Raw genomic sequence first — 225,192 nt, forward strand, 5'->3', positions numbered from 1 at the left:
GTTGTCCGGTGAGCGGACCCGGGGTGCACGGTGCGGTTTCGGACCGTGACCGGGCCGGGTGGGGGGAGGGAACGGGTCGGCGACAGGTCGGCTCTTCGCGAGTGGTGGATTTGCCGAGCCACCTGCGGAGTTGCGCTGTTGTACCACGTCTTTGCCAAACCTTGAGTGACGTATCTCACGTCACCACTCGTGACCAGGGGATGTTCCGGCAGGTGAGACCCGACCGTTATCCGGACGCGGGAAGCCGTCGGAGTCGCGGTGCGGTTCCGGTTCGCCGGCGGTGACGCGGTACGCTGCGAAGCGCCTCGTGGGGGAAGTCCGGTCGAAGTCCGGCGCTGACCCGCAACGGTAGGCGGAGCCCCGCAAGGGGTTCCGTAAGCCCGATTACCCGCGGTGGTGAAGCCCTGTCAATCGCCGTGGACTGCGAGAGGTGCTGTGCAGGGCGCCCGGCGTCCGGGCCCGCTCCTTCGATCACGCAGGCGCACGGCCCGAGGCGAAAGCGAAACGCCTGTGGCCACGCTCCGCGACCGGACACCCGTCGCCCCACCGGACCGTACGACGAACAGCGGGCCCCCACCGGCCGGGCGCGCCTCACTGCCCCTGCTCGTGACCGGGCTGTGCGTCGCGCTTCCCGTCTCGCTGGCCTGCGGGGCGGGCATCGGCGCGTCGGGGCTCTCCTGGAGCGAGGCGCTGCACTACCTCTGGGCGGGGCTGACCGGAGGGACCATAGGCGCGGACGACGTCGCGGCCTACACCATCGTCTGGGAACTCCGCTTCCCACGAGCCGTGCTCGCGGCGGTCGTCGGCGCCGGTCTGGCGTCCGTCGGCGTCGCCGTCCAGGCCATGGTCCGCAACGCCCTGGCGGACCCGTTCGTCCTCGGCATCTCCTCCGGCGCCGCCGTCGGGGCCAACGCCGTCCTCATCTTCGGGGCCTTCGGCGCACTCGGTCTGTGGGCGCTGTCCACGGCGGCGTTCCTCTCCGCGCTCGCCGCCATGGTGCTGGTGTACGCGGTCGCCCGGACCCCGCGGGGCCTGACTCCGCTCCGGCTGGTGCTGACCGGCACCGCGATGTACTACGGCTTCTCGGCCGTCACCACCTTCATGGTGTTCGCCGCCGAGCACGGCGAAGCGGCGCGGTCCGCCATGATGTGGCTGCTCGGCAGCCTGGGCGGGGCGAACTGGTCCTCCGTACCGATCGCCGCGGGCGCGGTCCTCGGCGGACTCGTCCATCTCGGCTGGTCGGCCCGGCGCCTGAACGCCCTCGCGATGGGCGACGAGACCGCCGCCGCGCTGGGCGTGGACCCCGGGCGGCTGCGCAAGGAACTGTTCCTGACCGCCTCGGCCGTCACGGGAGCCGTGGTCGCGGTCAGCGGGGCGATCGGCTTCGTGGGCCTGATGGTCCCGCACGCGGCCCGGATGCTGGTCGGCGCCGACCACCGTCGGCTGCTGGCCGTGGCGCCCCTGGGCGGGGCCGTCCTGCTGGTCTGGGTCGACATCCTGTCGCGCGTGGTGCTCGCCCCCGCCGAACTGCCGCTGGGCGTACTGACGGCGGCGATCGGCGTGCCCTGCTTCGTCCTGCTGATGCGCCGCCGTACCTACACCTTCGGAGGCGTGTGATGCGGGTCGAGGTCGAGGGACTCACGGTGGAGATGTCCGGCGCGCGGGTGCTCGACGACGTGTCGCTGCGCGCGGACAGCGGCCGGTTCGTCGGGCTCGTCGGGCCCAACGGCAGCGGCAAGTCGACCCTGTTGCGCTGCGTGTACCGGGCGCTGCGCCCCACGGCCGGCGTGGTCCGGCTCGGCGGTGACGACCTGCCCTCCCTGAGCCCGCGGGAGAGCGCACGCCGGCTCGCCGCGCTGCCGCAGGAAGCGGGGGCGGAGTTCGACTTCACGGTGGCCGAGGTCGTGGCCATGGGCCGGCTGCCGCACCAGGGGGCGGCCGCCCGGACCTCCGACGAGGACCGGCGGGTCTGCGCCGCCGCCCTGGAAGGAGTCGGCGCGGACCATCTGGCCCACCGCGGCTTCCTCACCCTCTCCGGCGGGGAGCGGCAACGGGTCCTGATCGCCCGCGCACTCGCCCAGCAGCCGCACATCCTCGTCCTGGACGAACCCACCAACCATCTGGACATCGCCCAGCAGTTGGAGGTCCTGTCCCTGGTGCGGGCCGGCGGGCCGACCGTGCTCGCCGCCCTGCACGACCTCAACCTCGCCGCGCTCCACTGCGACCGCCTCCACGTCGTCGACGGCGGACGCGTCGTCGCCTCCGGCACCCCGCACGACGTACTCACGGCCGAACTGCTGGCCGACGTCTTCGGAGTCCGGGCGCACCGCGTCGCCCACCCGGAGACCGGCGCGCTCCAACTGCTCTTCGACCGCCTGCCGGCCCGGTAGCGCGCCCCGCCCGTTCGCCCTGCCCCCTCCGCTCAGCCCCGCCCGCCCTCGAAGGAGTCACCCGCAGCATGCCGAACCGCGCACGCCCCGCCGCCCTGGCCCTGGCCCTCGCCCCCGTACTCGCCCTCGCCGTCTCCGGCTGCGGGGCGGACGTCTCGCCGGAGGCGGGAAAGGGGGAGGGCGCCCCGGCGTCCTCCGACGGCCACTATCCGGTGACGGTCGAGAACTGCGGCGAGAAGCTCACGTTCGAGAAGGCTCCGCGGCGCGTGGTCACCAACGACGTGGGAATCACCGAGATCATGTTCGCCCTCGGCCTCGAGGACCACATGGCCGGATACGTCATGCCAGACGACAAGGGGGACCTCACGAAGGTGCCGTGGAAGGACGGCTACCGGAAGACCACCTGGCTGTCGAAGGATCGCATCAACAAGGAACTCGTCCTGGACGCCCGCGCCGACCTGGTCTTCGCGGGCTGGAACTACGGCTTCAGCGAGGGAGACGGATTCACGCCCGAGGCGCTGCGCCGCGTGGGCGTCGACTCGTACCTGCTCAGTGAGTCGTGCCGCAACGGACAGGGCAAGGCCCGCGGCGTGATGCCGCCGCTCGACGCCCTGTACACGGACCTGCGCAACCTGGGGAAGGTGTTCGACGTCGAGGACCGGGCCGAGACCCTCGTCGCCCGGTTCCGTGACCAGGTCGCCCGGGCGCAGGCGAAGGCCCCCAAGGGCGCCGACCGGCCCCGGGTGTTCCTCTACGACAGCGGCGAGGACAAGCCCCTCACCTCCGGGGCCTACGCCGGGCCCCACGACATCATCACCAAGGCCGGCGGCGACCACGTCATGAAGGACCTGAAGGACAGCTGGACCACCGTGGGCTGGGAGACGGTCGTCGCCCGTGACCCCGAGGTCATCGTGATCAACGACTACGGGGACACCACCGCCGAGCAGAAGCGCCGCTTCCTCATGTCCTACAAGCCGCTCGCCGACGTCTCCGCCGTCAAGAACGACCGGATCGTCACCCTCGACTACGTCGACCTCGTCGAGAGCCCGCGCAATCCCGCCGCCATAAGCTCGCTGGCGGCCGAGCTGCGCGGCCTCGGCTCCTGAGCACCCTTGAGGACCGGCCGGTGCGACGGCGCTCCGGCCCGTGCCCGGATTCCGGTCGTCAGACGTGCAGTTCCGGCGGAAAGCCCGTCCAGCGCAGCTCGGCGGGCAGGTGCCGCATGTCGTTGGCGAGGAGGACGGAGGCCGCCCGGCCGGGCGCGTAACGGATGACCGTGAGCGAGGCGTTGCAGTGGTTGAGGCCGAGCCACCGCCACTTCGGCGCGTGCATGGCGTCCCGGACGAGCCAGGCGATGAGGAAGTTGTGGGTGACGACCAGTTCGTGCCGGTCCTGCGCGCCGTCCGGCACCACCCCCGTGAAGAGACGCAGCGCCTGACGGGCGAGCTCCGGTCCGCGCTCGCGTTCCTCGTCGGTGGCACCGTCGAGGAAGCGGAGGTAGAGGTTCGCCGACTCGGCCGGTAGCTCGGCCCGTTCGGGCAGGTGGGGCACGTAGTCACCGGCGGCCTCCGAGACGCGCGGAGTGACACCCTCCAGTTCGTCGGCGATCAGGCGTGCGGTCTGCTCCGCCCGCGGTAGCGGGCCGTGGTGGACAGCGGCGAAACGGACGTCCCTCAGGCGCCGGCCGAGCAGGGCGGCCTGGCGCCGACCGGCGTCCGTCAGACCGTTCCCGTCCGGTGCGGCCTCGCCGTGCCGGGCAAGGTAGAGGTAGCGGGTGCCTGTGCCGGTCATCTGGAACTCCTCGGGGCGGACTGGCGATCTTGTGCCCCGACGGACGCCGGCCACCTGCGCCCCGGTTCCCCGCACGCCGCGAAAGGACCCTCCCGCGGCCGCGTCAGCGCACGACCTCCGCCCAGACCACCTTGCCGGTGTCCGTCCACCGCACGCCCCACCGGGTGGTGAGCCGGTGCACCACGTGCAGACCGCGGCCCCCGTCGTCGAGGAGTCCGCCCCGGCCCAGCCGCGGTCTGCCGTTGCCGGTGTCGCCCACCTCGCACAGCAGACCGGGACCGGCCCTGATCAGCCGTACCGTGATGGGCCCGCCGGCGAACCGGACCGCGTTGGTGACCAGCTCACTGACCAGGAGCAGCACGCTGTCCCGGGTGCTGTCCCTGATGCGCCACTGCCGCAGCAGCGCGGAGACCAGCGCGCGGGCCCGGGCGGCCGCGTCGTCGCGAGCGGGCAGCCGCCAGGTCGCGGTGTCCCCCTTGCGGTAGCCGATCGTGCGTGCGACGAGCAGGGTCACGTCGTCGCGCTGGTGCGTCGGCATCACGTCGGAGACCACCCGGCGCGCGGCCTGCTGCAGCGAGTCCCACGGATGCACGCCGGACACGGCGTCCGCCAGCCTGGCGATGCCCTCGTCGATCGGCACGGCCGGGTCCTCGACCAGGCCGTCGGTGTAGAGGACGAGCAGGGAGCCCGGAGGCGCGACGAAGTTGTGCACGCCGTACGGCTCCCGCAGCGCGAACTCGGTGCCCAGCCCGGGGTGCGGGCGGACCGGGAGGGGGCCGGCGCGTCCGTCCGGCGACACCAGGATCGGGGGGAGGTGGCCCGCGCTGGACAGCGTCACCCGGTGGCTGACGGGGTCGTAGACGGCGATGCAGCAGGTCGACCCGAGCGCGCTGTAACCGGCCGCCAGTCCGGACTCCGCGTCGTCCAGCAGCGTCACGGTCTCGTCCAGGTGCTCGAGCACCTCGTCGGGGGCCAGCCCCGCGGACAACAGCGCGCGGGCCTCCATGCTCAGCTGGCCCATGGTGGCCGCGGCACCCAGGCCGTGCCCGACGACATCGCCGACGACCAGCGCCGTACGGCCGTCCGGCAGCGGGAAGCTGTTCACCCAGTCTCCCCCGACGCCCGCGCTGTCGGGGGTGGCGGGCTGGTAGACGCTGGCGGTCTGGACGGTGCCACCGGCCGAGCGCGGCAGCAGCCGCCGCTGCAGGGCCAGCACCTGTGTGTGCTCGCGCTGGTGCCGCCGGGCCAGGTCCACATGGTGGGAAGTCCTGGCCACCAGCTCCTGGAGATCGAACAGCTCGCTGTCGGCGAAGGGGCGGTCCGCCCGCCGCCACACCTCCGCCACGCCCAGGACGACGGGCGGATCACCTTGCAGGACCAGCGGTACGCACGCCACGCCCGCGGACCGGTCGCCGGGCACCAGGGCACGTACCAGCCGCGGGCTGCCGAGCACCCGCTCGATCGCCTCCCGGTCGGGGATGACGATGGACTGCGGGGCGTCGGCACGCCGTACCGCCTGCGACAGCAGGCGACTCGCGTCGCCGGGAAGATCCTCGCCCAGGGTCACGTACCCCTCGGGCCAGGCCCGGTCCGGCACCAGGGCCGCCCGGCGCAGCCGGATGCGGTCCTGCGCCCGCTCGGTGACCCCCTCGCCCGTCCACACGGCGAAGTCGAGGTCGACGGCGGCCACGTCTCCCCAGGCCAGCAGGGACTCCGCCAGCGACTGCGCCGTTTCGCCGATGTCCAGCGAGGTGCCGATCGCGGTCTCGGCGGCGTACAGGTGCAGCCTCCTGGCCATGGCGATCACGGAGACGGTCAGGCCCTCCCGGGGCGCGGCCGCGGGCAGGATGCTCATCGACACCACCAGCTCCGACCCGTCGCCGCGCCGCAGCCGCTGGACCCGGGCGACGTGTGCCTCACCGGTGTCCAGGACCTGCCGCAGCCGCCGGGTGACCGTCGGTACGTCCCCCGGGGGCAGGAGATCGACGAACGGGCTGCCGACCGCGGCGTCCAGTCCCGCGAAGACGGGTGCCTCGAGATTGCGGTGGGTGATTCTCAGCTCCCGGTCCAGATTGACCGCACCGAGGATCTGCTCCGGCCGGCCCGCCGGCGGACGGTCGTGCTCCGGCCGGTGTCCGCCGGAGTCGTCCGGCGACTCGGCAGGACCGGCCGCCGCGGCTCCGCCACGCGGGATGTACCGTCCCAGGGCGCTGCTGACCAGGTCGAACGGCGACGAGGACGACGGGGAGGGTGTGGAGTCCATGCGGCTCCCTCAGCTCGCTCGCCAACCCCGGCACAGTGCCGGGGCCGTACCCGAACCCATGCGGAAGAGCCCCCGAGGATCCCGACCGCACACCCCATTCAATAACACGCGCGGACGCTTCGCCCACATCAGCGGACCCCGCGGTGAACACGGAAAGTGGCAGGGGGCGGCCCCTACAGCCACTCGCCCTCCAGAGCGGTGGCCGTCAGGCCCGGGGCGGCCGCGTACAGGACGGCACGGCTGCCCGCCTTCTGCCCGGCGTCGTGCGCCCGGCGCAGGATGTCGAACACGGCGGCGCCTCCGCGGTTGCCGCTGGTGTAGCTGTCCCGGCTGTACTCCAGGAGACCCGAGGGCCACTCGTCGGGCATCGTCTGCTCCATGTACTCCAGCACCCGGGTCCCGCCGGGGTGCGCGAGCAGGACGTCGGGGTGCCAGGAGGAGGGGTCGTCCTCGTAACGGACGCGGAGCCACTCCCACATCGCGGTGACCGTTTCCTGCACCGCCCGCGGCCCGCGCCGGTCCATCACGAAGTGGGTGCCGTCGGCCCGCGTCTCCAGGCGGTGCAGGTCCCGCGTGCCCGGCAGGGTGTGGTGCCAGGCGGCGTCCAGCCGGAGCACCGACTCGGGCCTCGGGCGGCCCGTGACCACCGCGGCGACCGCGGTGTCCGCGAACAGCAGCCGGACGATCAGGGACTCCAGGGTGTCGTCGGCGGGCTGGTAGGTGGTGCTCAGCGCCTCGGAGATCACGACCAGGACCACCCGGTCCGGGTCCGCCGCCACGAGGTCGGCCGCCAGCGCCAGCGAACGGGTCCCGGCCACGCAGGCCCACTGGGTGGCCGGCAGGAGCATGGTGTCGCCGCGCAGCGGGAGCCGGTTGGCCAGGGCGACGTCCAGTCCGGGCAGGGCCGGGGTGGTGGAGTTGCTGGTGATCAGGCAGTCGACGTCCGCGACGTCCAGCCCGGCGATCTGCAGGGCGCCACGTGCCGCGCGCTCCCCGTAGGCCTGGACGGCCTCCCAGGCCGGGGCGGTGCGCTCCTGGACGGTCTGCGACGCGGGTACCGCCTTCAGGGCGGCGATCACGCGGTCCGCGTCCTGCTCGGTGAACCCGTCGCGGACCAGCGCCTCCCGTGCGGTGCCGAGATCGCCGCCACCGCCGGGGGCGACGGCGGCCTCCAGCGGGAGCATCCAGCCGCGGCTCTCGATGCCCGTACTGGCCGCGATGCCGTCGATCCGCGGTGCCCACGGCGCGTGCGGGTGCCGGGCGCGTACTTCCTCGACGATCTCTCGGGTCTCGACGGAGTGCTCGCCGTGTATCACGGCGGGAGCGCACAGGTATGCGGCCACGATCGGCACCTTTCTACGGGGTCTGCTGCGGAGCAGGTGAGGAAGGGGAACGGGAGGGGGTGGGAACGGGTGAGGGCGGTGACGGGCCCGGGTGGGGAAGAGCCACGCGTGTTGTGGCAGGGCTCACGTCGGTACGCCGTGGTCAAGTCGGCGGCGGCACGCGCCACTTCGCTCGGCACCGTTCACTTCGAGGATGACCGCGAAAAGGGCATTTGCGCAGTGACCCACGCAACTTGGGCAGCCATGGGATGCGTGAGACGGAGCACACGCCGAAGGCGGTCGGTGGGGCCCGGGTTCTACCGCTCGGGCCGGTGAAGTGCCGTGATGCCGGTCAGGACGAGGGTGATCCCGGCGAGGAACTGCTCGCGGTCGTCATGGCCGCGGACCTGGTCCGCCACGGCCCGGGTGAACGGGTACGCGTCCGGGTCGAGCCCGCCACGGGTGAGCTTCGGTCGCGTCCCACAGGCCCAGTGCGACGGCGCGGACCGCGTCCTGGGGCGAGTCGGCGGCACCGGTGGGTGCGGCGGTCACGGCGGCGGTGACGACCGCGTCCGTGGCGGCGCCGAGCAGCTCGGCCTTCCCCGTGATGTGCCAGTAGATCGCCCCGGGGCCGGTCGCGAGGCGCTCGGCCAGGGCACGAAAGGTGAGGCCGCGCTCTCCCACGGTGTCGAGGAGCCCGACGGCGGCCCCGACGATGCGCTCCCGCGAGAGGGATTCCTGCCGCCGTTCCGGTCGGCGCGACCTGGTTGCCATGCACGTCGGTCCTGTCGGGTCTCCGCCCCGGGACCGCCATCAGGAGGGAAGCACCATGACCACGCACGTCACGATCGTCGGCGCCGGACTCGGCGGCCTCACGCTCGCCCGCGTCCTGTACGTCCACGGCATCCCGGCCACCGTCCACGAGGCCGAGGCCTCCGCGGAGGCACGCGCGCAGGGCGGGATGCTCGACATCCACGACGGCAACGGCCAGCGCGCCCTCCGGGCCGCGGGGCTGGCCGAGGAGTTCCCCGGGCTGGTCCTGGAGGGCCGTCAGGCCTCGCGGGCCCTCGCCCCGGACGGGTCGGTCCTGTTCGAGGAGGGGGACGACGGCACCGGCGGCCGCCATCAGGATGTTCACCGGCCAGGAGTAGGCGGGTGGGCCCGGTCCGGCGGCCAACGACCGGGAAAGAGCCGGCCCGCATCTCTTCTCACCGTTGGGGAGCGCTGTTACATTCCGGAAAACAAGAATTCATTTCAGTCTGTGACTGGAGGCTCCCATGACGGCTGTCGATGGTCTTCCCACCACGCACGCGCCGGCCCGTCGCGAGTTGCCGCCGTCGATGGTCGAGCGGGTGACGCTCATCATGGACCTGTTCGAGGGGCGCACGGCCCGGCTGTCCCTGGAGGAAGTGGCCCGGTGCACCCGGCTGCCCCGGTCCACGGCGCACCGGATCCTCGACCAGCTGGTGCGGCTGCGCTGGCTCGAACACACCGGCCTGGGCTACGGGCTGGGCCGCCGGGCCCTCGGGTTCGGCGGGGGAGACGGGGCGCACGGCAGGATCCGCGAGGCCGCCGCCGCCCGGCTGCACCAACTGCAGATCCGGACCGGGCTCGTCGTCCACCTGGCCGTCCTGGACGGTGCGGAGGTCTACTACCTCGACAAGGTCGGGGGCCGGTTCGCCGCCACCGTCCCCTCGCGCGTCGGCGGCCGGGCACCGGCCCACTCGACGGCGCTCGGCAAGGCCATGCTCGCCTGGCTCGAACCGGAGGACGTCGAGGCCAGGGCCGGTGAGTCCATCGGCCGAATGACCCAGCGAACGATCTGCGACATGGGCACCCTGCACCAGGAACTCGACCGCATCCGGCGCCGCCACGGGCTCGCCTTCGAGCGCGGCGAGTGCTTCCCCGACATCGCCTGCGCCGCCGCCGCGGTCCGGGGCCCCGACGGGCCGGTCGCCGCGATCTCCCTGGTGGGGGACGCCTGGTCACCACTGGAGAAGGTCGCCCCGCTGGTGGTGGACGCGGCCCGGCAGGTGTCGCGCGAGTTGTTCCCCCACCGGCAGACGCCGGGCGGGTCGCCGCGCCGGACCGCGTTCGAGCCGGAGGAGACGTGGTCCGCGCAGACCATGGACCGGCTGCTCGCCGTGGGGCAGTACGGCGACTGGCAGTAGGCGGTCGGGGCACCGAGCCCGAAGTGCGCGCCTGCCGGGCCCGAAGTGTGCGCCTGCCGGGTCCGTCGCGGACGCCTGTGGGCCCGTCGCTCACACCGGCCGGGCCCCGGTGCCACTCACCCCCAGTGGTCGCCCCATCCCCATCCCCACACGCCGGGCGCCGGGACCGCTGCCGCGGCTGCGGCCGGGCTGCCGACGCCGAAGCCGCCGCGGAAGAAGAGCATCGGCTCCCGGTCGGCCACGGTCTCCAGGGCGAGGACCCGGCCCACCACCACATCGTGATCGCCCGCCCCGTGCACGTCGTGCACATCGGCGTGCACCCGGGTCAGGACGCCGGGCAGCGAGGGAGTGCCCCAGCGGGACAGCTCCCACTCCAGCCCCTCGTACTTGCGGCCCTTGCCGGACCCGAACCGGCCGCACAGATCCGTCTGCTCCGCGGCGAGGATGTTCACGCTGAACCGGCCCGACTCCCTGATCCTCGGCCACGCACGGCCGCGGTGGTCCGCGCAGAACAGGACCAGGGCCGGTTCCAGGGAGACGGACGCGAAGGACTGGCAGGCGAAACCGACCGGGGTGCCGTCCCCGCCGATCCCCGTCACCACGGTCACGCCGGACGCGAAGGTCCCCATGACGCGCCGCATCCGCAGGGGCGTCGGCTCGGTCTCCTCGGCGGCCTCGGGCGGGGACAGGGACTCTGCGGTCATCGGTTTCACCTCGAGGGGGACGGTGCGGTGATGTGCCCGGGAGCGGGCAGAGGGCCGAAGCTAGGGCACCGTCCGGCCGGGCCGGGTGACCGTTCCCGATGAGTGGAACCGCCCACCGGCCCGGGCTGCCGAACCCCGCCGGACCCGTCCCGGCCCTGCGCATCCCGCTGACCGAGACGTGTCCCGCGCGGCCCCGCCGGCCCTGGCTACCGTCCAGGGCCATCGACCACCGAGGTCAAGCGAGGGCAGGGATGATGACGGAGCTGAGCCACGACTCCACACTGCGCGAACTCCCCACCGATCAGGGCGTGTTGCGCTACCACGAGGCCGGAGACGGCCCACCCCTGCTGCTGTTGCACGGTTCGGGCCCCGGCGTCACCGGCTGGCGCAACTACCGCCACAACCTCGGCACGTTCGCCGAGCACTTCCGCTGCCTCGTCCTGGAGTTCCCCGGGTTCGGCGTCAGCGACCCGGCCGACGGCCACCCCATGGCGACCGCCGCCTCGGCCGTCACCCGGTTCCTGGACGGCCTCGGCCTCCAGCAGGTCGACGTCGTCGGCAACTCCATGGGCGGCATCGTCGGCACCCGTTTCGCGCTCGCACACCCCGACCGGGTGCGCCGCCTGGTGACGATCGGCGGCATCGGCCGCAACGTGTTCAGCCCCGCGCCCGGTGAAGGCATCAAACTGCTCACCGAGTTCACCGACGCGCCCTCCCGCGAAGGCCTGGTGCGCTGGCTGCACTCCATGGTGTACGACCCGGCGCTGGTGACCGAGGAGCTGATCGAGGAGCGCTGGGCGCAGGCCACCGACCCCGAGACGCTCGCGAGCGCCCGCCTCATGTACGGCAGTGAGGCCTTCGCCGCCCGCGCCGCCGCCGCGGCCGCCTCCGACGAGGCACCGTACTGGGCGCTGCTGCACCGGCTGACGGCGAAGACGCTGCTCACCTGGGGCCGCGACGACCGCGTCAGCCCCGTCGACATGGCCCTGCTGCCCATGCGCACCATCCCGGACGCCGAACTGCACGTCTTCCCCGACTGCGGGCACTGGGTCATGATCGAGCAGAAGGCCGCCTGGGAGAGCGCCGTTCTCGCCTTCCTGACCCGTGACGCATCGGCCGGCGCGGACGCGACGCGCAAGGACGCGGCGTGAGCGCCCCCGCCCGGCAGGGCTGGGACGAGGAGTTCGACTTCGTCGTCGTCGGCAGCGGCGGAGGCGGCATGGCCGCCGCGCTGACCGCCGCCGACGGCGGACTGAGCACCGTCGTCGTCGAGAAGGGCGCGATGTACGGCGGCACCACCGGCATCTCCGGCGGCGGCATCTGGATCCCCAACAACCCCACCCTGCGCGCCAGGGGCCACGACGACAGCCGCGAGTCGATCCGCCGCTACCTGGACCGGCTCACCGAGGGCCGGGTGCCCGCCGCCCGCCTCGACGCCTACGTCGACCAGGGGCCCGCCGCGATGGAACTGCTCGGCAAGAGCCGCTGGATGCGGTTCTTCTGGGTCAAGGGGTACGCCGACTACCACCCCGAGTACGACGGCGGACGCCCGCTCGGCCGGTCCGTCGAGGCGCTGCCCTTCGACACCCGCAAGCTCGGCGAGGACGAGAAGCACCAGCGGCCCAACAGCCTCAAGGGCCCCCTCGGCCTGTGGATCACCGCCAAGGACTACCGCGACCTCGCCATGGTCAAGCGGACCTGGCGCGGACGCTGGGCCTCGGTCGTGGCCGCCTGGCGGGTCTCCTCCAACGTCGTGCGCCGCCGCCACATGGCCACCGGCGGCCGCGCCCTCGTCGCCCGCCTGCGCATGGCCCTCAAGGACGCCGGGGTACCGGTGTGGCTGCGCAGCCCCATGACCGAACTCGTCGTCGACGACACCGGGAAGGTCACCGGCGTCGTCGTCACCCGCGACGGCCGCACCGTGCGCGTCGGCGCCCGCCGCGGCGTGCTCCTCGCCACCGGCGGCTTCGACCACAACCCGGAGATGCGCGAGAAGTACCTCCCCGAGGGCGGCCGGGACAACCACAGCGCCGGAGCCGTGGAGAACGTCGGCGACGGCATCACGGCCGGCCAGGCCCTCGGCGCCGCACTGGACTTCATGGACGACGCCTGGTGGATGCCGTCCGTGCACCACCCCTCCGGCGCCACCATCCCGTTGGTCTCCGAGCGCTGCATCCCGCCGTCGGTGATCGTCTCCGGCGACGGCAGGCGCTTCACCAACGAGTCGTCGCCGTACGTCAACTTCGTCCACGACCAGCTGGCCGGCGGACACGTGCCCGCCTGGTTCGTGATGGACGCCAAGGCCCGCGCCCGCTATCCCTTCGCCCAGGTGCTGCCCGGCCTGCCGTTCCCCAAGGCGTTCTACGACAAGGGCACCGTGCACCGCGCCGACAGCATCGGGGAACTCGCCGAACGGATCGGCGTCCCGAGCGACACGCTGGCCGAGACCGTGGCGAGGTTCAACGGCTTCGCCCGCACCGGCAAGGACACCGACTTCGGCCGCGGCGACAGCGCCTACGACCGCTACTACGGCGACCCCACCCTCACCAACCCCAACCTCGACGAGATCGACAAGGCCCCCTACTACGCGGTGCGCATCGAGGTCGGTGACCTCGGCACCAAGGGCGGCCTGGTCTGCGACGAGCACAGCCGGGTACTGCGCGAGGACGGCTCGGCCATCGCCGGACTGTACGCCACCGGCAACACCTCGGCGTCGGTGATGGGAGGCGAGTACGCCGGTCCGGGCGCCACCATCGGCCCGTCCATCGTGTTCGGGCACATCGCCGCCCGGCACGCGGCCGCCGCCGCCCGCACCGGTCCCGTCACCGCCCAGGACGCGCCGTGAGCCCCGGGCCGCTGACCGTACGGGTCGTCAAGGTGATCCGGGAGACGGCCGACGCGCACTCGCTGGTCCTGGAGCCGGCCGAGGAGGACCGGGCCGCGTTCACCTACCGGCCGGGCCAGTTCCTCACCCTGCGGGTGCCCTCCGAACGGGACGGCGGCGCCGCGCGCTGCTACTCGCTGTGCAGCTCCCCGGTCCGCGACGAGCTGCTCAAGGTCACCGTCAAGCGCACCGCCGGGGGCTACGCCTCGCACTGGATCTGCGACCACGTCACCGAGGGCGACACCCTCCAGGTGCTGCGGCCCGCGGGCACCTTCACCCCCGACTCCCTCGACGGCGACTTCCTCCTGCTCGCCGCGGGCAGCGGCATCACCCCCGTCATGTCGATCCTCACCTCCGCACTGCACGCCGGGACCGGCCGCGTCACCCTCGCCTACGCCAACCGGGACGAGCAGTCCGTCATCTTCCGCGAGGAACTCACCGCGCTGGCACGGGAGTACGGCGACCGGCTCACCGTCCTGCACTGGCTGGAGTCCCTCCAGGGCCGGCCCACGGCGTCCGGACTGCGCGCCCTCGCCACGCCCTACACCGACCGTCCCGCCTTCGTCTGCGGGCCCGGCCCCTTCATGGACCTGGCCACGGGCGCCCTGGCCGGCCTGGGGGTGCCCGCGGGCCGGATCACCGTCGAGCGGTTCACCTCCCTGACCGGCGACCCCTTCGCGGAGCCGGACCCGGACGACGACCCGCAGGCGGACACCGAGGGGCCCGTCAGCACGGCCGAGGTGGAGCTGGACGGCGTCAGCCGCACCGTCGACTGGCCGCGCGGCAAGCCCCTGCTCGACGTGCTCCTCGCGGCCGGACTCGACGCCCCCTACTCCTGCCGGGAGGGCGCGTGCAGCGCCTGCGCCTGCGTCCTCGTGGAGGGCGAGGTCGTCATGGAGCGCAACGAGGTCCTCGACGCCCGGGACCTCGCCGACGGACTCGTCCTCGCCTGCCAGGCACGCCCGGTCAGCGACCGGCTGAAGGTCACCTACGACGGCTGACCGCCCTTCCGTCCCCGCTCACTTCTCTGGACTCCCTCGACGGACTCCTCGACTCGGATGAGGTTCGAAACAGTGACCAAGGCGACCGCCGCGATCGTCGGATCCGGCAACATCGGCACCGACCTGATGTACAAGCTGCTGCGCTCCGAGACCATCGAGCCGCGCTGGATGATCGGCATCGACGCGCAGAGCCCCGGTCTCAAGCGCGCCGCCGACCACGGACTGCACACCGGCGCCGACGGCGTCGAACCGCTGCTGTCCGGTATCGAGCGGCCCGACCTGATCTTCGAGGCCACCTCCGCGTACGTCCACAAGGCCAACGCGCCCCGGTACGCCGCACTCGGCGTCCAGGCCATCGACCTGACCCCCGCCGCCCTCGGCCCCGCCGTCGTGCCCGCCGTCAACCTCGGCGACCACCTCGACGCGCCGAACGTCTCCCTCATCACCTGCGGCGGACAGGCCACCATCCCGATCGTGCACGCCGTCTCCCGGGTCACCGAGGTGCCGTACGCGGAGATCGTCGCCAGCGTCTCCTCGCCGTCCGCCGGGCCCGGCACCCGCGCCAACATCGACGAGTTCACCCTCACCACGAGCCGCGGCATCGAGACCATCGGCGGCGCCGCCAAGGGCAAGGCCATCATCATCCTCAACCCGGCCGAACCCCCGATGCTCATGCAGGACACCGTCTTCTGCGCCATCCCCGCCGACGCCGACCACGCCGCCGTCACCGCGTCGATCCACGAGACCGTCGCCAAGGTCGCCTCCTACGTGCCCGGCTACCGGCTGCGCACCGAGCCGCAGTTCGACGAGCCGACCCCGGTCAGTGGCGGACTCGCCCGGGTGGCGGTGTTCCTGGAGGTGGAGGGCGCGGGCGACTTCCTGCCCCCGTACTCCGGGAACCTCGACATCATGACCGCCGCCGCCACCAAGGTCGGCGAGGGCTTCGCCCAGCGGATCACCGCCCGCCGCGCCGGTGCCTGAGACCCGCCCACCGAGGAGTACACGAGTCATGCCCTACAGCACCGACCTGGACATCCGCGTCACCGACTCGTCCCTCAGGGACGGATCGCACGCCAAACAGCACCAGTTCACCGTCGACCACGTCACCTCCATCGTGGCCGCCCTCGACGACGCGGGAGTCCCCGTCATCGAGGTCACCCACGGCGACGGCCTCGGCGGGTCCTCCTTCAACTACGGCTTCAGCCACACCCCCGAGCAGGAACTCATCAAGGCCGCGGTGAAGACCGCGCGGCGCGCGAAGATCGCCTTCCTGATGCTGCCCGGCCTCGGCCTCCAGGACGACATCCGCGAGGCCGCCGACAACGGCGCCTCGATCTGCCGCATCGCCACCCACTGCACCGAGGCCGACATCGCCGTCCAGCACTTCGGCCTCGCCTGCGAACTGGGCCTGGAGACCGTCGGGTTCCTGATGATGTCGCACAGCAGCCCGCCCGAGGCACTGGCCCGGCAGGCCCGGATCATGGCCGACGCCGGCTGCCAGTGCGTGTACGTCGTCGACTCCGCCGGCGCCCTCGTCATGGAGGAGACCACCGACCGCATCGCCGCCCTCGTCACCGAACTCGGCGACGACGCACAAGTCGGCTTCCACGGCCACGAGAACCTCGGCCTCGGTGTCGCCAACTCGGTGCTCGCCGTGCGCGCCGGAGCCACCCAGATCGACGGCTCCACCCGCCGCTTCGGCGCGGGCGCCGGCAACACCCCCGTCGAGGGGTTCGCGGCCGTCGCCGAACGCCTGGGCATCCGTACCGGCATCGATGTGCTCAAGATCATCGACGCCGCCGAGGACGTCGTACGGCCCGTCATGGACGGCGAGTGCCGGCTCGACCGCATGTCGCTGACCATGGGCTACGCCGGCGTCTACTCCAGCTTCCTGAAGCACGCCGCCCGCCAGGCCGGCAAGTACGGGGTGTCCGGCGCCGAGATCCTGCTGGAGGCCGGGCGCCGCAAACTCGTCGGCGGCCAGGAGGACCAGCTCATCGAGATCGCGGTCGGCCTCGCCGAGAGGGACCGCGCCACCGCATCGACCTCCCCGGGGAAGTGAGCCCAGCCATGACCAATCCCGTACTCGACGCCGTCGAGGCACGCGCCGACGAGATCGGCGCCCTCGGCCCCGCCAACGAAGCCCTCGGCCGGCTCGACGACCAGGCCGTCAAGGTCCTGCGCGACGTCGGCGCCATCCGCATGCTCCAGCCCAAGGCCCACGGCGGACTCGAACTGCACCCGCGCGAGTTCGCCGAGACCGTCATGCGCATCGCCGCCTGCGACGGCGCCACCGGCTGGGTCGCCGGTGTCGTCGGCGTACACCCCTGGGAGATGGCGATGGCCGACCCGCGGGTCCAGGAGGAGGTCTGGGGCGAGGACCCGGACACCTGGATCGCCTCCCCCTACGCGCCGATGGGCCTGCTCCGGCCCGTCGACGGCGGCTATGTCTTCAACGGCCGCTGGCAGTTCTCCTCCGGCACCGACCACTGTAAGTGGATCTTCCTCGGCGGCTTCCTCGCCGACGCCGACGGCAACCGGCTGAACCCGCCGCGGTCCGTGCACGTCATCCTGCCGCGCGCCGACTACGAGATCGTCGAGGACTCCTGGAACGTCGTCGGCCTGCGCGGCACCGGCAGCAAGGACGTCGTCGTCAAGGACGCCTTCGTCCCGGCCTACCGGGTCATCGAGTACGCCAAGGTGGTGGACGGTTCCCTGGCCGCCGAGTCCGGCCTGACCAACCCCGCCTACCGGCTGCCGTTCTCCGCCGCCTTCCCGCTCGGCATCACCTCCGCCGTCATCGGCATGTGCGAGGGCGCCCTAGCCCACCACCTCGCCTACCAGCGCGACCGCGTGCAGATCACCGGGCAGGCAGTGCGGGACGACCCGTACGTCCTCTACGCGGTCGGGGACGCGGCGGCCGAGATCGCCGCCTCCCGGGCCGCGCTCCTCGACAACGTCTGCCGGATGTACGACATGGTCGCCGCCGGGCAGGAGATCACCTTCGAGCGTCGTGCCGTCGGACGGCGCACCCAGGCCGCCGCCGCCTGGCGCGCGGTCCGCGCGGTCGACGAGATCGTGGCCCGCTCCGGCGGCAACGCCATGCGGCTCGACAACCCGATCCAGCGCTTCTGGCGCGACGTCCACACGGGCCTGGCGCACGCGATCCACGTGCCCGGGGCCGTCTTCCACGCCTCCGCCCTGACGGAGATCGGCGTGGAGCCGCCGCAGGGCCCGATGCGCTCGATGATCTGACCACCAGGGAGGACGGACCAGACATGACCCAGATCCGAGGACTCGGCTACCTCCGGGTCCAGACCCGTGACATCGACCGCTGGCGCGAACTCACCGTGGACGCCCTCGGGTTCGCCGAGGGATCGGGTCCCGACCCCGACGCCCTCTACCTGCGCATGGACGAGCGCCGTGCCCGGCTCGTCGTCCTGCCCGGTGACAGCGACCGCGTGCTGTCCGTCGGCTGGGAGGTGCGCGACCAGTTCGCGCTGGCCGCCGTCGGGCGTGCCGTCGAGGCGTCCGGTACGGCGGTGAAGATGCTGAGCCAGGAGGAGGCCGACGACCGGGGAGTCGAGGCCGCCCTTGCCTTCGAGGATCCGGCGGGCGTGCCCGTCGAGGTGTTCTTCGCGCCGATCCTCGACCACAGCCCCGTACTGACCGGCCTCGGGCAGCGGTTCGTCACCGACGGCCAGGGCATGGGGCACGTCGTGCTGCCCACCACCGCCATGGACGACACCGTCGCCTTCTACACCGAGGTGCTGGGCTTCCTGCCGCGCGGCGGGATCCGGCTCAGCGGCCAGTCGCCCGACGCGCCGCCCCGCCGGGTGCGCTTCATGGGCGTCAACGAACGCCACCACAGCCTCGCCGTCTGCCCCGCCCCGCACAGCGGCGAACCCGGCCTCGTCCACCTCATGGTCGAGGTGGACACCCTCGACGCCGTCGGCCGCGCCCTCGACAACGTGAACAAGCGGGACTTCTCGCTCTCCTCCACGCTGGGCCGGCACACCAACGACAAGATGGTCTCCTTCTACGTGCGCGCCCCCGGCGGCTGGGACATCGAGTACGGCTGCGACGGCATGCGCGTCGACGAACGGCACTACACCGCCGAGGAGATCACCGCCGACAGCTACTGGGGCCACGACTGGTCCGGCTCCGAGCCGCTCGCCGCCTTCACCCCGCCGCCCGGGACCGACGCGTGAGCACCGCCCGGCCGGTGACACCCGTCCGCGCCAAGACCGTCACCCGCTGGGCCGCCGAGACCGACGTACTGGTCGTCGGACACGGCTGCGCCGGGGCCGCCGCCGCGTTCGAGGCCGCGTCGGCGGGCGCCGGCGTCCTGGTCCTGGAACGGGCGGGCGGCCCCGGCGGCTCGTCGGCCCTGTCCGGCGGCGAGCTGTACCTGGGCGGCGGCACCGAGGTGCAGAGGGCCTGCGGCTTCGAGGACAGCCCCGAGGAGATGTACTCCTACCTCAGGGCGGCCCTCGGACCGCACGCCGACGACGAGAAGCTGCGCCTGTACTGCGAGGAGAGCGTCGCCCACTTCCAGTGGTTCGTGGACCGGGGACTGGCCTTCGAACCGACCCTGTGGGACGCGCCGACCTGGATGCCGACCACCCGGGACGGTCTGATGTGGCTGGGCGAGAACGCCTGGCCGTACAACGAGATCGCCCGGCCCGCGCCCCGCGGCCACCGCACGGCCACCGAGGCGTTCGGCGGCTGGCTGGTGATGGAGAAGCTGGTCGCCGCCGCCGGGGAGGCGGGCGCGGTGACGCACTCCGACACCCTGGCCACCGCCCTGATCGTGGACGACACCGGCCGCGTCGTCGGCGTCACCGCCCGCCGGCACGGCGAGGACCTGGCGTACCGGGCGCGCGGGGGAGTGGTGCTCACCACCGGCGGATTCGCCGACAACGAGGAGATGCTCGCCGACCACGCCCCGCACCTCCTCGCCCACGGCAGGGTCAGCGACGGCCTCGACGACGGCAGCGGCATCCGGATGGCCGCCGCCCTCGGCGCCGCGACCCGCCGCATGGGCGTGGTCGAACTGGCCCTGACCGCACTGCCCGCCCTGGCCGTGCGCGGCATGCTCGTCAACGGCCACGGGCAGCGCTTCGTCAACGAGGACGTCTACCCCGGCCTGTTCAGCGTGGCCGCCGTGCTGACCCAGCCCGCGCCGTACTGGGTCATCGTCGACGAGGAGGGCTACGAGGCGGTGCCCGAGCGCGAACGCTGGGGCGTCGTCCCCCGGTTCGTGTCCGAGACCCTCGGCGAGCTGGAGCGCGAACTCGGCATGCCGCCGGGGGCGTTGGAGTCGTCCGTCGGCACCTACAACACGCACGCGGCGCGCGGGCGGGACCCGTACTTCCACAAGGACGCGCGCTGGCTGCGCCCGTTGGAGGGGCCGTTCGCGGCGATCGACCCCAGGGCCGGTTTCCACCAGGGCGGCCGGCCGAGCGCGGGAGCGGGCACGGGCGTCGCCGGGTTCACCCTCGGCGGGCTGCGCACCACCGTGGACGGTGCCGTGCTCGATGTGTCCGGCGCCGTCCTGCCCGGCCTGTTCGCCGCGGGGCGGGCGGCCTCCGGCATCCACGGCGAGGGATACGTCAGCGGTACGTCGCTCGGTGACGGCACGTTCTTCGGCCGCCGGGCCGGTGTGGCGGCAGCGGCGGCGGGGCTTCGGTCCGGCTCCTGAACGCGGTGGGGCCGGGTACGCGCGGGGTGCGCATACCCGGCCCCACCGTTGTGTCCGCCGGGATCGGGGGAGAGTGGGCTCAGGCTCGGTGGTCGGGGCCGGGGCCAGCCGGGTCCACGACCTCGATACGGCCGTGCAGCGCCGCCTCGCGGATCGTGTCGCGCAGGGACCGGCAGCCTTCGAAGGCGGCTTCGGTCCCGTCGGCCGCGTTCCGTTCCGCGCAGGCCGCTGTGGCCCGCGCGTTCCACTGCACGCTCGTCTGCTGCCAGCTGCTCTTGCGCACCAGCACCTCGGCGGCGCACCGCGCGCAGGCCAGCGGCCGCATCGGAACCCCGTCGGCGCGCCGGGTGTCGAGCCTGTTGTCGATCCGGTCGTCGATCCGGTCGACCCGGGTGCCGTTCTGGTGGCCGGTGCGCATCAGACCGGCCGGCCCTCGGCGACGGCGGCCTTGCGGGCGAGGTTGGCCTCGACCTCCCGCTGCCACGCCTCCACGGGCCGCGTGGTGTCCAGCTCGAACTCGAAGCGGTCGGTCATCTCCGGCGTCACGTCGGCGGCATCGACGTAGAACTGCTCGTACCAGCGGCGGAGTTGGTAGACCGGGCCGTCCTCCTCGCACAGCAGCGGGTTGTCGATGCGGGTCTTGTTCTTCCAGATCTCGATGTCCTGCTCGAAGCCGAGCTTGATGAACTGGCCCATGCCCGCCGCGAGTTCGTCGGCCTCCTCGGCCGACAGGGACGCCGAGCGCTTGACCACGATGCCGTACTGGAGCACGAAGCGGTTCGCGTCCACGGGGTAGTGGCAGTTGATCAGGACCGAGCGCACGTCGTCGGCGTTCTCGTAGTGGTAGGTGAGGTCGTCGACCATGAAGGACGGGCCGTGGTACGAAGCCACCGAGTTGCTGCCGCTGGTCTTCGGCTTGCCGTCCTGTTCCTGCGGGCGCGCGTCCGGACGGCCGGTGCCGCGCATGTACTGGGTGGCGGTGTGTCCCTCGAAGACGTTCTTGAAGTACGTCGGGAAGGAGTAGTGGACGTAGAAGAAGTGGGCCATGTCCACCACGTTGTCGACCACCTCACGGCAGTTGGCGTCGACCACGGTCTCGTACCAGAGCCAGTCGGTCCACTCGTCGCTCGTGGCGCCCTCGATGCGGGGGATGGTCACGTCCGCGGGCGGCGGGTTGCCCTCCGGGTCGTTCCAGACGAACAGCATCCCGTCCTGGTCCAGGGTCGGCCAGGCCGCCGTACGGGCCCGCAGCGGGACCCGCTTGGAGTACGGGATCTGCTTGCAGCGTCCGTCGCCGCCCCAGCGCCAGTCGTGGAAGGGGCAGGCCACCTGGTCGCCCTTGACCGTGCCCTGGGAGAGGTCGCCGCCCATGTGCCGGCAGTAGGCGTCCAGTACGTTGAGCGTGCCGTCACCGGCCTGGAACACCACGAGTTTCTGGCCGAAGGCCGTCACCGCGTGCGGCTTGCCGTCCTTGTACTTCTCGGCGAGGCCCAGGCAGTGCCAGCCGCGCGCGAAGCGGGTCGGTGCCGCGGCCGCCTCGATGGCCCTGACGTCGTCGTGTGCTGACTCGACTGCGCTCACGTTGCTCTCATCCCCTCAGGACGCGTGGTCTCCACGGTCCGGACGGTAGGCGCGGACCTCCGGGTCCACGGTGGCGAGTCCCACTGACCGGTACCGGTGGTCCGGGGCCGCGCGAGGGGCGGTCCCGGTCGGTGGGACCGGGCCCCCGACGACCCGGCCGGCGGGCGTACAGTCCGCCGCCCCGTCCGTCGGCGCAGGCAATGAAGAGGAGCCGCGATGAACCGCTTCGAGGGTACGAAGGTCCTGCTCACCGGGGGTGGTTCCGGCATCGGGCGGGCCACCGCGCGGCGTCTGGCCGCGGAGGGTGCGGCGGTGTTCGCCGTCGACCTGTCCGGGGAGGGACTGGCCGAAACGGCAGCCGCGTGTGCCGGGCCCGGGCGGATCGCGACCCGGGTCGCCGACGTCGCCGACGAGGACGCGGTAGTGGCCGCCGTACGGGCCGCGGCGGACGAACTCGGCGGCCTCGACGTGCTGGTGAACGTCGCCGGCATCCACCGCACCACGCCGATCGACCGGCTGACCGTCGCCGACCTGCAACAGCTCTTCACGGTCAACGCCGTCGGCACCGCCCTGTTCTGCCGGGAGGCCCTGCCCCTGCTGCCGGACCGCACCGGCGTCGTCGTCAACGTCGCCTCGTCGGCCGCGGCGCACGGGAACCCGTACATGACCGCCTACGCCGCCTCCAAGGGCGCCGTCCTCGGCTTCTCCCTGTCCCTGGCCGCCGAGGTCGCCCACCGGGGCATCCGCGTCGTGCCCGTCTCGCCCGGCTCGGTCGCCACGCCGCTGGCCGGGCCGCACGTGCTGCCGCCCGGCCTGGACGTCTCGTACTACGGGCGGATCCGCTCCCCGTTCGGCGCCGCCGAGCCCGAGCAGATCGCCGGGGTGATCGCCTTCGCGGCGTCCCGCGACGCGGGCTACCTCACCGGGGCCGAGCTGCGGGTCGACGGGGGATCGCACATCTGACGGTCCCGGCGGCCGAGGGACGCGGCGGCTGCCACTGAGCGGGACTGGATCTTGTCTGCTTCCAGAATGAATTCTAGTTTTCCGGTGCAGCGACAGGAATCAGTCAGCCAGTCCGGGCCCCCACGCCCCCTCACCCATACGGAGAGCCATGACCGAGGCCGTCATCGTCGAAGCCGCGCGGACACCGGTCGGCCGGCGCCGCGGTGTCCTGTCCGGGCTCCACCCGGCGGAGCTCCTCGGGCTCGCCCAGAAGGGCCTCGTCGAGCGGGCCGGTATCGCCCCCGCCACCGTGGAGCAGGTCATCGGGGGCTGTGTCACCCAGGCCGGTGAGCAGTCCAACAACGTCACCCGCAACGCCTGGCTGCACACCGGGCTCCCGCACACCACCGCCTGCACCACCATCGACTGCGCCTGCGGATCGTCCCAGCAGGCCGTGCACCTGGTCGCCGGTCTGATCGCCTCGGGCGCCATCGAGACCGGCATCGGCTGCGGCGTCGAGTCGATGAGCCGGGTCTTCCTCGGCAAGGCCCTCACGCCCGACACCGGCGTGCCCGTGCCGGAGAGCTGGTCCCTGGACATGCCGGACCAGTTCACCGCCGCCGAGCGCATCGCCCGGCACCGGGGCATCACCCGGGCCGACGCGGACGCCCTCGGCCTCGCCTCCCAGCGCAACGCCGCCCGGGCCTGGGCGGAGGGCCGCTTCGAGAAGCAGATCATCGGCGTCGAGGCTCCCGTGATCGGGGCTGAGGGGCCCACCGGTGAGACCGCCCTGGTCACCCGCGACCAGGGCCTGCGCGACACCACCCCCGAGGCGCTGGCCGCCCTCAAGCCGGTCCTGCCCGACGGCATCCACACGGCGGGCAACAGCTCCCAGATCAGCGACGGCGCCGCCGCCGTCCTGCTGATGAGCCGGGAGCGCGCCGCCCGCGAAGGACTGCGCCCGCGCGCCCGGATCGTGGCCTCCACCATGGTCGGCTCCGACCCCTACTACCACCTGGACGGGCCCGTCGCCGCGACCGAACGGGTGCTGCGCACCGCCGGCATGACCCTCGACGACATCGACCTCGTCGAGATCAACGAGGCCTTCGCCTCCGTCGTCCTGTCCTGGGCCCAGGTCCACAAGGCGGACATGGACAAGGTCAACGTCAACGGCGGCGCCATCGCCCTCGGCCACGCCGTCGGCTCCACCGGGGCCCGGCTCGTCACCCAGGCCCTGCACGAACTGGAGCGCACCGGGAAGTCCACCGCGCTGATCACCATGTGCGCCGGCGGGGCGCACTCCACCGCCACCGTCATCGAACGCGTCTGAGGAGCCGCCATGACCATCGGGCTCACCCAGGAGCACCGCGACCTGCGCGACGCCGTACGCGCCTTCGCGAACCGGCACATCACCGAGGACATCCTCCGCGCGGCGGCCGACGCCGACAAGGAGATCCTCCCGGACCACTTCAACGGCCTCGCCGAGCAGGGGCTGCTCGGACTGCACCTGCCGGAGGACGCGGGCGGCGCCGGATACGGACTGGTCGAACTCGCCGTCGTCACCGAGGAACTGGGGCGGGCCATGGCGCCCGGCCCCTTCCTGCCGACGACGCTCGCCTCCGCCGTCCTGCACGCCGCCGGACACCGCACCCACCTCGCCGCGCTCGCCTCCGGCACCTCCGTCGGCGCCGTCGCGCTCACCCCCGGCACCCTCGCCCTCACCCGGGCCGCCGACGGCACGGCCACCCTCACCGGCACCTCCGAACTCGTCGTCGGCGGCCACCTCGCCGACGTGTTCGTACTGCCCGCCGCCGATGGGGGCCGCACCACCTGGCTCGTGCTGCCCCGGGCCGCCGTCGACACCACCGACGTCCGCAGCCACGACCTCACCCGACGCTCCTCCCGGGTGACCGCGCGCTCGGTGCCCGTCCCGGCCGCCGACCTCCTCGCCCTCGCACCGGAGCGCCCCCGGGACCTCGCCGCGACCCTGTTCGCCGCCGAGGCCTCCGGCATCGCCGACCGCTGCGTCACCACCGCCGCCGACCACGCCCGGGTGAGGGAGCAGTTCGGGCGGCCCGTCGGCCAGTTCCAGGGCGTCAAGCACCGCTGCGCCCGCATGCTCGCGCAGGCCGAGCAGGCCCGCGCCTGCGCCTGGGACGCGGCCCGCGCGGGCGACCCCGGCGGTCCCGGTAATCCCGGCGATCCGGATGGCACGGACCCCGGCGAGACCGCACTGGCCGCCGCCGTCGCCGGTGCCGTCGCCGTCGAGGCCGCGTTCGTCACCGCCAAGGACTGCATCCAGGTGCTCGGCGGCATCGGCTTCACCTGGGAACACGACGCGCACCTCGCACTGCGCCGCGCCCAGACCCTGCGCGTCGCCCTCGGTCCCACCGCCGCCTGGCGCCGCCGCGTCGCCCGCCTCGCCCTGGACGGCACCCGGCGCAGGCTCGGCGTCGAACTGCCGCCGGAGGCCGAGACCGTACGCGAGGGAATCCGCGCCGAACTGCGGGAGGCCGCCGCCCTGGAGGGCCGGGAGCGTTCCGTCCACCTCGCCGACCACGGCTACACCGCCCCGCACCTGCCCGCCCCCTGGGGCAAGGGCGCCGACCCGGTGACCCAGCTCGTCATCGCCGAGGAACTGGCCGCCGCGGACCTCACCCCCGTCGACATGATCATCGGCGGCTGGGTGGTGCCCACGCTCATCGCCCACGGCGACGACACCCAGCGCGAGCGGTTCCTCGCCCCGAGCCTGCGCGGCGACATCCGCTGGTGCCAGCTCTTCAGCGAACCCGGCGCGGGCTCCGACCTCGCCGGCCTCACCACCCGCGCCGAGAAGGCCGACGGCGGCTGGCGGATCAACGGGCAGAAGGTGTGGACGTCCATGGCCCGCGACGCCCACTGGGGCGTCCTGCTCGCCCGCACCGACACCGGCGTGCCCAAGCACAAGGGCATCTCGTACTTCCTCCTCGACATGACCAGCCCCGGACTCGACATCCGGCCGCTGCGGCAGATCACCGGGGAGTCCGAGTTCAACGAGGTCTTCCTCGACGACGTGTTCGTCTCCGACGACCTGCTCGTCGGTGCGCCCGGCGACGGCTGGAAACTCGCCCGCACCACGCTCGCCAACGAGCGCGTCGCCCTCTCCCACGACGCGGTCGGCTCCGGCGCGGAAACCCTGCTGGAGATCGCCGCCGCCTGGGACCGGCCGGGCACCGACGGCCTGGACTCCGATGGCCTGGGCTCCGGCGGCCTGGACTCCGGCAGCCTGGACGAGGAACGACTCACCACCCTCGGCGGCCACCTCTGCGACGCCCAGACCGGCGCCCTCCTCGCCCTGCGCACCACCCTGCGCACCGTCTCCGGACAGCAGCCCGGCGCCGAGGCGTCCATCGCCAAACTCCTCGGCGTCGAGGACCAGCAGCGGGTCTGGGAGACCTGCGTGGACTGGCAGGGCGACGCCGCGCTCACCGGCGAGGGCGAACGCCACGACGCCATGTGGATGTTCCTCAACTCCCGCTGCCTGTCCATCGCGGGCGGCACCACCGAGGTCCAGCTGAACATCATCGGCGAGCGCCTCCTCGGCCTGCCCCGCGACCCCGAGCCCACCCGGAAAGGCTGACCCGACCATGCCCATCGACCGCGACAAGGCGCTGCGCGCGGACCCCGCCGTCCGCGAGATCCACTGGACCACGCGCGACGTCCTCCTGTACCACCTGAGCCTGGGCGCAGGTGCCGCCGCGGCCACCGACCCCGAGCTGCACCTGACCTACGAGAAGAACCTCATGGTGCTGCCCACCTTCGCCCTGGTGGCCGGTACCGGCCCCTCCGCCGGTGAGGCCCCCGCAGCGGGCCTGGAGATGCCCGGCATCGACGTCGACCTGCGCGCCGTACTCCACGCCGGACAGGGCCTGCGGGTGCACCGCCCCCTGCCCGCCTCGGGCACCGCGACCCTGCGCTCCCGCGTCGCCGAGGTCTGGGACAAGGGCAAGGCCGCACTCGTCGTCCTGGAATCGGCGGTCACCGGCGCCGACGGCGAACCGCTGTGGACCACGACCACCCGCATCTGGGCCCGCGGCGAGGGCGGCTTCGGCGGCGAGCCCGGAGCCGAGGAGCGGGCGGCGGCGCCGGAGCGCCCCGCCGACACCGTCTTCACCACCGCCACGGTGCCCCAACAGGCCCTGTGGTACCGGCTCAACGGCGACCTCAACCCGCTCCACGCCGACCCCGCCTTCGCCCGCTCGGCAGGTTTCGAGCAGCCGATCCTGCACGGCCTCGCCTCCTACGGACTGGTCGCCAAGGCGCTGGTCGACGGCGTCCTCAACGGCGACGTCACCCGCCTCACCGGCCTCACCGTGCGCTTCGCGGGACCCCTCGTCCCCGGCGAGTCCATCGTGACGTCCGTGTGGCGCGACGGGCCACCGGACGACGACGGCACCCAGCGGCTCCTGCTGCACGCCGCCTGCCCCGAGCGCGACGACGCGCCCGTGCTCACCCACGCGACCGCGACGGTGCGCCCGTGAACGCCCGCGCCGCCGACGGCATCCCCGCGTCTCCATCCCCATCCGGGTCCGCATCCGTATCCGGCCCCCGCCTCGTGGCCGAGCCCCGCACCGACGGCGTGGACGCCGCGGTAGCCGCCGCCCGCCGCCTGGTCACCGCCCTGCTGCGGGCCGGTGACGGAACCGGCGTCGACATGACCGAGATCGCCGCACGCCTCGACGCCGTCACCGACGGGCTCACCGAGAAGGCCCCCACCGTCCCCGAACGCCTCGCGGAGATGTGGCGCGGCGAGGGCGTCACCCGCCACGACCCCGTGACCGGCCCGGAGAACGCCATCGCCCCGCCGCTCACCCTGCACGGCCGGGAGGACCGCTCCATCGAGGGCGTCGTCACCCTCGACCTGCCCTACCAGGGCCCGCCCGGCCATGTGCACGGAGGCGTGTCGGCACTGCTCCTCGACCACACCCTGGGCGTCGCCAACCACTGGGCGGGCACCTCCGGGATGACCGCCGAACTCACCCTGCGCTATCTGCGGCCCACCCCGCTGTTCGAGCCCCTCACCGTCACCGGACGGCAGGTCTCGGTGGACGGCTCGCGGATCCGCACGGCCGGCGAGATCACGGCCGGTGGCCGGGTCTGCGTCACCGCGGAGGGCCTGTTCATCAACAAGCAGCTGCCGCGGCCGAGCTGAGGAGAGAGGCGACCATGACGGATCCGGTACGGAGCCTCGACGGCAAGGTGGCCCTCATCAGCGGCGCCGGCCAGGGCGTGGGACAGGGCATCGCCCTCGCGCTGGCCTCCGAGGGCGCCCGCATCGCCGTACTCGGGCGCACCGCCGCCAAGTTGGAGGCGACCTGCGAGCTGCTGCGGGCCAGGGGAGTGGAGGCGGAGCCGTTCGTCCTCGACGTGCTGGACACGGACCGCATCCCCGGCACGGTCGACGCCGTCGCCGCACGCTTCGGCGGCATCGACATCCTGGTCAACAACGCCTACACCGGCTGCTACGGACCGCTGCTGTCGCTGTCCGGCGCCGAGTTCCGCAAGGGCTTCGAGAGCGGGCCGTTCGCGGCGTTCGCCTTCATGAACGCCGCGCACCCCCACCTGAAGCGGAACGGCGGAGCGATCGTCAACGTCGTCACCTCCGCCATGGTCCGCTGGGACCTGAGCACCTACGGGGCCTACGCGGCGGCCAAGACGGCCCTGCGCACCCTCACCCGGACCGCCGCCAACGAGTGGGGCCGCGACGGCATCCGCGTCAACGCCATCGCCCCGCACGCCGTGTCACCCGCCTACGCCAGGTGGCAGGACGCCCACCCCGAGGAGGCCGCCGAGTTCAGCGCGACCATCCCGCTGGGCTACGTCGGCGACTGCGAACGGGACATCGGGCGGGCCGTGGTGATGCTGTGCGGGCCGGACGCCCGCTACCTGACGGGCGCCACCGTGCCGCTCGACGGCGGGCAGGCCAACTTCGACTGAGCAGCCGGCGCCGACGGCATGCGTCCCCGTCCCTCCCGGTCAGCGGGATCATCCCCGCCGGGGTGTCCCGGCCGCGGCTAGCGTCGCCGGCGGCGGGAGGGACCCGGGCGGGCACGGTCCGAGGGGGCGCCGTACGACCACCACCGACGGAACGCGGGCGCACCACCGGCGCCCCGTCGCCGTACCGACGACACCGGCAGACCCGTCCACCGGGTGAGAGGGACCGACGTTGCCACACCAGACGATTGCCGACCTGCTGCTCGCCCGCGCCGGGGACGACCACCCCGGCCTGCTGACCCGCGAACGGACCTGGACCTGGGACGAGGTCGTCGCCGAGAGCGCCGCCCGCGCCGCACTGGCCGCCGAACTGCGCACCGAGGGGCCGTTCCACATCGGCGTGCTCCTGGACAACGTCCCCGAGTACGTCTTCTGGCTCGGCGGTGCCGCGCTGGCCGGAGCGGCCGTCGTCGGCATCAACCCGACCCGGCGCGGCGCCGAACTCGCAGGCGAAGTGCGGCACACCGAGTGCCAGTTGATCGTCACCGACCGGGCCGGTCTCGACCTGCTCGACGGCCTGGACGTCGGGGTGAAGCGCGACCGCTTCCTCGTCGTCGACGACGAGGAGTACGCGACCGCCCTCGCCGCCCACGCCGGGCGGGGACCCGCGCACGCCGCCCCGGACGTCACGGCCGCCACGACCATGCTGCTCCTGCTGACCTCCGGCACGACCGGCACCTCCAAGGCGGCGATCTGCTCGCAGGGCAGGCTCACCGCGCTCGGCGCCGCCAACAGCGCCAAGTACGACATCACCCGTGCCGACACCTGCTACTGCCCGATGCCGCTGTTCCACGGCAACGCCCTGATGGCCCTGTGGGCACCGGCCCTCCACGCGGGCGCCACCATCGCCCTCACCCGCAAGTTCTCCGCGTCCGGATTCCTGCCCGACGTCCGCCACTACGGCGCCACCTACTTCACGTACGTCGGCAAGGCCATCGGCTACGTCCTCGCGCTGCCCGGGACGCCGGACGACGCCGACAACCGGCTCACCCACGCCTTCGGCACCGAGGCCTCGCCCGAGGACGCCGACCGGTTCCTGGCCAGGTTCGGCTGCCGTCTCGTCGAGGGGTACGGGTCCAGCGAGGGCGCCGGCATGCTCAGGCGCGTCGCCGACGGCCCGGTCGGTGCCCTCGGCAGGCCCGCCCGGGACGGCGTCCGCATCGTCGAACCGACGACCCGCCGGACCTGCCCGCCCGCCCTGCTCGACACCTACGGCCGGGTGCGCAACCCGGAGGAGGCCATCGGGGAGATCGTCGACACCGAGGGCGCCGCCCGCTTCGAGGGCTACTGGAACAACGCGGCGGCCAACGCCGAACGCGTCCGGCACGGCTGGTACTGGACCGGCGACCTCGGCTACGTGGACGAGGCCGGCTACTTCTACTTCGCGGGCCGCTCCGGGGACTGGATCCGCGTCGACGGCGAGAACATCTCCGCGCTGCTCACCGAACGCGTCCTGCGCAGACACCCGGGCGTCGTCGCCGCCGGAGTCTTCGGCGTGCCCGACCCCCGCTCCGGCGACCAGGTGATGGCCGCCGTCGAGATCCCCGACGGCACCCGCTTCGAGGACCTGAACCTGCCCGGATTCCTGGCCCGCCAGGAGGACCTGGGCACCAAGGGAGCCCCGCGCTACGTACGCGTCTCGCACGCGCTGCCCACCACCGGATCCAACAAGCTGCGCAAGAAGGAGATGCAGCTCGACGGCTGGCGCACCGACGACCCCGTGTACCGCTGGACTGGCCGCGCCGGACCCGCGTACGCGCCGATGACCGACGACGACAAGACCGCCCTGCGCGAGGAGTTCCTCGCCAACGGCCGCGGCCGCTTCCTGCCCTGAACGGCGAAACGGCCCATGACGACGGCGACGGCGACGGCGACGACCAAGGAGAGAACGACACATGCACCTGCGTGAGAGCGCCGCGCACCGCGAGCTGCGGCGGGAACTGCGGGCCTACTTCGCGGGCCTGATGCCCGGGGACGAACGCCGCCGGGTCGGCGAGGAGGGCGTCGGCGGCGACCGCTTCCGCGAGGTCGTCAAACGGCTCGGCGCCGACGGCTGGCTGGGCATCGGCTGGCCCACCGAGTACGGCGGCCAGGGACGGTCCGTCGAGGACCAGTACGTGTTCTTCGACGAGGTCCAGCGGGCCGGGCTGCCCTTCCCCTTCGTCACCGTCAACACGGTCGGCCCGACCCTCATGGCGTACGGGTCCGAGGAGCACCGCAGGAGGTTCCTGCCCGGCATCCTCGCCGGTGACATCGTGTTCGCCATCGGCTACACCGAGCCCGGGGCCGGGACCGACCTCGCCGCGCTGACCACCCGGGCCGTGCGGGACGGCGACTCGTATGTCGTGGACGGCTCCAAGATCTTCACCAGCGGAGCCAACACCGCCGACTACGTGTGGCTCGCCGCCCGCACCGACCCGGACGCCCCCAAGCACAAGGGCATCTCGATCCTCATCGTGCCCACCACCGACGAGGGTTTCGACTGGAGCCCCATCCGCACGGTGGGCGGCATGGTCGTCACCGCCACCTACTACAGCGGCGTGCGCGTCCCCGCCGCCGACGTCGTGGGTGAGGTGAACGGCGGCTGGCGGCTGATCACGGCCCAGCTGAACCACGAGCGCATCGGCCTCGCCGCCCTCGGCGGACGCATGATCCAGCTCTGGGAACGCGTCCTGGACTGGGCGAAGGAGAACGGCACGGCCGACATCCCCTGGGTGCGCCAGGAGTTCGCCCGCACCCACGCCCGGCTGGAGGCGATGCGGCTGATGAACTGGAAGATGACCGGCGCCGTCGCCGCCGGCACCCTCACCGGCGCCGACGCGGGCGCCGCCAAGGCGTACGGCACCGAGACCCACATCGCCGTCCAGCGCGGACTGACGCAGATCCTCGGAGCGGCCGGCCGCATCCGGCCCGAGTCACCGGGCGCCGTCCTCGCCGGACAGGTCGAACAGCTCTCCCGGCAGGGCCTCGTGAACACCTTCGGCGGCGGCGTCAACGAGATCCTGCGCGACATGGTCGCAACCCAGGGCCTCGGCCTGCCGCGCAAGGGGCGCGGCGCGTGACCGGGCGGGAGGACACCCGACGGGACACCGGGTACGAGGAGCGGCTGCGGGCCTTCACCGGACGCGAGCTGCGCCCGCTCACCCCGGCCCAGGACCCGGTCAACCAGGCGATGATCCGGCACTGGACGGAGGCGATGGGCGACACCAACCCCGTCTACACCGACGCCGGAGCGGCCCGTGCGACCGGACGCGGGGGCGTGGTGGCGCCCGCCTCGATGATCCAGGCCTGGACGATGCGCGGCTACGCCGCCACCGTCGCCCCGCCGGCCGGGCGGGACGGCTTCGCCGAGCTGGTCGACCTCCTCGACGAGGGCGGCTACACCTCCGTGGTGGCCACCGACTCGGAGTTCACCTTCCTGCGCGAACTGGAGCCCGGTGACCACGTCGCCGTCCGCGAGAGCGTGGAGTCGATCTCGGCGGAGAAGCGGACGGGGCTGGGCACGGGCAGGTTCGTCACCACCCTCAAGACGTACACCGACCAGCACGGCGAGACCGTCGCCACCCAGCGCTGGCGCACCCTCCGGTTCCGCCCGGCACCGCCGCAGGAACCGGAAGCCGCGCCGGTGGAGGAGCCACGTCCCGCCCAGGCCCTGCGGCCCCGGCCCGCGATCAACCGGGACAACGCCTTCTTCTTCGAGGGCGCCAAGCAGCACCGGCTGCTCGTCCAGCGCTGCGCCGCCTGCTCCGCCCTGCGCCACCCGCCGGGGCCCTGCTGCCCGGAGTGCAACTCGCTGGAGTGGGACACCGTCGAGGCCTCCGGCCGCGGCCACGTGTACAGCTACGTCGTCAACCACCACCCGCGCCACCCGGCCTTCGACTTCCCCCTCCTCGTCGCGGTCGTCGAACTCGCCGAGGGCACCCGCCTCGTCACCAACCTGACCGGGGTCGCGCCCGACGACGTCGCGATCGGCATGCCCGTGGTCCTCGACTGGCTCGACGCCGACCCCGAACTGACCCTGCCGGTGTTCCGGCCCGCCCCGACGGAGGCACCCTGATGGATTTCTCCCTGGGAGAAGAGCTCGAAGCGGTCCGTGACCTGGCGCGGGAGATCTTCACCGACCGGGCGACGCCCGAGCGGCTGCGCGAGGTGGAGACCTCGCCCACCCGGACCGACACCCGACTCTGGGACGACCTGGCCTCGGCCGGACTGCTCGGCGCCGTGCTGCCGGAGGCGGACGGCGGCGCCGGACTCGGCATGGCGGGACTCTGCGTCCTCCTGGAGGAGCAGGGCCGCAGGGTGGCGCCGGTACCGCTGTGGCCGGCCCTGGCCGGTGGCCTCGCCGTCGCCGCGCACGGCACCACGCGCCAGCGGGCGGAGCTGCTGCCGGGCCTCGTGAGCGGCGAGGTACGGCCGACCGTCGCGCTGGAGGAGTTCGGCCCCGCCGACCCGCTCGCGCCCCGCACCAGAGCGATGCCGGACGACACGGCGCAGGGCGGCCCGCGCTGGCGGCTGACCGGCAGCAAGGCCGTCGTACCCGCGCCGGACGGCGCCCGGCACGTCCTGGTCACCGCGACCACCGACGCGGGCCCCGGCCTGTTCCTGGTCGCCACGGACGCCCCCGGAACGACCTGGGAGCCCGCCGAGACCACCACGTACGACATGAGCGGCCACCTCGCCCTCGACGGCGCCCCGGCCGAAGCCGTGGGCACGCCCGGAGACGGCACCGTGGCGGCGCTGGTCCGCGACTCCTTCGTGGCGCTGGCCGCCGTCCAGGTGGGCGTGGCCGAGGGCGCCCTGCGGTACGCGGCCGACCACCTGGGCGAGCGCCTCCAGTTCGGTCGCCCGCTGGCCACCTTCCAGGCCGTACAGCACCAACTCGCCGACTGCTACATCGACATCGACGCGATGCGGGTCACGCTGTGGCAGGCCGTGGACGCGCTGCGGGAACCGTGCGACGCGGCGGACGCCGACCGGGCCGCCCTGGTCGCCAAGTGGTGGGCCACCGAGGCCGGTCTGAACACCGTCCACCGCGTCCAGCACGTGCACGGCGGCATCGGCGTCGACACCGACTACCCGGTGCACCGGCACTTCCTGTGGGGCAAGCAGATCTCCACCACCCTGGGAGGCGCGGGCGCCGACCTGGAGCGGCTCGGCGCCCTGCTGACCGGCGCGGCGGTGGCCTCATGAGCCCCGCACAAGAGGACACCCCCGCCGTCCCTGCCACCCGCATCTATGGCGAGGTCGCCGTCGGCGACGTACTGCCGGAGCTGACGATCCCGGTGACGCGCACCCTGATCGTCGCCACGGCGCTCGCGAGCCGCGACTACCAGGACGTGCACCACGACCCCGAACTCGCCCGCGAACGCGGCTCCAAGGACATCTTCATGAACATCCTGACCAGCAACGGCCTGGTCGACCGCTACGTCACCGGCTGGGCCGGACCCGCCGCCGTCGTCAAGGCCATCCGCGTCCGGCTCGGCGCCCCCAACCACCCCGGCGACACCGTGGTGCTCACCGGCACGGTCACCGCGAAGTCCGACGCGGACCGCCACGTGGACATCGCCGTCAAGGGCACCAACGGCCACGGCGCCCATGTCACCGGCACCGTGACCGTGTGCCTGCCCGGGGAGGCGACGCCATGACCGCCGGGCCCCTCTCCCCGGCCGCCGCCGTGGTCGGCATCGGCGCCACCGAGTTCTCCAAGGACTCCGGACGCAGCGAACTCCAGCTCGCCTGCGAGGCCGTGCTCGCCGCCCTCGCCGACGCCGGACTGACCCCCGCCGACGTGGACGGCCTGGTCACCTTCACCGCCGAGACCAACTCCGAGATCCACGTGGCCCGCAACACCGGGATGGGCGACCTGACGTTCTTCTCCCGCATCGGCTACGGCGGCGGCGCGGGCTGCGGCACGGTCCAGCAGGCGGCCATGGCCGTCGCCACCGGCGCCGCCGAAGTCGTCGTCTGCTACCGGGCGTTCAACGAACGCTCCGGCGAACGCTACGGGCTCGGCCAGGCCGCCCGCCCCATGGACACCACCGCCGACCGGGCCGCCTACGCCTGGCTGACCCCCTTCGGGCTGAGCACCCCCGCCCAGTGGGTGGCCATGTTCGCCCGCCGCTACCTCCACGAGTACGGTGCCACCACCGACGACTTCGGCCGCGTCGCCGTCGTCGACCGGGGGCACGCCGCGAACAACCCCGCCGCCTGGTTCCACGGCCGCCCCATCACCCTCCAGGACCACCGCGACTCCCGCTGGATCGCCGAGCCGCTGCGACTGCTCGACTGCTGCCAGGAGACCGACGGCGGCCAGGCCCTCGTCGTGGTCTCCGCCGAACGCGCCCGCGACCTGCCCCACCCGCCCGCGCTGATCCGCGCCGCCGCCCAGGGCCTCGGCGCCGACCAGCACATGATGACCAGCTACTACCGGCCCACCATCACCGGCATCCCCGAGATGGGCCTGGTCGGACGGCAGCTGTACCGGCAGAGCGGCCTCGGCCCCGACGACGTCGACGCGGCGATCCTGTACGACCACTTCACGCCGCTGGTCCTGCCCCAGCTGGAGGAACTGGGCTTCTGCAAGCCCGGCGAGGCGAAGGACTTCATCGCCGACGGCCATCTCGAACTCGGCGGACGGCTGCCCCTCAACACCCACGGCGGGCAGCTCGGCGAGGCCTACCTGCACGGCATGAACGGCATCGCCGAGGGCGTCCGCCTGGTCCGCGGCACCTCCGTCAACCAGCCGGACGGCGTCGGCCACGTCCTGGTCACCGCCGGCACCGGAGTCCCCACCAGCGGCCTGATCCTGGGAGCCGACCACCGATGACCAGCACCCGCACCAGCACCCGCACCAGCACCCGCACGTGGCACGGCCACGACCTCGGCACCCGCACCGTCTCCTACACCGAGCGCGACGCCCTCCTGTACGCCCTCGCCGTCGGCGCCCCGGCCGACCGGCTGGACCTCGTCTACGAGCGGGACCTGCGCGTCCTGCCCACCTTCGCCCTCACCCTCGCCCAGTGGGCGCCCGACGCCCTCGGTGCCCTCGGCGCCTTCGACATCACCACCGCCGTGCACGGCAGCCAACGCCTCACCGTGAAGCGCCCGTTGGAGCGCACCGGCGAGCTGGTGACGTCCGCGCGGGTCGCCGACGTGTGGGACAAGGGCTCCGCCGCCGTGTTCGACGTCGAGGTGGACTGCGACCGCTTCACGGCCACCTGGTCGATCTTCGCCCCCGGCAGCGGCGGATTCGGCGGTGAGCGCGGCCCCTCCGCACCCCGCCGCCCGGACCGGCCGGCCGACCACCGGCTGACCGTGCCCACGCACTCCCGGCAGGCCGCCCTCTACCGGCTGCTCGGCGACCGGCACGCCATGCACATCGACCCCGAGGCGGCGAAGGCGGCGGGTATGCCCCGGCCGTTCCTGCACGGCCTGTGCACCCTCGCCGCGGCCCTGCTGCCGCTCGCCGACAGCCTCGGCGCGCACCCCGCCGACCTGGCGGAACTGGAGGCCCGGTTCGCCGCCCCCGTCTTCCCGGGCGACCCGCTCGCCCTGCACGGCTGGACCGGTGACGACACCGGCGTCCGCTTCGAGGCGGCGGCCGACGACGGACGCACCGTGCTCTCCGGCGGCCGCGTCCGCTTCGCCGCCGCCCGAGGCCCCGCCGCACCGACCCGCGAGGAGACCCCCGATGCTTGACCCAGCACAGCGCGCCGAGGCCGCCGAACTGCTCCGCACCGCACAGCGCGACCGGGCCCCCGTCGACCCGCTGACCACCACCTGGCCGGACATCGACGCCACCGACGCGTACGAGATCCAACTCCTCAACATCCGCGAGCAGTTGCGGAACAAGCACGTCACGGTCCACGGGCACAAGGTCGGCCTGTCCTCCAAGGTCATGCAGCAGATGATGGGCGTCGACGAACCCGACTACGGCCACCTGCTCTCCGACATGGTGCTGACCGAGGGGACACCCGTCGACACCGGCCGCTACTGCCAACCGCGGATCGAGGTAGAGATCGGCTACGTGCTCGGCCGGAGCCTGCCCGGCGAGGGGTGCACCACCGCGGACGTCCTCGCCGCCACCGAGTACGTCGTCCCGAGCATCGAACTCATCGACAGCCGGATCAGGGACTGGAAGATCGGCCTCGCCGACACCATCGCCGACAACGCGTCCTCCGCCGGAGTGCTCCTCGGCGCCGCCCGCGTCCGCCCGGCCGACCTGGACCCCGCCGACGTCGCCGCCGTTCTGTACCGGGGCGGCGAGGAGATCGCCCGGGGCAACACCAGCGCCGTACTGGGCGACCCGACCGAGGCGGTCGCCTGGCTGGCCCGCAAGGTGGCCTCCTACGGGGTGCGCCTGGAGGCGGGACACGTCGTGCTGCCGGGCTCGTGCACCCGGGCGGTGGACGTGCGGCCGGGGGACGGGTTCCGGGCCGAGTTCGAGGGACTCGGCACCGTGTCGATCGCCTTCGTCTGACAACACGTAACAGGAACACGGAAAGAGGCACAGCATGAGCACCACGAACACCACCCTTCAGGGGCGTACCGCCGTCGTCACCGGTGCGGGCGCGGGACTCGGCCGGGCCGAGGCGCTCGCTCTCGCGGGACTCGGCGCCAACGTGGTGGTCAACGACGTCGGCCCGGCGGCAGACGACGTGGTCGCCGAGATCAAGGCCCTGGGCGCGGACGCGGTCGCCGTGACCGGTGACGTGGGCGACTGGTCCATGGGCGAGCGCCTGGTGGCGGCCGCCGTGGAGACCTTCGGCGGCCTCGACGTCGTCGTCAACAACGCGGGCGTACTGCGCGACCGGATGCTGTTCAACCTCTCCGAGTCCGACTGGGACGACGTCATCCGCGTCCACCTCAAGGGCCACGCCGGACTCTCCCGCGCCGCCGCCGTGCACTGGCGGGCCGCCTCCAAGGCGTCCGGCGCCCCCGTCTACGGCCGGGTCGTCAACACCTCCTCCGAGGCCTTCCTGTTCGGCGCCCCCGGCCAGCCGAACTACTCCGCGGCCAAGGCCGGGATCACCGCGCTCACCCTGGCCACCGCCCAGGGGATGTCCCGCTACGGGGTGCGCGCCAACGCCATCTGCCCGCGCGCCCGCACCGCCATGACCGCCGACTCCTTCGGCGAGGGCGTCGACGCGCCGGGCGGCCTCGACATCATGGCCCCCGAACGCGTCGCCACCCTGGTCGCCCACCTGGCCTCACCGGCCGCCGACGGGATCAACGGGCAGGTCTTCGTCGTCTACGGCGACATGGTCGCGCTGCTCGCGCCGCCCACGGTGGAGCACAAGTTCACCGCGGCCGAGGGCACCTTCACCCCCGAGGAACTCGACGCCCAGCTCACCCCGTACTTCACCGGCCGCGACCCCTACCGGAACTACGCCGCGTACAGTGTCGCCGCGCTCGACACGACGGGCACCCAGCAGACCCCGGCGGGCTGATCGACCCGGCCGCTCGCCCCCGTCAGAGCCCGTCAGACCCGTCGTCGCCGGGGGCGAGCAGCAGCCGGCAGGCCATCCGCAGGTCGGCGTCGGCCTCCTCCGGGGAGATCCGCTCGTTGAGCCGGGACTGCAGGACGCCGTACCAGAGCAGGGTCAGCAGCCGCAGCCGGGCGACATGGTGCTCCGTGGGGTCCTGGACGGCCCAGGCCCGCAGCAGCAGGTCGAGGAAGCCCGTGTCGACCCGGGCCAGGTCGGGGACGGTCGAGGCGCGGGCGGCGTTCGCCGACTGGATCATCGCGGTGGCGAGCTCCGGCCGGCGCAGCAGACTGCGGGTGGCACCCGCCAGCGTCGCGAAGACGGCGTCCTCGGGCGAGTCGTGCGCGGTCCGGTCCGCGAGCCGCGCGCCGAGCCCCTCGATCTGGTCGGCCATCACGGCCGTGAACAGGTGCGTCTTCGACGGGAAGTACCGGTACAGGGTGCCGATCGCCACCCCCGCGGACTTGGCCACCTCGTGCATCTGCACCCGCTCCAGCCCCGTCTCGGCGGCGATGTCCGCCGCCGCCCGCAGGATGCTCTGCCGGCGCGCGTGCTGCCGGGGCGAACTGGGCTCGGCCCCCGCCCTGGCCTCGGCGATTCTGGGCACGCTCTCCCTCCAGGCGCTCGATCGTCTCGTGGCAACGGTCTTCGACAATACGCGCGCCCCGCGCCCCACGTCAGGTGCCGCCCGGCCCTCGTACCGGTCAGTGGGACCGCTCCCGCCCCTGCCACCGCCGGCGCGGTCTGCTGAAGCCTCACACCCCGAACACCACCACCGAACACCCACCGACTGGCAGGAGGGCATCCATGCGGGACGGCCGAACGCAAGGCGACGCCACGCACGACGTGATCGTCGTCGGGTCCGGCGCGGGAGCCATGACCGGGGCCCTGGTGGCCGCCGCCGACGGCCTGGACACGGTCGTCCTGGAACGGACGGCGCTGCTCGGCGGCACCTCCGCCTACTCCGGGGCCGCCTGCTGGCTGCCCGGCACCCAGGTGCAGGAACGCGCCGGTCTCGGCGACTCCACCGACGCCGCCCGCAGCTACCTCCGGGCCCTCGTCGGCGACACCGGATCGGACCGCCGGGAGGCCTTCCTGCGGCACGCGCCCGAACTGGTCGCCCGGCTGGAGCGCGACCCGGCCGTGGAGTTCGAGTGGCGGGCCTTCCCCGACTACGTCGCCGCCCCCGGGCGGAGGGACGCCGGACGGTCCTTCGTGCCGCGTGATCTGCCGCAGGAGGAGCTGGGCGACCTGATGCCCCTCATCCGCCCGGCGGTCGACCGGGACCGGTCCGGCCAGGGCCACCCCGACGGCCCGCTGACCGCCGGCCGCGCCCTGATCGGCCGCCTCCTGCTCGCCGCCACCCGCACCGGCAACGCCACCGTGCGTACCGGGTACCGCGTCACCGGCCTGGTCACCGAGGACGGCCGGGTGACCGGCGTCGTGGCCGAGACCCCGCGGGGCACGGTCACCGTACGGGCCCGGCGCGGCGTGCTGCTGGCCGCGGGCGGATTCGAGGGCGACGACGCGCTGCGCACCGAGCACGGCGTGCCCGGCGCCGCCGCCTGGACCATGGCACCCCCGGGAGCGACCACGGGCGACCTGCTGCGCGCCGCCGTCCGCATCGGCGCCGCCACCGACCTTCTGGACGAGGCCTGGTGGTGCCCCGGCATCGAACGGCCGGACGGCACCGCCGCGTTCACCCTCGGCCTGCGCGGCGGCATCGTCGTGGACGCGGCGGGCCGGAGGTTCGCCAACGAGTCACTGCCGTACGACCGCATGGGCCGCGCCCTCGCCACCGCGCAGGCACCCGCCCACCTGATCTTCGACTCCCGGGAGGGCGGCGGCCTGCCCGCCATCACCGTGCCGCCCGCCGACCCGGACGAACACCTCGCGTCCGGCGTCTGGGTGAAGGCGGACTCGCTGACCGAACTCGCCGAGCGCATCGGCGTCCCGGCCGACGCCCTGACCGCCACCGTCGCCCGTTTCAACGGCCATGCCGCGACCGGCACCGACCCGGACCACCACCGCGGCGAGGACCCCTACGACCGGTTCTTCGCCGACCCCCGCAACGCCCCCGGACCCAACCCCTGCCTGGTCCCGCTGGACCGCCCGCCCTACTACGCGGCCCGCCTCGTCCTCGCCGACCTCGGCACCAAGGGCGGCCTGCGCACCGACGTGAACGCCCGCGTCCTCGACCACGCGGGAGACCCGATCCCCGGCCTGTACGCCGCCGGGAACACCAGCACCTCCTTCACCGGCCGGGTCTACCCGGGCCCCGGCGTCCCCATCGGCACCGGGATGGTCTTCGCCTCGCTGGCCGTGCGGGACATGACCTCCTCCGACCCGCTCCCGGCCAGTGGGATCACCGGCGGCGCCACCGGCGGGGCGCGTTCTACCGTCACCGCACCGCCGGCCAGGGACTGAGGAGAGGTACTCGATGATCGACAAGAGTGTGTACGGGCCGTGGGCGGTCGTCGCGGGCGGCTCCGAGGGCGTCGGCGCCGCGTTCGCCGAGCAACTCGCCGACGCCGGGATCAACCTGGTGCTGATCGCCCGCAAGCAGGGGCCGCTCAACGAGACCGCCGACCGGGCGCGGGCCCGGGGCGTCGAGGTCCGCACCCTCGCCCTCGACCTGCTCGACCCCGGGGCCCTGGCGGCCGTCCGCACGGTCACCGACGGCCTGGAGGTCGGGCTGCTGATCTTCAACGCGGGCGCCAACACCTACGGCCACGACTTCGTCACCGGCGACCTCGACGGCGTCCAGGGCGTGCTGGACCTGAACATCACCGCGCAGCTCGCCCTCACCCACCACTTCGGGGCCCTGATGAAGGAGCGGCGCCGCGGCGGCATCATGCTGGTCGGCTCCCTCTCCGGCTACCTGGGCCAGGCCCGGATCAGCGTCTACTCGGCGGCCAAGGCGTTCAGCCGCGTCTTCGCCGAGGGCCTGTGGCTGGAGCTGCGCGAGTACGACGTGCACGTCCTCGAACTGGTCCTGGGCGTGACCCGGACCCCCGCGATGGAACGCGCCGGCCTGCGCATGGACCTGCCCGGCCTTCGCGTCGCCGAACCGGACGACGTCGCCCGGGAGGGCCTCGACCACCTCGCCGACGGACCCCTGTGGGTCGCCGGGGGCAACGAGGAGACCGCCGAGCGGCGCAGCGGCTTCCCCCGCGCCGAACTGGTCCTCGGCGCGCACGAGGCCTCCCAGCGGCTGCTGCCCTCCGCCACCTGACCGGGGGAGCGGCACACCCTCCCGCGCGCCGCCGCACCGCACTCCCACCGTCCGCGTACGCCGTCCCCTCCCGGAGAGCAGATGAGCGAGCCCGAGCCCCCACTCACGATCCCCGGCGCCCTGGACCTCGCCGCCGCCCGCGCCCCCGACCGGGAGGCTCTGGTGGACGACGACGTACGGCTGACCTGGAGGGAACTGCGCGACCAGGTGCGGGCCGCCGTCAGGTCGCTGATCGCCCTCGGCACCCGGCCCGGCGACCGGATCGCCGTCTGGGCGCCCAACAGTCACCGCTGGGTGGTGGCCGCGCTCGCCGTCACCTCGGCCGGTGCGGTACTCGTCCCCGTCAACACCCGCTACAAGGGCGGCGAGGCCCGCTGGCTCCTCGAACGCGGGGCGGCCAGAGTGCTGTTCGTCGAGAACGGTTTCCTCGGCAAGGACTACCTGGCCATGCTGGGCGACGGCGCGGAGGTACGCGACGAGACGCGCCCAGTACCGTCCCTGCCGGGCCTGGCAGCCGTGGTGACACTCGACGGCGGCGAGGACGGCGACGAGGACGGCGCACGTGACGGAGCGGACCGCCCCAAGGACCGCCCCGGCACCCTGCCCTGGGGGGCCTTCCTCGCCTACGGGGCCCACCTGCCCGACGACGAGGTCACCGTCCGCACCGCCTCCGTACGCCCCGACGACCCGTCCGACCTGCTCTTCACCTCGGGCACCACCGGCCGGCCCAAGGGCGCGCTGACCACGCACCGCCAGAACCTCACCACCTACCGGGCCTGGAGCGCGCGCACCGGAGTCACCGGCGACGACCGCTACCTGATCCTCAACCCGCTCTTCCACTGCTTCGGCTACAAGGCGGGCGTACTGGCCTGTCTCCTGCGGGGCACCACGATGGTGCTGCAACCGGTCTTCGACGTGAACCGGGCCCTGCGCGCCGTCGAGACCGAACGGATCAGCGTCCTGCCCGGCCCGCCCACCATCTACACCGAACTGCTCGACGCCCCCGACCGGTCCCTGTTCGACCTGTCCTCGCTGCGCCTCGCGGTGACCGGCGCCGCCGTGGTGCCGGTCGCCCTGGTCCGGCGCATGCGGGCCGAACTGTTCCCCGAGGTGCTCACCGCCTACGGGCTCACCGAGTCCTGCGGCACGGTCAGCGTCTGCTCCGCCGACGACGACGCGGAGACCGTGGCGCTGACCGCGGGCCGCCCCATCGACGGCGTCGAGGTGCGCATCGCCGACGGCGACCGGCGCCCGCTGCCCGCAGGACGGGACGGCGAGATCCTGGTCCGCGGCTACAACGTGATGCTCGGCTACCTGGACGACCCGGCGGCGAGCGCGGCGGCCGTCGACGACGACGGCTGGCTGACCACCGGCGACGTCGGCCACTTCGACCCGCGCGGCAACCTGGTGCTCACCGGCCGCTCCAAGGACATGTTCGTGGTCGGCGGGTTCAACGTCTACCCGGCCGAGATCGAGCAGGTCCTCACCGGGCACGACGCCGTCGCGGAGGCCGCCGTGATCGGCGTCCCCGACACCCGTCTCGGAGAGGTCGGCCGGGCCTACGTGACGGCCCGCCCCGGCGCCGGGAGCGACCCGGGCGCCCTGCTCGACTGGTGCCGCGAGCGGCTCGCCAACTTCAAGGTCCCCCGCGAGGTCGTCGTCCTGGGGGCGCTGCCGCGCAACGCCGCCGGCAAGGTCGACAAGGCCGCGCTGCGCACCGACTGACACCCGCGGCGCCACCGCGCACCGCACCGACACGGGCCCCTGAGGGCCGGGAGGACGCACGATGGGCAATCAGGTTCTGGAGTCGGTGCGCGCCCTGCTGCCCGGCATCGGCAAGCGGGCCGTCGCCGCCGACGAAGCACGGCGCATACCGGAGTCCACGGTCCGCGAACTGACCGAGGCCGGCGTCTTCCGGATGCTTCAACCCGCCCGCTACGGCGGCCTGGAGAGCGACCCGGTCGACTTCTACCAGGTGGTCCGGGCGATCTCCGCCGTCTGCTGCTCCACCGGCTGGGTCGCCTCGGTGCTGGGCGTGCACCCCTGGCAGCTCGGCCTGTTCCCGCGCCGGGCCCAGGACGACGTCTGGGGCGAGGACCCCGACACCCGCATCTCCTCGTCGTACGCGCCGGTGGGCCGGCTCACCCCCGTCGACGGCGGCTACCGGCTCACCGGCCGCTGGAGCTTCTCCTCCGGCTGCGAGCACGCCACCTGGGCCCTGCTCGGCGCCCTCGTCGTCGGCGCCGAGGGACGGCCGGTGGACTTCCTCACGGTCCTGGTGCCCCGCTCCGACTACACCATCGAGGACGCCTGGGACGTGGTCGGACTGCGCGGCACCGCCAGCAACGACATCGTCGTCGAGACGGCGTATGTGCCCGGCCACCGGGTGCTGCGCAACTACGAGCAGGCCCGGCTGAAGGTGCCCGGTCAGCAGGTCAACAAGGGGCCGCTGTACCGGCTGCCGTTCGGCGCCATCTTCACCAGCGCCATCACGGCACCGGTGATCGGCGCGGTGTCCGGCGGCTACGAGTCGTACGTGTCGCTGATGAAGGAGCGGGTGCGGCTCAGCCTGGGCGGGGGCCGGTTCACCGAGGACCCCTTCGCCCAGGTCGCCATCGCGCGCGCCGCCTCCGACATCGACGCGACCGTCCTCCAGATGGACCGCAACCTGCGCGAGCTGTCCGAACTCGCCGCCGCAGGCCGGGAGATACCCATGGAGCTGCGGCTGCGCACCCGCCGCGACCAGGTCCGGGGCACCGAACGGGCCGTCGCCGCGATCGACCTGCTCTTCAAGACCGCCGGCGGCAACGCGCTGCGCCGCGGCAACCCCGTGGAACGCGCCTGGCGCGACGCCCACGCGGGCAGCGTGCACGTCGCCAACGACGTGGAACGCGCGCTCGCCATGTACGGCCGCGGGGCGTTCGGCCTCACGGTGGAGGACAACCTGGTCTGAGGAGGAGCACATCATGCGGCTCGAAGGACGCGTCGCGATCGTCACCGGCGCCGGGGACGGCATCGGCGCCGCGGTGGCCCGGCGGTTCGCCGCCGAGGGGGCCAGGGTGCTGGTCGCGGAGGTGAACGAGGAGACCGGCCGGGCCGTGGCCGACGCGATCGGCGGCCGCTTCCTGCGCACCGACGTCGGCGACAAGGCACAGGTGCTGGCCATGGTCGACACCGCGGTATGGGAGTTCGGCGGCGTCGACATCCTGGTCAACAACGCCTGGGCGGTCGGCGGCCTCGGCCGGGTGGAGGACAAGACCGACGAGATGCTGGCCCGGGGGATGGGTATCGGCTTCTACGGCCCGTTCTGGGCGATGCGGGCGGCGTTCCCGCACATGCGGGAGCGCGGCTGGGGCCGGGTCGTCAACATGTGCAGCCTCAACGGCGTGAACGCCCACATGGGCACCCTGGAGTACAACGCCGCCAAGGAGGCCCTGCGCACCCTCACCCGCACCGCCGCCCGGGAGTGGGCCCCCACCGGGGTCGTCGTCAACGCGATCTGCCCCGGCGCGAAGAGCGCGGCCTTCCGGCGGCGGATGAGCGCCAACCCCGAGCTGGAGCGGCAGGTCGGGGCCATGAACCCGATGGGGCGGATGGGCGACCCGGACGAGGACATCGCCCCGGCCGCGCTGTTCCTCGCGAGCGAGGACGCCCGGTACGTCACCGGCAACACCCTCTTCGTCGACGGCGGTTCGCACATCAACGGCGTGGCCTGGGCCCCCGACCTGCCGTGACGGACCCGGGCCCGGGAGAGGCGGCACGCTCTCTCCCGGGCTCCGGCACGTCCGTCACGCCTCCTGGCCCGCGGCCCTCGCGGCGAGGAACCGGGCCGGGAACTCCCCGCCGCCGTGCACCGCGAGGTCCGCCCCGTTGACGTACGCCGACAGGTCGCTCGCCAGGAACAGGCAGGCCCGCGCGACGTCCCCGGGCACGGCCATCCGCTCCATCGGGATCACCCCGGCGACCGAGGCGCCGCCGTCCGCGCCGTAGACGGACGCCGCGCTCTCGGTGCGGATCAGGCCGGTGGTGATGTGGTTGACCCGCACCTCGGGCGCCCACTCCAGGGCCAGCGCCTTCGTGAGGGCCAGCAGCCCCGCCTTGGCGGCCGTGTACGCGGCGGTGCCCGGCTGCGGATCGTGCGCGGAGACGCTGCCGATGTTGACGACCGCGCCGCCGCCCGGCCCGGCCTGCATAGCGCGGTGGGCCGCCTGCGCGACGTAGAACGGCGCGAGCAGGTTGAGCGCGACGATCTTCTCCACGAAGCGCGGCGAGACGGTCGCCGCGTCGGCGTCCGGCGAGCCGCCCGCGTTGTTGACGAGCACGTCGAGCCGGCCGAAGCGCTCCACCGTACGGTCGACGAGCTGCGCCGCCGCCGCCGGATCGCGCACGTCGGCGGCGACGAAGACCGCCTCCCTGCCCCGTGCCCCCGGCAGGGAGCCCGGAGCGTTGCGGCCGCAGACCACCACGTCGGCCCCGGCCCCGAGGAACGCCTCCGCGATGGCCGCACCGATGCCCTTGGTGCCGCCGGTGACGAGCACCACGCGCCCGGTGAAGTCCAACGAGTCGTTGCTGTCCGTGTCGGTGTCGATGTCCACTGGCTTTCTCCGGTCGGCTGGGGCTGCTGTTCAGTACGAGGTGTACGAGGTGTGCGAGGTGAGTCCGAGCCCGGCGGCGAGCCGTGCCCGGTGCGAGGCGGGCGGGCCGAACAGCTCGCCCGCTCCGTGCGCCCGCTTGAAGTAGCGGTGCGCGTCGTGCTCCCAGGTGATGCCGATCCCGCCGTGCAGCTGGATCGTCTCCCCGGCCACCGCCGAGAACGCCTCGGAGCACACCGACTTGGCGACGGCGGCGGCCCGGGGCAGCGCGCCGGGGTCCTCGTCGGCGGCGAAGGCCGCGCCGAGGGCGGCCGAACGCGCCGACTCCACCAGCACGTAGGCGTCCGCCAGCCGGTGCTTGACCGCCTGGAACGAGCCGATGGCCCGCCCGAACTGAACCCGGTCGCGGGCGTGGGCGACGGTGAGTTCGAGACAGCGCTCGGCGGCGCCCACCTGCTCGGCGGCGAGCGCCGCGCAGGCCAGGTCCCGTACGTGCGCCAGGACCCGCTCCCCGTCGCCCGCGACCCCGACCGGGCGCCCCTCGGCGCCGTCCAGGACCCACCGGGCCTGACTCCGGGTGCCGTCCATCGTGACGACGGGTGCGCGGCGCGCGCCGGGCGCGTCCGCCGCCACCTCGAACAGGGAGACTCCGGCCGCCGTACGGGCCGCGACGACCAGCACGTCGACGTCCGGCCAGTCCAGTACGTGCTCCTTGACGCCGCTGAGGAACCAGGCGCCGCCGCCGGGTCCCGGTACGGCGCGGGTGCGTACCGCCGCCGGGTCCCAGGAGCCCTGTTCGGCCCAGGCCAGCGCGCCCACCGACCGGCCCTCGGCCAGCGTCGGCAGCAGGCGCCCGCAGGCCTCCTTGTCACCGGAGGCGAGCAGCGCCCCCGCCGTGAGCACCGCCGAGCCGAGCACCGGCAGCGGACTCAGGCACCGGCCCAGCTCCTCCATCACCACGTGCACGTCCCGGGCTCCGCCGCCCGCGCCCCCGTACTCCTCCGGTACGGCGAGTGCGGCGACGCCGACCTGCTCGGCCAACGGCCGCCAGGCCGCCGCCCCTTCGTGCCGGGTCAGCAACGACCGTACGGCCGACCGCAGTTCTTCCTGCTCCTCCGTCAGCCTCATCGGGCTGCTCCCCTCGTGTGTGTGACGCGGTGGTGCCGCGCGGTCAGGCGGCCAGGACGCGGGCCCGGCAGGCGGCCGGGGTGCCCCAGGCGTCGCGCAGCGGACGGGCCTTGCGGATCCACAGGGACAGGTCCAACTCGTCGGTGTAGCCGACCGCCCCGTGCAGTTGCAGCGCGGTGCGCGCGGCCCGGTGGGCGGCCTCGCCCGCCGTGACCTTGGCGGCTGCGACGTCCCAGCGGGCCTCCGGGGACCCGGCGGCGAGCGCGAGCGCCGCGCCGTGCACCAGCGGCTCGGCGAACTCCAGGGCGATCAGCGTGTCCGCGAGCCGGTGCTTGACGGCCTGGAAGGAGCCGACGGGCACACCGAACTGGGTGCGCTGCTCGACGTACTCGACGGTCCGGGCGAGCAGCGCGCGGCCGAGCCCCAGGGACTGGGCCGCGGTGGCCAGCGCGGCGACGTCGGCCGCGTGCGCGGCGGCCGAGGCGACCGCGGGGCCCCGGGCCAGCACCGTCCCGCCGGAAGACGGCCGCGACAGGCGGCGCGCCGGGTCGGCCGACGGCTGTACGGGGCCCGGCGCGGGGCCCGCGCGCAGTACGTCGCCGTCCACGACCAGCACCGTGTCGGCCGCGTCGGCGTCGAGGGCGTACGGGCCGAGGGCGGTCACGCAGAGGGTGGCGACGGTCTTGCCCGAGGCGATGCCGGGGAGGTGGGCGGCGGCCGGGTCCGGGTCGTCGAGCCGGTCGAGGAGGGCCGCCGCGGCGACCGTCTCGACCAGCGGGCCCGGTACGGCGTGCCGCCCCAGCTCGGTGAAGGCGACGGCGATGTCGAGCGGCAGCGGGCCGAGCCCGTCGTGGCGTTCCGGCACCGCGAGCGCGAACACCCCGGCCTCGGCCAGCCGCGCCCACAGCGCCCGCCCCGGGGCATGGTCACCGGCGGCCCACGACCGTACGGCCGCCGGGGTGTCCGAGGAGGCGAGGAGTCCGTCGAGGGAGCGGGCGAACTCCCGCTGCTCGGCGTCGAGGAGGAACCGCATCACCGGCGTCCCTTCGGCAGGCCGAGCAGCCGCTCGGCGATGATGTCGCGCTGGATCTCGTTGGTGCCCGCGTAGATGGGCCCGGCCAGGGCGAAGGTGTACCCCTCGGCCCAGGCGCCGTGGTCCGGCGACTCGGGTGCGTGGTCGGCGAGTTCGCCGTACGGGCCAAGCAGGTCCAGGGCCGTCTCGTGCAGGGCGATGTCCAGCTCGGACCAGAAGACCTTGTTGAGGCTGGAGGCGGCACCGGCCGGGCCGCCCTCGTCGTGCAGGATGCGGGAGGCGCCCGCGTAGGAGAACAGCCGGTAGGCGCGGGCGCCGATCACCGCGTCGGCGACCCGGTCGCGCAACGCCGTGTCGGCCGGGTCGCCGTGCGCGCGCCACAGCGCGGTAAGCCGGTCGGCGGCGGCGGTGAAGCGGCCCGGGCTGCGCAGGGTGAGGCCGCGCTCGTTGCCGGTGGTGCTCATCGCCACCCGCCAGCCCTGGCCGGGCTCCCCGATCACGTCCTCGTCCGGCACGAACACGTCGTCCAGGAAGAGCTCGGCGAAGGCCGGCCGGCCGTCGAGCCGTCCGACGGGCCGTACGGTGACGCCCTCCGCGTTGAGCGGGAACATCAGATAGGTCAGCCCGCGGTGCGGCCGGCCTGCCTCCGGGTCGCTGCGGAACAGGCCGAAGGCCCGGTCGGCGAACGCGGCCCGCGACGACCACGTCTTCTGGCCGCTGAGCAGCCAACCGCCGTCGGTGCGCCGGGCCGTCGACCTGAGCGAGGCCAGGTCGGAGCCGGACTCGGGCTCGGACCAGGCCTGCGCCCAGATGACCTCGCCGCTCGCCATCGCGGGCAGGATCCGCGCCCGCTGCTCGGGGGTGCCGTGCTCGAAGAGGGTGGGGGCGAGCAGGTTGATGCCGTTCTGGCTGACGCGTCCGGGGGCGCCGGCCGCGAAGTACTCCTCCTCGAAGACCAGCCAGCGCAGGATCGAGGCGTTCCGCCCGCCGAACTCCTCGGGCCAGGACACCACCGACCAGCGGTCGGCGGCCAGTTCGGCCTCCCACTCCCGGTGGGCGGCGAAGCCCTCGGCGCTCTCCAGGGACGGCAGGGGAGCGGCCGGCACATGGGCCGCCAGCCAGTCGCGGGCCTCGGCGCGGAAGGTGTCGTCCGCCTCGCTGAAGTCGAGGTCCATCAGCCGCCCGCCTTCTTCATCGCCCGGATGTCCATGCCGCCGAGCGCGTCCGGCGCGGTCTCGGCGTTGTGCGCGTGCGCCAGGTGGTGCAGGCCGAACACCGAGTCCATGCCCGCGTGCAGTCCCTGGAGGTCCTCGGCCTGGTTCACGGCCCGCTTGGTCAGCGCGAGGCCCAGGCGGGGCATCTCGGCGATGCGCAGCGCCAACGCCTGTGTCTCATCGGCCAGTTGTGCGCGGGGCACGACGCGGTTGACCATGCCGACCTCGTACGCGCGGCGGGCGCTCATGCGGTCCCCGGTGAACAGGAACTCCTTGGCCACGCGCGGCGGCATCACCCACGGGTGGGCGAAGTACTCGACGCCGGGAATGCCCATCCGCACCACCGGGTCGGCGAAGAACGCGTCCTCGGAGGCCACGATCAGGTCGCACACCCAGGCGAGCATCAGCCCGCCCGCCACGCAGGCGCCCTGCACGGAGGCGACGACCGGCTTGGGCAGCTCGCGCCAGCGGCGGCACATGCCCAGGTACACCTCGGACTCGCGGGCGAAGCGGCTCTCCGCGCCCTGCTTGTCCGAGTGGTCCCACCACAGTCCCGCGCGGCGCTCGAACGGCAGATGGGCATCCCGCTCCGGGGTGCCGATGTCGTGGCCCGCGGAGAAGTGCTTGCCCGCTCCGGCGAGGACGACGGTCTTCACCTCGTCGTCCTCGGCGGCCCGGTAGAAGGCCCGGTCCAGGGCGTAGGTCATCGCGGAGTTCTGGGCGTTGCGGTATTCGGGGCGGTTCATGGTGACCGTCGCGACCGGACCCTGCTTCTCGTAGCGCACGGGTTCGCCGGTCTCGTCGTGGGCAGCGGACATCGTCGGCCCTCCTTCCCTAACAAGTGTTTGGTAGATTAACGTAACGGCATGAGCAGCGTCGAGGAGTTCCGCGCCGAGATCCGTGGCTGGCTGGCCACCCACCTCACCGGTGCCTTCGCCGCCCTGCGGGGCCGCGGCGGCCCGGGGCGTGAGCACGAGGTCTTCGCCGAACGGCTGGAGTGGGAACGGCACATGGCCGCCGCCGGCTGGACCTGCGTCGGCTGGCCCGAGGAGTACGGCGGCAGGGGCGCGACCCTCGAACAGCAGGTCGCCTTCCACGAGGAGTACGCCCTGGCCGACGCGCCCGCCCGGGTCAACCACATCGCCGAGCAGCTGCTCGGCCCCACCCTGATCGCCTTCGGCACCCCCGAGCAGCGGGCCAGGTTCCTGCCGCCGATCGTCGCCGCCGAGGAACTGTGGTGCCAGGGCTACAGCGAGCCCGACGCCGGGTCCGACCTGGCAGGCGTACGCACCCGCGCCGTACGTGACGGCGACCACTGGGTGGTCACCGGGCAGAAGATCTGGACGTCACTGGCCCACGAGTCCCAGTGGTGCTTCGTCGTCGCCCGCACCGAACCCGGGTCGCGGCGCCACCACGGCCTGTCCTACCTCCTGGTCCCGCTGGACCAGCCCGGCGTCGAGGTCCGCCCCATCACCCAGCTGACCGGCACCTCCGAGTTCAACGAGGTGTTCTTCGACGGCGCCCGCACCCGCGCCGACCACATCGTCGGCGCCCCCGGCGACGGCTGGCGCGTGGCGATGGCCACCCTCGGCTTCGAACGCGGGGTCTCCACCCTGGGCCAGCAGGTGGGCTTCCGGCGCGAACTGGAGACCCTCGTAGAGACGGCCAAACGCAACGGCGCCGCGGACGACCCGCTGATCCGCGACCGGCTCGCCCGCGCCTGGACGGGCCTGGAGACCATCCGCTGCAACGCCCTGCGCATGCTCGACGGCGTCGCGTCCGGCGCACCCGGCCCCGAGGCGTCCATCGGCAAGATCTTCTGGGCCACCTGGCACCGCGAACTGGGCGAACTCGCCATGGACGTGTGCGGCGCGGGCGGCATGCTCGCCGCCGGTGAGCCCTACGACCTCGACGACTGGCAGCGGCTGTTCCTCTTCTCCCGCTCCGACACCATCTACGCCGGGTCCAACGAGATCCAGCGCAACATCATCGCCGAGCGCGTCCTCGGCCTGCCCAAGGAGGCCCGCCCGTGACCCCGAAGCCCCCACCGTATGTGCCGGGGCACTCGCTCCTGGCCGGGCGCACCGCCGTCATCACCGCCGCCGCCGGTGCCGGGATCGGCGGCGCCACCGCCCGCCGGTTCCTGGAGGAGGGCGCCCGCGTCGTCATCGGCGACGCCCACGAACGGCGTCTGCGAGAGAGTACCGACGCCCTCGCCGAGGAGTTCGGCGCCGACCGCGTGGCCTCGTTGCGCTGCGACGTCACCGACCAACGGCAGGTCGACGCCCTGTTCGCGCTCGCCGCCGAACGCCACGGCGGTCTCGACGTCGTCGTCAACAACGCCGGACTCGGCGGCACCGCCGACCTCGTAGACATGACCGACGACCAGTGGGCCAAGGTCTTGGACGTCACTCTCAACGGCACTTTCCGCTGCACTCGGGCCGCCCTGCGCCGGTTCAAGGAGCAGGACGGCGAGGGAGGTGTCGTCGTGAACAACGCCTCCGTCATCGGCTGGCGCGCCCAGCGCGGCCAGGCCCACTACGCCGCCGCCAAGGCCGGGGTGATGGCACTCACCCGGTGCGCCGCCCTGGAGGCCGCCGACTTCGGCGTCCGGGTCAACGCCGTCGCCCCGAGCCTCGCCATGCACCCCCACCTGGTGAAGGTCACCACCCCCGAACTCCTTGCCACGCTCACCGAACGCGAGGCATTCGGCCGGTACGCCGAGCCGTGGGAGATCGCCAACGTCATCGTCTTCCTGGCCAGCGGCTACGCGTCGTACATGACCGGTGAGACGGTTTCCGTCAGCAGTCAGAGAGCATGAGCGGATGAAGAGCAACTCCTCAGCCTCGTCGTCGTCCACCTCGTCGTCCACGTCCTCGTCGTCCACCCCCTCGTCCTCCGCCGCCGAGCGCCGCGCCGAGATCCTTGCCACCGCCGCCCAGGTCTTCGCCGACCAGGGCTATAACGCCACCACCGTCCGCCGTATCGCCGACGCCGCCGGGATGCTCGCGGGCAGCCTCTACTACCACTTCGACTCCAAGGAGTCGATGCTCGACGAGATCCTCACCGCCTTCCTGGACGAGCTGTGGGCCGGCTACGACACCGTGCTCGCCGCCGGACTCGGGCCGCGGGAGACCATCGAGGCCCTCGTCACCGAGTCCTTCCGGCAGATCGACCGGCACGGTCCCGCGGTCGCCATCTACCAGAAGGAGTCCCGGCACCTCTCCGCCCAGCCGCGCTTCGGCTACCTCGCCGACTCCCAGGTGAAGTTCGAGAACGCCTGGCTGCGCACCCTGGAACGCGGCGTCGCCGAGCAGGTCTTCCGCGGCGACCTCGACGTGCGGCTCGTCTACCGGTTCGTGCGCGACACCGTCTGGGTGGCCGCCTCCTGGTACCGCCCCGGCGGCACCCACAGCCCGGAGGAGATCGCCCGGCAGTACCTGTCCATGGTCCTGGAGGGCATCACCCCGCGCGGCTGACGCCCCCGGCCCACCCCCGATCCACCACCAAGGAGCACTGTCATGGCCGAGGCCTACATCGTCGAAGCGGTCCGCACCCCGGTCGGCCGGCGCCGGGGCGGACTGTCCGCCGTCCACCCCGCCGACCTCGGGGCGCACGTCCTCAAGGCGCTGGTCGAGCGCACGGGCATCGACCCGGCCGCCGTCGACGACGTCGTCCTCGGCTGCCTGGACACCGTGGGACCGCAGGCCGGGAACATCGCCCGCACCGCGTGGCTCGCCGCCGGCCTGCCCGAGGAGGTGCCCGGCACCACCGTCGACCGGCAGTGCGGCTCCTCCCAGCAGGCCGTCCACTTCGCCGCCCAGGGCGTGCTCTCCGGCACCCAGGACCTGGTCGTCGCGGGCGGCACCCAGAACATGTCGATGATCCCCATCGCCTTCGCCAGCCGCCAGGCCGCCGAACCCCTCGGCCTCACCGACGGCCCCTACGCGGGCTCCGAGGGCTGGCGCGCCCGCTACGGCGACGCGCCCGTCAACCAGTTCCACGGCGCCGAACTCATCGCCCGGAACTGGGACATCTCCCGCGAGGACATGGAACGGTTCGCGCTGCGCTCGCACCAGCGGGCCGCCCACGCCGTCGACGAGGGCCGCTTCGACCGCGAGACCGTGGCCTACGGCGACGTGACCCGCGACGAGGGCCCGCGCCGCGACACCTCGCTGGAGAAGATGGCGGCCCTGAAGCCGGTCGTCGATGGCGGCCGGCTGACCGCCGGGGTGTCCTCCCAGGTCTCCGACGGCGCCTCCGCGCTGCTCATCGCCTCCGAACGGGCCGTCGCCGAACACGGACTGACCCCGCGCGCCCGCGTCCACCACCTGTCGGTGCGTGGCGAGGACCCCATCCGCATGCTGTCGGCGCCGATCCCGGCGACGGCGTACGCCCTGAAGAAGGCCGGGATGTCCATCGACGACATCGACCTGGTCGAGATCAACGAGGCCTTCGCACCCGTAGTCCTGGCCTGGCTCAAGGAGACCGGCGCCGACCCGGACCGCGTCAACGTCAACGGCGGCGCCATCGCCCTCGGCCACCCGCTCGGCGCCACCGGCACCAAGCTGATGACGACCCTGCTGCACGAACTGGAGCGCACCGGCGGCCGCTACGGCCTGCAGACCATGTGCGAGGGCGGCGGACTCGCCAACGTCACCATCATCGAACGCCTCTGAGGCACATGCGGGAGGGGGCGGTCCGGATCATCTCCGGGCCGCCCCCTCCTCTTTTGCGCATGAGCCCAAGTGGCCTACTGAGGAAGCGACTTCAGCGTGGCTTGCGCCTCGTCCATGATGCGCTCGACCAGTTCCGTGCAGGACGGCAGGTCGTCGATCAGGCCCGCCACCTGACCCGAGGCCATCACCCCGATGTCCGTGCGCCCCTCGACCATCGAGGCCTTGAGCAGCATCGGGGTGTTGGCGGCCAGCAGCACCTGGCCCCAGGTCAGTTCCTTGCCGTGCTTCATCGCCAGTCCGTCCCGCACCAGCCTCGGCCAGCTCGCGCCCGTCTCCTTCCGGAACGCCGCGGCGTGCCGCAGCGCACGCAGGCTCGACGTCAGGCGGCCGGTCCGCTCCAGCGAGTCGACCATCGCGGTGCGCAGCATGCGGTGCGGCATGCCGTCGACCTTCGTCGTGACCGTGACGTCCTTGACCGTGGCGGCCAGGTACTTCGCCTTGACCTCCGCCGGGACGGTGCTGTCGGAGGTGAGCAGGAAGCGGGTGCCCATGCCGATGCCGGCCGCCCCGTAGGCGAGCGCGGCCACCAGACCGCGCCCGTCGCGGAAGCCGCCCGCCGCGATCACCGGGATGCCCACGGCGTCCACGACCTGGGGGAGCAGCACCGACGTGGCCACGTTCCCGGTGTGCCCGCCGCCCTCGCCGCCCTGCACCATCACCGCGTCCGCGCCCCACGCGGCGACCTTCTCCGCGTGCCGCCGGGCGCCGACCGAGGGGATGACGACGACACCGGCGTCCTTGAGCCGCGCGATCAGCTCCTTGGACGGGGCGAGCGCGAAGGACGCCACCCGCACCCCCTCGTCGACGATGACCCGCACCCGGTCCGCCGCGTCCCCGGCGTCCGCCCGCAGATTGACGCCGAACGGCGCATCCGTACGGGACTTGACCTCCCGCACCGCCGCCCGCAGCTGCTCCACGGACATCGTCGCGGAGGCGAGGATGCCGAGCGCCCCCGCCTCGGCGGAGGCGGACACCAGCCGGGGACCGGCCACCCAGCCCATCCCGGTCTGCACGATCGGGTAGCGCACCCCGGTCAGCTCGGTGAGCGGCGTCGCGAACGACTTGTCGCCCGCCGCGCTCACGCCGGGACCTCCCGCTCCCGCAGCCCCTTCGGGTCGACGACCTCGCGGATCAGCCGCAGCTCCGCCTCGGTCGGCTCCCGGGTGAAGGGCACCTCGGCGGGGACCGTCAGGGCGAAGCCGGTGGCCCCGGTGACCTGCTCGACGGTGACCCCGGGGTGCAGGGAGCGCAGCCGCATCGTGCGGTCGGGGGTCTCGAAGTCGAAGACGCCGAGGTTGGTGACGACCTCGGGGATGCGGTGGTAGCGGGTCGCGGCGTTACCGGCCGCGGCGGCCCGGTCGTACCCGACGCCGCTGACCATGTCGACGCGCTCGACGAACACCCGCGCCGAGTGCTTCGGCACCCAGTAACTCGTCGGGTTGTTGAGCGTGTTGACCGGTGCCCCGCGCACGCCGAGCAACTGCCGGGTGGGGCGGGCCCAGTCGCCGATGCAGGAGATGTTCTGGTTGCCGTGGCGGTCGAGCTGGCTCGCACCCATCATCACGTGCCGTCGGCCGGTGGCCGTCAGCGCCAGGTGCTGGCGGAACGGCAGCCAGCCCTCCACGGCCCCCGGCCGCTCGCCGACCGCCGGGACGTCCGCCATGAGCAGCGCCTCCCCGTCGGTCAGCAGCAGGTCCGGCGCGAAGGTGAGCTTCGCCAGCCGCGCCCCGATGGCCGGGACGGTGCCCATCGGGCTGGCGAGCACCTCCCCGTCGCCGCGCCAGGCCTCGGCGCAGGCCACCACGCAGTACTCGGCGCGGGTCGCGGCCGGCAGGCCGGTCTCGGTGACGCTCATGCTTCCTCCTCCTGCTGGCCCTGCTGGCCCTGCCGGCCCTGGTGGAACGCCGCGACGGCGGCCTGGTAGGCGGCTTCGTCCCCGGACAGGAACCGCGCCTCGAACGCCTGCCACGCCTCGGGGTCGCGGGCGGCCTGGACGTAGGCGCGCTGGAAGTCCTCGTCACGGTCGTGGTCGGGGACGCAGGAGGTGAAGTGCGCGCCGTTCGGCGTCTCCACCACACCGTCCACGAACAGACGTTTCACCAGCAGGGTCTGCGGGCCGTGTTCCTTCAGCAGGTCCGCCGTGTCCACGATCCGCTCGCAGGAGACGTACGCGTGGTCGGCGGCCTCGCAGAACAGGTCGTCGAAGTACGGGTCCGGGCCCAGGTACTGGCCGTTGCCCTGCGCGTCGGCCCGGTTGAGGTGGACCAGCGCCGCGTCCAGACGCAGGGCCGGTGCCGCCACCAGCTCCTCACCGTCGTCGTAGGGCGAACGGACCGTGCGCAGTGAGGGGTTGACCTTCATCACGTCCGATCCGAGCCCGGCCCGTACCGGGATGAACGGCAGCCGCTGCGCCCCGGCGGTCAGGCCCCACATGAGCATCGCCTCGTCCAGCTCCACCATCTCGAACGCCCCGCGCTGCCGGGCGGCGGTGAAGTGCGGCTCCAGGGGTATCGAGTCCAGGGTGCCGAAGGCCGCGACCAGCTTGCGGATCCTCCCGGCGGCCGCCAGCATGCCGACGTCGGGACCGCCGTACGACACCACGGTCAGATCGGTGACGTCCGAGCGCAGCAGCGCCCGTACCAGGGCCATCGGCTTGCGGCGCGAGCCCCAGCCGCCGATGCCGATCGTCATGCCGCTGCGCAGCCGGCCGACGACGTCGTCCGCCGTCATCGTCTTGTCCTGGGTCACGCTCGCTGCTCCTTGTCCGTGCCGGATGTGTGGGTGCCGGAGGTGCCGGAGGTGTCTGTGCCGAAGGTGTCGCGCACGCGGTCGGCGACGCCGCTGAGGTTGGCCTCGAAGGTGAAGCCCTGCTCGAAGCGGTAGCTGCGGCGTACGTCGACGGGGTCGATGCCGTTGATGGCGGCCTTGGCCAGCCGGATCAGGTGTCCGTCCTTGGCGGCGATCTCGCCCGCCAACTCCAGCGCGGCCGGACGCAGTTCCTCGCGCGGAACCACGCGCCACACCGAGCCGTGCCGGTGCAGTTCCTCGGCCGTGGCGGTGCGGGAGGTGTAGTACAGGGCCCGCATCAGGTGCTGCGGGACCAGCCGGGCGAGGTGCGTGGCCGCGCCGAGCGCGCCGCGGTCCAGCTCCGGCAGCCCGAAGGTCGCGTCGTCGGACGCCACGATCGCGTCCGCGTTGCCGACCAGGCCGATGCCGCCGCCCAGGCAGAAGCCGTGCACGGCGGCCACCACCGGCACCTCGCACTCGTAGACCGCGGCGAACGCCTCGAAGCAGCCCCGGTTGGCCCCGATCAGCGCGCCGTGCCCCTCCGTGCGCTGCATCTCCTTGATGTCCACGCCCGCGTTGAACCCGCGGCCCTCGGCGGTGAGCACCACGCAGCGCACCTCGGGATCGGAACCCGCGGCGCGCACCGCGGCGGCCAGCTCGTACCAGCCCCGCACGGGCAGGGCGTTGACCGGGGGGAAGTCCACGGTGACGACGGCGACGCCCTTTTGCGGGGCGGAGGCGGAGACACCCATGAGCAGATCAGCTACCTTTCCACCAAACGTTTGTTAGGCAGAAGGTAGCAGTGATGCGAACGCCGGGGGAGTGCCCCGTGCCACTGAGCGGTAGGGCCCCGCCCCCGGCCCCACCCGAAAGGACACCCTCATGACCTCACCGACCGCCCTGTGCGCCGGCCGCGTCGTCGCCGTCACCGGCGCGGGCCGCGGGCTCGGCCGCGCGCACGCCCTGGCGTTCGCCGCCGAGGGCGCGAAAGTCGTCGTCAACGACCTCGGCGTGGGCCTCGACGGCTCAGGCACGGGCGGCGGCCCCGCCCAGCGGGTCGTCGAGGAGATCCGCGCGGCCGGCGGCGAGGCCGTCGCGCACGGCGGCGACATCGCCACCGGCGACGGCGCGGCCTCCCTCGTCGCCGCCGCCCTCGACTCCTTCGGCCGGCTCGACACCCTGGTCAACAACGCCGGATTCCTGCGCGACCGGATGCTGGTGAACCTGGACGAGGACGACTGGGACGCGGTGCTGCGCGTCCACCTCAAGGGCCACTTCCTGCCGCTGAAGCACGCGGCGGCGCACTGGCGCGCCGAGGCCAAGGCGGGCCGCGTCCCCGATGCGCGCGTGATCAACACCGGTTCCGGAGCGGGCCTGCTGGGCAGCGTCGGCCAGGGCAACTACTCCGCGGCCAAGGCGGGCATCGTCGGACTCACCCTGGTGGCCGCCGCCGAGATGGGCCGCTACGGCGTCCAGGTCAACGCGATCGCCCCGGCCGCCCGCACCAGGATGACCGAGGACACCTTCGCCGAGACCATGGCGGCGCCCGGCGCGGGCGGCTTCGACGCGATGGCCCCGGAGAACGTGTCGCCGCTGGTCGTGTGGCTCGGCTCGGCGGCCTCGGCCGGGGTGAGCGGCCGGGTCTTCGAGGCGGAGGCGGGCCGCATCACCGTGATGGAGGGCTGGCGCCCGGGCCCCACCGCCGACAAGGGCGCCCGCTGGACCCCGGCCGAGGCGGGGGAGACGGCGACCAGGCTCCTGGCCGCCGCCGAGACGCCCCAGCCGGTGTACGGCGCCCGCTGACCGGGCCGCACGACGCGGAACGGGGCGGTGACGAGCCGTCACCGCCCCGTTCCGCGGGCAAACCGGTCAGCCTTGGGCCGCCCGCTCCCCGCGCACCCCGCCCGCCAGCAGCGCCGGGGACTCGGGGCGGCCGTCCAGGACGCGGTTGGTGCGGGTGACCACCTCCCACCCGGCGGCGGAGTCCGTACGGCGCAGCCGCCAGTGGTTGGCGGTGGCCCGGCGGACCACGTACCGGCCCTCCTCGTGCACCACCATCAGCGAGTGGCACACCGCGACCGCCTCGTCGCCGTCGACCGTGATGTGCGGCGGTCCCACGACGTGCGCGCAGCCCTGCCGGATCCAGCCCCGGTGCGCGGCGGACCGCACCATCCCGGCGATCTGCTCCCGGCCCGCGAGGAAGAGCTCGTCGATGTCGTAGACACCCTCCGGTGCCCACAGCGCGGCGACACCGTCCGCGTCGCCGCCGTCGACCAGCGGCCCGTACGAGGCCATCATCCGGGCGATGTCCCGCTCGTCCTCCAGACGCCGCAGCCGCGCTTCGACGTCGTCCGGCAGCCGCTCGCTCACGCCGCCGCCCCCTCGCCCGCCGCGACGCCCGCGATGTCCGCCAGCGCCTCCAACTGCTCCACGTAGTGGGCCGCCGACTCGGCCGCCAGCGACACGCTCACCAGTGTCGCCCCCGCCTCGGACACCGCGCGCAGCGCCCGCGCCGCCGCGTCCGCGTCGCCGGACGGATCCAGCGGGCGCCCCGCACTCAGCACCACCTCGAAGCCCTCCGGCAATGACGCCGCGTCGACCATCTCGCGCAGCCGGTCCAGCGGCAGCCCGAACGGCACCCAGCCGTTCCCGTACGCCACCGCCCGCCGCAGCGAACGAAGAGTGCGACCGCCGATCCACAGGGGCACCGTCTCCTGCACGGCGTGCGGCTCCACCACGAACCCCTCGTAGTCGAAGTGCTCCCCGTGATAGGCCGGTTCACGGCGGGACAGTGAGGCCTGCAGCGCCGCCAGGGCGTCGTCGGCGATCCCGCCGCGCCCCTCGAAGGCCGCGCCGAGCAGCCGGAACTCCTCCTCCAGGCTGCCGACCCCCAGCCCGAGCACGAGCCGCCCGCCGGAGATCCGGTCCAGCGTGCCGTAGCGCTTGGCGAGGGCCAGCGGGTGGTGGTAGCCCAACACCAGGACCTGGGTGGCGAGCCGGATACGGCGGGTGCGGGCGGCGAGGTACCCGAAGGTGGCGAGCGGATCCCAGTAGGTCCCGCCCCGCTGCTCGGCGACGTCCACGGGCACCGCCACGTGCTCCGAACACGTCAGGTGGTGGAAACCGAGCCGGTCGGCGGCCTCGGCGACCGCCCCCAGCTCCTCGATGCCGGCAGCGCGCTCCCACGGGGAGTGGACACCGGGCACGGCCGTGACGACGGGACTGGTGATGCCGATCCGCATGGGGGCACCTCTCTCGGACGCGAGCAGACGGAGGGGAAGGGCCATCCAAGTCCGCGCCCCGCGCCGCAGGCGGCCGGATCCCACTGACCGGAACGCCGCGCACCGCACCCGCACGGCACGCGAAAGCATCGGCGGCCGACGGAAGGACGCCCGGACCGTGCCCCGAACGAGCGGCGAGAGAACCCCCGCGCACCCCACCTCGGCCAAGCAGCGCCAGCGTCACGCCCGGATCCTGCGGAGCGCGGCACGGCTCGGCGCGGCACACGGGCTCGACCGGGTGCAGATGCAGGACGTGGCCAGGGAGTCCGGCGTCGCGATCGCCACTCTCTACCGCTACTTCCCCTCCAAGACCCACCTGTTCGCCGCCGTCATGCACGCCCAGGTACTCCGGCTCGACGCCGAGACACCGCCCCCACCGCCGGGCACCGGACCGTTGGAGGCCGTGACCGACCTGCTCACCGGGGCGAGCCGACAGCTCTTCGAACAGCCGCTGCTGGCCCTCGCGATGATGCGGGCCAACAACGCCGCACCCGTCGACGACAACGGTGGCGGCCCGGCCCGCCGCACCGACGAGCTCCTCGCCGATCTGATGCTGCGCACGGCGGGCGTCAGCCACCCCACCGAGCGGGACCGCCGCGTGGCCCGTCTGCTGCAGCAGGCCTGGTACGGACTGCTCGTCACCGTCCTGTACGAGCGCTCCTCGCCCCAGGACGCGCAGGACGGCATCCGGCTGGCCTGCCGCCTCCTGCTCGCCCCCGCAGCCCGGTCACCGGGAGTGGATGGGACCTCGCGCGGGCGGGCCGACTAGCGTGCCCGCACTTCACCGGCCGATCCGAGGAGTCCCTCATGCCCCGCAACGTCGTCGTCACCGGTTCCGGTTCCGGGATCGGCGCCGCCCTCACCGATCTCCTGCGCGCCCGGGGCGACCGCGTCATCGGCGTCGATCTGCGCGGTGGCGAGATCGACGCCGACCTGTCCACCCCGCGGGGCCGTGCCGCTGCCGCCGCCGCGGCGGCCGAGGCGGCCGGCGGGGTCGTGGACGCGGTCGTCACCTGCGCCGGCACCTCCGTGCCCGGCACCGCGATGGTCACCGTCAACTACTTCGGCACCACCGAGTTCGTCACGGCGCTCCGCCCGGCCCTCGCCGCCGCCCTGCAGCCCCGCGTCGTCGTCATCGGCTCCATCTCGGGCACCCAGCCCACCGACCCGGACGTCGTCGCCGCCTGCCTGGCCGCCGACGAGGACAAGGCCCTCGCCCATGCCTCACGCGCCGTCGCCGACGGCCACGCGCGCCGGCTCTACCCCTCGTCCAAGGCGGCGCTCGCCCAGTGGGCACGGCGCACCGCCGTCGCCGAGGGCTGGGCCGACGCCGGCATCCCCGTGAACGTCGTCGCGCCCGGCATCGTGCTCACCCCCATGAGCGCGGGCCTCTTCGACGACCCCGCGATGAAGGAGGTCATGGACGCCGCCGTCCCGATGCCGCTCAACGGCTACCTCCGGCCGGAGGACGTGGCGCGGGCCGTCCTCTTCCTGGCCGGTGACGACAACACCCACATCACCGGACAGGTCCTCTACGTCGACGGAGGCGCCGAGGCGACGCTCCGCGCCCCCGCGCACTTCTGACCCCACGAGGCACGCACCCCGGCGTCCGGGACACCCACCCGGCACCGCGGAGGGCCCCGGCCGCGTACAGCGACCGGGGCCCTGCGTACTCCGCGCTCCGGGCCCTTCAGAGCCGTACCGAGTGCCGGATCACCTTGCCCGTGGCGTTGCGCGGCAGCGCCTCGGTGGTCAGCCGCCAGCGGCGGGGCACCTTGAAGTAGGCCAGTTCCTTCGCCGCGTACTCCCGCAGCGCCTCCTCCGTGACCTCCGCCCCCGGCCGGAGCACCACGACCGCGGCCACCTCCTGGCCCAGATCGGGGTGCGGTGTCCCGATGACGAGGCACTCCGCCACGTCCGGGTGCTCGACCAGCACCGTCTCGATCTCGGCCGGGTAGATGTTCTCACCGCCCCGGATGATCAGGTCCGAGCGGCGGCTGACCAGGAACAGCCGGCCCTCGCGCAGGCACCCCAGGTCACCGGTGCGCAGCCAGCGGTCCGCGCCGATGGTGTCGGCGGTGGCCCCGGGATCGCGCCAGTAGCCCAGCATGTTGTACATGCTGCGCACCCACACCTCGCCCTCCTCGCCCTCGCCGAGGACCTCGCCGAGCGGGTCGCGGATCTCCAGCCGGACGCCGGTCACCGGCCGGCCCAGGGTGCCGGGGGCGGCCGCCAGCTCCCGCGGGTTCGCCGCCGCGATCGCCGTACAGGACTCGGTGAGCCCGTAGCTGTCCACGAGCGAGTCCTTCGCGAACGGCAGCTCGCGCCGCAGCCGCTCCTTGAACGCCGTCGTCGACGGCGCCGAGGCCAGCGCGAACGCCGTCAGCGACGACGTGTCGTACCGGTCCGCGCCGCCGTGTTCGAGCAGCCGGTGCGCCATCGTGGGCACCGCGCCCCAGTTGGTGACGCGTTCCCGCTCGACCATGGCGAGGACCGCGTCCACGTCGAACGCGCCCTGGTGCAGCGCGATCCGGCTGCCCGTCGCGAGCCGCGGCACGGCGAGGTTGTGCAGGCTGGCGATGTGGAACAGCGGCAGGGTGAGCAGGTAGACCCGGTCCTCGGCGGTCAGCGGGTCGCCGAACTCGTGCAGCAGGGCGTCGTTCAGCCGGTGGTACTCCACGACCGCCAGCAGGTTGCGGTGGGTGTGCACGGCGCCCTTGGGACGGCCCGAGGTGCCCGAGGTGTAGAGGATGACCGCCGGATCGTCCTCGGCGACGTCGGCGGACGGCAGCGGCGAGTCCGGGTGGGCCACCGCAAAGCGGGGCACGTCGTCCTCCAGGGACACCACCGGCACTCCGCAGCCGGCCAGCTTCGGCGACTGCCGGGCGTCGGCCACCACCAGCGACGGCTCGGCGTTCGCCACCCCGTGGGTCATCTCGCGCGGTGACCACCAGGCGTTGAACCCGACCGCCACCGCCCCGATCGACACGGTGGCCCAGAAGGTCTCGATCCACTCCGGGGAGTTCGCGGCGGCGATGGCCACCCGGTCCCCCTTGGCGACGCCGTACTCCTCGCGCAGCACCCGGGCCAGCGAGGCGACCCGGGCCGCGTGGGAGGCGAAGGTGATCCGGCGGTCCGCGGTGACGATGTAGTCGCGGTCGGCGTGCGCGACGGAGGCGTGCAGCACCTCGTGCAGGGCCCGCTGCCGGTGGGTGAAGACCGGCAGCCGGGCGCCCAGCACGTCGTCTTCGGCGAGCTCGAACCGGCCGCCCGGGCCGGTGAGCGCGGCCACGCGGGCGAGGGCGGCAGAGCGGTGATCCGTGTCGCTGGGCATCGGGACTCCTGGTGCGTCGGGAACCTCACTGGGACCGCGGTCGGGCTCAGTCTCGGCGCGGACCGGGGATCGCTCCCCGGCCGGTTCCGGTCACTGGGACACCGTGCCACGGCCCGGCCGGACGTGGCACGGCCGCCCCACCCGCGCCGGAGCCCGCCCTCCCGGCTCCCGGTCAGTGGGATGCGTCACGTCGGCCGGATTTCGCCGGCCGTAGCGTCCACCCACCCGATCCGGCTTCCACCCACCCGGTCCGGCTCCCATCCACCCGGTCCGGCTTCCACCCACCGGCCGGGCATCCACCCACCCGGTCCGGCTCCGGACCACCACCGCTTCCCCCCACCGGACTACTGGAGGAACACATGAAGCGAGCACCACGGGCGCGAGCCCGCCTCGCCGCAGCCCTGGCCGCCGCGGCGATGCTCACCTCCGCGTGCGTCTCACCGGACGACGGGGGCAGCGACAGCGGCACGCGGCAGAAGGCCGAACGCGGCCGCTACACGTTCGGCAAGGTCGGCAAGCAGCCCGCGGGCGGCGAGCCCGTCCGCGGCGGCACCCTGCACTTCGCCGACTACGCCGAGGCCCGCAGCCTCAGCCCCGCCGCCACCTACGCCACCGGCGCCTCCGGCGGCTCCGCGCTCGCCGCCGTCTACGACGTCCTCATGCGCTACGACACCGCCACCCACGAGTACGAGCCCTGGCTGGCGAAGTCCCTGACCTCCAGCGACGACGCCAAGACCTGGACCCTCACCCTGCGCGACGGCGTCGAGTTCTCCGACGGCACCCCGCTCGACGCGAAGGCCGTGATCGGCAGCATCACGTGGTACCAGGAGAACAAGGGCGCCGACACCGCCCTGCTCGCCCCGAACCTCGCGAAGATGGAGGCCAAGGGCGCCTCCACCGTCGTCTTCACCCTCCGCAACTCGTGGGCCACCTTCCCCGCCATGCTCGCCCAGGCCCCCGGCATGATCGTGGCGCCCGCCGCCCACGCCGGGAAGAAGTTCCGGCCCATCGGAGCCGGAGCCTTCACCCTGGGCTCGTACAAGCCCCAGGAAGAGATGGTCCTCAAGGCGAACAAGAACTACTGGAAGGGCGAGCCCTACCTCGACGCGCTCCGCTTCACCTGGCCGCAGTCCGACCGGGCCAAGCTGGAGGCACTCGACGACGGCACCGCCGACGTGGTGTACATGCGCAGCCCGGACGTGGTCGACGAGGCGGTCGAGGCCGGCCATCCAGGTGAACTGACCCTGACCAGCCTCGGCAACATGGTCGTCGTCAACACCCGCGAGGGCCGCCCCGGCGCCGACCTCAGGGTCCGCAAGGCCATGGCCCTCGCTCTCGACCCCGCCCTCGACACCGAACGCGCCTACGACGGCAAGGGGCTGCCCGGTCAGGAGATCTTCCCGCCCGAGTCGCGCCGGCACTCCGACGTGAAGCCCCTCGGCATCGACCTCGAACAGTCGAAGAAGCTCCTCGCCGAAGCCAAGAAGGACGGCTACGACGGCACCGTCACCTACATGGACGGCACCGACCCCGTCTCCCGGGCCAAGGCCGTCGTCACCAAGGCGATGCTGGAACGCGTCGGCTTCAAGGTGGAACTCGACCTCGTCTCCTCCATCGCCGACCGCACCTCGAAGACCTACGTGGAACACGACTTCGACCTCAGCCGCGGCGCGGCCAGCGTCTCCGAGAGCGACCCCTACCACCGCCTCCAGAGCGTCCTGAACTCCAAGAGCTACGGCAACCCCGGCGGCTACGCCAACCCGAAGATGGACCAGCTCCTCGTCGAGCTCCAGGGAGCGACCGACGAGGCGGAGACCCAGCGCGTCCTCGACGACATCCAGACCCTGTTCAACGAGGACGTCCCGCTCATCAACCTCGGTGCCAGCGCCGCCCTCACCGCCTGGGGCGAGAACGTGCACGGCATCGTGCCGACCGACGAGTACATGGCCCTCTTCGGCGAGGCCTGGATCGGCAAGTGACCCCCGCGGCCCCGGGCCCGGCGGTGCCGCCGGGCCGAGATCTGGAGGAACCATGAGTGTCGCCGCGCTGCGCCGGCCGGCCCTGCGGCTGCTGGAACTCCTCGGCGTGCTGTTCATCGCGAGCATCGGGGTCTTCTCCCTGGTGGTCCTGATGCCCGGCGACCCCGCCGTAGACATCCTGGGCGCCGGCCGGGCGCCCTCCGAGTACGCCGCGCTGCGCACCGAACTCGGCCTCGACCAGCCCCTGGTCACCCGCTACCTCGACTGGCTCGGCGGCGCGCTCACCGGCGACCTCGGCCGCTCCGTCGTCCCGCCGCAGAGCGACGTCACCGACCGGGTGCTGTCCGCCCTGCCCGTCAGTTTCGAGATCGCCGCTCTGGGACTCCTCATCGCCCTGCTGATCGCGGTGCCGCTGGCCATGTGGTCGGCCTACCGGGAGGGCTCGGCGGCCGACCGGATCATCGGCGCCGGTACCTTCGGCGTCCTGTCCGTGCCCAGCTTCCTGGCCGGACTGCTGCTGATCCTCGTCCTGGTCAACTCGGCCGGCCTCTTCCCGCGCTCCGAGTGGGTGCGGATCGGCGACGGCGACCTGCTGGGCAATCTGCACCACGCCTTCCTGCCCGCACTGACCGTCGCCCTGGCCGAACTCGCCATGTTCACCCGGGTGCTGCGCGGCGACCTGATCGTCACGCTGCGCGAGGACTACATCCTCGCCGCCCGCGCCAAGGGCATGCACCCGCTGCGCGTCCTGTTCACCGACGCCCTGCGCCCCTCCTCGTTCTCCCTGGTCACCCTGCTCGGCCTCAGCCTCGGCCGGCTGATCGGCTCCACCGTCGTCGTCGAGTACCTCTTCTCGCTGCCCGGCATGGGGACCCTGATCGTCAACGCCGCCGGCCAGGGCGACTACCCGATGGTCCAGGGCGCCGTGCTCACCATCGCCGTGATCTACGTGGTGATCAACGCCGGCATCGACCTCTCCTACGGCTACCTCGACCCGAGGACGCGACGTGTCCATGTCTGACCTCGCTCCGCGCACGCGGACCGCCTTCCCGCCGCCCCTGCTCACCGGCGCCGCCCTCGCCGTCGTCGGCCTGCTCCTGCTGGTGTTCGGCGCGACCACGCCCCAACTCGTCACGCCCGCCAAGGCCGCCGTCGCGCTGCTCGGCCTCGGCCTGCTCCTCGCCGGGGCCTCCCGGCTCGGCAAGGTGTGGGCGGGGCCCGGCTTCGACGTGGTGTTCTGGTTCGGCGCGGCCTGGCTGCTGCTGCTCGGCCTCGCCATCCTGTGCGCGCCGTGGCTGCCGCTCGCCGAGGACCGCGACGTCGCGAGCACCGTCGCCGAACCCGTCTTCGCCACCCCGACGTTCACCGGCGGCCATCCCCTCGGCACCAACGCCTTCGGCCTCGACCTGCTCGCCCGCTCCCTCTACGGTGCCCGCTCCTCCCTGCTCATCTCCCTGTCCGCGGTCGCCCTCGGCACCGTGGTCGGCGGCGCGATCGGCATGGTCGCCGGGTACTTCCAGAAGAGCGTCGACCGGGCGGTGGGCATCGCCACCAACTCGCTGCTCGCCGTGCCCCCGCTGATCCTGCTCATCGCCCTCGCCACCGTGCTCCAGCCGCACCTGCGCAACGTCGCCTTCTCCCTGGCGCTGCTCACCGTCCCCGGCATGGTGCGCCTGGCCCGCGCCACCACCATGGCCTACGCCAACCGGGAGTTCGTCGTCGCCGCCCGGGCCATGGGCGCCACCCGCTCCCGCATCCTGCTGCGCGAACTGCTGCCCAACGTACTGCTGCCCGTGCTGTCCCTGGCCGTCGTGATGATCTCGGTGCTCATCGTCGCCGAGGCCTCCCTCAGCTTCCTCGGCCTCGGCATCCAGCCCCCGGAACCCACCTGGGGAAACATGATCGCCGAGGGGGAGGGCCGGGTCTTCGAGGAACACCCGCACATCGTGCTCGTGCCCGGCGCCTTCCTCTTCCTCACCGTGTTCGCCTTCAACATCGTCGGCGAGAAGGCTCGCGGGCGCTGGGACTCCAGGAGCGTGAAACTGTGACCGTGCTGCTCGACGCCACCGACGTCCGCACCGCCTTCCACACGCCCCGCGGCCAGGTCAGGGCCGTCGACGGGGTGTCGCTGACCCTGTCCGAGGGCGAGACCCTCGGCATCGTCGGCGAGTCGGGCTCCGGCAAGTCCGTGCTCGGCCGCACCCTCATGGGCCTGATCACCGACGGCCCCGGCACCACCGTCTCCGGCACCGTCCGGATCGGCGGCCGGGACGTCCACGCCCTCACCCCCGCCGGACGGCGCGCCCTGTGGGGCACCGAGGTCGCCATGGTCTTCCAGGACCCGATGACCTCCCTCAACCCGGTCAAGAAGGTCGGCGTCCACCTGTCCGAGAGCCTCCGACCGCACCTCGGCCTCGGCCGCGCCGACGCCCGGGACCGGGCCGTCGACCTGCTCCGCCAGGTCGGCATCCCCGAACCCGCCCGCCGGGCCGGCCAGTACCCGCACGAACTGTCCGGCGGCATGCGCCAGCGCGTCGTCATCGCCATGGCCCTCGCCTGCGGTCCCCGGCTGCTCATCGCCGACGAACCCACCACCGCGCTCGACGTCACCGTGCAGAAGCAGATCCTCGACCTGCTGCGCTCGCTCGCCGGGGAACTGCGCATGGCGACCGTCCTCATCAGCCACGACCTCGCCACCGTCGCGGGCCGCACCGACCGCGTCGCGGTCATGTACGCGGGCCGCCTCGTCGAGTACGCGGCCACCGCCGCCGTCTTCGACCGGCCCCGCCACCCCTACAGCAGCGCCCTCATCGCCTCCATCCCGCGCCTGGACCTGCCCCCGCACACACTGCTGCCCGCCATCGAGGGCCGCCCGCCCAACCTGCTGCACCCGCCCGCCGGATGCCGCTTCGCCCCGCGCTGCGCCGCGGCGACCGACCGCTGCACCACCGAGTCCCCGGACCTGACCGCCTACGCCGGTGAGCGCGACGCCGGCGGGCTCGTCGCCTGCCACCACCCGCTGGGCGCCGCCGAGGAGGCCGCCGTATGACCACCACCCGGGACGCGCCCGCGCTGACGGCGACGGATCTCGTCGTCGAGTTCCCCGCCGGACGCGGACAGAAGGTGCACGCCGTCTCCGGCGTCAGCCTCACGGTCGCGGCGGGGGAGACGCTCGGCATCCTCGGCGAGTCCGGCTGCGGGAAGTCCACCGTCGGACGTTCCCTGATCCAGCTGCCGCCCCCCGACGCGGGCACCGTCCGCCTCGGCGACGTCACCCTCACCGGCCTCGCCCCGCGCGCACTGCGGCGCGCCCGCGCCCGGATGCAGATCATCATGCAGGACCCGGTCTCCGCCCTGAACCCGCGCCGCCGGGTCAAGGACCTGGTGTGGGAGGGCCGGTCGATCTGGGGCCCCGGCGACGACACCCGCGACAAGGACGCCCGCGTCGACGCCGCCCTGCGCGACGTCGGCCTCGACCCCGCGACCGTACGGGACCGCCGGCCGCACGAACTCTCCGGCGGCCAGTGCCAGCGCGTCTGCATCGCCCGCGCCCTCATGCTCGACCCCGAGGTGCTGATCTGCGACGAACCCGTCTCCAGCCTCGACGTGTCCGTGCAGGCGCAGATCCTCAACCTCCTGGAGACGACGACCCGGCGGCGCGCGCTGAGCATGGTCTTCATCGCCCACGACGTGTCCGTGGTGAAGAACATCAGCGACCGCGTCATGGTCATGTACCTCGGCAAGGTCTGCGAGGTACTGCCCTCCGACGGCATGCAGCACGAGGCCGCCCACCCCTACACCCGGCTGCTGCTCGCCTCCCTCCCCGAGGCCCAGCTCGGCTCCGCCGTACCCGCCGCGGCCCCCGCCGCCGAAACACGGGCCGCCGAACTGCCCTCGCCCCTGAACCCGCCCTCGGGCTGCCGCTTCCGCACCCGCTGCCCGCTGGCCACCGAACGGTGCGCCGCCGAGGAACCCGCCCCGCGGGAGATCCGCCCCGGCCACCGGATCGCCTGCCACCACGCCGAACCCAGGAGGAACCACCCGTGACCGCCCCCGAGATCCCCGCCGCGCCCGGCAGCCCCGCCACGGCACCCGCCGCCCCCGACGTCCTGGCGCCCGCCAAACTGGGCCCCGTCGAGCTGCGCAACCGCGTCATCAAGGCCGCGACCTACGAGGGGCTCAGCCACAAGTCCCTGGTCACCAAGGACCTCGTCGACTTCCACGTCGCCTACGCCCGCGGCGGCGTCGGTATGACCACCGTGGCGTACTGCGCGGTCGCGAAGGAGGGACGCACCGACCGGCACCAGATCCACTGGACCGACGAGGCGATGCCGGGCCTGCGGGTCCTCACCGACGCCGTGCACGCCGAGGGCGCGGCCGTCTCCGCGCAGATCGGGCACGGCGGCCCCGTCGCCAACCCCAAGGGCAACGGCGCGCCCGCACTCTCGCCGTCCCGGCACTTCCACGCCACCACCCTCAGCTTCGCGAAGGAGGCGTCCCTCGACGACATCCGGCGCGTCACCGAGGCGCACGCCGAGGCCGCGCGCCGCGCCGTCGAGGCGGGCTTCGACGCCGTCGAGGTGCACCTGGGCCACAACTACCTGGCCAGCTCCTTCCTCAGCCCCCGCGTCAACCACCGCACCGACGCCTACGGCGGCAGCCTCGACAAGCGCGCCCGCTTCGCCCGGGAGATCATGCGGGCCGTGCACGACGCGGTCGGCGGGCGCATCGCGGTCGTCGCCAAGATGAACATGGACGACGGGGTCCCCGGCGGCTTCTGGCTCGACGAGGCAATCCCCGTGGTGCAGTGGCTCGAACAGGACGGCACCGTCGACGCCCTGGAGATGACCGCGGGCAGCTCCCTGCTCAACCCGATGTACCTCTTCAAGGGCGACGCCCCGCTCAGGGAGTTCGCCGAGATCATGCCGCAGCCGATGAAGCTCGGCGTCAAGATGGTCGGCGAGCGGTTCCTGCGCAGCTACCCCTACCGCGACGCCTACCTGCTGGAGGACGCCCGGCAGATCCGCGCCGCGGTGAAACTCCCGATGATCCTGCTCGGCGGCATCACCGGCAAACCGGTCATGGACCTCGCGATGCGCGAGGGCTTCGAGTTCGTCGCCATGGCCCGCGCCCTGCTGCGGGAGCCCGACCTCGTCAACCGCATGCGGGAGGACGCCGCCACGCCGTCGCTGTGCATCCACTGCAACAAATGCATGCCCACCAACTTCACCGGCACCCGCTGCGTCCTGGTCGACCGCGGCACCACCCGGCGCGAGACCTGGGGCAAGCCCGCCGGATACGTGGCGTGAGGGGCGTGAGGGTCGTGAGGGGTGTGGAGGGCATGGGCACCGGAAACCGTCCCGCCGACGCCGTCGCCACGGCCGCCGCCGTACGGAGCGGGGAGTGCGACGCCCGTACCGTCACCGAGCGGGCGATCGCCCGCATCGAGAAGCTCGACCCCGGGCTCAACGCGGTGATCCACACCCGGTTCGAGGCCGCCCTCGCCGAGATCGCCGCAGGGCTGCCCGAGGGGCCGCTGCACGGAGTTCCCATGCTGGTCAAAGACCTCGGCACCGAGGTCGAGGGACTGCCCGCCACCGGCGGCAGCCGTCTGTTCGGCGAGGTGACCGCGCGCCGCGACAGCGAACTGGTCGCCCGCTACCGCCGGGCCGGCGCCGTCGTCCTCGGCACCACCAACACCCCGGAGCTGGGACTCAACGCCTCCACCGAACCGGCGCTCCACGGCCCCACCCGCAACCCGCACAGCGGCGCGCACTCGCCCGGCGGCTCCAGCGGCGGGTCGGCGGCCGCGGTCGCGGCCGGGATGGTCCCGGTCGCGCACGCCAGCGACGGCGGCGGCTCGATCCGTATCCCGGCGGCGGCCTGCGGCCTCTTCGGCCTCAAACCCAGCCGCGGCCGTGTCTCGCCCGCGCCGCGGCCCACCACGCTGTCGGGGCTCGTCTCCGGACACCACGCCCTCACCACGACCGTCCGCGACAGCGCCCTGCTCCTCGACGTCGCCGCCGGTCCGCTGCCCGGTGACGCCTACGCCGCACCGGAGCCCGCCGCGCCCTTCGCCGAACTGGCCCGGCGGGACCCGGGGCGGCTGCGGATCGGCCTGCTCACCGCACTGCCGGACGGACCGGAGGTGCACCCCGACTGCGCGCGGGCGGCACGTTCCGCGGCCCTGCTGTGCGAACGCCTGGGGCACGAGGTCGTCGAGACCGCCGCCCGGTACCGGCCCGACGACGTCGGCCGCACCTCGGGCGTGCTGATGGGCGCCGACCTGGTCGCCCAGATCGACGCCCGGCTGGACCGGCTGGGCAGACCGCTGGCCGACGACGACATCGAGCCCTTCACCCGCGTGCTGTACGAGACCTACCGCGCGCTCCCGGCAGCCGACGTCAGCCGTGCGCTGCGCCGGGCGCAGGAGATCGGCTGGGCCGTCGGCGCCGCCTTCGACGAGGTCGACGTACTGCTCAGCCCGACCCTCGCCAGGCCGACGCCGCCGCTCGGCACCCTCGACACGGCCGACCCGGAGTCGATCTACCGGCACGCGTCCGTCTACGCGGCCTTCACCAGCGTGTACAACGTCACCGGAATGCCGGCGATGTCCGTCCCCTTCGGCCGGGACGGCCGGGGCCTGCCGCTCGGTGTCCAGTTCGCCGCCGGGCTCGGCGGGGAGGGGACGCTGCTGGCCCTGGCCGCGCAGTTGGAACGGTCGGCACCGTGGGTCACGGTGTGAGGCGTTCGCTCTCCGGGCGGAGCGGGGGCGTGCCGTCCGTCGGCGGGGACGGCACGCCCCCGCTCAGACGGACGTCGGCGTGTCCGAGGGCAGTGTCCGGGTGACCGGGCGGCCGCCGTCACGCCGCCGCGGGCGGATGCGGGAGGACAGACTCCAGCGGCCCGGGCCGAGGGCGGCGAGCAGGAGGAAGGACCAGCAGAACATGGCCGCCGACTCCCCGCCGTTCTCCATGGGGAAGAGTCCGTCGGGCTGGTGCTCGACGAAGTAGGCGTACGCCATGGACCCGGAGCACAGGACGGCCGACGTGCGGGTCGCGAGACCGCACAGAACCAGCGTGCCGCCGACGAGTTGCACCACGGCGGCCCACCAGCCGGGCCATTCGGCGAAGCCCGGAGTGGGACCGTGCGGACCGCCCAGGACGTCGAACAGGGTGGCGGCTCCGTGGCAGGCGAACAGCAGGCCTACGACGATGCGGAAGAGCGCGATCACGTGCTCCCTGCGTTTTTCCAGCGCTTCCAACGGTGGTGCTCCTCTCTTGCGCAACGACCGCCGGGGAAACGGGCGGCCGGTGGGGATGGTGCGCAGCACGGGGCGGGGTCGACGGCGTCCCGAGGGAGGGGGAGACGCTCAACCCCTTCGACTTTTAACCATCACGACGATCCTTGTCTAGACCAATAGCGCAACGAGTTGCGCACGAGGGCCGTCGCGTCAAATGCGCACCGCCGCTTGTCGGTTGATGTTGCGCGAACCCTTGACCGCGCCGGTTCCGTCGCTATGGTCTAGACCTGAAGTCGTCAGGTCTAGACCTGTATCCGAAAGGGGCACGACATGCGCACCAAGAGACGGGTGGCCTTCGCGGTCGGGGCGCTGGTCGCTCCGTTGCTCGCCGTCAGCCTTCCGGCGAGCACGGCCAGCGCGCACGGATGGGTGACCTCGCCCAACAGCCGACAGGACCAGTGCGCCGCGGGGATCGTCGACTGCGGTCAGATCAAGTACGAGCCCCAGAGCGTCGAGGGCCCGAAGGGCCTGAGCAGCTGCAGCGGCGGAAACAGCCAGTTCGCCGAACTCGACGACGACAGCAAGGGCTGGCGCGTCACACCGGTCGGCAGTACGTACACCTTCACCTGGCACCACACGGCACGCCACGCCACCGCCAACTGGCAGTACTTCATCGGCAGCCAGAAGATCGCCCAGTTCGACGGCCACGGAGCGCAGCCCGCCCCGGACGTGAGCCACCAGGTGAACTTCGGCGGCTTCACCGGCCGTCAGAAGGTACTGGCCGTCTGGAACGTGGCGGACACCGGCAACGCCTTCTACTCCTGCATCGACGTCAACATCGGCGGCACCGGCGGCGGCGACGGGGGCGGCGACGGCGACCCGGGCGCCTGCGACGCGCCGGTGTGGAGCGCCGGCAGCGTCTACAGCGGCGGCGACACCGTCTCCTTCGGCGGCCACAACTGGCGCGCCAAGTGGTGGGTGACCGGCGAGGAGCCCGGCACCACCGGCGAATGGGGCGTCTGGGAAGACCTCGGAGCCTGCGCGGCCGCGTGATCGCGACGGGACGGCGCGCACCGGCCACGGCGCGCGCCGCCCCCCGTCGCAGCCCCGACGCCGGCCGGTGACGAAAGGGTCCGCTTTTCCGGAAAGCCGGTAAAATAATTCCAAAGCGGAAAGGGGTCGTGATGGATCCGTGGCTGATCTGGCTGATCGTTTCGGCGGTCCTGATCCTGGCGGAGATCTTCACCCTGACCGCCGCGCTCGGAATGCTGGGAGTGGCCGCGCTGATCACCGCCGGATCCGCGGCGGCCGGGCTTTCCACGCCTTTTCAGTTCCTCGTCTTCACGGTCGTCTCCGCGGTCACCCTCTTCTTCCTGCGCCCCGTCGCGCTGCGCCATCTCGTCCAGCCCCAGACGCAGCGGTTCGGGGTGGACGCCCTGGTCGGCCAGGCCGCCTACGTCGTCTCCGACGTGACCGGAAGGGACGGCAGGGTCCGTATCGGCGGTGAGGAATGGACGGCCCGTTCCTACGACGAGACGCTGGTGATTCCCCGGGGTGCGACCGTCGACGTCCTGGAGATCAGCGGCACCACCGCATTCGTCTATCCCCGGGAGTGACCATGGAAGCCTCGGCGTTCCTCATCGCCGGTGTGATCGTCGCGCTTCTCGCCGTATTCACCGTGGTGCGGGCGGTGCGCATCGTGCCGCAGGCCCGTGCCCGCAACGTCGAACGGCTCGGCCGCTACCACCGCACGCTGAAACCCGGGCTCAGCGTGGTCATCCCGTACATCGACCGGGTCTATCCGGTGATCGACCTGCGGGAACAGGTGGTCTCCTTCAAACCGCAACCGGTCATCACCGAGGACAACCTGGTCGTCGAGATCGACACCGTGCTGTACTTCCAGGTCACGGACCCCCGCGCGGCCTTCTACGAGATCGCGAGCTTCCTCCAGGCGGTCGAGCAGCTCACCGTCACCACCCTGCGCAATGTCGTGGGCTCCATGGACCTGGAGAAGACCCTCACCTCGCGCGACACCATCAACAGCCAGCTGCGCGGAGTGCTCGACGAGGCCACCGGCAAGTGGGGGCTGCGGGTGAACCGGGTGGAGATCAAGGCGATCGACCCGCCGCAGTCCATCAAGGACGCCATGCAGAAGCAGATGCGGGCCGAGCGGGACAAGCGGGCCGCGATCCTCGGCGCGGAGGGCCAGCGCCAGTCGCAGATCCTCACCGCCGAGGGCGACAAGCAGGCCGCCGTCCTGCGCGCCGAGGGCAACCGCACCGCCGAGATCCTCAAGGCGGAGGGGCAGTCCCGGGCCATCGACGAGGTGTTCCAGGCCGTGCACCGCAACGACCCCGACCCCAAGCTGCTGGCCTACCAGTACCTCCAGGTGCTGCCCCAGCTGGCGCAGGGCTCCGGCAGCACCTTCTGGGTCATCCCCAGCGAGGTCACCTCCGCGCTCCAGGGAGTCTCCCGCGCCTTCACCGAAGCACTGCCGCAGTCGCCGGCCACCCGGGAGAGCCCGTCGGACGACGGGGCCGCCCAGGCGGCCAGCGACACGGCGCAGGCCGCGGAGGCCGCCGCGCAGGCCCTCGCCGACGCGGCCAGGGCCAACGGCGTGCCTCCGGAGGGCCACGCGGCGTGACGGCTCGGACCGGCCCTAGGGGGTGACCCGGTTGCCGCCGAAGGTGACCACGAGCGTGCCGTCCGAGTCGAAGGACCAGTCGAGGGCGCCCGCGTACCCGGCGCACCGGGAGCCGTTCGAGCCGGTCCAGAACTGGTTCGACCCGTCGGCGTCGCCCACGGTCTTGTCGTTCGACCCGTCGTCGGCGCGGCACGAGGTGTTGTTCCGGAACACCGAAGTGCCCTTGTCGAAGGAGAAGTTGCGCTCGGCGTTGTCGATGCTCACGTTGTCCGAGATCGTCATCGTGCCCGGGTTCGAGTTGTAGGTGAACCCGTGCTTGCCGTTCTGGTACGCGATGCTGCGGCGCACCACGTGGTCGACCTCGATGTCCTCGCCGCCGAGCTTGTAGCCGTTGCGGTCCCCGCTGGAGTTCTGCGTGCCGTCGGAGAGGGTGCCGTTCCCGTAGGCCAGGGAGTCCTCGATGGTGACCGCGCCGATCGCGCCCGTCTCGGACTTGGTGTAGAGGTCCCAGCCGTCGTCGATGTTGTTGTGGGACACGGCGTCGCGGAAGACGTTGCCGGGGCCGACGGTGAGCTTGGCGGCGAAGCCGTCGGCGTCCTCGCCGTCGGAGTCGGCGTTGTCGTGCGACTCCGCGCTCAGGATCAGGTTGTCGGACGGCCACTGGTCGCGGGGGGTGTCCGAGGTCGTCCGTGAGAGCTGCAACCCGGTGTCGCGGTTGAACCGCGTCACCGTGCGCTCGAGCACGTTGTCGCTGCCGCCGACGAAGATGCCGTTGTCCCCGGCGTGTTCGACGACGATCCCCTTGACGTGCCAGTACGACCCGTTGACCGCGAGCCCCCGGTTCGAGGAACTCTCCGACTGGGCCGAGAAGTTGAGCACCGGTGTCTCGCCCGGGTAGGCGGTCAGCTCGGTGCGGTCGCCCGAGGTGCCGTCGTTGCCCTGCGGGACGGTGACCGTCTGCGCGTACCGGTAGGTGCCGCCGCGCAGGTAGATCGTCCCGCCGGGGGAGACCCGGTCGATCGCCGAGGTGAGGGTGGTCGGGTCGGACTCCGTCCCGGCCGCGCCGTCGCTGCCGCCCGGCGACACGTACAGCGCGGAGCCGGACGGCGGCGGCGTGGTGTCGTCGCCGGTCACCTCGGCGTCGACGTAGTCGACGTTCGGCAGTCCGGCGGACGAGGTGGGGCTGAGCCTGACGGTGTTGCTCCCCGCCCGTACCGGCACCGTGACGGTCTTCGTCACCCACGTGTCCCAGGCGCCGGTGGTCTCGAACGAGGCCGAGGCGACGCTCGAACCGTTCACCATGATGTCCGCGGGCCGTGCACCGTCGGTGCCGTTCGCGAAGCGCACGTCCAGCGTCGCGGTGCCCGCGGCGGGCGCGCTCACCGTGAACTCGGCGAAGGCGCCGACCGCGTTGGTGCCGTTGCAGAAACCGCTGCCGGAGTAGCCGGACCAGTCGGCGTCGATGGTGCCGGTGCAGACCGCCGACGCGGTTTCGGCCTCGTAGCGGGCGGAAGCGGCCTGCGCGGACGTGCCGGACAGAGCGACGAGCGTGCCGCCCAGCAGGGCGACGCTCGCGATGACGGGTCTCACTTGCATCGTGTCTCCAGGGGGGTTGGGTCCGACCAGGAGTCGGTGGGAGGATCGACTGGAGAAAGCGCTTTCCCGGGTCTTCCCGTCGGACACTAGAGACTTGCCGTGGACGCGTCAATGGTCTGGTATATGATTTCTGTTCACAGACATGAATTGAGCCGCACTCAGCCGAGAGCGGGTCCCGTGACGGGCCGGCCGTCGGCGTCGTAGGGCCAGACATTGGTCCGGCAGCCGTGCAGCCCCTTGATCTGCTGCATCATCACCGGCGCCGGACGCCCCGCCCCGGGGCACCCCTCATGGCCGTGGCCGAGGAAGTGCCCGACCTCGTGGTTGATGATCAGCGCCCGGTACGACGTCACGTCGTCCGCGTAGTACTGCGTGGCCAGGAGCCACCGCTTGAGGTTGACCATGACGTCCTGGCCCACGTTGCAGTTGACCTCACCGCCGGTGTCCAGGCCGTACTGGCCGCATATGTCGTCCACCGTCGACGCCGTGGCGAGCCGTACCCGGAAGTCGGACGCGCCGCCGGACACCCGTCGGAACCCCACCTTCCCGTCGGCCGTCCAGCCCCGCTCGTCGGCCAGGACGCGCTCGACCTCGGATGCGACGTCCGATGCCGAGATGCCGATGCCGTCCTCGACCTGCACCACGTACGTCAGCGTCCGCGCGCTCCCGCCGACCCGGTCACCGCTTCCGTCCGCGGTGGCGAACGTCCCGGGTCCGGACGACGGAATCGAGCCGGGGTCCGGCTTCTCGTCCTGCCCGTTCCCGTCCTTCCCCTCTCCCTTCGCATTCCCCTTCCCCTTTCCCCTCCCCTCTTCCTTCGCCTTCTCCGTCGTCGGCGAGGAGGCCGGCTCCTCCTTCGGTGCGTCCCCCGTCCCGTCGGCCCCGTGCGACCCGGGTTCCTCGGTCACGGAGGACGCGCCGGCCGTGTCGGTGGGGCCGCCGGAGGGTTCCAAGGCTCCCCTGAGGGCCAGCCCGCCGGCGAGCACCAGGACGGTCCCGGCCGCGAGCCCCGGCCACAGCAGGCGGGGCCGGGCACCCCGTCGGCGGCGGGAGCGGCCGCCGCGGCGTCGGCGGCCCGCGGCGGAGGACGGTGAGGGAGTCGGTCGGCGGCGCTCATTCATGATCACAAAGCCTGCCCAAGGCGTGTGATCGTCCGTGGACCGCTTTTGGACCGCTGTGTAACAGCCGTCACCCAACCGTGGTCCGCCACCCGCGCACACGCATACTGAGGTCCATGCCACGGGTCCTGATCATCGAAGACGACCGCGCCGTCCGGGACGGCGTGCGACTGGCCCTGCGCCGACAGGGGCACGAGGTCGCCGCCGCCGCGACCGGGGAGGACGGACTGGAGCAGCTCCGGTCCTTCCGGCCCGACGCCGTGGTCCTCGACCTGATGCTGCCGGGCATGTCCGGCCTGGAGGTGTGCCGCCGCATACGCGCCCACGACCAGGTGCCGATCATCATGGCCACCGCCCGCGGCGACGACACCGACATAGTCGTCGGACTGGAGTCCGGAGCCGACGACTACGTCGTCAAACCGGTCCGCGCCCGCATCCTGGACGCCCGCATACGCGCCGTGCTGCGCCGCGTGGGCGGCACGGCGGACGACCAGGGCACACCGCGCACCGAACACCACGGCGACCTGGTCATCGACCGGGCCGGGCTGACCGTCACCCACCGGGGCCTGCCGGTCGCCCTCGGCCCCTCCGAACTGCGGCTGCTGCTCACCCTGTCCGCCTCGGCGGGGCAGGTGTTCAGCCGCCAGCAGCTCCTGGAGGCCGTGTGGGAGCACAACTACCACGGGGACGCGCGGCTGGTGGACGCCTGCGTCAAGCGACTGCGGTCCAAGATCGGTGAGTCCCCGGGCAGCCCTCGCTACGTGCACACCGTGCGCGGCTTCGGCTACCGGTTCGGACCCCGGTGAGAGCTCCCCGGGTGCTGCGCGCACTGATGGGGCTGCGCCTGCGGCTGGTGGTGACCTTCACCCTCGTCGCCGTCGTGGCCACGGTGACCACCGGCGCACTGACCTTCCGCGAGGCACGGACCGGGATCCTGCAGCAGAGCCAGGACACGGTGATCGAGGAGTTCCGGCACCGCGTCAACACCCTGGTCCCCAACTACCGGTTCCCGCCCGACGCGACCGGCCTGAACTCGTTCGCCAACGACGTGTCCAGGGGCGGACGGTCCCAGCAGTGGCGGGTCCTGGTCGCCTACCGGGGGAAGAGCGCCACGTCCGTCCCCGGGGACTCGTTCGGCGAACTGTCCCCGGCGATGCGCGAGTCCGTGCGCTCCCGCCGGGCCACCGTGTTCCAGCGGGTCTCGCACGACGGCCACTCCGCGCTCGTCGTCGGCATGCCCGTCACCTTCACCGGCCAGTACGGCACCGAGCGGCGGGCCTCCGGTCTCGAGGTCTACCTCACCGTGCCGCAGCAGGAGGAGCAGGGCTACGTCGACGCGCTGGTCACCGCGATCGAACGCGCCACCGTGCCCGCCCTGGTGCTGGCCGTCCTGATCGCCCTCCTGGCCGCCCGCGGTGTCCTGCGGCCGGTGCGGGCGCTGCGCCGGGCGACTAGGAGCATCGCCGAGGGCCACCTGGACACCCGGCTCGCGGTGCAGGGCTCCGACGAACTCGCCGACCTCTCCCGCACCTTCAACGAGACCGCGGCGGCACTGGAGGGCTCGGTGGCCGAACTGCGGCGCATGGAGGCCGGTGCCCGTCGCTTCGCCGCGGACGTCTCCCACGAACTGCGCACCCCGCTGGCGGCCATGTCGGCGGTCACCGACGTGCTGGACGAGGACGCGGCCGGGCTGGACGAGGACACGGCGACGGCCGTACGCCTGATCAGCGCGGAGACCACGAAGCTGGCCGCGCTCGTGGACGACCTGATGGAGATCTCCCGCTTCGACGCGGGCGCGGCCGCCCTGCACCTGGACGAGATCGATCTCGCCGAGTCCCTGCGCCGCACGCTCGCCGCCCGCGGCTGGCAGGACACCGTGGAGACCGGCCTGCCGGAGCCGGGAGAGCTGCGCGGCCGCGTCGACCCGCGCCGCCTCGACGTCGTCGTGGCGAACCTCGTCGCCAACGCCCTCAGACACGGCGCGCCCCCGGTCCGTCTGGACCTGCGTGCCCAGGACGACCCCCGGGCCGGAAGACAGGCGGTCGTCACCGTCCGCGACGGCGGGGACGGCATTCCCGAGGGCGTCCTGCCCCACGTCTTCGACCGCTTCTACAAGTCGGCCGACGCCCGCGCCCGGAGCGAGGGCAGCGGCCTCGGGCTGTCCATCGCCACGGAGAACGTACGCCTGCACGGCGGCACCGTCCGGGCGGCCAACCACCCGGAGGGCGGCGCCGTCTTCACGGTCGTCCTGCCGCTGCGCCCGGACGACCCGGACGACCCGGACGACCCGGACGACCGGACACCGCACCCGGCGAAGGAGGACCGCACATGAAAGCGTCCGCGCGCGCCTTCCCGCTGCTGATCGCCGCGCTGCTCCCGCTCTCCGCGTGCGGCATACCCGAGACCGGAGTGGTCGAGGCGGGCGAGCCCGCCACCGGCGTCCTCGACCCGGGCGTCACGTCCGAGCCGTCGGAGTCGGTGCCCGAGGCGGTGCCCCTCGTCAAGGTCCCGCTCTACTTCGTCGAGGACGGATCCCTCGTCGCGGTGGTCCGCACGGCGGCGGGCTCGACCGACCTCGGCGGCACCGTGCTGATGCTGTTCAAGGGACCGGACGCCGAGGAGCGCGGGAGGGGGCTGACGACCGAGCTGCCTCCCGCGGCCGAGGCCCCCACCATCCGCACCGACGGCACGGGGGTCACCGTCCAGCTGCCACGGAGCGCCGGGATCCTCAGCGACACGGCCGTCGACCAGCTGGCCTGCACGGTCGCCGTCGCCCGGCTGCGGCAGGACCCCGCGCTGGGCAGGGCGCAGGTGACCGTGGAGCAGCCCGGCGGCCGGCTGGCCGGCCGCTCCAGCGACGACTGCCGCTTCGCCACCGAGCGCAGGACTCCCGGGACCGCCGAGACCGCGGCGCCCCCCGGCACCGGCGAAAGCGTCGGAGGGACCGGCGCCAGCGGCGGCACCGGCGGCTGACGGCTGACGGCTGACGGCTGACGGCTCACAGGCAACCCCAAGGATCTCCTTTCCCTCCTCCAACCAGGGGCGCCCGTAAGGGCGTTGCCCCGGACCGAGATACCACCCAGGTGTTGAGGAGCGGATTCTTGATACGTGCCCGAACGCTGTGGGCCGCCGCGACAGCGGCCCTGACCCTGGCGGGCGTCGCGCCCGCCGCGGCCCAGGCCGCGCCGCAGCCGCCCGGCGGCCCCGCATCCGTACGGGCGGTACCGAACGGCACCGCCGACCTGCCGCCCGGCTGGCGGATCACCGGCACCGGTGCGGCGAGAGCCCTGGAGTGGCGCTCCCCGCGGGCCGTCCCGCCCGGCGACGCACGGGTGGAGTTCCACACCGCCGGCCGCCTGCTCGGCGTACCGGAACCGGACCGCGACGGCAGGACCTTCCGCTTACCGCTGGACGAGGTCCGGCCGGGCGCACCGCAGGGGCTGACCGACCTCCAGGTCCGCGCCGCGGGCCGCCGGCTGGACCAGGACCCGGGAGCCGCCGCCCGACAGCCCCGCCCCTCCCAGGCGCCCCCGGCGAAACTCCCGCCCCAACTCCCCGCCGGCGCCGTCGACCCGGGCCGGCCCGGCCGGTTCGCCACCGCCACCGGCGAGTACACGCTCGACCCGGTACGACTGCCCGGCCTGCCCGCCCCGGTCGAGATGCGCGGCGTGGTCGTCGCACCGAAAGGAGCGACCGGCAAACGCCCCCTGGCCCTCTTCCTGCACGGCCGCCACGCCACCTGCTACGTCCCCGGCCAGGACGAGGAGGCCGTCACGATCGACTGGCCCTGCGCCGACGGCGCCCGGCCCATCCCCAGCCACCGCGGCTACCTCCAGGACCAGGAACTGCTGGCCTCTCAGGGCTATGTGACCGTCTCGGTCTCCGCCAACGGCATCAACGGCCAGGACGGCGGCCTGGAGGACGGCGGCGCCCAGGCCCGCTCGTCACTGGTGCGCTCGCACCTGGCCCGCTGGGCCGACTGGGCCGCCAAGAGCTCCACCGCCCCGGCCGCCGTACGCCGGGGCCCGAAGGCCGACCTCTCCCGCGTCCTGCTGGTCGGCCACTCCCGCGGCGGCGAAGGCGTCGACCGGGCGGCCATGGACAGCCTGTACCCGCCGCCCGCCGACCGGGACGGCCACCCGGGGCGGGCCCGCTGGAACATCCGCGGCACCGTGCTCATCGGTCCCACCGCCTTCGGCCAGAACCCGGTGCCCGACGTGCCGTCACTGACGATCCTGCCGGGCTGCGACGGCGACGTCTCCGACCTCCAGGGGCAGCTGTACGTCGACGGCACCCGAGGCGTGAGCCGGGGCCGCGCCCTGCACAGCGCGGTCCACATCACGGGCGCCAACCACAACTACTTCAACACCGAGTGGACGCCCGGCCAGGCCCAGGCACCCGCCTCCGACGACTTCTGGGAGGACCCCGAGGACCCCGACCCGGTCTGCTCCGCAGGCCGTCCCACCCGGCTCACCGCCAAGCAGCAGCACCGGGCCGGCGCGACCTACATCGCCGCCGCCGCCCGGCTGTTCGTCGCCGGTGACGACCGGGTGCGCGAACTGGTCGACGGCACCGGCCGCCGCGCCCCCTCGGCCGACCCGGCCCGGGTGCTGACCCACGCGGTCGGCGCCGGCCGCGGCGCCGGACTCCTGCCGGACGGCGGAGTGAAGGTGACCGGCGGCGGACGCCTGTGCTCCGCGGTCGACCCCGACCCGGGCGTCGCCTGCCTCGGCGAGGACGCACACGGCTCCTCACCGCACTTCGCGTACTGGCAGCCGGAACGCGAGACCGGCCGCGGCGCGATCGCCCTGGACTGGTCCGAGCCCGGCACCGCGGCCCGGATCCGTCCCGGCGCACCCGTCTCCCTGAACGGCGCACGGAGCCTCGCCCTGCGCGTCATCGTGCCGCCGGGCAGCACCGGCACCCGGCTCGACGTGGCCGTCACCGACGCCGCCGGCCGGCGTGTCACCCTCGGCGCCGTCCGCGCCGACGGCCTCCCGGGCAGCGAACGCACCGCGTCCTACTGGGCGCAGGAACTGCGCGTACCGCTCACCGCCGCCACCCGCGCCGGAGTCGACCTGCGCCGCGTCACCGCGCTGGAACTGACGCCCCGTTCCCGGGCCGGACAGGCCTGGCTGATGGACGCCTACGCCTGGCACCCGGGTACACCCCAGGTGCGGCCGGCCCCGCTGGCCCGCGTCGACGTGGGCCGGACGACGGTCGAGGAGGGCGACTCCGGCGTGCGCACCTACCACGTCCCGGTGCGGGTCTCGGGCAAGGGCACCGGCACGGTCCGGATGTACGTCATGGAAGGGTTCGGCACGGCGGTCGAGGAGCGCCTGGTCACCGTACGCTCCGGCCGCCCCTTCGTCGACGTGCCCGTCAAGGTGCCGGGCAACAAGCGCTACGGCGGCGACTCGAACCACGACCTGCTGGTCAAGGCGGTACACGGCTCGGTCGTCGGCTCCTACGCCGGCGGTGTGACCGTGGCGGAGGACGACCCGATGCCGAAGATCGACGTCACGCCCGTCGCCGACAGGGTCACCGAGGGGCAGCCGCTGCGCTGGCGGGTCTCGCTCTCGGAACCCGCCGACGTGGACCTGGGCACCGTGCTGGTACCGGTCCCCGACGACACCCGTCCCGAGCTGTCCACCAAGGACGTCGACCACGACTGGCTCCTGGAGACGGTGGGCGAGGTCCCGGAGGGGGAGGTCCCGCTCTCCCGGCTGGACTACTTCGCGCTCTGGGTCTCCGTCCCGCCCGGTGAGACGGAGACCGAGGTGACCGTGCCCACCATCGGCGACGAGGTCGCGGAGCCCACCGAGTACGTCGGCTTGCGGAACACCGACGACGAGGGCGAACCGCAGGGCCCGGTGCTGACCGGCACCGTGCTCGACGCCTCGTAACCCGGTCGACTCCCAACCCGATCGCCACGCGCGCGCGTGTGCGGGCGCGGACCCGGCACCGTCCGGTCCGCGCCCGCGTGCGCCAGGTGGCCCATCCGCCGGACGCCCCGCGCAGGCCTCGGCGTGGTCGTGGGCCTGAGCCCGCGGCGCCTGGGTACTCTCCGCCGCATGGCGGTGGACAGAAGGACGAAATCGCCGCGCCGGACACCGGCTCGGCAGCGGACGAACCGCACGCTGGGCCGGGCGCTGGTGCGGTGGGTCACGACGACCGATCACAAGGTGATCGGCGGGCTCTACCTCTCGACGTCGTTCGGCTTCTTCCTCTTCGGCGGCGTCCTCGCCATGCTGATGCGCAGTGAACTCGCCCGGCCGGGACTGCAGTTGTTCAGCAACGAGCAGTACAACCAGCTCTTCACCATGCACGGCGCGATCATGCTGCTGCTGTTCGCGACCCCGCTGTTCGCCGGGTTCACCAACGCCGTCATGCCCTTGCAGATCGGCGCCCCGGACCTGGCGTTCCCCCGGCTCAACGCGCTCTCGTACTGGATGTACCTCTTCGGTGGCCTGATGGTGGCGGCGGGCTTCCTGACCCCCGGCGGGGCGGCGTCGTTCGGCTGGTTCGCCTACGCGCCGCTGAACAGCGCGACCTTCAGCCCCGGGCCGGGCGGGGACCTCTGGATCATGGGTCTGGTGCTGAGCGGCGTGTCCACCACGCTCAGCGCCGTCAACTTCATCACCACCATCCTGTGCCTGCGCGCCCCGGGCATGACCATGTTCCGGATGCCGATCTTCACCTGGAACGTGCTGTTCACCTCGATCCTGGTGCTGCCCGCCTTCCCCGTGCTCACCTCCGCGCTGCTGATGCTCGAGGCCGACCGGAAGTTCGGCGCGCACGTCTTCGACGCGGCCAACGGCGGGGCACTGCTGTGGCAGCACCTGTTCTGGTTCTTCGGCCATCCCGAGGTGTACATCATCGCGCTGCCGTTCTTCGGCATCGTCACCGAGATCATTCCGGTGTTCAGCCGCAAACCGGTCTTCGGCTACGTCAGCCTGGTCGGCGCCACCATCGCCATCACCTTTCTCTCCGCGGTGGTGTGGGCCCACCACATGTTCGCCACGGGCGCCGTGCTGCTCCCCTTCTTCTCCGTCATGTCGTTCCTCATCGCCGTGCCGACCGGGGTGAAGTTCTTCAACTGGATCGGCACGATGACGCGCGGCTCGCTGTCCTTCGAGACACCCATGCTGTGGTCGTGCGGCTTCCTGGTGACGTTCCTGCTCGGCGGGCTGAGCGGCGTCCTGCTCGCCTCCCCGCCGCTGGACTTCCATCTGACGGACTCGTACTTCATCGTCGCGCACCTGCACTACGTGGTGTTCGGCACGGTCGTCTTCGCGATGTTCGCCGGGTTCTACTTCTGGTGGCCGAAACTCACCGGCAAACTGCTCGACGAGCGCATCGGAAGGATCCACTTCTGGACGCTCTTCGTCGGCTTCCAGACCACCTTCCTCGTCCAGCACTGGCTCGGCGAGCAGGGCATGCCGCGCCGCTACGCCGACTACCTGGCCGCGGACGGCTTCACCACGCTGAACACCATCAGCTCCATCGGTGCCTTCCTCCTCGGGCTGTCCACACTGCCGTTCCTCTACAACGTGTGGCACACCCACCACTACGGGAAGAAGGTCGAGCAGGACGACCCCTGGGGCTACGGCCGTTCCCTGGAATGGGCCACCAGCAGTCCGCCGCCGCGTCACAACTTCACGTCCCTGCCCCGGATCCGCTCCGAGTCCCCGGCGTTCGACCTCCACCACCCAGACGTCACCCGACACGATCAGAGGCATGTGCAGTGAGGACCGAATCCCGTCTGTTCACCGGTGTGGCGGTCTTCTTCGGCGCCGAGGCGGCCCTCTACGGCTGGTGGTCGCGCGAGCCCGCCGGCACCGCCGCCCTCGTCCTCGCCTTCCTGATGGCCTCGCTCGTCGCGTTCTTCCTGCGCGTGCAGTACCGCAAGCGCGGGCTGCGGGCGCAGGACCGCGGCGAGGGCGAGGTCGTGGACACCGCGGGTCCGCTCGACTTCTTCCCGCCGCGCAGCGCCTGGCCGGTCACGATCGCGCTGGCCGCCACGGTGCTCGCGTTCGGCATCGTCTTCGGCCTGTGGCTGGCGCTGATCGGCTTCGGGCTGCTCGCCATGGGGGTCGGCGGCCTGGTCTTCCAGTACGCCGACCGGGGCGTTCAGCGCTCCGGCTCGCCCGAGTAGGCGTCCCGTTCCACCGCCTCCGCCGACGCCACCGCCTCCGCCACCGACTCCCGTTCCGGCTCCGGCTCCGCTTCCTCGACGTCGACCCGGTCGCCGTAGTACCACTCGCTGAGCGTCGCCCGCAGCCGGCCCACGTGCGGGGCGTCGCCCTCCGTGGCGGACGGCGCGAGCGGCTCGGGCTGCCTGCGGGCCCGCAGCACGTGACGCTCCTCGGCGTCGAGGGGGCCGTGACTCTCGGCGTAGCCGCCCGCCAGGGTCTGGTGCACCTCGCCCGTCTCCTCGCCCTCGGTCAGACGCTCGCGGTCGTGCTCCTGCAGCGCCAGGCAGACGCGCTTGGTCACGACGAAGGCCAGCGGCGGCGCCAGCACCAGAGCGATCCGGAAGATCCACGTGAGCAGGTTCAGCGAGACGTGGAACGTGTGGGCGAGGATGTCGTTGCCGCCCGCCAGCAGCAGCACCGCGTAGAAGACGATCGCGGCGACGCCCAGTCCGGTGCGCACCGGCTTGTCCCGGGGCCGGTCGCACAGGTGGTGCTCCTCGTGGTCGCCCGTCACCCAGCGCTCGAAGAACGGGTAGGCGTACAGCGCCGCGAACAGGATGCCCGGCAGCACGAGCGCAGGCACCAGCACGTTCCACATGACGGTGTGGCCCGCCACCGCCGTCTCGAACGGCGGCATCAGCCGCAGCGATCCCTCCAGGAACCCGACGTACCAGTCCGGCTGCGAGCCCGTGGAGACGATGTCCGGACGGTAGGGGCCGTACGTCCAGATCGGGTTGATCTCGGCCACCGCCGCGAGCACCGTCAGCACACCGAAGACCATGAAGAACAGGCCCGTGGAGTTCGTCATGAACTGCGGGAACAGCGGCTTGCCCACCGCGTTGCGGTTGGTGCGGCCGCGGCCCGCCCACTGGGTGTGCTTCAGGTAGAACACCAGGATCAGATGGAGCGTGACCAGCGCGACCAGCAGCGCCGGCAGCAGCAGGATGTGCACCGAGTACAGCCGCGGGACGATGTCCTCGCCGGGATACTCGCCGCCGAACACGAACATGCTGACGTACGTCCCCACCACCGGGACGGACAGCATGATCCCCTGCGCGATGCGCAGCCCCGTCCCGGACAGCAGGTCGTCCGGGAGCGAGTAGCCCGCGAAGCCCTCGGCGAGCGCCAGCACGAACAGCGTGACGCCGATCAGCCAGTTGACCTCACGCGGTCGGCGGAACGCCCCGGTGAAGAAAATCCGCAGCAGGTGCACTCCGATGGCCGAAAGGAACACCAGCGCCGCCCAGTGGTGCACCTGCCGGATCAGCAGCCCGCCGCGCACGTCGAAACTGATGTCCACCGTCGAGCGGTACGCCTCCGACATGCTCACCCCCAGCAGGGGCTCGTACGAGCCGTCGTAGACGACCTCCGTCATCGAGGGCTTGAAGAACAGCGTCAGCCAGACCCCGGTCAGCAGCAGCACGACGAAGCTGTACAGGGCGATCTCGCCCAGCAGGAACGACCAGTGCTCGGGAAAGGCCTTGCGCAGCAGCCCCCCGCCCTCGGAGACGGGGAGCCGGCCGTCGGCCCAGTTGACGGTGTGTTCGGCCGCGTGGCGGGCCCGCGCACCGGCGCGGGCCCTTCTCCTCTGCAACAGCACGGCGCATGGGTTCCCCACCGCCCGTGCCGGAAACTACGCAGCGACCACGTACGGTCACCCTTCGGCTTGCCGGATCAGCGTCCGCCCGGGCCACCGCTGCCGAAGGAGCCGCTGCTGCCCTCGTCCCATCGGGGCCGCTTCTGGTCGGCGGCGGTATGGCTGCCCTGGTGCCCCATCTCGTGCGGCAGCGTGCGCTCGTCGCGCCGCGGCATCTCGTCGGGCTCCCGGCGCTCCCGCTCCTCGTGGACGGGACCGCCGTCGGGCATACGGGGCTGCTCCTCGGGACGGGGCGGCGGCGGCTCCCGGCGCTTTTGCCGGCTGCCGAAGGCGAACGCGCCGATCAGCACGGCCACCACCACGACGGCCGCGACGACCAGCCAGACGGCGAGCGCGCCGGAGCCGCCCGCGGCCAGGTCCATCCATGCGTTGGTCATGGAGCGCGGGTACCCGAGGCCCGCGTGACGAACCCGCTCACCGCGACCGCGCCGCCCTCCCGGGCGAGGAGCCGCCCCGTCCGACCGGAGACGGCCCGGAACCCTTGGAAACACCGAGTCCGGCCGTTTGGCGCCGCGGCCGGCGGCAACCCGCTCGGTGTGACATCGACGACGACTTCCCAGCAGGAACTGTTCCGCTTCCTCGAGGACCGCTTCGCGTGCGCACAGGCGTGCACCGAGTGCGCCCGGGCCTGCGCCCTGCGGGCGAGCCTCGTGGACCCGGACGGGACCGAGAACCAGGAACTCGTGCGGCGCAGGGGCATCATGTGCGCGGAGGTGTGCGACGCGACCTGCCGGGTGCTGTCCGAGCAGAACCAGGTGGACGAGGCCGCCATCCGCGCCCAGCTGGAGTGGTGCCGCCAGGTGTGCCTGGAGAGCGCGCACGTGTTCGACGGACACCAGGGCGCCGAGGAGAGCGCCCAGGCCTGCCGCGACTGCGCCCGCGCCTGCGGAGAGTTCCTGGCCACCCTGCGCTGAGGCCCTGGGAACGGGTCCGGCGCCGCGCTAGCCTGCCCGTATGGCGGCGACCCGGACCGACGGCGACCCGGGCCTGTTCGGTCCGGACTCCGTGACCTGGCAGGCGCACGGCGACCCGATGATGTGGGTGGCCGGCATCCGCGCCCTCTACCTCCAGGCCCTGCATCCGCGCGCGGTGCGCGGCGTGATGCAGAACAGCGACTTCCGGCGCGACGCGTGGGGCCGGCTGATGCGCACCGCGGGCTTCGTCGGCACCACGACGTACGGCACCACCGAGGCCGCCGAGCGGGCCGGGGCCCGGGTCAGGAAGATCCACCGCATGCTCGGCGCCACCGACCCCGACACGGGCGAGCGCTACGGCGTCGACGAACCCGCCCTGCTGCTGTGGGTGCACTGCGCCGAGATCGGCTCCTACCTGCACGTCCTGCGCCGCTCCGGATTCCCGCTCACCGACGCCCACGCCGACCGCTACCTCGCCGAACACCGGCACAGCGCCCGTCTCGTCGGCCTCGACCCCGCCGCCGTACCCGCGAACCGGGCCGAGCTGGCCGCCTACTTCGCGCGGGTACGGCCCGAACTGGCCGCGGGAGCCGACGCGCACGAGGTGGACGACTTCCTGCTGCGCCCGCCCACGCACCCGCTCCTGGTCCCGGCCCGCGAGCTGCTGTGGCGACGGGTCGCCCGTCTTGCGTACGACTCCCTACCGCCGTACGCGCACGAGCTCTACGGCAGAGCCGCACCCCCGCCCGCCGCCGTCACCCGCCGGCTGCGCGCCACGGGCACCCTGCTGCGGCACGTCCCCGCACGTCTGCGCTGGCAGCTGCCGCACAAACACATCCTGCGCGCCATGGCACGGCTCGGCCCGGGCGTGCGCCCGGCGCCATACAAAATCGGACGACAAGCGGCCATACTGGACCGGCCAGGGGAGGGCGCGGCGGACTGAACCACGGGGGCGGGCGAAGTCATGGGGGACAGCACGCTGATCCACGGCCGGTACCGGCTGCTCGAGAGGATCGGGCGCGGCGGCATGGGCGAGGTGTGGCGGGCGCGGGACGAGTCACTGGGCCGACGCATAGCCGTCAAGTGCCTCAAACCACTGGGCACGCAGCACGACCACTCCTTCACCCGCGTCCTGCGGGAGAGATTCCGGCGCGAGGCCCGGGTGGCCGCCGCGCTCCAGCACCGCGGGGTGACCGTCGTCCACGACTTCGGCGAGTGGGACGGCGTGCTCTTCCTGGTCATGGAGCTGCTGGAGGGACATGACCTGAGCCGGCTCCTGGAGGACAACAAGGGCCATCCGCTGCCCGTCGCGGACGTCGTCGACATCGCCGAGCAGGTCGCCTCCGCGCTCGACTACACCCACGAGCAGGGCATCGTGCACCGCGACCTCAAGCCCGCGAACATCGTGCGGACCGCCGACGGCACCGTGAAGATCTGCGACTTCGGCATCGCCCGGCTGGGGCACGACGCGGGCTTCACCGCCCGGCTGACCGGCACCGGCATCGCCATGGGCACCCCGCACTACATGTCGCCGGAACAGATCGGCGGGGACGAGGTCGACCGGCGCAGCGACCTGTACTCCCTGGGCTGCGTGCTCTACGAGATCGCCACCGGCGCCCCGCCGTTCGACCTGGACGACGCCTGGGCGATCCTCGTCGGCCACCGCGACACCGAGCCCGAACCGCCCCGCACCCACCGCGCCGAACTGCCCCGGTACCTGGACCGGATCATCCTGGACCTGCTGGCCAAGCGGCCCGAGCAGCGCCCGGACGACGCCGGCGAGCTGGGCCGCCGGATCACCGCCGGGCGCACCGCACCGGTGCGGGTGCCGGCCCTCGCGACAGCCCGGCCGCGGACGCCGCCGACGCCGTGGCCGGTCGCCGGCCGCGCCGGGCTGCCGTCCTGGACCCACGGCATGACCACCGGTCACAAGGCGACCGGCACCGGCCTGCGCGCCACACCCCCGGACCCCGGGGCGGGCCTGTCCGGCGAGTGGATCCCGCGCCCCACCGGCGGCGGGACCGACGGCCGACGGACCGTCGAGCCCGCCCCGGACGAGTGGCCCGAGCCGGGGTCCGAGGCCGCCGCCGGGCTGACCGAGCGCCACAACGCGGCGCTGAGCCTGGGCCGCCTCGGCCACTGGGAGGAGGCGGGCCGGGCGCACCGCGCGGTCGCCGCCGAACGCGAACGCCTGCTCGGCCCCGACCACCCCGACACGCTCGCCAGCCGCTACGAGGCCGCCTTCACGCTCGGGCGCACCGGCCGGGCCGCCGACGCGCTGCGCGCCTACAAGGGAGTCGCCCAGGCCCGGATCAGGACGCTGGGCGCCGATCACGCCGACACCCTCGCCGTCCGCCAGGAGATGGCCTACACCCTGGGCCGCCTCGGCCGCCACAGCGACGCCCACCAGGTGTACACGTCGGTGCTGACCGCCCGTGAGCGCACCATGGGCGCCGACCATCCCGACACCCTGCGCTGCCGGCACAACCTGGCCTTCAACCTGGGCCGGCTCGGCCGCACCGAGGACGCCCACCGGATGGCCCGCGAGGTGGCCGCGGCCCGGGCCCGGGTGCTCGGCCCCGGCCACCCCGACACCCTCGTCACCCGCTACGAGGTGGCCTACGAACTCGGGCGGCTCGACCGCTGGCAGGAGGCTCTGGCGACCTACCGTGAGGTCGCCGCCGCCCGCGCGAGAGCCCTCGGCCCCGACCACCCCGACACCTTCGCCGCCCGCTACGAGACCGGCGTCGCCCTCGGCCGCCTCGGCCGCTGCGCCGAAGCGCTGACCGCGTACGAGGAACTGATCGCCGACCGCGCCCGCGCCCAGGGCGCCGATCACCCCGAGACGCTGCGCGCCCGGCACGGCCGGGGCGTCAACCTCGGCAGGCTGGGCCGCTGGCGGGAGGCGCTGGACGAGGCCCGCGCGGTGTGCGCGGTCCGCGGACGGGTGCTGGGCCCCGACCACCCCGACACCCTGGTCAGCCACCGCGAGGTCGCCGTCGCCCTGGGCTGGCTGGGCCGCTGGGCCGCCGCCCTCACCGAGTACCGTCTGGTCGCCGCCGCCCGCGAACGCGTCCTGGGCCCCGACCGGCCCGACACCCTCGTCGCCCGCGACGACGAGGCCCACTGCCTGGAACAGCTCGGCCGCGCCGCCGAGGCCGCGGAGCTGTACCGCAGGGTCGCGGCACTGCGCTCGGTGGCCGCCCGCTGACCGGGGACGGTGCGCGGCGGCGGGCTGGCCGCCCCCGATCGGGCCGTGTTACCAAGAGCCATGACGCCCCCGCCCAGCACCTTGCGCACCTACGACGCCGTCATCGTCGGCGGCGGCCACAACGGCCTGGTCGCCGCCGCCTACCTGGCCCGGGCCGGCCGCTCCGTGCTGGTCCTCGAACGGCTGGACCGCACCGGCGGAGCGGCCGTGTCCACCCGGCCGTTCGCCGGGGTCGACGCACGGCTGTCCCGCTACTCGTACCTGGTCAGCCTGCTGCCCAAGAAGATCGTGCGGGACCTCGGCCTGGACTTCCGGGTGCGGGCGCGCACCGTCTCCTCGTACACGCCCGTCGAGCGTGCCGGGCGGCCCACCGGGCTCCTGGTCGGCGGGGGCGAGCGCCGCACCCGCGAGTCGTTCGCCCGGCTCACCGGCTCGCAGCGGGAGTACACCGCCTGGCAGCGCTTCTACGCCATGACCGGCCATGTGGCCCAGCGGGTCTTCCCGACCCTCACCGAACCGCTGCCCACCCGGGCGGAACTGCGCCGCCGGGTCGACGACGAGGCGGCCTGGCGGGCCCTGTTCGAGGAGCCGGTCGGCGTCGCGATCGAGGAACACTTCGCCGACGACCTGGTGCGGGGCGTGGCCCTCACCGACGCGCTGATCGGCACCTTCGCCGACGCCCACGACCCCTCCCTGGCCCAGAACCGCTGCTTCCTCTACCACGTGATCGGCGGCGGCACCGGCGCCTGGGACGTACCCGTCGGCGGCATGGGCGCCCTCACCGACGCGCTGGCCGGTGCCGCTCGGGCCGCGGGTGCCGTGCTCGCCACCGGCCACGAGGCGGTCCGGATCGACGCGGACGGGCACACCGCCGAGGTCACCTTCCGCTCGGCCGACGGCGAGGGCGTCGCCGCCGCCCGCCACGTCCTGGTGAACGCCTCCCCGCGCGAACTGGCGGCGCTCACGGGGGACGCCCCGCCCGCACCGGCCGAGGGCGCCCAGCTCAAGGTGAACATGCTGCTGACCAGGCTGCCGCGGCTGCGCGACCCGGACACCGACCCGCGCGAGGCCTTCGCCGGGACCTTCCACATCGCCGAGGGCTACGAGCAACTGGCCGCCGCATACGCCGGGGCGGCCGCCGGTGAACTGCCCGCCGCCCCGCCCTCGGAGATCTACTGCCACTCGCTGACCGACCCCACGATCCTCGGCCCAGGCCCGGCCGCGAAGGGCATGCACACCCTCACCCTGTTCGGCCTGCACGCACCCGCCCGCCTCTTCGCCCGGGACAACGACGCCGTACGCGAGGAACTGCTCAGGTCGACCCTCGCCCAGCTCGACGCCCACCTGGCCGAACCCCTCGCCGACTGCCTGGCGACCGACGCCGACGGACGGCCCTGCATCGAGGCCAGGTCGCCCCTCGACCTGGAACGCGACCTGCGCCTGCCCGGCGGGAACATCTTCCACCGCGAGCTGTCCTGGCCCCACGCCCAGGAGGGCACCGGCCACTGGGGCGTGGAGACCGGCCGGGCAGGCGTCCTGCTGTGCGGCGCGGGCGCCGTGCGCGGGGGAGGGGTGAGCGGAGTGCCGGGGCACAACGCGGCCATGGCGGTGCTGGAACGGGACAGAACCTGACGAAGCGCCACTAGTCCGCCGACGCCGTCCACCCCTCGGCCACGACGCGTGCCGCGTCCGCCGGACGCGCGTCGTGGAACAGGACGTCGCCGGCCGCCTCCGCGCGCAGGCCGTCGACGTACGCCCCGCGGCCCACGTACAGCCGGTCGGTCGTGTAACGCCAGCGCAGGGTGAGCCCGCGGGCGGCCGGGAGGTCGGCGCGCAGCCGGTGCCAGACGCGTCCCGACCAGCCGGTGGCCGAGCCCGCCGGATGGTCGCGGGGCGCCTCGCCGCGGCGCGTGGTGGTGAACGGGACCGGCCGCCATCCCGTGCCGCCGTCCGTCGAGGCCTCCAGGACCAGCACGTCCGAGCCGGGCTCGGTGTCCCACCACAGCGCGCAGCGCAGTCGGGCCCGCCCGGCCGACGTGTCCAGGGCGGGCAGCGTGAGCGTGGCCGTGGCGGAACCGGCCGTCCCCGAGAACCACGCCGTGCGCCCGTGTGCCGGGCGGACCGGCACCGCCCGCGCCAGGTTGGTGCCCGCCGCCACCCTCGGAGCCGACCCGGAACGCCAACTGCGCACCGGGTGGACGGAGTTGCCGAGGACGACGAGGAAGGAGTCGGTCGTCGGGTCGAGCACCAGCGAGGTGCCCGTGAAGCCGGTGTGCCCGGCCGTGCGCGGCGTGGCCATCGCGCCCATGTACCAGTGCTGGTACAGCTCGAAGCCCAGGCCGTGCTCGTCGCCCGGGAAGTCGGTGTTGAAGTCCGTGAACATCAGCTCCACGGACTCCGGCAGCAGGATCCGCGCCCGCCCGTAGGACCCGCCGTTGAGCAGGGCGCGACCGAGGACCGCGAGGTCCCACGCGCAGGAGAACACCCCCGCGTGACCGGCGACGCCGCCCAGGCTGAAGGCGTTCTCGTCGTGCACCTCGCCCCACACCAGCCCCCGGTCCAGACCGGACCAGGGCTTGCGGGCGTCCTCGGTGGCCGCGATCCCGGGCCGCCAGGCGGCGGGCGGGTTGTAGCGGGTGCGGGTGAGACCCAGCGGCTTCGTGATCTCCTCGCGCAGCAGGACGTCCAGGGTGCGGCCCGTGACCTCCTCCAGCACCAGCTGGAGCGAGATCATGTTGAGGTCCGAGTACAGGTACGCCGTGCCGGGCGCGCTGACGGGTGCCTCGTCGTAGACGAGTTGGACCTTCTCCTCGTACGTGGGCGCGCTGTACAGCGGGATCCACGCGCGGAAGCCCGAGGTGTGGGTCAACAGGTGACGGATCGTCATGTCCCGCTTGCCCGCCCGGCCGAAGTCCGGCAGGTACGAGGCGACCGGCGCCGCCAGCTCCAGCGCGCCCCGCTCCAGCTGCTGCACGGCGAGGATCGAGGTGAACAGCTTGGAGATCGACGCGAGGTCGAACACCGTGTCCCCGGCCATCGGGATCTGCTCACCCGGCGGGAACTCGACGCCGGTGTCCGTCGCCTCGTCGTAGGCCCGGTAGCGCACCGCCATGCCGATCGGTTCGTGCAGCGCCACCGTGCCGCCCCGGCCGGCGAGCAGCACGGCGCCCGCGTACCACGGGTGCTCGGGGGACGGGCCGAGGAACGCCTCGGCGTCGGTGACGAGCTGGCGCAGATGACCGGGGAGGAGCCCGGCGCGTTCGGCGGAGCCGCGCCGCAGGGTGGGACGGCGCCCCCGGTCGGGGACCGCCTCGGCCGGGCCGGCCGCGAACGGCGCGATGGCCAGGGCACCCCCCAGGGCCAGGGCGCCGGCGCCCAGTTGACGCCGACTGAATCCGTTCGTCGCCTGACCGGCCATCGAAGAGCCTCCCGCCACCGAAGCTGAAAGTATCTTTCCCGGATCGCCGTGCGGAGTGAAACTTTCCTGTCAGCGGCGGGCCGTGTCAATGGGGCGTACGGGACCGGACGCGAGGAGCCGGCGGACCGGCGCACACCGCTTGACCCGCCCCCGCGACCGGCCGAGGATCAGGTCATGACGCCCGGAAACGGCAGTACCGGCAGTACCGGCAGCACTGTTGACGGGGTGCTGCGCCGCAGCGCCCGACGTACCCCGGCACGCGTCGCGGTGGAGTACCGCGACCGTTCCTGGACGTACGCGGAACTCGACACCGCGGTCTCCCGCGCGGCGGGCGTCCTGCTGGGCGAAGGACTGTCCCCGGGCGACCGGGTCGCCGCCTACGGCCACAACTCCGACGCCTACCTGATCGCGTTCCTGGCCTGCGCCCGCGCGGGCCTGGTGCACGTCCCCGTCAACCAGAACCTCACCGGCGACGACCTCGCCCACATCGTCGGGCAGTCCGGCAGCACCCTGGTCCTCACCGACCCCGGCCTCGCCGCCCGGCTCCCCGACGGGACCCGCACCCTGCCGCTGCGCGACACCGACGACTCGCTGCTGGCCCGCCTCGCGGCGGCGCCCCCGTACGACGGCCCCGAACCGGGCGCCGAGGACCTGGTGCAGCTCCTGTACACCTCGGGCACCACCGCGCTGCCCAAGGGCGCGATGATGACCCACCGGGCGCTGGTGCACGAGTACCTGAGCGCCATCACCGCGCTGGACCTCGGCGCCGGCGACCGCCCCGTGCACGCGCTCCCGCTCTACCACTCGGCCCAGACCCACGTCTTCCTGCTGCCGTACCTCGCCGTCGGCGCGAGCAGCATCATCCTGGACGCACCCGACGGCGACCGGCTCTTCGACCTGATCGAAGCGGGCCGCGTGGACAGCCTGTTCGCACCGCCCACCGTGTGGATCGGCCTCGCGAACCGCGCCGACTTCGCCACCCGCGACCTGACCGGCCTGCGCAAGGCCTACTACGGCGCGTCGATCATGCCGGTGCCCGTCCTGGAGCGACTGCGCGCACGCCTGCCGCACCTCGCCTTCTACAACTGCTTCGGCCAGAGCGAGATCGGCCCGCTCGCCACCGTGCTCGGCCCCGACGAGCACGAGGGCCGCATGGACTCCTGCGGCCGCCCCGTCCTCTTCGTCGACGCCCGGGTGGTCGACGAGGACGGCAAGGACGTCCCCGACGGCACGCCCGGCGAAGTCGTCTACCGCTCCCCGCAGCTGTGCGACGGCTACTGGGACCGGCCCGAGGAGACCGAGGCCGCCTTCCGCGGCGGCTGGTTCCACTCCGGCGACCTCGCCGTCCGGGACGCCGACGGCTACTACACCATCGTCGACCGGGTGAAGGACGTCATCAACTCCGGTGGCGTACTGGTCGCCTCCCGCCAGGTCGAGGACGCCCTCTACACGCACGACGCCGTCGCCGAGGCGGCCGTGATCGCCCTGCCCGACGAACGGTGGATCGAGGCCGTCACGGCCGTCGTCGTCCCCCGCTCGGAGGTCACCGAGGACGAGCTGATCGCCCACACCCGCGAGCGGCTCACCCCCTTCAAGGCACCCAAACGCGTCCTGTTCGTGGACGCCCTGCCGCGCAACGCCAGCGGGAAGATCCTCAAGAGGGAACTGCGGGACCGCTTCGCCGGTGCCTGACCCCGGGGCCCGGTTCCCCAACCCCGTTGCGCGGCGGGGCGGCGGCCGGTGAGGATCGGCGCCATGCAGACCTTCACCGCCCACGACGGGACCCGCCTCGCCTGCCACGTACGCGGCGAGGGGGACCCGCTGGTCGTGCTGCCGGGCGGACCCATGCGCGCGTCCAGCTACCTCGGCGACCTGGGCGGCCTCGCCGCACACCGCCGCCTGGTCCTCCTCGACCTGCGCGGCACCGGCGACTCCGCCGTCCCCGAGGACCCGGCGACGTACCGCTGCGACCGGCTCGTGGCCGACGTGGAGGCACTGCGCGAGCACCTCGGCCTCGCACGCATGGACCTCCTCGCGCACTCGGCCGGAGGCAGCCTCGCCCTGCTGTACGCCGCCCGCCACCCGGAACGGGTGTCCCGGCTCGTCCTGGTCGCCGCCACCCCCTGGGCCCTGGACATGCCGGCGACGCCCGAGGACCGGCTCCGGGCGGCGCTCCTGCGCGCGGACGAACCCTGGTTCGACGAGGCCATCGGGCCCTTCCGGGCCTGGCTGGCCGGAACCGGCGAGTTCGACCCGGTGTTCGTTCCCTTCTTCTACGGCCGCTGGGACGACACGGCCCGCGCACACGACGCGCTCGCCGACAAGGAGAGCAACGACGAGGCGGGCGGCGTCTTCCTCTCCCCGGAGGCCTTCGACCCGCCCGCCACCCGGGCCGCGCTCGCCCGCTGCCCCGCCCCGGTGCTCGTCCTCGCCGGTGAGCGCGACGGCGGCCCCGCCCCGGAGCTGGCGTGCCGCTGCGCCGACGTCTTCCCGCACGCCGAGCTCGCCGTCCAGCCGGGCGCCGGGCACTACCCGTGGCTGGACGACCCGCGGTGGTTCGCCCGCCGGGTCGCCGCCTTCCTCGGACAGAACTGATCTCCTTCGGTTCTCTTCCGAAGGCACCCCTCACACGGCCTGTCGGCGGTCGGACCGGATGGCTAGGCTGGCCGCGCACGACGAAACCGGGAGGAGCACGGACGTGGCCGAGAGCACCACCCACCAGCGCCCGCTCATGGGCTGGGACAAGCCGGAGCTGGATCTCAGCAACGCGCAGTGGCAGTCCAGCAGCCGAGGCCTGGGGGATGTCCAGATCGCCTTTGTCGAGGGGTTCATCGCCATGCGGAACAGCGGCAGCCCGCAGAGCCCCTCCCTGATCTTCACCCCGGCGGAATGGGGCGCGTTCGTGTCGGGAGCGCGGGAAGGGGAGTTCGACCTCACGTAGGACACCGCGGGGTGCGCCGACCGGCCGAACCGGGGTGTTCGGTCCGCCGCCGGGGGGAAGTCCGTACACCGGAGGTGAGGACCCATGAGCACCCTGCCGGTCATCGCGGCGGTCGACGGTTCGGACGACGGCCTGCGCGCCCTGGACTGGGCGCTCGACGCCGCCCACCGGCGCGGGGCACCCCTGCGGGTGGTGCACGTGCGCCAGTACGCCGCCTGGGCCCAGACCGACGTCCTGGTCGCGGGCCCGCCGGACACCGCCGAGGACCCCGCGCTCGACCAGGCACGGGCGCACCTTCAGGGACGGGCCTTCGCGGTGCCGACGGAGTACGTGGGCATGGAAGGCGTTCCGGGCGCCCTGCTGCCGGAACTGGGCGCGGACGCCCAGCTGCTCGTCCTCGGCTCCCGGGGCCGGGGCGGCTTCGTCGGCCTGCTGCTGGGCTCCAACGGCATGGCCGCCGCCCGCGACGCGGAATGCCCGGTGGTCGTGGTGCCCCGGCCCGGACGCGAGGTCCACGGCGAGGCACCGGCCGAACCCGGCCCCCGGGTGGTGGTCGGTCTGCACGTGGACAGTCCCGACGACGCCACCCTGTCCTTCGCCTTCACCGAGGCCGAGCTGCGCGGCGCCCGCCTCCAGGTGGTCGCGGCCTACCCGTGGCCGGTGCAGACCTGGGCCGCCGCGGGTCAGATGATGCCGCTGGTGATCGACGAGGTCTCCGTCGAGAGCGAGACGCGGGTCCTGACCGACGGCCTGCTCGCGCCCTACCGGGGACGCCACCCCGACGTCCCGGCCGACACCCACGTCGTCCCCGGCGACGCCGCCGGAAACCTGGTCGCCTTCTCCAGGGACGCCGAACTGGTCGTCGTCGGCCGGCACCGCCGGCGCCTGCTGGCTCCCGCCCGGATGATGGGCTCGGTCACCCACGCCGTGCTGCTGCACGCGGCGGCCCCGATCGCGGTGGTGCCGCCCGCTCCGCCACCGGAGTGACACCCCGCCGGGCCCGGCGTGCCTATCATCGGCCGCATGCAGGACTCGCCCAGCAGGGACACCCGGATCGCGCTCGACCTGGCGCTGACCGTCCGGCACGACGGGCAAGGCGGCGTCGCCGACGACCTGGCCGACCCGGCCGGGCTCACCGCCTGGGTCGGGGCACACCCCGGCGTGGTGCCGGACGCCGGGCTCTTCGCGGCCGACCCGTCCACCCTGGCCGCCGTACGCGACGTACGGGCCGCCGCCCGCGCCCTCTTCGCCCGCGCCGTGCGCCCCGGCGAGCCGAGCCCCGCCGACGCCGCCCGGCTGCTGCCCGTGCCCGAGGCCCTGCGGCTCCTGAACGAGACCGCCGCCCGCACTCCCACGGTCCCCGTCCTGGCCTGGGCCGACGCCACCGGACCCGTCGTGCGCGCCGCCCCCGCGCAGGGCGCACGGGCCGACCTCGCCGCCGACCTCGCACAGGCCGTGATCGGCTTCCTCGCGGGGCCCGACCTGAAACGGCTGCGGGCCTGCCACGCGCCGCGCTGCGTGCGCTACTTCCTCAAGGAGCACCCACGGCAGGAGTGGTGCAAGCCCTCCTGCGGGAACCGGGCCAGGGTGGCCCGCCACCAGGACCGGCAGCGGCGGACCGCGTAGCCCGGCCGGGCAGCCGCCCGCACGCCGTTACCGGCCCTCGGCCACGTACCATGGCGGCATGTCGTTCCTCCGCCGCCGCAGCGCCACGCCCGCCGGGCCCGACTTCGACGTACTGGCCATGGACCCGGGCGACTGGCCCGGCAATCTCGGCGCCGGTCTGCTGCCCGCGCCCGACGGCAGCTGTCAGGGCGTCTTCCTGCGCTACGACCTGTTCGGCGGCCGCGGCCCCGCGATGATCATCGGCAACCTCCCGGACGGCTCACCGGCCCGCGAGGTCCCCGAGGGAGAGATCCCCTTCGAGGTGGCCCAGCTGCTGCTCGCGCTGGAGAACGACGAGGAGATCACGGTCGTCGGCGCCGAGGACGTCCCCGTGATGCAGGGCGACAACCTGCTCATCGTGCGCCGCCTCAAGCTCTCCGAGAGCCGCATCTCCTGCGTCCAGTTCGACCGCAGCGACGGCGTCCTGGTGACCATCGCCGCCTGGGACCGCCCCATCACCGACGACCTGTACGCCCTGCTGAAGCCGCTCCCGGCGGAGCTTTTCCAGCAGGGCTGACACCCGGCTCCCGGCAGCGCCTACCGGGCCGCGGAGACCGTCACGTCGGCGGCGCGCACGTACGCGACCCGGTGACCGTACTGGATCTCGTAGTACTGGTCCTTGCCCGTCACCACCCGGTGGGACGCCTCGTCGAAGGTGACCGCGTAGTAGTACTCGCCGGGCACCTTCTCACCGGCCACGTACTTCTGCCCCGCGGGCAGCGTGTACGGCAGGGGCGACACCGCCTGGGCGGGCACGTCCGCCGGGTACGCGGCCTTCTCCGGGTACGCGCGCCCGTACACCGGGACGCTCGCCAGGCCCTTCTTCGGAGTGATCACGCGTCCCGAGGCGGGCACCGCCGCCGGGCTCTTCCCGGGATTGTGGAACCAGGCCTTCTGCCCCAGGTACCAGATGGCCGTCCAGTCGCCCCACCGGTCGGCCACCGCGTACTGCTGGCCCGTGGAGACCCGGGAGGACAGGTCGTTCACCCCGGTCGTGGGGGCGCTGCCGAGGCCGATGTCCTTGATCAGCGGCGCGTTCACGTCGTGGTCGGAGTACAGCCGGACCTCGCTGGAGCCGTGCGGCGCGCAGGGCTCGCCCGCCGTCTCGCAACCGGTGTACCCGGGACGGTTGGCCTCGTAGTCGGGGCGGATCGTCACCAGGGAGGAATTCTTGCCGGCGGTCGGCTGGAAGGGCCGGCCGAGCAGCTGGAAGTAGTGCCGCCAGTCCCAGTACGGGCCCGGATCGGTGTGCATGCCCGGGATCGTCGCCGTCGTGGTGCCGGGCACGTTGTCGTGACCGAGGACGTGCTGCCGGTCCAGCGGGATGTCGTACTTCTTCGCCAGGTACTTCACCAGCCGCGCCGACGACCGGTACATCGCCTCCGTGTACCAGGCGTCCGGCTCCGCCAGGAAACCCTCGTGCTCCAGACCGATCGACTTCGCGTTGACGTACCAGTTGCCCGCATGCCAGGCGACGTCCTTCGCCTTCACATGCTGGGCGATGTGGCCGTCGGTGGAGCGCAACGTGTAGTTCCAGGACACATAGGTGGGGTCCTGGACCATGTTGAGCACGCCGTTCCAGGTGCCCTCCGTGTCGTGCACGACGATGTAGCGGATCCGCTGGGAGTCCGGCCGGGTGCCCAGGTCGTGGTTGCCGTAGTCGCCGTCGCCGAACTCCTCGTACGGGGCCGGGACCCACTCGCAGGACACCGACCTCGGGCACTCCGTACCGGCGGCGGACGCGGCGCGCAGGCCCGCGCCGTCCAGCAGCGAGACGTCCGGCGCCACGCCGGGGCGGGCGGCCAGCGAGACCCGCTGGCCGGCGTCCGTGGTGCGCCGCTCACCCGTGCGGATGACCTCGTAGACGTCGTCCGCGTACGCCGCCGCCGTCGCGGAGTCCTCCGCGCCGGAGAAGCGGGCCACCGCCGCGTACCAGTCCGCCGGGTCCGCGCTCAGCGGCTCACCCAGGTCGCGCTGCGCGGCGGCGAGCAGCGCCGCACCGCCGGCCACGTTCGCGGCCGGGTCGGTGCGCAGCGCCTCGCGGCTCAGCCCGGTCAGCCCGGCCGCCTTCGGCAGCGTGGTCAGCCGGGCCGGCAGGTCGGTGGGCGGCGCGGTGGCACCGCCGGTCGGGTGCAGCGCGGCGCGCGCGTCGTCGCCGCGCGGATCCTCCGAGCCCCCGCCGTGGTGCGAGGCCCCGGCCAGGGCCGTACGGGCGTCGGTGAGGTGCAGCGGGCCGTAGCCGCCGGTCACGCTCGGCGCGCCGCCGTGCGAGTCCCAGCGGGACTGGAGGTAGGAGACGCCGAGCAGCACGCTCTGCGGCACGTGGTACTCGGCCGCCGCGGTGGCGAACGCCCGCTGGAGGCGGTCCGGGGCGGGTGGCGCGTCCGTGGGCACGGCGGCCGACGGGGCCGCGCCGAGCAGCGGCAGCAGCAGTGCCGCGGTGGCCAGGGCGGGCACGACGGGGGATCCTCGCAAAACGGCCTCCTGTGACGGTCGGGCGTGGGGGGACGTGACGGGCGTGCGGGGCCGGGCTGGGTCAGTCGTACCCGGCGGTCCGACGATCCGTCAATCATGCCGTCATGACGATGATTTCCCACGTCAGCAAGGGGTTCGGCGAGTTTCGTGGCGACGGCCCGCGGGCCTGCGGGGCGTCAGTGGCGTACACCTGTGGCCCCTGCGCACACCCGGGCCGACGGACACGAAAAGCGCGGTGCGCCCCCCTGTCGGAGGGGCACACCGCGCACCGTCGTCCTCTCGCGCCGTCCCGTCAGCGCGTGCCGACCGCCGCCCGCACGGCCCGCCGGGCCAGCTGGCAGTCGTCGTGCAACCGGCGCAGCAGCAGCCGCTGTTCCTCGCCGGTCGGCGCGGCCCCCGGGTGGGCCGGTCCCGGCGCCGCCTCGACCGGGTCGTGCATCGAACGCTGCACGGCCGTCTCGTACGTACGGATCTCCCTGGTCAGTACGAGCATCAGGTTCACCAGGAACGCGTCGCGCGCGGCCGTGCCCGTCGACTGGGCGATCTGGCTGATCTGACGGCGGGCCACCGGGGCGTCCCCGAGGACCGCCCACAGCGTGGCCAGGTCGTAGCCCGGCAGGTACCAGCCCGCGTGCTCCCAGTCCACCAGCACCGGACCGGCCGGGGACATCAGGACGTTGGACAGCAGCGCGTCACCGTGACAGAACTGGCCCATGCCCTGGCGCCCGCCCGCGTGGGCGATGCCGTGCAGCAGCTTCTGCAGGTCGCCCAGGTCCCGGTCGGTGAGCAGCCCCAGCTCGTGATAGCGGGAGATCCGGGCCGCGTAGTCCAGTGGGGCGTCGAAGGTGCCGGCCGGCGGCCGCCAGGCGTTCAGCCGGCAGACCGCTCCGATCGTCGCCCTGATGTCCGCCCGCGGCGGGGACTCCAGGGGATGCCGCTGCAGCGCCGCCACCCGTCCGGGCATCCGCTCGATGACCAGCGTGCCGTTGTCCGGATCCGCCGCGATCAGTCTCGGCACCCGCACCGGAGGGCGCTGCCGGACGAACGAGCGGTATGCCCCTATCTCGTGCCGGCTGCGTTCCGCCCATGCGGGGGAGTGGTCCACTAAGCACTTGGCCACCGCCGTGCTGCGCCCGGTCGTTCCGACCAGGAGCACGGAGCGCCCGCTGCGCCGCAGCACCTGCACGGGCGAGAACTCCGGGCAGATCCGGTGCACGGCGGCGATCGCCGTGCGCAGTTGGGCCCCCTGGGGGCCGGACAGGTCGATTCTCCCGCTGAGCGGCTGGGTGCCGGGCCCCGCGCCGAGCCGCGCCCTGCCGGCCCCGAGCACCGGGGCCGCCGGACGCGCGGGGGCGAGGTAGGGGCCGCCACCCGCCGTAGGGCGGGGGTGCAGCGAGCGCTGCGGGGCGGACACGGAGGACGATGCTGCGTACATGGGCGAGACAGATCCCTTCGTGTGCCTGCTGTGCCTGCCTGAAGAGGGGTGCCGGTCCGGTCCGTTCGCTACCGGGGCGGCACGTCTTCCGAAAGCCGTCGCGCCGCCCGACCGGCCGCCGGGGGCCACCCTGGGGAGTACCCCCGCGGCGACCGGGTCGGGGTGGCGCATTCCTACCTGACACCCGGCCGCCCGTGGCACACCATCTGGCGCACCCTGGCGAACGGTGGCGAATAGTCGCCCGGCAACCCGCACGGGGCTACTGTCAACTCAGCCGAGAACCTGGGGGCTTGTAGTGAGCAAAGAACCCAACACCCGTCTGTCGGACCTGTTCGGCCTGGCCGGCTGGTCCAAGGGCGAACTCGCGAGGCTGGTCAACCGGCAGGCGGCGGCCATGGGCCACCCCCAGCTGGCGACCGACACCTCGCGGGTGCGGCGGTGGATCGACATGGGAGAGATCCCGCGCGATCCGGTGCCGCGGGTGCTGGCGGCTCTGTTCACCGAGCGTCTCGGCCGTGTCGTGACCATCGAGGACCTCGGTCTGGTCCGGCACGGGCGTGCGGGGAAACGGCCACACGACGGGAGCGAAGAGCATCCCGACGGCGTGCCGTGGGCGCCCGAGCGGACTGCGGCGGTCCTCACCGAATTCACGGGAATGGACCTCATGCTCAACCGACGCGGCTTGGTGGGCGCGGGCGCCGCGCTCGCCGCGGGCTCCGCACTCAGCAGCGCCATGCACGACTGGCTGCACACCGACCCGGCCCTCGCGGCCGACGCCCCCGACCTCCATCAACCCCTGCACGCCGACCCCGCCGGGTTCGACCGCTACGAGGCCGCCCCCATCGGGTCGCAGGAAGTGGAGGAACTGGAGCGCTCGGTCGAGGTGTTCCGCGCCTGGGACGCCGCCCGGGGCGGCGGCCTCCAGCGCAAGGCCGTGGTGGGCCAGCTCAACGAGGTGGGCGGCATGCTCGCCTACCACCACCCACCCCATCTCCAGCGGCGCCTGTGGGGCGTCGCCGCCAACCTCGCCGTCCTCGCGGGCTGGATGTCGCACGACGTCGGCCTGGAACCGACTGCCCAGAAGTACTTCGTGATCGCCGCGCACGCCGCACGCGAGGGGGGCGACCGGCCCCGGGCGGGCGAGGCCCTGTCCCGGGCGGCCCGCCAGATGGTGCACCTGGGCAAGCCCGACGAGGCCCTGGACCTCATGAAACTCGCCCAGTCCGGCTCCGGCGAGCAGGTACTGCCGCGCACCAAGGCCATGCTGTACACCATCGAGGCCTGGGCCCAGGCGTCCATGGGCAAGGGCCAGGCGATGCGCCGCACCCTGGGCCGGGCCGAGGACCTCTTCGTCTCCGACAAGGCGGACGTGCCGCCCCCGGACTGGATGCAGACGTTCAAGGAGGAGGACCTGTACGGCATGCAGGCCCTCGCCTACCGGACGCTCGCCGAGTTCGAACCGGGGGCCGCCGCGCACGCCCAGCACTACGCGGACAAGGCCCTGGCCCTCAGGATCGACGGCCGGCAGCGGTCGAAGATCTTCGACTACCTGTCCATGGCCTCCGCCTGCTTCATCGCCGACGACCCCGAACAGGCGGACCGGTACGCACGCCTGGCCCTGGTGTCGATGGGTTCCAACTCCTCCCAGCGGACCTGGGACCGGCTGCGCCAGATGTACCGGCTCACCGCCGAGTACGCCGGTTACCCGAAGATCCAGGAGTTGCGGGAGGAGATCAAGCTGGCGCTGCCCAAGGTCAAGCCACCCAGGGGGAAGGGGCCGGGCGGTACCGTCGCGCCGGCGTAGGGCGCGCCGCTCCGCAGACCTGGGCTCCGCAGAACTGCCCTCCGCAGACCTGGGCTCCGCAGACCTAGGGCGTCACCCGGGCCATCAGAACGCAGGTGTCCTGACGTCCCGGAAACTCGTCCAGCTCCCGTGTCACCAGCCGTACGCCGTCCCCGGCCGAATCCGCCGCGGTCAGGCGGGGGGCCAGGGAGAGGAGGTGCTCCACGGCCGCCGGTTCGAGTGCCCCGGTGTGCAGGAGGAGCAGGTCGCCCGCTTCGAGGGTCGCCTCGGCCTGTCCCGACGGTCCGTCCTGTCCGGACAGCGCGTGCCCCGTTCCGCCGCGGAAGAGCAGCGGGACGGGGCCCGAGGCGTGCGCCCACGTCAGGGTGCGGGTGTCCGGCCGGTAGCCGCAGTACACGGCGCCGTCCACCGACGGCAGGGCGGTGGCCCGGAGCAGTTCGGCGAGCCGGTCCCGCAGTCGTCCCGGCCGGGTGCCGGCCAGTGCCAGGCCGCGCAGGGCGCCGATCAGCACAGCCGGGCCGTGCGCCTCGGCCTGCGGGCGGCCGAAGTCGCCCACGGTGAGCAGGGTTTCGCCGTCGGCGCCGAGCGGACACGCGTCGTACCACCCGCCGTCCCGGGACCGCCGGCCCGTCCCGGACGTCGGCGGGAGGTGCGCGGCGGCCAGGTCCAGGCCGGGCCGGCCCTCGTCCGGGAAGCGCAGGAGGCCCTGCCAGGGAGGCGACGGGCGGTGCCGGAACGAGTCACGGGTCTCGCTCACCGCCCGCTGACTGCGGCGCAGTTCGCCGACGTCCCGCAGCACCGCCCACATCGATGCGGTGCTGCCGTCGGCGTCGAGGACGGGCTCGCCCATCATGTGCACGGTGCGTACGCTCCCGTCGGGGCGCACCACGCGGAACTCGCCGTCGATGGGCCGGCCGTCGACGAGGCAGTCCGTGACCATCGCGGTGAGCTTCGGGCGGTCCTCGGTGAGTACCAGGGACGGGAGTTCGTCGAGGCTGAGCGGGACGGACGCCGGGTCGCGGCCCAGGATGTGGAAGAGCTCCGCGGACCACTCGGCCTCGTCGGTCAGCAGGTTCCACTCCGCGCTGCCGACCCGGCTGAGCAGCGACCCGGCGCGCGGCGCGGGTGCCGGACCGTCCCGGAGCTGAGCCAGATGCGCGTCGAGGTCGGTGAGTTGGTGCAGTGCCAGGTCGTACAGGGCACGCTGCCAGCGCCCCCGGGGGTTCTGCGTGTCGTCCTGGCTGTCCCGCCGTACCGCGTCCACGTCGCCCCGCAGCCGCCGGGTCTGCGATATGAGCGCCTCGACCGAGCCCTGTCCCGGTGGCTGGGCGGCCGGGTGGTCCGCGGAGGGATGGGACGACATGACGCACTCCGATGTGCTGACGGTACGACCGAGGTGGAACCGGGGCCGGCGGAAGGACCGTTACGACTGTTGCACAGCCCGCCATGCCTCGTAAGGGATTCGGCAACACACGATACGGTGGTGCTTCCGGCATATGCCACAGTCTTCCCCGGGTGACTCGGGTACGTGTTCGGTGTACCTCACGTGCGAGGTAAGTCGTAGGCCCCCTACGGGACTTGATGTGGAGGCGGGCCCGGAGGCGTCGTCGCCCTGGTGTTCGGTGGACCCTTGTTCTATGCCCGGTCGTGAAGAGCCGGACGGGGCGCCATCTCGACGCGGGTGCGCGCGCCCGTTTCCAGCGCCCGCACCCCGGCCTCGGCGGCCGCGGCGGCCGCGTACCCGTCCCAGGCACCCGGCCCGGTGACCAGGCCGCGTCGGGTGGCGTCGACCCAGCTCTGCACCTCGTGGTCGTAGGCGTCCGCGAACCGCACCAGGTAGTCCTGCGGCACCTCCTCCCGCGCGCCGCCCGCCGCGGTGACCACCATGGTGTGCGCCGCCCCGATCCGGGCGCTGCCCGACTCGCAGACGGCTTCGCAGCGCACCTCGTAGCCGAAGCCGCAGTTGACGAAGACCTCCACGTCCACCACGGCGCCGCCCTCGGTCTCGAAGAGCACGAGCTGCGGATCGAGCAGGCCCTCGGGCGCACCCGCCGAGGGGCGCGGGCGCAGCACGGTCACCGCACTCAGCTCCTGGCCGAGCAGCCAGCGGGCCGCGTCGATCTCGTGCGAGACGGAACTGTTGATCAGCATCGCCGAGGTGAAGTGCGGCGGCGAGGAGACGTTGCGGTGCACGCAGTGCAGCATCAGCGGCCGTCCCAGCCGTCCGCCGTCCAGGAGGGACTTCAACCGCCGGTACTCGGCGTCGTACCGCCGCATGAACCCGATCTGCGCCAGCCTCCGGCCGAGCCGCGCCTCGGCCTCCACCACGCGCAGCGCGCCCGCGGAGTCCGGCACCATCGGCTTCTCGCACAGCACTGGCAGCCCCCGCGCGAAGGCGGCCAGCAGGGCCTCCTCGTGCGCCTCGCCGGGCGAGGCGATCAGGACGGCCTCGACGCCCGGCGCGTCCAGCGCGGCCTCGACGTCGGTGTGCACGGTGACCTTGCCGAGCCCGCCGATCCCGCCCACGGCCTCCTTCGCCCGCTCGGCGTCGGGGTCCGCCACCGCGGCGACCCGGGCGCCGCTCACCACCCGGTCGACGCGTCGTATGTGGTCGGCACCCATGTGCCCCGCACCCAGGACCGCCACACCCAGAAGTTCACTCACGCCGCGCCCGCTCCTTCGCCGTCCGCCGCGCACCCGCCGGCAGCGGGTACGTGTCCGGCGAACAGGCTTTCACGCGCGTCAAGAGGTCGGGGAGCGACGATCCGCGGGTGCGGCGGCCGGCGTCAGTAGCGCAGCACTCCCGCGATGCCGTCCGCGTCCCCGAGCGCGCCGTCCGGCACGAAACGGACGTCGGCGCCGGTCTCCAGGCACTGTTCGACGATCTCGTCCACGATGTCCTCCCGGGCGTCGAGGTCGCCGTCGTCGGCCGGGAGCAGGTGCTCGCCGTCGTCGCGCATCGTCACCTTGAAGTTCTCCTCGACGGCCAGCAGCCGGACGCGGCCCGTGTGGGCGCTCTCCCACAGTTCGTCGACCCCGGCCGCGAAGTCCTTGCGGCCGCGGGCCGCGTCCAGTTCCCTGGCCACCGCCTCGACCGACCCGCGCGCCTCGTTCTCGAGCACGGGCCGCACCGCCTGCCACACCGCCTCGGCGGTGCCGTGCGCGAGCCCGCCGTGCGGTACGAGCACCGCGCCCGCGGCGAGCGCGCCCGCCTCCTCGAACAGGGACAGGGCGGGCTCGGGACCGGTGATGTACAGCGTCCGGGGGTGGGCGCGCAGGATCTTGCCCATCGCGGCGTCGGCGTCGCGCAGGAACTTGCGGGTGCCCTCGTCCCGGAAGGTGCTCGGGGCGTCGCCGATCCGCTCCTGGCGCTCGGGGTCGAAGTCCTCCGCGGGCCGGTCGAGCGGGAAGCCCCCGAGGTGCTCCTCCACGACGCGGCCCGCGCCGCCGCTCCACAGCTTGACGCGGTCGGCGGCGACCGACAGCACCCAGAACGGCCGCTCGGCCGCCTGCGCGGCGACGAGGTTGCGGGTCAGGAAGGTGTCCGAGAGGACCACGCGCTCGGGCACGGAACGGCTGAGTGTCCAGACCTGGTGCTCACCGGGTGCGGCGAAGATCGCCAGACCGTCCTCGGCGTACGTCAGGTCGACCTCGGCCAGCGCCCGGTCCAGCTCGCGGGACACCTCCGCGCGCCGGTCACGGCTGACCGCCGGATCCTCCTCCAGCTGTTTCTTGGCCGTGGCGACCGCGTTGCGCAGCCGGACGCGGTCCTGGGCGTTGTCCGGCTCGCGGCGGTGCGTCGGCGTCAGTACGGACACGGCCGGGTACGGGCGGGGGCGCCGCAGTCCGGCGAGGGTGGCGGGACTCAGATCGTGCTCCATGTCAGCACGATATGCTCCACGGGTATATAAGGCATATCGGGCATTCGGAGCGGATCGCCGCTCGGTCCGACCCGCCGCCGCTCGGTCGGACCCGTGGCGGCTCAGTCGGACCCGTCGCCGGTGGACTCGGGACCGCAGGAGCTGCCGTCGGGCGGCAGGGAGCCGTACAGCAGGAAGTCGTCGACCTTGCGGTGCACGCACTTGGACGATGCGTAGCCGGTGTGCCCCTCGCCCCGGTTGTCCAGGACCACGGCGGAGGGGCCGAGCCGGTCCGCCGTCTCCGTCGTCCAGCGGTAGGGCGTGGCCGGGTCGCCGCGGGTGCCGACCAGGAGCATCCTCGCGGTGTCGAGGTCCTTCACGTCGTCCCGGATGTAGTCCGTCCCCTTGGGCCGGCCGTAGCACATGAGCACCTGGGTGAGCCGGTACCGGCCGAAGACCGGCGAGACGTCCTCGTACCGGGCGCGCAGCCGGTCGAGGGAGGCGGTGACCTGGGCGGCGGTGGGGCGGTCGGGGTCGTCGGCGCAGTTGATCGCCATCAGGGCGGCCGGAAGGTTGTCCATGGGGACGTCCTCCTCGTCGGTGAGGCCGGCCGTCCTGTCGCCCCGGACCGGTGCCCGGGGCGGTGCCTGGACCGGCGCCCGGACCGGGAAGGTGACGCCCCCGGAAGAGAAGCCCTCCAGGCCGCGGGTGTCGCCGTCCTCGAGCAACTGCGCGAGGGCCCGCTCCAGCGAGGGCCACAACTCCCGGCTGTACAGGGCCTGGCCGATCGCGCCGACCATGTCCTGCCCGGTGAAGGGCTCGCCGAACGCCGACGGCACCGGGTCGGAGTCGAGGGAGGCGACGAGCCGCTCGACCTGGTCCCGGGCGTCCCGGGCATCCTGGCCGAACGGGCAGGCGACGTCCTCGACGCACCAGTCGAGGAAGTTCTCCAGCGCGGTCTGCTGCCCCCGCGCCCCGGCCAGCCCCTGCTCGGCCAGCGGCTCCGTCAGCGTGTCCACGCCGTCCAGGACCATCCGGCCGACCTTGTCCGGGAACCGCGCCGCGTAGACCGCCCCCAGCCGGGTTCCGTACGAGAAGCCAAGGTAGTTGAGCCGGTCGTCGCCGAGTGCCCGGCGCATCACGTCCATGTCGCGTGCCGCGTCGACCGTGCCTATGTGGGGCAGCACGGGGCCGGAGTACTTGGCGCACTCGGCCGCCGCGTCCCGCAGCCGTTTCAGCACGTCCTCGGGGTCGGCCATCCCTCCGTCCCCGTCCGTCGCCTCCATGATCTTCAGGGTGGCCGGCCCGCAGGAGACCGGTGAGGACCGGCCGACGCCGCGCGGGTCGAAGGTCACCACGTCGTAGCCGTTGGTGAGGTGCATGAACTCCTTGCCGCCCACGGCGAGTTCGTTGATGCCGGAGCCGCCGGGCCCGCCGAAGTTCAGCAGGACCGAGCCCCGTGAGTCGCCGGTCGCCCGGTACCGGGCCAGGGCCACGTCGAGGGTCCCGCCCCGCGGCCGCGCGTAGTCGAGGGGGACGGTGACCTTGCCGCACTGCAGGTCCTTCGGCATGTCCGTGCCCTCGCACGCCGTCCACTCGACCCGCTGGTCGTAGAACCGGGACAGGCCCGATCCGGCGTCCCCCTTGGCCGCGGTGGCCGCAACTGCCGCGGTGGCCGAGGTGGTCGCGCCGTTCGCGGCGGCGGGCAGTCCCGCACCCAGCAGGGCCAGACCGAGCGCTCCGGTCACCGCGCAGCGCCGGACCGAGGGCCGAGTCTCCAGTCTGGCCTGCATCGATGCCTCCCGGGCGCCCCGTCGCTGACCGGTGGTCGGCGCCCTCGCTCACCATAAGCGGGCCGCGCACCCGGCGCCTCCGGGCGGCATCGCACCGGCCCGTGCGCCGCTTGTTCGATGAACCGCCCACTCGATGGGGTGAAAGACCGATAAGCCATAACTCGGATGGTGCGCCCGCGTTCTAGACGGTGCGGGCGACTGCCCGCGACCATGTCTGGAAGGCAGGGAACCTCATGAGAAGGGTTACCCGAAACGGTGTGTTCGCCGTCGCCGCCTCAGGCGCGCTGGCCGTGACGATGCCGGCGTACGCGGCGTTCGCGTCCGACGGGGCCGGTGCCGAGGGATCCGCGGCCGGTTCGCCCGGGCTGATCTCCGGCAACACCGTCCAGCTCCCGGTGGACGTGCCGGTCGACGTGTGCGGCAACACCGTGAACGTGGTGGGGCTGCTCAACCCGGCCGCGGGCAACGGCTGCGCCGACTCCGGCGAGCCGGGGGCGTCGGACCAGGGCGCGTCGCACCGGGCGGCGGGAGCCTCGGGCGGTACGTCCGGCGGCGCGTCCGGGGGGACGTCCGGCGGCGCGGCCGCCGAGGGAAGCGGAAAGGATTCGCCCGGCGTGCTCTCCGGCAACGGGGTGCAGCTGCCGGTGCACCTCCCGGTGAACGTCAGCGGCAACAGCGTCAACGTGGTCGGCATCGGCAACCCGGCCGTCGGCAACGAGTCGACGAACGACTCCGGTGACCGCCCGGAGCCCGTACGGCCCCCGGTGGAGCCGGAGTCGTCCGCCCCCGGGGAGGAGCGCGCCGGGCCCGGACCGTCCCCGCACGCCCACCCGTCCCGGGAAGAGGTGTCCCTCGCCCACACCGGGGCGGACCGCACCCTGCCCGCCCTCGCGGGCGGCGCCGCGCTCGTGCTGGGCGGAACCGTCCTCTACCGGCGCTTCGGGCCGAGCTCCGGGGGCTGACCGCGCCGACCGGGGCGTCCACCGTCAGGACGGGTGCCCCGGCTCAGGCACGTCCCGCGTGGAAGCGCCGGTGCAGGGCGTGGATCTCCCGCGTGAGCTCCGGCACCGGGCCCTCCACGGTCACGCCGGGCGCCACCTCCCGCACCGGGAGCGGCCGTACCGGTGCTGCGGGTACGCCCAACTCCTCCAGCCAGACCACCAGTTGCTCCGACGAGGCGACGTACACGATGCGCCCCAGGCCCACCCACGCGTGTGCGGCCGCGCACATCGGGCAGTGCTCGCCGGACGTGTACACCGTGGCCGCGGCCCGCTCCTCGGGTGCCAGCCGGGCGGCGGACCAGCGCGCGAGCTCGAACTCCGGGTGACGGGTCCGGTCGCCGGAGGCCACCCGGTTGTGGTCCTCGGCCAGTACCGTGCCGTCCCCGCCCACCAGTACCGAGCCGAACGGCTCGTCGCCGGCCTCCAGTGCCTCGGCCGCCAGCTCCACACAACGGCGCAGATGTGGCAGTTCGGCGTCCTTCACGACCATGGCGCACCGCCCTCCTCGTGACGTGATCCTTCCCGGCCAGCCTATGTCTCCCCGGCCCGGCCATCTTGCTATCTGTAGTCGCTGGAGTTAGAGTCTCTAACAGAAGGAAGTAGTCATAGCGATTCGAGGCAAGAGGAGCGCCATGTCCGCCGCCACCCCGCAGCCGCCCGCCCCGCACGTCGTCCTGGGATCCGGTCCCGCCGGCACCGCGCTCGCCCGTGAGCTGGTGCGCAGGGGCCACCCCGTCCGCCTGGTGGACCGCAGGGCCGCCGGTCCCGCCGTCGAGGGCGTCGAGCGGATCGCCGCCGACGTGAGCACGGCCGACGGCGCCCGCGCCGCCATACGCGACGCGGCCGTCGTGTACCACTGCGTCAACGTCGCCTACCACCTCCAGGTCGAGGTGATGCCCCGGGTCCAGGAGGCGGTCCTGGCCGCCGTCGAGGAGAGCGGCGCCCGGCTGGTGGTGCTCGACACGCTCTACCCGTACGGCGAGACCGGGGGAGCGGTGATGACCGAGGACAGTCCCTGGAAGGCCACCAGCCGCAAGGGGCGGATGCGTGCCGAACTGGACGAGCGGTACCTCGCCGCCCACCGGTCCGGCCGGGCCCGCGTGGTCCTCGGCCGCAGTGCCGACTTCTTCGGGCCCGGCGTGCTCAACTCGTCCCTGGGTGCGGCCGTCTTCCCCGGCGCCCTCACCGGCGGCGACGTCGTGGGCATGGGGAACATCGATCTGCCGCACAGCTACACCGGGATCGAGGACGTGGCGGCCGCTCTCGCCACCCTCGGCGAGCGTCCCGACGGGGACGGCCGCGTCTGGCACCTGCCGACCGCGCCCGCCGTCAGCCCGCGCGAGATCCACGCGCTGATCGAGAAGCGCGTGGGCCGCCCGCTGAACGTCGTGGTCCTGGAACGGCCCCGCCCCTTCGGCCCCTTCGACGAACAGCTGATGGCCGAGTACGAGGAGATGTTCTACCAGCACACCGAGCCGCAGATCATGGACTCCGGTGCCTTCGAGCGGTTCTTCGGGGCGGCTCCGACGCCGCTGGCGGACACCGTGGACGCGACCGTCACCTGGTACGAGGCGTGGCTCCGCAACAGGTGACGGTCAGGCCCTCAACGGCCCGGGCGTCAACGGCCCGGGCGCGACCGGGACCGGTCCAGCGCGGTCACGCCGACCGCGGCCAGGCCGATCTGGATGAGCCACTCGACCCAGTCGACGCCGTCCGTGTCGGCCACGTCGAACGCCGAGGCGACCCACGATCCGACGAGCGCGGCCACGATGCCGACGAGGATCGTCCACAGGACGCCGATGCGCTGCCGGCCGGGCACGACCAGCCGGCCCAGCACGCCGATGACGACGCCGATGACGATGGCGCTGACAATACCGTCGATCTCCATCTCCACCCCTCTTCGCCGAGACCCCCGCAGGGATGCGTCTGCCCGCTGCGGGCGGGTGCAGTCCCGTCGGCGGTGGTACGGGCGACGGGCCGGCCCGCGCGATGCGGGACCGGCCCGTGCCGTTTCCTTCCGGTGCGTCTAGGGCCTGCGTGGGGCGCTCCGCGCCGCCGTACCGGCGCAGACCATGCCCAGCAGCAGGGCGAGGGCGCCGATGACGATGTTGTTCCAGATGACACCGGCGTCCGGACTCGAGCCCACGATCCAGGGCGAAATGATCATCCAGACTCCGATCGCGCACATGGCCCAGCTGAGGCCGTACATGCGCTCCGGGGCGCGGGTGAACCCGAGGGCCAGCAGGCCGATGGCGATGCCCACGATCAGGTTGTGGGCCACCAGGGAGGGCTGGCTGGTGGTGAAGTGGAGTATCCACGGGGACACGGCACAGTAGAGGCCGAGCAGGAACACCGGCCCGTCCACGAGTGCCACGTCGCGGCCACCGAGCACGCGCGCGTAGCGCGCCTGCATTTCCGGGGCGTCCGGGTGGCTGGTGATGTCACCTCGGGGGTGCGAGACGTTGGCCATGAGTCGTCTCCTTTGACTTGCAGGGCCGACCGCTTCGAATGCGGTGTGCGGTAGCGCCGCATAAGTGCATTCTGCTCTTATTTCACCCTTATGTGTAGTGGTGAGAGGGCAGGGATCTGCGACTGGTGCGAGCGCCGCACCCGGCCCGGGAACTGCCGGTCCGCAGTGTCACGGCCATGTGAAATCCGGCGCCGGGCGGTGCGACCGGGCGGTTCCTCCTTGACCGTTCTCGGCGGCGGCTGCCACGATCGAAGGCATGACAACGCGACCGGATCTCACGCGGCGACGCCACGTCGACCTCGCGCGCGTCTCCAGCGCTTCCTGTCGCACCGCGGCCTGATCCCGCCGATTCCGCCGATCTGGCGATCTGGCGATCTGCCGGTCTGCCGATCCGTCGCATCGTCCCGCACGCCGCCGCACCGGTCGGAGCCGCCGCCCCGCGCGTGACGCTCCACACCGCCCGAACGTGACGCTCCACGCCGCCCCGACCCGGCCGCGACGCCCACCCGTTGCCGGGCCCTCCGCCGCGTCCGCCTTCCCGAAAAGAGAACCCATGGCCACCGTCCTGTCCGTCTCCGGCAGTCCCTCCGCCTCCTCGCGCACCAACCGGCTGCTGCGCCACCTCGACGACCGGCTGACCGCCCAGGGCCACGAGGTGGTCCCGCTCGACGTCCGCGCCCTCCCCGCACAGGCGCTGCTCGGCGCGGACCTCGGGCACCCCGCGATCACCGAGGCCGCCCAACTGTTCGCCCGTGCCGACGGCGTCGTCGTCGGCACGCCCGTCTACAAGGCGTCGTACTCCGGTGTCCTGAAGGCCCTGCTCGACCTTCTCCCGCAGTACGCGCTCACCGGCAAGACGGTGCTGCCGCTCGCCACCGGGGGGTCCACCGCCCATGTCCTGGCGATCGACTACGCGCTGCGCCCGGTGCTGAACTCCATGGGCGCGGCGCACGTCGTGCAGGGCTGGTTCACCCTCGACCGCGACATCACGGCGCACGAGGACGGCACGGTCACCGTCGCCCCGGGTGCCGCGGAGGCCCTCGCCCAGGTGGTCGACCAGTTCTCGGCCGCCCTGGCCGTCCGTCCGGCCGTCGCCCCGCCGGCCGCCCCCGCGCTGGCCGCGGCGAGCTGAAGGCGCGGCACCCGGCGCTCGCGCGCCGACGGGTTCGACACAACGTCCCGCCGACCCGGGCAAGTTGAACTGGTCTACACCCTTGACTGGTACAGACCAAGGCGGTTGAGTGTGCCTCCACACCCCCCTCCACGGCCGCCCCCACGCCGTGGCCGGTCCGACCGGCACGTGCGCACAGGTTCCGCGCCCCACCCTGCCCCTGTACGGGAGCGGCCGTGCTCCGCAGAAGGAGACAGACCTGTGTCGAGGCGCCGTATATCCGCCGTGGTGACCGCGCTCGCCCTCGCCGGCGCAGTGCCGTTGCTCATGCCCGCCAACGAGGCTTCCGCCGCCTCGTGTTCGAGCTACCCCGCCTGGTCGGCCGACGCGAACTACAACACCGGCGACGTCGTCCGCTACACCGACGGCAAGGCCTACATCGCCGAGCACGCCAACCCGGGCTACGACCCGCTCATCAGCACCTGGTACTGGAACCCGTACGCCTGTGACGGCGGTTCGCAGACGCCGGTCGGCAACTTCGTGGTCAGCGAGGCCCAGTTCAACCAGATGTTCCCGGGCCGGAACTCCTTCTACACCTACAGCGGCCTCACCGCCGCGCTCAGCGCCTACCCCGGCTTCGCCAACACCGGCAGCGACACCACCAAGAAGCAGGAGGCCGCGGCCTTCCTCGCCAACGTCAGCCACGAGACCGGCGGCCTGGTGCACATCGTCGAGCAGAACACCGCCAACTACCCGCACTACTGCGACTGGAACCAGCCCTACGGCTGCCCGGCGGGCCAGGCCGCCTACTACGGGCGCGGACCGATCCAGCTCAGCTGGAACTTCAACTACAAGGCCGCGGGCGACGCGCTCGGCATCGACCTGCTGGGCAACCCCTGGCTGGTGCAGAACGACGCGGCCGTGGCCTGGAAGACCGGCCTGTGGTACTGGAACACCCAGTCCGGGCCCGGCACCATGACCCCGCACAACGCGATGGTCAACGGCGCCGGCTTCGGCCAGACCATCCGGTCCATCAACGGCTCGCTGGAGTGCGACGGAAAGAACCCCGCCCAAGTCCAGAGCCGGGTCACCAAGTACCAGCAGTTCAGCCAGATCCTCGGCGTCTCGCCGGGCGGCAACCTGTACTGCTGACCCCGCCCGGGTGTGCGAAACTCCGCCGATGACCTCGGAAACGATCACCGCGGAGTCCGCCGGCACCTGGCACCTCGGCGACCTGCCCGTCCGCCGCGTCGGCTTCGGCGCGATGCGGCTGACGGGCAGCGCCGCCTTCCACCTCGGCACCCCGAGCGACCGCGCACGCTCCCTCGCCGTGCTGCGCCGGGCCGTCGAACTCGGCGTCAACCACATCGACACCGCCGCCTTCTACTTCTCCTCCCTGCGCTCCGCCAACGAACTGATCAACAGCGCGCTCGCGCCCTACGCGGACGACCTGGTCGTCGCCACCAAGGTCGGCCCGTACCGCGACTGGTCGGGGGAGTGGGGCACCTCCGCCCGCCCCGAGGACCTGCGCGCCCACGTCGAGGAGAACCTGCGCCAGCTCGGCCGCGACCACCTCGACGTCGTCTACCTGCGCCGCATGCGGCAGGACTCGGTCGCCGAGCACTTCGGCGCGCTGGCAGAACTGCGCGAGGCGGGACTGATCCGCCACCTCGGCCTCTCCGACGTGGAGCCCCGGCACCTCGCCGAGGCGCAGGCCATCGCCCCGGTGGTGAGCGTCCAGAACCGGTACGGTCTCGGCTTCCACGACCCCGCCACCGACGCGCTCCTGGCCCAGTGCCGTGCCCAGGGCATCGCCTTCGTGCCGTTCTACGCCATCGCCGGCGAGGCCGGTCCGCGCGGCGCCGGTACCGCCCACGAGGCGGAGGTGCGCGCGGTGGCCCGGGCGCACGGGGCGAGCCCCGCGCAGGTCAGGATCGCCTGGACCCTGCAGCAGGGCCCGCACGTGCTGGCCATCCCCGGCACCGGCGACCCGGCGCACCTCGCCGAGAACGTCGCCGCGGGCGCCCTGCGCCTCACCGGCGCGGAGCTGGCGCGGCTCGACGGAGCGCGCACGGGCTGAGCTCCGCCGCACCGGCCCCGGTCCCGCGGGCGGGGACTTGGCGTCCAGGGAGTTTTACGTATAACCTCTCCCGTCAATCGCCCGTCCCGGAAGGTGCCGATGACACGCATCGCCCTGGTCGCCCTCGTCGTCGACGACTACGACGAGGCGATCCGCTTCTACACCGAGGCCCTCGGCTTCCGCCTCGCCGAGGACGCACCCCGGCCCGACGGCTCCCGCTGGGTCGTGGTCGAGCCCGGCGGCCCGGGCGCGGGCACCGCTGTGCTGCTGGCCCGCGCCAAGGGTGAGGCCCAGCGGGCCCGGGTCGGCGACCAGACGGGCGGGCGCGTCGGGTTCTTCCTGCACACCGACGACTTCGCCCGCGACCACGCCCGCATGACCGCGGCGGGCGTGACCTTCCTGGAGGAGCCCCGGCACGAGCCCTACGGCACGGTCGCCGTCTTCCAGGACCTGTACGGCAACCGCTGGGACCTGCTCCAGCCCGTCGCCCCCTGATCGTCCCCTCCAGAACCGTCGAGGAACCCCCGCACATGTCATCTACGCGCATAGACACCCAGACTCTCCGACGCCTCCCCAAGGCGGTCCTCCACGACCACCTCGACGGCGGCCTGCGCCCGGCGACCGTCGTGGAGCTGGCCGAGAGCGTCGGCCACACCCTGCCCACCACCGACCCCGACGCGCTGGCCGCCTGGTACTACGAGGCCGCCAACTCCGGCGACCTGGTGCGCTACATCGCCACCTTCGAGCACACCCTCGCCGTGATGCAGAACCGCGAGGGGCTGCTGCGCACCGCCGAGGAGTACGTCCTGGACCTCGCCGCCGACGGCGTCGTCTACGGCGAGGTCCGCTACGCCCCGGAGCTGAACACCAGGGGCGGGCTGTCGATGAGGGAGGTCGTGGAGACCGTCCAGGAGGGTCTCGCCGCCGGCATGGCCAAGGCGGCCGCCGCCGGGACACCCGTCCGGGTCGGCACCCTGCTCTGCGGCATGCGGATGTTCGACCGGGTCCGCGAGGCCGCCGACCTCGCCGTCGCCTTCCGGGACGCCGGGGTCGTCGGCTTCGACATCGCCGGCGCCGAGGACGGCTTCCCGCCCGCCGACCACCTGGACGCCTTCGAGCACCTGCGCCGCGAGAACGTGCCCTTCACCATCCACGCCGGTGAGGCGCACGGGCTGCCCAGCATCCACCAGGCCCTCCAGGTGTGCGGCGCCCAGCGCCTCGGCCACGGCGTGCGCATCACCGACGACATCCCGGACCTCGGGGCGGGCAAGCTGGGCCGGCTCGCCGCCTGGGTGCGCGACCGCCGGATCGCCCTGGAGATGTGCCCGACCTCCAACCTCCAGACCGGTGCCGCGGCCTCGATCGCCGAGCACCCGATCACCGCGCTGAAGGACCTCGGCTTCCGCGTCACCCTCAACACCGACAACCGCCTGGTGTCGGGCACGACGATGACGCGCGAGATGTCCCTGCTGGTCGAGCAGGCGGGCTGGGGCGTCGAGGACCTGCGCACGGTCACCGTGAACGCACTCAAGAGCGCCTTCCTCCCCTTCGACGAGCGCAACGCCCTCATCGAGGACGTGGTCCTGCCGGGCTACGCGTCCGCGCTCTGAACCAGCCCGCGCACATAGGCGGCCTGTCCGGCGTGCTGGAGATCGTCGGACAGGACGCTGACCAGCCGCACGGCGAGGGTGACCGGCGGATCCCAGTTGTCGTCGACGACCCGCTCCAGGTCCTTCGCGGTCAGCGAGCGCAGGGCCGTGAGCGTCTGCTCGTGCACGGCGTCGTAGTAGCCGGTCAGCAGCTCGCCCGAGTCGACCCGCACCTTCGCGACCTCGGCGGAGCTGTGGCCGTACCCGGTGTCGCGGCGGGGCAGCCCCAGGCCGAAGCGTTTCTCCCAGTCCCCGGTGAGCCACACCTGGTCGAGCCCGAAGGCGTCGGCGACGTGGTCGTCCTGGACGCGGGTGAGATGCCAGACCAGCCAGGCGACGGAGTTGGCGTCGGCGGCGGGGCGGGCGTTCAGGCCGTCGGGGTCCAGGCCCTCGACGGCGGCGTGGACTTCTTCCTGGATGCGGCCGTAGCCCTCGATGAGGATGTCCTTCGCATGCATGCGTCCACCATCGCGCAGTCCGCCCGCCCGCGCCCCCCGTTCACGCGCTTCCCGTCTCCAGCAATCCCATCAGCGCCCGCGCCGCCGGGCTGGTCGCCTGCGCGGACGGGAGCAGCGCGATGGTCTCGTACTCCGTGCCGCCGGCGTCCTTGAGCGGCAGCGAGGTGAGGGCGGCCCGCTTGTGGCGGAAGTGCCGCGGCACGACCGCGATGCCGAGGTTCTCGTCGATCAGGTCGAGCAGCCCGTGCACGTCGTTCACCTCCAGCGGCACCGTCCGCCGCACGCCCGCCGCGGCGAAGACGGCGTCGGTCACGCGGCGCGGACCCCAGTCCGGGTGGAAGTCGACGAACACCTCGTCGGCCAGGTCGTGCGGGGTGAGCACCGCGCCGTCCGCCGCCAGCCGGTGGTCCGGGTGGCACAGCACCGTCATCGGCTCGCCCGCCAGCGAGACCGACCGCAACTGGTCCGTGTCCTCCTGGGTGCGGTAGGCGAAGGCCAGGTCGAGCCGCCCCGCCGCGACCTCCTCGGCCAGCTCCCCGGAGCCCGCCTGCCGCAGCCGGATCTCCACGTCCGGGTGACCGCGCCGGAACGCGGCCAGCAGCCGGGCCACCGGCACCCCCGCGATGCACTGCTCGGCGCCCAGCGACAGCGTCCCGCGCAGCACCCCCTGCACCGCGGCGACCGCCTCGTGCGCCGAGCGCACCTGGGCGAGGATCCGCCGGGCCTCCTCCAGCAGCGCCCGCCCGGCCTCCGTCAGCGTCACCCGGCGGGTGGTGCGCACGAACAGCGGTGCCCGCAGCTCCCGCTCCAGCGCCCGGATCGACGCCGAGAGACCGGACTGGGACACCAGCAGCCGTTCCGCCGCGCGGGTGAAGTGCTGGTCCTCGGCGACCGCCACGAAGTGCTGGAGATGACGCAGTTCCATGACTCAGAAGCCTAACCGCGCAATCCCATCGGATTCTTCTGTTGGACCACTGCACGCAGGTCACGCGAGAGTGGAGGACGGTTCCACCCAAGCCCCGTACCTCGGGGGCCAACCCCTCTGGAGTCGCGTTGTACACCGCACACCCCGACCGCTACGCGGAGATGCCCTACCGGCGCACCGGACGCAGCGGCCTGAAGCTCCCCGCGCTCTCGCTCGGCCTGTGGCACAACTTCGGCCCGGACCGCCCCGTCGGGACCCAGCGCGCCATCCTGCGGCGCGCCTTCGACCTCGGCGTCACCCACTTCGACCTGGCCAACAACTACGGCCCGCCGCCCGGCTCCGCCGAGTCCGCGCTCGGCGAGGCCCTCAGGGCCGACTTCGCGCCGTACCGCGACGAGCTGGTGATCTCCACCAAGGCCGGCTATCTGATGTGGCCCGGACCGTACGGCGAGTGGGGCTCGCGCAAGTACCTGCTGTCCTCCCTGGACCAGAGCCTGACCCGGATGGGTCTGGACTACGTCGACATCTTCTACTCGCACCGCCCCGACCCGGACACTCCGCTGGAGGAGACGATGGGCGCCCTGCACACGGCGGTGCAGCAGGGCAAGGCGCTGTACGTCGGAGTCTCCAACTACTCGCCGGAGCAGACCCGCGAGGCCGCCCGCATCCTCGCCGGGCTGGGCACCCCGCTGCTGATCCACCAGCCGCGCTACTCCATGCTCGACCGGCGGCCCGAGACCAGCGGCCTGCTGGGCGCCCTCGACGAGCTGGAAGTCGGCTCCATCGCCTACTCCCCGCTGGAGCAGGGCCTGCTGACCGGCCGCTACCTGAACGGCATCCCGGAGGACTCGCGGGCCGCGAGCGACAGCCCCTTCCTGAACTCCGACGCGGTCACCGAGGAACTCGTCGGCAAGCTGCGCGCGCTGAACGAGATCGCCGCATCCCGCGGCCAGTCGCTGGCCCAGACGGCACTCGCCTGGGTGCTGCGCCAGGGCAGGGTGACCTCGGCGCTGGTCGGCGCGAGCAGCCCGCGGCAGCTGGAGGACAGCGTCGCGGCCATCGGGAACCTGGACTTCGACGCCGGCGAACTGGCCCGCATCGACAAGATCGTCCAGGGCTAGGGGTGGGTCCGCCGGTGCTCACGCCCCCGCGGGCACCCGGTCCAGGAAGCCGAACACCGACCGGATGCGGTCCTCGCCGTCCAGGGTGATCACGTCGAACCCGACCACCGGCGCCGGGCCCTCCTCGGCGTCGCTCACCAGCTCCCAGGAGAAGCGCGCCGTGTCGTGGTGCCCGTCGACCGCGCCCAACAGCCGGAAGGAGAAGCCGGGGAACTGCTCGTGCGCGGCCACGATCACGGCGGCGATCTGCTGGTGGCCGCGCACATCGGCGAGGGGGTCGGTGTAGCCGCCGTCCTCCGTCCACGCCGCGGCGACCGCCTTGGCCACCGCGTCCGGGCCCGCGTTCCAGGCCTCGAAGTAGCGGGCGACGGCGTCCTCGTAACGGCGGGTGGGTGCGGACATGGCGATCAGCCTCCAATGAGGTGGGTGTGCCGGTCAGGAGCCGGGTCCCGGTCTCGGTGACCCGGTACGACCACCCTGCCCGCGCCCGCCGGCACCGTCGATTACCCCCGGGGTCATGGCACGCGGCACGGCGGCGGCGCGGCATTTCGGCCAACCGGCGCCGCGAATATGCCAGGAGACTGGCCGGAAATTCATGGTGACAGTGGTTCAGTAGTGAACATACTCACCACTAGGGCCTTTCACACCATGCGACAGCGCCCTCACGCACAGCACACGAGCCGCACGGACGTCATGCCGGACCGGCAGGCGGGCTGAGTGACGGGGGAGGGTAGCAGTGCACGACGAGTTCCTGTGCCATGTCACCGCCTACGGTGTATGCGACGGCCGGCGCATCGGCGTCCCGCTGGGCACCTACCGGGCTCCCACCCTCGCGCTGGCCCTGTGGTGGCTGCGCGACAGGGCGATGTGGATCGCCGAGCGGCTGGATCCGCAGCCCGACAATCCCCACTTACCGCGCGGCGCCCTGACTCCCGTCGCCGACGACGCGCCCGACGTGCCGCTCAGGCTGCGCGCCTGGTGCGCCGACGACGTACAACAGGAGCTGGTCGCCGACGAACTCGCCGCGGGGAATCTGGTACGCCTCGCGACCAGTGACGAGACCACCGAGTACGAACTGATGGCCGAGTCCGTGGACGCGCTGCGGATGCAGCGGGCCGCGCCGCCCCTGGTCGTACCCGTCGCCTGAACACCCCGGCCCCGGACCGGCATCCGTCAGCGCCCGACCCGACGGGACCGCCCGCCCACCCACCGTGCGAGCAACGCGCCCAGGAACCCGGCGACCAGCCCCCACAGCAGCGCGAGACCCACCGCACCCCACGGACGCGGCCGCAGGAACACCTGTCCGGCCAGCCCGCCGTCCAGGTCGCCGATGCCGAGCACCGACAGCCCGTAGTGGGCGGAGACCCGGCCGACCAGGCAGATCATCAGGACGGTGAGCGCCAGGGCGACGGCCAGGCGCACGGCGTGCAGCCAGGCGGGCAGCCGTGCCGGACAGCGGGACGCCATGAGGAAACCGGCCGACAGGACCAGGACGGCCGCGGCGACCAGGAGCCACCACATCCGCCCGTCGCGCTCGGCGAGCGTGCCCACGTTCACGGTCGAGACGTCCGGCGTGCGCAGCACCTCGTCGAGCACCCGCGGCATCGGGAGCCCGAACGGCCCCTCCACCCGCCCGTTCCAGGTGGCCCCGAGGCCGATCGTGAGCGCGGGCCAGGCCAGGTTCGGCAGCCCCAGCAGCAGCACGGCGAAGGTGTCCGCCGGACGGTCCCGCGTCGCGGCGACGACCAGCGCGACGACGACTCCGACGACCACGTACGCCAGCAGCAGCGCGACCATCGCGTACGCGGCCGGCCGCACCGACGTCCGCAGCCGCAGCAGCCGAGCGGGCAGCGGCGCCCGGTGCGAGACCAGCAGGGCGAGCACGAGCACTCCCGCCAGCCACAGCAGTCCGAAGAGGACGGTCAGCGGCACGTCCGTGGTGAAACCGACGGTCGGACGCACGCCGAACAGGTCGCCGAGGTCGCTCAGCAGCCCTTCACCGAGGGAGACCTCGAACGTCTGCCGCGCCGCGAACCCCGCCCCGAGGAGGGCGAGCAGCCACAGAACCGCGATCCGCCCCGCCCAGCCGGCCAGTTCCCGCGCGCCGGCGACGGCCCGGTGCCGCAGCGGCCGCAGGAAGCCCCAAGCGATCACCAGCGCACCGGTCAGGGTGACGGACAGCGGCATCACGGTCAGACCCGCGTCGGTGGCCGCCAGCTCACCCGCGTCGCCGGACAGCTCCACCGCACCGCCCACGGAGGTGACGAACGTCGCCACGACGACCCGGGGAAAGGCGCGGTCGGGCAGGTCCGCGGCACCGGCCGCCCACAGCCCGAGCGCCGCCACGCCCCCCATGGCGACCAGCCCGGCCAGCACGGTGCCCAGCGCCTGCGCCCAGCCGTGCCGGGCGACCGTCCGGCCGGGGGATCCGGGAGACCCCGGAGGCCCGGGGGAGCCCGGAGGCACAGGGGGTACGGGAGGTACTGCGGGGGTTCGCGGACTCACGCTGCCACGCTAAGCAGCCCCCGCCGGGCACGCCCGCCGACAGAGCCGTACGCGTCGGACGGCGGCTCCGGCTCCGGCCGCCGGGGACCGGCCTGCGTTCAGACCGCCCGCACGACCAGGGCGTAGTCGCCGAGACCCAGCAGACGGTCGGGCGGCAGCTCACCGCGGGTGGTGAACAGCGCGAGGAGGCGAGCGCTCAGGGTGTCGAACGCGACGTCCAGCACCGTGCCCCGCTCGGTTCCCGTCTCGGTGAGGATCCGGCGGCCCAGCAGATCGTGATCGTGCGGGGGCGGCACCGGTTGGAGAGCGGCGGACCGCACCCGCACCGCGCCCGGTCCGACGGTGTGCACGGCGTCCCAGGGCAGCGCCGACTCCCTCCGGAACCGGCCGCCGCGCCACCGGACATGGCTGACGGCGCCGGAGACGACGTCGACGTCCAGGGACGTGACGGTGCCGAGCGGCGCGGTGCCCTCCCGCGGCATCACCGGCAGCCCGCGCACCTCGGTGAAGAGCATCACGGCGGCGACCCCTGCCACGGGCCGGGCACACCGCCGATCAGCGCGGTGAAGCCGGGCAGGTCGTCCGCGACGTGCCGGACCGCGCCGTCGGCAAGCACCAGGGCCCGGCCGCTGACGGTGAGCGTCCGGCCGCGCGGCACGTACACCCGGCGCCGGTGCCGGGTGGGGCCCGGCACGAACCGCCGGCTCGCCGCCACCCGGAAGCCGACCACCCGGCCGCCGGTGCCGCCCTCCACCACGACGTCGAGCACCGTGCCGATCTCCGTGCCCGCCTCGGTCAGCACCCTCGCCCCCCGCAACCGGGCCCGGAGATTGTGCTGGTGGGCCGTCATCGCCGCCGCGTCCACCAGGCCCCGCCGGTCCCGGATCATCACCGCGTCATGGCCCAGCGCGTACACGGCCGACCACGGCAGGCCCTCCTTGAGCGGACCGGACAGCAGACCCCGTCCCGTCAGGGTGAAACCGGTGATCCGCTCCGCGGCGGCGTCGCATACGGTGTCCTTGACGTGGGCGACGGCATCGCCGCCGAGGGTGACCACCGGCCGGGTGGTGAGGCTTCGCGCGGCCATCAGTTCGTCCATCGCACACCCTTCCCCCGTCCCGATCGCACACCCTTGTCGACACCACGGGTTCCCCGGACCACTGTGACGATGCCCGCACTGCGAACAGACGTGGACTGCTACGCGCGGCTCGGGGTACGAGGACAGGTGCAGCAGCGTCCGGCCAGTCCGGCTTCCGAGAGAGAAACGCATGACCGAGTACCTGGACGGGGCAGTGATACCGACTGGTTTCGACGTACCCGTTGAACCGCTGAGGCGGGCGGCACACTACTCCGGTGAGCCGGGATGCATAGCGCAGGCGCGTTCCTTCGCCTCGCTCTTCCTCGACCAGCTGAGGACCGAGTGGTGCGCCACGATCGGCCCCCGCGCCGACGGGGCGGTGCTCCTCGTGGTGAGCGAGCTGGTCACCAACGCGGACCGGCACAGCAGGGGGCCGTACATCCTGGAGCTGGAGGGCACGGGTGCCTCGGTGGCGGTGACCGTGTACGACAGCAGCGGCGCGGTCCCGGAGCGCTTCCCCCGCGACCCCGAACGCGTCGGGCGGCACGGCCTGGAGATCGTGCACGCCCTGGTGGAGACGGTCGTCGTCGAACGCGTGCCGGTCGGCAAGCGGGTGCGCGCGGTGGTGCCCCTCACCGAAGGCCGAGAAGGCCGAGAAGGCCGAGAAGGCCGAGAAGGCTGACGGGCACCCTCGTCGCCGCGCGGCACCGCTCAGGCGCAGCCGAGTTCGCCCAGCATGCCCTCGCGCAGCCGGGTGAGGATCCGCTTGATCAGCCGGGACACGTGCATCTGCGAGCAGCCGAGCCGTTCGCCGATCTCCGCCTGGGTGGCCTCCTCCACGAACCGCAGGTGGATGATCTGCCTGTCGCGCTCGCTCAGCTCGGCCATCAGCGGGGCCAGCGAGTGGAAGTCCTCGACGAGCCGCAGCCCGTCCTCCTCCACACCGATGAAGTCGGCCAGCACCGACTCGCCGTTCTCGGGTCCGTCACCGGTCAGCGCGGCGTCCAGCGAGGAGGAGTTGTAGCCGTTGGACGCGATCTGGCCCTCGATGACCTGGTCCTCGCCGATGTTCATCAGCGTGGCGAGTTCGGCGACCGTGGGTTCGCGGTCCAGGCGGGTGGAGAGCTCCTCGCGGGCCCTGGCCAGCTCCACACGCAGCTCCTGGAGCCGGCGCGGGACGTGCACCGCCCAGGTGGTGTCCCGGAAGAAGCGCTTGATCTCGCCGACGATGTAGGGCAGCGCGAAGGACGTGAACTCGACCTCGCGCGACAACTCGAAGCGGTCGATGGCCTTGATCAGGCCGATCATGCCGGTCTGGACGATGTCCTCCATGTCGTCCCCGCGACCGCGGAAACGGCCCGCGGCGAACCGCACGAGCGACATGTTCATCTCGATCAGCGTGTTGCGCGCGAACTGGTACTCGGCCGTGCCCTCTTCGAGCTCCGCCAGACGCCGGAAGAACTGGCGGGACAACTGCCGCGCGTCGCGCGGTGCCACGCTGCGGGGGTCCACGACGTCCCGCGGTGATCCCTCACCCGTCCCGCTCCCGGTGGTCTTCCCGGCAACCTGCGCTTTAGGACGGACCACGGCGGTCTGCATTGCCTCTCCCACGAAAGTCACGGCTCTCCCTAGGCTTTTCGCGCTTGCGGGTACCCGGGTCGCGACGGCGCATGCCTCCCACTTCCGCCCAGCCTAGTGCGGCCGACGGTCCGCGGCATCCGGGCCGCTCCGGCGAGCGCCGCGGGATTCTCCTGAGGGCGCAACGCCGCACCCTTACGGGACGCGGCCGGAACCCTAGGCTGAGGAGGTGACCAGCCACGTGCCGAACGAAGCCCGCGTCATTCCGCTGCGCCCGCAGGCCACGCGCCCGCAGGCCACGCGCCCGGGGGCGCCGCCCGCCGCCGCACCGGTTCCCCCGGAGCGAAGGCCGCCCACCGTGCGAGAGCCCCTGTGGCGCGACCTGGTCGGAGACGTCCTGCGGCGTGAACGCCTTGAGCAGGAGCGCACGCTGAAGGAGGTCGCCGAGGCCGCCCGGATCTCCATGCCCTACCTCTCGGAGGTGGAGCGCGGCCGCAAGGAGGCGTCCTCCGAAGTACTGGCCGCCGCCGCGGGCGCCCTCGGACTGGGCCTGGGCGACCTGCTGGCCCGCGCGCAGGGCGAGCTGATCCGGCTCACTTCCCGGCACACCGGCGCGGGAGCGGGCCGGGGGACGTCGGGCGCGCGGTTCGACGGGATGTGCCTGGCCGCCTGAGGACGCGCACGGGCCGGCGCCCCCGCACCGCGGGGACGCCGGCCCGCCGGCTCAGACCCTCGCCAGGCGCCGCGCGAGCACCTCGTCGGCCAGCCCGTAGGCCACCGCCTCCTGGGCGGTGAAGACCTTGTCGCGGTCCATGTCGGCGCGCAGCGTCGCGACGTCGTGGTGCGTGTGGCGGGCCAGCACCTCCTCCACCTGGGAGCGGATGCGCACCATCTCCTTGGCCTGGAGTGCCAGGTCGGACACCGTGCCCTGGCGGCCGCCGCTGGCCGGCTGCCCTAGCAGGACCCGCGCGTGCTCGAGCACGAACCGCCGCCCGGGGTCCCCGCCCGCCAGCAGCACCGCCGCCGTGGACGCCGCCTGCCCGACACAGAACGTCGAGATCGGCGCCTGCACGAAGGTCATCGTGTCGTAGATCGCCATCAGCGACGTGAACGAGCCGCCGGGAGAGTTGATGTAGACGGCGATCTCGCTCTCGGGGGCCGACGACTCCAGGTGCAGGAGCTGTGCGATCACGACGTTGGCCACGCCGTCGTCGATCTCGGTCCCCAGGAAGATGATCCGCTCGGACAGCAGCCGGCTGAACACGTCGTAGGACCGCTCGCCCTGCGGGGTCCGCTCGACGACGTTCGGAATCGTGTAGCTCCCCATGTCACAGTCCCATCCGTCGCCTGGTGGCGGCCGGTCGCACGTCCGCGAGGGACTGCACGACCCGGTCCACCATTCCGTACTCCCTGGCCTCCTCGGCCGTGAACCAGCGGTCGCGGTCGCCGTCCCGGGAGATGGTCTCGGGGCTCTGACCGGTGTGCTCGGCGGTGATCCGCTCGATGGTCCGCTTGGTGAAGTCCAGGTTGTCCGCCTGGATCTCGATGTCGGCGGTGGTGCCGCCGATGCCCGCCGACGGCTGGTGCATCATGATCCGCGCGTTCGGCAGCGCGTAGCGCTTGCCCGCCGTGCCGACGCTGAGCAGGAACTGCCCCATGCTGGCGGCGAAGCCCATGGCGAGCGTGGAGACGTCGTTGGGGATCAGCCGCATGGTGTCGTAGATGGCGAGCCCCGCGTGCACGGAGCCGCCGGGGCTGTTGACGTACAGGCTGATGTCGGTGCGCGGGTCCTGTGCGGACAGGATCAGCAGCTGCGCGCAGACCCGGTTCGCGGAGACCTCGTCGACCTGCGTACCGAGCAGCACGATCCGCTGGTCGAGCAGCTGCTCGGCGAGCCGGTCGTCGAACCGGGTGGCGGGGGTGTCGCCCTCTTCGGCCCTGGGCGTTCGGGCCGGGGCAGGGCCGGCGGTGAATGGAGACATCGGCGCTCCTTGTCGAGTCGTGGCCAGTAGTGGAGGGGTGGTGCGGGGGGTGCGGCCGAACGGCGCCGCGGTTCCTCCACTCTCGGCCCGCCGAGGCCCGGACCGGGGACTTCTCTGCCCGCGGCAGATTCGCCACCGGCAGAGCGATGAGTTCCGCGGTCCGTGCCGGTCGACAGTGGTGACCCCGTTCCGTTCCCAGGAGGCAGACATGAGCACCGACGGATTCACCACGTGCCTGTGGTTCGACGGCGACGCCGAGGACGCCGCCCACTTCTACGTCTCCGTCTTCAAGAACTCCGGCATCGGCGCCGTCACCCGCTACCCCGAGGGAGCACCGCAGCCCGCCGGCTCGGTGCTCACCGTCGAGTTCACCGCCAACGGCCAGAAGTTCGTGGGCCTCAACGGCGGCCCGCAGTTCCGGTTCAACGAGGCGATCTCCTTCCAGATCAGCTGCGAGGACCAGGACGAGGTCGACCACTACTGGACCGCTCTCACCGAGGGCGGCGGCGAGGACGGGCCCTGCGGCTGGCTCAAGGACCGGTTCGGCGTGTCCTGGCAGGTCGTCCCGCGCCGGCTCGAGGAGATGTTCCGCGACCCCGACCCCGCCAGGGTGGCGCGGGCCAACAAGGCCATGCTGTCGATGCGCAAGCTCGACATCGCCGCACTGGAGCAGGCCTATGCCGGGGAGTGACCACCCGTACCCGACCCACACCCACATTCGCTGAGGAGGCGGCAGTCATGGCCGTATCACCACAAGGGGCCCCTTGCTGGGCCGACGCGATGTTCACCGACGTCGAGGGAGCCAAGAGCTTCTACGGCGACGTCCTCGGCTGGACCTTCGGCGAGTCGTCGACGGAGTTCGGCGACTACACCCAGTGCTACGCGGACGGCAAGGCGGTGGCCGCCGTGGTCCCGCCCCCGCCCGGTCACGAGGACCAGTCCCAGTGGTGCCTCTACTTCGCCTCCCCGGACGCCGCGGCGACCGCCGGGCGGATCCGCGAGGCCGGCGGAGAGCTGCTGCTGGAGCCGATGAAGGTCGGCGACTTCGGCACCATGTGCCTGGCCCGGGACCCGAGCGGCGTCGTCTTCGGCGTCTGGCAGGGCGACGCCCACGAGGGCTTCGAGGCGACGGCCGTCCCCGGCGCGTACTGCTGGGCCGAGGTCTTCACCCGCGAGCCCGCGAAGTCGGACGCCTTCTTCCCCGCGGTCTTCTCCTACCGGGCCCGGCAGATGCAGGACGACCAGGTGGACTTCCGCCTCTTCGACCTCGGCGACGACCCCGTCCTGGGCCGCATGGCCATGACGGAGGACTTCCCGCCCGAGGTCCCGCCCTACATCAACGTCTACTTCACCGTCGGCGACTGCGACGACGCGGTGGCCCGCGCCACCAGGCTCGGCGGCATCCTGCGGTTCGGCCCGATGACGACCCCGTTCGGCCGGTTCGCGGCGCTGAGCGACCCGCAGGGCGCGAGCTTCTCGGTGATCGACATCACGACCACCGAGGGGGAGATGCCCAAGGTCACGGACGTCTCCTGAACCCTGTCCGGACACCCCGCCGGGCCATGGCATGATCGAGCGCATGCGTGAACGTGTAGTGGCCGCGTGCGACGGGGCTTCGAAGGGAAACCCGGGTCCGGCCGGCTGGGCCTGGGTGATCGCCGACCCGTCGGAGAACCCGGTCCGCTGGGAGGCGGGTCCGCTCGGCCGGACCACCAACAACGTCGCCGAACTCACGGCGCTGGAGCGGCTGCTGGCGTCGACCGACCCCGAGGTGCCGCTCGAGGTCCGCATGGACTCGCAGTACGCCATGAAGGCCGTCACCACCTGGCTGCCCGGCTGGAAGCGCAACGGCTGGAAGACCGCCGCGGGCAAGCCCGTCGCCAACCAGGAGCTGGTCGTGCGCATCGACGAGCTGCTCGACGGCCGTTCGGTCGAGTTCCGCTACGTGCCCGCGCACCAGGTCGACGGCGACCGGCTCAACGACTTCGCCGACCGCGCCGCCAGCCAGTCGGCCGTCGTCCAGGAAGCCGCGGGCAGCGCGCTCGGCTCCCCCGAGCCGCCGCCCGCGCCGGACGTCCCGGCGGCCCGCAGGGCACCGCGCAAGGGGTCCTCCGGCGCGGTCCGCAAGAACGGCGGCTCCTCGGCCCGCACCATCAAGGCGAAGTTCCCCGGACGCTGCCTGTGCGGCCGTTCGTACGCGGCAGGCGAGCCCATCGCCAAGAACGACCAGGGCTGGGGCCACCCGGAGTGCCGCACGGTGGCCGCCGGATAAACCGCGCCCGCCCACGGCCGCGCGGCACCGGCCCGCGGGTCCTCCCTTGCTACTCTGCGGTCCCGAACAGCCGTAATGACCGTTATGAGTGCATACCAGGGGTGTGTGTGAAGGTCGCCTGTGCCGGCGGTGGGCCCGCCGGACTGTATCTGTCGATCCTGCTGAAGCGGCAGGACCCGGCCCACAACGTCACCGTGTACGAACGCGATCCGGAGGGCTCCACCTACGGCTGGGGCGTCACCTACTGGCGCGGACTGCTCGACCGGCTCCGCGAGCACGACCCCGACTCCGCACGCGCCGTCGAGGAGCACTCCGTGCGCTGGCGGGACGGAGTCGCCCACGTCGGCGGCCTGGCCACCCGGCACCACGGCGACGAGGGCTTCGGCATCGGCCGCCACCGGCTCCTCGCGATCCTCGCCGCCCGCGCGCGCGAACTGGGCGTGCGCCTGGAGTTCCAGCACCCGGTCACCGGCCACAACCCGCCCGCCGCCGACCTCGTGGTGGCGGCCGACGGGGCGGGCAGCGCCCTGCGCACCCACCACGCCGACCACTTCGGCACCGAGATCACCGGCGGCCGCGACCACTACGTGTGGCTCGGCACCACCAAGGTCTTCGACGCCTTCACCTTCGCCTTCGTCGAGACCGACCACGGCTGGATCTGGGCGTACGGCTACGGCTTCGGCCCCGAGGGCAGCACCTGCGTCGTCGAGTGCGCGCCCGAGACCTGGACCGGCCTGGGCCTGGACCGCGCCGACGAGGCCAAGGGGCTCGTCCTGCTGGAGAAGCTCTTCGCCGACGTCCTGGACGGACACCCGCTCACCGCGCGGTCCTCCGGCCGGGCCAGTGCCTCCTGGCCCGTCTTCCGCACCCTCACCAACCGCACCTGGTCCCGGGACAACCTCGTCCTGCTCGGCGACGCCGCCCACACCACCCACTACTCCATCGGCGCCGGAACCACGCTCGCCCTGGAGGACGCCATGGCCCTGGCCACCGCCCTGCGCGAGCGGGACACCCTCCCGGACGCCCTCGCCCACTACGAACGCGAACGCCGGGCGGCCCTGCTGCCGGTGCAGAGCGCGGCCCGGCTCAGCGCCCAGTGGTACGAGAACCTGCCCCGCTACATCCACCTGCCGCCGGAGCAGATGTTCGCCCTGCTCGGCCAGCGCCACTCGCCGCTGCTGCCCCACCTCCCGCCCCGGCTGTACTACCGGATCGACCGGGCGGCCGGCCGGCTGGAGACCCTGCGCAGGGTCAAGCGCCGGCTGGGGCCCGTGATCGCGCGCACCGTCCAGGCACGCAGACTCGCCGCCGGCGACGGACGGGCCCGCTCCGGGCGTCCCGACGCGGTGCCCGCGCACCGCGGATGACAGACTGACGCCATGGACGAGCGCACTTTCGGCAGGTCGGATCAGCACGCGTCGGTGATCGGCCTCGGCACCTGGCAACTGGGTGCCGACTGGGGAGACGTCGACGACAAGCAAGCCCTCGCGGTGCTGGAGGCGGCGGCCGAGTCGGGGGTGACCTTCTTCGACACGGCGGACGTCTACGGCGACGGCCGCAGCGAGCAGACCATCGCGACCTTCCTGGCGAGCAGGCCCGACCTGCACGTCATGGTCGCCACCAAGATGGGCCGCCGGGTCGACCAGATCCCGCAGAACTACGTCCTGGACAACTTCCGGGAGTGGAACGACCGCTCACGGCGCAACCTCGGCGTCGACCGCCTCGACCTGGTGCAGCTGCACTGCCCGCCGACGCCCGTCTACTCCAGCGACGAGGTGTTCGACGCGCTGGACACCCTCGTCGAGGAGGAGCGCGTCGCCGCGTACGGCGTGAGCGTCGAGACGTGCGCGGAGGCGCTGACCGCGATCGCCCGGCCGAACGTGGCGAGTGTCCAGATCATCCTCAACCCGTTCCGCATGAAGCCCCTGCGCGAGGTCCTGCCCGCGGCCCGCGAGGCCGGCGTCGGCATCATCGCCCGGGTGCCGCTGGCGTCCGGCCTGCTGACCGGCAAGTACACCAAGGACACCGTCTTCGCGGCCAACGACCACCGGAACTTCAACCGGCACGGCGAGGCCTTCGACCAGGGCGAGACCTTCTCCGGCGTGGACTACGCCACCGGGGTGGAGGCCGCCGCCGAGTTCGCCGCGCTCGCGCCCGAGGGATACACCCCGGCCCAGCTGGCGCTGCGCTGGATCGTCCAGCAGCCCGGCGTGACGAGCGTGATCCCGGGCGCCCGTTCGCCCGAGCAGGCCCGCGCCAACACGGACGCCGCCCGGCTGCCGGAGCTGTCCGAGGACACCCTGGCCGCGATCCGCGACCTCTACGACCGGCGCGTCAAGGACCAGGTCGAGGGCCGCTGGTAGGCGGCCGACGGGTGAGCGGCCCCGGCCTCACGGCACCAGGAGCAACTGCCGCTCCCGCTCCTGGTCGCCCGAGGCCGCTCCCTCGCTGCGCGCGGTGAAGGCGCGGGACAGCGTCTCGCTCGCCGCCTCCACGGCCTGCGGCGTGCCCTGGACGGTGACCGTCACCGGTGCGGACAGCGCGCCGCCCGTCGTGCGCGCCGCCGAGGACGCGTCCGGGGCGTGCGGCCTGGACGGGGCGTGCGGCCTGGACGGGGCGTGCGGCGTGGACGGGGCGTCGAAGGTCGCGGTGTGCACCGTCGCCCCCTCGTCCGCGGGCCGGCCGTCGGGAGCGCCGAAGACGCCCTCCAGCGCGCGGACGACCGCCCGCGCGTCGTCGATGCCGCCGCCGTCGAGCGTCACGGTCAGCTGACTGTCGGACATCCTTCGCCCTCCTTGCCGCGCTTCGGTCGGTCCCGGCCCGTGTAACCGCCCCCCGATCACCCAAACCGGGCGTCACCGCCCCGGCCCGGCGCCTGAGTACCGGGATCCCGGGAACAGGGAAGAGGACGCAGGCGACGGGCACCGGGAGGACGACGTGAGGGACGCGGAAGCGGCTGAGGGCTCGGGCCGGCGCAGGGGCCGCAACGAGACCGAGGAAGAGCGTGCCGACCGGATGTGGACCGAGCTGATCCAGGAGGTCCGCGTCGCGCAGATGGGCGTGCAGATCCTGTTCGGCTTCCTGCTCACGGTCGTGTTCCAGCCGAAGTACGACACCCTCTCGGACACCGATCAGATGATCTACCTGATCACGGTGGTCCTCGGCGCCGTGACGACCGGCGCCCTGATCGGCCCGGTGTCCCTGCACCGCCTCGTCTCCGGACGCCGGGTGAAACCCCAGGCGGTGCGGTGGGCGTCCCGGCTGACCGTGCTCGGCCTCGTGCTGCTGCTCGCCACGACGGCCTGCTCGCTCCTGCTGATCCTGCGGGTCGCGACCCACGACGGCTTCGTGCCCTACCTCGTCACCGGCGTGGTGCTCTGGTACCTGCTGTGCTGGTTCGGGATCCCGCTGTGGACCCGGCACCGTCACACGGCACGCTGAGGCGCCCAAACCTCAGGGCGTCCGGGCCCCCGCCCGGCGGACCCGGGGCCCGGCCGGACCGGGCGGTTCAGCCCTCGGCGGTCAGCTCGGCGAGGAAGTCGTCGACGCGCACCTCTTCCCGGCCCGGCCGGACCACCGCGTGGGTCTCGCGCAGGAAGGCCTCGACGGCCGCGGCCCACACGAACACCACGGCGCGGTGGCGCTCCCCGTCGGCCCGGTCGTCGCCCAGCAGCTCGATGCGCAACTCGTCCCACATGCCGCGCGACTCCGGCCGCAGCCGCACGTCGCCCACGCCCACCGGCCGGGTCAGCCCCTCGGCGACCATCTCCCGGTCCAGCGTCCAGCGGGCCAGCACCCGGCCGTCGTGGCTGAACACCGCCGTGAGGGCGAACGGGTCCGCCGCGTCGTACGCGAGGTGCGCGAGCACCGGGAACCGGTCGGCGGCGGCGCCCGCCTGGAGCTGCACGACCAGGGTCTTGTGCACGACGGTGTTCACGGGGGGCCTCCAGGAGGACGGACGTAGAGCCCTCTAGTACCCCGCCCACCGGCAAGATGCTCAGTCGTCCGGGTGATTCGCCCGTCCCCGGGTCTCAGTCGCGCCCGAATGCCTCCCGCAGCGTGGGCAGCAAGGTCTTCTCCGACCAGTCCAGGAAGGCGGGTTGCGACTCGCCGCCGATCTGCACCAGGGCGACCTCGGTGAACCCGGCCTCGACGTACGGCCGTACGGCCGCCACGAAGGCGTCCGGGTCGTCGCCGCAGGGGATGGAGGCGGCGACGTCGTCGGGCGTCACGAACTGCGTGGCCGCCTCGAAGGCGTCCGGGTGCGGCAGTTCGGAGTTGACCTTCCAGCCGCTGCCGAACCAGCGGAACTGGGCGTGGGCCCGCTCGATCGCGGTGTCCCGGTCGGGGTCGTAGGAGACGGGCAGCTGGCCCACGCGCGGCTTGCCCCCGCCGCCGTGCCGGTCGAAGGCCGCCAGCAGTTCCGGCTTCGGCTCGGTGGCGATCACCAGGTCGGCGAACTCGCCCGCCAGTTCGCAGGAACGCTCGCCGGAGACGGCGATGCCGATGGGGGGCGCGCTCTCGGGCAGGTCCCACAGCCGGGCCGACTCCACGTCGAAGTGGGTGCCGCGACGGTTCACGTGGCCGCCCCCGAACAGCGCGCGGATGATCTCCACGGCCTCCCGGAGCATCTCGTGGCGCACGTCGACGGACGGCCAGCCGCCGCCCACCACGTGTTCGTTGAGGTTCTCGCCCGAGCCGAGTCCCAGCCGGAACCGGCCCTCCGACAGCAGCTGAAGTGTCGCCGCCTTCTGTGCCACCACCGCCGGGTGGTAGCGGAACGTCGGACAGGTCACGTACGTCATCAGCGGAATGCGCGAGGTCGCCTGCGCCGCGGCGCCCAGCACGCTCCAGGCGTAGGGCGAGTGGCCCTGCGTGCGCAGCCAGGGGAAGTAGTGGTCCGAGGTCACCGAGAAGTCGAAACCCGCCTCCTCGGCCCGCACCAGATGGCCGACGAGTTCCCGCGGGCCGGCCTGCTCGGTCATCATCGTGTATCCGATGTGTGCCATGGCGGCCGGGTCCCCGCCCGGCCCGAGGGAAAACAGGTGTGAACGGGGCGGAAGGGGTCAGGCCGTATCGTCCCGGAAGGTGCCGAGGAACGCGGCGAGCGCCCGTTCGTTGGCGCTGTCGCCCCAGTCGCCGGCCGGCGTCGTCCAGCGCAGCGAGAAGCTGCGTCCGCCGCCGAGCAGGAAGCCGCGGCCGAAGGTGCGGACCCGGGTGCCGTCGTCCCGGACCAGCCATTCCATGTCGGCCGCCGCGCGCCCCCGGTAGGTGGTCGCGCGGATCTCGCCGATCCGCCGGTAACCGTCCGAGCGCGCGAGGCCCGGCTCGACGTCGTCGCGCCAGACGGCGACCGGGTCCGCGCCCGCGCGCCTGCTGTAGGTGACGGCGAGCGTCCGGGCATCGCCGGTCGAGCCGAAGACCACCCGGTACGCGCCACCCGGCGCGCTCGCGGTGTCCAGGCGCCGCCAGCCCTCGGGCAGGGCGACGGAGAAGCCCTCCGGCGCGTCGTAGCGGCGGAACCCGGCCGGAGCGGCGCCGCCCGGCTCCGACGGCGAGGCGCTCGCGCTTCCCCGCCCGGCCGGGGAAGAGGGGGAGGGGGACACGGGAGAGGCCGGGGAGGCGGCGGCGGGCGCGGAGCCGGTGGGCCGGGCTGCCGTCGCCGAGGGGTGCTGCCGGGCGCCCGTGGCGGCACCGTCGCCGCTGCCGGGGAGTCCGTCGGTGACGGCGAGGGCCGCGAGGACGGCGACCGCGACCGTCACGACGGCCAGCGCGGTCCCGGCGGCCACGGTCCGCCGCGACCGGGCGCGACCCGCCGTCCGGGCGGCCGCGTACACGCCGCGCAGCCCGGGCCTGGTGGCCACCTCGGCCAGGGTGGTGCCGGGGTCCTCTGCCAGCGCCCGGGCGAGGGCCGCGCGCACCACCGGTCGGGTCAGCCGCTCCCGGGAGTTCTTGCGCAGCAGTCCCGTCACGGCCTGGGCGAGCGGACCGGCGCGCACCGGGGTGCGCAGCGGCAGCCGGTCCACCCCTTTCAGCGTCGCCTCGGGCCGGCCCCGGTCACGGAACGGCGGACGGCCCTCGACCATCGTGTAGAGGATCGCGCCCAGCGTCCACAGGTCGGCCGCGGGCCCGATCCGCTCGTCGCGGGCCTGCTCGGGCGAGGCGTACGCGGGGGCGGTCAGCCGTGGGGCGAGGGTGGCGCCGGCCAGTCCGAAGCCGGTGACGAGGACGGACCCCTCCTCGCGCACGAAGACCTGTCCAGGGCTCAGCTCGCCGTGCGTCACGCCGTGGGTGTGCGCCACCTCCAGCACCGCGAGCAGTTCCAGACCGACGCGCGCGGCCCGGGCGTAACTGAACGCGCCCCGACGGTCGAGGAGGTCACCGAGCGGCACCCCGGCGACCCATTCGGTGACCGTCCACAGCACGCCGTCCGCGACCACCGCGTCCAGCACCGGGGCGATCCGTCCGGGGCACAGCGACGCCATGGTCTCGCCGGTGCGGATCAGCCGGCCCGGGGCCCGGCGGGCGGCCTCACCCGCCCGGCCCTCCGGCAGGTCGATCCGCGTGACCAGGCACGGGAGGCCCGTCGTGGCGTCCTCCCCGGACCAGCAGACCCGGTTCGTCTCGCGCTGGACGACCTCGAACAGGCGGTAGCGTCCGGCGACCAGCTCGTGTGTGGAGACGTGCGCCCTGCCCATGGCCATCCCTCGCTCGCACCGCCGGTTCTTCGCTCGACCAGAAGTACGTCCAGGGCACCGGGGTGCGTTCAGCGACCGCGCGTCCCGGCCCCGTTTCTGACCCTTCTTCAAGAAACGGGGCCCGCTTTTCAAGAACCGGGGCTCGCCGGGTCCGGGCCCGGCCCCGCGTCAGCGCAGGCCGAAGCGGTCCGCCCACATCGCCATGTCGCCCACCGTGGCGTTGCCCCCGCACACCACGAGCCCGATCCGGGCTTCGTCCCCCACCCGCTCCACCACCCGCCGGGCCGCCGGGAGCAGACAGCCGGCGGCCGGCTCGGTCCACACCTTGGCGTGCTCGGCGAGCGCGAGGGAACCCCGCACGGCCTCCCGGTCGGGCACCACGAGCACCTCGGTGACCAGCTCCGCCACATGGTCGTACGTCAGCCGCGAGACGGACGGCGCGCTGAGCGTGGTGACGAGCGACGACAGCGGCACCGTGAGCGGCCCGCCCGCCGCGAGCGCCCGCGACATGGCCTCGGCGCCCTCGGTCTCCACGCCCCAGACCCGCACCCCGGGCCGCAGCGCCCGCAGTGCCGCCGCCACGCCCGAGATCAGCCCCCCGCCCCCGATGCTGACCAGCACGTCGGTGAGGTCGGAGGCGTCCTCGGCGAACTCCAGTCCCACGGTGCCCTGCCCCGCGACCACCACGGGGTCGTCGAAGGGGTGGACCAGGGTCAGCCCCTCCTCCCGGAGCCGGGTGACCAGCGCGAAGGCACTGTCCATGCCGTCGGTGAGCCGCACCAGCGCGCCCGCCTCCTCGGCGATCTCCACGGAACGGGCCGGCGCCGTACGCGGCATGACCACCGTGGCCTTCACGTCCAGGGCGGCGGCCATCACCGCCACCGCGATGCCATGGTTGCCGCCGCTGACCGCGACGACGCCCGCGGCCCGCTCGGCCTCGGTCAGGGACAGCAGCTTCGCCGTGGCTCCGCGCGCCTTGAACGAGCCGGTGCGCTGGAGCAGCTCCAGCTTCGCGGTGACCGGGACGCCGAGCAGCGCGGACAGGCCCGGGCTCGGCACGGTCGGCGTGCGTACGACATGTCCGGCGATCCGCTCGGCGGCGGCTTCGATCTCGGTGATCGCGATCAAGGCAGTCTTCCTTCCGGGGGAGGGCGGTGCTCAGTGCTGCTGCGGCTTCTGCGGGGTCGTCTCGCTCGGCCGTACCACGACGAAGCCCTCGCCCTGGAGCACCAGTTGCACGGCCTCGCCCGAACCGCCGCGCAGCATCGAGCCGATCGACTGCGAACGGTGCAGGGAGGTCGCGAGCCCCGCGGACCAGCCGACGATCGCGTCCGTGTCGACGTAGACCGGGTACTGGTGCGAGACCGGGATGACCAGCGGATCGCCCTCGCACACCAGGCCCAGCCTGCCGTGTCCGGTGAAGACGCTGTTGAACAGTCCGCCCCCGGCGATCCCCGAGCCCTTCACGGTGGCGATGCGGTACGACAACGACGCGTCGAAGCACAGGACGTTGCGGCCGTTGACCGTGAACTCGTCGCCCGGCTCCACCTCGACGACGAAGCAGTTCTGGGCCTCGTTGGCGAACCAGGCCTCGCCCTGTCCGCGCACCGCCATCAGCGGCAGTCCCTCCCCGGTGACCGCGCGCTTGAGCATGCCGCCCACGCCCTGGCCCTTGCGCTCGAACTGCAGACTGCCGCGGTAGGCGATCATCGCGCCCTGCCGGGCGAGCATCTCGCCGTTCACGGCGTAACGGATGCACTTGGAGTTCTCGACGGTCATGCCCGGCGCCGTGGCGGGCTGCACCATGTGCTCGCTGGAAAAGAGGTCACCCTTCATACCGTCATCCTTCAGCCACCGAAGAGTTGCGTCCAGTACGTGCCCGCCCGGCCGCCGCCGGCCAGCCCGACGCCGAGGTGGGTGAAGTCGGCCTTGAGGATGTTGGCGCGGTGTCCGGGGCTGTTCATCCAGCCCTCCACCACCTCGGCGGGGGAGCGCTGGCCGCAGGCGATGTTCTCGCCGATCGTGCGCCGTCGGGCACCCGCGGCGGCCGCCCGGTCCCACGGCTTGCCGCCGTCGGGGTCGGTGTGCGAGTAGAAGTCGCGGGTCACCATGTCCGCGCTGTGCGCCTGTGCCGCCGCGGTCAGCCGGGCGTCGACGGCCAGGGCGGGCAGCCCGGCCCCGGCCCGCTCCCGGTTGGTGAGACCGACGACCTCCGCCGTCGTGCGGGCCAGGCCGTCCGGGGTGAGCGGCACGGCCCACAGCGCGGTCCAGAACGTGTCGCCCGAGGGCCCGCCGGTGACGTACGCCCACCCGGCGTGCGTGTACGCGCTGTCGTGCAGGGTGCGCCGGGTGCGCTCGGCGCGCAGGCAGTACGCGACGAACTCGGCGGGCGTGCGCGGGCCCGACACCAGGTGCTCGCCGACCGTGAGGTACGCGAACCCGGCCGAGACGACACGCTGGTGGACCGAGACGCCGTCCCGGGTCTCGACGCTCAGCGTGCCCGCGGCGGCCATGGCGGCGGCGTGCGCGCGGGCCGCCGAGCGGAGCCGGGGATCGGTCCGTACGGCGGGCGAACCGGCGGCGGCACGGGCGGAGTTGACCAGGTCGAGGAACCCGTCGGCGTCGGCACCCGGGGTGGGAGGTTCCGGTGCCGTGCCCGGCTCCGGCGGCGCGTCGTCGGTGACCTGCACGCCGAAGTCCCGGGCGAGACCGGCGAGTCCGTCCGCGTACCCCTGCCCCAGGGCGCGCAGCTTCCAGCCCTCGCCGCGCCGGTAGAACTCCACGAGCAGCAGCACGGTCTCCCGCCCGGGGCGCGCGGGGGTGAACCGGGCGATGGCCCGGCCGCGGGCGTCGGTGACATGGACCGTGGGGGAGGGGAGCGCGCCGAGCGGGGTGCCGGGGTCCGACGGGCTGACCGCCACCGTCACGCGGGCGGCGCCCGGCCGCAGCCGCGCCGGATCGACGGTGAGCGTGTCGTCCCGCAGCCTCGCGCCGGGCGCCTCCGGCTGGTTGTAGAAGACGAAGTCCGCGTCGCCGCCGACCTTGCCCCCGGCGTCCGTGACGAGCGCCGACACGTCGAAGCCGACGGGCACCCGTACGCTCACGGGGCCGCCCGGCAGGGGGACGTTGCCCCCGGGGACCAAGTCGCTCATCGTGCCGTCCTGTGTCGTGGTGCGCGCTCCGGGCGTGGATGTCGGTGCCGGGTCAACGTCCGCCGGGCGGCCGGGGTTCCCCGGGCCCGCCTCAGTGCGACGACGTCGGCTCCGGGGCGACCAGGCCCTGCCGGTGGGCGACCGCGACCGCCTCCGTACGGCTGGCCGCGTTCAGCTTGGCGAGGATGTTGGACACGTGGACGCTCGCCGTCTTGGCGCTGATGAACAGCTCCTCCCCGATCCGGCGGTTGCTGTGCCCCAGCGCGAGCAGCCGCAGGACGTCCTGCTCGCGGGCGGTCAGCACCGCGGCGCCCGCCCCGGCCCGGGCCGTGCCCCCTAGCCGGCCCCGGCGGACCAGGTCGTCGACCCGCTCGCGCAGCACCGTCGCGCCGAGCCGGTCGGCCTCCCGGCGAACGCTTCCCGCCTCGGCGGCCGCCTCCTCGCGGCGGTCGGCCGCCAGCAGGGCGTCGGCCAGCCGCAGCCTGCACCGCGCGCGTTCGTAGGCGTCGCCGTACGTGAAGGCGGCCACCGCCCGCTCCCAGGCCGCCGGGTCCGGTGCGGGTCCGGCGACCCGGGACCACTCGGCCTCCGCGCGCGCCAGCCACGCCTGGCCCTCCGGGCCCTGCGGGACGTCGTCGTAGCCGTGCCCGGCGGACCAGCGGGCGTCGGCCAGCAGCTCGGCCGCCGTCTGCGACCAGCGGGCCACCCCGGAGTCGTCCCCGGCCCGGCGCAGCTCGGTCACGGTGTCGGCGACCGCGGACAGCGCGAGGGTGGCCAGCCGCAGGGTCACGGTGGGCCGGGAGCCCGCCTCGGTGAGCGCCTCGACGCTGGAGCGCATCCACCGCACGGCGTCCTCCGCGTCCCCGCGCAGCGCCGCCGCGTCGGTCAGCACGACGCCCGCGACCATGCGCGCCATCCAGTCGAACGGCCCGTTCAGCAGGGCCCGCGCCCGGTCGGCCGCCCCCGAGTCGCCGCGCGCCAGTGCCACGTACAGCCCGGGTCCGAGGGCGTGACCGTCCACGGCCGGGCGCTCCCCGGCGTGCTCGGCGGACTCCCGCAGTACCTCGTCCCAGTGGCCCAGCGTGTACCGCACGAGCAGCCGCAGGTACCGCATCTCCCGCGGGTACGGCGAGGACAGCAGCCCGGCACGACGGGCCCGGTCCAGTCCCTCGGACGCCCAGGGCAGGCACTCCTCCAGGTCTCCGGACTCGAAGCAGCCGATGGCGAGGTTGAACAGCGCCCGCAGCTCCACGGGCGCGTTGCCCGCCCGCCGCGCCAGCTCGCGCGCCTCCAGGAGCCGCTCCCGGCCCTCGGGGGTGGAGCGGTTCCGGCCCTCCAGGCTCGTCAGCGAGATCAGCAGGTCGGCGCGGGCGTCGGTGACCGCCAGCTCCTCGGCGGCCCGCAGCGCCCGGCGGGCCACCCGCAGCGCCGTCTCGTTCTCCCCGACCTGGCGGGCCGCCGTCACATGCGTGGCCGCCGCCCACACCCACGTCGACGAGGGCGGTTCGGCGGGGATCAGTCCCAGCGCCTCGCTGCTGTAGGCGTACGCGGACTCCAGGTTGTCGACGCTCAGCAGATTGCCGGCCAGCGTGTAGCGGACGCGGGCGGCCAGCTCCAGGTCCGCGTCCTGGCCGAGGCCGGCCAGCGCGGAGCGGGTGAGGGAGACCGCGCGGTGCAGCTCACCGGCGTGCACGGCGGCCGCGGAGGCGCGCAGCGTGAGCGTCACCGCGTCCGGTCCGGCAGGCCGCGCGCCGGCGTCGACCGCCGTCCACAGGTCCAGCGCCGCCTCGACGTGCCGCAGCTCCTCCGCGGGCGCGCCGACCCGCTGGGCGTGGTCGGCGGCCTCCAGGGAGGCGGCGAGCGCCTCGGGCGGGTCGTGGCTCTCGCGGTAGTGGTGCGCACGCTCGGCCGCGCTGTCGGACCGGCGCTCGGGACCGGCCAGCAGCCGGGCGAACGCGCCGTGCAGCCGGGCCCGTTCACCGGGCAGCAGATCGGCGTAGACCGCCTCCCGTGCGAGGGCGTGCCGGAAGGAGTAGGTGCCCCCGTCGCCGGAGACCAGCAGCTGCCGCTCCACCGCCTCGCGCAGCGCCGACTCCAGCTCCTCCTCGGGCAGGCCTACGGCGTCCCGCAGCAGGTCGTGACCCACCCGGCGGCCCGCCACGGCCGCGGTGCGCAGCACCTGCTGAGCGGTCTCGGACAGCTGCTCGAACCGGATGAGCAGCACGTCGGCCAGGCCGCTGGGGACGCCCCCGGCCGGCGCGTCCGTGGCGGCGACCAGCTCCTCGGCGTAGAAGGCGTTGCCCTCGGCCCGCTCCACGATCCGGCGCACGGTGCTGTCCGGCAGCCGCTGCTGCCGCAGCGAGCGCACCAGCCGGGCCACGTCGGCGTCCGGCAGCGGCCGCAGCTCCAGCCGCTCCACGCCGGGCAGGCGCACCAGCTCGGCCAGCAGCGGGCGCAGCGGATGGCGGCGGTGCAGGTCGTCCGCCCGGTACGAGGCGAACAGCGCGAGCCGGTGGCCCGGGGCGCCGCCCGCCGGGCGCTGCAGGACCCCCCGGCCGAGCAGGAACCTCAGCAGGTCCCGGGAGGACTGGTCGGCCCAGTGCAGGTCCTCCAGGACCAGCAGCAGCGGTGCGACGTCCGCCAGATCGGTCAGGAGGGCGGCCACGCCCTCGAAGAGCCGCAGCCGTGAGGGCGCGGCGTCGGTCCCGTCGTCCGGCCCGCCGCCGAGCAGCCGGTCGGCCACCGGATGCCCGGCCAGCACGGCGGCGAAGCGCTCGTCGGCGGCGAGCAGGCCCAGGATCTCGGTGAACGGCAGATACGGCAGCCCCACGTCGCCCAGGTCCACGCAGTGACCGGTGAGCACGGTCGTCCCGGCCGCCGCGGCCCGCCCGGCGGCCTCGTCCAGGGTCCGGGTCTTGCCGACCCCGGCGTCCCCGGCGACGAGGACCGCGCGGGCCTCACCGGCGCGGGCTCGTTCCAGTACGCCGGTGAGACGCGCGAGTTCGTCCTCGCGGCCGACGAGCGGGCTGGTGAGTGAGGTCTGCGGCACGCCGCCCATCCTGACACGCCGGTCCGGCGGCGGGCTTCCGGGTTTCGGGGCCCGGCCGCCGGCCGGAAGGCCGGGAAGCCCGTCGCCGGGTCAGCGGTGAAGCGCGCTCGCCCAGTCGGCCGGGACCCGGCCCGCCGGGCCCGGGGACGGCTGGTCGGCCGGGTGGCTGCCGGGCGGGGCGAGGGCCGGGCCCGACTCGCGCACCTCGCTGGTCGCGTAGTCCCAGTACCACTCCTCGCCCGGCTCGAAGCTCTGCACCACCGGGTGCCCGGTGGACCGGTAGTGGCCGGTCGCGTGCTGTCCCGGCGAGCTGTCGCAGCAGCCGACGTGGCCGCAGCTCGCACAGCGCCGCAGGTGGAACCACCAGCCGCCGACCGCGTCGCACTCGGCGCAACCGGTGCCGCTCGGCGGGACGGTGGGATCGATTCCGGTGTCGCTGCTCATACGGGCTCCTCGGTCGGAACGGTCGGATCGGTCGGGTCGGTCGGCTCGGTCGGGTCGGGTTCCGCGGCGGTGAGCGGCAGGAGGACCTGGAAACGGGTGTCGCCCGGCACGGACTCGACCTGGAGGCTGCCGTGGTGCTTGTCGACCACGATCCGCCAGGAGATGTCCAGCCCGAGCCCGGTGCCCTCGCCCACCGGCTTGGTGGTGAAGAACGGGTCGAAGACGCGCTCCCGGATCTCCGGGTCGATCCCGGTGCCGGTGTCGCGGAACTCCACCAGCAGCCGGTCGTGGTGCAGCGCCGTCCGCACGGTCAGCGTCCCCTCGCCGCCCGCGTCGTTCACCGCGGCGACGGCGTTGTCGATCAGGTTGGTCCACACCTGGTTCAGCTCCGCCGGATAGGCCGGGACCCGCGGCACCGTGCGTTCGTACTCCTTGACGACCTCGATCCGCGGGCCGATCTTCCCGGAGAGCATCAGCAGGGTGCTGTCGAGGAGTTCGTGGACGTCGACCGTCCGGTAGGGCGCCCGGTCGAGCTGCGCGTACTGCTTGGCCGCGTCCACCAGGTGGGAGATGCGGGCGGTGGAGTCCGCGATCTCGTTCATCAGCAGCTCGGTCTCGACCGTGTAGTTGAGCCAGCCGACCGCTCCCGGCAGGATCTCCTCGTCCACGGCCGCCGCGACCTGCTCGAGCCACTCGGTGTCCAGACCGGCCTGCACGAAGGTCGGCGCGAGCTGCCAGCCGTGCTCGATGCCGTGGTCCGCCAGCCAGTCGCCGAGGTCGTCCTCCCGGTCGGCGGCCTCCAGCGGGCTGAGCGAGGGCGCCTTGGCCACCCGCTCCGCCGTGCGCTCCTGGATCTCGATGAGCCCCGCGAGCGCCTCGCGGGAGAACGGGCCCTCGGCGATCACGGCGAGCTTGTGCCGCATCTTCGCCACCCGCTCCCGCAGCGTCGAGGTGGCCCGTACCGCGGCCGCCGCCGGGTTGTTCAGCTCGTGCGTGAGTCCGGCGGACAGCGAGCCCAGCGCCAGCAGCCGTTCGCGCTGGCCGATGGCGCGCTGGGTGTTCTTGGAGCCGAAGAACAACCCCTCCAGCAGATGCACCGCCATGGGGAACCACTCGCGCATGACGGCCGCGAAGGTGTCCGCCGGGAGCACGAAGAACCGTGTCGGCGCGGTGACGCGCATCGAGTTGTTGTAGACCTGCGGCACCCGGTCCCCCACGTACGCCTGCATCGCGCCCGCGTACACCCCGCGCTGCGAGGTGCGGTTGGTCTCCACCTCGTCCCCGCCCACCCGGCGGGTCAGCACGACCGTCCCCTCCAGCATCACGTAGAAGCAGGTGGCGTCCTCGCCCTCGGCGTACACCGGACCCGGTTCGAACAGCTCCACCCGGCCCTCGGCGCACAGTCGGCCCAGCTGCTCGGGCGTCAGCTTCTCGAACAGGAACAGCGTCCCGATCTCCTCGGGGCTGCACGGCATCGGCCGCCCGCTCACGACTGCTCCAGGTACCGGTGGACGAGCATCACGGCCATGGCTCCCTCTCCTACGGCGGACGCGACCCGCTTGGCGGACTCCGCGCGGGCGTCGCCCGCCACGAAGACCCCCGGGACGCTGGTCTCCAGGTGGTACGGCGGCCGGTCCAGCTCCCAGTCGGCCGGCGGCCGCCCGTCGGGCGTCAGATCGGGCCCGGCGAGGATGAAGCCCCGCTCGTCCCGCAGCACCGTGCCGTCCAGCCAGTCGGTCAGCGGGGCCGCGCCGATGAACACGAACAGCCACTGCGCGTCGACGAGTTCGGTGGCGCCGCTCGCCGTGTCGCGCAGCGTCAGCCGCTCCAGGTGGCCGTCCCCGTGCGCGCCCTCGACGAGCGTGCCGCAGCGCACCCGGATGTTGGGCATCTCCTCGATCTGCTGGATCAGGTAGTACGACATCGACGCCTCCAGGGAGCCGCCGCGCACCAGCAGGGTCACCGACTTGGCGCCCCGGGCCAGGTACATCGCCGCCTGCCCGGCCGAGTTGGCGCCGCCCACGATGTACACGTCGTGGCCCTGGCAGGCGGCCGCCTCGGTCAGCGCCGAGCCGTAGAACACCCCGCAGCCGGCCAGGTCCTCGGTGCCCGGCGCGGTCAGCTGCCGGTAGGACACGCCGGTCGCCAGGATGACGCTGTGCGCGGCGATCGCCGAGCCGTCCGAGAACCTCACGACGCGCGCCGCGCCGTTCGCCTCCAGGCCGGTCACCTCGCGCGCCGTGAGGATCTCGGCGCCGAACTTCGCCGCCTGCCGCCGGGCCCGCTCGGTCAGCTGCCCGCCGGACACGCCGTCGGGGAAGCCCAGGTAGTTCTCGATGCGGGAGCTCTGCCCGGCCTGACCGCCGGTCGCGGACCGCTCCACCAGCACCGTGCGCAGCCCCTCCGAGGCCCCGTACACGGCCGCGCCGAGCCCGGCCGGGCCGCCGCCGATCACCACCAGGTCGTAGAAGTCCGAGGCGGGCGTGGTGGCGAGGCCCACCCGCGCGGCCAGGTCGGGCGCCTCGGGCTCCACCAGCGGGGTCCCGTCCGGCGTGATCACCACCGGCAGCCGCTGCCCGTCCTGCCCGGCCGCGGACAGCAGCCGCCGTCCCTCCGGCTCGTCCGAGGAGTACCAGCGGTAGGGCACCTGGTTGCGGGCCAGGAACTCCCGGACCTCCGAGGACCGCGCCGACCAGCGGTGCCCGACGACCTTGGTGCTGGGCACCGGACGGTGGTCGCCGGTGCGCCAGGCCTGGAGCAGGTCGTCCAGGACCGGGTACAGCTTCTCCTCGGGCGGGTCCCAGGGCTTGAGCAGGTAGTGGTCCAGGTCCACCACGTTGATCGCGTCGATCGCCGCGTTGGTGTCCGCGTACGCCGTCAGCAGCACCCGCCGGGCGCCCGGGTACACGTCCAGGGCCTGTTCCAGGAACTCGATGCCGTTCATCTGCGGCATCCGGTAGTCGGCCAGGATCACGGCCACCAGGTCGCCGCGCAGTTTCAGTTCACGCAGCGCGTCGAGCGCCGACTCGCCGGACTCCGCCCGCACGATCCGGTATGTGGCGCCGTAGCGCCGCCGCAGGTCGCGGGCGACGGCGCGGGACACCCCCGGATCGTCGTCCACGGTCATGATGACGGTCCGTGTCTCCGCGTCGGCCTGTGCCATACGTCCCCCACGTCGAGCGGCCGGATTCACGGCACGGCGTCCCCGTCACCGCACCGGCCTGCGGCCATCGTATGTTCGATCGCGGGTCCTCGCTCGGGCGGCCGTGAGCGGGCCGCGGGCGTCCGTCCGCTCCCCCCGCGCGGCCGTGCGGACGGCTTGCGGAAGACTGGGCTTTGAGAACGACGTTCCCGCGACCCAGGGAGGACCCGCATGACGCGCCCGATCACGGCAGGCTCGGACGGTTCGGAGGAGAGCCTGGCCGCACTGGCCTGGGCGGCGAGGGAGGCGGTGCGCCGCGGCGTGCCGCTGCACGTCGTGCACGCCTGGCGGTTCCAGGGGCAGGGTGTGGCCGGTGCGGTGGACCGGGAGACGCAGGAGGGGTGGGCGCGGGACGCCCTCGCCCGGGCGGTCGGCACCGTCGCCGAGCGCCATCCCGGTCTCACGGTGACCACCGACGTCCGCGAGGGCGACGCCGTCGCGGCCCTGCTGGCAGCCGCGGCCGACGCCGAGACGCTGGTCCTCGGCTCGCGCGGCCACGGCGCGGTCGTCGGCTTCCTGCTCGGCTCGGTGGGCCAGCAGGTGATCGCCGAGGCGACCCGGCCCGTCGTCCTGGTCCGGGCCGGTGACGAGGCCGCCGCCGAGGCCGGGGGCCGCGAGGTCGTCGTGGGCCAGCAGGGCGAGCCGGAGGACAGCGCCGACGTCATCGGGTTCGCGTTCGAGGCGGCCGCGGCGCGAGGTGCCACCGTGCGTGCCGTGCGGGCCTGGGCCCTGCCGACGGTCTTCACCTACAGCCCCGGCTCGATGGCCCTCGCGGACGAGGCCGGAGGCCTGGAGCAGTACGAGCGCAAGGCGCTCGGCGAGGCGCTCGCACCGTGGCGCGAGCGCTTCCCCGACGTCCCGGTGGTGGAGCACGTGGAGATGGGCAGCGCGGGCCAGGTCCTGCTGACGGTGTCCGCCGACGCCCAGCTGATGGTCGTCGGCCGCCGCGCCCGCCGTACGGCCGTCGGGGCCCGGATCGGCTCCGTGGCGCACGGCGTGCTGCACCACGCAACGTGCCCGGTGGCGGTGGTCCCGCACACGTGAGCGGCCGCCGCGCCGCTCAGTCGGCGGTGGGCTGCAGGGTCTCCCGGGCCCTGGGCAGGATGTTGACGAGGTAGTCCTCGACGGCCGAGTCCAGGCCGATGTCGTGCTGGGCCCGCTCGGAGAGGTACCAGCGGTGCTCCAGCAGCTCGTGGTAGATCTCCGCCGGGTCCATCGCGCCGCGCACTTCCACCGGCACGGCGCGCACGGTGGGCCGGAAGACCTCGCGCACCCAGCGGTGGGCGAGGACCTCCGGGCGGGCGCCGAGGGGGTCGCCCGGGGCGTAGTCGTCCTGGGTGGCCATCCAGCTCTCCAGGTCGTTGAGCAGCCGCCTGGCCTGGTTCTCCTCGGCGTCCAGGCCGGTCAGGCGCAGCAGCTGGCGCTGGTGGTGGCCGGCGTCGACGACCTTGGGCACGAAGGTGACCGTGTCGCCGTTGGAGGCGTGCTCGATCTGCATCTCGGCCACGTCGAAGCCGAGGTCGTTCAGCCGCCGGATGCGGCGCTCGATGTAGTGGTACTTGCCCGCCGGATACACCGAGGTACGGGTCAGCTCCTGCCACAGGCTCCGGTAGCGGGCGCAGATCTCGGCGCCGAACTCGACCGGGTCGACGGAGGGGTGCAGCGCCCCCGAGGCCTCCAGGTCGAGCAGTTCGCCGCTGATGTTCACCCGGGCGAGGTCGAGGTCGTAGTCGCGCTGCCCGTCGCTGAGCCGCGGATGCAGATCGCCGGTCTCGGCGTCGACCAGGTAGGCGGCGTAGGCGCCCGCGTCGCGCCGGAAGAGCGTGTTGGACAGCGAGCAGTCCCCCCACGCGAACCCGGCCAGGTGCAGCCGGACCAGCAGCACCGCGAGGGCGTCCATCAGGCGGTGCATGGTCGCCGGGCGCAGCGTCGTCTCGAACATCGACCGGTACGGCTGCGAGCCGCCCAGGTGCCGGGTGACCAGCACCGGCTCCAGCGCGGCCCCGGCGGCGTCCGTGCGGCCGGTGATCACGGCCAGCGCGTCCACCGCCGGGATGGCGAGCCGGTCCAGGTCGCGCAGCAGCTGGTACTCGCGCAGCGCGGGCCGCTCGGCCAGCTCCTTGACGGCGATCACCTCGTCCCCGGCGCGCGCGTAGCGGACCACGTGCCGGGAGATGCCGCGGGGCAGGGGCACGAGGTACTCCTCGGGCCACTGCTCCAGCGGCAGCTGCCAGGGCAGTTCGAGCAGGAGCGCGGGATGCTCCGGATTGGTGGCGCTGATCTGCAAGGCCATGTCCCGACTCTAGAACGCCCGTTCCCGGGCCAGGCCCGCGGCGTCCTTCACCGGCCCCCGGTGCAGCGGACCGTGGCCCGGCAGCAGGACGTCGCCCTCCAGAGAGGCGATGACGTCGAGCGAGGCGACCGCGCCCGCCCGGTCGTGGTGGAACAGGTCGGGCAGCAGCTGCGGTCCCTCGATCCGGGAGATGGCGTGGCCGCTCACCAGCGCGTCCCCGGAGATCACCACCCCGGCGTCGGGGAGGTGATAGACGCAGTGTCCGTCGGTGTGCCCGGGGGTGTGCACCGGTACCGGCCGGCCGGGCAGGTCGAGGGCACCGTCCGCCGGGAAGCCCGCGGGCGCGGTCACCGGATGCTGCTCGGTACCGCCGGTGCGCAGCACGTGCGCCATCCACGGCAGCACGCCGGGGCGCCAGGCGTTGCGCAGCACCGTGCCCACCGACACCTGCTGGAGGAAGTCGCGCCGGGCGTGCGGCACCTCGGCCTCGTGCAGCAGGACCGGGGTGCCGTGGGTGGCGCGCAGGTACTCGGCCGAGCCCAGGTGGTCGTTGTGGGCGTGGGTGATCAGCACGGCCGCCACCGCCTCGGGCGAACTCCCGACGGCGGCCAGGGAGTCGAGCAGCGCCCGGCGGTCGCCGGGGTAGCCGGTGTCGACGAGGGTCACCGCGTCGCCGTCGGCGAGGATGACCCAGTTGGTGTTGCCGCCGTGCACCAGGTAGGTGCCGTCGGCCACTTGCCGTACGTCCGCGCTCATGGTCTCCCGCGTTCCAGGTCGGTGGTCCCCGCGCGGGACAGCCAACCAGAAACCGGGCGCGGGCGGTCGCCCGGCCCTCAGCGCACGCCGTGCGGGCGGAACTGGACGCTGATGCGGGGCCCGGCGGCGCGGGTGCTCTTGGGGACGCAGTGCTCCCAGGTGCGCTGGCAGGAGCCGCCCATCACGATCAGGTCGCCGTGGCCCAGCGGGCGTCGCACCGTCTCGCCGCCCCCGCCCGCCGGGCGCAGCAGCAGGTCCCGGGGCGCGCCCACCGAGAGGATGGCGACCATCGTGTCCTGGCGCGCGCCGCGGCCGATCCGGTCTCCGTGCCAGGCGACGCTGTCCCGGCCGTCGCGGTAGTGGCACAGGCCCGCGGTCGTGAACGGCTCGCCCAGCTCCTCGGCGTAGTGGGCCGACAGGGCGTCGCGCGCCTCGGCCAGCAGCGGGTGCGGGAGGGCGTCGCCCGCGCCGTAGAACGCCAGCAGCCGGGGTACGTCGACGACGCGCTCGTACATCTCGCGCCGTTCCGCGCGCCAGGGGACCTCGGCGGCCAGCCGCTCGAACAGCGCGTCGGCGCCGCTCAGCCACCCGGGGAGCAGGTCGATCCAGGCTCCCGGGCCGAGGCGGGTGCGGCGCAGACCGTCGAGCGGGCTCAGCCGGACCTCGTCGGTCTGGTCGAAGAGCGAGCCCTGGAGGTGGTGCGTGGTCATGGGACCAGCGTACTCCCCATTCGAAAATGTGTTCTACCGGTGACGTCGCCGTCGTCGGCCGTCCTTCGCGGTCGTTGCGTGACCGGCTCTTTCGATACGCCGGTGTATCCGATACATTCCCGTATCGAACCGAGCGAGGGGTCCGGGCATGACGGCGAAGGCGACCACCGGGCGGGTGACCAGGCGGCGCGTGCGCACCCGCGCGAACCTCCTGGACGCCGCGTTCGCGGTGTTCGCCGCCAAAGGCTTCGGACGGGTGTCGATCGAGGAGGTCTGCGAGGCCGCCGGATACAGCCGGGGCGCCTTCTACTCCAACTTCGGCAGTCTCGACGAGCTGTTCTTCGCCCTCTACGAGCAGCGGGCCGACCTGATCGCCGAGCAGGTGACCACCGCCCTCGCCGCCGACGGCCCCGGCCTCGACGTGCCCGCCGCCGTGGAGCGCGTCACCGAGGTGCTGCTCCTGGACCGGGACTGGCTCCTGGTGAAGACGGACTTCCTGGTGCACGCCGCCCGCGACCCGGAGGTCGCCCGGACCCTGCTGGAGCACCGGGCCCGCCTCAGGCGGGCGATCGCCGACCGGCTCGCCCGGGCCCGCGGACACACCGCCCTGCCCGCCGCGCCCGGCGACGCCGAGGAGGCCGCGCACGCCGTGGTCGCCGCGTACGACGGGGTCACCACCCAACTGCTCCTGGACCGGGACGTCGTCCGCGCCCGGGTCCGGCTGGGACAACTGCTCACCGCGCTGCTCACCGACGGCAGCACGCGTCACTGACCACGGGGTCACCGACACAACAGGAAGGGACGGTCGCCATGGATGCCGACGTCATCGTGGTCGGAGCGGGTCTGGCGGGCCTGGTCGCGGCCCACGAGCTGACCAGCCGGGGCAGGCGGGTCGCCCTGGTGGACCAGGAGAACGCGGCCAACCTCGGCGGGCAGGCCTTCTGGTCCTTCGGCGGCCTCTTCCTCGTCGACTCCCCGGAGCAGCGGCGGCTCGGCGTCAAGGACTCCCTCGACCTGGCCTGGAACGACTGGCAGGGCAGCGCCGGATTCGACCGGACCGAGGACGAGGACTCCTGGGCGGTGCGCTGGGCACGGGCGTACGTCGAGTGGGCGGCGGGGGAGAAGCGGTCCTGGCTGGCCCGGCACGGCATCACCTTCCTGCCCACCGTCGGCTGGGCCGAGCGCGGCGACCTGAGGGCGGGCGGCCACGGCAACTCCGTACCCCGCTTCCACATCGCCTGGGGCACCGGCACGGGGGTCGTCGAGCCCTTCGTGCGGTACGCGAAGCAGGCCGTGCGCGACGGACTGCTCACCTTCCACCACCGCCACCGCGTCGACCACCTGGTCGTCGAGGGCGGCACGGCGCGCGGGGTGCGCGGCACGGTCCTCGCCCCGGACGACTCACCGCGCGGCGTCGCCTCCAACCGCGAGGCGGCCGGAGAGTTCGAACTCACCGCCCGAGCCGTGATCGTCACCTCCGGCGGCATCGGCGCCGACCACGGCATCGTCCGCCGCCACTGGCCCGAGCGCCTGGGCACCCCGCCCGCCGAGATGGTCACCGGCGTCCCCGCCTACGTCGACGGACGGATGCTCGACATCAGCGCCGAGGCGGGCGCCCGCCTGGTCAACCGGGACCGGATGTGGCACTACACCGAGGGCGTGCGCAACTGGGACCCGATCTGGCCCGGCCACGGCATCCGCATCCTGCCCGGACCGTCCTCGATGTGGTTCGACGCGCTGGGCCGCCGGCTGCCCGAGCCGTACCTGCCCGGCTACGACACCCTCGGCACCCTGCGCCACCTGCGCACGGCCGAGGGCCTCGCGGAACACGACCACTCCTGGTTCGTCCTCACCCAGAAGATCGTCGAGAAGGAGTTCGCGCTCTCCGGCTCCGAGCAGAACCCCGACATCACGGCCAAAGACCGCGCCGGCTTCCTGCGCGAACGCGTGCTGGGCAAGGGAGCGCCGGGCCCGGTGGACGCGTTCCTGCGCCACGGCGCCGACTTCGTGACCGCGCCGAACCTGGAGCAACTGGTGGAGAAGATGAACCGGTTGACCGGCAAACCCCTGCTGGACGCCGCGGCGCTGCGGCGCCAGATCGAGGCCCGCGACCTCCAACTGGCCAACCCCTACGCCAAGGACGCCCAGGTGCAGGGCATCCGCAACGCCCGCCGCTACATCGGCGACCGACTCGGCCGGGTCGCCAGCCCGCACCGTCTCCTCGACCCGGCGGCCGGCCCGCTGATCGGCGTCAAGCTGCACATCCTCACCCGCAAGACCCTCGGCGGCATCCAGACCGACCTGGACTCCCGCGCCCTGGACGCCGACGGCGCCCCGGTCGAGGGCCTGTACGCGGCCGGTGAGGTGGCGGGCTTCGGCGGGGGCGGGGTGCACGGGTACAACGCGCTGGAGGGCACCTTCCTCGGCGGCTGCCTGTTCTCCGGGCGGGCGGCGGGCCGGGCCGCGGCGCGGCAGACCGCCTGAGCGGGGGACCCGCCGGACGACCGTTCCGCGCCCTCACCCCTCGTCGAGGAGCCGGAGCAGCACGGCGGCGTGGCTCTCGCCGGGCGACCTGGCCGCGGTCAGCAGCGTCACGCCGCCCGCCTCGGCCAGCTTCCGTACCCGGTCGAGGAGTTCGCTCGCCGCCGGGGCGCTCAGCTCCGCCTCGTACCGGCGCGCGAACTCCTCGTACGTGCCCTCGCCCGCGTGGTACCAGCGGCGCAGCTCGGTCGAGGGGGCGAGTCCCTTGGGCCACTCGTCCACCCGCGCCGCGTCCTTCGACACGCCCCGGGGCCACAGCCGGTCCACGAGGACGCGCACGCCGTCGTCCGGCTCCGCCGGATCGTAGACCCGGCGCACACGCACGTTCATGGCGGTCCTCCCACGGCCGACGGTGCCCGCGCCAGGTTACCTCCGGCGCGGGCACCGCCCCTGAACCGGGCAGGTCCGGCAGACCGCCTTGGCCCGCTCGGTCCGCAGAGCGGCCGGCGCCTACCGGCTCAGCGCGTCGGCGGCCGCCGTCACCACCGCGTCCGCCACCGTGGCCAGCGCCGGGGAGTCGAGCTTCCACTGCTGCCAGTACAGCGTGACGTCCACCGCGAGGTCCGGCGCGAAGGTGACGAGCCGGCCGGTGGCCAGCAGGGGTCCGGCCTGCGGCTGCGGGACCATGCCCCAGCCCAGCCCGGCGGCGACCGCCTCGACGAAGCCCTCCGAGGTCGGCACGTAGTGCCGCGCGGCGCTCGCGCCACCCAGACCGAGCCGGCGCGCGAAGGAGTCCTGGAAGTCGTCCCGCCGGTCGAAGACCACCACGGGGGCGTCGGCGACGGCCTCCCGCGGCGGCGCGTCCAGCTGCCGGGCGGCGAACTCGGGGGCGGCGCAGGGGAGATAGCGCATCCGGCCCAGCGTCCGGACCGTGCAGCCCGGCACCGGTTCCGGCGACGACGTCACCGCCGCCATCACCACGCCCTCCCGCAGCAGCGTCGCCGTGTGGCCCTCGTCCTCGCGGCGCAGTTCGAAGCAGAGGGCGGGCTCCCGGGGGATGCGGGTGAGGGCGGGCAGGAACCAGGTCGCCAGCGAGTCGGCGTTCACCGCCACCGTCACCCGGGTCGGCTCGCCCTCCCCCCGCAGGCCCAGCTCGGCCGAGGCGTCCCGCTCCAGCCGCGCCACCTGGCGGGCCAGCCGGACCAGCACGGCTCCGGAGTCGGTCGCCCGTACCGGCTTGGTGCGCAGCAGCAGCACCCGGCCGGTGCGCTGCTCCAGTGCCTTCACCCGCTGGCTGACCGCGGACGGCGTCACGTGCAGCGCGGCGGCGGCCGCGTCGAAGGTGCCCTCGTCCACGACGGCCAGCAGGGTGCGCACCTGGTCCAGCGGCAGATCAGCCAGGGTCGGCGTCATGTCGTCATCACACTGGCTAATGATACGTAAGAATCTTTAGCTGTACGTCCGGTGATCGTCCGCTTAGCGTCGAGAACATGAACAACGCCCTCACGGCGGCCGCCGCCGGTTTCGGCACCGGCCTCTCGCTCATCGTCGCCATCGGCGCCCAGAACGCCTTCGTCCTGCGTCAGGGGGTCCGCCGCGACGCGGTGCTCGCCGTGGTCGGCATCTGCGCGCTGTCCGACGCCGTGCTCATCGCCCTGGGTGTCGGCGGGGTCGGCGCCGTGGTGGTGGCCTGGCCGGGCGGGCTGACCGCCGTCGGCTGGATCGGCGGCGCCTTCCTGCTCTGCTACGGCGCCCTGGCCGCCCGGCGGGTGTTCCGGCCGTCCGGTGCGCTGCGGGCGGACGGCGACGCCGCGGGCTCGCGCCGCCGGGCCGTGCTCACCTGCCTGGCGCTGACCTGGCTCAACCCGCACGTCTACCTCGACACCGTGTTCCTGCTGGGCTCCGTCGCCGCCGACCGGGGGCCGCTGCGCTGGACCTTCGGCCTCGGAGCCGCCGCCGCCAGCCTGGTCTGGTTCGCCGCGCTCGGCTTCGGCGCCCGCTACCTCGGCCGCTTCCTGTCCCGGCCCGCGGCCTGGCGGGTCCTCGACGGACTGGTGGCCGCCACCATGATCGTCCTCGGCGTCTCCCTCGTCGCCGGGGCCTGAGCGGGCCGGATCCGGCGCACGCGTCCCGGTGGGTTCGAACGAAGCTGCGATAGTGATCCTCGCAACCGAAAGATGTACCGAGCATGTAGGAAGCGCGTGGACACCAGCGAGAGCAGCAGCGAGAGCGGCACCGAACCGGACGCGAAGACCTCGGCGCCGGACGGGACGCGGCAGCGCGGATGGCGCCGCTGGGCCATGGACACCCGGCCCCTGCGCCGCCCCGCCTACCGCAGGCTGTGGTCCTCGACCATCGTCACGGCCGTCGGCAGCCAGCTCACCGCGGTCGCCGTGCCCAAGCAGATCTACGACATCACCGGATCCTCGGCCTGGGTCGGCGCCGCGAGCCTCGCCGGGCTGCTGCCGCTGATCGTCTTCGCCCTGTGGGGCGGCGCGGTGGCCGACACCGTGGACCGCCGCAAGCTGCTGCTGGTCACCAACACCGGCATCGCGGTGACCTCGCTGCTCTTCTGGATACAGGCGGTCACCGGCCTGGCGTCGGTGGCCGCGCTGATGCTGCTGCTCGCGCTGCAACAGGCCTTCTGGGGCCTCAACGCCCCGGCCCGCAACGCCTCCATCGCCCGCCTGGTGCCCGAGGACGAGCTGCCCGCCGCCAACGCCCTCGGCTCGACCGTCATGCAGACCGGGCAGGTGGTCGGCCCGCTGCTCGCCGGCGCGCTGATCCCGGTGATCGGACTGCCCGAGCTGTACCTGATCGACGCGCTGGCCCTGTGCGTCACCGTGTGGGCGGTGTACAAGCTCCCCGCGCTGCCGCCGCTCGCCGGCACGGCGGTCCGGCGCGCGGGCGTGCGCGAGGTGGTGGCGGGCTTCCGCTACATCGCCGGGCACAAGGTGCTGCTGCTGTCCTTCCTGGCCGACATCGTCGCCATGGTGTTCGGCATGCCCCGCGCCCTGTTCCCGCAGCTCGCCGCCGAGACGTACGCCCCGTACGGCGAAGGGCTCGCGCTCGGTCTGCTGTTCGCGGCGATCCCCATCGGCGCGGTGGCCGGCGGACTGTTCTCCGGTACCTTCTCGCGGGCCCGCCGGCACGGCTGGATGGTGATCGGCGCGGTCGTCGTCTGGGGGGCCGCCATCACCGGCTTCGGGCTCAGCGGCAGTCTGTGGCTCGCGGTCGCCTTCCTGGTCGTGGCCGGTGTCGCCGACATGGTCTCCATGGTGTTCCGCGGGGCGATCCTGCTGTCCGCCGCCACCGACGAGATGCGCGGGCGCATGCAGGGCGTGTTCACCGTCGTCGTGGCGGGCGGCCCGCGGCTGGCCGACGTGCTGCACGGCGGCGCGGGCTCCGCCTTCGGCGCCCGGGAGGCCGTGGCCGGCGGCGGTCTGCTCGTCGTGGCCGTGATGCTGGCCCTGGCCGTCGCGATGCCCGCGCTGCGCCGCTACCGCGTCTGACGGCGGCTCACAGGGAGCCGCGCCCGTGCAGGGCGTAGTGCTCCATGAGCCGGCCCCTGGTGGACTCCAGCCGGTGCGCGAGGATCTCCGCGACCGACCGCACCAGCACGATGCCCAGCTGCGGGTCCCGCTCGCACAGGTCGAGCACCGCGGCCGCCTCGAACTCGTAGGCGCGCACCGGGCTGAACGCCTCGGCGCCGAAGTCCCACTCGTAGGGCGGGAACAGCCAGGACCAGCCGAGCAGGTCGCCCACGCCGAGACTGGCGACCGTGACCCGCTGCAGCGACGTCACCTGCTGGGTCAGGGAAACCGCGCCCGAGCGGACGACCCAGAAGCGGTCCGCCCTGCCTCCCGCGTCGAAGATCCGGTCGTCCTCCGGGAAGGAGACCTCCTGGGCCAGCTCCATGAGCCGCGCGCGCTGGGGGAGGGGGAGGACGTTCAGCAATTTGATCGCTTTGGTCATGGCACGGGGCTCCTCGCCGGCGATTCGGTTCCGGGGCTTTCCCTATGCCCATTTCAGTCTCTGTCGCCGCGCTGAGCACCTCGGCGGACGGCGGGATCCCGTACGGATTCCGTGCCGGAACCGGGGACGGGGGCGCGAGGGCGTGAAAAAGCCCTGGCCGGACGGGGGAGGCCGGCCAGGGCCGTAAGCGGTGACTACGGAGGACATTTCGATCGACTCCGTCGCCACGTATGGATGAACGCTAAACCATCTCTGGGCGTTCCGCGAAACCGGCACGGGGACACGTGACCCGTCTCACGCACCGTGCTCCGCGACGACCCGGACCGTCTCCAGTGCCGGATCGGTCGGGTCGGGGAGGTACATCCCCGCCTCCAGGCCGCTGCGCAGATAGCGCAGGACCGGCTCGGCCAGCCGCTCGCCCGGCAGCACGGCCGGAATGCCGGGCGGATACGGAGTGATCATCTCCGCCGCGACCCGGCCGGCGGCCCGGTCCAGGGGCACGTCCTCGGTGGGGCCGAAGAACGCGTCCCGGGGCAGGCACACCTGAGACATCCGCAGCTCGGCCGGCGACGGTACCTCGACGCGTGGCGCGGACCCGAGGCCCGGGGCGGCCCGGGCGAGGTCCTTGAGGGCGGTGAGCAGCTCGCCGACGGTCCCCCGGTCGTCGCCGTGGGTGATCTGCGCGCCGATGCGGCGGTGGTCGGTGATGTGGGCGATCACACCGCGGTGCTCCCGCAGCCAGTCCGCCGCCCGGAAGCCCGGGACTCCGAGCCCGTCGAGGTCGATGACGACCGGCAGCGGATCGAATCCGTGGGCCCGCCCGGGCCCGCAGAAGTCCTCGCGGTCGTTGACGTGCATGCCGTCGATCTCCTCGACGGCCGCCCGGACGCCGGCCGCCAGCGAAAGCGCGCCGCTCATCAGCTCCTGACCGCCGAGCGCCATCTGGCGGCGCCACCCGTCGAGACCGGCGAAGATCAGCACCGACGGGCTGGTGGTGCTCAGCAGGTCGGCGCGCATGCCGAGCAGCTTGGGCGGCACCAGATCGCCGCGCAGGTGGAACACCGAGCCCTGTTCGAGACCGCTGCCCATCTTGTGGATGCTGGTCACGCAGATGTCCGCGCCCGCGTCCATCGCCCAGGACGGCAGATCCGGATGGAAGGGCAGATGCGCCCCCCACGCCTCGTCGACGATCAGCGGCCGCGAGCGCCGGTGGCAGACCTCGGCGACGGCCCGCAGATCGGCGCTCGCACCGTACGGCGTCGGGCTGGTGATCAGGGCGCCCTTGGCGCCGGGATGCGCCGTGAACGCCTCCTCGAACGACGCGGCGGACGGCGGATGGGCCAGATGCCGTTCCGCGTCCCAGAGCGGTTCGACCCACACCGGCTCGATGCCGGACAGGATCAGCCCCGAGACCACTGACTTGTGGGCGTCCCGGCCGATCAGCAGCTTCTCGTGCGGTCCCGCCACCGCCAGCATCGCCGCCTTCACCGACAGGGAACTCCCGCAGGTCGAGAAGAACGTGTGGTCCGCGTGCACGGCGTCCGCCATCAGCTCCTGGGCACGCCGCAGCACCCGTCCCCGGGTGAGCCGGTCGTCGAGTCCGGCCGTCGCCAGTACGTCCCCGTGGAACACGGCGTCACCCAGCACCTCGCGCACCGCCGGGTCCGCCCCGCGCGCCTGCTTGTGCCCGGGCGGCGTGAACGACAGCCGTCCCGCACGGCGGTACTCGACGAGGGCTTCCAGGACCGGTGCTCGGCGGTGGTCGACTGTCATGCCGCCCCGGTTTCCCGTCCGGCGCCCCGTCAATCGGCCGGGGACCGCCGGTCCGCGTTCCGGCCCGGAGTCAGCACCTCGTCCAGCACGCGCAGCACCGCCTCGTACGCCACCGTCCGCACGGCCGCCTCCCGGGAGCCCTCCGGGTCGGTCGACCGCAGCGCCTCGCTGCGCGCCCGCCAGCTCCGCCCCTCCGCCAGCGCGCAGGTCCTCGCCCGGTGCATCCGGCGCAGTAGTTCGTCCGCGTCCACAACATCCGTCATGCACTCCGCGTACCCCCGCAGGGCGCCCGGATGGCCCTTGGGCCGCACGGAGGACCGCAGGTTTGCCCCTACCGGCAGAGGTCAGCCGAAAGTGACGGGCCGCACGGCACGCGCAGTGCCGGACCGGGCCGTCCGACCGACCAGGGAGCTGACCGATGCGTGACAGGGACACGACTCAACCCGTCGTCGAGCAGCGCGGCGGGGACTCCGGCCACCGGTACCGGCCGTGCCGGCCCGCCGACGCGCGCGCGGCGGTGGAACGCGCCGTCACCGAGTGCTGCGGCGCCTCCGGGCGGGCCTCGTGCGACCCGTGTGCCCTGTCGGACGCCGTGCTCGTCGCCTCGGAGCTGACCACCAACGCCATCCTGCACGGCGGCGGCATCACCGACTTCCAGGTCGACGTCGTGGGGCCGGGACCGCGACCGGGCGTGCGCCTCTCGGTGTGCGACCGCAGCCACGACCTGCCGGTGGCGGTGCCGGCCACCGACGACCGGGGCCTTCGACGCCTCGGCGGCCGGGGCTGGCCGATCGTCTGCCGGCTGGCCCGCGAGGTGCGGGTGGCAGATCTTCCCGCGGGCGGCAAGTGCATCACCGTGGTCGTTCCGCTGTCCTGATGACTTTTCGAAAAGCGGAGTTTGCTCCACCGGGCCGGGGGCAGTCGCAGATTCGTGCTTCGGACCGGAGGCGCAGCAGCGGGAGCGGTAGGGCTGCTTCGGTGCCCCGGCTGTGCCGGGGACGACCCGGACAGCGCCGTTCCCGCGGAAAGTCCCTGAGACCACCGTTCAGGAGCGGATCCGCATGCTCATAGAAACGCCCACCATCCGTCCCGGTACTCCCCAGTCCACCCGGCCCGCCCACCCCTCGGCCGCCCCCGCCCGCCGCCGCCACGACGACGCCCCCGACACCATGGCCCTCTTCGGCCGCCTGGCCGGGCTGGCGGACGGACCCGAACGCGACGCCGTCCGCGACGAACTCGTCACGGCCTGGCTGCCCATGGCCCACCGCATCGCCGGACGGTTCCGGGACCGCGGGGAGTCCATCGAGGACCTCCGCCAGGTCGCGGCGCTCGGCCTGGTCAAGGCCATCGACCGCTTCGACCCCGAGCGCGGGGCCTTCGAGAGCTACGCCGTGCCCACCATCACCGGCGAGGTCAAGCGCCACTTCCGCGACCGGATGTGGGCCCTGAGGGTGCCCCGCCGGGTCCAGGAACTGCGCAACAAGGTGCGCGTCGCCCGCCGGGAACTCGCCCAGAGCCCCGGCAGCCCCGAACCCTCGGTGGCCGCCCTCGCCGCCCACACCGGGCTGAGCGAGGACGAGGTCGGTGCCGGGATGGAGGCGCTGGAGAGCTTCAGCACCCTCTCGCTGGACGCCGAGCTGTCGGCGGGCGACGACGGCTACAGCCTCGCGGACACCCTCGGCGCCGCCGACGCCTCGTACGACACGGTGATCGACCGCGAGTCCGCCAAGGAGGGCCTGCGCAGGCTGCCCGAACGCGAGCGCGCCATTCTCTACATGCGCTTCTTCGAGGACATGACGCAGAGCCGGATCGCCGACTGCCTGGGCATCTCGCAGATGCACGTCTCGCGGCTCATCACCCGCAGCTGCGCCCGCGTGCGCGACGAGGCGATGGGGCAGCGCACGGCCCGCCCCGGCCACCCGGCGCGGACCTGATGGCGGACGCTGGGGCAGGGGCCACGGGGAGGGACCGGGAGGGGAGGGGACGGATGCTGATGCCACACCCCGCGGTGCTGCGCGGACTCCTCGAGGAGTACGAGGCCGCCGCGGCGAACGAGAGCGCCGACGCGACGGGCGAACCGGGCCCGCGGACCCGGGACCTGGCATACACGCTGTGCGTGTCGACCGGCACGCGTGACGTACGGCAGGCCCTGGAGACGGCCCGGCGCCACCTGGCGGAGGCTGTCCGAGGCGCTCTTCAAAGTGACGGGCAAGAAGGGACCGGACGTCACTCTCCGGCGGAGGGTCTGAGCCGCCCGGCACGGGGAACACGGGGCGAATGAACGAACACGAGATTCCTCCGCCGGACGGACGTCCCGTGGACGTCTACCTCGACCTGCTGCGCGTGCGCATGGCCAGCGACGACTACCAGCTGCTGCTCAGCGTGGTGGAACCGGTCCTCCAGGCGATCGACGAGCAGCAGATGCCGACCATCGACTTCTCCCTGGACGGGGACAGCACCGAGGCGCTGCCCCAGGAGATCAGGGACGAGGCCGCACTGGTCATCGCCACCGCCGTCACCGGACGCCTCGACAACGAGGTCGTCGAGATCAGCACCGACGTGACCGGACCGGTCCGGGTCGTCACCGACGCGGCCACCGCCTCCGACCCCGAACGACTCGGCGAGATAGCCGACTACCTCAAGGAACGCCACCAGCAGAACGAGGAGCTGCGCGGCATCGCCGAGGCCAGCGGTCTGCCCAGCGACTTCTGACCCTCACCACCCGGGCGGGACCGTCACCGCTGCGGCGCCCTGACGGACACGCCCAGCGGCCGGGCGAGGCCGACCACCGCCTCGTCCAGCCGCTCCAGGTGCCGCAGCACCCGGCCCGTGATGCGGCCGTACCGCGGTACTCCGGCGGCGTCCGGCTCCAGCAGCGAGGCGATGCTCGGCCCGGTCTCCACCTGGGTCCCGGCGTTCTCGTCCGCGACGTGGGCCGCGATCGCCCCGATGTTGCGCACCGTGCGCCGCACCGCGCCGCGCAGCCGCGGGTCGGCCGCGATCGACGGATGGGTGGGCAGCAGCTCGGCCGTCGCCGCCAGCGACCGCGCGTGATAGGCACAGGTCTCCAGCAGCGCCACCACGTACTGGGCGGTGTCCCGCCGGGCCCGCAGCGGCGTGATCGGATGGGTCAGCGGCTGGGTGGCGGCCCGCAGGTCGCCCAGCGCCTGGTCCAGCTCCCGCGCGGTGTCCAGCAGGTCCGCCGCGGGTCCGCCGCTGAGCTGGTCGACGGCGCCCTCCGTGACGTCGGTGAGCCGCTCAAGGACCGTGCCGAGCAGATCGTTGGTCCGCCGGTCGGTGCGTATCGGCAGTACCAGCGCCGCCGCCACGATCCCGCAGGCCGCGCCGAGCGCCGTCTCCTCCACCCGCAGCAGCAGCACCGACATGCTGTAGGTGTGCAGCAGTGTGTACAGCAGCCCGAGCATCGCGGTGACGAAGAACGACATCAGCGTGTAGGACAGCGGCGCCGTGTAGAACATCGCGAAGATCAGCACCAGCACCAGCCCGAACGCGGTCCAGGTGTGGTTGCCCACCACACCGGCCAGCACGATGCCCGCCACCACCCCCAGCACCGTACCGAGCAGCCGGCGGTAGCCCTTGACCAGGATCTCGCCGGTCGAGGCGGTGTTGATGAAGACGATCCAGCAGGTGAGCACCGCCCAGTACCAGCGCTGCGAGGACAGGAACTCGCCGCCGACGATCGCCAGCGAGGACCCCACGGCCACCTGCACCGCGGCGCGCGTGGTGGGCCGCCGCAGCCCGGTCGGCTCCTCCTCCTCGGCCGCCTCCTCACCGGCGTCGATGGCCGCGTCCTCGGCGTCCAGCTCCTCCCGGGAGCGGGCGGTGGCCGGTGAGTCGTCGGACTCGTCCTGCGGCCCGTCCAGCGCGATCCTCAGGCCCATGACCGCGCGTGCCGTCTCACCGATGCCGCGGAACACGTCCTGGACGGCGGCGGTCGCCTCGGGCAGGTTCTCCTCGTCGCGGTAGCCGAGCAGCCGGTTGCGCAGGTGGGACAGGGCCGTACCGCGCGCCTCCGCGGGCGGCCGCAGCACCAGGGTGCGCAGCGCGGTGAGATCGCGGCGCAGCAGCTCCGTGGCCTCGCCGGGCGCGGGTGAGTGGCCCACCGCGGGAGCGGGCGCACCCGGCAGATGCAGCGTGAGGGTGTCGGCCCGCTCGGCGCTGCGCGCGGTCAGCAGCAGCAGACCGAGGCGCTCGGCGGCGATCTCGGCGTCCGCGATGCGCCGCTGCACCAGGCGTGCCGTGGACGCGTCGGGTGTGCCCTCCTCCAGCCGGGACTGGATCATCAGGGCCGTCTCGTGCAGGCGCGCGGTGCCCTCGCGCAGGCGCTCCAGCGTCTTGTCGATGTCGTCGGGACCGGCGTCCAGCAACTCGATCTGCGTGGCGATCAGCTGGGCCAGCCGGGCCCGGAAGGCCTGCCGCAGCAGACCGAGGATGCGCGCGGGCGTCGCCGGGACCACCCCGAAGCGCACCACCGCGCTGGACGCGAACGCCACGGCGACGGCGGCCCACAGCCCCGGAAGCCCGGACACCTTGCCGCCGACGAACAGCGACACGAAGTAGACCTGGAAGCCGATCAGCCCGAGCGCGGTGCCCCGGTCGCCGAACCGGCGGACGAAGACCGCCGAGAAGATCAGGACGACGAAGAAGGCGTCGCCGACGACGACCCACGAAGTGAGCAGCGTGCTCAGCGAGACCGAGGCCAGGGCGACCGGCAGCCCCAGCGCCAGCGTGACCGCCTGCGGGCCCGGTTCCTTCTCCCGGATGGCGAAGGTCGCGACCATCGCCGTCATGGCGCCCGCGACCAGGTGCTTGACGTCCACGCCGAACACGGCGAGCACGCCCAGCGTCAGCGCGATGGCGCCCACCGTCCGCAAACCCGCCGTCAGCCGCAACAGACCCGGGTCGGACGCGGCGACGCGGTCGCGCAGCCGTGTCCGCGCCGAGCGTCCCGCTGCCTTCACGCCGCCGTACACTCTCCCGATTCACAGCCGGCCCTCACAGCCGGTTCCAGCCACGTCCCGGCCGGTTCACGCCGAGATCCACTTCTCAGCATGTCATGCCCCGGTCCGTTACGGGAGGTGGGGGCGGCCGGGGGTCACCGCTTGGCCCGGTCCGCCTCCGCGACCCGCTCCCGCACCTGTTCCGGTGTCAGATACGCGTCGGTGTACTCGAAGTCCTTCAGCTTGGCGGGCTTGCGGGCCTGGAATCCGGTGCGGACGAAATCGTCGCCGGCGACCGCGTTGAGCGCCCAGTCGGCGGCCACCCGGGCCTTGGCCACGCCCGTGCGCAGCGCCGACCAGTGGTAGCCGCGGGCCACCGCCTGCGCGGCCAGACCCGTCAGCTCGACCCCGAGCGGCTTGGAGACCGCGTCGGTGCCGCCGAGGTCGACGACGAGCCCCAGGTCCCTGTGGACGTACGGCCGCATCGGCTGGTTGCGCAGGACGGCGATGAGGTTCTCGGCGACCCGCCGCCCCTGCCGCATCGCGTGCTGGGCGGTGGGCGGGCAGACCGCACCCTCGTGTCCCTTGGCGAGGTCGGGCACGGCCGCGGAGTCGCCCAGCGCGAACACCCCGTCGTGGTTCGGCAGGCACATCTCGGCGGTGACCGCGAGCCGCCCCTTGACCGTCTCCGCGCCCAGCGTCGCGATCAGCGGGCTCGCCACCACGCCCGCCGTCCAGATCAGCGTCCGGGTGGGCACCACCCGGCCGTCCGTGAAGGTGACCTCCTCCGGAGCCGCCTTGGCGATGGACACACCCAGGGAGATGTCGATGCCGCGCCGCGTCAGGATCTGCTGCGCGTCGCGGCCGAGCTTCTCGCCCAGCTCCGGCATCAGCTTCGGCGCGATGTCGATCAGATGCCACTTGATCAGCGCCGGGTCCAGCCGGTTGTAGCGCTTGACGGCCGCGTGCGTCAGCCGCTGGAGGCACGCCGCGGTCTCGGTGCCCGCGTACCCGCCGCCCACCACCACGAACTGCAGCCGCGAAGCCCGCTCCGCGGGGTCCTGGCTGGCGTCGGCGAGGTCCAGCTGGGAGATGACGTGGTCGCGGATGTACGCGGCCTCCGCCAGGGTCTTCATGCCGAACGCGTGGTCGGTGAGCCCCGGGATGTCGAAGGTGCGGGTGATGCTGCCGGGCGCCAGCACGATGTAGTCGTAGGGCTCGTTGACGATCCGGTCGGTGATGGTGCGCACCACGCAGACCTTCGCATCGAGGTCCACCCCGATGGCGCCGCCCGGAATGATGCGGGTCCGGTAGCGGCTGCTGCGGCGCAGGGAGAGCGCGATCGACTGCGGGGTGAGCACCCCGGCGGCGACGTGCGGCAGCAGGGGCAGATAGAGCTGGTAGGAGAACGGCGTCACCAGGGTGACGTCGGCCTCGCCGGGGGAGAGCTGCCGCTCCAGGCGACGGACGCACTCCACGCCGGCGAAACCTGCGCCGACCACCAGGATCCTGGGTCGTGTCACGGTGTTCATCCCTTTCTGCGGCTCCGGGGCGGTCTGCCGCGAACGCCGTTCGCCTGCCCCTGGATCGCCGCTTCGCACCTCGTCCATGCCACCGCGCCCACACCGCTTCGGCCAGCCGGGTGCGGCAGGCAGGCGACACGTCCTGATCACCACCATGCCCCGCCCGGGCCCGCGGCGCACCGGGCGGGAGCGAACCGCTTGGAACTTTTCCCGAAGATCAGCCTGGATCAGCCCGTAGCGCGCAGGTGACACAGCAGCAGACACACGTCGTCGTCCCGTTCGGAGTCGCTGAGCATCGGACGCAGGATCCCGTCGGCCGAGCCCTCCAGGTCCGCGTCCAGCTCCGCCGGACCGAACGACCCGAGCGCGTCCGCCAGCCGCGCGATGCCCGGGTCTATGCCGCGGGCGCGGCGCTCCACCAGACCGTCCGTGTACAGCGCGAGCGTCGAACCGGGCGCCATCGGCACCGTGTGGTCCGCGATCTCCTGGCGCATCGGGATGCCGAGCATCGCACCGGGTTTGGCGTCCAGGGTGCGGACCCCTCCGTCCGGGGTGCGCAGCACCGGCGGCGGATGCCCCGCGGCCGCCCACGTCACCGTCGGGTCGTCCGGGTGGAAGCGGGCGATGACCGCGGTGGCGAACAGGTCGGGCTGCAGGTGGTGCAGGAAGGTGTGCAGCCGGGTCAGCAACTGTCCGGGGCTGCCCCCGTCGACCGCGTACGCGCGCAGGGCGGTGCGCAGCTGACTCATCATCACGGCCGCCCGCAGCCCGTGCCCGGTGACGTCCCCGACCACGGCGATGACACCGCCGTCGGGCTGCCGGAAGGCGTCGTACCAGTCGCCGCCGATGTTCAGCCCGTGGGTGGCCGGGAGATAGCGCGCGGCCAGGGCGAGCCCGGACGGGGCCGGCAGCTCGGTCAGCAGGGCCCGCTGAAGCGTCTCGGCGATGTCGCGGTTGTGCTGGTAGCGCTGGGCGTGGTCGATCGCGATGCTGGCCCGCCGGGTCAGCTCCACCAGCATCACGGCGTCGTCCGGGTCCCAGCGGTCCCCGGGCGGGGACAGGGTCACCACGCCCAGCGGAGCCTGCCGCGTCGGCAGCGGAATGCACAGCAGGGGCCGGTCCGGGGCCAGCGCCGAGGGCGGCTGGTCGTCGACGCCGGGCAGCCCGCCGGGGTGCGCGGCGGCGTACTGCGGGCGACCGGTGCGGGCGGCGACCACCGCGGCGGCCGCGTGGGCCGGGCCGGGCCGGTCGCCGTCCTGGTCGAACAGCCAGATGTCCACACCGGCCGCGTACTCCGGCACCAGCAGCTCCGGCAGCCTGCGCACGATCTCGTGATGGTCGAGCGACGCCGTCAGCACCGCGCTCGCGTCGGCGAGGAACGTCAGCCTGCGCCGGGCGTGCTCCGCCTCCGTACGCGCCTTGCGCTCGGCGGCGAACGCCTCGCGCTGGGCCCGCCCGGCGGCGTCCAGTTCGGCGTGCAGCGCCACCACGCCCTGGTTCGTCTGCTGGAGCTCCTCCCGGTGGAAGTCGACCAGGCCCTCCTGTTCGGTGAGCCGGTCCAGGACCAGCGCCGTGTCCTCGTCGGCACCCAGCAGGGCCTGAGCCAGCTGAGCCGGGTCGTCCGCCACGGCGCCCGCGACGGCGGCGGCGACGGCACCGACGTCCTCCGCCCCGGGGCACGGCACCGTCACCCGCCACGGCGGCTGTCCGGCGGCGGCGGCCTCGGGCGACGGGGTCACCACGGCGTGCAGCACGCGCTGCGCGGCCTCGGCGGCGGTGCGGGAGACCGTGCCCGTCTCCAGGGCGAGCCGCCAGGTGCCGCCCTTGGTCAGGCACAGCCGCAGCTGTGCGCCGAGGGAGGCCGTCAGCCGCGCGCGCTCCACGGGCGGCACGCCGAAGGCCGTCGCCAGACGTGCGGCGGCGACGCGTGCCACCGCCGCGTCGGTGACGTCGCTGATCTGCCAGGTACGGGTCATGGGCCATCTGGCGGGGTCGGGGCCAGCACGGCGACGGCGGTGTCGTCCCGGACGGGCCGCGCCGAGCTGCTGGCGTCACGGATCGTGACGGCGGCGGTCACCGCCGGGTCGGTCGTGGTGCGGCAGGTGTCGGACGACGGCGACCACCGGCTCGGCAGACCGTCGCTGTGCAGGACCAGCACCCGGTCGTCCGCCCAGGCCGTCTCCTCCTCGCGCAGCGTGGTGGGCCGGTGGGTGCCGACGATGCCGGGCCGCGACACCAGGTGCCGCCAGGTGCCGCCCTCGCACAGCCGCGCCCCGATGTTGCCGACGCCGGTGAACCGGAGCACCGAGGCCCGCGTGTCGACCTGGGCCACCGCCACGGCGGCCCCGCGGGTGCCGGACAGCGCCCGGTCCAGTCGCCGCACCGCCTCGCCGGGCGGCAGGTGGGCCGAGACGCGCAGTGCCTCCACGGCGGCGGCCGAGGCCCGGGCGGCCTCCGGGCCGTGACCCAGACCGTCGGCCAGCATCAGCGTGACGAGGTCCCTGTCCCGGACCCAGGCCCAGGCGTCGCCCGAGTACTCCGCACCGCCGAACGGGACGTTCACCCCGCCGGCCCGCAGCCGCGCCGCCGGACCCGGATCGGCGGCGCGGGCCTCGGACCCGCCGATCCGGGCGAGAACCACCGTGCCCCGGCCGGGCGCACTGTGCAGGTCGAAGTCGTCGGCGACGCGCGCGCAGGTGCCCAGGCCCGCACCGAGGGAGCCCGCGGTGGTGGTGAAACCGTCGCGCAGCGCGGCCGGCACGTCGGCGATCCCCGGCCCGTGGTCGACCGTCGCGACCTGCACGCGCGGCCTCGGCTCCCCGTCGGCCGCGAGGACGGGTGGGGCGACCACGTCGACGACGACCCGGCCGCCCCCGGCGTGCTTGAGCAGGTTGGTGGCCAGCTCGGTCGCCACCAGCGCCGCCGCCGACGTCCGCCGCTCGTCGAGACCGGCCACGGCCGCCGCGTGCTCGGCGGCCACCCGGGCGTCCCGCACCCGGGTCGAGTCGTGCACCGGGACGTCCCACACGCGGGGCATCAGGACTCCTCACGCGGGCGGGGCGGCCGGCCCACCCAGGACGCCACCCGCACGGTCGTTCCGGAGCCCGGGGCGCTCTCGATCGCGAACTCGTGCACCAGGCGCCGCGCGCCGCCCAGCCCCATGCCGAGGCCGTCGCCGGACGTGAACCCGTCGCTGAGTGCCTGCTCCACGTCCGGGATGCCGGGTCCCTCGTCGCTGAAGGTGAGCCGCAGCCCGTGCGTGGTCCCCGCCACGATCGACTCCGTCTCCATGGTGCCGCCACCGCCGTACACGAGCGTGTTGCGGGCCAGCTCACTGGCCGCGGTGACCAGCTTGGTCTGGTCCACCAGGCCGAAGCCGAGCCGGGCGGCGGCCTGGCGCACATGCTGTCGCACCCATACCAGATCCATGTCCGAACGGATCGGCAGGCGGGCCTGGGAGCCCGCGGCGGTGTGCATCACCGACTCTCCCGGCGCAGGCAGCCGAAGCGGGACGACGGGGCCTGCCGCCCGAGGAGCTCCATGGCCACCTCGGTACTGAGCGCGGTGTGTACGCCCGGCAGCGTCAGCCCCAGCTCCACCAGGGTGATGGCCACCGCGGGCCGCATCCCGACCAGCACGGTCCGCGCCGCCAGCAGACCGGTCTGCCCGGCGATCTCGGCCAGGACCCGGCCGAGGAAGGAATCGACGATCTCCACGCCGGAGACGTCGATGATCACACCGGTGGCGCCGCTGCGCACGATGGCCTCGGCGAGATCCTCCTGGAGCTGCTGCGCCGTGCTGTCGTGCAGGTCCCCCTGAAGGGTGACCAGCAGGACCTCACCGAGCCGGAGCACCGGTACATGCCCTGTCGCCGGAGCCCCGTGGGGCCCGGGAAACGCCTGGCTCACCGCGCGACCGCACCGTTCGTGCCGGGCGTCACGATGCCGATGCCGAGCTGGTGCAGCACGTACCCCAGCGCGTCGGCGAGACTCGCCCGGGTGACCACCGTGCCCAGATCCAGACCGAGGTGGACCATCGTCTGCGCGATCGCGGGCCGGATGCCGGAGACGATGCACTCGGCGCCCATGAGCCGGGCCGCCGCGACCGTCTTCATCAGGTGCTGCGCCACCAGCGAGTCGACCGTCGGCACGCCGGTGATGTCCAGGATCGCGTAGCGCGCCTGCTGCTCCACGACGGACTCCAGCAGGGTCTCCATCACCACCTGGCTGCGCGCGCTGTCCAGCGTGCCGATCAGCGGCACGGCCACGATGCCGTCCCACAGCTTGATGACCGGCGTGGCCACCTCCAGCAACTGCAGCCGCTGGCGGTCGATGAGCGCCTGTCCCTCGCTGAGCGCCGTCTGCATCACGACGACCCGCAGGGTGCCCATCAGTACGTTCAGGGCGGTGGCACAGTCCCGGACGTGTTCGGCCGGGGCCTGCTCGGACAGGGCGGCCACCAGCAGGTTCTCGACGGGCGGACGCAGCGCGGCCAGCTCGCTCGACACCTGCGCGGTGCTCAGCCCGGCGCGCGAGCGGGCCGTGCCCATCCGGGCCAACTGCTCACGCACCGCCGTGAATCCGGCGGCGTCCGGGTCCTCGACCCGCGCCGCGTCCGCGACTTGGGCCAGCGCGTCCACGACGGCCTTGGCCGCCTCGACCGCCTCGTCGCGCGAGAGGGTGAACACGGCCCGGAACAAGGGCTCGTCCGCCCACCGCTGGGCGATCTGCTCACGGTGGCGCCGCAGAAAGTCCCTGACCTCGCGCGCCGGCGCTCCCGCCGTTCCCTCCGCGTGTTCCGGCACCTGTCCCACTCCTCACCCGCGTTGCGCCGAACCCCACCCCGACCGGGACGGTGTGCCGGCCACGTGACCCAGCCGGTCGACCACTCTAACCACCCGCCGACCTGGCGCGTCACCTGCTTCCGCACGACCGGTGCGGGGCGGGACGCGGACCCGCGGCGGCTCAGGCGCCGGGAACCCGCGGACCCTCCGGCCGGGCGTCCACCCGGGCGAGGGCCTCGTCGAGGCTCTCCGAGACCGGCACCGTGATGCTCACCCCCGTCAGGTCCAGGACGCGCAGCACCGCCGGGGCCGGCGAGATGATGTGCACGCTGCCCGGCAGCTCGCGGGCCTCCTGGTAGACCCGCAGGATGATGTTCATGCCGGACGAGTCCATGAACGGGACCGCCGACAGATCCAGCAGGAAGTGCCTGCGGCCGTGGTGGAGCTGGTTGGCCAGATGGTGCTGGAACTCGGTGGCCGTGTCGACGTCCAGGTACCCCTCCACCTTGAGCAGCGCGACGTCCTCCCGGGGCAGCGTCACCTCGACGGACAGCGGGTTCTGGGCCATGGGCACGTGTACCTCCAACAACGCGGCGGCGCGGCGGGCCGTCGGGTGGCCCACCGCGCCGGGCGGTTACCCCCGAATCCCGGCTCCACACCTGCCGGCCGGGCCCGCTCGCCCCGCGGTGCCTCACCCCACCAGGATGCCCACCAGACACGTGTCGTCGTCCGTGTCCGACCTGCTGTAGGTGAGCAGCCGGTCCAGATGCTGGTCCAGGGTGTTCGGCGTCGGACGCACCGTGCTCAGCAGCTGGGCCAGCGCCTCCTCCACCGGCCGGTCGCGGCGTTCGATCAGACCGTCGGTGTACATCAGCAGCGTGTCCCCGGCGGTCAGTTGCGCCTCCGCCTCCTCGTACGCGGTCTCCGCCACCGCCCCCAGCAGCATGCCCCGCACCAGGGGCAGCGGCTCCGCCGCCGGGCCCCGCACCAGCACCGGCGGCAGATGGCCCGCCCTGGCCCAGCGCAGTGTGCGCCGCGCCGGGTCGTACAGGCCGCACACCGCCGTGGCGGTGACCCCGCCCGTCAGATGGTGCGCCACGATGTTCAGCCAGGACAGCAGCTGTCCGGGACCGGCCCCGGTCACCGCGAGACCGCGCAGCGCGTTGCGCAGGACCACCATGCTGGTCGCCGCCTCTATCCCGTGCCCGGCGACGTCCCCCACGCACAGCAGCACGAGACCGCTCGGCAGCATCACCGCGTCGTACCAGTCGCCGCCCACGAGCTGCTCCGTCTCCGCGGGCCGGTACCGGACGGCCACCTGGAGGTCCGGCACCCGCAGCGGGGTCTGGGCGGGCGGCATGATGGCGTGCTGCAGCTGCAGGGTGAGCCGGGCGCGTTCGACGGCCTGCTGCTCGGTGTGCGCCAGCTGGTCGCGGGTCGCGGCGAGCGCCACCTCCGTCCAGTGCTGGGCCGAGATGTCCTGGCAGGCGCCCCGGACCAGGAGCAGGCGGTCGTCGGTGTCCAGGACCGGCTCGGCCACCACCCGCACGTGCCGGGTCACCCCGTCGGGCCGCCGCAGCCTGAACGCCGCCGACGCCGGCCGCCGGTGGTGCAGCAGCGTGCGCAGGAACCGCCCGATGGCCACGGCGTCGTCCGGGTGGGCGTGGGCGGCCAGCTCCTCCAGCGGCACCGGCGTGCTCGTGTGCGGGCGCCCGTACAGGTCGAACAGCTGCCCGTTCCAGGTGATCTCGCCGGTCAGCAGGTTCTCCTCGAAGCCGCCGATGCGGCCGAGCCGCTGGGCGTGCTGGAGGAGGCTGGCCAGCCGGGCCGTCTCGTCCTCGATGCGCCAGATGAGCAGCACGGCGTTGCCGTGCCGGCTGACGCTGATGTCCGCGACCGCCGCCAGCGGCACCTGGTCCACCAGCGCGGTCAGGTTCAGGTGCCGGGCGCGGAACGGCTCGCCCGTGGCGTACACGCGCTCCACGTTCTGGAACAGCTCGCTGTCCCCGGCGGCCATCGGATAGGCCTCGAGCAGCAGCGCACCGCCCACGACGGCACGCGGCCGTCCGGCCGGATCCATGAAGCGCTTGTTCACGTGCTGGATGCGGAAGTCCGCCAGCTGCCCCGCCGCGTCCAGGTGCGGCACCAGCACCAGGGCCGGGTCGTGCAGCCCGTCGGCCAGGTCCATCAGCTCCACCGCGTCCGGGATGACCCGCGGCTCCTGGCCGGGCTCGCGCGGCGGCGTGTACGACTCCAGGGTGTGCGCGCACAGCTCCGCCAGGGCCTCGACCTGGCGGACCACCTGCGGGGGCTGCGGGGCCAGCGGCACCGGCCAGGCGATCTCCAGCACGCCGTGGATGCGCCCCCCGGTGCCGGCCGGCACGGCGACCCTGCCGCCCTCCGGGTACTGGTGCCGGCCCACGCTGGGCAGCCCCGTCCCGGCGAGGGACGCGAACCACTGCCCCGAGCGCTCCGTCAGTCCGCGCCGGGCCACCGTCGCCACGTCCGGCGGCACGTACCGCCAGCGGGCCGCCTCGGCGGGCGGGAACCCGGCGCTTCCCACCAGGGTGAGGGACCCGTCGTACCCGGCCGACCAGATGGCCACCGCGACCGCGCCGAGCGGGCGCAGCGCCTGCTCCAGCAGCGCGTCGGCGACGGCCTGGGTGTCGTCCGCGGCCAGTGCGCCGCTCTCGGCCGCCCGCAGGCGTACGGCGGCGGACTCGGCCACCGTCCCGCCCGGCTCCCCGGCGCCCGTGCCGGTCGTGCCGTCCGGGCCGTCCGGGTCGTCCTCGGGCCTGGCGGCCCGCACCGCGGCGGTGGCCGCGAGGAACGCGTCCGTCACCTCCGACACGCGGTCCCGGGCGGCCTGGTTGATGACGTCGACCGCGAACTCCAGCGGCGTCGCCCGGGACTGCTCGGCCAGCTCGGCGAGCTGGCGGGCGGCCTCGGCCGGGCCGCAGCCGAGCCGCGCGACCAGGACGCCCTTGGCCAGCTCGATCAGCGCCCGGCCCTCGGCCTCCGCCTGGGCGGCCCGCACCTCGCGGCTGAGCCGGTCCACCGTGGCCGCCAGTCTGCCCACCGGCGACAGCGGCGTCATGCCGCCCGGGTCGGACGGGTCCCGTCGGCCGCCGCCCGGCCCGCCGGACCGCTCGGACACGCTCATGCGGGCAGCCAGCGGCGGACGCAGGCGATCAGGTCCTGGGTGTCTACGGGTTTGGTGACGTAGTCGCTGGCACCCGAGGCCAGGCTCTTCTCCCGGTCGCCGGGCATGGCCTTCGCCGTGACCGCGACGATCGGCAGCTCGGCATAGCGCGGGATGCGGCGGATCTCGGCCGTCGCCGTGTAGCCGTCCATCTCCGGCATCATCACGTCCATCAGGACCAGCGCGACCTCCGGGTGCTCCACCAGCGCCTCGATGCCCCGGCGGCCGTTCTCCGCGTGCAGCACCCTGAAGCCGTGCAGCTCCAGGATCCCGCTGAGCGCGAACAGGTTGCGCGCGTCGTCGTCGACGACGAGGACCGTGCGCCCGGCGGGCGGACCCTGACCGGCCCGCGGGTCCGGACGCGGCGGCTCCTCCGGCCGCACCAGGGACAGCACGTCCCCGGGTTCCTCGGCGGCCAGGTGCAGTGCGATGCGCTCGCGCAGCTCGTCGAGGCCGGCCAGGAACTCCAGGGTCCCGCCGGCCGCGCGCGAGCGCAGGTCCTCCGCCACGGCGGCGTCCGCCCGGTGACCGCTGTGCACGAGCACCGGCACGCTCGCCAGCGCCGAGTCGCCCCGCAGCGCCCGCAGGAAGCGGGAGGCCTCGCCGTCCGGCATGCCCAGCTCCAGGACGACGCAATGGCACGGGTCGGCCGCCAGCGCTCCGGCGGCCTCCTCGGCGCCCACCGCCGTGATGACGTCCAGCGGGGGCCGGTCGCCCGTGTCGTCCCGCCCGTGCGTCAGGTCGGCGACCACGCTCTCCGCGACGAGGGTCAGCAGACCGCGCGGACGCTCCTCCACGACGAGCAGGCGCCGGGGCCGCCGGCGGTGGCCGCCGGCCGGCTCGGCCACCGGTGCCGGACGGTCGGGGACGCCGGAGGACGCGTCGGCCGGGAGGTGCTCGGGGGAGCGGGCCAGCAGGTCCTCGAAGTCGGGCCGGGCCACCGGCAGGTAGAGCGTGAAGGTGCTGCCCCGGTCGGGCGTGCTGTCCACCGTGACGGCGCCGCCGAGGAGCTGGGCGATCTCCCGCGTGATGGACAGGCCGAGCCCGGTGCCGCCGTACTTGCGGCTCGTCGTGCCGTCCGCCTGCTGGAAGGCGCCGAAGATCGACTCCAGGTTCTGCTCGGGGATGCCGATACCCGTGTCCCTGACTCGGAAGGCCACCACGGGACCGCCCCGCACCACGCCCCCGGGCACCTCGTCGTCCGGTGCCGGTTCGACGGCCAGCTCCACGCCGCCCCGCTCGGTGAACTTCACCGCGTTCGACAGCAGGTTGCGCAGCACCTGGCGCAGCCGGGAGTCGTCGGTGAGCAGGTCCGCCGGTGCCCCGGGGGCCGTCGCGACCGTGAACTCCAGGCCCTTCTGGCCGGTCATGGGCCGGAAGGTGGCCTCGACGTACTCGATGAGCCGGCCCAGCGTCACGCGCTCGGGGGAGACGTCCATCTTCCCGGCCTCGACCTTCGACAGGTCCAGGATGTCGTTGATCAGCTGCAGCAGGTCCGAGCCCGCCGAGTGGATGATGCCCGCGTACTCGACCTGCTTCGGGGTGAGGTTGCGCGAGGGGTTCTGGGCCAGCAACTGGGCGAGGATGAGCAGGCTGTTGAGCGGGGTGCGCAGCTCGTGGCTCATGTTGGCCAGGAACTCCGACTTGTACTTGGAGGCCAGCGACAGCTGCTGGGCGCGTGCCTCCAGCTCCTGCCGGGCCTGCTCGATCTGCCAGTTCTTCGCCTCGATGTCCCGGTTCTGCGCCGCGAGCAGGGACGCCTTGTCCTCCAGCTCCGCGTTGGAGTGCTGCAACTCCTCCTGCTGGGTCTGCAGCTCCGCGGAGCGGGCCTGGAGTTCGCCGGTCAGGCGCTGCGACTCGGCGAGGAGTTCGTCCGTACGGGCGTTGGCCACGATCGTGTTGACGTTGACGCCGATGGTCTCCATCAGCATTTCCAGGAAGTCCTGGTTGATCTGGCTGAAGGCGGAGACCGAGGCCAGCTCGATGACCCCGAGGACCTGCCCCTCGACCACGATGGGCAGCAGCACCAGCGCGGCCGGGACCACCTCGCCGAGCCCCGAGGAGATGGTCAGGTAGCCCGGCGGAAGCTCGTTCACCATGATGGTGCGCCGGCTGCGCGCGGCCTGGCCGACCAGGGTGCGGCCGAAGGCGATACGGGTGGGTCTGGCGGTGTGCTCCGGGTAGCCATAGGAGCCGACGAGCCGCAGCTCGGGACCGTCGTCCCCGTCCTCGGCCAGGTAGAAGGCGCCGTACTGGGCCGACACCAGCGGCACCAGCTCGTCCATGATCAGCTCGGCGACGACCGGCAGGTCCCGGTGCCCCTGCATCAGGCCGGAGATGCGGGCGAGGTTGGTCTTCAGCCAGTCCTGCTCCTGGTTGGCCCGCGTGGTCTCGCGCAGGGACTCCACCATGGCGTTGATGTTGTCCTTGAGGTCGGCGACCTCGCCGGAGGCCTCCACGTTGACCGAGCGGGTCAGGTCGCCCTCGGCGACGGCGGAGGTGACCTCGGCGATCGCGCGGACCTGGCGGGTGAGGTTGCCGGCCAGTTCGTTGACGTTCTCCGTCAGGCGCTTCCAGGTGCCGGAGACGCCCTCCACCTCGGCCTGGCCGCCGAGCCGGCCCTCGGTGCCGACCTCGCGGGCCACCCGGGTGACCTCGTCGGCGAAGGCGGAGAGCTGGTCGACCATGGTGTTGATGGTCGTCTTGAGTTCGAGGATCTCGCCGCGGGCGTCGACGTCGATCTTCTTGGACAGGTCGCCCCGGGCCACCGCGGTCGTCACCAGGGCGATGTTGCGCACCTGATTGGTGAGGTTGTTGGCCATCGAGTTGACGTTGTCGGTGAGGTCCTTCCAGGTCCCGGCGACGTTCGGCACGTTCGCCTGGCCGCCGAGCCGCCCGTCGGTGCCGACCTCGCGGGCGACCCGGGTGACCTCGTCGGCGAACGCCGACAGCGTGTCGACCATGGTGTTGATCACGTCGGCCAGCGCCGCGACCTCGCCCTCGGCGTCCACGGTGATCCGCTGCGACAGGTCGCCCCGGGCCACGGCGGTGGCCACCTGGGCGATGGAGCGGACCTGGCCGGTCAGGTTCGACGCCATCACGTTGACGTTGTCGGTGAGGTCCTTCCAGGTCCCCGACACCCCGCGCACCCGGGCCTGCCCGCCCAGGTTCCCGGCCGTGCCGACCTCGCGGGCGACGCGGGTGACCTCGTCGGCGAAGGCGGAGAGCTGGTCGACCATGGTGTTGATGGTGTTCTTCAGCTCCAGGATCTCGCCGCGGGCGTCCACGGTGATCTTCTGGGAGAGGTCGCCCTCGGCCACGGCGGTGGCCACCTGGGCGACGTTGCGGACCTGGTTGGTCAGGTTGCCCGCCATGAAGTTCACCGAGTCGGTGAGGTCGCGCCAGGTGCCCCGGACGCCCTGGACGTCGGCCTGGCCGCCGAGCCGGCCGTCGGTGCCGACCTCGCGGGCGACGCGGGTGACCTCGTCGGCGAAGGCGGAGAGCTGGTCGACCATGGTGTTGATGGTGTTCTTCAGCTCCAGGATCTCGCCGCGGGCGTCCACGTCGATCTTCTGGGAGAGATCCCCCCGGGCGACCGCCGTGGCCACCTGGGCGATGTCCCGGACCTGGGTGGTGAGGTTGCCCGCCATGGCGTTGACCGAGTCCGTCAGGTCGGCCCAGGTGCCCGAGACCCCCGGCACCCGCGCCTGCCCGCCGAGGGCACCCTCCGTGCCGACCTCGCGGGAGACCCGCGTGACCTCGGAAGTGAACACGGACAACTGGTCCACCATGCCGTTGAAGACCTTGGCGATGTCGCCCAGCAGCCCGTCCGCGTCGTCCGGCAGACGGGTGCCGAAGTCGCCGTCCCGCACGGCCGTCAGGCCCGCCAGGAGACGGCGCAACTCCTGATCGCCCGGAACCGCGTCGGCCGGTCCCGTGCTGTCGCTGGTCATGCGCACCCTCGTTCCGCTCCCCGGGGACCCTCGCGGCGAGGACCCACCACCCCCTGCCGGACCGTTCGGGCGGTCCGGCCTCCCGTGCCCGCGTTCGCGCAGTTCACGGATTCGCACCCGGCAGAAAAATATCAGCGCGCCGGTTCCGCCGCGCCCGCCGCGCTCCCCGGCGGCCGCCCGTCACCAGGGCAGGAAGACGTGGATGTCCTTGCCCCGTTCCCCGGTGACGACGCTCACCTGGTCGGACAGGGTGTGGATCAGGTGCCAGCCGATGCCGCCGCCGCCCTTGCTCGGACGGAAGGGGCGCGGCGCCGGCTCCGTCGTGTTGGTGTCGTGCATCACCACGTGCACGCCGTCGAAGGTCCGCCGCAGCCGCAGTTGGAACGGCCCCGGAGCGTACTGCACGGCGTTGGCCGCCAGCTCCGTGACGACGAGGAGGATGTCGTCCCAGTGCTCGGGCGCCGCGGGCGGCGCCGCACGGGCGAGGTCGTGGAGGAACTCCTCCGCGACCAGCCGCGCACCGGTCACGTTGTGCAGCTCACCGGTGAAGCTGGCGGTGCGGTTCGTGATCTCCTCGGAAGCCAGTGTCCTGTCCCAACGCGACTCGGCTGCCATTGCGCCTTCCCGGCCCGGCACGGGCCGGGCGTCGTTCCTTCTCCTTCGCACCCCCTTCGTCTGTAAGTTCCCGTGCGGGCCGAACCTAGTCGCGCCGGCGGGCTCCGGCCGGGGACGGGCGGGCACCGGCTCAGCGGAAGAACACGTTGTCCGCGTCCTCCCAGCCGGCCGGCTCCTGGAGCGGCGGCGTCGTCGGCCGGCGGTGGGACCGAGCCTCGTACATGGCGTCGATCTCCAGGGAGTAGGTCCGTACGATCTCGTCCCGCCGGAGCTTCATCGACGGGGTGAGCAGTCCGCCCGCCACGTCGAAGGGCTGGGGAAGGACCCGGAAGACCCGGATGGACTCCGAGCGCGACACCGCGCTGTTGGCCGCGGCCACGGCACGCGCGACCTCCTCCCGCAGCGCGTTCTCCTCGCGTGCCTCCCGGGCCGGGGCGTCGCCGGGCAGCCCCAGGGACGCCCGCCAGTGCGTCAGGAACTCCGGGTCGAGCGTGATCAGCGCACCGACGCAGGGCCGGTTGTCGCCGACCAGCACCGCCTGGTGGACCAGCGGGTGCATCCGCAGCCGCTGCTCCAGGGCGGCCGGGGCCACGCTCTTGCCGCCGCTGGTGATGATCACGTCCTTCTTGCGGCCGGTGATCGCCAGGTAGCCCTCGTCGTCCAGGTGCCCGAGGTCGCCGGTGGCCAGCCAGCCGCCGCGCAGCACCTCGCGGGTGGCCGACCCGTCGCCGACGTACCCCTGGAACAGCGACGGCCCGCGCACCAGGATCTCCCCGTCGTCCGCCACCCGGATCTCCATGCCGGGCAGCGCCTGCCCGACGGTGCCAGACTTCTCCCGGCCCAGCGGCTGCATCGTCAGCCCGCCGCTGGTCTCCGTCAGCCCGTAGCCGTCGTGCACGTAGACGCCGATGCCCTCGTAGAAGAGGGCGAGCTCGCGGCTGAGCGGCGAACCGCCCGACGTGGCCCGGGTCACCCGGCCGCCCAGCGCGGTGCGCAGCCGCCGGTACACCGTCCGCTCGTACAGGGCGTGCTGGAGGCGCAGGTCGAGTCCGGGCCCGGTTCCCCTGCCCAGGCGCCGGCGCTCCAGCGCCGCGGCGAAGGCGCGCGCCGTGTCCGCGGCCCGCTCGAACAGGGCACCGTGTCCCGCCTGCTGGGCCGTGCGCAGGTAATTCTTGTAGATCTTCTCCAGCACCGACGGGACGGCGTACAGATACGTCGGGCGGAACGAGCGCAGGGCAGAGGAGAGCGCCTCCCCGGTCGGCACCGGCTCGTGGGCCATCAGGAACCCGCCGCGGACGCAGAGATTCTGGATCATCAGCCCGTACACGTGCGAGAAGGGCAGGTAGGCGAGGACCGCGCCCTGCTCTCCCGGCGGCGCCACCGTGTGACCCCAGCCGGCGAGCAGCGTGTCGCACGGGCCGGCCAGGCCGCGGTGGCTCAGCGCACAGCCGAGCGCGCGGCCGGAGGTGCCCGAGGTGTAGGCCACCACCGCCGTGGCGTCCGGCAGCACGATGCGCCGCATGGAGTCGACCGTGGCGGACGGGAGGAACGCGCCGCGCGCCACCAGTGTGTCCAGGGCGCCCGCGTCCAGTTGCCAGACGTGGCGCAGCGCGGGCAGCGACGCGCACACCGAGCCGACGGTCATCACGTTCTGCTCGTCCTCGACCAGCACGCCCACGCAGCCCGCGTCCCGCAGGATCCACTCGACCTGGTCGCGCGAGGAGGTCGGGTAGATCGGCACCACCTCGGCGCCCACCGTCCACAGGGCGTAGCTGAAGACCGTCCACTCGTACCGGGTGCGGGCCAGGATCGCCACCCGGTCGCCCGGCGAGATCCCGCTCGCGATCAGGCCCTTCGCCAGATCGACCACCTCGTCGCGGAACTCCACCGCGGTCACCTCGTCCCACGCCGTGGAGCCGGGGCCGCGGCGGCGGGCGAGCATCGGCAGGGTCGGCGTGCGGGCGGCCGTCTCGAAGAGGCTGTCGGCGAGCGAGCCGGTCAGCGGCGGGACGGTCCGGGGAGCGAGTGCGGGGTCGTGCATGCGCCGGCTCCTGACGTGTACGGACGGTGACGTCGCCGACGGACACCGTGGTCGACGGTGCTCGGAGGCTAGCCCAGCCGCGGGCGGCGGGGGACCCGGACGGCAGAAGTGTTCCCACCCGGTGATCTCGGCCCGATCGGGGGACTCGGGGGCCATGAGCTATGTGAATCCGGATCCCGAACCCCGACTCAGCACCGGCCTGGAGCCGGGCGGCGGAGTGCCGCCCGGGGAGACCCCGCCGGCGGAGAGCAGCATGCCCGAGGCAGGCCCGCAGGACCTGCTCACCAATCCGGCCAAGGGCTGGGCCAAGGGGCCGATGGCCCTGATCCTCGCGGTCGTGCTGATCTTCGCGGTGGGCCTGCTGGGCTACGCCCTCGCCCTGATCTTCTGAGGTCTCAGACGGCCTGAGTACGGCGCACGCACGCGGCGACCACCTCACGCAGGCTGCCCGAGCGCGCCAGCAGCTCGCGCTGGACGCGGGCGCCGTTGCCGTGCCGCAGCAACTCCTCGACACCCCCGCGCACCCGTTCCAGGTCGCCCGCGGCCGCGAGGGCCTGCCCGGCATGCTCCAGCAGATCCCGTACGACCGTCTCGGCCGGCATCCGCCGCATCGTCGCCGGATGGAGCAGCTCACTGGTCAGCCCGGACCGGGCGGCCCGCCAGGCCGCGAGGCGGAGCAGGCTCACACTGTGCTCGGCCGGTTCCACTCCCGCGCGCCACTCCCACGCCGCCGTGTCGACCAGCGCGCGGGCGAGCGCGGCCAGGACGACCGCGGTGGAGGCGTCCAGGCAGACGTCCGCGACCCGGAACTCGACCGTCGGATACCGCTGGGAGAGCCGGACGTCGAAGTAGACCATCCCGTCGTCCAGGATCGTCCCGGTGGCGAGCATGTCCGCGACCCTGCGGTGGTAGCGCTCCGCCGAGCCGAACAGCTCCGTGGGACCGGCCGACGGCCAGCGCTGCCACACCCGGCTGCGATAGCTGCTGTACGAGGAGTCCCGGCCCTGCCAGAACGGCGAGTTCGCGCTCAGCGCGGCCAGCACCGGCAGCCAGGGCCGCACCCGGTCGATCACCGCGACGCCCTCCTCGTCGGAGTCGACCGAGACGTGCACGTGGCACCCCAGGACCAGCTGCTCGTGGACCACGACGCCGTACTGCTCGGCCATCCACTCGTAGCGCCGGTTCACGCCGATGGAGGGCGTCACCGGCAGCGGTGAGGTGGCGAGCGCGGCGACGGCACACCCGCTCCCGCCGGCATGCCGCCCGGCCTCCTCGCGGCAGCGGACGATCTCGGCGTGCAGCCGCTCCATGTCCGCCTGCGGATGCGTGGCGAACTCGAGCATCTGCTCGTGCAGCTCCTTCTCGAACACGTCCTGCCCGGAGCCGTCGAGGAACGCCCGGGCGAGTACGGCGGCGGACAGCGCCCGCGGCTCACCGGTCGCGGGATCGACCAGGAGGAGCTCCTCCTCCACTCCGACGGTGCGCACGTGATGCCGCCTCTCTGCGGGCCGGTGTCACCGACCGACTGCCCCGGACAGCCGGCCGGACACCTGCCCGGCTCACGGGGCGTACGGCATCAGCCACACCGTCGCCAGCGGGGGCAGCGTGATCAGGATGCTCCCGTCCTCCGGCTTGACCGGGTCCGGGTTGGCCACGCCGCCGCCGCCGTACTCCTCGGCGTCGGTGTTGAGCACCTCCTGCCAGGCGACGGCCTCGTCACCGACGGCGAGCCCGTACGCGTGCCGCACGACCGGCGAGAAGTTCGACACCGCCAGCAGCGGCGTGCCGTCCGTGCCGTACCGCAGGAACGCGAAGACGTTGTCCTCGGCCGCGTCCACCGAGACCCACCGGAAACCGCCCGGGTCGGTGTCGCGCTGCCACAGGGCCGGAGTGCGCGCGTAGCGGGTGTTGAGCTCGCGGACCAGGTCCCGCACCCCGCGGTGGTCGCCCGCCGAGTGGTACCCCTCGTCCAGCAGCCACCACTCGGGCCCCTGCTTCTCCGACCACTCGGCGCCCTGCGCGAACTCCTGCCCCATGAACAGCAGCTGCTTGCCCGGGTGGGCCCACATGAAGCCCAGGTACGCGCGCACGTTCGCCCGCCGCTGCCACCAGTCGCCGGGCATCTTCGACACCAGCGCCTGCTTGCCGTGCACCACCTCGTCGTGGGAGATCGGCAGCACGTAGTTCTCGCTGTACGCGTACACCATCGAGAAGGTCATCTCGTGGTGGTGGTACTTGCGGTGCACCGGCTCGTGGGCGACGTACTCCAGCGAGTCGTGCATCCAGCCCATGTTCCACTTCAGGCCGAAGCCGAGCCCGCCGGTGTCGGTCGGCCGGGTCACCCCGCCCCACGCGGTCGACTCCTCGGCGATGGTCACCACGCCGGGGCAGCGCCGGTAGACGGTCGCGTTCATCTCCTGGAGGAAGGCCATGGCCGCCAGGTCCTCCCGGCCGCCGTACCGGTTGGGCTCCCACTGGCCGGAGTCGCGCGAGTAGTCCAGGTAGAGCATCGAGGCGACCGCGTCCACGCGCAGCCCGTCGATGTGGAACTCCTCGCACCAGTACACGGCGTTGGCCACCAGGAAGTTGCGCACCTCGGTGCGCGCGAAGTCGAAGGTGTACGTCCCCCAGTCCGGGTGGGTCGCCCGCCGGTCGTCCCCGGGCTCGTACAGCGGGTCGCCGTCGAAGCGGCCCAGAGCCCAGTCGTCCTTCGGGAAGTGCGCCGGCACCCAGTCCATGATCACGCCGATCCCGGCCCGGTGCAGCGCGTCGACCAGGAAGCGGAAGTCGTCCGGCGAGCCGAGGCGCGCGGTCGGCGCGTAGAAGCCGGTGACCTGGTAGCCCCAGGACGGCCCGTAGGGGTGCTCGGCGACCGGCATCAGCTCGACGTGGGTGAAGCCCAGGTCCTTGACGTAGGCGGGCAGCTCCTCGGCCAGCTCGCGGTAGGTCAGGCCCGGCCGCCAGGACGGCAGGTGCACCTCGTACACCGAGAACGGCGCCTCGTGCACGGGCGTGTCGGCGCGGGTCCGCATCCACCGGGCGTCGCCCCACTCGTAGCGCGAGGCGGTCACCACGGACGCGGTGTTCGGCGGCTCCTCGGCCGCGCGGGCCATCGGGTCGGCCTTCAGGAACCGGTGCCCGTACCGCGAGTGGATCTCGAACTTGTACCGGGTGCCCTCGCCGACGCCCGGCAGGAACAGCTCCCACACCCCGGACGAACCCAGCGAACGCATCGGGAACGCGGTGCCGTCCCAGTGCGTGAAGTCGGTGGCGACCCGCACCCCCTGGGCGTTCGGCGCCCACACCGTGAACCGGGTGCCGGTGACGCCCTCGTGGGTCATCGGCTCCGCGCCGAGCGCCTGCCACAGCTGCTCGTGCCGCCCCTCGGCGATCAGGTGCAGGTCCAGCTCGCCCAGGGCGGGCAGGAAGCGGTACGGGTCGTGCGTCTCCTGCGCCTCGCCCTGCTCGTAGGCCACCACCAGCGTGTACGCCGGCATCCCGGCGAGCGGCAGCACACCGGAGAACAGGCCGTCCCCCTCCGAGGCCAGGGCGTGGCGCTCGCCGTCCACGAGCACACCCACCTCGCGGGCGAAGGGGCGCAGCGCCCAAAAGGCGACGCCGCCGGGCACCGGGTGGGCGCCCAGCAGGGCGTGCGGGTCGTGGTGGGCGCCCGCCAGCAGGCGCCCCCGGTCGGTGGGGTCCAGGGGCGGCGCGGTCGCGCACGCACCGGGTGCGGGCGCGACGGGACCGGACGGCTCGGGGATCGAGGTGTCGCGGAGGGCCACGGGTCAGTCTCCTCTCACGGCGAGTCGTTCGATCGCCGCCATGGGTACGGGAAGCCAGTCGGGGCGGTGCCGGGCCTCGTACAGCACCTCATACACGGCACGGTCGGTCTCGTAGGCGCGCAGCAGGCCGTGCTTCTTACGGGGGTCCCACCCGGCGCGGGCGGCGTAGCCCGCGCAGAACGCCTCCCGGCAGCGGCGCGCCCACTCCGGGCGCCACGGCCGGCGCTGCCGGGCGGCGTAGTCGAAGGACCGCAGCATCCCCGCGATGTCCCGCACGGGGGAGTGGGCGCTGCGCCGCTCGGCCAGCGGACGCGAGGGCTCGCCCTCGAAGTCGATGACGAACCAGTCCCGGCCGGCCCGCAGCACCTGACCGAGGTGCAGGTCGCCGTGGATGCGCTGGGCGGGCGGCCCCCAGTCGCAGGTCGACAGCGCCGCGAAGGCCGCCCGCAGACCCGGGACGAAGGGCTGCAGCGCGGGCACGCAGTGCGCGGCCGCGGTGAGGCGCTCGGTCATCGCCGCCGCGGTGCGGCCGTTCTCGCCCGGGGCGCCGACCGGGAAGGCGGAGGCCAGCGCGAGGTGCACGTCGCCCATCGCCCGCCCCAGCTCGTGGGCCTGCACGGTGAACTCGTCCCCGGCGGCGAGCGCGTTCAGGGCGAGGGTCCAGCCGTCGGAGGCACCCGGCAGGAACGGCTGGAGCACGCCCAGCGTAGCCCCGTACGGATGGGTCGTGCGCATCCATGCCACCGGCGCGGGGACCCGCCCGCAGCCCTGCCGGGCCAGCGCGTCCGGCACCTCCAGGTCGGGGTTGACGCCGGGCTGGACGCGGCGGAACAGCTTCAGGATGAACTCGTCGCCGTAGATCAGCGAGGAGTTGGACTGCTCGGCGTCCAGCAGCCGCGGTGCGAGACCACCGGGCACCGGGCGCGCGGGGTCGGCCTCGAAGCGCAGGGGCCCCGCCTTCCCCGGGTGCCGGAGCCGTTCCAGGAGCAGCTGGGCGGTCCGGGGGTCGTGCAGCGCGTCGTAGACCGTCCGTCCGGCCAGCGGCCCGTCCTGCACCTGCCCGATGACGGCCCGGCCCAGCCGCGGTGCGGGCTGCTCGCGCACGCCGAGGAGCAGCTGGTAGCAGTCCCCGGCCGGGGGAGCACCGCCCGGGGAGGGCACGGAGCCCTGCCCGGTGTGCACCAGGAGGTGCAGGCAGCCCGGGAACAGCTCGGTCATCGACAGCAGGCCCAGCTCGGCCACGGGCCGGTCCTTGCCCGCGAACCAGCGCTGGCGCGGCAGCCACTGGCGCAGCAACTCGCCGAGCGACGCCATCGGCTCGGCGAGCTGCCTGCGTCTGGGGCGCAGGGGTGCGGTCTTCGGCATGGTGACGCGTCCTTTCCTCGGCCCACGCTCAAGCGCGGCGGCCGATGCGGGATGCGACTCGGGTGAGCCGGAACCAGTAGAAGCCGTGGCCCCCGAGGGTCAGCAGGTACGGCAGTTCACCGATGGCGGGGAAGCGGACCCCGCCGAACAGCTCGACCGGATGGCGTCCGGCGAACTCGCGCAGGTCCAGCTCGGTGGGCTGGGCGAACCGCGCGAAGTTGTTCACGCACAGCACCAGGTCGTCCTCGTACTCGCGCAGGAACGCCAGGACGGCCGGGTTCGACGAGGGCAGCTCGGTGTAGGTGCCCAGGCCGAAGGCGGGGTTCTGCTTGCGGATCTCGATCATGCGCCGGGTCCAGTGCAGCAGCGAGGAGGGCGAGGCCATGGACGCCTCGACGTTGGTGACCTGGTAGCCGTGGACCGGGTCCATGATCGCGGGCAGGTAGAGGCGCCCCGGGTCACAGGTCGAGAACCCGGCGTTGCGGTCCGGGGTCCACTGCATGGGGGTGCGCACGGCGTCGCGGTCGCCGAGCCAGATGTTGTCGCCCATGCCGATCTCGTCGCCGTAGTAGAGGATCGGGGATCCCGGGAGGGCGAGGAGCAGCGCGGTGAACAGCTCGATCTGGTCGCGGTCGTTGTCCAGCAGGGTGGCGAGCCTGCGGCGGATGCCGATGTTGGCGCGCATGCGCGGGTCCTTGGCGTACTCCGCGTACATGTAGTCGCGTTCCTCGTCGGTGACCATTTCCAGGGTCAGCTCGTCGTGGTTGCGCAGGAAGATCCCCCACTGGCAGCCGGACGGGATCGCGGGGGTCTTGGCGAGGATTTCGGAGACCGGGTAGCGGGACTCCCTTCTGACCGCCATGAAGATGCGGGGCATGACGGGGAAGTGGAAGGCCATGTGGCACTCGTCGCCGCCGGTCGCGTAGTCGCCGAAGTAGTCGACCACGTCCTCCGGCCACTGGTTGGCCTCGGCCAGCAGCACGGTGTCCGGGTACTGCGCGTCGATCTCGCGGCGCACCCGCTTGAGGAACGCGTGGGAGGCGGGCAGGTTCTCGCAGTTGGTGCCCTCCTCGGCGTACAGGTAGGGCACGGCGTCGAGACGGTAGCCGTCCACGCCCAGGTCCAGCCAGAACTTCAGGGCGGCGAGCATCTCCTCCTGCACGGCCGGGTTCTCGTAGTTGAGGTCCGGCTGGTGGGTGAAGAAGCGGTGCCAGTAGTACTGGCCGCGGACCGGGTCGTAGGTCCAGTTGGAGGCCTCGGTGTCGACGAAGATGATGCGGGCGTCGGCGTACTGGGTGTCGTCGTCGGCCCAGACGTAGTAGTCGCCGTACGGCCCGTCCGGGTTCTTGCGGGACTCCTGGAACCACGGGTGCTGGTCGCTGGTGTGGTTCATGACGAAGTCGATGATCACCCGGATGCCGCGCTGGTGGGCCGCGTCGATGAAGGCGACGAAGTCGGCCAGGTCGCCGAACTCGGGCAGGACGGCGGTGTAGTCGGAGACGTCGTAGCCGCCGTCGCGCAGCGGCGACTTGAAGAAGGGCGGGAGCCACAGGCAGTCCACGCCCAGCCATTGCAGGTAGTCCAGCTTGGCGGTCAGGCCCTTGAGGTCGCCGACGCCGTCGCCGTTGCTGTCCTGGAAGGAGCGGACGAGGACCTCGTAGAAGACGGCTCGTTTGAACCAGTCCGGGTGCCGGTCCCCCGCGGGGGTGTCCTCGAAGGTGTCAGGTACGGGCTCGTTGACGGTCATGAGGCTCCTGACCCTCCGTTCTGCGGCGCGGTGGCGGCGGACGGACGCCGGACGTGGAAGACGTGGGCGGGAGCCCGGCCGGGCTCCAGCCGCACGTAGTTCGCCCGGCCCCAGTGGTAGGTCCGGCCGGTGAGTTCGTCGTGGACCGGCACGGAGTCGTGCCGGTCCAGGCCGAGCTGGGGCATGTCGAGCGAGATCGTGGCCTCCTGGGTGCGATGCGGATCGAGGTTGGCGACCACCAGGACGACGTCGGATCCCTCGCGCTTGCTGTACGCGATGAGCGCGTCGTTGTCGGTGTGGTGGAAGCGGAGGTTCCTGAGCCGGTGCAGGGCCGGGTGCTGGCGCCGGATGGTGTTGAGGCGGGTGAGGAGGGGGGCGATGGTGGTGCCCTCGCGGGTGGCGGTGGCCCAGTCGCGGGGGGTGAGCTGGTACTTCTCGCTGTCGAGGTATTCCTCGCTGCCCTGGCGCAGGGGGGTGTTCTCGCAGAGTTCGTAGCCGCTGTAGATGCCCCAGGCGGGGGAGAGGGTGGCGGCGAGGACGGCGCGGACCTCGAAGGCGGGGCGGCCGCCGTGCTGGAGGTAGGCGTGCAGGATGTCGGGGGTGTTGGCGAAGAGGTTGGGCCGCATGTACGCCGCCGCGTCGCCGGACAGTTCGGTGAGGTATTCGGTGAGTTCCTGTTTGGTGTTGCGCCAGGTGAAGTAGGTGTAGGACTGCTGGAAGCCGGTCTGGGCGAGGGTGGCCATCATGGCGGGGCGGGTGAAGGCCTCGGCGAGGAAGATGACGTCGGGGTCGGTGGTGTTGATGTCGGCGATGACGCGTTCCCAGAAGGCGACGGGTTTGGTGTGGGGGTTGTCGACGCGGAAGATGCGCACGCCGTGGTCCATCCAGTGGCGCAGGATCCGGACGGTTTCGGTGTGGAGGCCGTCGGGGTCGGTGTCGAAGGCGATGGGGTAGATGTCCTGGTATTTCTTGGGCGGGTTCTCGGCGTGCGCGATGGTGCCGTCGGGGCGGTGGTGGAACCACTCGGGGTGTTTGTGGACCCAGGGGTGGTCGGGGGAGCACTGGAGGGCGAAGTCGAGGGCGACTTCGAGGCCGAGTGCGGTGGCCCGGGTGACGAAGTGGTCGAAGTCGTCGAGGGTGCCGAGGGCGGGGTGGACGGTGTCGTGGCCGCCTTCGGGGGAGCCGATGGCCCAGGGGACGCCGACGTCGTCTGCGGTGGCGGAGAGGGTGTTGTTGCGGCCTTTGCGGTGGGTGGTGCCGATGGGGTGGATCGGGGGGAGGTAGACGACGTCGAAGCCCATGGCGGCGATGGCGGGCAGGCGGCGGGCGGCGGTGCGGAAGGTGCCGTGGGGCTGGGCGGGGGTGCCTTCGGAGCGGGGGAAGAACTCGTACCAGGCGCCGTAGAGGGCGCGTTCGCGTTCGACGAGCAGGGGGAGGGGGTCGGAGGAGGTGACCAGGTCCCGCAGCGGGTGACGGGCCAGGACCGCGTCCACCTGCGGCGTCAACCCCGCCGCCAGGCGGGTGGCCACGGGCAGCGTGTCGTCGAGCAGGGCCGTGGCGGCGGCCAGCAGCACGTCCCGCCCGGAGTCCTTCGGCACTCCCGCCGCGGCCCGCCGGTACAGCTCCGCCCCCTCTTCGAGGACGAGACCGGCGTCGATGCCCGCCGGGATCTTGATCCGCGCGGCGTGCCGCCAGGTGGCGACCGGGTCGCTCCACGCCTCCACCCGGTAGGTCCAGTCGCCCGGCGCGTCCGGGGTGACGTCGGCGCCCCAGCGGTCGGTGCCCGGTGCCAGTTCCCGCATCGGCGTCCACGGGCCCGGCCGGCCCTCGGGGTCCTTGAGCACGACGTTGGCGGCCACCGCGTCGTGCCCCTCCCGGAACACGGTGGCGGTGACCCGGAACGTCTCTCCCGTCACCGCCTTCGCCGGACGCCTGCCGTACTCCACCACCGGCTGGACGTCCCGGACCGGGATACGTCCGATCCCCACGGTCGCGCTCATCCGCATCTCACCTCCGCCGTGCTCGTGGCCGGGCGCGGGCCCGGCCGGTTGGGTTGGGCCGATCGGGTCAGGCCGCGCCGGAGGGGGCCCGGTGCCCCGACGGGGCGAGCCGTTCCGGCTGTTCCTGCGCATGGGTGACCAGGTTCGTCCGCAGATACCGTTCGGCCGCGTCCGCGGCCTCGCGTGCGCACCGCTTCCCCATCAGCACGCAGAGGGTGTATCCGGAGTCCTCGAAGGTGGTCCGGACGGTGACGTCCGCGGGGGACGCCAGCATCGAGCGTTCCCAGGCGCGGTAATGCCGCAGCTGCCGGGCGACTTCGCTCTTCGCGGGGAGCAGCATGGCCGGTCACCTTCCGGACGGTCCGGTGGTACGGACGATCGGGTTCTGAACGTTCGGGATCTGGGCGATCGAGTTCTTCACACATGGTGCACGGGCGGTCACGCCCCGTCTTGTTGGATCTTCAACCGTTTTTGTCACCCGTTCCCGTCCCGAATCCGCCCCCGAGCTGCTCGTGTTGCACGAATGGACTACCGCTCCCACTCTGGAGTGACTCAGAAGCGATCAGCGCTCACGCTTCGTGATCGGGGAGCCCGTCCCCCAAGGGACGAGGAGGAGCGAGAGCCTTCGCGGTGAGGAGCCACGACGATGAAGACCGCAGTGCCCTGCTACTACCACCTCGACGTGGAAGTGAGCCCGGAACGGGTCGGACAGGTCAGGCGCATCCTGGCCGCTCACCTCCGGTTCTGGAACCTGGAGAACCTCGTCGAACCCGTCTGCTCGGGCGCCGAGATGCTGCTCCTGGCGATCGACGAGCACGCCAGCGACAAGAGCACGTCGATCGAGATGTGGTGGAACCACCAGCACCTCATCACGGCCGTGGGGGGCAACGACCAGGCGCTCCGTCCCGACCACGACCTGCGCACCTGCCTGCAGCACCTCGCCGCCAACAGCGACGGCTGGGGCTGCTGCGCCACCGACACCGGCGCCAAGGTCATCTGGTTCTCGCGCCGCGCCCGGGCCGGCGAACGCGTCCCGCTGGTGGCGACCGAGCCCGAGCCGATCACCCAGGAGGGGCTGGAAGTGCCGCGCGAGATCATGCCGGTGGCCCGGGTGGCCGGCTGGGCGCGTACGGGCAGCGGCGTCCTGGAGGAGGCCCGGTGACCCGCGCCAGGCCGAACTGGAAGGGGTCGCCCGTGTGGAGCGGGCACCCCTACCCCCTGGGGGCCGCGTACGACGGGCAGGGCACCAACTTCGCGCTGTTCAGCGAGGTCGCCGAGCGGGTCGACCTCGTGCTCGTCGACGACGACGGCCGCCACAGCACCGTCCCGCTGCCCGACGTCGACGGCTTCGTGTGGCACTGCTACCTGCCCGGCGTCGGCCCGGGGCAGCGCTACGGCTACCGGGTCCACGGTCCGTGGGCCCCGGCCGTCGGCCACCGCTGCAATCCGGCGAAGCTGCTCCTGGACCCCTATACGCGGGCCGTGGACGGGCTGGTGGACAACCACGCCTCCCTCTTCGAGCGGGCCAGGGGCAAGGCCGACCCGGGCGACAGCGCCGGGCACACCATGCTCGGCGTCGTCACCGACCCCTTCTTCGACTGGGGCGACGACCGCCCGCCCCGGCGCCCGTACTCGGAGAGCGTCATCTACGAGGCCCACGTCCGCGGCCTCAGCCGCACCCACCCCGGCGTGCCCGAGGAACTGCGCGGCACCTACGCGGGCCTGGCCCACCCGGCGGTCGTGGAACACCTGACCTCCCTCGGCGTGAGTGCCGTGGAGCTGATGCCGGTGCACCAGTTCGTGCACGACGGCGTGCTCCAGGACCGCGGCCTGTCCAACTACTGGGGCTACAACACCATCGGCTTCTTCGCGCCGCACAACGGCTACGCCGCCCTCGGCACCCGCGGCCAGCAGGTCAGCGAGTTCAAGTCGATGGTCAAGACCCTGCACGAGGCCGGCCTCGAAGTGATCCTCGACGTGGTCTACAACCACACCGCCGAGGGAAACGAGAAGGGCCCCACCCTCTCCTTCCGCGGCATCGACAACGCCTCGTACTACCGCCTGGTGGACGGCGACTGGCAGCACTACTACGACACCACCGGCACCGGCAACAGCCTGCTGATGCGTCACCCCTACGTGCTCCAGCTCATCATGGACTCGCTGCGGTACTGGGTCACCGAGATGCACGTCGACGGCTTCCGCTTCGACCTCGCGGCCACCCTGGCCCGGCAGTTCCACGAGGTGGACCGGCTGTCCGCGTTCTTCGACCTCATCCAGCAGGACCCGGTGATCAGCCGGGTCAAGCTGATCGCCGAGCCCTGGGACGTCGGCGAGGGCGGCTACCAGGTGGGCAACTTCCCGCAGCTGTGGTCGGAGTGGAACGGCAAGTACCGCGACGCCGTGCGGGACTTCTGGCGCGCCGAGGACCACTCGCTCGGCGAGTTCGCCTCCCGGCTCACCGGCTCCTCCGACCTGTACCAGCACAGCCGCCGCCGCCCCCGCGCCAGCGTCAACTTCGTCACCGCGCACGACGGCTTCACGCTGCGCGACCTCGTCTCGTACAACGACAAGCACAACGAGGCCAACGGCGAGGACAACCGGGACGGCGAGAGCCACAACCGGTCCTGGAACTGCGGCGTGGAGGGCGGCACCAAGGATCCGGCCGTCCGGGAGCTGCGCGGCCGCCAGCAGCGCAACTTCCTGGCCACCCTCCTGCTCTCCCAGGGCATCCCGATGCTCTGCCACGGCGACGAACTGGGCCGCACCCAGCGCGGCAACAACAACGCCTACTGCCAGGACAACGAGATCTCCTGGATCGACTGGCGGCTCGGCGGCGAGCAGCGCGCGCTGCTGGACTTCGCCCGGCGCCTGATCGCGCTGCGCGCCGACCACCCCGTACTGCGCCGGCGCCGCTTCTTCCACGGCGAGACCCTCACCCACGCAGACCAGCCACTGCCCGACCTGGTGTGGCTGCGGCCCGACGCGCGGGAGATGACCGACGGCGACTGGCAGCGCTCCGACGCGCACACCGTCGGCGTCTTCCTCAACGGCGACGCCATCGCCGAACCCGACCCGCGCGGCCGGCCCGTGGTCGACGACTCCTTCCTGCTGCTGCTCAACAGCCACTGGGAGCCCGCCGAGTTCCGGCTGCCCGGCGCCGGCTACGGCGAACGCTGGACGGCCCTGGTCGACACCGCCGACCCGGACGGCGTCCCCGACGAGGCCGAGCACAAGGCGGGCACCCGGCTGACCGTCGAGCAGCGCAGCCTCGTGCTGCTCTCCCGGCCCTCCCGCACCGGCCGGTGAGCCGGTGAACTCAGCTGCCGAGGCGGCGCGCGGTCACCGTGAACTGCGCGCCGTCGGCGTCCCGGAGCACCGCCTCGTCAGGGCTCAGCGAGAGCACGCTGCCGCCGTGCCGCTCCGCGACGCGGGCACAGGCCGTGACGTCCTCGACCGCGAAGTGGATCTGCCAGTGCGGCCGGACGGCCGGGTCGGGAGCGGCGCCCAGCGCTCCCGACTCGATGCGGGCCACCACCTCGCCCTCGTGGCGCAGGACCACCTCGTCGCCCTCGTACCGGACCTCGCAGCCGCCCTGCCCCGACGCCCACTCGAAGATCTCGCCGTAGAAGATCGCGGCGTCGAAGGCGTCGCGGGTGTGCAGCCGGATGAAGGCGGGACGCTTGGTGCGCCAGGCGTCCCAGTCGGAGAACAGCTCGCCCTCCCAGATCCCGAACGTCGCGCCGTCCCGGTCGGCGAGCAGGGCCGCCCGCCCCGGCGGCAGGGAGATCGGCCCGACCGCGGCGGTGCCGCCGCGCTCCTGCGCCCGGGACACGGCCTCGTCCGCACTGCGCACGGCGAAGTACGGCGTCCATGCCACCGCCATCTGCCACATCGCGGCGACGGCGGCGATCCCGGCCACCGGCACCCCGTCGGCCAGGGCGATCCGGAAGGGCTCGCCCAGCCGGACGGGCCGCCACCGCCAGCCCAGCACGGCGGAGTAGAACTCCTCGGTGGCCTCCAGATCACGGCTGGTGAGACTCACCCAGCACGGGGCCCCGTACACGGAGTGCGTGGACAGGAGGCTCTCCCCGCGGGTGGAGGAGGTCGTGTCGTGGTTCATGGCAGTCGCGTCCTGGTCTCGTCCACCGGCAGTCACCGGCTCCACACCAGTGTCCGGCCGGGAGTGCGGCGGGCGCCTGGCGAGTACCCCGCACATGGCGCCGAAACGGAGGCCCCGAGGTGACCGTGCCCCCCACCGGCGGGTGTCCGGACCCCGGCCCGGATTCCGACCAGGACCAGGTCTTCCGGCTGCAGGAGCAGGTGCGGCAGCTCAAGGAGGCGGTCGTCTCGCACGCCGTCGTCGACCAGGCCATCGGGGTGGTCATCGCCCTCGGCGGGGTGACGCCGGACGAGGGGTGGCTCGTCCTGAAGGAAGTTTCCCAGCATACGAACATCAAACTCCGCAATGTGGCGGAAGCGGTACTCATCTGGGGGCGCACCGGAGTGATACCGACGGAGATCCTGGCCGCCCTGGAGGACCGCCTGGGACGGTCCGGGCTCAGCGGGCCTCCGCCAGGATCTCCTCGCGTATCCGGTCGAAGCAGCCGGTGAGCAGCCGGGAGACGTGCATCTGCGAGATGCCGAGCTGCTGGGCGATGCGGCTCTGCGTCATCCCGCCGAAGAAGCGCAGGTAGAGGATGGTGCGCTCGCGCTCGGGCAGTGCCTCCAGACAGGGCCGGACGGCCACCCGGTCCACCACCGCGTCGAAGGCGGGATCGGGGCCGCCCAGCGCGTCGCCGAGGGCGTACCCGTCGGTGCCGGGCATCTCCGCCTCCAGCGACAGGGCCGAGAAGCACTCCAGGGCCTCCATGCCGGTGCGCACCTCCACGGTGGTCAGCTGCGCGTGCTCGGCGATCTCCTCGACGGTCGGGGCGCGCCCCGGCGTGGTCTGCGCCAGTTCCTTCGCCGATCTGCGGACCCGGTTGCGCAGGTCCTGGATCCGGCGCGGTACGTGCAGCGTCCACATGTGGTCGCGGAAGTGCCGTTTGATCTCGCCGGTCACGGTCGGCACCGCGTACGCCTCGAAGGCGTGGCCGCGCTCCGGGTCGTAGTGGTCGACGGCCTTGACCAGGCCGAGGGCCGCCACCTGATAGAGATCCTCCAGGTTCTCGCCGCGGCCCCGGAAGCGGACGGCGATCCGCTCCGCCATGGGCAGCCAGACCCGGATCAGATCGTCCCGCAGCGCCTTGCGCTCCGGTCCCTCGGGCAGCCCGGCGAGCCGTTCGAACGCCGCGGCCGTGTCGGGGGCGTCGTCGTGCGGGTGGGGCTGGGTTCTGCCGGCGACACGCATCACGCGCACCTCCCTCAGCAGGGGTGCTGGCAAGTCCTCGTATATATGGATACTGAGCGCGAATCCCCCGGACGGCCACTCGAACGGCTGCATGACGGTGACCGGTGCGGCCGCCCCGTCGCGGGACGTGATGTGCGGCACGCTCCCGGTGATCGCGCGGACCGGTGTCGGCGGATCGTCCCTGGGCAACGCTTGATCGCCGATCAAAAGGGACGAAGCCCCTGGCCACAGCGCATTCCGCTCATTTGACAGTGCGCTGAGCGTACGGATAGGAAGCAGCGTCGAGAGGTCGAGAGGGGCACCGTGTACGAGCCGAACGTGGTCGGGGACTGGCAGGAGTACGACGAGCACGCCGGCCTGCGGGTCCGCGTCCACGGTCTTGAGCCGGCCGAGCCGCCGCGGGGCCGCGACGACGCAGCCGAGGGGCTGACGTACTTCCGGGTCCGGGTGACCGTCGAGAACCGGGGCGGGCGGCAGCTCCTCATCCACCTGGAGGACGGCCAGATCGACGTGCGGATCGGCCCCGACGGGGAGAGCGCCTTCCTGGACTGGCGCAACTCCCAGTTCGTCGAGGGCTTCGACGTCTACCCGCTGCGCCGGGCCACCGCCGTGCTCTACGCGGCCGGGCCGGAGTCGAGCCTGAGCCAGGTCGACGTCCAGGTGCAGCTGAGGGTGGACGAGGAGTGGGCCGACCGCCGGCTGTGGAGCGGCGCCCCCGGGCTGCCCGACGGGGCCGGCGCCGCCCCGTGCGGCGGGGTGCGGGACGAGGGCCTCGTGCACCAGGTGAGCGCGTACCTGCGGGGCCAGTCGGAGGAGGGCACCGCCTGACCCGCCGGGCGGCCGCCCCTCAGTGCGCGATGCCGTCGATGATCTCCCGGGCGCCCTGCCGCAGCAGGGCCACCGCGACCGACGTGCCCAGGGTCGCCGGGTCGAGGCGGCCGGCCCACTCGTGCGCGTTCAGCCGGACCTTGCCGTCGGGGGTGAACACGCAGGCCCGCAGCGAGAGTTCACCGCTCCGGTCCACCTGCGCGTGCCCGGCGATCGGGCTGTTGCAGTGCCCCTGCAGGACGTGCAGGAACATGCGCTCCGCCGTGGCCTCCCGGTGCGTCGTCGGGTCGCCGAGCGCGCTGACCGCCTCGATCAGCGCACCGTCGCCCTCGCGGCACTGCAGGGCGAGGATGCCCGCGCCGATCGGCGGCATCATCGTCTCGGTGGAGAGGACCTCGCTGATCACGTCGGTCCGGCCGATGCGCTCCAGTCCGGAGACGGCGAGCAGCAGCGCGTCCGCCTCGCCCGCGGCCAGCTTCGCCAGCCGCCGGTTGGCGTTGCCGCGGAAGGGAACGCACCGCAGGTGCGGATGGGTGGCGGCCAGCTGGGCGACACGGCGCACGGAGGACGTGCCGACGCGCGTCCCGTCCGGCAGCTCGTCCAGCGTGCGCCCGTCCGGGTGGACGAGCGCGTCCCGCACGTCGTCCCGCTTCAGGAACGCGGCGAAGACCGTACCGGCGGGCAGCGGCCGGTCGGCGGGCACGTCCTTGACGCAGTGCACCGCGAGATCGGCCTCGCCCGACAGCAGGGCGGCGTCGACCTCCTTGGTGAACGCGCCCTTGCCCTCGACCTGGGACAGGTCCCCGAGCCACTTGTCGCCGGTGGTCCGCACCGGTACGACCTCGGTGCGGACCCCGGGGCGGAGGGCGGTCAACTCGGCCCGGACGCGCTCGACCTGAGCCAGTGCCATGGGGGAGTCGCGGGAGACGATGCGGATGAGTTCGGGGGCGGACATGCGGACACGATAGTGCTCCGCAGGAGCCCGGGCCGACCGCTTCGCCCGACCGGCCCACGGCCCGCCCCCCGCAGGGTCAGGCGTTCGGGTCGAAGGGGATGCCGGCCGGCTTGGCGGCGGCCAGGTGGGAGGCGAAGCTGCCGTCCTTGAGGCCGAAGTTGGCGCTGCCGAAGTCGTAGCCGCTCAGTGTCTCGCGCAGGCCCGCCGGATAGCCGTTCCAGCCCACCAGGGCCGGGTACTGCCAGGCGCCCTCGTGGTTCTCCGGGGGCTCGTCGCCCGAGGTCGCCAGGCGGAAGCAGTGGGTGCTGATGCCGTCCTTGTGATAGACGATCTTCGGGTGGGTGCCGTCGAAGCGGACGGCGGAGCGCTCGTGCACGCTGAACGAGCCGTGGTTGGAGGTCGACACGTACTGCACGGCGTCGTCCTTCACCCACACCACCACGTGCTCCCAGTCGTGCCGGTGGCCGCCGAGGCTCGTCCCGGGCAGGGCCTGGTCCTTCTCGAAGTAGAGGCCGTACATGTAGGCGCACCAGTCGCCGTCGCACTTGGCACGCGCGTAGCCGTTGGTGTTGTCCAGGTCGGAGGCGTCCCGGCAGTTGCCGTTGAGTGCGCCGGTCGGGTTCAGTCCGCCGTTGACGGCTCCGTCGGCACCGATGGCCGGTGTGGGATAGCAGCCGTCGGTGTCGTAGTCGTAGGCGGGCTGGTACATCCGCTCCAGGCTGTCGGCGTTGCCGGGCAGCCCCGGCGGCGGGGCGGCGAAGGCGGTGGCGGGAAAGGCGACGACGAGGGCGAGGGCACCGAGCGGTACGGTGAGCCATCTCCGGCGGGGCGTCGTGGCGGTACGCGGGGACATCGCGTCCTCCTCGGGCTGGCGCAGCCCAACGGCTGTGGGGGGAAGGGGAGTTCAGGGTCCCCTCTTTTTCCTCCCGCGCCAAGGGTGCACAGGCGTCCCCGCGGTGAAGGGCAGCCCAACACCTGACCCGGAGTCACCCGCTCACACCAGGTCGTCCGGAAGATCCGCGGCGGACTCCTCGGGTGCCAGGTCCGGGCGGAGCCTGAGCCAGGACGGCTGGCGCAGCATGCCCTCCCGGGTGCGGGTGCTGTAGCGGACCTCGCCGACCAGCCGGGGCACGACCCAGCGCGCCCCGGGCACCCGCGGCACCGGGGCGAAGGGGCAGACGTCGCTCGCGGCGGCCGCCAGCAGCGCTGCCAGCTCGGTGCGCTCGCCCGCGCTCCAGCCGGTGCCGACCCCGCCGACGTAGCGCAGCCGGCCCGCGGCGCGCTGGCCGACCAGGACGGCGCCGGGGAGGCCGCCGAGCCGCCCCTTGCCGGGCAGCCAGCCCCCGACCACGACGTCCTCGCTGCGCATGTTGCGGATCTTGATCCAGGCCCGGGAGCGGACCCCGGGCTCGTACACCGAGTCCAGCCGCTTGCACACCAGCCCCTCCAGGCCGTGCTCGCGGGTGGCCCGCAGGGCCTGGGCGCCGTGCCCGACCAGCGCGGCCGGGGTCGACCACGACGGCCCGTTCAGCCCGAGGTCCGTCAGCCGCTCGCGGCGGCCGGTGTAGGGCAGGCGCAGCAGGGAGCGGCCCGCCAGGTGCAGGGCGTCGAACAGCACCAGGTGGACGGGGACCTTCGCCGCCCGGTGCGCCGCCCGGGCCGGGGTGTGCGCGAGGCCCATCCGGGACTGGAGCAACTGGAAGTCGGCACGGCCCTGTTCGTCCAGGGCCAGCACCTCCCCGTCCAGTACGGCGGGGGTCCCGCCGAGCGCGGTGGCGAGCGGGGCCAGTTCCGGATAGGCGGCGGTGATGTCCTGGCCGGAGCGGGCCCGCAGCAGGACGCTCCCGTCGCCGGGCAGGTAGACCACCACGCGCTGCCCGTCCTGCTTGGTCTCGTAGGCCCAGCGCGCGTCCTGCCCGGCGGGCGGCAGGGTGCCGGGGGTGGCGAGCATCGGAGGGATCGGCGGCAGCTCCACGGGTCAGTACTCGACCCGCCGGGGCGCCGTCACGCGCGTTGCCCGCCAGGTTCGCCTGAACGGCGCCGGTCCCGGGCGGGACCGGCGCCGGCCTCGTCAGCGGACGGTGGCGGGCTCCGACGCGACACCGTCGGCCGGAGCCGGGCCCGCCGGGGTGCCGGCCGGGCGGTGCCGGGGAATGAAGGACGCGAGGGCGGTGGCCAGCAGGGCCGCGCCCGCGCCGATGGCCATGACCACCTTGAACGCGTTCTCGGACGGCAGGGCGAAGCCGCCGAGGTCGATGGTCAGCTGGGCCAGGATCACACCGGCGATGGCACTGGCGACCGACGTGCCCAGGGACCGCATCAGGGTGTTGAGGCTGTTCGCGGCGGCCGTCTCGCTCGGCGGCACCGCGCCCATGATCAGCGACGGCATGGCGCCGTAGGCGAAACCGATGCCGGCGCTGATGACGCAGGAGACCAGGACCAGGTGCCAGACCTCGGCCATCAGCACGATGTTCAGGCCGTAGCCGGCCGCCACGATCAGGGCGCCGATCATCAGCGTCACCTTCGGGCCCCTGGACTTGGAGACCTTCGCGGAGACCGGGGCGAACGCCATCATCACCAGGCCGGACGGCGCCATCACCAGACCCGTGGTCAGCAGCGAGCGGCCGAGGCCGTAACCGGTGGCCTCGGGCAACTGCAGCAGCTGCGGAAGGACGAGGGACATCGCGAACATCGAGAAGCCGATGGCGACGGACGCCAGGTTGGTGAAGAGCACCTGGCGGCGGGCGGTGGTGCGCAGGTCCACCAGGGGCTCCGGGGTGTGCAGCTCCCACCAGCCCCAGACCAGCAGGATCACCACGGCCGCGGCGAACAGGCCGAGGGTGGTGCCCGAGGTCCAGCCCCAGTCGCCGCCCTTGGAGATGGCCAGCAGCAGGCTCGCGAGGCCGGCGGCCATGCCGACGCCGCCGGGCAGGTCGAAGCGGCCGCCGGTGCGCACCGCCGACTCGGGCACCAACGTCAGCACCAGCACCAGGGACACCACGCCGAGCGCGCCGGAGAGCCAGAACAGCATGTGCCAGTCGAGCTTGTCCGCGATCAGCGCGGCGGCGGGCAGGCCCAGCGCACCGCCGACGCCGAGCGAGGCGCTCATCACCGCGGTGGCACCGGCCAGCCGCTCGACGGGCAGTTCGTCGCGCATGATGCTGATGCCGAGCGGGATCACGGCGGCCGACAGGCCCTGCAGGGCGCGGCCGGCGACCATCGGCACCAGCGCGTCGCTCAGCGCGCAGACCGCGGAACCGGCGACCAGCAGCACCAGGCTGAGCAGCAGCATCCGCCGCTTGCCGAACATGTCGCCGAGCCGGCCGACGACCGGGGTGGCCACCGCGGAGGCGAGCAGCGTGGCGGTCACCGCCCAGGCCGCGTCCGAGGCCGACGCGTCCAGGAGCTTCGGCAGCTCCGGGATGATCGGGATGACCAGGGTCTGCATCAGCGCGACGACGATCCCGGCCAGGGCCAGTACCGCCACCACGGCGTTCGGCCGTGGTGAGGCGGGGGAAGCGGGCATGGAAGAGCCTTTCGGGCGGCGAGTCTTGCGACGGGTGGGAGAAACGAAACCGGAACGCGAACCTTTAAGTCAGTCGCTTGAAGTATCCTACGGGGTGTGCGGAGCGGACGCCCGTCCGGGCCGGTCGGCGGTGTCCCGCCGCCGCGCCGTAGGCTTTCGTGAGAACCCGCCGCACGTCGGCGGACCTGCGACGACTTGAGGGACTGGTCGTCGCGGGCGGTGCGGAGAGAGTCCCGGCGCGGTGGTGATCATGGCGGGCAGGGCGGTCCGGACGGAACAGGTCAGCGCGACCCGGCAGCTGATCCTGACCACCGCCGAGCGGCTGTTCGCCGAGCACGGGGTGTACGCGGTCTCCAACCGCCAGGTCAGCGAGGCCGCCGGGCAGGGCAACAACGCCGCGGTCGGCTACCACTTCGGCACCAAGACGGACCTCGTCCGGGCCATCGCACAGCGCCACTCGGAGCGGGTCGAGGAGCTGCGCGCCCGGCAGCTCGCCGCCCTCGGCGACTCGCCGGACCTGCGCGACTGGGTGGACTGCCTGGTCCGTCCGCAGTTCGACCACCTGGCGGCGCTGGGCAGCCCCACCTGGTACGCGCGGTTCTGCGCCCAGGTCATGACCGACCCGGCGCTGCGGCAGATCATGACCGAGGAGTCCCGGGCCTCCGTCTCCCTGCGGGCGATCATCGTGGGGCGCAACCGCTGCATGCCCGCGCTGCCGGACGAGGTCCGCGCGGAGCGGGGCGACATGGCCCGTCACCTCATCGTGCACACCGCGGAGGAGCGCGAGCGGGCCCTGGCCGAGAACCGCCCGACCCCGCGCGCCAGCTGGCAGGACGCGGCCGACGGCCTCGTCGACGCGATCGTGGGCATGTGGCTGGCGCCCGTCACGCCCAGGGGCGGGCCGACCCGGGGTTCGCGGCCGTGAGGGGCGGGCGGTGGGCCGGTCGTCGGTCGAAAGCTCACCGCACGTCTGCGTCGCTCACCGCACGTCGGCGTCGCGTGCCGTCCGTGAGCCGACGGCGGGCGGCGCCGGGAGCGGGGCCGGTTCGCGCAGGCCGCACAGGAGCAGCCTGCCCACGGCGGGCAGCGCGACCAGCGGCAGCAGGGCCGCCCGCAGCGAGGACGCGTCGGCCAGTGCGCCCAGCGCCGGGGCGGCGAGCCCGCCGACGCTCACCGCCAGCCCCAGCGTCACCCCGCTCGCCGTCCCCACCCGGCGCGGCAGGTAGTCCTGGCCCAGCGTGATGTGCAGGGAGAACGGCACGTACAGCCCCGCCGACGTCAGGGCGACGAACAGGTACACCGCGGGACCGGGCACGAGGACGACCCCGGCCACCGCGAGGACCGTCAGGACGTACGACCGCCGCACCACCTTCAGCCGCCCGTACCGGTCCGCGAGCCGGCCCCCGGCGACGGTGCCCACCGCGCCGCCCAGATAGAGCACGAACAGCGCCACCGTCCCCGCCGCGCTGCCGCCGCCCACCCGTTCCCGCACGTACAGCGCAACGAACGTGCTCAGGCCGACGAAGACGACGGAACGGCACACGACGGCGCCGGTGAGCCGCAGGAAGGACGCCCAGTCGTCGGTCCCCGCCGCCACCGCCGTACGGCCGCCCGCCGCACGCGCGGGCCCGGCCGAACGCACCGCCGTCCCGCACAGCACGGCCCCCGCCACCGCGGGCAGCGCCAGCAGCCAGGAGGCGCCGAGACCGCCGCCCCCGACGACGGCCCACACCAGCGGCGGCGCCAGCGCGAAGCCGACGTTGCCGCCCAGGGAGAACCACCCCATCGCCGTATGGCTGCCCCGTGCGGCCGCCCGCGCCGCCCGCGCCGCCTCCGGGTGGTAGGCGGCGATCCCCACACCGCCCGCAGCGACCGCCGCGAGGGTGAGCGGGTAGGAGTCGGTGACGCCCCCGAGGGCGACGCCCGCCCCGGCGGTCAGCGTGCTCAACGGCAGCAGCCACGGCAGCGCCCACCGGTCGGTGAGCGCCCCGAACAGCGGCTGCACCAGCGACGACAGCAACGAGGCGGCGAGGACGACGCCCGAGGCGGCGGCGTAGCCGTACGCCCGCTCGGCGACGAAGTACGGCACCAGGGCGGCCACGGTGCCCTGGTAGACGTCGACGCAGGCGTGGCCGAAGGACAGCAGGACGAGGGGCCGGGCGCGAATGGGGGTCACCCGTCGATCGTCACGCGCACCGGGCCTGGCCCGCTTTCGATAACCTGCCGAACTATGCCGGACATCCGCCACACCCCGGTCGCCCCGACCCGCGCCCAGCGGCTGGACGCCGGGCAGCGGATCGACGCCCACCGGCACGACGAGCACCAGATCGTCCACGCCGGGTCCGGGGTCGTGGCCGTCACCACCGAGTCCGGCACCTGGTTCGCGCCGGGCACACGTGCCATCTGGATCCCGGCCGGCACCGTGCACTCCCACCGCGCCCACGGCCGCCTCGACCTGCACCTGGTCGGCCTGCCCGCCGACGCCAACCCGCTCGGCCTGGACAGCCCGGCCGTCCTCGCCGTCGGCCCGCTGCTGCGCGAGCTGATCGTCGCCTACACCCTCGACCCCCGGGACACGAGCCCGGAACGCGGCCGCCTCCTGGCCGTGCTGTGCGACCAGTTGCGCGCCTCGCCGCAGCAGCCGCTGCGCCTGCCCACCCCCAGGGACCCCCGGCTGGCCGAGGTCTGCGCGCTGGTCCACGCCGACCCCGCGGACACCCGCACCCTCGCCGCCCTCGGCGCCGCCACCGGCACCGCGGAACGCACCCTCAGCCGGCTCTTCCGCCGCGAGTTCGGCATGACCTTCCCCCAGTGGCGCACCCAGTCCCGCCTCTACCACGCCCTGCGCATGCTCGCCGACGACCTGCCCGTCACCACCGTCGCCCACCGCTGCGGCTGGTCCTCCGCCAGCGCGTTCATCGAGGTCTTCCGGCGTGCCTTCGGCTGCACGCCCGGCACCCACAACCGCCGGGCGGGAACCGTTCACCCGCCGGTTCTTACCGTCGAGTAATATCGCGCGGCAGGCCCCCATGAGGAGGAACCGTGTCACGGTCCGAACGCTCACCCCTGCTGCTCGCCGGCCTGCTGGCCGCCGCGGGCGCCGCCCATTTCGCCCAGCCCCGCTCCTTCGACGCCACCGTCCCGCGCTCCCTGCCGGGCACCCCCCGGGCCTGGACGTACGCCAGCGGCGCCGCCGAACTCGCGCTGGCCGCCGGACTCGCCGTGCCGCGCACCCGCAGGGCCGCCGCGCTGAGTGCCGCGGCCTTCTTCGTCGGGGTGTTCCCCGCCAACGTCAAGATGGCCTGGGACTGGCGGCACCGCCCCGCCCCGCAGCGGGCCACCGCCCTCGGACGGCTGCCCGTGCAGGTGCCGCTCGTGCTGTGGGCCCGCGCCGTCGCGCAGAGCAGCGGGAGCCGGTCATGAGCGCGCTGCCCGCCGTCGGCGACACCGTCGAGGACTTCACGCTGCCGGACGAGACCGGCACCCCCCGCCGCCTGTCCGAACTGCTCGCCGACGGCCCGGTCGTCCTCTTCTTCTACCCCGCCGCCCTGACCACCGGCTGCACCGCGGAGGCCTGCCACTTCCGCGACCCAGGGGGTGTCGTTCGGACCCTGCCGGGGGCGCGGGGTCTGGCACGCACTCCCCCACTGCCTTAAGGGCGTGGGAGGTACCCCCAGCGGCGTTGTCGTCGGTTGCCAGGGCTCCGCCCTGTCGCCCTCCTCCGCCTTGCAGCTGCACGCACCAGACCCCGCTCGGGTCGGCCACAAGGCACCCTTGCCTGGAGCCGGCCTGATCCGAACGGCACCCCCTGCCCGCCGAGTTCGCCGCGGTCGGCGCCCGGCCCGTCGGCGTCAGCGGCGACCCCGTCGAACGCCAGCAGGAGTTCGCCGGGCGCCACACGCTGGGCATGCCGCTGCTGTCCGACACCGACGGCGCGGTCCGCGAGCGGTTCGGGGTGAAGCGGGGCTTCAGCCTGGCTCCCACCAAGCGGGTCACCTTCGTCGTCGGGCAGGACCGCACCCTGCTGGAGGTCGTACGCAGCGAGATCAGGATGAACACGCACGCCGACCGCGCCCTCGCCGCGCTCCGCGCTCACCGACCGTGACCGGACCCCTCGCGCTCCGCCCCGGTTGATACCGCATCGTCCTGGGATGATCCTGGACGACATGGAGGATTCCTCCGCCGCGATGACCGTCGACGCCCGCGGACTGGTGACGGGCTGGAGCGACGGCGCGCGGCGGCTCACCGGACACGCGGCCGAGGAGGTCGTGGGACGCCCCGCGCGGAACCTGCTCGCGCGGGGCGCTTTCACCCGCCCCCGCCCCCTGTCCCGCACCGACCCGGCCGGCACCGCCCTGTCCGGCACCGTCGTGGTCCGCCACCGGGACGGCCACCCGGTGAGCCTCGGGCTGCGGATCCACCCCCTGCGGGGCGCCGACGGCGCTCCCGGCGGCTACCTGGCGACCGCCGACGCGCCCGGCGGCCCGGCGCCCGCCCTGATCGGCGACGCCGTACGGCAGGCCTCCCTGTCCATGTCCGTCCTCGACCCCGAGCTGCGCTTCGTGCACGTCAACGACACCGCGTGCCGGATGATGGGCAGGCCCGCGGAGGAACTGCTCGGCCGCAGCCTGTCCGACACGCTGGCCGATTTCGAGGGCGACCCCCGGAGCTTCCTGCACCACCTGCGGGTGGCGGCCGACCGGGGTCGGCCCGTCCAGTACGAGAGCTACGGCCCCGCGCCCGCCGGGAGCTGCCTGCACGCCTGGACCGTGGAGATCTGGCCGGTCCACGACGCCTTCGGCAAGCTCACCGCCGTCGCCATGGCGGCGCTGGAGAGCACCGAACAGCACCGGGCCCGGGAGCGGCTGGCCCTGCTGAACGCGGCCGGGGCGGTCGGCAGCACCCTCGACGTCGTCCGCACCGCCGAGGAACTGGTCGGGCTCCTCGTACCCCGGTTCGCCGCCTTCGCCAGCGTCGACCTGCTCGACTGGGTGCTCGGCAGCGACGAGCCGCACGCCGCGCCGCCCGGGACCGACGGACTGCGCCGGGTGGCCCACGCCTCCGCCACCGAGGGCTTCCCCACCCCCGCCGTGCACCTCGGCGGGCAGGAGATCCACCCGTCCGACAGCCCGCCCGCCCGGGCGGTCCGGGAGAGCCGCGTTGTCCTCAGCGGCCCCGGCGACCCGGACTTCGACCGGTGGATGCGGACCCGCGAGGCCGAGGCCCCGCACAACCGACCTTTCCGCGAAGTCGTCTGCTCGACCCTGTCCGTCCCGCTGCGCGCCCGCGGCACCACCCTGGGCGTCGCGCTGGCCGCCCGGACCACGCCCCGGGAGCCGTACGCCACGGAGGACGCCGTACTGGCCGAGGAACTGGTCTCCCGGGCCGCCGTCTCCATGGACAACGCCCGCCGCTTCGCGCGCGAGCGCTCCACGGCCCTGGCGATCCAGCACAGCCTGCTCCCCAGGGACCTGCCCGGTCAGGCCGCGGTCGAGGTGGCCCACCGCTACCTCCCCTCCGCGTCCGCGGCGGGCATCGGCGGCGACTGGTTCGACGTCATCCCGCTCTCCGGCACCCGCGTCGGCCTCGTCGTCGGCGACGTCGTGGGCCACGGCATCCCGTCCACGGCGACCATGGGCCGCCTGTGCACGGCCGTCCGCACCCTCGCCGACGTCGATCTGCCCCCCGACGAGCTCCTCACCCACCTCGACGACCTCGTCACCCACCTCGCGGCCGGCGGCGCGGACGACGGCGGCGACACGGAGGTCGCCGAACTGGGCGCCACCTGCCTGTACGCCGTGTACGACCCCGTCTCCCGCCGGCTGGCCCTGGCCGCCGCCGGTCACCCCGCCCCCGCCCTCCTCCTCCCCGACGGCACCACCCGGCTCGTCGACGTGACCGCCGGGCCGCCGCTCGGCGTCGGCGGACTGCCCTTCGAGGCGACGGAGCTGGAGCTGCCGGAGGGCTCGGTCGTCGCCCTCTACACCGACGGACTCGTCGAGGACCGGGACCGCGACGTCGACCACGCCACCGCGGAACTGTGCCGGGCGCTGACCGCGCCCGCGACCTCCCTCGACGCGCTGTGCGACGGCGTCCTCAAGGCCGTGCTGCCCGAGGAGCCCGGCGACGACGTCGCGCTGCTGCTGGCCCGCACCCGGGCGCTGGACGAGGACCGGGTGCGTACCTGGGACGTCCCCCCGGACCCCGCCGGAGTGGCGGCCACCCGGCGGTCCGTCGGCGAACAGCTGACGGCCTGGGGACTGGACGACACGGCCTTCGTCACCGAACTCGTGGTCAGCGAGCTGGTCACCAACGCGATCCGGTACGGCGAGCCGCCCATCCAGTTGCGCCTCATCCGCCACACCGCCCTCATCTGCGAGGTCTCCGACGCCAGCTCCACCTCGCCCCACCTGCGCCGCGCCCACGCCTTCGACGAGGGCGGCCGGGGCCTGCTCCTGGTCGCCCAGCTCACCCAGCGCTGGGGCAGCCGCCAGACGGACACCGGCAAGACCATCTGGGCCGAGCAGCCCCTGCCCCCCGAGTGAACCGGCCGCGCGGCCCCTGCTCCGGCCCGCCCCTGCCCCTCGCCCACTCCTCGCCCGCCTACTCCTCGCCGCCCTCCGCGGCCACCCGCGCCAGCGTGCGGCCGGTGCGCGCGGAGCGGGCCCGCCTGGGGTCGGGGGTGCCGTGTCCGCGCCCGGCGCCGGCCGTCTTCACCAGCAGCCACGCCGCGTCCGCACCGGCGCCGCCGTCCGGGCCGCCGCGGAACCGGGTCAGCGCGTACTCGCCGCGCAGCTTCGCGCCGTGCAGCCGGAACCGGGCGTGCCCGTGCGCGAGCGACTCGGCGAAGTCGACCGGCCGTCCCCGCCGGTCGTGGCTCAGCGGCTCGTAGGTGCCGTGGTCCCACACGATGACCGTGCCGCCCCCGTACTCACCCGCCGGGATCACGCCCTCGAACTCCTCGTACTCCAGCGGATGGTCCTCCGTCGGCACCGCGAGCCGCTTGTCGCTCGGGTCCGCCGACGGCCCCTTCGGCACGGACCAGGACTTCAGCACGTCGGCCACCTGAAGACGGAAGTCGAAGTGCAGGGTGCTCGCGTCGTGGATCTGCACGACGAAGTGCGGTGGCCCGTCCCCACCCGGGGATCCGCCCTCGCCGGGCGCCCTCGGCCCCGCGGGCTCCCCGGTCCGGCCGAAGTCCCGTTTGCCGTGGTAGTCCCGCAGCCCGTCGTCGTCCTCGCCGTCCACCTGCCGCTCCTTCCCCAGAGACCTCGATCCTCGCCGACCCGGACCGGGTACCCCGCTCAGAACTCCTCGTGCACCTCCGGGTCGCCGCCGATCCGCCGGTGCACGCGGTCCGCCACCGCGCGCATCTGCTCGGCGTCCAGTTCGAAGCCGAAGACGTCCAGGTTCGCCCGCTGCCGCTCCGGGTCGGCGGACTTCGGGATCGGCACCGCGCCCAGCTGGGTGTGCCAGCGCAGGACGGCCCGGGCGGGCGTCACACCGTGCGCCTCGGCGACCGCGGCGACGGCGGGGTCGTCCAGCAGGTCGCTGCCCCGGCCCAGCGGGCTCCAGCTCTCGGTGCGGATGCCCTTGCGCTCGTGGTAGGCGCGCAGCTCGTCCTGCGGGAGGAGGGGGTGCAGCTCGATCTGGTTGACGGACGGCAGGACGCCCGTCTCCTTCTCCAGCCGCTCGATGTGCTCCGCCGTGAAGTTGGAGACGCCCACCGACCGCACGAGGCCGTCCTCGCGCAGCTTGACCATGGCCTTCCAGGAGTCGACGTACTTGTCCACGCGCGGCAGCGGCCAGTGGATCAGGTACAGGTCGACGTACTCCAGACCGAGACGGGCGCGGGACTCCTCGAAGGAGGCGAGCGTCTCCTCGTAGCCGTGGTGCCGGCCGGGCAGCTTGGTCGTCACGACGATCTCCTCGCGGGGGAGACCGGCGGAGGCGACCCCGCGGCCGACGCCGGTCTCGTTGCGGTAGTTCGTCGCCGTGTCGATCAGGCGGTAGCCCGTCTCCAGGGCCGTGCGGACCGCCCGTTCGGCCTCCTCGTCCTTCATCGGCCAGGTGCCCAGGCCCAGGGCGGGGAGGCTGGTGCCGTCGTTGAGCGTGTACGCGGGAATGCTGATCACCGTGGGACCTTCCCTCGACTGTGCGCGGCGGTGTGCCGCCCGTCCAGCCTCGCCCAGGCAACGTCCGGTGATCAACCGGACGGCGCGGCGGAGGGTCTGCCACGATCTCCGCATGACGACGGACAGCGCGAAGGACAGTGCGAAGGGCAGCGCGAGGGACAGCGCGAGGGACACGGCAACGGACGGGACGACGGGAATCGAGGTGGAACCGGTCGCCGGACACATCGGCGCCGAGATCCGCGGCGTCGACCTCGCGGCGGGTCTCGACCCCGCACAGGTCGCGGCGGTGCGGTCGGCGGTACTGCGCTGGAAGGTGGTGTTCTTCCGCGACCAGCACCTCGACCACGCCGGGCACGTCGCGTTCGCCCGTCTCTTCGGCGAGCCGGTCGTCCTGCCCCGGCGCGGCAAGGCGTCGCCGGCCGGCTTCCCGGAGATCGAGACGACCGCCGACCGGCTGGAGCTGGGCGGGCGCTTCGGGATGGAGCACGACGAGTGGCTGCGGCGCCGGCGCCACACACTGCTGCGCGGCTGGCACTGCGACCACGGGGCCCGCGTCGACCCGCCGGCCGCGACCATCCTGCGCGCCGAGACGGTGCCCCCCTACGGCGGCGACACCACCTGGGCGAACCTCGCCGCCGCCTACGCCGGACTGTCCGCCCCGCTGCGCGCCTTCGTCGACACCCTGCGCGCCGAACACCGCCTCGGCGTCGGCTACCAGCCACGGCCCGGCGACGACGCCTACGTCCGGCACCTCCTGGACCACCAGACCGCGACGGTGCACCCGCTGGTCCGGGTCCACCCGGAGACGGGGGAGCGGGTGCTGTTCGTCAACGGCTACTACGTCGAGCAGATCGCCGGGCTCTCCCGCCCCGAGAGCGCGGCGATCCTGGACCTCCTCCTGGAGCAGGCCACCCGCCCCGAGTACACGGTCCGCCTGCGCTGGGAACCCGGCAGCGTCGCCTTCTGGGACAACCGGGCCACCGTCCACCTCGCCCCCGGCGACCACGCCCACCTCGACCACCCCCGGACCATGCACCGGGTGATGCTCACCGGCGACGTACCGGTGGGCGTCGACGGCACCCCGTCGGAGCCGGTCGTCGGCAGCGAGGCGGGCCGCTGGTGAGACGGCTGCGGCCCCCCGGCGAGGCGGGCCGCGCGCCGGTCACCCGAGCGGGATCGTCACCTCGTCCTCGACCGGCGGATCCACCTCCTGCGCCCGGTTGCCCGTGGCCGCGTAGCAGCGCAGCCTGACCGCCTCCGGCGTCACGTCCAGGCGCAGGAAGCACTTGAAGAAGGGCGGGCTGTACGTCGCCGACCCCGGCGAGAACACCGACGTGTAGATCTTGCGCACGGGCAGCCGGAACCGCTTGCGGCGCTCGGGCCGCCGCGCGGTGCCGAGCAGTCCGGCCACGATCCGGGTGCGCCGGGTGACCCGGGCGCCCTCACCCGGGGCGCGGCCGGTGCGGATGCCGAGGCGTTCGGCGATCACGGCCGTCGCCTCGGCCTCCGTGAGGGTGAACAGGCGCCGCAGCCGCAGCCGGCGGCCGTACAGCGCGCTGTAGAAGGCCAGCGAGTCGCCGCGCAGCGGATAGGAGCGGAAGTCGTCCTCGGTGACCCCGGCCACCGAGACGCGCGGGATGGTGTGGGTGGCGTGCATGAACGCACCCCCGCCGCCCGCCACGACGTACTGCACCGTGCGGCCGTCCACGTCGACCGGGTAGCGCTGGTAGTTGTGGATGTCGCCGCCGATCGCCGCGACGTAGTGGTGGGTCGGGTCGCGCACGATGTCGTCGACCGTACCGCCGCCCTCGATCTCGCACGGGTGGTGCTCGCCGTCCACGTACAGGGGCGAACCGGTGACGAGGATCTTCGGCCGGTCGCCCGCCGACACCTCGCGCAGCCAGGCGCCCTGCTCGGCGTCGAGGGTGCCCAGCAGTCCGGTGTCGATGCCGACGATCCGGACCGGACCGGCGTCGACGGCCCAGTACGGCCCCGGCTGGGCGGCCTGCTGGGAGGGATCCGGGCGCAGCTCGCGCGCCTCGGCCAGGCGGGCACCGTCGTCCGGACGCGGCCGGTGCCACAGCAGGGACCGCAGCCACGCGCGGGTGAACCGGCGCGGCGCGGCTTCCGGCGCCAGCGGCGGGGCGTCGTCGCAGAAGACCCGCATGAAGCCGCCCAGGTCCTCGTACCAGTCGTGGTTGCCCGGTATCGCGTATATGGGCGCCCGGTAGTCGCGGTAGGGGCGGAAGAACTTCGTGCCGTAGTCGTCGGCACTGCCCACCGGGTAGATCACGTCGCTCGCGAGGACCGCGAACCGGGTGTCCCGGCCGGCCTCCAACAGGCCGGGCACGACGGCGTACTGGGGATCGTCGCCCTCGCCCGTGTCACCGATGACCAGGAAGGAGAACCGGTCGGGGTCGTCCCGGCGGATCACCTTGTCGGCCGGTGCGCCGGCCCCCGCCCGCTGCGCCACCCAGCGGGAGCGGGTCCGGCCCGTGGGGTCCCCGAACCAGGAGGCCAGCACGCCGTTGCGGGCGGCCCACAGCGTTCTAGGGCTCAGCCAGGACAGCTTCTCGGTGCGCCCCGGCATGAGGGCTCGGTAGGCGCCGGGCTCGGCGGAGCCCCAGCCGGCGCCTTCGGCTGAATCGCGTGAGGAGTTGGACACCCGGGCACGGTAACAACGCCCGCGCCCGGGGCCGGACGGCGGGAGGTGCGCCAACTCCCGCCCAGGACGGGCCGTTTCGGGGCGTCCGAGTCAGAACGTCCGCTTCAGGAGGTCGAGCAGGGCCGCCCAGTGCCGCTCGGTCGCCTCCGGGTCGTAGGCCGCGGTGTCGGCCTGCGTGTAGCCGTGGTGGGCGCCGGCGTAGACCTCGCAGCGGTGCCGGACACCGGCCGCCGTCAGGGCCGCCGCCAGGCGCTCCTGCTGCTCGGCGTCCATACCCGGATCCTGGTCCGCGTGGGCGAAGTACGCCTCGGCGGTGATGTCCCCGGCCACCAGGTGCGGGCTGTGCGGCCCGTCCGTCGCCAGGTTGCCGCCGTGGAACCCGGCGACCGCGGCGACCCGGTCCGGATACGTCCCCGCCGTGCGCAGGGCGAGCCCGGCGCCCATGCAGTAGCCGACGACCGCGACCGGACCGTCGGCCGCCTCCGGACGGCCGGCCAGCAGGCGCAGGTAGGCGCCGGCGTCCCGCATCGCCAGGTCCGGGGTCAGCGACCGCATGATCGGACGGAGCCGTTCGAAGATCTCCGGCCGCGCCCGCGGGTCGATGAATTCGGGCAGTTCCACGACGGGGGTGCGGCCACTGCGGTGGAAGACGTTCGGCACCAGGACGGTGTACCCGGCACCGGCCAGCCGGTCGGCCATCGACCGCAGGCTCGGACGCAGCCCGAAGGCGTCCATGTACAGCAGGACCGCGGGATGCGGTCCCCCGTCGGCCGGACGGGTCAGGTAGGCGTCGGCGGTGCCGTCGCCGGTGGGGATGTCGACGGCGGTTCCCGCGGTGGCGGTCATGGTGCGGCCTGCCTCTCTCTGTTCGTGCGGTCGGGGCTGTCCGTGCGGTCGGGACTGTCCGTGCGGTCGGGCGGCGGACGCTTCGCTACTCGAACCGGGTCGTGTCGCCCGCGCCGTACCGCACGATCTCCGCCTCGCCGCCGGAGAAGTCGACGACCGTGGTGGGCTCGGTGCCGCAGTCCCCGGAGTCGACGACCGCGTCCAGCACGTGGTCGAGCCGGTCCTTGATCTCCCAGCCCTGCGTCATCGGCTCCTCCTCGTCGGGCAGCAGCAGCGTGCTGGACAGCAGCGGTTCACCGAGCTCGGCCAGCAGGGCCTGGGTGACCACGTGGTCGGGGATGCGCACGCCCACGGTCTTCTTCTTCGGGTGCTGGAGCGCGCGCGGCACCTCCCTCGTCGCGGGCAGGATGAAGGTGTAGCTGCCCGGCGTCGAGGCCTTGATCGCCCGGAACACGTCGTTGTCGATCTGCACGAACTGCCCGAGCTGCGCGAAGTCCTGGCAGACGAGGGTGAAGTGGTGCCGGTTGTCCAGGTGCCGGATCGACCGGATGCGGTCGATCCCGTCGCGGCTGCCCAGTCGGCAGCCCAGCGCGTAGCAGGAGTCCGTCGGATACGCGATCAGCGCGCCGGAGCGGACGCTGTCGGCGACCTGGGCGATGCTGCGCGGCTGGGGGTTGTCGGGGTGCACGTCGAAGTACTTCGCCATTCACCGAGCTTATGCCCGCTCGCCCGCCCCGCCCGACAGGCCCGGCACGGCCCCGCCGCCGACGCCGGAGGGGGCCCGTACGCCAAGGCATGAGGTAACGTCCCCGACCTGGGCCGGGGACGAGGCGAGACGAGGAGAAGGCCGACGTGGCGGGCCGAGAGGACGGCGGACGGCAGCGGATGTCCGGGGCCGGTGAGTACGCGCAATGGGCGCAGGAACTGCTCGAGCACCTGCGGCCGGCCGGCCGCGACCTGAACCGGGTCGTGGCGTGGCTCGCGGGCATCGCCCGGGCGACCGTCGCGCTGCAGGACGACACCGGCCGGCTGCTGGCCGGCACCCGGGTCCCGCTGGACGACGTTCTGGTCGCCGACGTCACCTCCGGCCGGATCGCGTCCGCCGCACTGGAGGACCGGGGCCGCCATCTGCGGCTGGTGCGTGTGGAGCGGTCCCGTCCGGCACCGGCCGCCGTCCTCGCGGTCGCCCGCGAGGAGCCCTTCGACCGGCACGTCTCCGACATCGTCACGCACGCCGCCCAGGTGCTGGAGCTGCTGCTGGCCGGCCACGAGTCGACCGCGGCCGGACACCGGCTGCGGCGGGCCACCTCCGACCTGCGCCTGGCCATCCTGCAACTGCTGATGGTGGAGGACACCGTCTCCGCCCGCCGGGTGGCCGCCGGACTCTGGCCCGGCCTCCTCGACACCGACACGGCCTGCGTGTACGTCGTGGAGAGCAGCCCCGCCGAGCGGGACCGCCTCGCCGAGGAGTGCCTGTCGGCGACGGGGGAGCGGGCGCTGGTCGTGCGGTGCCCGGCGGTCGACGGACACGTCATCGTGCTCGCCCCCCGCGACACGGCCGGGCAGGAACTGCGCACGCTCGTCGGCCGCCGCCACGGCGTGTTCGTCGGCGGCAGCGCCCGGCAGGGCCTCGCCCGCACCGCGGCCGCCTACGGCCAGGCCGTCAGCGCCCTGGCCGTGGCCCGGTTCCGCCCGGAGAAGGCGGCCCTGTACGCCGAGCGGACCCGCCCCGAGCGGCTGATGGACCCGGCGGCGCTGCACGACTGGACGGCGGACGTGCTGAGCCCGCTGGACAGCCTGGCCCACCACACCCGCGCCGAACTGATCGCCACCACGCGGCTCGGCCTGGAGTTCACCGCCGTCAACACGGCGAAGGTCCTCGGCGTCAGCCGCAACACGGTCCGCGCCCGCATGGACCGGGTCGAGTCGCTGCTGCGCACGGACTTCGCCGACCTGACCGTCCGGGCCGCCGTCCACCTGGCCCTGAACGCCCAGGTGGGCCTCGCCGAACCCCCGCCGGGCGCCGGCGCCCGGGCAGGCGCCGCCCGGCTCACCGACCTGCTGTCCGGGCCCGCGCTGCGCACCTGGGCCGCCGACCTGCTCGGCCGCCTCGACCCCGACGGCCGGGACCTGCGGCGCACCCTGCGCACCTGGATCGGCGCGGGCGGCAACGCCGAGCGTGCCGCCCAGCAGCTCGGCATGCACGCGCAGACCGTCCGCGAGCACGTCCGCAGCGCCGAGCCCGTCCTCGAACGCCAGCTGCTCGCGGCGGGCAGCGACCTGTACGAGGTCGTGCTGGCCCACCTGGCGGCCGGTGACCTCGGCCAGCCGCTCCTGCACGGGACGAAACCGGGTCATCCGGACTCACCTGTGCACGAGTGAGTGCTCCGGGCCCGGCAGCGGGCACCGGCACGATTCACAACGGCGGACCCGTCCACGTAGGTTCGACGGTACGGGGGCACGACCGGAACGGGGGACCGGTCGCGCCCCCCTCGGCCGCCCCGGCGGTCCATGCCGGGGCCGCGGGGTCCGGCCCGGTCAGCCGTGGGGCAGGATCACCGCGCGGCCGTTGACCCTGCCCTCGTGCAGCCGCTCGTAGGCGAGCGGGGCGTCGTCCAGGGAGTACGTCTCGGTGTGCACCGACACGGCACCGGAGCGGGCCAGGTCCAGCACCTCGATCAGCTCGCCGCGGCTGCCCCAGTAGGGGGCGCTGACCGACACCTCGAACGGCAGCATGCCGAAGCCGACGGGCAGCGATCCGCCGCCGATGCCGACCAGGGTGACATCGCCCTCGACGGCCGCGACGGCACCGGCGGTCTGCACGGTGGGCGCCGCGCCGACGAAGTCGAACACGGCCTCGGCGCCGAGACCGCCGGTGATCTCGCGCACCGCGTCCGCGGCCTTCGCGTCCGAGAGCACCGCTTCGTGTGCGCCCACCGCACGGGCGAGACGAAGCTTCTCCTCGCTGACGTCCAGGGCGACCACCCGGGCGGACGTCAGGGCGCGCAGCAGCTGGATGGCGACGTGGCCGAGACCGCCCGTGCCGATGACCACCGCGGTCGAGCCGGGGACCAGCTTGGGCAGCGACCGCTTGATCGCGTGGTACGGCGTCAGCCCGGCGTCGGTCAGCGGCACCGCCGCCACCGGGTCGAGCCCGGCCAGCGGGACCAGGTGCCGGGGGTCGTCGATCAGCAGGTACTCCGCCATCGAACCCGGACGGCCGAGCCCCGGCGGACGGATGCCCAGCTCGTCGGCGCGCAGGCAGTAGTTCTCCTTGCCCTCCGCGCACTTGGCGCAGGTGCCGCAGCCCCAGGGCCCGTACACGGCGACCGCGTCGCCCTCGGCGAGCCCCGTCACCCCGGCGCCGAGCGCGGCCACGGTGCCGACGCCCTCGTGGCCGAGGGTGAGCGGCAGCTCGTACGGGAAGCCCTCGGCGGGCCAGCCCATCACCGCGATGTCGGAGTGGCAGACGCCGGCCGCGGTCACCTTCAGCAGCACCTGGCCGGGGCCCGGTTCCGGGTCCGGGACGGTGACGACCTCGGGCGGGGCCCCGATGGTGCGGTACTGCAGTGCCTTCATGATCGAACTCCTTTGTTCTCCCCCCTCGGGCGGTGGGCGCCGGTCAGACGGCGGTGTAGGCGCCGTCGACCAGGTGATAGCTGCCCGCGACGAAGGACGCGCGGTCGGACAGCAGGAAGGCGATCAGCTCCGCGACCTCCTCGGCGCGCCCGAGGCGGCCGGCCGGGTGCAGGGCGACCAGGCCGTCGTAGGCGGCCTCGTCCATGGTCTTCAGCAGCGGGGTGTCGATGAAGCCCGGACCGACCGCGTTGATCCGGACGCCCCGGGCGGCGTACTCGGCGGCGGCCGCCTTCGTCAGCCCGACCACGCCGTGCTTGGCGGCCACGTAGGCGGGGGAACCGGCGAAACCCACCGAGCCGAGGATGGAGGCGACGTTCACGATGGAGCCGCCCTTGCCGGCCGCCTCGATGGCGGGCAGTTCGTAGCGCATCGAGTAGAAGACGCCGTCGAGGTTGGTGCGCACGACGCGCTGGTAGGCCGCCACGTCGTACTCACCGGTCGGGGCGCTGGGGCCGCCGATGCCGGCGTTGTTGACGGCGAGGTCCAGCGAGCCGAAGGTGTCGACGGCGAAGCCGACGGCCGCCTCGACGGACTCCGGACGGGTGACGTCCAGCTCGACCGCGGCGGCCTCGACGCCCTCGGCCCTCAGCTCGGCGGCGGCCTTCTCGGCGCCCTCGGAGTTGTAGTCGGCGACGACGACCCGGGCGCCGCCGGCGCCGAGCCGGCGGGCGGTGGACAGGCCGATGCCGGAGGCGGCGCCGGTGACGAGGGCGGTCCGGCCGCCGAACTCGGTCGCGTGGCCGGGGGTGGGTGCGGTGGGTGCGGTGGCGGGGGTGGTGCCTGTGGTGCTGCCGGTGGTGCCGGTGGTGCTCATGATGCTGTTCTCACTCTTCGGTGGTGCTTTCGGGGGTCGCGGCCGCGGCCTCCGAGGTCAGGGCGTCGTAGGCCTGCTCCACGAGGGCGGCGAGGTCTGCGGCTGCCGAGTCCCCCTCGTCGCCGCGCGCCCACAGGCGCAGGGCGGCGATCAGGACCCCGGCGGCGGCGTCGACGACGGCGGCCGGGCGCACGTCCCGGACGTCGTCGCTGCCGAGCCGGGCGGCGACGATGCGGATCGACTCCTCCTGGGCGTCGACCCGGATGCGCTGGTAGGCGGCGAACAACTCGGGCTCGGTGTCGGCCAGGGCCAGCAGGCGGCGCATCCGGGGACGCACGTGCCAGGCCGGTTCCTGCCGGTCGGTCAGCCACTCCCGTACGGCCCTGCGATAGGCCAGCAGGGGCGGCTCCCCGGCGGGGCGGGACCGCAGCAGCGCGTTGATCCGGTCGCCGTCCCGGCGGACGAAGTCGAGCGCCGCGTCCTCCTTGCCGGCGAAGTGCCGGCTGAACGTGCGGCGCGTGACGTCCGCGCGCTCGGCGATCGCCTCCACCGTGGTCGCCGCCGACCCGCGCTCCAGGATCAGGTCGCGGGCGGCGGTGGCCAGCGCGTCGCGGGTCTGCCGCGCCTTGCGCTGCCGCCGGTCCTCGGTGGCGGGGGAGGGCTTCGTTGCCGTCATGCTTTCGAGCGTACACCTGAAAATGTCCCATTGGGACATGTGACCCGTTGGGACATTATTGCTCGGGCGCTGCCCGGGTACTGCTCGGTACTGCCCGGGACGCGGCTGCCGCCGACCCGGTGAAAAGCGCCCGGTGTGCCGATCGAAGAGCCCCGGCGCGGGGGAGCAGTGGGACTATGACCAGTTCAGCGTTTCATCGCACCATCGTTCTGCCCGCCCCCGTGTGCCGGCAGGCCGCGCAACACCTCGAGCAGGCGGTGCACAAGGCCATCGACGGTGCCGCCACACCGTGGCGCGCCTTCCGCGGCGCGGACGGCGACGACTTCGCCTTCTCCGTCCCGGTCGTCGAGCAGGCCGCGGGCTGCCTGCTGGTACTGGCCGCCGAGAGCGCCCAGAGCCTGCGGCCCTCCGCGCTGCGCGCCCTGATCTCCGTCGCGCTGCACCTGCGGGACGCCGCCGAAGCGGTCCGGCGCCCCGCGGTCCCCAGCCCGGCGTGGTGAGCGCGGGCCGGGCGCGGGCACGTGGGGACGCCGGGGACGTGGAAAACGGCGTGCCCCGGGCCTGAGCGTGTGTTTGGGTCGGCGGCATGGAGATCACCCGCTTCCTCGACTGCCTCGCGACCGACCACGACCGGCTGCGGCGCGTCGTCGAGACCGACCCCGACGCCCCGGTGCCCACCTGTCCCGGCTGGACCGTCGCCGATCTGACCCGACACGTCGGCGAGGTCTACCTGCACAAGGCCGCCGCCATGCGCGACGGGGCCGAGCCCGAGCCCTGGCCGCCCAAGGAGTTCGCCGACGAGGCACCGACGGCGCTGCTCGACCGGGGCTACACCGCGCTGCGCGCCGAGTTCACCGCCCGCGCCCCCGAGGACCCGGCCGGCACCTGGTACGGGCCCGACCAGAGCGTCGGCTTCTGGATCCGGCGGATGGCGCAGGAGGCCGTCGTCCACCGCATCGACGCCGAACTCGCCACCGGGGCGCCCGTCACCGCCGTACCGGACGACCTCGCCGTGGACGGGGTCGACGAACTGCTGAAGGTCTTCGCCGCGTACTCGGTGGCGGAGTGGGGCGACTACTTCACCGAGATCCTGGACGGCTCGCCGGGGCGCACGTTCCTGGTGCGGGCCGGTGACGACGCCGCATGGCGGGTGCGGACCGGACCGGGCGAGTTCACCGTCACGGACGGCGCGGGCGACGGCCCGGCCGACGTGACGCTGAGCGGCTCCCCCGAGAGCGTGCTGCGGTCGCTGTGGAACCGGACGGGAGCGGACGGGGACCGCGGTGTGACCGTCGAGGGCGATCCCGCGGCCCTGACGGAACTGAGGCGCTGCCTCGTCGTGGCGACCCAGTGAGCGGACGCCCGGCACGCGGCGGCGCCCCGGGCGTCAGGCGCCGATGAGGCGCACCGCCCCCCACAGGGCCACCGTCGACGCGGCGACCGTGGCCGGGACGGTGAGCAGCCCCAGCACGGTGAACCGGCCCAGCTCCACCTCGATGCCGTGCCGGTGCAGGATGCGCCGCCACAGCAGGGTCGCCAGCGAACCGACGTAGGTCAGATTGGGGCCCAGGTTCACCCCGATCAGCACGGCGAGGACCTGGGCCGGACCGGCGGGCGCGGCCAGCGGCAGCAGGGCGAGTACGGCGGGCAGGTTGTTGACGACGTTGGCCAGCACCGCGGCGACCGCCGCCACCCCGAGCAGCGCCGGCAGCGAGTCCCCGTCCGGCAGCAGCCGCCCGAGCCCGGTCGCCGGCCCGCCCGCCACCACCCCCTGCACCACGATGCCGAGGGCCAGGACGAACAGGCAGAACAGCGGCGCGGCGGCGCCCACCATCTCCCGGGGCGTGACATGGCGCCGGGCCAGCGCCCGCACCCCGAGCACCAGCACACCGCCGAGCGCCGCCCAGGCGGGCTCCACCCCGGCCGGCGAGGCCACCGCGAACCCGGCCAGGGTCAGCGCCACGACGACCACGGTGAAACGCGGTACGGCGGGCGCGGGCGGCGCCGTCGCCGTGCCCGGCCCGTCACCGGGGGCGCCGCCCGGCGTCTTCGCGGCCCCCGGGCGGGCGGGTCCGGAAGCGACGCGCGCGGGACCGACGCGCGCGGGGGCCGCGTACACCGGCTCGGCCAGGTCCGCGCGGAAGAAGCGGCGGAACACCGCGTACTCGACGGCGATCGCGGCCAGCCAGGGCAGCACCATCAGCGCGGCGAACCTGGTGAAGGTCAGCCCACTGGCCGTGAACGCCAGCAGGTTGGTCAGGTTGGAGACCGGCAGGAGCAGCGAGGCGGAGTTCGCCAGGTGCGCCGTCGCGTAGACGTGCGGACGGGCCCGCGCACCGGCCCGGGACGCCGTGGCGAGCACCACCGGGGTCAGCAGGACCGCGGTGGCGTCCAGACTGAGCACGGCCGTCACCGCGCAGGCCACGGCGAACACCCCGGTCAGCAGCCGCCGCGGACTGCCGCCGCACCTGCGGGCCACGGCCGCGCCGACGGCCTCGAACAGGCCCTCCTTGGCGCACAGGTACGCCAGCATCAGCACGAGTGCGAGGAAGGCGACGACCGGCAGCAGCGTACGGGTCTGCTCCCACGCCCGGTGCGGGGAGACCGTGCCGAGCGCCACGACCAGCACGGCGGCCGGCACGGCGGCCACCGCCTCCGGCAGTCCGCGGGGGCGCAGCACGGCGAAGGCCAGGACGCCCAGCAGCAGGACGACGGGCACGGCCTCGGAGAGGACGGTGGTACTCAGGACTGCTCCTCCACACCGGTGGGCCGGCGGGATTTGGCTGACCGGCGAACGCGCTCCAGGATCGCATCCCCCGGGCGGGCACGGTCCGTATGACATGGCGTGGCCGAGGCCACGCCCCGGGCGGGAGCCGGACCAGGTTCCCCGCGGTGCGCCGCGGGCTACCGAGGCGACAGACGGGAGACCTGCTCCCCGCACCCGCGGGGACTTCCTCGCCCGACGCCGCACTCGGGCGGCGGCCCCAGGCTCACTGATCTGCTCGCCGGCACTGGGCCGGTGGGTGCTGGTCTTCCGGTACAACGAAAAGGCCTCGGCGACCAAGAACGTGCGCGCACTCGCCCACCTCATGGATCTCGGGGACGGCGCCATCGCCGTGAACCTGGCGAAGAAGACCCTCCTCGACGACGCCGGCGGCGCCGTCTCCGTCGAGCAACTGCAGCAGGCCCTGGCCAGGCTGCGGGGCGAGTGAACAACTCATCGGCGTGCGGTTCTCGAAGCAGAGCGTGTGCCTGCGCCACTGGCGGTCCTCCCTGGACTCGATACCGCCCGACTCCAGGGAAGCGATGAAGAAGGCCCCGGTAACCACCACGAACCATGGGACTGCCGCGTGATCAGGCGACAGCGGGGTTTCGTGCTGGGCCAGGTCTGAATCGTGACCGATTGGGCGGCCGCCGAGAGAACCCCCTCCTCTTGCGGTTGGCGGCCTGGCCGGCCTGGTCGGCCTTCTCCGGGACGACGCCTTGGATGCCGCGTCGCCGCAGGTAGGCCGTCAGACCCCGAGCCTGGCCCGGACACCGCCCGCCCTTGCCGCGGGGCCGGCCGCGGCCCGGACCGAGCGGTGCACCAGGTGGGCGTCGTGTCGCAGGTCATGGGCGGCGTGCCGGCCGCGCCACAGCAGCGAGGGGGCGCCGCCCGTGTCGTCGGCCGCGATCAGCAGCCCGCCCATCATGGACAGGTTCTTGAGGAAGTGGATGCGCTGCTGGGCGCGGTCGGACGGGTCCTCCGCCTCCCAGTACCGGTGCGCCGCCAGCGTGGTGGGGACCAGCGTCACGGCGAGGGCCAGCGCGGCCAGCCGCGGGCAGCGGCCGAGCCCGAGCATGATCCCGCCCACCACGTGCACGGCGGCGTTGATCCGTACGAGTTGCTCGGTGCTGTCCGGCAGCACCGGCACGCGGTCGGCCACCGGCCGCACGACCGGCTCGGCCGCCGGCGCCACGTCCTGGGGCCTGCGCAGAGACTGCAGGCCGCCCGCGACGAACATCGAGGCGAGCATCGGCCGGCCGGCCAGACGCAGAAGACTCATGACGCTGTCTCGCTCTCTTGGAGGGGGTACCGACGGGAACACCAGCGGGGTGGTGCCCCACTGGGATCATCAGGTGCCACGGCCTGCCACCGCCATTCGGCACCCGGTGGCGCACCGGCGGTGCCGGGCACCGCGCCGGGCGGGCAAGACGCAGCTCAGAGGCTGGTGAGGAGCTGCGGCGCCAGATTTTTGACCATGGTGTTGGTCCAGCGCATCTGGCGCAGTGTCTGCGGGTGGCACGAGGAGGCGACCGCCAGCAGGCCGTTGTCCTTCGACGCCTGGGCGGCCTGGGCCAGCATCTCCCAGTGCAGCGAGTTCTCCGCCGCGCGGACATGCAGTTCCCGCAGGTCGCGCAGGAGGAGCAGACCCGGCTCCGGCCGGTGCGCGACCGCCTCGGACGCCTTCTTCCGCAGGGTCGAGAAGACGCCGTCCGCGGGGTGGTCCGGCGGCTCGCCCAGCTTCACGCCGCGCTCCGCCGCGGTCTGGGCGAGCCGCCGCATGTGCTCGCGGGACCAGCCGGCGAGGTCGGTGGCGACATGGTGGACCTCGTGCTCGGTGCGGTGCCGCTCGGCGACGGTCACCAGGTCGTGGGCCAGATGCCGTTCGCCGCGGTGCAGCGTGCGCAGGGTCAGGTCGATGCCGTTCACTGGGCGCCTTCCTCGTGGCCGTGCGGGAACCCGGTCGCTTCCTGCTCCGTCGTGCGCGCCGCCGGTCCGCCCGAGGTGGGCGGGGCGGCTCCCGCGGCGACCGGTGCGGACGCGGTGGTGGTCGGCGCCGGGGAGGCCCGGCCGTCCCCGCGCTCCACGAGGGTGAGCGCGGCCGTGGCCGTCTTGAACAGCGGCTGCTTGGAGGCTGGGTCCCAGTCGGTGACCGTGGTCTCGTTCGCGGCCCGCCCGGGGGTGTCCGGGCCCGGCCCCGACCCGCCCGCGGTGTCCCAGTAGCCGTAGTGGAACGGCACGAACAGCAGCCCGGTCCGGATGCCGGTCACCCGCAGCCGCCCGCGCAGGGAGCCGTGCCTGCCGGTGACCTCGACCAGGTCGCCCTCGCCGAGGCCGAGCCGCTCCGCGTCCCCGGCGGAGACCTCCACCCACACGTCGGGGGCGGCATCGTTGAGCTGGGGCGCGCGTCCCGTCTTCGTCCGGGTGTGGAAGTGGTAGAGCGTCCGTCCCGTCGTCAGCTGGAACGGGTACTCCTCGTCCGGCTCCTCGTGCGGCGGCAGGTAGGCGGCGGCCTTGAGCATCGCCCTGCCGTCGGGGTTGAGGGAGCGGTACTCCACGACCTCCTGCGCGGCCCCCGTCTCCAGGTCCTTGCCGTAGCTCTCGCACCGGTCGGCACCGGCCCAGCTGATGCCGTCCGTGTAGAGCCGTGCCGTCCCCTCGGGGGCCCGGTCGTCGCAGGGCCACTGGATGCCGCTGGTGTCGCGGAGCTTGGCGTAGGACAGCCCGCTGTAGTCGCAGGGGCGGCCCGCGCTGCACCGCTTCCACGCCTCGAACGCCGGCTCGGGGCCGTCCCAGGTGATCAGCGGTCCGCCGTCCTTGTCCCGGAAGTCCATGCGCCGCGCGTAGTCCAGGAAGATGTCCAGATCGGGCCTGGCCTCACCGGGCGGCTCCACCGCCTTGCAGGACAGGTGCACCGTGCGGTCCGCGTTGGTGAGCGCGCCGGTCTTCTCGCCCCAGGTCGCGGCGGGCAGCACCACGTCGGCCAGCTGTGCGGTCTCCGTCAGGTACAGGTCCTGTACGACCGTGAACAGCCGCTCCTGCGACAGGATCGAGCGCATGCGCGGCAGTTCGGGCATCGAGACGGCGGGATTGGTTCCGCTGATCCACAGCATCCGCAGCGAGCCCTGCTCGGCGTACCGGAAGATCTGCATCGCGTGGGTCGGCGGCGCGAAGTGCGGGATGGCCTCCGGCTCGACGTTCCACACTCGGGCCAGGTCGGCCACGTGGGCGTCGTTCTGCCAGTTGCGGAAGCCCGGCAGGTCGCCGTTGGCCCCGCACTCGCGGGTGTTCTGGGCGGTGGGCTGGCCGTTCATCTGGAGGAGCCCGGCACCGGGCCGGCCCAGCATCCCGCGGATCAGGTGCAGGTTGTTGACCTGGACGGCGGCGGCGGTCGCCTGGTGGGACTGGTAGACACCCTGGAGGACCGTGGAGACCAACGCTTCGGCGGTGCCGACGAGTTCGGCCGCCTCCTCGATCCGGGCGGCGGGCACGTCGCAGATCTCCGCCGCCCACTTGGGCGTGCAGTCGGCGACCCGGGCGGCCAGTTCCCCGAAGCCGACGGTGTGCGCGTCGATGAAGTCCCGGTCGATCCGCTCGTGCCGGATCGTCTCGTGCAGCAGCGCGTTGAGCAGGGCGACGTTGGTGCCGCTGCGGGGCGCGAGGTGTACGGCGGCGTGATCGGCGACGCGGGTGGGGCGCGGGTCCACGCACAGCAGACGCGGCGGGTCGGCACCCTCCAGGCGGTCGAGGAGCCGCATCCACTGCACGGGCTGGGTCTCGGCGATGTTGTGGCCGAACAGCGCGACCACGTCGGCGTGGTCGAAGTCGTCGTAGCTGCCGGGCTGCCCGTCACAGCCGAAGGTCTCCTTCAGCGCCTCCGCGGCGGTGGCGGTGCACAGCCGGGTGTTGCCGTCGAGGTGGTTGGTGCCGATGCCGGCCCGGGCCAGGACCGCGAGCGTGTAGTACTCCTCCAGGAACAGCTGACCGCTCGTGTAGAAGCCGATCGAGCCCGGCCCGCGCGAGTCCAGCAGTTCGCGCGAGCGGGCGGCCACCAGGTCCATCGCCGTGTCCCAGTCCGTCTCCACCAGCTCCCCGCCGCGCCGCACCAGCGGCCGGGTCAGCCGGTCACGGGAGGCGTTGGCCTGCCAGCCGAACAGGTCCTTCGGACCGAGCCGCCCCCGGTTGACCCGGTCCACGTCCCGGCCGCGCACGCCCACCATGCGGCCGTCGGCCACCGCGATGTCCATGGCGTCGCCGTCCGAGTGCAGGATCGACGCGGACTGCACCCACCGCTGCACCGCCCCGGGCTCCACCCCTTCGGCGAGGAACGTGTCCACCCGGGCCGGCCAGGTCTCGTGCCGACCGTAGGGCACCCGTGCGCCCCACGGCCGCGCGATCCGGTCCGTCGCGTCCTCCATCGCCTGCCTCCCGCCCACGCCCGTCACACTGCCGGCCGCCGGGTACCCGGGCGCCACCGATCGAAGCGAGCCACTTGTGGGAGCGCTCCCAAGCGGGCAGGATGCCGAGGTGACAGCGACTGCCTCGGTACGCCCCTACCGCCCCGCCGACGCCCCGGCCCTCGACGACATCTGCATCCGGACCGCGCACAACGGCCGGGACAGCCGGCCCGTGTACGCGGACCCCGCCGTCCTGCCGGCCATCTTCGCCGCGCCCTACGTCCACCTGGACCC

General features: G+C 73.4%; 207 protein-coding genes, 4 pseudogenes and 1 riboswitch (1 of these 212 only partly in view). Of the genes and pseudogenes, 111 read left to right on the forward strand and 100 right to left on the reverse strand.

What is annotated here, in order from left to right:
• Positions 1-269 precede the first annotated feature (269 nt).
• A riboswitch (cobalamin riboswitch) is annotated at positions 270-411 on the forward strand.
• A 99-nt stretch (positions 412-510) separates the two neighbouring features.
• The 3 genes from ACH4D3_RS10095 (at position 511) to ACH4D3_RS10105 (ending at position 3,496) form a co-directional block, all read left to right on the forward strand.
• Complete coding sequence (locus tag ACH4D3_RS10095; protein WP_398318978.1) at positions 511-1,617, forward strand: FecCD family ABC transporter permease; 1,107 nt, start codon at positions 511-513, stop codon at positions 1,615-1,617.
• Entirely contained in the window at positions 1,617-2,390 is a 774-nt protein-coding gene (locus ACH4D3_RS10100; protein ID WP_398318981.1) for an ABC transporter ATP-binding protein, read from the forward strand. Before ACH4D3_RS10095 ends, ACH4D3_RS10100 begins: the two co-directional genes overlap by 1 nt.
• Positions 2,391-2,458: 68 nt before the next feature.
• On the forward strand, positions 2,459-3,496 hold the full coding sequence (locus tag ACH4D3_RS10105) for an ABC transporter substrate-binding protein (protein ID WP_398318984.1): 1,038 nt from the start codon (positions 2,459-2,461) through the stop codon (positions 3,494-3,496).
• Positions 3,497-3,554: 58 nt separating this feature from the next.
• Here ACH4D3_RS10105 and ACH4D3_RS10110 read toward each other — a convergent pair whose 3' ends face one another.
• From ACH4D3_RS10110 to ACH4D3_RS10125, 4 genes and pseudogenes are all read right to left on the reverse strand, one after another.
• Positions 3,555-4,181 (reverse strand): histidine phosphatase family protein, encoded by a 627-nt coding sequence (locus tag ACH4D3_RS10110; RefSeq protein WP_398318987.1) that lies wholly within the window; start codon positions 4,179-4,181, stop codon positions 3,555-3,557.
• 103 nt (positions 4,182-4,284) lie between these two features.
• Positions 4,285-6,444 (reverse strand): SpoIIE family protein phosphatase, encoded by a 2,160-nt coding sequence (locus ACH4D3_RS10115; protein ID WP_398318990.1) that lies wholly within the window; start codon positions 6,442-6,444, stop codon positions 4,285-4,287.
• Positions 6,445-6,617: 173 nt separating this feature from the next.
• Positions 6,618-7,787 carry a type III polyketide synthase gene (locus ACH4D3_RS10120; protein WP_398318993.1) on the reverse strand — a complete coding sequence of 390 codons (1,170 nt, stop codon included), beginning with the start codon at positions 7,785-7,787 and terminating at the stop codon, positions 6,618-6,620.
• 296 nt (positions 7,788-8,083) lie between these two features.
• A pseudogene (locus tag ACH4D3_RS10125) lies at positions 8,084-8,540 on the reverse strand (TetR/AcrR family transcriptional regulator).
• Positions 8,541-8,595: 55 nt separating this feature from the next.
• Between ACH4D3_RS10125 and ACH4D3_RS10130 the strand changes: the two are divergent.
• A pseudogene (locus tag ACH4D3_RS10130) lies at positions 8,596-8,889 on the forward strand (FAD-dependent monooxygenase); the annotation flags it as partial.
• Between the two features lie 154 nt (positions 8,890-9,043).
• Positions 9,044-9,937, forward strand: coding sequence for an IclR family transcriptional regulator (locus ACH4D3_RS10135; protein WP_398318996.1), 894 nt, complete (start codon positions 9,044-9,046; stop codon positions 9,935-9,937).
• Positions 9,938-10,053: 116 nt separating this feature from the next.
• Here the strand turns inward: ACH4D3_RS10135 and ACH4D3_RS10140 are convergent, their stop codons facing one another.
• Entirely contained in the window at positions 10,054-10,641 is a 588-nt protein-coding gene (locus tag ACH4D3_RS10140) for a flavin reductase family protein (protein ID WP_398318999.1), read from the reverse strand.
• 251 nt (positions 10,642-10,892) lie between these two features.
• On the opposite strand from ACH4D3_RS10140, the gene ACH4D3_RS10145 reads away from it, so the two are divergent.
• From ACH4D3_RS10145 to ACH4D3_RS10180, 8 genes are read left to right on the forward strand one after another with little or no spacing between them, the layout of a single operon-like run.
• Complete coding sequence (locus ACH4D3_RS10145; RefSeq protein WP_398319002.1) at positions 10,893-11,792, forward strand: alpha/beta fold hydrolase; 900 nt, start codon at positions 10,893-10,895, stop codon at positions 11,790-11,792.
• A complete protein-coding gene (locus ACH4D3_RS10150; protein ID WP_398319005.1) occupies positions 11,789-13,486 on the forward strand; it encodes an FAD-binding protein in 1,698 nt (565 codons plus the stop codon). The genes ACH4D3_RS10145 and ACH4D3_RS10150 overlap by 4 nt, the downstream gene beginning before the upstream one ends.
• Positions 13,483-14,526, forward strand: coding sequence for a 2Fe-2S iron-sulfur cluster-binding protein (locus ACH4D3_RS10155; RefSeq protein WP_398319008.1), 1,044 nt, complete (start codon positions 13,483-13,485; stop codon positions 14,524-14,526). The genes ACH4D3_RS10150 and ACH4D3_RS10155 overlap by 4 nt, the downstream gene beginning before the upstream one ends.
• A gap of 57 nt (positions 14,527-14,583) precedes the next feature.
• Positions 14,584-15,507: an acetaldehyde dehydrogenase (acetylating) gene (locus ACH4D3_RS10160; protein WP_398319011.1), complete on the forward strand. Its 924-nt coding sequence runs from the start codon at positions 14,584-14,586 to the stop codon at positions 15,505-15,507.
• Positions 15,508-15,535: 28 nt separating this feature from the next.
• Entirely contained in the window at positions 15,536-16,588 is a 1,053-nt protein-coding gene (gene dmpG, locus ACH4D3_RS10165) for a 4-hydroxy-2-oxovalerate aldolase (protein ID WP_398319014.1), read from the forward strand.
• 8 nt (positions 16,589-16,596) lie between these two features.
• Positions 16,597-17,781 carry an acyl-CoA dehydrogenase family protein gene (locus ACH4D3_RS10170; protein WP_398319017.1) on the forward strand — a complete coding sequence of 395 codons (1,185 nt, stop codon included), beginning with the start codon at positions 16,597-16,599 and terminating at the stop codon, positions 17,779-17,781.
• A 23-nt stretch (positions 17,782-17,804) separates the two neighbouring features.
• Positions 17,805-18,737, forward strand: coding sequence for a VOC family protein (locus tag ACH4D3_RS10175; RefSeq protein WP_398319020.1), 933 nt, complete (start codon positions 17,805-17,807; stop codon positions 18,735-18,737).
• Positions 18,734-20,230, forward strand: a complete 1,497-nt coding sequence (locus tag ACH4D3_RS10180) for an FAD-dependent oxidoreductase (RefSeq protein ID WP_398319023.1) — start codon at positions 18,734-18,736, stop codon at positions 20,228-20,230. Before ACH4D3_RS10175 ends, ACH4D3_RS10180 begins: the two co-directional genes overlap by 4 nt.
• Before the next feature lie 79 nt (positions 20,231-20,309).
• On the opposite strand, the gene ACH4D3_RS10185 is transcribed toward ACH4D3_RS10180, so the two are convergent.
• Together ACH4D3_RS10185 and ACH4D3_RS10190 are read right to left on the reverse strand one after the other, a co-directional pair.
• Positions 20,310-20,648 carry a ferredoxin gene (locus tag ACH4D3_RS10185; RefSeq protein WP_398319026.1) on the reverse strand — a complete coding sequence of 113 codons (339 nt, stop codon included), beginning with the start codon at positions 20,646-20,648 and terminating at the stop codon, positions 20,310-20,312.
• Positions 20,648-21,811 (reverse strand): Rieske 2Fe-2S domain-containing protein, encoded by a 1,164-nt coding sequence (locus ACH4D3_RS10190; protein ID WP_398319029.1) that lies wholly within the window; start codon positions 21,809-21,811, stop codon positions 20,648-20,650. The genes ACH4D3_RS10185 and ACH4D3_RS10190 overlap by 1 nt, the downstream gene beginning before the upstream one ends.
• A 216-nt stretch (positions 21,812-22,027) precedes the next feature.
• Between ACH4D3_RS10190 and ACH4D3_RS10195 the strand changes: the two genes are divergently transcribed.
• The 15 genes from ACH4D3_RS10195 to ACH4D3_RS10265 all read left to right on the forward strand — a co-directional run bounded on the left by ACH4D3_RS10195 (position 22,028) and on the right by ACH4D3_RS10265 (position 38,235).
• Entirely contained in the window at positions 22,028-22,774 is a 747-nt protein-coding gene (locus tag ACH4D3_RS10195) for an SDR family NAD(P)-dependent oxidoreductase (protein WP_398319032.1), read from the forward strand.
• 148 nt (positions 22,775-22,922) lie between these two features.
• Positions 22,923-24,083: a steroid 3-ketoacyl-CoA thiolase gene (locus ACH4D3_RS10200; protein WP_398319035.1), complete on the forward strand. Its 1,161-nt coding sequence runs from the start codon at positions 22,923-22,925 to the stop codon at positions 24,081-24,083.
• 9 nt (positions 24,084-24,092) lie between these two features.
• The gene (locus ACH4D3_RS10205; RefSeq protein ID WP_398319038.1) at positions 24,093-26,372 is read left to right on the forward strand and encodes an acyl-CoA dehydrogenase; all 2,280 of its coding nucleotides are present in this window, start codon (positions 24,093-24,095) and stop codon (positions 26,370-26,372) included.
• A gap of 7 nt (positions 26,373-26,379) precedes the next feature.
• The gene (locus tag ACH4D3_RS10210) at positions 26,380-27,273 is read left to right on the forward strand and encodes a MaoC/PaaZ C-terminal domain-containing protein (RefSeq protein WP_398319041.1); all 894 of its coding nucleotides are present in this window, start codon (positions 26,380-26,382) and stop codon (positions 27,271-27,273) included.
• A gap of 74 nt (positions 27,274-27,347) precedes the next feature.
• Positions 27,348-27,944, forward strand: a complete 597-nt coding sequence (locus tag ACH4D3_RS10215; RefSeq protein ID WP_398319044.1) for a PaaI family thioesterase — start codon at positions 27,348-27,350, stop codon at positions 27,942-27,944.
• Between the two features lie 14 nt (positions 27,945-27,958).
• Positions 27,959-28,729 carry an SDR family NAD(P)-dependent oxidoreductase gene (locus ACH4D3_RS10220; RefSeq protein WP_398319047.1) on the forward strand — a complete coding sequence of 257 codons (771 nt, stop codon included), beginning with the start codon at positions 27,959-27,961 and terminating at the stop codon, positions 28,727-28,729.
• Between the two features lie 229 nt (positions 28,730-28,958).
• Positions 28,959-30,620 carry an AMP-binding protein gene (locus tag ACH4D3_RS10225; protein WP_398319050.1) on the forward strand — a complete coding sequence of 554 codons (1,662 nt, stop codon included), beginning with the start codon at positions 28,959-28,961 and terminating at the stop codon, positions 30,618-30,620.
• Positions 30,621-30,681: 61 nt separating this feature from the next.
• Positions 30,682-31,848: an acyl-CoA dehydrogenase family protein gene (locus tag ACH4D3_RS10230; RefSeq protein ID WP_398319053.1), complete on the forward strand. Its 1,167-nt coding sequence runs from the start codon at positions 30,682-30,684 to the stop codon at positions 31,846-31,848.
• Positions 31,845-32,843, forward strand: a complete 999-nt coding sequence (locus ACH4D3_RS10235; protein ID WP_398319056.1) for a bifunctional MaoC family dehydratase N-terminal/OB-fold nucleic acid binding domain-containing protein — start codon at positions 31,845-31,847, stop codon at positions 32,841-32,843. The genes ACH4D3_RS10230 and ACH4D3_RS10235 overlap by 4 nt, the downstream gene beginning before the upstream one ends.
• On the forward strand, positions 32,843-33,976 hold the full coding sequence (locus tag ACH4D3_RS10240; protein WP_398319059.1) for an acyl-CoA dehydrogenase family protein: 1,134 nt from the start codon (positions 32,843-32,845) through the stop codon (positions 33,974-33,976). The genes ACH4D3_RS10235 and ACH4D3_RS10240 overlap by 1 nt, the downstream gene beginning before the upstream one ends.
• Complete coding sequence (locus ACH4D3_RS10245; RefSeq protein WP_398319062.1) at positions 33,973-34,431, forward strand: MaoC family dehydratase; 459 nt, start codon at positions 33,973-33,975, stop codon at positions 34,429-34,431. Before ACH4D3_RS10240 ends, ACH4D3_RS10245 begins: the two co-directional genes overlap by 4 nt.
• Positions 34,428-35,612, forward strand: coding sequence for a lipid-transfer protein (locus ACH4D3_RS10250; protein ID WP_398319065.1), 1,185 nt, complete (start codon positions 34,428-34,430; stop codon positions 35,610-35,612). The genes ACH4D3_RS10245 and ACH4D3_RS10250 overlap by 4 nt, the downstream gene beginning before the upstream one ends.
• A complete protein-coding gene (locus tag ACH4D3_RS10255; protein ID WP_398319068.1) occupies positions 35,609-36,484 on the forward strand; it encodes a MaoC/PaaZ C-terminal domain-containing protein in 876 nt (291 codons plus the stop codon). Before ACH4D3_RS10250 ends, ACH4D3_RS10255 begins: the two co-directional genes overlap by 4 nt.
• Positions 36,477-37,265 (forward strand): 2-keto-4-pentenoate hydratase, encoded by a 789-nt coding sequence (locus ACH4D3_RS10260; protein WP_398319071.1) that lies wholly within the window; start codon positions 36,477-36,479, stop codon positions 37,263-37,265. Before ACH4D3_RS10255 ends, ACH4D3_RS10260 begins: the two co-directional genes overlap by 8 nt.
• A gap of 34 nt (positions 37,266-37,299) precedes the next feature.
• A complete protein-coding gene (locus ACH4D3_RS10265) occupies positions 37,300-38,235 on the forward strand; it encodes a 3-oxoacyl-ACP reductase (RefSeq protein ID WP_398319074.1) in 936 nt (311 codons plus the stop codon).
• Between the two features lie 22 nt (positions 38,236-38,257).
• Here ACH4D3_RS10265 and ACH4D3_RS10270 read toward each other — a convergent pair whose 3' ends face one another.
• The gene (locus ACH4D3_RS10270; protein WP_398319077.1) at positions 38,258-38,878 is read right to left on the reverse strand and encodes a TetR family transcriptional regulator; all 621 of its coding nucleotides are present in this window, start codon (positions 38,876-38,878) and stop codon (positions 38,258-38,260) included.
• 200 nt (positions 38,879-39,078) lie between these two features.
• On the opposite strand from ACH4D3_RS10270, the gene ACH4D3_RS10275 reads away from it, so the two are divergent.
• From ACH4D3_RS10275 to ACH4D3_RS10295, 5 genes are all read left to right on the forward strand, one after another.
• Positions 39,079-40,698: an FAD-dependent oxidoreductase gene (locus ACH4D3_RS10275; protein WP_398319080.1), complete on the forward strand. Its 1,620-nt coding sequence runs from the start codon at positions 39,079-39,081 to the stop codon at positions 40,696-40,698.
• 13 nt (positions 40,699-40,711) lie between these two features.
• Positions 40,712-41,506 carry an SDR family NAD(P)-dependent oxidoreductase gene (locus tag ACH4D3_RS10280; RefSeq protein ID WP_398319083.1) on the forward strand — a complete coding sequence of 265 codons (795 nt, stop codon included), beginning with the start codon at positions 40,712-40,714 and terminating at the stop codon, positions 41,504-41,506.
• Between the two features lie 81 nt (positions 41,507-41,587).
• Positions 41,588-43,231 carry a FadD3 family acyl-CoA ligase gene (locus ACH4D3_RS10285; RefSeq protein WP_398319086.1) on the forward strand — a complete coding sequence of 548 codons (1,644 nt, stop codon included), beginning with the start codon at positions 41,588-41,590 and terminating at the stop codon, positions 43,229-43,231.
• A 61-nt stretch (positions 43,232-43,292) separates the two neighbouring features.
• Positions 43,293-44,459, forward strand: coding sequence for a 3-hydroxy-9,10-secoandrosta-1,3,5(10)-triene-9,17-dione monooxygenase oxygenase subunit (gene hsaA, locus ACH4D3_RS10290; RefSeq protein ID WP_398319089.1), 1,167 nt, complete (start codon positions 43,293-43,295; stop codon positions 44,457-44,459).
• Positions 44,460-44,472: 13 nt separating this feature from the next.
• Entirely contained in the window at positions 44,473-45,240 is a 768-nt protein-coding gene (locus ACH4D3_RS10295) for an SDR family NAD(P)-dependent oxidoreductase (RefSeq protein ID WP_398319092.1), read from the forward strand.
• Between the two features lie 54 nt (positions 45,241-45,294).
• On the opposite strand, the gene ACH4D3_RS10300 is transcribed toward ACH4D3_RS10295, so the two are convergent.
• From ACH4D3_RS10300 to ACH4D3_RS10320, 5 genes are read right to left on the reverse strand one after another with little or no spacing between them, the layout of a single operon-like run.
• Positions 45,295-46,101 (reverse strand): SDR family oxidoreductase, encoded by an 807-nt coding sequence (locus ACH4D3_RS10300; protein WP_398319095.1) that lies wholly within the window; start codon positions 46,099-46,101, stop codon positions 45,295-45,297.
• A 30-nt stretch (positions 46,102-46,131) separates the two neighbouring features.
• A complete protein-coding gene (locus ACH4D3_RS10305; protein WP_398319098.1) occupies positions 46,132-47,226 on the reverse strand; it encodes an acyl-CoA dehydrogenase family protein in 1,095 nt (364 codons plus the stop codon).
• 43 nt (positions 47,227-47,269) lie between these two features.
• Positions 47,270-48,259 carry an acyl-CoA dehydrogenase family protein gene (locus ACH4D3_RS10310; RefSeq protein WP_398319100.1) on the reverse strand — a complete coding sequence of 330 codons (990 nt, stop codon included), beginning with the start codon at positions 48,257-48,259 and terminating at the stop codon, positions 47,270-47,272.
• A complete protein-coding gene (locus ACH4D3_RS10315; protein WP_398319103.1) occupies positions 48,259-49,434 on the reverse strand; it encodes an acyl-CoA dehydrogenase family protein in 1,176 nt (391 codons plus the stop codon). The genes ACH4D3_RS10310 and ACH4D3_RS10315 overlap by 1 nt, the downstream gene beginning before the upstream one ends.
• Positions 49,434-50,291 carry an enoyl-CoA hydratase gene (locus ACH4D3_RS10320; protein WP_398319106.1) on the reverse strand — a complete coding sequence of 286 codons (858 nt, stop codon included), beginning with the start codon at positions 50,289-50,291 and terminating at the stop codon, positions 49,434-49,436. Before ACH4D3_RS10320 ends, ACH4D3_RS10315 begins: the two co-directional genes overlap by 1 nt.
• Positions 50,292-50,339: 48 nt before the next feature.
• Between ACH4D3_RS10320 and ACH4D3_RS10325 the strand changes: the two genes are divergently transcribed.
• From ACH4D3_RS10325 to ACH4D3_RS10340, 4 genes are read left to right on the forward strand one after another with little or no spacing between them, the layout of a single operon-like run.
• Positions 50,340-51,506, forward strand: coding sequence for an acyl-CoA dehydrogenase family protein (locus ACH4D3_RS10325; protein WP_398319109.1), 1,167 nt, complete (start codon positions 50,340-50,342; stop codon positions 51,504-51,506).
• Complete coding sequence (locus ACH4D3_RS10330; RefSeq protein ID WP_398319112.1) at positions 51,503-52,294, forward strand: SDR family oxidoreductase; 792 nt, start codon at positions 51,503-51,505, stop codon at positions 52,292-52,294. Before ACH4D3_RS10325 ends, ACH4D3_RS10330 begins: the two co-directional genes overlap by 4 nt.
• Positions 52,295-52,298: 4 nt before the next feature.
• Positions 52,299-52,952, forward strand: a complete 654-nt coding sequence (locus ACH4D3_RS10335) for a TetR/AcrR family transcriptional regulator (protein WP_398319115.1) — start codon at positions 52,299-52,301, stop codon at positions 52,950-52,952.
• A 42-nt stretch (positions 52,953-52,994) separates the two neighbouring features.
• A complete protein-coding gene (locus ACH4D3_RS10340) occupies positions 52,995-54,152 on the forward strand; it encodes an acetyl-CoA C-acetyltransferase (RefSeq protein ID WP_398319118.1) in 1,158 nt (385 codons plus the stop codon).
• 74 nt (positions 54,153-54,226) lie between these two features.
• Here ACH4D3_RS10340 and ACH4D3_RS10345 read toward each other — a convergent pair whose 3' ends face one another.
• From ACH4D3_RS10345 to ACH4D3_RS10360, 4 genes are read right to left on the reverse strand one after another with little or no spacing between them, the layout of a single operon-like run.
• A complete protein-coding gene (locus ACH4D3_RS10345; protein ID WP_398319121.1) occupies positions 54,227-55,294 on the reverse strand; it encodes an NAD(P)H-dependent flavin oxidoreductase in 1,068 nt (355 codons plus the stop codon).
• Positions 55,291-56,067 (reverse strand): CoA-transferase subunit beta, encoded by a 777-nt coding sequence (locus tag ACH4D3_RS10350; protein ID WP_398319124.1) that lies wholly within the window; start codon positions 56,065-56,067, stop codon positions 55,291-55,293. The genes ACH4D3_RS10345 and ACH4D3_RS10350 overlap by 4 nt, the downstream gene beginning before the upstream one ends.
• On the reverse strand, positions 56,064-56,942 hold the full coding sequence (locus ACH4D3_RS10355; RefSeq protein WP_398321064.1) for a CoA transferase subunit A: 879 nt from the start codon (positions 56,940-56,942) through the stop codon (positions 56,064-56,066). The genes ACH4D3_RS10350 and ACH4D3_RS10355 overlap by 4 nt, the downstream gene beginning before the upstream one ends.
• Positions 56,943-56,956: 14 nt before the next feature.
• Complete coding sequence (locus ACH4D3_RS10360; RefSeq protein ID WP_398319127.1) at positions 56,957-57,751, reverse strand: enoyl-CoA hydratase family protein; 795 nt, start codon at positions 57,749-57,751, stop codon at positions 56,957-56,959.
• 130 nt (positions 57,752-57,881) lie between these two features.
• Here ACH4D3_RS10360 and ACH4D3_RS10365 point away from each other — a divergent pair, with 130 nt between their 5' ends.
• Positions 57,882-58,802 (forward strand): SDR family oxidoreductase, encoded by a 921-nt coding sequence (locus ACH4D3_RS10365; protein ID WP_398319130.1) that lies wholly within the window; start codon positions 57,882-57,884, stop codon positions 58,800-58,802.
• 66 nt (positions 58,803-58,868) lie between these two features.
• Here ACH4D3_RS10365 and ACH4D3_RS10370 read toward each other — a convergent pair whose 3' ends face one another.
• The gene (locus ACH4D3_RS10370) at positions 58,869-59,369 is read right to left on the reverse strand and encodes a nuclear transport factor 2 family protein (RefSeq protein WP_398319133.1); all 501 of its coding nucleotides are present in this window, start codon (positions 59,367-59,369) and stop codon (positions 58,869-58,871) included.
• Positions 59,366-60,241 (reverse strand): TIGR03619 family F420-dependent LLM class oxidoreductase, encoded by an 876-nt coding sequence (locus tag ACH4D3_RS10375; protein ID WP_398319136.1) that lies wholly within the window; start codon positions 60,239-60,241, stop codon positions 59,366-59,368. Before ACH4D3_RS10375 ends, ACH4D3_RS10370 begins: the two co-directional genes overlap by 4 nt.
• 157 nt (positions 60,242-60,398) lie before the next feature.
• On the opposite strand from ACH4D3_RS10375, the gene ACH4D3_RS10380 reads away from it, so the two are divergent.
• Both ACH4D3_RS10380 and ACH4D3_RS10385 read left to right on the forward strand, forming a co-directional pair.
• On the forward strand, positions 60,399-61,049 hold the full coding sequence (locus ACH4D3_RS10380) for a TetR family transcriptional regulator (RefSeq protein WP_398319139.1): 651 nt from the start codon (positions 60,399-60,401) through the stop codon (positions 61,047-61,049).
• A gap of 38 nt (positions 61,050-61,087) precedes the next feature.
• Positions 61,088-61,864, forward strand: coding sequence for an SDR family oxidoreductase (locus ACH4D3_RS10385; RefSeq protein WP_398319142.1), 777 nt, complete (start codon positions 61,088-61,090; stop codon positions 61,862-61,864).
• Between the two features lie 106 nt (positions 61,865-61,970).
• Here the strand turns inward: ACH4D3_RS10385 and ACH4D3_RS10390 are convergent, their stop codons facing one another.
• Positions 61,971-63,614: a class I adenylate-forming enzyme family protein gene (locus ACH4D3_RS10390; protein ID WP_398319145.1), complete on the reverse strand. Its 1,644-nt coding sequence runs from the start codon at positions 63,612-63,614 to the stop codon at positions 61,971-61,973.
• Between the two features lie 359 nt (positions 63,615-63,973).
• Here ACH4D3_RS10390 and ACH4D3_RS10395 point away from each other — a divergent pair, with 359 nt between their 5' ends.
• From ACH4D3_RS10395 to ACH4D3_RS10425, 7 genes are read left to right on the forward strand one after another with little or no spacing between them, the layout of a single operon-like run.
• Entirely contained in the window at positions 63,974-65,593 is a 1,620-nt protein-coding gene (locus tag ACH4D3_RS10395) for an ABC transporter substrate-binding protein (protein WP_398319148.1), read from the forward strand.
• Between the two features lie 52 nt (positions 65,594-65,645).
• Positions 65,646-66,614 (forward strand): ABC transporter permease, encoded by a 969-nt coding sequence (locus ACH4D3_RS10400; protein WP_398319151.1) that lies wholly within the window; start codon positions 65,646-65,648, stop codon positions 66,612-66,614.
• Positions 66,607-67,641, forward strand: coding sequence for an ABC transporter permease (locus ACH4D3_RS10405; RefSeq protein ID WP_398319154.1), 1,035 nt, complete (start codon positions 66,607-66,609; stop codon positions 67,639-67,641). Before ACH4D3_RS10400 ends, ACH4D3_RS10405 begins: the two co-directional genes overlap by 8 nt.
• Positions 67,638-68,642: an ABC transporter ATP-binding protein gene (locus ACH4D3_RS10410; RefSeq protein ID WP_398319157.1), complete on the forward strand. Its 1,005-nt coding sequence runs from the start codon at positions 67,638-67,640 to the stop codon at positions 68,640-68,642. Before ACH4D3_RS10405 ends, ACH4D3_RS10410 begins: the two co-directional genes overlap by 4 nt.
• Complete coding sequence (locus ACH4D3_RS10415) at positions 68,639-69,640, forward strand: oligopeptide/dipeptide ABC transporter ATP-binding protein (RefSeq protein ID WP_398319160.1); 1,002 nt, start codon at positions 68,639-68,641, stop codon at positions 69,638-69,640. The genes ACH4D3_RS10410 and ACH4D3_RS10415 overlap by 4 nt, the downstream gene beginning before the upstream one ends.
• A complete protein-coding gene (locus tag ACH4D3_RS10420; RefSeq protein ID WP_398319167.1) occupies positions 69,637-70,902 on the forward strand; it encodes an NADH:flavin oxidoreductase in 1,266 nt (421 codons plus the stop codon). Before ACH4D3_RS10415 ends, ACH4D3_RS10420 begins: the two co-directional genes overlap by 4 nt.
• Positions 70,903-70,934: 32 nt before the next feature.
• Positions 70,935-72,338 carry an amidase gene (locus ACH4D3_RS10425; protein ID WP_398319170.1) on the forward strand — a complete coding sequence of 468 codons (1,404 nt, stop codon included), beginning with the start codon at positions 70,935-70,937 and terminating at the stop codon, positions 72,336-72,338.
• A gap of 63 nt (positions 72,339-72,401) precedes the next feature.
• Here ACH4D3_RS10425 and ACH4D3_RS10430 read toward each other — a convergent pair whose 3' ends face one another.
• A complete protein-coding gene (locus tag ACH4D3_RS10430; RefSeq protein ID WP_398319173.1) occupies positions 72,402-72,857 on the reverse strand; it encodes a DoxX family protein in 456 nt (151 codons plus the stop codon).
• A gap of 309 nt (positions 72,858-73,166) precedes the next feature.
• On the opposite strand from ACH4D3_RS10430, the gene ACH4D3_RS10435 reads away from it, so the two are divergent.
• The 3 genes from ACH4D3_RS10435 (at position 73,167) to ACH4D3_RS10445 (ending at position 75,480) form a co-directional block, all read left to right on the forward strand.
• Positions 73,167-73,889 carry a lytic polysaccharide monooxygenase gene (locus tag ACH4D3_RS10435; protein ID WP_398319176.1) on the forward strand — a complete coding sequence of 241 codons (723 nt, stop codon included), beginning with the start codon at positions 73,167-73,169 and terminating at the stop codon, positions 73,887-73,889.
• Between the two features lie 131 nt (positions 73,890-74,020).
• On the forward strand, positions 74,021-74,452 hold the full coding sequence (locus ACH4D3_RS10440; protein WP_398319179.1) for an NfeD family protein: 432 nt from the start codon (positions 74,021-74,023) through the stop codon (positions 74,450-74,452).
• A gap of 2 nt (positions 74,453-74,454) precedes the next feature.
• The gene (locus ACH4D3_RS10445) at positions 74,455-75,480 is read left to right on the forward strand and encodes an SPFH domain-containing protein (RefSeq protein WP_398319182.1); all 1,026 of its coding nucleotides are present in this window, start codon (positions 74,455-74,457) and stop codon (positions 75,478-75,480) included.
• A 15-nt stretch (positions 75,481-75,495) separates the two neighbouring features.
• Here ACH4D3_RS10445 and ACH4D3_RS10450 read toward each other — a convergent pair whose 3' ends face one another.
• On the reverse strand, positions 75,496-77,076 hold the full coding sequence (locus tag ACH4D3_RS10450; protein WP_398319185.1) for a carbohydrate-binding protein: 1,581 nt from the start codon (positions 77,074-77,076) through the stop codon (positions 75,496-75,498).
• Between the two features lie 158 nt (positions 77,077-77,234).
• A complete protein-coding gene (locus tag ACH4D3_RS10455) occupies positions 77,235-78,197 on the reverse strand; it encodes a DUF3152 domain-containing protein (RefSeq protein WP_398319188.1) in 963 nt (320 codons plus the stop codon).
• A gap of 113 nt (positions 78,198-78,310) precedes the next feature.
• Between ACH4D3_RS10455 and ACH4D3_RS10460 the strand changes: the two genes are divergently transcribed.
• The 6 genes from ACH4D3_RS10460 to ACH4D3_RS10485 all read left to right on the forward strand — a co-directional run bounded on the left by ACH4D3_RS10460 (position 78,311) and on the right by ACH4D3_RS10485 (position 86,352).
• On the forward strand, positions 78,311-79,000 hold the full coding sequence (locus tag ACH4D3_RS10460) for a response regulator (RefSeq protein ID WP_398319191.1): 690 nt from the start codon (positions 78,311-78,313) through the stop codon (positions 78,998-79,000).
• 26 nt (positions 79,001-79,026) lie between these two features.
• Positions 79,027-80,526, forward strand: a complete 1,500-nt coding sequence (locus ACH4D3_RS10465; protein WP_398321067.1) for an ATP-binding protein — start codon at positions 79,027-79,029, stop codon at positions 80,524-80,526.
• On the forward strand, positions 80,523-81,167 hold the full coding sequence (locus tag ACH4D3_RS10470; protein WP_398319194.1) for a hypothetical protein: 645 nt from the start codon (positions 80,523-80,525) through the stop codon (positions 81,165-81,167). Before ACH4D3_RS10465 ends, ACH4D3_RS10470 begins: the two co-directional genes overlap by 4 nt.
• Before the next feature lie 128 nt (positions 81,168-81,295).
• Positions 81,296-84,100 carry a hypothetical protein gene (locus ACH4D3_RS10475; RefSeq protein WP_398319197.1) on the forward strand — a complete coding sequence of 935 codons (2,805 nt, stop codon included), beginning with the start codon at positions 81,296-81,298 and terminating at the stop codon, positions 84,098-84,100.
• 123 nt (positions 84,101-84,223) lie between these two features.
• Positions 84,224-85,945: a cytochrome c oxidase subunit I gene (ctaD, locus tag ACH4D3_RS10480; RefSeq protein ID WP_398319200.1), complete on the forward strand. Its 1,722-nt coding sequence runs from the start codon at positions 84,224-84,226 to the stop codon at positions 85,943-85,945.
• Positions 85,942-86,352 carry a cytochrome c oxidase subunit 4 gene (locus tag ACH4D3_RS10485; RefSeq protein WP_398319203.1) on the forward strand — a complete coding sequence of 137 codons (411 nt, stop codon included), beginning with the start codon at positions 85,942-85,944 and terminating at the stop codon, positions 86,350-86,352. The genes ctaD and ACH4D3_RS10485 overlap by 4 nt, the downstream gene beginning before the upstream one ends.
• Here ACH4D3_RS10485 and ACH4D3_RS10490 read toward each other — a convergent pair.
• Both ACH4D3_RS10490 and ACH4D3_RS10495 read right to left on the reverse strand, forming a co-directional pair.
• Positions 86,328-87,992, reverse strand: coding sequence for a cytochrome bc complex cytochrome b subunit (locus ACH4D3_RS10490; RefSeq protein ID WP_398319206.1), 1,665 nt, complete (start codon positions 87,990-87,992; stop codon positions 86,328-86,330). The genes ACH4D3_RS10485 and ACH4D3_RS10490 overlap by 25 nt on opposite strands.
• Positions 87,993-88,066: 74 nt before the next feature.
• Positions 88,067-88,426: a DUF6479 family protein gene (locus ACH4D3_RS10495; protein ID WP_398319209.1), complete on the reverse strand. Its 360-nt coding sequence runs from the start codon at positions 88,424-88,426 to the stop codon at positions 88,067-88,069.
• 159 nt (positions 88,427-88,585) lie between these two features.
• Between ACH4D3_RS10495 and ACH4D3_RS10500 the strand changes: the two genes are divergently transcribed.
• Genes ACH4D3_RS10500 through ACH4D3_RS10515 form a run of 4 tightly spaced genes read left to right on the forward strand, consistent with a single transcriptional unit; the run spans position 88,586 to position 93,806 of the window.
• Positions 88,586-88,963 carry a four-helix bundle copper-binding protein gene (locus tag ACH4D3_RS10500; protein WP_398319212.1) on the forward strand — a complete coding sequence of 126 codons (378 nt, stop codon included), beginning with the start codon at positions 88,586-88,588 and terminating at the stop codon, positions 88,961-88,963.
• Positions 88,964-89,003: 40 nt separating this feature from the next.
• The gene (locus ACH4D3_RS10505) at positions 89,004-89,906 is read left to right on the forward strand and encodes an oxygenase MpaB family protein (protein ID WP_398319215.1); all 903 of its coding nucleotides are present in this window, start codon (positions 89,004-89,006) and stop codon (positions 89,904-89,906) included.
• A 21-nt stretch (positions 89,907-89,927) separates the two neighbouring features.
• Positions 89,928-92,174 carry a tetratricopeptide repeat protein gene (locus tag ACH4D3_RS10510; protein WP_398319218.1) on the forward strand — a complete coding sequence of 749 codons (2,247 nt, stop codon included), beginning with the start codon at positions 89,928-89,930 and terminating at the stop codon, positions 92,172-92,174.
• Between the two features lie 60 nt (positions 92,175-92,234).
• The gene (locus ACH4D3_RS10515; protein ID WP_398319221.1) at positions 92,235-93,806 is read left to right on the forward strand and encodes a phytoene desaturase family protein; all 1,572 of its coding nucleotides are present in this window, start codon (positions 92,235-92,237) and stop codon (positions 93,804-93,806) included.
• A gap of 10 nt (positions 93,807-93,816) precedes the next feature.
• Here ACH4D3_RS10515 and ACH4D3_RS10520 read toward each other — a convergent pair whose 3' ends face one another.
• Positions 93,817-95,592, reverse strand: a complete 1,776-nt coding sequence (locus tag ACH4D3_RS10520) for a serine hydrolase (protein WP_398319224.1) — start codon at positions 95,590-95,592, stop codon at positions 93,817-93,819.
• A gap of 174 nt (positions 95,593-95,766) precedes the next feature.
• On the opposite strand from ACH4D3_RS10520, the gene ACH4D3_RS10525 reads away from it, so the two are divergent.
• The 6 genes from ACH4D3_RS10525 (at position 95,767) to ACH4D3_RS10550 (ending at position 100,715) form a co-directional block, all read left to right on the forward strand.
• Complete coding sequence (locus ACH4D3_RS10525) at positions 95,767-97,284, forward strand: acyl-CoA synthetase (protein WP_398319227.1); 1,518 nt, start codon at positions 95,767-95,769, stop codon at positions 97,282-97,284.
• A 63-nt stretch (positions 97,285-97,347) separates the two neighbouring features.
• On the forward strand, positions 97,348-98,187 hold the full coding sequence (locus ACH4D3_RS10530) for an alpha/beta fold hydrolase (RefSeq protein WP_398319230.1): 840 nt from the start codon (positions 97,348-97,350) through the stop codon (positions 98,185-98,187).
• 103 nt (positions 98,188-98,290) lie between these two features.
• Positions 98,291-98,533, forward strand: coding sequence for a DUF397 domain-containing protein (locus ACH4D3_RS10535; protein ID WP_030182473.1), 243 nt, complete (start codon positions 98,291-98,293; stop codon positions 98,531-98,533).
• An 84-nt stretch (positions 98,534-98,617) separates the two neighbouring features.
• Complete coding sequence (locus tag ACH4D3_RS10540; protein ID WP_398319233.1) at positions 98,618-99,520, forward strand: universal stress protein; 903 nt, start codon at positions 98,618-98,620, stop codon at positions 99,518-99,520.
• 36 nt (positions 99,521-99,556) lie between these two features.
• The gene (locus ACH4D3_RS10545; RefSeq protein ID WP_398319236.1) at positions 99,557-100,159 is read left to right on the forward strand and encodes an ABATE domain-containing protein; all 603 of its coding nucleotides are present in this window, start codon (positions 99,557-99,559) and stop codon (positions 100,157-100,159) included.
• Positions 100,160-100,217: 58 nt separating this feature from the next.
• Entirely contained in the window at positions 100,218-100,715 is a 498-nt protein-coding gene (locus tag ACH4D3_RS10550; RefSeq protein ID WP_003971896.1) for a hypothetical protein, read from the forward strand.
• Positions 100,716-100,735: 20 nt separating this feature from the next.
• Here ACH4D3_RS10550 and ACH4D3_RS10555 read toward each other — a convergent pair whose 3' ends face one another.
• On the reverse strand, positions 100,736-102,655 hold the full coding sequence (locus ACH4D3_RS10555; RefSeq protein ID WP_398319240.1) for an N-acetylmuramoyl-L-alanine amidase: 1,920 nt from the start codon (positions 102,653-102,655) through the stop codon (positions 100,736-100,738).
• A 310-nt stretch (positions 102,656-102,965) separates the two neighbouring features.
• Positions 102,966-104,108 carry an aminoglycoside phosphotransferase family protein gene (locus ACH4D3_RS10560; protein WP_398319243.1) on the reverse strand — a complete coding sequence of 381 codons (1,143 nt, stop codon included), beginning with the start codon at positions 104,106-104,108 and terminating at the stop codon, positions 102,966-102,968.
• Between the two features lie 295 nt (positions 104,109-104,403).
• On the opposite strand from ACH4D3_RS10560, the gene ACH4D3_RS10565 reads away from it, so the two are divergent.
• Positions 104,404-105,912: a hypothetical protein gene (locus tag ACH4D3_RS10565; RefSeq protein WP_398319246.1), complete on the forward strand. Its 1,509-nt coding sequence runs from the start codon at positions 104,404-104,406 to the stop codon at positions 105,910-105,912.
• Positions 105,913-105,976: 64 nt separating this feature from the next.
• On the opposite strand, the gene ACH4D3_RS10570 is transcribed toward ACH4D3_RS10565, so the two are convergent.
• From ACH4D3_RS10570 to ACH4D3_RS10585, 4 genes are all read right to left on the reverse strand, one after another.
• The gene (locus ACH4D3_RS10570) at positions 105,977-107,275 is read right to left on the reverse strand and encodes a PAS domain-containing protein (protein WP_398319249.1); all 1,299 of its coding nucleotides are present in this window, start codon (positions 107,273-107,275) and stop codon (positions 105,977-105,979) included.
• A 272-nt stretch (positions 107,276-107,547) separates the two neighbouring features.
• Positions 107,548-108,576: a Gfo/Idh/MocA family protein gene (locus ACH4D3_RS10575; RefSeq protein ID WP_398319252.1), complete on the reverse strand. Its 1,029-nt coding sequence runs from the start codon at positions 108,574-108,576 to the stop codon at positions 107,548-107,550.
• Positions 108,577-108,698: 122 nt separating this feature from the next.
• A complete protein-coding gene (locus ACH4D3_RS10580; protein ID WP_398319255.1) occupies positions 108,699-109,793 on the reverse strand; it encodes a chemotaxis protein in 1,095 nt (364 codons plus the stop codon).
• Between the two features lie 101 nt (positions 109,794-109,894).
• Positions 109,895-111,565, reverse strand: a complete 1,671-nt coding sequence (locus ACH4D3_RS10585) for an alpha/beta hydrolase (protein ID WP_398319258.1) — start codon at positions 111,563-111,565, stop codon at positions 109,895-109,897.
• A 233-nt stretch (positions 111,566-111,798) separates the two neighbouring features.
• On the opposite strand from ACH4D3_RS10585, the gene chpB reads away from it, so the two are divergent.
• Positions 111,799-112,527: an LAXTG-anchored chaplin ChpB gene (gene chpB / locus ACH4D3_RS10590; RefSeq protein ID WP_398319261.1), complete on the forward strand. Its 729-nt coding sequence runs from the start codon at positions 111,799-111,801 to the stop codon at positions 112,525-112,527.
• Between the two features lie 43 nt (positions 112,528-112,570).
• On the opposite strand, the gene ACH4D3_RS10595 is transcribed toward chpB, so the two are convergent.
• Positions 112,571-113,056, reverse strand: a complete 486-nt coding sequence (locus ACH4D3_RS10595; protein WP_398319264.1) for a nucleoside deaminase — start codon at positions 113,054-113,056, stop codon at positions 112,571-112,573.
• 142 nt (positions 113,057-113,198) lie between these two features.
• Between ACH4D3_RS10595 and ACH4D3_RS10600 the strand changes: the two genes are divergently transcribed.
• Complete coding sequence (locus ACH4D3_RS10600; RefSeq protein WP_398319267.1) at positions 113,199-114,158, forward strand: SDR family oxidoreductase; 960 nt, start codon at positions 113,199-113,201, stop codon at positions 114,156-114,158.
• A 26-nt stretch (positions 114,159-114,184) separates the two neighbouring features.
• On the opposite strand, the gene ACH4D3_RS10605 is transcribed toward ACH4D3_RS10600, so the two are convergent.
• Positions 114,185-114,454 carry a GlsB/YeaQ/YmgE family stress response membrane protein gene (locus ACH4D3_RS10605; protein WP_398319270.1) on the reverse strand — a complete coding sequence of 90 codons (270 nt, stop codon included), beginning with the start codon at positions 114,452-114,454 and terminating at the stop codon, positions 114,185-114,187.
• 138 nt (positions 114,455-114,592) lie between these two features.
• Positions 114,593-115,036, reverse strand: coding sequence for an SPW repeat protein (locus tag ACH4D3_RS10610; protein WP_385363186.1), 444 nt, complete (start codon positions 115,034-115,036; stop codon positions 114,593-114,595).
• 256 nt (positions 115,037-115,292) lie between these two features.
• Here ACH4D3_RS10610 and ACH4D3_RS10615 point away from each other — a divergent pair, with 256 nt between their 5' ends.
• The 6 genes from ACH4D3_RS10615 (at position 115,293) to ACH4D3_RS10640 (ending at position 119,837) form a co-directional block, all read left to right on the forward strand.
• Positions 115,293-115,376 (forward strand): putative leader peptide, encoded by an 84-nt coding sequence (locus ACH4D3_RS10615; RefSeq protein ID WP_350891961.1) that lies wholly within the window; start codon positions 115,293-115,295, stop codon positions 115,374-115,376.
• 213 nt (positions 115,377-115,589) lie between these two features.
• Positions 115,590-116,168 (forward strand): NADPH-dependent FMN reductase, encoded by a 579-nt coding sequence (gene ssuE, locus ACH4D3_RS10620; protein WP_398319273.1) that lies wholly within the window; start codon positions 115,590-115,592, stop codon positions 116,166-116,168.
• A 240-nt stretch (positions 116,169-116,408) separates the two neighbouring features.
• A complete protein-coding gene (locus tag ACH4D3_RS10625; RefSeq protein ID WP_398319276.1) occupies positions 116,409-117,299 on the forward strand; it encodes a glycoside hydrolase family 19 protein in 891 nt (296 codons plus the stop codon).
• Between the two features lie 28 nt (positions 117,300-117,327).
• Positions 117,328-118,227: an aldo/keto reductase gene (locus ACH4D3_RS10630; RefSeq protein WP_398319279.1), complete on the forward strand. Its 900-nt coding sequence runs from the start codon at positions 117,328-117,330 to the stop codon at positions 118,225-118,227.
• A 99-nt stretch (positions 118,228-118,326) separates the two neighbouring features.
• On the forward strand, positions 118,327-118,722 hold the full coding sequence (locus ACH4D3_RS10635) for a VOC family protein (RefSeq protein ID WP_398319282.1): 396 nt from the start codon (positions 118,327-118,329) through the stop codon (positions 118,720-118,722).
• A 35-nt stretch (positions 118,723-118,757) separates the two neighbouring features.
• Complete coding sequence (locus ACH4D3_RS10640; RefSeq protein WP_398319285.1) at positions 118,758-119,837, forward strand: adenosine deaminase; 1,080 nt, start codon at positions 118,758-118,760, stop codon at positions 119,835-119,837.
• Here ACH4D3_RS10640 and ACH4D3_RS10645 read toward each other — a convergent pair.
• Positions 119,819-120,334: a DinB family protein gene (locus tag ACH4D3_RS10645; protein ID WP_398319288.1), complete on the reverse strand. Its 516-nt coding sequence runs from the start codon at positions 120,332-120,334 to the stop codon at positions 119,819-119,821. The two genes, ACH4D3_RS10640 and ACH4D3_RS10645, sit on opposite strands and share 19 nt — an antisense overlap.
• A gap of 40 nt (positions 120,335-120,374) precedes the next feature.
• Positions 120,375-121,259, reverse strand: coding sequence for a LysR family transcriptional regulator (locus tag ACH4D3_RS10650; protein ID WP_398319291.1), 885 nt, complete (start codon positions 121,257-121,259; stop codon positions 120,375-120,377).
• Positions 121,260-121,387: 128 nt separating this feature from the next.
• Here ACH4D3_RS10650 and mgrA point away from each other — a divergent pair, with 128 nt between their 5' ends.
• Positions 121,388-122,380, forward strand: coding sequence for an L-glyceraldehyde 3-phosphate reductase (gene mgrA / locus ACH4D3_RS10655; protein WP_398319294.1), 993 nt, complete (start codon positions 121,388-121,390; stop codon positions 122,378-122,380).
• Positions 122,381-122,398: 18 nt separating this feature from the next.
• Here the strand turns inward: mgrA and ACH4D3_RS10660 are convergent, their stop codons facing one another.
• Positions 122,399-122,782 (reverse strand): nuclear transport factor 2 family protein, encoded by a 384-nt coding sequence (locus ACH4D3_RS10660; protein ID WP_398319297.1) that lies wholly within the window; start codon positions 122,780-122,782, stop codon positions 122,399-122,401.
• Positions 122,783-123,116: 334 nt separating this feature from the next.
• Here ACH4D3_RS10660 and ACH4D3_RS10665 point away from each other — a divergent pair, with 334 nt between their 5' ends.
• Positions 123,117-123,527: a hypothetical protein gene (locus tag ACH4D3_RS10665; RefSeq protein WP_398319300.1), complete on the forward strand. Its 411-nt coding sequence runs from the start codon at positions 123,117-123,119 to the stop codon at positions 123,525-123,527.
• Positions 123,528-123,553: 26 nt separating this feature from the next.
• On the opposite strand, the gene ACH4D3_RS10670 is transcribed toward ACH4D3_RS10665, so the two are convergent.
• The 3 genes from ACH4D3_RS10670 to ACH4D3_RS10680 all read right to left on the reverse strand — a co-directional run bounded on the left by ACH4D3_RS10670 (position 123,554) and on the right by ACH4D3_RS10680 (position 125,984).
• The gene (locus ACH4D3_RS10670) at positions 123,554-124,846 is read right to left on the reverse strand and encodes a streptophobe family protein (RefSeq protein ID WP_398319303.1); all 1,293 of its coding nucleotides are present in this window, start codon (positions 124,844-124,846) and stop codon (positions 123,554-123,556) included.
• Positions 124,847-124,983: 137 nt separating this feature from the next.
• Positions 124,984-125,403 carry a hypothetical protein gene (locus ACH4D3_RS10675; RefSeq protein WP_398321070.1) on the reverse strand — a complete coding sequence of 140 codons (420 nt, stop codon included), beginning with the start codon at positions 125,401-125,403 and terminating at the stop codon, positions 124,984-124,986.
• The gene (locus ACH4D3_RS10680; protein WP_398319306.1) at positions 125,400-125,984 is read right to left on the reverse strand and encodes a PRC-barrel domain-containing protein; all 585 of its coding nucleotides are present in this window, start codon (positions 125,982-125,984) and stop codon (positions 125,400-125,402) included. The genes ACH4D3_RS10675 and ACH4D3_RS10680 overlap by 4 nt, the downstream gene beginning before the upstream one ends.
• Before the next feature lie 169 nt (positions 125,985-126,153).
• Between ACH4D3_RS10680 and ACH4D3_RS10685 the strand changes: the two genes are divergently transcribed.
• Positions 126,154-126,645: an ATP-binding protein gene (locus ACH4D3_RS10685; protein WP_398319309.1), complete on the forward strand. Its 492-nt coding sequence runs from the start codon at positions 126,154-126,156 to the stop codon at positions 126,643-126,645.
• A gap of 29 nt (positions 126,646-126,674) precedes the next feature.
• Here the strand turns inward: ACH4D3_RS10685 and ACH4D3_RS10690 are convergent, their stop codons facing one another.
• Entirely contained in the window at positions 126,675-127,562 is an 888-nt protein-coding gene (locus tag ACH4D3_RS10690) for an RNA polymerase sigma factor SigF (protein ID WP_398319311.1), read from the reverse strand.
• 208 nt (positions 127,563-127,770) lie between these two features.
• On the opposite strand from ACH4D3_RS10690, the gene ACH4D3_RS10695 reads away from it, so the two are divergent.
• Entirely contained in the window at positions 127,771-128,214 is a 444-nt protein-coding gene (locus ACH4D3_RS10695; protein WP_398319314.1) for a helix-turn-helix domain-containing protein, read from the forward strand.
• Between the two features lie 51 nt (positions 128,215-128,265).
• On the opposite strand, the gene ACH4D3_RS10700 is transcribed toward ACH4D3_RS10695, so the two are convergent.
• Together ACH4D3_RS10700 and ACH4D3_RS10705 are read right to left on the reverse strand one after the other, a co-directional pair.
• Positions 128,266-128,868: a ClpP family protease gene (locus ACH4D3_RS10700; protein WP_109028910.1), complete on the reverse strand. Its 603-nt coding sequence runs from the start codon at positions 128,866-128,868 to the stop codon at positions 128,266-128,268.
• A gap of 1 nt (position 128,869) precedes the next feature.
• Positions 128,870-129,523 carry an ATP-dependent Clp protease proteolytic subunit gene (locus tag ACH4D3_RS10705; protein WP_398319317.1) on the reverse strand — a complete coding sequence of 218 codons (654 nt, stop codon included), beginning with the start codon at positions 129,521-129,523 and terminating at the stop codon, positions 128,870-128,872.
• A 208-nt stretch (positions 129,524-129,731) separates the two neighbouring features.
• Here ACH4D3_RS10705 and ACH4D3_RS10710 point away from each other — a divergent pair, with 208 nt between their 5' ends.
• The 5 genes from ACH4D3_RS10710 (at position 129,732) to ACH4D3_RS10730 (ending at position 134,158) form a co-directional block, all read left to right on the forward strand.
• Positions 129,732-130,214: a VOC family protein gene (locus tag ACH4D3_RS10710; RefSeq protein ID WP_398319320.1), complete on the forward strand. Its 483-nt coding sequence runs from the start codon at positions 129,732-129,734 to the stop codon at positions 130,212-130,214.
• 47 nt (positions 130,215-130,261) lie between these two features.
• Complete coding sequence (locus ACH4D3_RS10715) at positions 130,262-131,059, forward strand: VOC family protein (RefSeq protein WP_398319323.1); 798 nt, start codon at positions 130,262-130,264, stop codon at positions 131,057-131,059.
• A gap of 31 nt (positions 131,060-131,090) precedes the next feature.
• The gene (locus tag ACH4D3_RS10720; RefSeq protein ID WP_398319326.1) at positions 131,091-131,795 is read left to right on the forward strand and encodes a ribonuclease H; all 705 of its coding nucleotides are present in this window, start codon (positions 131,091-131,093) and stop codon (positions 131,793-131,795) included.
• A gap of 107 nt (positions 131,796-131,902) precedes the next feature.
• Entirely contained in the window at positions 131,903-133,162 is a 1,260-nt protein-coding gene (locus ACH4D3_RS10725) for an FAD-dependent monooxygenase (RefSeq protein WP_398319329.1), read from the forward strand.
• A 12-nt stretch (positions 133,163-133,174) separates the two neighbouring features.
• Positions 133,175-134,158, forward strand: coding sequence for an aldo/keto reductase (locus ACH4D3_RS10730; RefSeq protein ID WP_398319332.1), 984 nt, complete (start codon positions 133,175-133,177; stop codon positions 134,156-134,158).
• Between the two features lie 27 nt (positions 134,159-134,185).
• Here the strand turns inward: ACH4D3_RS10730 and ACH4D3_RS10735 are convergent, their stop codons facing one another.
• On the reverse strand, positions 134,186-134,578 hold the full coding sequence (locus ACH4D3_RS10735) for a hypothetical protein (protein WP_398319335.1): 393 nt from the start codon (positions 134,576-134,578) through the stop codon (positions 134,186-134,188).
• Positions 134,579-134,810: 232 nt separating this feature from the next.
• Between ACH4D3_RS10735 and ACH4D3_RS10740 the strand changes: the two genes are divergently transcribed.
• A complete protein-coding gene (locus ACH4D3_RS10740) occupies positions 134,811-135,236 on the forward strand; it encodes a DUF6328 family protein (protein ID WP_202494010.1) in 426 nt (141 codons plus the stop codon).
• A 67-nt stretch (positions 135,237-135,303) separates the two neighbouring features.
• Here ACH4D3_RS10740 and ACH4D3_RS10745 read toward each other — a convergent pair whose 3' ends face one another.
• From ACH4D3_RS10745 to ACH4D3_RS10790, 10 genes are all read right to left on the reverse strand, one after another.
• Positions 135,304-135,732 carry an SsgA family sporulation/cell division regulator gene (locus tag ACH4D3_RS10745; protein ID WP_398319338.1) on the reverse strand — a complete coding sequence of 143 codons (429 nt, stop codon included), beginning with the start codon at positions 135,730-135,732 and terminating at the stop codon, positions 135,304-135,306.
• Between the two features lie 94 nt (positions 135,733-135,826).
• The gene (locus ACH4D3_RS10750; RefSeq protein WP_398319341.1) at positions 135,827-136,804 is read right to left on the reverse strand and encodes an LLM class F420-dependent oxidoreductase; all 978 of its coding nucleotides are present in this window, start codon (positions 136,802-136,804) and stop codon (positions 135,827-135,829) included.
• A 57-nt stretch (positions 136,805-136,861) separates the two neighbouring features.
• Positions 136,862-138,493: a serine/threonine-protein kinase gene (locus ACH4D3_RS10755; RefSeq protein ID WP_398319344.1), complete on the reverse strand. Its 1,632-nt coding sequence runs from the start codon at positions 138,491-138,493 to the stop codon at positions 136,862-136,864.
• 168 nt (positions 138,494-138,661) lie between these two features.
• Positions 138,662-139,621: a threonine/serine dehydratase gene (locus tag ACH4D3_RS10760; protein WP_398319347.1), complete on the reverse strand. Its 960-nt coding sequence runs from the start codon at positions 139,619-139,621 to the stop codon at positions 138,662-138,664.
• A 30-nt stretch (positions 139,622-139,651) separates the two neighbouring features.
• Entirely contained in the window at positions 139,652-140,329 is a 678-nt protein-coding gene (locus ACH4D3_RS10765) for an AIM24 family protein (protein ID WP_398319350.1), read from the reverse strand.
• Positions 140,330-140,340: 11 nt separating this feature from the next.
• Positions 140,341-141,645, reverse strand: coding sequence for a CAP domain-containing protein (locus ACH4D3_RS10770; RefSeq protein WP_398319353.1), 1,305 nt, complete (start codon positions 141,643-141,645; stop codon positions 140,341-140,343).
• Positions 141,646-141,736: 91 nt separating this feature from the next.
• Positions 141,737-144,703: an AAA family ATPase gene (locus ACH4D3_RS10775; RefSeq protein ID WP_398319356.1), complete on the reverse strand. Its 2,967-nt coding sequence runs from the start codon at positions 144,701-144,703 to the stop codon at positions 141,737-141,739.
• An 81-nt stretch (positions 144,704-144,784) separates the two neighbouring features.
• Positions 144,785-145,138 (reverse strand): UBP-type zinc finger domain-containing protein, encoded by a 354-nt coding sequence (locus tag ACH4D3_RS10780; RefSeq protein ID WP_398319359.1) that lies wholly within the window; start codon positions 145,136-145,138, stop codon positions 144,785-144,787.
• Positions 145,135-146,628 (reverse strand): ATP-binding protein, encoded by a 1,494-nt coding sequence (locus ACH4D3_RS10785; protein ID WP_398319362.1) that lies wholly within the window; start codon positions 146,626-146,628, stop codon positions 145,135-145,137. The genes ACH4D3_RS10780 and ACH4D3_RS10785 overlap by 4 nt, the downstream gene beginning before the upstream one ends.
• Positions 146,625-148,301 carry an FAD-dependent oxidoreductase gene (locus ACH4D3_RS10790; protein ID WP_398319365.1) on the reverse strand — a complete coding sequence of 559 codons (1,677 nt, stop codon included), beginning with the start codon at positions 148,299-148,301 and terminating at the stop codon, positions 146,625-146,627. Before ACH4D3_RS10790 ends, ACH4D3_RS10785 begins: the two co-directional genes overlap by 4 nt.
• Before the next feature lie 210 nt (positions 148,302-148,511).
• On the opposite strand from ACH4D3_RS10790, the gene ACH4D3_RS10795 reads away from it, so the two are divergent.
• Positions 148,512-149,384, forward strand: a complete 873-nt coding sequence (locus ACH4D3_RS10795; protein WP_398319368.1) for a universal stress protein — start codon at positions 148,512-148,514, stop codon at positions 149,382-149,384.
• A gap of 16 nt (positions 149,385-149,400) precedes the next feature.
• On the opposite strand, the gene ACH4D3_RS10800 is transcribed toward ACH4D3_RS10795, so the two are convergent.
• The 3 genes from ACH4D3_RS10800 to ACH4D3_RS10810 form a co-directional block, all read right to left on the reverse strand.
• Positions 149,401-150,633, reverse strand: coding sequence for a DUF4032 domain-containing protein (locus ACH4D3_RS10800; RefSeq protein ID WP_398319371.1), 1,233 nt, complete (start codon positions 150,631-150,633; stop codon positions 149,401-149,403).
• A gap of 9 nt (positions 150,634-150,642) precedes the next feature.
• Complete coding sequence (locus ACH4D3_RS10805) at positions 150,643-151,389, reverse strand: MBL fold metallo-hydrolase (RefSeq protein ID WP_398319374.1); 747 nt, start codon at positions 151,387-151,389, stop codon at positions 150,643-150,645.
• 77 nt (positions 151,390-151,466) lie between these two features.
• Complete coding sequence (locus ACH4D3_RS10810; protein ID WP_398319377.1) at positions 151,467-152,099, reverse strand: alpha-ketoglutarate-dependent dioxygenase AlkB; 633 nt, start codon at positions 152,097-152,099, stop codon at positions 151,467-151,469.
• 148 nt (positions 152,100-152,247) lie between these two features.
• On the opposite strand from ACH4D3_RS10810, the gene ACH4D3_RS10815 reads away from it, so the two are divergent.
• Both ACH4D3_RS10815 and ACH4D3_RS10820 read left to right on the forward strand, forming a co-directional pair.
• Complete coding sequence (locus ACH4D3_RS10815; protein WP_398319380.1) at positions 152,248-152,871, forward strand: TetR/AcrR family transcriptional regulator; 624 nt, start codon at positions 152,248-152,250, stop codon at positions 152,869-152,871.
• Positions 152,872-152,909: 38 nt separating this feature from the next.
• The gene (locus ACH4D3_RS10820) at positions 152,910-154,583 is read left to right on the forward strand and encodes an FAD-binding dehydrogenase (RefSeq protein WP_398319383.1); all 1,674 of its coding nucleotides are present in this window, start codon (positions 152,910-152,912) and stop codon (positions 154,581-154,583) included.
• Between the two features lie 33 nt (positions 154,584-154,616).
• On the opposite strand, the gene ACH4D3_RS10825 is transcribed toward ACH4D3_RS10820, so the two are convergent.
• Together ACH4D3_RS10825 and ACH4D3_RS10830 are read right to left on the reverse strand one after the other, a co-directional pair.
• Positions 154,617-154,970 carry a DUF488 domain-containing protein gene (locus ACH4D3_RS10825; protein ID WP_398319386.1) on the reverse strand — a complete coding sequence of 118 codons (354 nt, stop codon included), beginning with the start codon at positions 154,968-154,970 and terminating at the stop codon, positions 154,617-154,619.
• 120 nt (positions 154,971-155,090) lie between these two features.
• A complete protein-coding gene (locus ACH4D3_RS10830; protein ID WP_398319389.1) occupies positions 155,091-155,993 on the reverse strand; it encodes a LysR family transcriptional regulator ArgP in 903 nt (300 codons plus the stop codon).
• Between the two features lie 77 nt (positions 155,994-156,070).
• Between ACH4D3_RS10830 and ACH4D3_RS10835 the strand changes: the two genes are divergently transcribed.
• Positions 156,071-156,685: a LysE/ArgO family amino acid transporter gene (locus ACH4D3_RS10835; protein ID WP_398319392.1), complete on the forward strand. Its 615-nt coding sequence runs from the start codon at positions 156,071-156,073 to the stop codon at positions 156,683-156,685.
• A gap of 96 nt (positions 156,686-156,781) precedes the next feature.
• Positions 156,782-158,092: an MFS transporter gene (locus ACH4D3_RS10840; RefSeq protein ID WP_398319395.1), complete on the forward strand. Its 1,311-nt coding sequence runs from the start codon at positions 156,782-156,784 to the stop codon at positions 158,090-158,092.
• Positions 158,093-158,099: 7 nt separating this feature from the next.
• Here ACH4D3_RS10840 and ACH4D3_RS10845 read toward each other — a convergent pair whose 3' ends face one another.
• The 3 genes from ACH4D3_RS10845 to ACH4D3_RS10855 all read right to left on the reverse strand — a co-directional run bounded on the left by ACH4D3_RS10845 (position 158,100) and on the right by ACH4D3_RS10855 (position 160,591).
• Positions 158,100-158,555, reverse strand: coding sequence for a cyclic nucleotide-binding domain-containing protein (locus ACH4D3_RS10845; protein WP_398319398.1), 456 nt, complete (start codon positions 158,553-158,555; stop codon positions 158,100-158,102).
• Between the two features lie 294 nt (positions 158,556-158,849).
• A complete protein-coding gene (locus tag ACH4D3_RS10850; RefSeq protein ID WP_398319401.1) occupies positions 158,850-160,328 on the reverse strand; it encodes an aminotransferase class I/II-fold pyridoxal phosphate-dependent enzyme in 1,479 nt (492 codons plus the stop codon).
• Positions 160,329-160,357: 29 nt separating this feature from the next.
• On the reverse strand, positions 160,358-160,591 hold the full coding sequence (locus tag ACH4D3_RS10855; RefSeq protein ID WP_398319404.1) for a hypothetical protein: 234 nt from the start codon (positions 160,589-160,591) through the stop codon (positions 160,358-160,360).
• Between the two features lie 155 nt (positions 160,592-160,746).
• Between ACH4D3_RS10855 and ACH4D3_RS10860 the strand changes: the two genes are divergently transcribed.
• From ACH4D3_RS10860 to ACH4D3_RS10875, 4 genes are all read left to right on the forward strand, one after another.
• Entirely contained in the window at positions 160,747-161,205 is a 459-nt protein-coding gene (locus tag ACH4D3_RS10860; RefSeq protein WP_398319407.1) for an ATP-binding protein, read from the forward strand.
• Positions 161,206-161,389: 184 nt separating this feature from the next.
• Entirely contained in the window at positions 161,390-162,262 is an 873-nt protein-coding gene (locus ACH4D3_RS10865; RefSeq protein ID WP_398319410.1) for a SigB/SigF/SigG family RNA polymerase sigma factor, read from the forward strand.
• Between the two features lie 53 nt (positions 162,263-162,315).
• Positions 162,316-162,609, forward strand: coding sequence for a DUF5133 domain-containing protein (locus ACH4D3_RS10870; RefSeq protein ID WP_398319413.1), 294 nt, complete (start codon positions 162,316-162,318; stop codon positions 162,607-162,609).
• Complete coding sequence (locus tag ACH4D3_RS10875) at positions 162,606-163,040, forward strand: hypothetical protein (RefSeq protein WP_115745654.1); 435 nt, start codon at positions 162,606-162,608, stop codon at positions 163,038-163,040. Before ACH4D3_RS10870 ends, ACH4D3_RS10875 begins: the two co-directional genes overlap by 4 nt.
• A 23-nt stretch (positions 163,041-163,063) precedes the next feature.
• On the opposite strand, the gene ACH4D3_RS10880 is transcribed toward ACH4D3_RS10875, so the two are convergent.
• The 12 genes from ACH4D3_RS10880 to ACH4D3_RS10935 form a co-directional block, all read right to left on the reverse strand.
• Positions 163,064-165,310, reverse strand: coding sequence for an FUSC family protein (locus tag ACH4D3_RS10880; protein WP_398319416.1), 2,247 nt, complete (start codon positions 165,308-165,310; stop codon positions 163,064-163,066).
• A 134-nt stretch (positions 165,311-165,444) separates the two neighbouring features.
• Entirely contained in the window at positions 165,445-166,821 is a 1,377-nt protein-coding gene (locus ACH4D3_RS10885; RefSeq protein ID WP_398319419.1) for an NAD(P)/FAD-dependent oxidoreductase, read from the reverse strand.
• Positions 166,822-167,039: 218 nt separating this feature from the next.
• Entirely contained in the window at positions 167,040-168,788 is a 1,749-nt protein-coding gene (locus tag ACH4D3_RS10890; RefSeq protein ID WP_398319422.1) for a PP2C family protein-serine/threonine phosphatase, read from the reverse strand.
• A complete protein-coding gene (locus tag ACH4D3_RS10895; RefSeq protein ID WP_398319425.1) occupies positions 168,785-169,849 on the reverse strand; it encodes a SpoIIE family protein phosphatase in 1,065 nt (354 codons plus the stop codon). The genes ACH4D3_RS10890 and ACH4D3_RS10895 overlap by 4 nt, the downstream gene beginning before the upstream one ends.
• Positions 169,849-170,289 (reverse strand): anti-sigma regulatory factor, encoded by a 441-nt coding sequence (locus tag ACH4D3_RS10900; protein ID WP_398319428.1) that lies wholly within the window; start codon positions 170,287-170,289, stop codon positions 169,849-169,851. The genes ACH4D3_RS10895 and ACH4D3_RS10900 overlap by 1 nt, the downstream gene beginning before the upstream one ends.
• Positions 170,289-170,720, reverse strand: a complete 432-nt coding sequence (locus ACH4D3_RS10905; RefSeq protein ID WP_398319431.1) for an STAS domain-containing protein — start codon at positions 170,718-170,720, stop codon at positions 170,289-170,291. The genes ACH4D3_RS10900 and ACH4D3_RS10905 overlap by 1 nt, the downstream gene beginning before the upstream one ends.
• Positions 170,717-171,616, reverse strand: a complete 900-nt coding sequence (locus ACH4D3_RS10910) for an STAS domain-containing protein (protein ID WP_398319434.1) — start codon at positions 171,614-171,616, stop codon at positions 170,717-170,719. The genes ACH4D3_RS10905 and ACH4D3_RS10910 overlap by 4 nt, the downstream gene beginning before the upstream one ends.
• Positions 171,617-171,776: 160 nt before the next feature.
• Entirely contained in the window at positions 171,777-172,169 is a 393-nt protein-coding gene (locus ACH4D3_RS10915; RefSeq protein ID WP_398319437.1) for an STAS domain-containing protein, read from the reverse strand.
• Between the two features lie 117 nt (positions 172,170-172,286).
• The gene (locus tag ACH4D3_RS10920) at positions 172,287-174,758 is read right to left on the reverse strand and encodes a SpoIIE family protein phosphatase (RefSeq protein ID WP_398319439.1); all 2,472 of its coding nucleotides are present in this window, start codon (positions 174,756-174,758) and stop codon (positions 172,287-172,289) included.
• The gene (locus tag ACH4D3_RS10925) at positions 174,755-178,750 is read right to left on the reverse strand and encodes a HAMP domain-containing protein (protein ID WP_398319442.1); all 3,996 of its coding nucleotides are present in this window, start codon (positions 178,748-178,750) and stop codon (positions 174,755-174,757) included. The genes ACH4D3_RS10920 and ACH4D3_RS10925 overlap by 4 nt, the downstream gene beginning before the upstream one ends.
• A 180-nt stretch (positions 178,751-178,930) precedes the next feature.
• Positions 178,931-179,365 carry an ATP-binding protein gene (locus ACH4D3_RS10930; RefSeq protein WP_398319445.1) on the reverse strand — a complete coding sequence of 145 codons (435 nt, stop codon included), beginning with the start codon at positions 179,363-179,365 and terminating at the stop codon, positions 178,931-178,933.
• Between the two features lie 130 nt (positions 179,366-179,495).
• Positions 179,496-181,406: an AMP-dependent synthetase/ligase gene (locus ACH4D3_RS10935; RefSeq protein WP_398319448.1), complete on the reverse strand. Its 1,911-nt coding sequence runs from the start codon at positions 181,404-181,406 to the stop codon at positions 179,496-179,498.
• Between the two features lie 154 nt (positions 181,407-181,560).
• Between ACH4D3_RS10935 and ACH4D3_RS10940 the strand changes: the two genes are divergently transcribed.
• Positions 181,561-181,797 (forward strand): DUF6480 family protein, encoded by a 237-nt coding sequence (locus ACH4D3_RS10940; RefSeq protein ID WP_398319451.1) that lies wholly within the window; start codon positions 181,561-181,563, stop codon positions 181,795-181,797.
• Between the two features lie 4 nt (positions 181,798-181,801).
• Here ACH4D3_RS10940 and ACH4D3_RS10945 read toward each other — a convergent pair whose 3' ends face one another.
• The 6 genes from ACH4D3_RS10945 to ACH4D3_RS10970 form a co-directional block, all read right to left on the reverse strand.
• Positions 181,802-182,893: a glutamate--cysteine ligase gene (locus ACH4D3_RS10945; protein ID WP_398319454.1), complete on the reverse strand. Its 1,092-nt coding sequence runs from the start codon at positions 182,891-182,893 to the stop codon at positions 181,802-181,804.
• A gap of 72 nt (positions 182,894-182,965) precedes the next feature.
• A complete protein-coding gene (gene glgB, locus ACH4D3_RS10950) occupies positions 182,966-185,191 on the reverse strand; it encodes a 1,4-alpha-glucan branching enzyme (RefSeq protein WP_398319457.1) in 2,226 nt (741 codons plus the stop codon).
• Positions 185,192-185,194: 3 nt separating this feature from the next.
• A complete protein-coding gene (locus ACH4D3_RS10955) occupies positions 185,195-186,556 on the reverse strand; it encodes a maltokinase (RefSeq protein WP_398319460.1) in 1,362 nt (453 codons plus the stop codon).
• 28 nt (positions 186,557-186,584) lie between these two features.
• A complete protein-coding gene (treS, locus tag ACH4D3_RS10960) occupies positions 186,585-188,303 on the reverse strand; it encodes a maltose alpha-D-glucosyltransferase (protein ID WP_398319463.1) in 1,719 nt (572 codons plus the stop codon).
• Positions 188,300-190,309, reverse strand: a complete 2,010-nt coding sequence (locus tag ACH4D3_RS10965) for an alpha-1,4-glucan--maltose-1-phosphate maltosyltransferase (RefSeq protein WP_398319466.1) — start codon at positions 190,307-190,309, stop codon at positions 188,300-188,302. Before ACH4D3_RS10965 ends, treS begins: the two co-directional genes overlap by 4 nt.
• 61 nt (positions 190,310-190,370) lie before the next feature.
• Positions 190,371-190,643 carry a DUF5133 domain-containing protein gene (locus ACH4D3_RS10970; RefSeq protein ID WP_398319469.1) on the reverse strand — a complete coding sequence of 91 codons (273 nt, stop codon included), beginning with the start codon at positions 190,641-190,643 and terminating at the stop codon, positions 190,371-190,373.
• A gap of 306 nt (positions 190,644-190,949) precedes the next feature.
• Here ACH4D3_RS10970 and ACH4D3_RS10975 point away from each other — a divergent pair, with 306 nt between their 5' ends.
• Both ACH4D3_RS10975 and glgX read left to right on the forward strand, forming a co-directional pair.
• On the forward strand, positions 190,950-191,465 hold the full coding sequence (locus tag ACH4D3_RS10975) for a pep a2 (RefSeq protein WP_398319471.1): 516 nt from the start codon (positions 190,950-190,952) through the stop codon (positions 191,463-191,465).
• Entirely contained in the window at positions 191,462-193,609 is a 2,148-nt protein-coding gene (gene glgX, locus ACH4D3_RS10980; protein WP_398319474.1) for a glycogen debranching protein GlgX, read from the forward strand. Before ACH4D3_RS10975 ends, glgX begins: the two co-directional genes overlap by 4 nt.
• 10 nt (positions 193,610-193,619) lie before the next feature.
• Here the strand turns inward: glgX and ACH4D3_RS10985 are convergent, their stop codons facing one another.
• Positions 193,620-194,423: a VOC family protein gene (locus ACH4D3_RS10985; RefSeq protein WP_398319477.1), complete on the reverse strand. Its 804-nt coding sequence runs from the start codon at positions 194,421-194,423 to the stop codon at positions 193,620-193,622.
• A gap of 119 nt (positions 194,424-194,542) precedes the next feature.
• On the opposite strand from ACH4D3_RS10985, the gene ACH4D3_RS10990 reads away from it, so the two are divergent.
• Complete coding sequence (locus ACH4D3_RS10990; protein ID WP_398319480.1) at positions 194,543-194,914, forward strand: ANTAR domain-containing protein; 372 nt, start codon at positions 194,543-194,545, stop codon at positions 194,912-194,914.
• Here the strand turns inward: ACH4D3_RS10990 and ACH4D3_RS10995 are convergent.
• Positions 194,862-195,653, reverse strand: a complete 792-nt coding sequence (locus tag ACH4D3_RS10995; protein WP_398321074.1) for a SigB/SigF/SigG family RNA polymerase sigma factor — start codon at positions 195,651-195,653, stop codon at positions 194,862-194,864. The genes ACH4D3_RS10990 and ACH4D3_RS10995 overlap by 53 nt on opposite strands.
• A 303-nt stretch (positions 195,654-195,956) precedes the next feature.
• On the opposite strand from ACH4D3_RS10995, the gene ACH4D3_RS11000 reads away from it, so the two are divergent.
• Entirely contained in the window at positions 195,957-196,481 is a 525-nt protein-coding gene (locus tag ACH4D3_RS11000) for a hypothetical protein (RefSeq protein ID WP_398319483.1), read from the forward strand.
• A 19-nt stretch (positions 196,482-196,500) separates the two neighbouring features.
• Here the strand turns inward: ACH4D3_RS11000 and hemC are convergent, their stop codons facing one another.
• The 4 genes from hemC to ACH4D3_RS11020 form a co-directional block, all read right to left on the reverse strand.
• Positions 196,501-197,436, reverse strand: coding sequence for a hydroxymethylbilane synthase (gene hemC / locus ACH4D3_RS11005; protein WP_398319486.1), 936 nt, complete (start codon positions 197,434-197,436; stop codon positions 196,501-196,503).
• A 76-nt stretch (positions 197,437-197,512) separates the two neighbouring features.
• Positions 197,513-198,289 carry an NPP1 family protein gene (locus ACH4D3_RS11010; RefSeq protein WP_398319489.1) on the reverse strand — a complete coding sequence of 259 codons (777 nt, stop codon included), beginning with the start codon at positions 198,287-198,289 and terminating at the stop codon, positions 197,513-197,515.
• A 141-nt stretch (positions 198,290-198,430) separates the two neighbouring features.
• Positions 198,431-199,411 (reverse strand): ATP-dependent DNA ligase, encoded by a 981-nt coding sequence (locus tag ACH4D3_RS11015; RefSeq protein WP_398319491.1) that lies wholly within the window; start codon positions 199,409-199,411, stop codon positions 198,431-198,433.
• A gap of 96 nt (positions 199,412-199,507) precedes the next feature.
• Positions 199,508-200,962 carry an MFS transporter gene (locus ACH4D3_RS11020; protein ID WP_398319494.1) on the reverse strand — a complete coding sequence of 485 codons (1,455 nt, stop codon included), beginning with the start codon at positions 200,960-200,962 and terminating at the stop codon, positions 199,508-199,510.
• 250 nt (positions 200,963-201,212) lie between these two features.
• Between ACH4D3_RS11020 and ACH4D3_RS11025 the strand changes: the two genes are divergently transcribed.
• Complete coding sequence (locus ACH4D3_RS11025) at positions 201,213-201,887, forward strand: TetR/AcrR family transcriptional regulator (RefSeq protein WP_398319497.1); 675 nt, start codon at positions 201,213-201,215, stop codon at positions 201,885-201,887.
• Between the two features lie 54 nt (positions 201,888-201,941).
• Here ACH4D3_RS11025 and ACH4D3_RS11030 read toward each other — a convergent pair whose 3' ends face one another.
• Positions 201,942-203,138 (reverse strand): MFS transporter, encoded by a 1,197-nt coding sequence (locus ACH4D3_RS11030; protein WP_398319500.1) that lies wholly within the window; start codon positions 203,136-203,138, stop codon positions 201,942-201,944.
• 54 nt (positions 203,139-203,192) lie between these two features.
• Between ACH4D3_RS11030 and ACH4D3_RS11035 the strand changes: the two genes are divergently transcribed.
• The 5 genes and pseudogenes from ACH4D3_RS11035 (at position 203,193) to ACH4D3_RS11055 (ending at position 207,507) form a co-directional block, all read left to right on the forward strand.
• Entirely contained in the window at positions 203,193-203,972 is a 780-nt protein-coding gene (locus tag ACH4D3_RS11035) for an AraC family transcriptional regulator (protein ID WP_398319503.1), read from the forward strand.
• Positions 203,973-204,004: 32 nt separating this feature from the next.
• Positions 204,005-204,385, forward strand: coding sequence for a MauE/DoxX family redox-associated membrane protein (locus ACH4D3_RS11040; RefSeq protein ID WP_398319506.1), 381 nt, complete (start codon positions 204,005-204,007; stop codon positions 204,383-204,385).
• Positions 204,382-204,552 (forward strand): annotated as a pseudogene (locus tag ACH4D3_RS11045) (redoxin domain-containing protein); the annotation flags it as partial. The gene ACH4D3_RS11040 and the pseudogene ACH4D3_RS11045, both read left to right, overlap by 4 nt.
• 218 nt (positions 204,553-204,770) lie before the next feature.
• Positions 204,771-205,067 (forward strand): annotated as a pseudogene (locus tag ACH4D3_RS11050) (redoxin domain-containing protein); the annotation flags it as partial.
• Between the two features lie 61 nt (positions 205,068-205,128).
• Positions 205,129-207,507: a SpoIIE family protein phosphatase gene (locus ACH4D3_RS11055; protein ID WP_398321077.1), complete on the forward strand. Its 2,379-nt coding sequence runs from the start codon at positions 205,129-205,131 to the stop codon at positions 207,505-207,507.
• Positions 207,508-207,565: 58 nt separating this feature from the next.
• Here the strand turns inward: ACH4D3_RS11055 and ACH4D3_RS11060 are convergent, their stop codons facing one another.
• Both ACH4D3_RS11060 and ACH4D3_RS11065 read right to left on the reverse strand, forming a co-directional pair.
• The gene (locus tag ACH4D3_RS11060; protein WP_398319509.1) at positions 207,566-208,210 is read right to left on the reverse strand and encodes a DNA polymerase ligase N-terminal domain-containing protein; all 645 of its coding nucleotides are present in this window, start codon (positions 208,208-208,210) and stop codon (positions 207,566-207,568) included.
• Positions 208,211-208,266: 56 nt separating this feature from the next.
• A complete protein-coding gene (locus ACH4D3_RS11065; protein WP_398319512.1) occupies positions 208,267-209,097 on the reverse strand; it encodes an aldo/keto reductase in 831 nt (276 codons plus the stop codon).
• A 112-nt stretch (positions 209,098-209,209) separates the two neighbouring features.
• On the opposite strand from ACH4D3_RS11065, the gene ACH4D3_RS11070 reads away from it, so the two are divergent.
• Complete coding sequence (locus tag ACH4D3_RS11070) at positions 209,210-210,220, forward strand: TauD/TfdA dioxygenase family protein (RefSeq protein WP_398319514.1); 1,011 nt, start codon at positions 209,210-209,212, stop codon at positions 210,218-210,220.
• A gap of 39 nt (positions 210,221-210,259) precedes the next feature.
• Here the strand turns inward: ACH4D3_RS11070 and ACH4D3_RS11075 are convergent, their stop codons facing one another.
• The 3 genes from ACH4D3_RS11075 to ACH4D3_RS11085 form a co-directional block, all read right to left on the reverse strand.
• Complete coding sequence (locus ACH4D3_RS11075) at positions 210,260-211,762, reverse strand: metallophosphoesterase family protein (protein WP_398319517.1); 1,503 nt, start codon at positions 211,760-211,762, stop codon at positions 210,260-210,262.
• A gap of 90 nt (positions 211,763-211,852) precedes the next feature.
• Complete coding sequence (locus ACH4D3_RS11080; RefSeq protein WP_398319520.1) at positions 211,853-212,608, reverse strand: dienelactone hydrolase family protein; 756 nt, start codon at positions 212,606-212,608, stop codon at positions 211,853-211,855.
• A gap of 85 nt (positions 212,609-212,693) precedes the next feature.
• Entirely contained in the window at positions 212,694-213,314 is a 621-nt protein-coding gene (locus ACH4D3_RS11085; protein ID WP_398319523.1) for an L-threonylcarbamoyladenylate synthase, read from the reverse strand.
• A gap of 146 nt (positions 213,315-213,460) precedes the next feature.
• Here ACH4D3_RS11085 and ACH4D3_RS11090 point away from each other — a divergent pair, with 146 nt between their 5' ends.
• On the forward strand, positions 213,461-214,990 hold the full coding sequence (locus tag ACH4D3_RS11090) for a helix-turn-helix domain-containing protein (protein ID WP_398319526.1): 1,530 nt from the start codon (positions 213,461-213,463) through the stop codon (positions 214,988-214,990).
• 156 nt (positions 214,991-215,146) lie between these two features.
• On the opposite strand, the gene ACH4D3_RS11095 is transcribed toward ACH4D3_RS11090, so the two are convergent.
• Genes ACH4D3_RS11095 through ACH4D3_RS11105 form a run of 3 tightly spaced genes read right to left on the reverse strand, consistent with a single transcriptional unit; the run spans position 215,147 to position 217,737 of the window.
• Positions 215,147-216,187: an NAD(P)-dependent alcohol dehydrogenase gene (locus ACH4D3_RS11095; protein ID WP_398319529.1), complete on the reverse strand. Its 1,041-nt coding sequence runs from the start codon at positions 216,185-216,187 to the stop codon at positions 215,147-215,149.
• A gap of 43 nt (positions 216,188-216,230) precedes the next feature.
• Positions 216,231-217,061, reverse strand: coding sequence for an SDR family NAD(P)-dependent oxidoreductase (locus ACH4D3_RS11100; RefSeq protein WP_398319532.1), 831 nt, complete (start codon positions 217,059-217,061; stop codon positions 216,231-216,233).
• A 10-nt stretch (positions 217,062-217,071) separates the two neighbouring features.
• Entirely contained in the window at positions 217,072-217,737 is a 666-nt protein-coding gene (locus ACH4D3_RS11105) for a TetR/AcrR family transcriptional regulator (protein ID WP_398319535.1), read from the reverse strand.
• A 176-nt stretch (positions 217,738-217,913) separates the two neighbouring features.
• Here ACH4D3_RS11105 and ACH4D3_RS11110 point away from each other — a divergent pair, with 176 nt between their 5' ends.
• Both ACH4D3_RS11110 and ACH4D3_RS11115 read left to right on the forward strand, forming a co-directional pair.
• Positions 217,914-218,237 (forward strand): hypothetical protein, encoded by a 324-nt coding sequence (locus tag ACH4D3_RS11110; RefSeq protein WP_003971778.1) that lies wholly within the window; start codon positions 217,914-217,916, stop codon positions 218,235-218,237.
• Positions 218,238-218,323: 86 nt separating this feature from the next.
• Complete coding sequence (locus ACH4D3_RS11115; protein ID WP_398319538.1) at positions 218,324-219,091, forward strand: maleylpyruvate isomerase family mycothiol-dependent enzyme; 768 nt, start codon at positions 218,324-218,326, stop codon at positions 219,089-219,091.
• Positions 219,092-219,124: 33 nt separating this feature from the next.
• On the opposite strand, the gene ACH4D3_RS11120 is transcribed toward ACH4D3_RS11115, so the two are convergent.
• Positions 219,125-220,456 carry an SLC13 family permease gene (locus ACH4D3_RS11120; protein WP_398319541.1) on the reverse strand — a complete coding sequence of 444 codons (1,332 nt, stop codon included), beginning with the start codon at positions 220,454-220,456 and terminating at the stop codon, positions 219,125-219,127.
• A gap of 304 nt (positions 220,457-220,760) precedes the next feature.
• Here ACH4D3_RS11120 and ACH4D3_RS11125 point away from each other — a divergent pair, with 304 nt between their 5' ends.
• Positions 220,761-220,949 (forward strand): hypothetical protein, encoded by a 189-nt coding sequence (locus ACH4D3_RS11125; RefSeq protein WP_398319544.1) that lies wholly within the window; start codon positions 220,761-220,763, stop codon positions 220,947-220,949.
• A gap of 300 nt (positions 220,950-221,249) precedes the next feature.
• Here the strand turns inward: ACH4D3_RS11125 and ACH4D3_RS11130 are convergent, their stop codons facing one another.
• The 3 genes from ACH4D3_RS11130 to ACH4D3_RS11140 all read right to left on the reverse strand — a co-directional run bounded on the left by ACH4D3_RS11130 (position 221,250) and on the right by ACH4D3_RS11140 (position 224,919).
• Entirely contained in the window at positions 221,250-221,783 is a 534-nt protein-coding gene (locus tag ACH4D3_RS11130) for a DoxX family protein (RefSeq protein WP_398319547.1), read from the reverse strand.
• Positions 221,784-221,938: 155 nt separating this feature from the next.
• Entirely contained in the window at positions 221,939-222,430 is a 492-nt protein-coding gene (locus ACH4D3_RS11135) for a hypothetical protein (protein ID WP_398319550.1), read from the reverse strand.
• Complete coding sequence (locus tag ACH4D3_RS11140; protein WP_398319553.1) at positions 222,427-224,919, reverse strand: molybdopterin oxidoreductase family protein; 2,493 nt, start codon at positions 224,917-224,919, stop codon at positions 222,427-222,429. The genes ACH4D3_RS11135 and ACH4D3_RS11140 overlap by 4 nt, the downstream gene beginning before the upstream one ends.
• 109 nt (positions 224,920-225,028) lie before the next feature.
• Between ACH4D3_RS11140 and ACH4D3_RS11145 the strand changes: the two genes are divergently transcribed.
• Positions 225,029-225,192 carry the 5' end (the start) of a GNAT family N-acetyltransferase gene (locus ACH4D3_RS11145; protein ID WP_398319556.1) on the forward strand. 481 nt of this gene lie beyond the right edge of the window, so 164 of the gene's 645 nt are visible here — the first part of the coding sequence; it begins with the start codon at positions 225,029-225,031; the stop codon falls past the right edge of the window.

This window comes from Streptomyces sp. NPDC018026, assembly GCF_044327745.1.
GTDB lineage: Bacteria > Actinomycetota > Actinomycetes > Streptomycetales > Streptomycetaceae > Streptomyces > Streptomyces rubrogriseus.

Coding starts and splice junctions, on each gene's coding strand:
- ACH4D3_RS10100 (WP_398318981.1), top strand. CDS start 1,617: ATGCGGGTCGAGGTCGAGGGACTCACGGTGGAGATGTCCGGCGCGCGG.
- ACH4D3_RS10105 (WP_398318984.1), top strand. CDS start 2,459: ATGCCGAACCGCGCACGCCCCGCCGCCCTGGCCCTGGCCCTCGCCCCC.
- ACH4D3_RS10110 (WP_398318987.1), bottom strand. CDS start 4,181: ATGACCGGCACAGGCACCCGCTACCTCTACCTTGCCCGGCACGGCGAG.
- ACH4D3_RS10115 (WP_398318990.1), bottom strand. CDS start 6,444: ATGGACTCCACACCCTCCCCGTCGTCCTCGTCGCCGTTCGACCTGGTC.
- ACH4D3_RS10135 (WP_398318996.1), top strand. CDS start 9,044: ATGACGGCTGTCGATGGTCTTCCCACCACGCACGCGCCGGCCCGTCGC.
- ACH4D3_RS10140 (WP_398318999.1), bottom strand. CDS start 10,641: ATGACCGCAGAGTCCCTGTCCCCGCCCGAGGCCGCCGAGGAGACCGAG.
- ACH4D3_RS10145 (WP_398319002.1), top strand. CDS start 10,893: ATGATGACGGAGCTGAGCCACGACTCCACACTGCGCGAACTCCCCACC.
- ACH4D3_RS10160 (WP_398319011.1), top strand. CDS start 14,584: ATGAGGTTCGAAACAGTGACCAAGGCGACCGCCGCGATCGTCGGATCC.
- dmpG (WP_398319014.1), top strand. CDS start 15,536: ATGCCCTACAGCACCGACCTGGACATCCGCGTCACCGACTCGTCCCTC.
- ACH4D3_RS10170 (WP_398319017.1), top strand. CDS start 16,597: ATGACCAATCCCGTACTCGACGCCGTCGAGGCACGCGCCGACGAGATC.
- ACH4D3_RS10175 (WP_398319020.1), top strand. CDS start 17,805: ATGACCCAGATCCGAGGACTCGGCTACCTCCGGGTCCAGACCCGTGAC.
- ACH4D3_RS10185 (WP_398319026.1), bottom strand. CDS start 20,648: ATGCGCACCGGCCACCAGAACGGCACCCGGGTCGACCGGATCGACGAC.
- ACH4D3_RS10195 (WP_398319032.1), top strand. CDS start 22,028: ATGAACCGCTTCGAGGGTACGAAGGTCCTGCTCACCGGGGGTGGTTCC.
- ACH4D3_RS10200 (WP_398319035.1), top strand. CDS start 22,923: ATGACCGAGGCCGTCATCGTCGAAGCCGCGCGGACACCGGTCGGCCGG.
- ACH4D3_RS10205 (WP_398319038.1), top strand. CDS start 24,093: ATGACCATCGGGCTCACCCAGGAGCACCGCGACCTGCGCGACGCCGTA.
- ACH4D3_RS10210 (WP_398319041.1), top strand. CDS start 26,380: ATGCCCATCGACCGCGACAAGGCGCTGCGCGCGGACCCCGCCGTCCGC.
- ACH4D3_RS10220 (WP_398319047.1), top strand. CDS start 27,959: ATGACGGATCCGGTACGGAGCCTCGACGGCAAGGTGGCCCTCATCAGC.
- ACH4D3_RS10230 (WP_398319053.1), top strand. CDS start 30,682: ATGCACCTGCGTGAGAGCGCCGCGCACCGCGAGCTGCGGCGGGAACTG.
- ACH4D3_RS10240 (WP_398319059.1), top strand. CDS start 32,843: ATGGATTTCTCCCTGGGAGAAGAGCTCGAAGCGGTCCGTGACCTGGCG.
- ACH4D3_RS10245 (WP_398319062.1), top strand. CDS start 33,973: ATGAGCCCCGCACAAGAGGACACCCCCGCCGTCCCTGCCACCCGCATC.
- ACH4D3_RS10250 (WP_398319065.1), top strand. CDS start 34,428: ATGACCGCCGGGCCCCTCTCCCCGGCCGCCGCCGTGGTCGGCATCGGC.
- ACH4D3_RS10255 (WP_398319068.1), top strand. CDS start 35,609: ATGACCAGCACCCGCACCAGCACCCGCACCAGCACCCGCACGTGGCAC.
- ACH4D3_RS10260 (WP_398319071.1), top strand. CDS start 36,477: ATGCTTGACCCAGCACAGCGCGCCGAGGCCGCCGAACTGCTCCGCACC.
- ACH4D3_RS10265 (WP_398319074.1), top strand. CDS start 37,300: ATGAGCACCACGAACACCACCCTTCAGGGGCGTACCGCCGTCGTCACC.
- ACH4D3_RS10275 (WP_398319080.1), top strand. CDS start 39,079: ATGCGGGACGGCCGAACGCAAGGCGACGCCACGCACGACGTGATCGTC.
- ACH4D3_RS10280 (WP_398319083.1), top strand. CDS start 40,712: ATGATCGACAAGAGTGTGTACGGGCCGTGGGCGGTCGTCGCGGGCGGC.
- ACH4D3_RS10285 (WP_398319086.1), top strand. CDS start 41,588: ATGAGCGAGCCCGAGCCCCCACTCACGATCCCCGGCGCCCTGGACCTC.
- hsaA (WP_398319089.1), top strand. CDS start 43,293: ATGGGCAATCAGGTTCTGGAGTCGGTGCGCGCCCTGCTGCCCGGCATC.
- ACH4D3_RS10295 (WP_398319092.1), top strand. CDS start 44,473: ATGCGGCTCGAAGGACGCGTCGCGATCGTCACCGGCGCCGGGGACGGC.
- ACH4D3_RS10305 (WP_398319098.1), bottom strand. CDS start 47,226: ATGAGGCTGACGGAGGAGCAGGAAGAACTGCGGTCGGCCGTACGGTCG.
- ACH4D3_RS10310 (WP_398319100.1), bottom strand. CDS start 48,259: ATGCGGTTCCTCCTCGACGCCGAGCAGCGGGAGTTCGCCCGCTCCCTC.
- ACH4D3_RS10315 (WP_398319103.1), bottom strand. CDS start 49,434: ATGGACCTCGACTTCAGCGAGGCGGACGACACCTTCCGCGCCGAGGCC.
- ACH4D3_RS10320 (WP_398319106.1), bottom strand. CDS start 50,291: ATGTCCGCTGCCCACGACGAGACCGGCGAACCCGTGCGCTACGAGAAG.
- ACH4D3_RS10325 (WP_398319109.1), top strand. CDS start 50,340: ATGAGCAGCGTCGAGGAGTTCCGCGCCGAGATCCGTGGCTGGCTGGCC.
- ACH4D3_RS10335 (WP_398319115.1), top strand. CDS start 52,299: ATGAAGAGCAACTCCTCAGCCTCGTCGTCGTCCACCTCGTCGTCCACG.
- ACH4D3_RS10340 (WP_398319118.1), top strand. CDS start 52,995: ATGGCCGAGGCCTACATCGTCGAAGCGGTCCGCACCCCGGTCGGCCGG.
- ACH4D3_RS10350 (WP_398319124.1), bottom strand. CDS start 56,067: ATGAGCGTCACCGAGACCGGCCTGCCGGCCGCGACCCGCGCCGAGTAC.
- ACH4D3_RS10355 (WP_398321064.1), bottom strand. CDS start 56,942: ATGACGGCGGACGACGTCGTCGGCCGGCTGCGCAGCGGCATGACGATC.
- ACH4D3_RS10360 (WP_398319127.1), bottom strand. CDS start 57,751: ATGGGTGTCTCCGCCTCCGCCCCGCAAAAGGGCGTCGCCGTCGTCACC.
- ACH4D3_RS10365 (WP_398319130.1), top strand. CDS start 57,882: ATGACCTCACCGACCGCCCTGTGCGCCGGCCGCGTCGTCGCCGTCACC.
- ACH4D3_RS10375 (WP_398319136.1), bottom strand. CDS start 60,241: ATGCGGATCGGCATCACCAGTCCCGTCGTCACGGCCGTGCCCGGTGTC.
- ACH4D3_RS10385 (WP_398319142.1), top strand. CDS start 61,088: ATGCCCCGCAACGTCGTCGTCACCGGTTCCGGTTCCGGGATCGGCGCC.
- ACH4D3_RS10390 (WP_398319145.1), bottom strand. CDS start 63,614: ATGCCCAGCGACACGGATCACCGCTCTGCCGCCCTCGCCCGCGTGGCC.
- ACH4D3_RS10395 (WP_398319148.1), top strand. CDS start 63,974: ATGAAGCGAGCACCACGGGCGCGAGCCCGCCTCGCCGCAGCCCTGGCC.
- ACH4D3_RS10400 (WP_398319151.1), top strand. CDS start 65,646: ATGAGTGTCGCCGCGCTGCGCCGGCCGGCCCTGCGGCTGCTGGAACTC.
- ACH4D3_RS10405 (WP_398319154.1), top strand. CDS start 66,607: ATGTCTGACCTCGCTCCGCGCACGCGGACCGCCTTCCCGCCGCCCCTG.
- ACH4D3_RS10415 (WP_398319160.1), top strand. CDS start 68,639: ATGACCACCACCCGGGACGCGCCCGCGCTGACGGCGACGGATCTCGTC.
- ACH4D3_RS10425 (WP_398319170.1), top strand. CDS start 70,935: ATGGGCACCGGAAACCGTCCCGCCGACGCCGTCGCCACGGCCGCCGCC.
- ACH4D3_RS10435 (WP_398319176.1), top strand. CDS start 73,167: ATGCGCACCAAGAGACGGGTGGCCTTCGCGGTCGGGGCGCTGGTCGCT.
- ACH4D3_RS10440 (WP_398319179.1), top strand. CDS start 74,021: ATGGATCCGTGGCTGATCTGGCTGATCGTTTCGGCGGTCCTGATCCTG.
- ACH4D3_RS10445 (WP_398319182.1), top strand. CDS start 74,455: ATGGAAGCCTCGGCGTTCCTCATCGCCGGTGTGATCGTCGCGCTTCTC.
- ACH4D3_RS10450 (WP_398319185.1), bottom strand. CDS start 77,076: ATGCAAGTGAGACCCGTCATCGCGAGCGTCGCCCTGCTGGGCGGCACG.
- ACH4D3_RS10455 (WP_398319188.1), bottom strand. CDS start 78,197: ATGAATGAGCGCCGCCGACCGACTCCCTCACCGTCCTCCGCCGCGGGC.
- ACH4D3_RS10460 (WP_398319191.1), top strand. CDS start 78,311: ATGCCACGGGTCCTGATCATCGAAGACGACCGCGCCGTCCGGGACGGC.
- ACH4D3_RS10465 (WP_398321067.1), top strand. CDS start 79,027: ATGGGGCTGCGCCTGCGGCTGGTGGTGACCTTCACCCTCGTCGCCGTC.
- ACH4D3_RS10470 (WP_398319194.1), top strand. CDS start 80,523: ATGAAAGCGTCCGCGCGCGCCTTCCCGCTGCTGATCGCCGCGCTGCTC.
- ACH4D3_RS10495 (WP_398319209.1), bottom strand. CDS start 88,426: ATGACCAACGCATGGATGGACCTGGCCGCGGGCGGCTCCGGCGCGCTC.
- ACH4D3_RS10505 (WP_398319215.1), top strand. CDS start 89,004: ATGGCGGCGACCCGGACCGACGGCGACCCGGGCCTGTTCGGTCCGGAC.
- ACH4D3_RS10510 (WP_398319218.1), top strand. CDS start 89,928: ATGGGGGACAGCACGCTGATCCACGGCCGGTACCGGCTGCTCGAGAGG.
- ACH4D3_RS10515 (WP_398319221.1), top strand. CDS start 92,235: ATGACGCCCCCGCCCAGCACCTTGCGCACCTACGACGCCGTCATCGTC.
- ACH4D3_RS10520 (WP_398319224.1), bottom strand. CDS start 95,592: ATGGCCGGTCAGGCGACGAACGGATTCAGTCGGCGTCAACTGGGCGCC.
- ACH4D3_RS10525 (WP_398319227.1), top strand. CDS start 95,767: ATGACGCCCGGAAACGGCAGTACCGGCAGTACCGGCAGCACTGTTGAC.
- ACH4D3_RS10530 (WP_398319230.1), top strand. CDS start 97,348: ATGCAGACCTTCACCGCCCACGACGGGACCCGCCTCGCCTGCCACGTA.
- ACH4D3_RS10540 (WP_398319233.1), top strand. CDS start 98,618: ATGAGCACCCTGCCGGTCATCGCGGCGGTCGACGGTTCGGACGACGGC.
- ACH4D3_RS10545 (WP_398319236.1), top strand. CDS start 99,557: ATGCAGGACTCGCCCAGCAGGGACACCCGGATCGCGCTCGACCTGGCG.
- ACH4D3_RS10550 (WP_003971896.1), top strand. CDS start 100,218: ATGTCGTTCCTCCGCCGCCGCAGCGCCACGCCCGCCGGGCCCGACTTC.
- ACH4D3_RS10560 (WP_398319243.1), bottom strand. CDS start 104,108: ATGTACGCAGCATCGTCCTCCGTGTCCGCCCCGCAGCGCTCGCTGCAC.
- ACH4D3_RS10570 (WP_398319249.1), bottom strand. CDS start 107,275: ATGTCGTCCCATCCCTCCGCGGACCACCCGGCCGCCCAGCCACCGGGA.
- ACH4D3_RS10580 (WP_398319255.1), bottom strand. CDS start 109,793: ATGGAGCACGATCTGAGTCCCGCCACCCTCGCCGGACTGCGGCGCCCC.
- ACH4D3_RS10585 (WP_398319258.1), bottom strand. CDS start 111,565: ATGCAGGCCAGACTGGAGACTCGGCCCTCGGTCCGGCGCTGCGCGGTG.
- chpB (WP_398319261.1), top strand. CDS start 111,799: ATGAGAAGGGTTACCCGAAACGGTGTGTTCGCCGTCGCCGCCTCAGGC.
- ACH4D3_RS10595 (WP_398319264.1), bottom strand. CDS start 113,056: ATGGTCGTGAAGGACGCCGAACTGCCACATCTGCGCCGTTGTGTGGAG.
- ACH4D3_RS10600 (WP_398319267.1), top strand. CDS start 113,199: ATGTCCGCCGCCACCCCGCAGCCGCCCGCCCCGCACGTCGTCCTGGGA.
- ACH4D3_RS10605 (WP_398319270.1), bottom strand. CDS start 114,454: ATGGAGATCGACGGTATTGTCAGCGCCATCGTCATCGGCGTCGTCATC.
- ACH4D3_RS10610 (WP_385363186.1), bottom strand. CDS start 115,036: ATGGCCAACGTCTCGCACCCCCGAGGTGACATCACCAGCCACCCGGAC.
- ACH4D3_RS10615 (WP_350891961.1), top strand. CDS start 115,293: ATGACAACGCGACCGGATCTCACGCGGCGACGCCACGTCGACCTCGCG.
- ssuE (WP_398319273.1), top strand. CDS start 115,590: ATGGCCACCGTCCTGTCCGTCTCCGGCAGTCCCTCCGCCTCCTCGCGC.
- ACH4D3_RS10630 (WP_398319279.1), top strand. CDS start 117,328: ATGACCTCGGAAACGATCACCGCGGAGTCCGCCGGCACCTGGCACCTC.
- ACH4D3_RS10635 (WP_398319282.1), top strand. CDS start 118,327: ATGACACGCATCGCCCTGGTCGCCCTCGTCGTCGACGACTACGACGAG.
- ACH4D3_RS10640 (WP_398319285.1), top strand. CDS start 118,758: ATGTCATCTACGCGCATAGACACCCAGACTCTCCGACGCCTCCCCAAG.
- ACH4D3_RS10645 (WP_398319288.1), bottom strand. CDS start 120,334: ATGCATGCGAAGGACATCCTCATCGAGGGCTACGGCCGCATCCAGGAA.
- ACH4D3_RS10650 (WP_398319291.1), bottom strand. CDS start 121,259: ATGGAACTGCGTCATCTCCAGCACTTCGTGGCGGTCGCCGAGGACCAG.
- ACH4D3_RS10660 (WP_398319297.1), bottom strand. CDS start 122,782: ATGTCCGCACCCACCCGCCGTTACGAGGACGCCGTCGCCCGCTACTTC.
- ACH4D3_RS10680 (WP_398319306.1), bottom strand. CDS start 125,984: ATGGACGAACTGATGGCCGCGCGAAGCCTCACCACCCGGCCGGTGGTC.
- ACH4D3_RS10685 (WP_398319309.1), top strand. CDS start 126,154: ATGACCGAGTACCTGGACGGGGCAGTGATACCGACTGGTTTCGACGTA.
- ACH4D3_RS10690 (WP_398319311.1), bottom strand. CDS start 127,562: ATGCAGACCGCCGTGGTCCGTCCTAAAGCGCAGGTTGCCGGGAAGACC.
- ACH4D3_RS10700 (WP_109028910.1), bottom strand. CDS start 128,868: ATGGGGAGCTACACGATTCCGAACGTCGTCGAGCGGACCCCGCAGGGC.
- ACH4D3_RS10705 (WP_398319317.1), bottom strand. CDS start 129,523: ATGTCTCCATTCACCGCCGGCCCTGCCCCGGCCCGAACGCCCAGGGCC.
- ACH4D3_RS10710 (WP_398319320.1), top strand. CDS start 129,732: ATGAGCACCGACGGATTCACCACGTGCCTGTGGTTCGACGGCGACGCC.
- ACH4D3_RS10715 (WP_398319323.1), top strand. CDS start 130,262: ATGGCCGTATCACCACAAGGGGCCCCTTGCTGGGCCGACGCGATGTTC.
- ACH4D3_RS10720 (WP_398319326.1), top strand. CDS start 131,091: ATGATCGAGCGCATGCGTGAACGTGTAGTGGCCGCGTGCGACGGGGCT.
- ACH4D3_RS10730 (WP_398319332.1), top strand. CDS start 133,175: ATGGACGAGCGCACTTTCGGCAGGTCGGATCAGCACGCGTCGGTGATC.
- ACH4D3_RS10735 (WP_398319335.1), bottom strand. CDS start 134,578: ATGTCCGACAGTCAGCTGACCGTGACGCTCGACGGCGGCGGCATCGAC.
- ACH4D3_RS10740 (WP_202494010.1), top strand. CDS start 134,811: ATGTGGACCGAGCTGATCCAGGAGGTCCGCGTCGCGCAGATGGGCGTG.
- ACH4D3_RS10750 (WP_398319341.1), bottom strand. CDS start 136,804: ATGGCACACATCGGATACACGATGATGACCGAGCAGGCCGGCCCGCGG.
- ACH4D3_RS10755 (WP_398319344.1), bottom strand. CDS start 138,493: ATGGGCAGGGCGCACGTCTCCACACACGAGCTGGTCGCCGGACGCTAC.
- ACH4D3_RS10765 (WP_398319350.1), bottom strand. CDS start 140,329: ATGAAGGGTGACCTCTTTTCCAGCGAGCACATGGTGCAGCCCGCCACG.
- ACH4D3_RS10770 (WP_398319353.1), bottom strand. CDS start 141,645: ATGAGCGACTTGGTCCCCGGGGGCAACGTCCCCCTGCCGGGCGGCCCC.
- ACH4D3_RS10775 (WP_398319356.1), bottom strand. CDS start 144,703: ATGGGCGGCGTGCCGCAGACCTCACTCACCAGCCCGCTCGTCGGCCGC.
- ACH4D3_RS10780 (WP_398319359.1), bottom strand. CDS start 145,138: ATGAGCAGCGACACCGGAATCGATCCCACCGTCCCGCCGAGCGGCACC.
- ACH4D3_RS10790 (WP_398319365.1), bottom strand. CDS start 148,301: ATGGCACAGGCCGACGCGGAGACACGGACCGTCATCATGACCGTGGAC.
- ACH4D3_RS10795 (WP_398319368.1), top strand. CDS start 148,512: ATGACGCGCCCGATCACGGCAGGCTCGGACGGTTCGGAGGAGAGCCTG.
- ACH4D3_RS10800 (WP_398319371.1), bottom strand. CDS start 150,633: ATGGCCTTGCAGATCAGCGCCACCAATCCGGAGCATCCCGCGCTCCTG.
- ACH4D3_RS10805 (WP_398319374.1), bottom strand. CDS start 151,389: ATGAGCGCGGACGTACGGCAAGTGGCCGACGGCACCTACCTGGTGCAC.
- ACH4D3_RS10810 (WP_398319377.1), bottom strand. CDS start 152,099: ATGACCACGCACCACCTCCAGGGCTCGCTCTTCGACCAGACCGACGAG.
- ACH4D3_RS10815 (WP_398319380.1), top strand. CDS start 152,248: ATGACGGCGAAGGCGACCACCGGGCGGGTGACCAGGCGGCGCGTGCGC.
- ACH4D3_RS10820 (WP_398319383.1), top strand. CDS start 152,910: ATGGATGCCGACGTCATCGTGGTCGGAGCGGGTCTGGCGGGCCTGGTC.
- ACH4D3_RS10825 (WP_398319386.1), bottom strand. CDS start 154,970: ATGAACGTGCGTGTGCGCCGGGTCTACGATCCGGCGGAGCCGGACGAC.
- ACH4D3_RS10830 (WP_398319389.1), bottom strand. CDS start 155,993: ATGACGCCGACCCTGGCTGATCTGCCGCTGGACCAGGTGCGCACCCTG.
- ACH4D3_RS10835 (WP_398319392.1), top strand. CDS start 156,071: ATGAACAACGCCCTCACGGCGGCCGCCGCCGGTTTCGGCACCGGCCTC.
- ACH4D3_RS10845 (WP_398319398.1), bottom strand. CDS start 158,555: ATGACCAAAGCGATCAAATTGCTGAACGTCCTCCCCCTCCCCCAGCGC.
- ACH4D3_RS10850 (WP_398319401.1), bottom strand. CDS start 160,328: ATGACAGTCGACCACCGCCGAGCACCGGTCCTGGAAGCCCTCGTCGAG.
- ACH4D3_RS10855 (WP_398319404.1), bottom strand. CDS start 160,591: ATGACGGATGTTGTGGACGCGGACGAACTACTGCGCCGGATGCACCGG.
- ACH4D3_RS10860 (WP_398319407.1), top strand. CDS start 160,747: ATGCGTGACAGGGACACGACTCAACCCGTCGTCGAGCAGCGCGGCGGG.
- ACH4D3_RS10865 (WP_398319410.1), top strand. CDS start 161,390: ATGCTCATAGAAACGCCCACCATCCGTCCCGGTACTCCCCAGTCCACC.
- ACH4D3_RS10870 (WP_398319413.1), top strand. CDS start 162,316: ATGCTGATGCCACACCCCGCGGTGCTGCGCGGACTCCTCGAGGAGTAC.
- ACH4D3_RS10875 (WP_115745654.1), top strand. CDS start 162,606: ATGAACGAACACGAGATTCCTCCGCCGGACGGACGTCCCGTGGACGTC.
- ACH4D3_RS10885 (WP_398319419.1), bottom strand. CDS start 166,821: ATGAACACCGTGACACGACCCAGGATCCTGGTGGTCGGCGCAGGTTTC.
- ACH4D3_RS10890 (WP_398319422.1), bottom strand. CDS start 168,788: ATGACCCGTACCTGGCAGATCAGCGACGTCACCGACGCGGCGGTGGCA.
- ACH4D3_RS10895 (WP_398319425.1), bottom strand. CDS start 169,849: ATGCCCCGCGTGTGGGACGTCCCGGTGCACGACTCGACCCGGGTGCGG.
- ACH4D3_RS10900 (WP_398319428.1), bottom strand. CDS start 170,289: ATGCACACCGCCGCGGGCTCCCAGGCCCGCCTGCCGATCCGTTCGGAC.
- ACH4D3_RS10920 (WP_398319439.1), bottom strand. CDS start 174,758: ATGAGCGTGTCCGAGCGGTCCGGCGGGCCGGGCGGCGGCCGACGGGAC.
- ACH4D3_RS10925 (WP_398319442.1), bottom strand. CDS start 178,750: ATGACCAGCGACAGCACGGGACCGGCCGACGCGGTTCCGGGCGATCAG.
- ACH4D3_RS10930 (WP_398319445.1), bottom strand. CDS start 179,365: ATGGCAGCCGAGTCGCGTTGGGACAGGACACTGGCTTCCGAGGAGATC.
- ACH4D3_RS10935 (WP_398319448.1), bottom strand. CDS start 181,406: ATGCACGACCCCGCACTCGCTCCCCGGACCGTCCCGCCGCTGACCGGC.
- ACH4D3_RS10940 (WP_398319451.1), top strand. CDS start 181,561: ATGAGCTATGTGAATCCGGATCCCGAACCCCGACTCAGCACCGGCCTG.
- ACH4D3_RS10955 (WP_398319460.1), bottom strand. CDS start 186,556: ATGCCGAAGACCGCACCCCTGCGCCCCAGACGCAGGCAGCTCGCCGAG.
- treS (WP_398319463.1), bottom strand. CDS start 188,303: ATGACCGTCAACGAGCCCGTACCTGACACCTTCGAGGACACCCCCGCG.
- ACH4D3_RS10965 (WP_398319466.1), bottom strand. CDS start 190,309: ATGCGGATGAGCGCGACCGTGGGGATCGGACGTATCCCGGTCCGGGAC.
- ACH4D3_RS10970 (WP_398319469.1), bottom strand. CDS start 190,643: ATGCTGCTCCCCGCGAAGAGCGAAGTCGCCCGGCAGCTGCGGCATTAC.
- ACH4D3_RS10975 (WP_398319471.1), top strand. CDS start 190,950: ATGAAGACCGCAGTGCCCTGCTACTACCACCTCGACGTGGAAGTGAGC.
- ACH4D3_RS10985 (WP_398319477.1), bottom strand. CDS start 194,423: ATGAACCACGACACGACCTCCTCCACCCGCGGGGAGAGCCTCCTGTCC.
- ACH4D3_RS10995 (WP_398321074.1), bottom strand. CDS start 195,653: ATGCGTGTCGCCGGCAGAACCCAGCCCCACCCGCACGACGACGCCCCC.
- hemC (WP_398319486.1), bottom strand. CDS start 197,436: ATGTCCGCCCCCGAACTCATCCGCATCGTCTCCCGCGACTCCCCCATG.
- ACH4D3_RS11010 (WP_398319489.1), bottom strand. CDS start 198,289: ATGTCCCCGCGTACCGCCACGACGCCCCGCCGGAGATGGCTCACCGTA.
- ACH4D3_RS11020 (WP_398319494.1), bottom strand. CDS start 200,962: ATGCCCGCTTCCCCCGCCTCACCACGGCCGAACGCCGTGGTGGCGGTA.
- ACH4D3_RS11025 (WP_398319497.1), top strand. CDS start 201,213: ATGGCGGGCAGGGCGGTCCGGACGGAACAGGTCAGCGCGACCCGGCAG.
- ACH4D3_RS11035 (WP_398319503.1), top strand. CDS start 203,193: ATGCCGGACATCCGCCACACCCCGGTCGCCCCGACCCGCGCCCAGCGG.
- ACH4D3_RS11055 (WP_398321077.1), top strand. CDS start 205,129: ATGGAGGATTCCTCCGCCGCGATGACCGTCGACGCCCGCGGACTGGTG.
- ACH4D3_RS11070 (WP_398319514.1), top strand. CDS start 209,210: ATGACGACGGACAGCGCGAAGGACAGTGCGAAGGGCAGCGCGAGGGAC.
- ACH4D3_RS11080 (WP_398319520.1), bottom strand. CDS start 212,608: ATGACCGCCACCGCGGGAACCGCCGTCGACATCCCCACCGGCGACGGC.
- ACH4D3_RS11085 (WP_398319523.1), bottom strand. CDS start 213,314: ATGGCGAAGTACTTCGACGTGCACCCCGACAACCCCCAGCCGCGCAGC.
- ACH4D3_RS11095 (WP_398319529.1), bottom strand. CDS start 216,187: ATGAAGGCACTGCAGTACCGCACCATCGGGGCCCCGCCCGAGGTCGTC.
- ACH4D3_RS11100 (WP_398319532.1), bottom strand. CDS start 217,061: ATGAGCACCACCGGCACCACCGGCAGCACCACAGGCACCACCCCCGCC.
- ACH4D3_RS11105 (WP_398319535.1), bottom strand. CDS start 217,737: ATGACGGCAACGAAGCCCTCCCCCGCCACCGAGGACCGGCGGCAGCGC.
- ACH4D3_RS11110 (WP_003971778.1), top strand. CDS start 217,914: ATGACCAGTTCAGCGTTTCATCGCACCATCGTTCTGCCCGCCCCCGTG.
- ACH4D3_RS11115 (WP_398319538.1), top strand. CDS start 218,324: ATGGAGATCACCCGCTTCCTCGACTGCCTCGCGACCGACCACGACCGG.
- ACH4D3_RS11130 (WP_398319547.1), bottom strand. CDS start 221,783: ATGAGTCTTCTGCGTCTGGCCGGCCGGCCGATGCTCGCCTCGATGTTC.
- ACH4D3_RS11140 (WP_398319553.1), bottom strand. CDS start 224,919: ATGGAGGACGCGACGGACCGGATCGCGCGGCCGTGGGGCGCACGGGTG.